Here is a 230686-nt window from a genome sequence, read left to right as displayed (position 1 = left end):
AATTACCGGAATATACTTGTAAAGAACTAGCACAGCCAATGTTACAGCTACAAGATAAAAGGCTATAATTATTGCTTTGAGCAATCTTGAATTAATGATTTTAGTCCGTTTGAATACATAACTTTGTGCAGTATACCCCAGATATGCAAATATGAAGGTCAGCAGAAACATGTTGGCCATACCCCTCAAAAGGTATATCAGAAGTGCAAATGCAGCAAGTATGAGTACCCTCTTAGTTATTTTTTTTGACAAAATGGATTTAAAATCTGTCATAGTCTTGTTTCCTTATCATTTATATTTGGAAATACATAAAATCCTCTGCTAATTTAAATTCTTCGCAAAAGTGATGTACTAACTTATATAAATTATATATAAAGATTATCAAGTAATAAAGTACTATAGTGTTAATTTTAAAATAAAAGGATGCACGTCATAAAAGACGAGCATCCTTTTATTATTTATTACTTAGCATAAAATTTATTCTTACTGATTTTGGTGTTGATCCCTGTATACCTGGAATACTCTCTTAGTGATATTTCCACCGACTTTACCAGCTTCTCTTGAAGTTAAATCACCATTATAACCTTCTTTGAGGTTTACACCAACCTGAGAAGCTATCTCATATTTCAAGTTTTCAAATCCTGAAGGTCTGTTATTACTATTGTTATTAGCCATAATTAAATTCCTCCTTTGTGATTTTCACCTGTGATTTACCGGTGTACTAATATAATTTGCATTATTGCTTAAAATATAACGGAAATTTATGTCTACTTGCTGTCACTTCTTTCTAAAATCAATGGCGTTATCTTCCATTAAGATTATTTATTGCTGACGTACAGCTTGATCACTTTCTCTGAAAAGAAGACTGATGCTGTACAGTCCTGCTATACCGACGATAACAAAAATTGCTCTTGTAATTAATGAAGCGGAACCAAACATTGCACTTACAAGATCATAGCGGAATAACCCTACAGAAAGCCAGTTAAGAGCTCCGATTATAATGAGTACTAATGCAACTCTATCCAATGGTGTTCTCATATTACCAACTCCCTTCTTTTTTAAAATTTAATTAGATTCTGTTACAGTTCTATATTATTATTAAATAAACAGATTTTATTAGTGGGAAAAGACACCACAAATAAAATAACCGCATCTCCATTTTTGGAAATGCGGTGTATTTGAATAACTGTCCCGCTTTCGCAGAGCAGTTAGTACTGGAATAAGAAGATTTTTGATTTTCAAGATTCTTTCTTTAGTATAATATGAAATATTAAAAATATGTGTGATACTAAAATTTAACTTGAGACAAAAGACCATAAGAGGGAAAAATATGAAAACAGTTAAAATACCTAATTTGCCGGATGGAAATGTTTCCTCTGTTATATTAGATATGAGGGCTCCCAAAAAGCTAATTGATGAGTTGAAAAATAGAAAAATAGATATAATTCCCGTATTAGAGCATCCTGATGTGTATCCTGCCGTATCATGCCATCCTGATATTATGTTTCACCATATTTCGGGAAATATTATTGTATATGCACCTAACACATCGTTGCAAATAATTGAATTACTTTGCAAAAAGGGCTTTGAAATGATAAAGGGAGAAACTTTCCTTCATAATAAATATCCGGGAACTATTGCTTACAATGTTGCAAGTGTGGGCAAGTATGCATTTCATAATACTAAATACACAGACCCCGTTATCAAAAAAATGTTGGATGAAAATGGAGTACAACTTATACATGTAAATCAGGGGTACTCTAAGTGTCTTACATGTGTTGTTGACAGTAATAGCATTATCACATCAGACCAGGATATTTATAGAAAAGCAACATCAGTGGGACTAGATGTGCTTTTAATTGAGCCTGATACTGCTATAAAGCTGAAACCCTTTGATATGGGGTTTATTGGGGGAGCAACGGGATTGATAGCAAAAGATAAATTGCTTTTTACCGGAGATATAACACTTCATAAAAATTATAAAGAAATAAATGATTTTTTAAGTTTAAAAGCTGTGGACATGGTTATTATTAAAGATGAACATTTGATTGATTTGGGGACAATCATCCCAGTTACTCAGGAATAGTTACCATACAAATAATCTTAATGTGTGTAGTACCTATAAAATATAGGATGCATATAATGTAACATAACTTAGAATAAACTGTTAAATGCCTTTTGAATACAACATTATACGAAAACATATACTACACACGAAGGGAAGTGAAGTTGATGCAGTATCAATACCTCTCAATCGGAGTTAATGATAGCGCAGAAAACGTTATACAGCATATAGATAATGAACTTCAGCAATTAAGAGAAAAAAGAATTAATTACTCAATAAAAGTAGTTGATATTGAAGGTGCAACTTCCATCCTATGCAATTTGGAGGAGGAGGGATTATTTTCAAAGAAAACCAGTCAGTATGAGCTGTTAAAATACCATATATCAAATGCACTTGCGGATTATATAATTCAGCAATACGAAGAACGTCTTTTAAACAGAATAATAAACAGCAACTATGGTTATTTTAATTCTGCTGACAAACGGGAAATATTGGAAATATGTAAAAAGATTATTAGAAATGATGACAAGGTTTTTTTTAATACACTTTTTCAAATACGTAGAAGGAATCTTATTGTAAATAAGTTATTAGAATACTTTGAAGGTTCTAATAATATTATACTTGACGGATTTGTAAATTTTAGATTAAAAGATTATAACAAAGAGTTGGAAGAAATTATTGATAATGCAGTGGATGATTTTTTAATTGAACGTGAATACAAGGAGTTTATAAGGCTTTTGAAATATTTTGTTGAAATACAGGATCCAAAATTCAACGTTGTTCATGTTGTTATGGAGTATGATGATAACTACATGCTTTTAGATGAAAAAAAGCATGAAATAACCAATGAATGTATTCAGGAATTTGTAACTGAGCTGTCTGAAGCAGATATAAGCCATGATGATCTTTTGGTTAGTTCCCTGATAACACTGGCTCCCAGAAACATTATAGTTCACAACTGGGAGAGGTTTAAAAATAAGAAACTTCTTGATACCATAAAAAATGTTTTTTCAGGAAAAGTTGTTTTATGCAATGGCTGCGACATATGCTCTATTGTAATGGTAAAATCAGACAGCAAAGAATAATATTTACAAATGCCGGGAAAAATAGTAATATAGTACTAGACCTTTTGAGGTTGATATATATTGACAAAGAGTCGGTATATAAATACAATATATTGTGTAATTGCAGTATATTGATAATAAATAATATGTATTGGCAATACGCTAATATAACTAATTTACAAATGACAAAATATAACTTAATTACTAAAGACAAAACATTAAAAGTAACAAAAGAAGAATGTCCGGGGAGAAGAAAAGAGAGTCTTGAGACTCTCTTTTCCCTTTTTACGAAATTTGTGCTATATTAATATTATAAGGATGCAATAATTAAGTACAAAATAATAAAATAAACGTGAAATTCTTAGGAGGAGTACTTTTTGAAAGTAATAGGATTTGTGGGCCCGAGTGGGACAGGCAAAAGCCACAGAGCTTCATGGGTTGCCAGAGAACGCGGAACTGATTTTATTATAGATGACGGGCTTCTTATAAAGGGCAATCAGATTATTGCAGGCGTTTCAGCGAAAAAGGAAAGCACTAAGATTGCCTCAATTAAAAGAGCATTATTCACGGACAAAAAACATACGGAAGATGTAGCAAATGCACTTACCCGCTACAATGCACAAGCACTTCTCATTCTGGGAACCTCTGACGGGATGGTAGAAACCATAGCTGAAAGGCTTGGAATAGGCCCTGTAGATGAGAAAGTATATATTACCGATGTTGCCAGCGAATATGAAATCAAGCAGGCTTTGGCAACAAGAAGAGAACAGGGAAAACATGTTATTCCTGTTCCAACCTTCGAAATTAAGAAAGATTTCTCGGGTTATTTTCTTGACCCACTTCAGATATTTAGACGAAAAGGAAAAGGCAGCTATCAGTTGGTAGGAGAAAAATCCGTTGTTCGGCCCACCTTTAGTTACATGGGGAATTACACCATATCAGATTACACAATTTACCAGATAGTTGAGTATGTAACGTCAAATATCCCTGGTGTATCAAAAATATCCAGGTTTAGAGCTGAAAACAGGCCGGACGGAATATACATTGAGATGGATTTGGTTCTGATTTATGGTTATATGATTAAACCTCTTTTAAGAGAGGTTCAGGAAAAAGTAAGTGAGCAAATAAAGCATTTGACTGCACTAAATATCCAGAGAATGAATGTTGTGGCCAAAAGCCTTGTTGTTGAGAATAAGAAATAGAGGACTCCGTAAAATCCCTATCATCTGCCCAAATACTCCTCATACTGAGAAGTAAAATACTCTATTTTATGAGTAACTTTTATCAGATGGTTTTGCATCTCCTCAATTTGACTTTCAACTATCTTTTTATGCGCTATGAGCATATCACAACGCTGCTTCAGGGTTTCTTTACCCTGAGCGCTTAGTGCCACAAATTCTCTGATTTGCTTAATGGACATTCCGGTGTTTTTCAGACAGCAGATAAGACCCAACCATTCAAGGTCTTCTTCTGAATACCGGCGTATCCCGCTTTCGCTTCTGGATACATTAGGAAGGAGGCCTTCTCTTTCATAATAGCGTAAAACATGGGCTTTCAAATTAGTTTTATCCGATACTTCCTTTATAGAATAGGTCATTAAAGATTCTCCTGTATTTTTAAAATTACTATTGACTTAAAGTTTACGTTAAGGTTTACAATTTTATTATACTTTAAGTAATATGCTCCATCAACGTTCTAATTGAAGATGGGTCAAATAATTAAGGTGAAAAATTAGTATAATAACATTTGAGAAAAATAATAGTAAGTGAGAAAGGAAAATGACTATGCTAAACTTCGATATGCATCTACCTACACGTATTATATTTGGTAGGGACACACAAAAGGAAATAGGCAGTTTAATTAAACCATATACAAAAAAAGCGCTTTTACATTATGGAGGAAACAGCATCAAGAAAAGTGGACTATATCATCAGGTGGTTGATTCCCTGAAAGAAAATAACATAGAATTTGTTGAACTGGGTGGTGTAGTTCCTAATCCTAGGTTGTCATTAGCCGAGGAGGGGGCCGAACTTTGTAAAAAAGAAGGGGTGGACCTGATACTTGCAGTAGGCGGCGGAAGTGTAATAGACTCTGCAAAGGCCATAGCACTAGGTGCACGCAATGACAATATATGGAATTTCTATGAAAATGGCGGTGAAATTAAAGGTGCTCTGCCTGTTGCCACTGTTCTTACAATACCAGCAGCAGGAAGTGAATCCAGTCCTCATACGGTAATTACAAATGAAGAAAAACAAATTAAAAAGGGATATGGCAGCAATTATCTAAAACCTGTACTTAGCATGGTAAATCCGGAATTGTTTTTTACACTTCCTAAAAATCAAATCGCTAATGGGGTAGCGGATATGATGAGCCATATTTTTGAGAGATATTTCACAAATACTACACATACAGACCTTACAGATGGCTTGTGTGAGACAACCCTTAAAACCATTATGAAAAATGCTTTGATAGTTTCACAAAACCCTGAAAATTATGACGCATGGTGCCAGGTTGGTTTTGGAGGTACTATTGCACATAATGACATACTTGGACTTGGAAGGGCACAGGATTGGGCTTGTCATGATATGGAGCATGAGTTGAGTGCCATATATGATATTGCACATGGTGCTGGTCTGGCAATATTAACTCCCGCATGGATGCAGTATGTTTATAAGACGAACATTAATATGTTTGTACAGTTTGCTGTTAATGTAATGGGAGTAGAAGGCAGCTATCGTGACCCAGATGCAATTGTGATGGAAGGAATTACAAAACTTCGTGAATTTTATAAAAAGATGGGTCTTCCGGCGACTTTAACAGAAATCGGTATAGAGGAAAGCAAGTTCGAGCTTATGGCTAAAAAAGCCACTGGTGAGGCGTATGGAAAAGAACATCCAATCGGAGGACTAAAGAAGCTTTACTGGCAGGATGTACTTGAAATTTATAAACTTGCAAAATAAAAATACGTATAATCAAATAACATTTTACCTAACAAACCCTAAAAGGCGGTAATTAAAGCTTTTTAGGGTTTTGATTTGTTTTGAAAAAATTTATAAATTTTGTTTATTTTATGACTAAATTGCAAATAACTATAATCAATATATAGAATTGATTGCGGTGATGACGTTATGTATAAAAAAGGCTCAAAAAAGTATAAAGCAAACTATCCTGAAAATGCTTGGCAGTTTCAAAATCCTTCACAATTAAAAAAAATGACGGTAAATTTGGAGGATAATATATCGCTGTTTAGAGCCATATTCAAGGATGATCAGACACTTGTAACAAGGGAATTCCAGAATAAGAGCTTTAAGCAGGCCAAGTGTTGCATTATTTATATAGAAGGTATGGTTAACACAGAGGTTGTGAATGAAAATATTATTCAGCCTGTTCTACAAGATAATCTTGCTCAGAATATTGATATTAATAATCTGTTGGAAGACATCAAGGAAAAGGTCATAGTATCAAACAATGTAAAAATTGAGACAGATATTAATAAGATGGTTAGTTCAATAATTTCAGGTGATACCCTTTTTATTTTAGAGGGATATGATAAAGGTCTGGTCATTGAAACCAAGGGTTGGGAAAAGAGGTCAATTTCAGAGCCGGAATCTTCAAAGGTTGTGCGTGGTCCCAGAGAAGGTTTTACGGAATCACTGATGGTGAACCTTTCGTTGTTACGAAGAAAAATTCAAAATCCTGATTTGAAGTTCAAGTTCAGGGAATTGGGAGAAAGAACTCATACGTCTATCTGTATATGCTATTTGGAAGGTTTGGCCATAGAAGAAGTCTTAACTGAACTTGACAAACGTTTAGATAAAATAAAGATTGACGGAATTTTGGATTCAGGTTATATTCAGGAGCTTATTAAAGATGCTCCCTATTCGCCTTTTGAGACTGTAGGAGCATTTGAGAGGCCGGATGTTGTAGCGTCTAAACTTCTTGAAGGGCGAGTTGCTTTATTTGTAGATGGAAGCCCATTCGTATTAACAGTGCCATTTCTTGCCGTAGAGTATTTTCAGGCTAGCGAGGATTATTATAACAACTACATCTTTGCAAACACAAATCGTATAATTAGGGGCTTTACAGCAGTGGCTTCTTCTATCATACCTGCATTATTTTTGGCTCTTGTCACATATGATCAGGAGATGATTCCGACTCCGCTGCTGATAAGCATTTCTTCTTCCAGGGCGGGTGTTCCTTTTCCAACCTCTCTCTCTTTGTTTCTTATGCTTTTTATATTTGATATTTTAAGAGAAGTGGGTACAAGAATGCCCGGGCCGGTAGGACAAGCAGTAAATATTGTGGGCACTTTGGTTTTAGGTCAGGCTGCAGTTGAGGCAAAACTGGTTAGTGCCCCGGTAATCATAGTTACTGCACTTACGGGAATTACCACATTGATTAATATGTATGCCATAGGTGTCACTATTGTATTCCGTACGATTTTTTTGATGGGAGCGTCATTCCTTGGCATATACGGATTATTGATGTGTATTATTGCACTATATCTCCACATGATGAGTATTCGTTCTTTTGGAGTTCCATATATGATGAATAATACTCGGGCTACAAACCATGATGGCCAAGATGCTTGGATTCGTGCACCCTGGTGGAAGATGACTCTAAGACCCAAAATCTTCTCGAAGGATTTGACAAGACAAGTTTCAAATAAAAACAATAGGAATAAGAATAAATGAAAAAATTAAAAAGTGTTGTTATGACCATAATTATTTTTTTGAATTTATTTTTTACAGCCGGATGCTGGAACTACAGAGAAGTGGACGAGCTTGCCATTGTTGCGGGAGCAGCTATAGATAAAGACTCTGAACAATATAACATAACAGCTGAAGTAGTTGAGAGCGTTGGTGATAATGATACAAAATCAAAATCAAAACTTATCTCTGTAAAGGGAAAAACCATACTGGATGCTATAAGAAACGGAATATCGGTTACAGGAAAGAAACTTTATTGGAGCCATTGCAAGATTGTAATTTTAAGCAAGGAGGTAGCAGAAGAAGGAATTACAAAGGCTCTTGATGTTTATATCCGGGATGCTGAAATAAGGAATGATGTGAATATACTGTACTCACAGCAGGATACAGCCAAAGAAATACTTGAGGGACATGAAACAACGGAAAGTATAAAATCATTTGCTCTTGATAAAATATTGCAAAATGAGTCCAGGCTAAGTAAAGCACCTAAAATGGATTTGTTGGATTACAGTATTGAATTACAAACTAAAGGGACTTCTACGGTAATTCCTGCGGTACATCTTGAAAATATAGAGGGGAATTTAATTCCTCGTGTAGCAGGTGCAGCCATTATAAGAAACGATAAATTGGCAGGTGAACTAGATGGTGAAGAAACAAAAGACCTGCTTTTTATAAGGGACGAAGTGAAAGGCGGAGTTCTGGTTAGCCATGAGGACGCGGGTTTATCGGCTCCCATATCTTTAGAAATATTACGAAGTAGAACAAAGGTTAAACCTATTGTAGAAACAGGAAAGCTTAAATTTAAGGTAGATATACAAGCAACTGTGGGTATCGATGAAGTTGGAGGGTATGAAAACTTTTCTAATGAACGGGCTGTAATAAGGCTGGAAGACAGTGCTTCAAAAGCAACTCAAAAAAAAATAGAAACATTCATTAAGAAAATTCAGTCAGAGTATGGTACTGATATATTTAAGTTTGGCGAGAAGTTTATGGAAAGGGATGTAAAAAAATGGAAAAGAGTGGCGGATAAGTGGGAGGAGGTTTTCAGGAACTCGGAGGTTGAAGTTGATGCTAAAGTGCATATAAAAAACAGTGCTTTATTGTACAAAACAGTAAAAAAAGGTGGGTAAAGAATTTGATTGTTTTTATAATTGCAGGTTATACGTTTTTGATTATTTTTAATTGTTTTCCGTTGTATAAAAAGAAATTATGGCCTGACTATTTAATAAACGGCATATTGGGAGCATTGTCATTAACTTTAGCAGTTTTATTATCGCTTAATGTTAAAATCCCCACTCCTCTTAGGCCTATAGAGCATTTGATTACATTAATACTTGGAAGGTAGGTTTAAAATGCTAAAGGAACAGATATCAGATAAAGAAGGAATAATTTTATTATTAATGTTTATTATTGGGACAACCATGATTATAGGTGCAGGTGGAAATGCTAAGAATGATGCATGGATTTCAGCGATACTTGCCACAGTTTTCTTTATCCCAATGCTCCTGATATATTCAAGATTACTGTCGATTTTTCCAGGAAAAGATTTATTTGATATATTTGGTATTGTATTTGGGAAAGTAACGGGTAAAATTTTGTCTGCTATATATATTTGGTATGGCTTTCACCTGGGAGGAATTGTACTTAGAAATTTTGGGGAATTTGTAACTGTAGTGGCTTTACCTGAGACCCCTATGTTTGTATCTTTGTTTTGTTTGGGGCTGGTGTGTATAGCTGCAGTTTATCTTGGCGTTGAGGTTATTAGCAGGACCGCGTCTGTTTTTGCACCGTTAATTATTTTTTTTACAGCTCTTGTATTTATATTGGGAATGACACAGCTTCGACTAAATTATCTTCAACCGATACTTGGAAATGGTTTAACCCCGGTACTGAAAGGGGGATTTATAACATTTTCCTTCCCTATGGCTGAGACTGTCCTTTTTCTTTGTATTTTTTCATCTCTTCAAACAAAAAAATCACCTAAAAAGGTGTACATATGGGGAACCCTTATTGCAAGCAGTATGATTATCATAACTACAATAAGGAATATTGCTGTACTAGGAAACTTAACGGAAAACTTTTATTTTTCGTCTTACGCAGCTACCAGTAGAATTAGAATTGGTACTTTTATACAGGGAGTAGAAGTAACAGTTTCCTTTATATTTATATTCTCCGTTTTTGTAAAATGTGCGGTATGTCTTCTGGCCACATGTAAAGGAATAGCTAAAGTCTTTAATTTAAAGGATTATAGGTCTATTGTAATTCAAACGGGATTACTGATGATTTACTTTTCCTATATTGTTTATCATACTATAATAGAAATGACTTACTGGACTATGGAAATATATCCGTACTATACTTTCCCAATGCAGGTGATAATACCGACTATTACTTGGTTTGTTGCAGAGATAAAAAAATCCAGAAACCTCTTGGAAATGGGTAAATAGTTAATGAAAAAACATGATTTTAAGATATAATATACCTTGAATCAAAAATTAAATCTATTGAGAGGTGCACTAGTGAAAAAAATAACAATCCCTTTATTATGTGTTCAATTATGTCTAATTGCCATGATACTGTCATCATCAGGACTTGCTATGCCCAGACTGGCTGAAGAGCTGGGTTTTACGTCAGTACAGCAGGGCAGTATGGTAAGCATTCAGTTTTTGGGATTTACACTGGGAGTTTTAATTGGAGGAACTCTTGTAGACAGCTATGGAGGACAAAAGATATTAAGAGCTGCGTTTGCCGGATTAGGAGCAGCAACATTGATATTCGGGTTTTCAAGGTATTACATTATGACTATGGCAGGGATATTTTTCATAGGATTTTTCGGCAGTATATGTCAGAATGCAATTGTGTCTCTCACAACAGCATATGATACACAAAAGGCAGACTCTAACATAGCATTTATCAATGTTTTTTTTACCGTAGGAGCTATAATAACTCCTCTTCTGCTTCTGATGTTCACGGTCTTTCTTGGAATGTGGAGAATTACATATTATATTATCGGTATATTATTTTTAGGTATGGCATTATATACTGTAAAATACAAAGGTCATTCAGAGGTAAATACAGTTTCTCTGAAGAATACATTAAAGCAGTACAAAATAGTATTTACAAGACCTATAAATATGGTAGCACCTCTGACACTATTTTTATATGTTGCGGCAGAAACCGGACTTTGGGGGTTTGCGCCAATGTTTTTTGAAAGCCGTGGCTATGGAAAGATTTCAGGAATTGCGGCAAGTATCTTCATATGGGCTGCTATGTTTGCAGGGCGAACCCTTTCGGTTAGGCTAATTAAAAGCATTGATATGGTCAGGATATTGCTGGTACACGGAATTTTGGCGATAATCTCATTTGTTATGGTTATTTACTCAAACCAGGGTATGGCAATAGCCTGGTTTGCACTGGCCGGCTTTGCGTGTTCACCTTTTTATCCTTTGCTTACTATTTGGATTACAAGGCTTACCGGGGAAAAAAGCAGTACTATGCTGGCTTTTAACATGGGAGCCGGAGCGTTGGGGCCTGTGGTAATGGGTCTTTTTACCGGAATGATAGTAAGCAGCTATGGAAGCAGTTATACCACTGCCGTACCGGCTTTTGCAATGTTGCTGGCAGTTATAATACTGTTTTTGTTCAGAAATCGGAAATCAGAACATTATATTGATTAAGGAGAAACAGACATGGATAAGGGTGTTCGAATTACAAACCCACGATACCAGCAGATTGCTGCGGATGTTGCATCCAAAATTGCAAGCAAATACTACCCGGTAGGCGAAAAAATATATGCTCGGTCTTCTATAGCGAGCCAATACGGGGTATCACCTGAAACCGCAAGGCGTGCTATATGTGTTCTGACTGATTTGGGAATAGTGGAGACAGAAATTGGAAATGGTGTAATAATTAAGTCCTATGAAAAAGCTGTGGATTTCGTGCGCCATTACCATGAAATACAAACTGTAAATAATTTAAAAAAGGATATTCAGGACAGCATGGAGCGGCAATCCAGGGAATTGCAATTTTTTAATGATTGCCTGTCAAAGCTTATAGAGAAGACGGACCGTTTTCGCTCAATAAATCCTTTTACCCCATTTGAAATAGAGATTACACAGGATACTCCGTACTTGAACCGGACTGCATCCGAAACAAACTTCTGGCACACCACAACTGCAACAATAGTTGCGATAAAAAGAGAAACTAAGCTATTGCTGTCCCCGGGTCCGTATGCAATATTTTTGAAGGGTGATATCGTGTATTTTATAGGAGATGAAAATTGTTTTGAAAGAGTAAGAAAATTCTTATACCCATAAAATTTGAAAGAGTAGAATAATGACATTGAATAAAAACCTCCATTGTAGCAATTAATACAATAGGAGGTTTTTTTGGGTAATTTGACAAAGGTGACAACTTGACTATATAATGAAGTTGTTGCTCAAATTTGATTGGGAAAAGAAGGTAAAGTAAATGATTCGATTTGAAAACATATCAAAAAAATACAAAGATAAAACTGTACTAAAAAGCATTTCTCTGGAAATTGAAAAAGGCCAATTGGTTTCATTTATCGGAGAAAGCGGCTGCGGCAAAACAACCACTTTAAAAATGATTAACCGCCTAATCAAACCCTCATCCGGAAAGATATTTATCAATGGAGAGGATATAGAAAAAAAAGATATTATAAAGCTAAGAAGGAATATGGGATATGTTATCCAGCAGACAGGTTTGTTTCCCCATATGACAATAAAAGAGAATATTGAGCTGATCCCTAAGGTTCAAAAAAAGGATGCTACGGAAATAAGAAGACGCACTTACGAACTATTGGAAATGATAGGATTGGAACCAGATGAGTTCCTTAACAGGTATCCATCAGAAATAAGTGGTGGACAGCAGCAGAGGGTTGGAGTAGCAAGAGCGTTTGCCACAGACCCTGAGATTATTCTTATGGATGAGCCATTTTCTGCACTTGACCCTATTACGAGAATCAGCCTGCAGGATGAGCTTATAAATATACAGGCATCCATTAAAAAGACAATAGTCTTTGTTACACATGATATGGATGAGGCGATAAAGATATCGGACAAGATATGTATCATGAAAGACGGAGAGATACTACAATATGATACACCTGAAAATATATTGAAAAATCCAAGTAATGATTTTGTGTCAGAATTTGTAGGAAAAAATAGAATATGGACTTCTCCTGAATTTATAAAGGCAAAGGATATCATGATTGATACTCCGGTAACCTGTCATAGTAATATGACACTTCTCAGATGTATTGAGAGAATGCGTAATGAGAAGGTGGATAGCCTGTTGGTAATTGAAGAGAAAACAAAAAGGCTGATAGGTATAGTGAATGCAAGGCAGATACAAAGCCAGAGTGACCGTAAAATAAGTGTTGGAAATATTATGTCTACCGAATTTTTGAGTGTCCATGAAGATGAGTCAATTATAGATATTTTGAAAATAGTTGACGAAAGGCATGTATCCACAATCCCGGTTCTAAGTGAAGACGGAAAGCTTCTGGGATTGATAACAAAGAGCAGTCTTGTTACTACTTTGAGTCAGCAGTATCTGGATATGGAGAATTTGGAATAATTTACTTAGAAAAGGGGGGTTTATATGAATTTTATTGATTACTTAGTACTAAATAAATCCCAAATACTGAATCTTCTGGTTGAGCATGTTAAGCTTACAGTTATTGCTGTAGGATTAGCCATAATTTTGGGTGTACCACTTGGAATATTAATTAGTTATGTGAAAAAATTAAACAGACCAGTATTGGGTTTTGCTAATGTAGTTCAGGCAATTCCAAGCATGGCTCTGCTTGGATTTTCCATACCCTTTTTAGGGATAGGTACACTTCCGGCTGTGGTCATGGTAATACTGTATTCACTTTTGCCTATTATTAAAAATACGTTTACAGGGATACAAAATATAAATCCGCTGACACTGGAAGCTGCCCGGGGAATAGGTCTTACGAAATTTCAGATATTAGCAAAAATACAAATTCCACTGGCATTGCCTGTAATAATGGCAGGAGTCCGAATTTCAGCTGTAACGGCCGTTGGACTGATGACCATAGCCGCGTTTATCGGCGCTGGAGGATTGGGTTTTCTGGTTTTCTCAGGTATAAGAACAGTAAATAACAACCAGATTTTGGCAGGTGCTATTCCGGCATGTCTACTTGCGCTGTTGGTAGATTATCTGGTAGGCTTGATTGAAAAAATGGTTACGCCAATAAGTCTGCAAAAAATAAAAAAATCAAAGGAAAAGCAGATGAGGGAAAGAAGATATAATAAGATAGTGTTGTCAGTGGCCGGACTTCTGACAGTTATTATTATATTTTCAACCATAATTTCCAGCTTAGGAACTGGCGGAAAAGTAATACGTATTGCAGGAAAAGATTTTACTGAGCAGCATATACTTGTAAATATGTTTGCTGACCTTATTGAAGAAAAAACTGATTTAAATGTGGAAAGGAAAGTAAATCTGGGGGGTACACAGGTGTGCTTCTCGGCTCTGAAGTCAGGGGATATTGATTTATATTTTGACTATAGCGGGACGGCATATGGAGATACACTGAATTATCCACCCATATCAGATATGAATAAGGTGTATAATACTGTAAAAAAAGATTTCAAAGAAAAGTTCAATATCAGTGTACTAAAGCAGATGGGCTTCAATAATACCTATGTTCTTGCAGTTACAAAAGAAACGGCGCAAAAATATAATTTAAAAAGTATTAGTGACATGGCAAAGGTAGCCCCTAATTTAATTGCAGGAACAACATTGGAATTTCTTAACCGGGAAGATGGACTTTTAGGAATTACAAAAAAGTATAATTTTGAATTTAAAGATACCAAGGGGTTAGACGGTTCTCCAAGGTATACAGCTTTAATAAATAAGGAAACAAGTGTTGTGGATGCGTTTTCTACAGATGGGTTACTTAAGAAATTTGATCTTGTTTCTTTGGAGGATGACAAGAACTTTTTTCCTCCATATTATGCAATTCCTTTGGTACGAGAGGAAATACTACAGAAGTATCCTGAAATAGAGCCGGTGATTGAAGAATTGGGAGATATTCTTACAAATGAAGTTATGATAGAGCTGAATTATAAAGTTGATGAGCTTCAAAAGGAACCTGCAGCAGTAGCAAAAGAGTTTTTGATTGAAAAAGGATTATTGAAAAAGGATTAATATAAAATCGATGTAAATAAATATAGAAATCAAATAGAAGGCCATTGCAAAAGAAGTTGATGTGTTTGCAATGGTTTTTTATTTTAATTATAGCAAAATATATAATTCATAAAATAATCAAGTATGTAAAATAAAATTTTACAGTTAAAAATAAATACATAACAAAATTATATATAAAAGGTATTGACTAAAATTAAATTTGGTTTTATTATATATATTATAATAAAACCTATAAACTTACTAGCATATAAAGGGGGATACCATATATGAGCAGAAAACTTAGTTTTGATACATTGCAAGTCCACGCAGGGCAGGAAATAGATCCTGTTACAAGGTCAAGAGCAGTGCCTATATACCAGACAACATCATATGTATTCAAAGATTCAGATAACGCAGCAGATTTATTTGGTCTTAAAGATTCGGGAAATATTTATACAAGAATTATGAACCCTACAACAGATGTATTTGAAAAAAGAATTGCAGCACTGGAAGGCGGTTCGGCAGCCCTTGCAGTTTCATCTGGTTCAGCAGCAATAACATATTCAGTACTGAATCTTGCTGGAGCTGGAGACGAGATTGTGGCTGCAAACACCTTGTATGGAGGAACTTACAACCTTTTTGCGGTAACCTTGCCCAAATACGGAATAAACACTACTTTTGTAGATCCTGATAACATGCAAAACTTTGAAGCCGCTATTACAGAAAAAACAAAAGCTCTGTACATAGAATCAATAGGTAATCCAAATGCAAATCTAATCGATATTCAAGCCGTTGCAGACATTGCACATAAGCATGGTATCCCCCTTATAGTTGATAATACATTCGGCACACCATACCTAATAAAACCTATTGATTTCGGAGCAGACGTAGTAGTACATTCTGCAACCAAATTTATAGGCGGACATGGAACTTCTATCGGTGGAGTGATTATTGATGGAGGTAAATTTGACTATTCTGCAAGCAATAAATTCCCTGGCTTTACAACACCTGATGAAAGCTACCATGGGGTTGTATTCAGTCAGTTGGGAGAAGTGGCATTTGTAACGAAAGCTAGAGTTCAGCTCTTAAGAGATACAGGAGCATCCCTTAGTCCTTTTAACTCATTCTTATTCTTACAGGGACTTGAGACATTATCTTTAAGGGTGGAAAGACATGTAAGCAATTCAAAAAAGGTTGCAGAATACCTTGAAAAACATCCGTTGGTGGAGAAAGTAAATTACCCAAGCCTGAAGGGAAATAAATATTTTGAACTTGCTCAAAAATATTTCCCAAAAGGAGCAGGCTCAATATTTACATTTGAAATAAAAGGAGGCTTCGAAGCTGCAAAGAAATTTATAGACAGCTTAGAAATATTCTCATTATTGGCAAATGTTGCTGATGCTAAATCTTTGGTAATACATCCTGCAAGCACTACACATTCCCAGCTTTCGGAGAATGAACTTTTAGAATCAGGAATAACACCTGGAACAGTAAGACTTTCCATAGGAATTGAAGATCCTGATGATTTAATATATGACATAGAACAGGCTCTTGAAAAGAGCAAATAATAAACCTATATTGGCTGACAGTTGACTTTTCGTTATTGCATAATATAATTTATATTATGCACTTTTTTTACAATTTATTTATTTAGTTGATGGAGGTCAATATGCCAATCAGAATCCCTGACAATCTACCTGCGGTGGAAACCTTGAATAGTGAGAACATATTTGTCATGTCTGAGGACAGGGCATACCATCAGGATATAAGACCGCTAAAAATTGCAATATTAAATATAATGCCTACTAAAATAACTACGGAAACGCAGCTACTGAGACTTCTTGGAAACACACCCCTTCAGGTGGAGATTGTTCTGCTGCACCCCGCATCCCATATGTCAAAAAATACTCCTGAGGAACACCTTAAAACTTTTTATAAAACCTTTGACGAGGTACAAGGTGAGCATTTTGACGGATTGATTATCACAGGAGCACCAGTTGAGCAAATGCCATTTGAGGACGTATATTACTGGGAAGAACTTAAACGTATAATGGCCTGGAGTAAGAAAAACGTATACTCTACACTACATATATGCTGGGGGGCACAGGCAGGGCTGTATTATCATTACGGCGTACCAAAACGCGATTTGCCTAAGAAGATGTTTGGTGTATTTGAACACAAAAAAATAAAGGAGCATGTTAAACTTCTCAGAGGCTTTGATGATGTGTTTTTTGTGCCCCATTCCAGACATACTGAAGTTGCCCATGAGGATATAGCAATGGTTGAACAACTAGAAATATTGGCTGAGTCTAAAGAAGCAGGGGTATATCTAGTTGCATCAAAAGATGGGCGTCACATTTTTGCGACGGGTCATTCCGAATATGATCCTTACACGCTTAAATATGAGTACGAGAGAGATGTAGAAAAGGGGATGGACATAGAGGTTCCCAAAAACTACTTTCCCGGAGATGATCCAACAAAGGAACCTATTGTAAGGTGGCGGGGACATGGAAACCTTTTATTTTTAAATTGGCTCAACTACTATGTATATCAGGAAACACCTTACGATTTAAATAACTTAGGAAAGTAATGAATTATTAAATGCCTTGAGCACCTGAAAGGATGAACCTTTTGACGGGCATAGCATGTTATGACTCGATAACTGTGCCAGGGGGAGGGCCGGTACAGGACTGGTGGTAGTCATGTGGTGCTCAAGGCTAAATAGACATTTGCCTATCTACTTTACATAATATTATTTTTTACATAAAATGTTACTGTTTTAAATTACAATTTCCTCTTATTTTTTGAATACTTCTTAAAACAGCATCCTTTGAGTTTCCCCAAGGTGCGTCGCTATACCTATAATCGAACTTTTTTGTAAACCAATCAACTTCCTTTTCTACTCTATCAAGGTTGGTAATTTGCATTTCCATGAGCTTTTTAGTGAATATTGCTGTTTCACTTGTATTAAGATACTTTTTTGTTGAAATAAGCAATTGTTTAAGATGTTTCAGGCAAAATCCTTTTTTGGAATCAAAAACTTTTCTGAAATCAGGTTCCCTGAAATACAAATAAAAAATAACATCAATATATCTATCCATTGTGTGTTCAAGCTTACTGCATATGGAACAGCTGTTTTCTATTTTATCAAGCTCCCCTACAAGTTCCTGTACCAGCTTGTCAGTTTCAGTCTGCTTCGATGAAATTTTATTCGAAATATTCTTCATAAGTCCGGCATTAGCATCCTTTTCCAATGAGCTGGCACGTGTCTCAAATATGCTTTGAAGCTTTTTATTTTTTTCCTGCAAAAATGTATTAATCATGAGGGCAAGGCCAAGACGATTAGCCTGACTATTAAACATAGCCTCAAAGTGGTCTTTGCAAAATCCCTTTTCATTTGTCTCCTGTCTCATATCTGGCTCCATCAGGGATGGTCCTAGAGCGTACTCTATACACTCATTTTCCAGCTTTTTTTCCAGAACGCAAAGAGGACATTCGCAATCCTCTGCAAAAGCATCTGACACAGGTATTGTATATATTTTCTCCTTCATTGTGACCTCCGTTATAATAAAAAGTGAATTACACTATTTTTCAAATTATATCATATTTCTCCCACACATAACCATTGATATTCCCAGTGCTAATTAATATCCTTAATATATTGTTTTATAGGGCATATGATGGGGTACTATTTAATGGGGAGGAATAAAAATGGAATATAAAGGCTACACTTTAGAAACTACAAATGGAAACCTTTACGTAAAAAATGTCAAAGACTTCAATTTAACACACATATTTGACTGTGGACAGTGTTTCAGATGGATAAGACAGGATGATGGAAGCTATAGAGGAATAGCTGGAGGCCGACTGGTAAATGTAAGTTATAATAATGAGATTCTTTGTATAACCAATTCTACAGAGCGGGATTTTATAGACATTTGGTATGAGTATTTTGACTTGGGCACTGATTATTCAAAAATTAAGTCTATTCTTGAGCAAGATGAAATAATGAAAGAAGCAATAAAAACTGGCTGGGGAATAAGACTTCTGAAACAGGATTTCTGGGAGATGCTAATCTCATTTATAATATCTGCAAATAACATGATACCGAGAATAATGAAAACAGTAGATACTCTTTCTGCATTAAGAGGAAAGTGTATTGATTCCAGTCTTAATGCATTCAGTTTTCCAGATGCTGAAGCACTTGCAAGTATGTCATTAGAGGAAATACAGCAGTGTAAGGCAGGGTTCAGGTGCAAGTACATTCATAAAACATCTGCCTTAATGGCACAGGGGTTTTTAACAGAAGAACATTTAAGAAGCATGGATACAGCTGCGGCTCGTAAGGCGCTAATGAAGCTTCCCGGTGTTGGACCAAAGGTGGCTGACTGTATACTGCTTTTCAGCGGATTGAAATATGACGTATTTCCAATTGATGTTTGGGTAAAACGTGTGATGGAGGAGTTGTATTTAAAAAAAGAGTCAGGTCTTAAGGAAATACAGCAATTTGCCTCAAAGCAGTTTGGAGACCTTACAGGGTATGCGCAACAGTATTTATTTTATCATGCACGGTTAAATAAAATAGGTATGTCGAAATAAAAACATTTACGGAACTTTTTAAAAGCCATTTCAATATTATGTTAATGTAAAGCAACTAACTGTGGGTATAGTATATTATGGAATTGGAGTGGATTTTATGAAGTGTATTGCAATATTAGAATCTGGTAATTATGTTTATAAACTGAATTCTGAACTTGAAAAAAAAGGATATGATTTTGAAGTTATATCTACTCCTTGCAGCATTGCTAAGGGAGGATGTGGACTTTGCCTTAAATTCCCAGAAGAATATTTAGGAGTGATAAAGGCGGAAGCCGCTCGTATCAACACTCCTATAAAGGAAGTATACAGAGTTATTTCGGGGTTCTCAAAGAATAAGTATGAAAGATTATATTAGACAAATTATAAGGGAGAAAACAGTCGCTATTAACTGATATATTATTCAGATTCTGTTTTACATGAGTAAGAACCGATGTTATAATAAACCCATCGAAAGCAGTCATATATAGGACTGGTAAACTTTCAAAAATTGAATAACAGTTATCCTGAAATGAGCGAATCAAACCTTTATTTTGAACCTACATCTTTCATAAGGGAGTCTGCTGTCTGGTATACGATGTCAGGCCTTAGGTAATTCCGACACACGGCATGAACGTTGTGCAACGGCGAAGGAAGGCTGAAGATACCACCGGGACACCCACCTGGCTTTGGCTAGGTGTCAAAATACTGGGGACGCCATTTTGGGACTAACTCAAAGTGATGAGGGGCATTGCGATGCCCCTTTACATATTCTTCTTTCTTTTCAATTTCCATACTCCTTTGAAATTTTTATGTAACTTTGCTTTTTTCTTTACTCTATCTGCAAAAAGTTGCTTTAGTTCTTCTCTTGATTTCGGAAGATTGGTAAATGCTTGAGTATGGGGATTATTACGCTGTTTTAGGTTACTTGGAAATACTTCTGCAAAAGTGTTTCTTTTGGGCTGGATAGGTTCAATACCTGATTTTCCAGGCCTTAGCCCTATTAGTACTTTAGATATTTCTTTCATAAGAGAGAGTTCCATGGTCTTTTGATTTGACTCAAGTGCTTTAATATTGTTGATAATGCTATTTTGAGTTTCTTTTAAATCTGCTATCTGTCTTTTCAGCAATTTAATTTCTGTTGTTATAATATCCTTCATTTCGTCAGTACTAAGACTACCTTCCGAATCTATGGAATCATGTGTAAACATTAACTTAAAGCCGTTTACAAATGTGGCGGGTATTTCGTTGGCCTGTATATGCTCATATGGGCAATTTGACTTATATCTGACGCAAATGTGCTGCCTTGAAAGAGAGGTGCCTTTAGAAGCTTTTGTAAAACTGGCTCCGAAGTCATTTGATATAAATGAAAAAAGGGAATCATCCTTAATATAATAAACTACCAGACTGCTCTTTACCGATAGTAATGAATAATTGGAAAAAAGAGTTCCCGAAGCTGCCAGAATGCTTTCGGATGTCCACATGTTTCTGTCAGGTATCTTTTGCTGATATACCAACTGAAATTGCTTATCCTGTCTTCTTACATAACATATATGGAAAATACCGTTTCTGTCAACCACAACTCTGGGATTCTGACTGTTGGAGGAAAACATAGTAATTTGTGAATACTCGCTCCAGGTTTTATTAACAGTAGAATACTTCTTGTATCCTATTTGGTTGTTCTTTCCGTCGGATATATGATAAAAAACATATATGTCATCATTTAAATCATAGACAACAGTGTATGGATTTGGAAGTAAGGTTATATTATCAACTTTTTTTGGTGCAACAGGAACACCATCTGTTATTGTCTGATATGACAGCATATATATTCCGTTATGCTCAATTATAAAGAAAATATGTACACAACTATTTGCAACAATCAACGATAAATGTTTGTTAAATACAGAGTGTGATTTGCTGGTAAGAACTGGCAACGCTTTAACGGTTTCATTTTGCTGCATAAAGCAATAAATAATATTGCCTTTCTTATCCTGATATATAATATGGAAGCAATCCTTTTCATCAATTTCCACATAGAATTGCTCATAGGCTTCTGACTGCACCACTCGTGGCTCCGACCAAGCGAATCTTTTGGAAAATACGCTGTAACATATTCCTTGGTTGTTATCATAGTAAAAATTCCAAAGTTTACCCTCGGAATCTTTAAAAACAAATTGTTTATTGTTGGGATTGTACATATTTATCGGCCTCCAATCATTAATATATATGCTTAAAATTAGCTGTTTAGTAACAAAACAAAGTAATCACACATTTATCAAAATAACATAATATGTAATTAAGGGAAATCATCAAACAACTGCAATTAAGGGGGATTTTTATGGGTCAAGATAATGACAGAGTGGTATCGGGGCTTATTTGCGAGAGAGATCTCAGTAAAATAAGAGAAGCCGTCGGTGTACATGCTGAAAAAATATACGATTCATGTAAAGACAGGGATTGTATAGAAAATGCAAGAGTATATTTTGAACGTCTTACGGATGCTGAAGTTCGTGCTATTAATGATTCCTTTAACGTTAAAATTAGGACGGCAGAGGTAACTGATGTTATAACGGATATAGAAGCAGTTCCTTTTAAGAGAGGCTTTTATGCTGTAGATGTCAAATTTATTATTGCTGTAACACTTGATTTCTTTACCAGAATAACTGTGGGAGGCAGGGAAAGAATTCAGATAACTACAGTAGAAGGCAACATATCCTATGACAAGAAAATAATATTATTCGGTTCAGAAGGCGGAGTTAAGATTTTCAAATCACTTTACCAGCCAAGAGCACTGGACATTCAATCAAATGCCGAGCTGCAGCAAAGTAACCTGCCTTTCTGTAAGATAGAAGTTGCAGAGCCGATTCCGTTATCTGCAAGAACAAAGGGCTTTTTAGACAAACTGGATGATGACAGGGAAATGGAAAGAGGACCCGGTCCACAGCCTGGGCCTGTACTTACAAAAAGAGTGTACGTTACAGTAGGATTATTCTCAATAGTTAGTCTTGCAAGGGTTGTACCACTCTTAATACCTGCTTTCGATTTTTCATATCCGCATAAGCACTGTCCTGCAGGAACAGATGACAATGCATGTGAATTGTTTGATACCTTTGATTTTCCATATGATGAGTTCTATCCACCTCAAAAATTTGATTTCCCCGGTGCGACAGATCAAGAAAGGCTTTTGCTCGAAGACGTTAATCAATGCGAGGACTAGTGTAGCAACTGTAAGGCGAAAGAGGAAGGATTTAAATCCTTCCTTTTTTATTATATAGTATACTCAATGTTATACTTATTTACATAGAAAATTAAAACTGTTAAAATTACTATAGTTATAAAGGGTTGTTTTTTGAATAGGAATATAATGATTTAGAATTTAATTTATATATAAAGGATACAGTATGAAAAAAGGTCTGATGTATGATGCAAGATCAATAGCTAGTCGTGACCCTGCTGCAAAGAGTACGCTGGAGGTCATTTTGTTGTATCCAGGTTTTCACGCTCTGGTATATCACAGGATAGCTCATTGGTTTTATAAAAAGAAGAGGTTTTTTATAGCAAGGTTTATATCACAATTTGCTAGACATTTTACAGGGATAGAGATACATCCGGGTGCAAAAATAGGCAGCGGATTGTTTATAGATCACGGAATGGGTGTCGTTATAGGAGAGTCAGCCGAAATAGGAGACAACTGTACTATATACCACGGTGTTACCCTTGGAGGAACAGGGAAGGACAAGGGGAGAAAACGTCATCCTACAGTTGGGAATAATGTTCTTATTGGAGCAGGAGCCAAGGTTTTAGGACCCTTCAAAATCGGAGATAATTCAACTATAGGAGCAAATACTTTTGTTTCCTTTGAAGTTGAGCCATTTTCTACAGTGGTAGGAGTAAAAGGGAGAACCGTTAAAAAGGCAGGTAAGAGAGTTGATAATCCGTCGGAGTCTCTAGATCAGATACATATGCCGGATCCCTTGTCACAGGAGATTTGTAAACTTGCAAATCGTCTGCAACATCTTGAAAATATGATATGTGACATTGGAAGGGCGTCGAGTGAGAATTCTCAGCCCTTGAATAAAAAGAATGAAAATAATACAATTAATAAATAGAAGTACATGAGAGGAGAAAAGAATGAAGGTATACAATACACTTTCAAGGCAGAAAGAAGATTTCAAGCCTATTGACGATAAAGAGGTACGTATATATTCCTGCGGGCCTACAGTTTATAATTATGCTCATATTGGGAACCTTCGCACATATGTATTTATGGATATACTAAGGAGGGTTCTGGAATATAACGGATACAGCCTTAAACATGTTATGAATATTACAGACGTAGGACATCTTGTTTCAGATGAAGACGAGGGCGAGGATAAAATGGTAAAAGGTGCTCGTGAACAGAAAAAGACACCTTGGGAAATCGCCGAATATTATACTAACGTTTTTATGAAAGATATAAAAGCACTCAATATACAGGTTCCTGAAATTGTGCCAAAGGCAACTGAGCATATTCCGGAAATGCTGGAATTTGTTCATGGACTTGTTGATAAGGGCTATGGATATGAAACTAGCGACGGTATATATTTTGACATACAGAAGTTTGAGGGATACGGAAAGCTCTCAAGGGCAAACCTTGAAGACCAGATTGCAGGAGCAAGAGTCGAGGTAAATGAGGAAAAGCGTCATCCTGCGGACTTTGCCATATGGAAGAAAGCACCAAAGGAACACATTATGCAATGGCCAAGTCAATGGGGAATGGGATACCCTGGATGGCATATTGAGTGTTCTGCAATGGGACGAAAATATCTTGGAGATACCTTTGATATTCATACAGGTGGAGTTGACCACATACCCGTTCATCATGAAAATGAAATTGCTCAGTCTGAAGCGCTTTTGGGGAAACCAGCTGTAAACTACTGGATGCACGGCGAATTCATGATGGTTAACAATGGTAAAATGTCGAAGAGTCTTGGTAATACCTATACTATTGAAGATTTAAAGGAAAAGGGCTATGATCCTTTGGCTTTTAGGTATATGTGTCTGAATGCCCACTACAGAAATAAGCTGAACTTTACATGGGATGTTATGCAGTCGGCGCAGGTTTCTTATGACAGGTTTGTGGAAGGTGTGCTTTCTCACAAAGATGGAAATGAAAAAATCGACAGTGCTGTTGTAAAAGAGTTCCTCAGTGATTTTGAAGATGCAATAAATGATGACTTGAATATTCCAAAAGCTTTGGGAGTAGCTTGGAATGCAATCAGATACGGCAAAAAGTCACAGGAAATATATGACCTTCTTACTAAAATGAACAAAATATTCGGATTTAATCTGGAGAAAAAGAAGGGCGGGACAGGTGAGATAGAAGTAAGTCCAGAGGTCCAGAAACTCCTGGAAGAAAGACAGGAGGCCAGAGCTCAAAAGAACTGGAAACGTTCAGATGAGATAAGAGACGAATTAAAGGCTATGGGGTACGCAGTAGAAGATACTGCAAATGGGCCTAAATTAAAGCTTTTGTAATTTGATAACAAGTAAATTTAATATATTTCTCAAATCCTTTCACACCTTGGTCAAAACCAAGGTGTGATTTTTGTGTTTTCCTTCATATTATGTTAATAGGTATTTATTAACATAATATGAAGGAGTGATTGAATGAACAAGCTGCAGGAATTTATAGGGATTATCAGGTCAAAGATTGGCAGCGGATATGTTTATGGAGGACAGAATGATACGCCTTTAACCAAGGAAGCCTTGGCTGCATTGGTTAAACAGTTTGGAAGATCCCATTATTATTTTGACGGTTACTCCGCTGAAAGATGGTTGGGTAAAGAATATTATGATTGTTCGGGATTAATTGTGTATGCACTAAGAAAAATGAAACTTATTGCAAGTACTGCTGATTATACCTCCCAGCAGATATTTTCTAAGCTATGCAAAGCTATAGGTGTAAATGATTTACAAGCAGGAGATTTATGCTTTAATAAATCAGCTTCAGGTATTGTTCATGTAGGAGTATTCGTAGGCAATGGTAGAGTTATTCATGCAAGAGGAACTTTTTATGGAGTAGTTGAAACACAGCTGTTTTCATCCTTTAATACTTTTGGCAGACTGAATTTCTTTGCCAACGAAAAACCTGAAGCGGTTATTAAGCCTGAAAATTCTTTTAAAAAAGCAAAAGTTAAAACTTCGGTAAATGAACAGCCATTTGATAATACTGCAAGCATAGGAACCATAAATGCAGACAGTCTTGTACAAGTGACAGGAAAAACCGACAACGGATGGTATCAGATAAAATTAAACGGAAAAACTGGTTTTGTAAAAGTGAATACGCTGGATGATTATAATGAATTGGTAAAGGCTATTGCCTTTTTAAGCCAAAATGCGGGTATTGACAATGTTTACTGGTATAATCACAGTGGGGATACTAAATGGTTGGATGTCTGCTTTATTAAAATTGCAAAGGCATTCGGAGCAAATCTTAACTAGAAGAATTTTTTTTAGGTTTATGATATACTTGATTTAATTTATTTTAAAACGGGAGAAAATACTTATGACAAAGCTTGTTTCATGGAATGTGAATGGACTTAGAGCATGTATTGGCAAAGGCTTTTGGGATTTTTTCAAAAAGGTGGATGCCGATATATTTTGTGTTCAGGAAACAAAGCTTCAGGAAGGGCAGATTGAACTGGAGCTTGAAGGGTATGAACATTATTGGAATTATGCTGCTAAAAAAGGATACTCAGGTACAGCTATTTTTACAAAAATAAAGCCTTTATCATCTTCCTGCGGAATCGGTATCGAAGAACACGATAATGAAGGAAGAGTTATAACTCTGGAGTTTGAAGATTACTTTTTAGTAAACGTATATACGCCAAACTCCAAGAGAGAGCTTGAAAGACTGGAATATCGCATGAAGTGGGAAGATGACTTCAGGGTGTACCTGAAGCAGCTGGAGAAGACCAAACCTGTTATAGTTTGCGGAGACATGAATGTGGCTCACCAGGAAATAGATATAAAGAATCCTAAGTCAAATAAGAGAAGTGCAGGCTTTACCATGGAGGAAAGAGAAAAATTCTCGGAACTTTTGGCCCAGGGGTTTGTGGATACTTTCAGAACTCTGTATCCTGATAAAACAGAAGCCTACACATGGTGGTCATATATGTTTAAAGCAAGAGAAAAGAATGCAGGATGGAGAATAGATTATTTTTGTGTATCAGAAGCACTAAAGGATAGAATTGTAGATGCTGAAATATATTCTGACGTTATGGGTTCTGACCATTGTCCTGTAGGATTGACAATTAAGTGTGAATAATTAAGTTGCTTATCCCAGAATTATTCACATGGTGGATAAGCCTATTTTAAATATATACACAGATTTATGCACATTATCCACAGAAAACCTGTCCACAATATGAAAACAATGTGGATAATGTGTTAAATATCATTCAGTTTACCTTTTAGTTGTGGATAAGTAAAGGAAAAGTAATGATGGATAAAAATTGTTTTAACATATGCTACTTTCGTGTATAATAAATATGCATAAAAAGGCATATTAGAGTTGGAGAAAATGAATGTTTGAAGAAACCATACAAAACATGCGCAAAGATTTTGATATTAAACCGATGGACGTGATGAATCTTCAGCCATTGGTTTTAGCTTATATAGGGGATGCGGTTTATGAAGTCTATATACGTACTATGCTTGTAATAAACAACAAGTCAAATGTAAATATGCTTCATAAAATGTCTGTCAAGTATGTTAAGGCAAAGTCTCAGGCAGATATAGTTCACCGTGTTAATGACAAACTGACTGCGGAAGAGCAGGATATTGTCAGAAGAGGCCGTAATGCTAAATCAGCTACGGTGCCTAAACATGCAGATGTTACGGACTACAGGTATTCTACTGGCTTTGAGGCTTTGATAGGATATTTATACCTTACAAATAACTATGAACGTCTTATGGAAATTCTAAGACTGGCAGTTGAGGAATAACAATTAACGATGAAAGTGTGGATTTAAGAATATGGCGGAAGCAAGAAACAGAAAATCAGGTAATTCCCGTTTTGATAGAAAGAATTTTTCTGGAGACAGTAAAAAACGCGGGATAAAAGGGGATGAGCGCAAGGGGTTCAAGAGCGAGTCTGCAAAGAGAGGATTCTATGGGGCACCAGTAAAAAATACCGAGTTTGAAAACCTTGAAATGGTGAATGCTGTTCCCGAGGAAAGCGACAAGTTGGAGGGAAGAAACTCTGTAATGGAGGCTCTGAAAGCCAACAGGACCATCAACAAGCTATTTATAGCCAAGGGCGAAAAAGAAGGTTCTATTAGACAAATTATAGCTATTGCAAGGCAAAAAGGGATTATCACAACTGAGGTTGACAAAAATATACTGGATGGAATGTCTACAACCAGATCCCACCAAGGGGTTATAGCTTATGTGGCAGTCAAGGAATATGTGGAGGTGGACGATATACTTGCAGCTGCTCAGGAGAAGGGAGAACCTCCGTTTATTATCATACTGGATGAGATTTCTGATCCACATAATTTCGGGGCAATCTTAAGAACAGCTAATGCTGTTGGAGCTCATGGAGTAATTATTCCAAAGAGAAGGGCCATAGGACTGACTTCCACGGTTTCAAAGGCATCAGCGGGAGCAGTGGAGTACGTGCCTGTATCAAGAGTAACCAATATTTCACAGACTATAGAATATCTAAAGAAAAACAATGTCTGGGTTGTTGGAACTGACTCTACAGGTGAAAAAGCTTTTTATGAAAGCGATTTAAAGGGCCCCATAGCTCTCGTTGTGGGAAGTGAAGGCGAAGGAATGGGTAAACTTGTAAGAGAGAAATGTGATTTTGTTGTTAATATCCCTATGCATGGGGAAATCAGCTCATTAAATGCGTCTGTTGCAGCAGCTATAGTTATGTATGAAATACTAAAGCAAAGAGGTAAATAAAAATACTTTTTATTTATAATCAAACCTTATTTTTTCCATACCTGCAACATTTATGGAATATCAAAGTAAACTTGACATACAGAACATAGACACTTATAATTTTAAATGAGTGTCTATATCTTTATTTTAAAATAATTCTTACCATACTTATGTAAGCCAAAATGGGGGCAGATGTATTGAAAACAAACTTAAAGGCTGAGGTCTATCAAACATATTCTGGTATGGTTGATGAAGATGTAATACTAGAGGCTAGAGCAGGTGACCAACAAGCTCTGGAATATATTATTAACAAGTATAAAAGTTTTGTTAGGGCTAAAGCCAGAACATACTTTCTTATAGGTGCGGACAGAGAAGACATAATTCAGGAAGGAATGATTGGACTTTTTAAAGCTATACGAGACTTTAAAGGGGACAAGCTTTCATCCTTCAGGGCATTTGCAGAACTCTGTATTACCAGACAAATAATTACCGCTATTAAAACTGCTACCAGACAAAAACATATTCCGCTTAATTCATATGTATCTTTGAATAAGCCTATTTTTGACGAAGAATCTGACCGAACTTTGATGGATATAATCAGTGAGGAAAGCATAAGTGATCCGGAAGAGTTGATTATAAACAGGGAAGAGTTTAAAGGAATAGAAAGTAAGATGGGTGAGATTCTGAGTTCTCTTGAATGGGAGGTTTTGACCTCATACCTAGACGGAAAATCATACCAAGAGATTGCGGAAGATTTGGACAGGCATGTAAAATCTATTGATAATGCGCTACAGCGTGTAAAACGTAAATTGGAGAAATATCTAGAAGAACAAAAAGCCTAATTTGCTTAAATTGGAGTTTTCAGTACTGGACTATATAGCTTCCAACATGCTATAATACGTTCGTTCTAATGTCCCGTACTTGTGCGGGTGTAGTTCAATGGTAGAACATCAGCTTCCCAAGCTGACAGCGTGGGTTCGATTCCCATCACCCGCTCCAATATATGCTCCCATAGCTCAGTAGGCAGAGCGCATCCATGGTAAGGATGAGGTCATCGGTTCGATTCCGATTGGGAGCTCCACTAAAATAAAGGCTTCCGAGATTGTAAAATCTCGGAAGTTTTTATTTTGACAGAAATTTGACAGAAATAGGTCGGATTTTCGTTATCATTCTTAGGCATATCTCTCATATCACTTATGTATTTTATTTCCATTTAATTTATTCATATAAAGCTGAGAAAAATGCACGTAAAAAGCAGCAAAGATTGCTTACTTGCATATTAATTACGCCTACAACCCTGTTTGCTATTACGGCTAATTATATTTTAAGAGCATTACGGATTGAGAGTATATGGAGATATAATGCGATAACAATATCGGGTGCTTTCATAATATTCGTATATGCAAGCTTTAGGTATGGAGTTATGGGGGTTAGAGTTAAATTTGAAAAATATCGTTTGGACAGTACTATTAAGGCTATAACCTCAGGAACATCAATTATGAATCATAGTATAAAGAATGAGATTATAAAAATAGGAATGTGTACAAATACGATTAAATCCAAGCTTAAAAATCAAAATATCAATATCCCGGATATTGACGAAAATATTGGATTTATTCTTGATTCTAGTGATTACCTTACAAAGATGGTTAAGCATATTCAGAAGCATATTCAAGAGATTACCTTGAACGAGCAGGTTAATAATGTTAAGGATATATTTACAAACTCTATAAACATGGTAATTCCATTTATCAAAAATAAAGAAATCATACTGGAAAACAATTTTGACAATGACCTTTTTATTAAATGTGATAGCCTTCATATTCAGGAAGTGTTTCATAATATATTAAAAAATGCCATAGAAGCGATGGAAAAGGCAGGTAAACTCAAGATAGATACTGTTTCAAATAAATCAACATTTATTATTGCTATAAGTGACATTGGATGTGGAATATCAAAAGAAAATCTTCCTTATGTATTTGATCCGTTTTTTTCTACAAAACGAACCAGTAATAATTTTGGACTGGGGCTATCATACTGTGTTAACGTTATGAACTTACATGGTGGTAAATTGGAAGTAATCAGCGAAAAAAATGTGGGAACAACGATACAAATTATTTTTCATAAAAGTAGAGTATCCGGTTTGCTTGATAAGCTAATCAAAAGGAGTTTGGTCAATGGATAAAATACAGGTAATGATAGTTGAGGATGATCCTGCATGGATTAAAATATGTTAATGTCAATCAAAATTTAGGCCACTTACCGGAGTAAAATCAGGCCACCATTTCATAAAAAATCAGTCATTATTTGCCTGCTTGGAAAGAGCCTGCTTAAACCTGTAGCTTTCACCATTGATGTTCAGTATGTGTGCATTATGGGTCAGGCGGTCAAGCAGGGCAGCTGTCATTTGTTCATCGCCTAACACCTCCGTCCATTTTGGAAATTCTAAGTTTGTAGTTATGATCAGGCTGCCTCTCTCATATCGGGAGGAGCAGAACTGGAACAATAATTCAGCTCCGACTTTATTGAAGGGCACATAGCCCAATTCGTCAAGGATCACTAATTGCGGCGCCAGCCATTGCTTTTCGAACTTGTTAAGACGATATTCCTGCTGTGCTGCAAGCAATTCATTTATCAAACCAGCTGCCGTATAGAATTTGACCTTCATACCCTGCCGACAAGCCTCGTAACCGAGCGCAGTTGCAATATGGGTTTTCCCTACTCCGGAGTTGCCTATCAAAATGACATTTTCTCTTCTTCGGATATATTCTCCCTGCATGAGTTTCAATACCCGTGGTTTGTTCAAAGAAGGTATGGCAAGGAAGTCAAAGCTTTCAATCGTTTTGATTACGGGGAAGCCCGCTTGTCGTATCCCTCTCTGAATCCGGTTGTTCTCCCGCTGGTGTACTTCCTGCTCCAGCACACACAGCAGATATTCTTCATAATCCAGATTGTTGTCTGCGGCTTCTCTTGCCAGGGATTCATAGGTTTTTGCCACCTGAGGCATTTTTAGCTTCTTCAAGTAAGTTTCAATAAGCATTTTATTGACCGGCATTATTGCCCACCTCCTGACATGAGAGCGCTGTATTTGCTGAGATCAGGAGGTATTACAACAACCTCGGGGATGCCCTGAAGCTTGTCTTTGCTGACAGGAGCCGTCTTAGGATTGCCTGAGACCAGCAGCTGTCCTAATATGTTAAATAAACCGTCATAACTGTATACATTGTATGCCATAGCTATTTCAATAGCTTCTGTCACCAGTGCCGTAGGGTAATCCCTGTGCAGCATAAGTATCTTTACGAATTCCCTGTTGCCTCTCGGACTTCTTGCATTTAAGCTTCGACGATACTGCTCATAAACGGGTGCCAGCATCTGAGGTTTATATACTTTTGTGTTGCCCAGGGCGCGTGATTTTTGCAGCAGCAGTTCCAGATAGTGATCAAGCTTTATCTGCTCCTGGTATCGTCCGTATATCCTTGGATGGCTTGCTATCATTGTCCCTTTGTATAGTATTTTTACTTCATCTGCTGTAGCTTTAACAGTGACTTTCTCTCCCACATATATCGTGGGAACAGAGTATCGGTTAGTTTCAAACTGTACCATAGAATAGCGGTTGACCTTTGCTTCTTTATACCTCGCGCCATCAAACCTTACTGTCGGTAATGGCCTCAAAGCAGCCCTTTCCGCCTCCCATTTCGGATTACTTTCCAAAATCTTTATGCATTCGTTGTGCAGATATTCATTCAACTCCTCAAAGGAATCAACCTCAGGGTAGGGTACGAAGAACCTTCGCACAGCCTCTTTGCCTGCATTCTCCACACCGCCTTTATCGCTTCCCTTTGCTGGCCGGCAGAATGAAGATTCATAAAGGTAATGGGTACGTAAGGCGATAAATTGCTCCTGTTCTTCTCTGTTGCTGCCTTCGAGTATCTTCTTCACTGCCGTTTTTAGATTGTCATATGCTATCTTGTATGGTACACCGTTCATAAACTCAAAGCATTTGATATGCCCATCAAAAAATGCTTCCTGTTTCTCAAAAGGGTATGCTCTTACGTAGAATCCGCCTGATCCTCTCAACTTCATTACAAACAAATGTGCCTTGGTTTCTTTGCCTTTCAGATAAAAGTATGCTTCTGTCCAGTCCACTTCTGCATAGGCCCCCAGTTCGAACTCCAATGGCAGGAAAGCTTCCTTTTGCTTTCTGTATTCCTTCCTCAGGTAATCCATTACAGTATTGTATCCGCCCAAGAAGCCTTCTTTTTTAAGTGTCTCAAATATTTTAGTCCCTGTGTGACGCTGCTTACGATGCCTTGTTTTATCGTCTTCTATTATTTGCTTGATCATTGGTATGTATGGGCCTAATACCGGATGGCTACGTTCTTTTGTCAACTTATATTTCGGCGGTTTTGGTTCATCCATGGAAATATATTTTGAGATCGTATCCCTGTGCATTCCAGTTCTGCGGCTTATTTCCCTGATACTTAGGTCTTCCATGAAGTACATTTTTCTGATATCCTCTAATTGTGCCATCTTAATCATATCCTTTCCTCCTGTACGATGATGCTGTCAACATAATCATACAGGAAATTTGATTAAGGTGGCCTAATTTTTTACCGGTATGTGGTACAATTTTAGAGTAGCACTAACATAAAATATTAAATTCTTTTCTTTCGCAGGAGGATGATATATTTGTTAAAGCTTCAGCAAACAGTAAAGTCGAGGCTGTACGGCTGGCAGCAGATATCAAAATAGATGTAATAATTATGGACATTAACTTGTCGGAAAACCTTAAGGATGGGGTGGCTGCAGCACTTGAAATAAAGGAATTTTCCAATGCTAAAATAATCATGCTTACTTCGTATAACGATGACGAATTAATCAAAGATTCCTTTGAAGTTGGGGCTGTAGATTACCTTCTAAAAGAAGATTATTTGGACTTGCCAAACACAATAAGAAAAACTTTCAACAATCGCTCGTCAATACAGGTAATTCTTGATGATTATGCAAGACTTAAAAAAGATGAAAGGTTAAGGGAATTGACAACAGCAGAAAAAGAAGTATTTGAACTTATGGAACAAGGGCTTTCCCATTCACAAATTGCTGCAAAATTATCAAAGACAAACAACACGTTGCGTACACAGGTCAAGAATATACTAAAAAAACTTGGAGCTAAAAATAGTAAAGAAGCTATTAAAAAAATAAAATTTAAAGGTCTTTTCGAAAAATATAACTACAAAAATTAAAATTTCAAGAGTAGTTAGGGGCTATAATATATCACCCCTGACGCTGACATGGGAGTATAAAAGATAACTATAGTAAGCTAAAAGATAATGGTATATAATATGTGTCAACATCTACTTACAAAATTATACTTGACTAGGGGAATATGTAAAATAGTATGATAGAATCAGGAAAAGAACTTAAATTAGAAAATGTCTTGTCACTCAGAAAAAGAATGACACAAGAAGAAATAAACAATGAAATGTCCCAAATGGTAAATTTCTTCAGGATAATGGAATAAAAAAAGCCGGACCGATTGTTACCGTAACTTTTGCAATTGAAGAACATTGTGGACAAACTATTATGGATATGGAAATTCTTATTCCAATAGATAAGAATTTTGAATTTTCAGGTGAATACATATTTAAACCATTATTTCACATATTTGATGCTGTATATGCAAGGCATGAAGGTAATCCGGCAACATTACAAAATACATATAATGAGATACTTGCATTCATACAACAGAATAAATTACAACAGATAACGGCAGGTTATAATGTTCAGGTTAAAGATCTTTTGCCAGGAATGACTGCTGATGAAATGGCAATTGATGTTTATATAGGTGTAAGTCGCAATGTCCTGTAATTATCTGCTGTAAACCCCATGGGACAGTAGTTAATATAAACTATGAATGTAAAAACTTTATTATTGAAGTTTATGCGCAGAATGGATAGAAGTGGATACATTTGTAAAAAAATCAGTAAAAGTGAGGTAGAAATTATGACATATGCTATGAACTTAAACAATATTGGTTTTGCTGAGTTAACACAGGATGAAATGATGTGTGTTGATGGAGGGAACCTTTTTGGTGATGTTTGCAAAGTTGTTACTTGTGCTACTGTAAGTGCGGTAATTGGCGCTATAGTTTCTCCATATGCTACACCAGCAGGAGGATATATAGCAGGAGTAGTATCATATGAGATAATATCCCAAGCGTGGGATAAAGCTTTCAAATAGGATAGGAGGTGCAAGTTATGGGAGACTTCATTGAATTAAATTATGAAGAAATTCAAGCTATAGAAGCTGGCGGATTATTGTCTGCGGTTTGTGGAGCAGCAGCAGGTGCCATTGTTGGATTGTATGTTGGTGGTACCGCAGTAGCAATAAGTGGAGATTCAAAAAAATATTGCCCAGTCTGTAATCGCGGGTGCATCAACAGGATTATGGGTGGGGTTGGGCTGCCCTATTCCGTAATTAAATAATTTAAGAACCAGATATGCGGATTAAAATTATTCTGCATATTTGGTTCTGGATTTTTACTGGTACATTATTAATTACAGGCACTGAACGCATTAGTGAGAATTAATATATATAATAAATAAAATGTCTAGGGAGAATTTTATTATGAGTGTTAAGGATAAGTTATTATTAAAAAAGATATTTAAAAAATTCATACCAATGTGTATTGCTATATTAGGATTATATCTTTTAGATATATATTATTTTAGACGGGATGAATTCAGGATCAGTTATGTAATAATTATAGTAATAACTTGTTTTGCTGTTGTGACCATATCAAGTATTGTAAATACAAAAAAAGATAATAATGGAGTTAGCTAATGCAAACCCCATTCAAACATTTCTACTGTGTCAAGCAGCATGACATCACAGATTGCGGTGCCGCATGTCTGGCTACTATAAGCAAGCAGTACGGCTTTAAAACTTCAATAACAAAAATAAGGGAGATTGCAGGAACCGACAAGCAAGGTACAAATGAATATGGAGTGATAAAGGCTGCTGAGAGTCTTGGCTTCACAGTAAAGGGAGTAAAGGGAAATCAGGAGGCCTTTTTTTCTGAGTTTCCTCTGTCATGCATAGCACATGTTGTTGTCGAAGGTACAAAAGTTATTAGATACGATCTCAAATGCTAAAACCCAAGAATATAATTCTTTGGTATTTTCGTCTTATTCCAGCATAAAGCAAGCAAAAGAATCAGAACCTCAACGAATGTATGATGCACTGCTGGCAGCAAAAGAAAGCACTACCCGCTTGATTGATGAATTATAAAGTCTTTATCACAACATTCGAACCTATCATCGTCAAATTAGCGAAGTTAATGGAATCAATGAGTTGCTTAGAGATCACTTTGAAGAATATAAGTCTCTCATAGATCGGATTTATCACCCGCTCAAAACGCAAAAGCAGTTACAGGGAGATCAAATAGCTGAAAAATTGAGTTTAAAAGAATATATTGATTCGTTCACGGAGGAGCAGGTAAAAGGAAGCAAATAAATAGAGCCACCCTATAGGGTGGCCACTGGAAAAGTTTTGCAATTGGCAGTATATTCAGAGCGCGAGTAGCGCATACCAGTAACATGCCCTTATAAGGCTTAATCAAGCCACTAGCTAAGTGGTAATTGACTTTGTGTGCTCTGACTTATTTAAAGTACTGACCTCAATTCATAACAAGCTTCTTGAAGAATGCCGTGAACAGTTTATTGAAGACAATGATCATCATGAACAGGTATATCAAGTAATGAACAGGATGGATTTAATCAGCAAATTCTAGAAAGAGACTATAATGAATGGAAAACTTCTAGTAAATATTGACAATAAAACGTTAATTGAAAAGTTAAATTCCACTGTAAATTTTAATTCCACAATGAAGAGTAAATTCCACTAAATCAAGTCTTTGAACTATATTCTTTGTGCCTGAAATATAGTATAATAAGCATACAGAAAATTGCTCTGAAGAAAAAATTGCATGGCAAACAGCCGACTGGAGGATTTTTTGTAAAACTAAATTCCACTCGGAATAGAGTTGATATTGAGGTTTCTATCCGCAGTTTTAACTCTTGGTTTGTGTTTCTATTTCAGCAGTTTTGGTTTTAGGATGATATCGTCGCAGGATATCTCTCTTAGTCCGAATGCATTTAATGCATGTTTTTCCAGTAGCAATTGAGCCAGTTTTAATGGGGTTCTTCCATTTAGACTGGCTCTTGCTGTACTGTTAATATGATTTGCAAGTCTTGTTACATCCCATTGCGTTAGTTTATCAAAGGATGAGCCTTTGGGAAGAACAGAACGTATATATTCGTGGTTCTTTTCTATACCTGGTTTTTGCCACGAAGCCATAGGAACACAAAAAAATATGGATGTGCGTATGGTATTATCAATCCCACATTCCAGTCCTTCTGGGTTTGAAAATTCCGTACCTCTGTCTGTTAAAATAACTGGAAATGTGTTGTAGAAGCCGATAGGAGACATTTTTTCTTCCAGATGGTCAAATGTTTTTTTAACAGAAGTTGCTGTCTTATCTGGCAATAGATAAATTAACATCAATTTGCAGCTGCGAAAGAATAATGTAAGTAGTACTTTTCGGCTACCCTCACAACCGACTACTGTATCCATTTCAACAACATTCGTCTCTGGATGGGATTCCATATATTTCATGAAATTATTATAAGTTCGTCCTTCAAAAATCCCTGTATCTTTGGCTTTTGGTCTGTATTGTTTGCGAGGCTTATACTTTACTTTTCTGGGGAGATCAATGTTTTTCACAGATAACACACCAGATGCAATATAATTATAAATTGTTTTTTCAGAGCATTTTATTTCGGGATGATTTTTAAGTATTTGGTACGGAGTCTGCCCTGCAAAATTAAAGGTGTGACAATTGCATCCATCTGATTAAGTGAATCTTCAGATATATTGATTCCATTTCTAGATTCAACAAGGATAGTCTTATATTGACGATTAGCCTGAGTTGCTTTGTAGAAATATTTATCAAGCCTGCATCCAGCTTTTTTAGAACAACCGTTACAAACAAAAGGAGCCTTTAATACTTTACTGCATATTTCATTTTTAAACTGGTCACAATGGGTATTACAAGCATTACATGTTCTGCATTGCTTCTTACAAGCAACAGTACGTTTGCAGACATTTGTAAGGCCACATTTACCACGATGAACACAATGATTATGGGATACAAAATTGTTTCTAGAAGTAAGAGAACGGTGTTTCTTGACTTCCTTTGAAACAGTAGTAGGGTCTTTGCACAAATATTTCGCAATCACTTTAAAAGGTAAATTGTTGTCTAGTGATTTTTCAATAAAAATCCTATTATCTAGGGTAAGATGTTTTTGGTTTCCTGGTATTAAATTAGACATAATTAACTCCTTTCACTGCGGATTGGGAAACCAAAATTAATTATACATGAAGTAGTGGAATTTACGTAAGACTAAATTCTACTCTAATTTTTTAAAAGTGGAATTTACTTTTTCATTCAACAATTGATAACAAAAATACATGAAAATGTTGCCTTATAATAGATTTTCTGGTATAATAGGATAAGAAATTAAAATATGTATTTAATTGTTATTATAGGAAAATATTATAACATATTCTTAAGATTCTAAAAAGCACTTATCGCACAATAATCGTAGCCAGTGCTCGTTATCTGAAGATAAGGAAAATACAGTAAAATCTTTATAGTTTATTTTATATCTAATAAACGAAAGGGGAAGCTATGCTTTTTTAGAATAATTAAAGGCCGGTTTTACTTTAGTTTAAGAAAAGTCAGTAGTATTCTTCAATAAGTTAAAATGGATAGTGAGTGGATATTTGATAGCATTGCATAGAAATATGCAGTGTTTTTTAAATATGTATTCTATTCACTCTCAAATATAACTCCAAGTAAATTTTGAAAGTATTTATGATGGGACCCTGTAGTGACGAATTATTGTAGAGAATAAAGTGTTTACTGTGTTTGCTGTTTCAGGTCTAAGAGCAAAAAAAATAATATAAACTTACATAAAGGGAAGGATATTTTGTTTAAATTTAAAAATTATAAAAAAGATGCCGAGTATACATATACCTTTGGAGCTTATCCTACTATTGAGCTTCTAAAGTTAATGCCGGGTGTTATATTAAAAGTATTTATTTCAACAAGCTTTTATAAGAGCGAATTCTTTAATAATCTAAATGAGATATGTATAAGGGAAAGAGTAGAAGTAGTTACAGATGACAAATTTATTCAAAGAATATCTCCAAAGGAAAATTGTTTGGTTGTTGGTGTTTTAAAAAAGTACAATTCAAAAATTAATGCATCAAATAATCATGTTGTCTTAGTTAACCCAAGTAATATGGGAAATTTGGGGACAATTATTCGAACATTAGTTGGATTTGGAATTAGCGATTTGGCGCTTGTCCGTCCGGCGGTTGATATATTTGACCCAAAAGTTATAAGGGCTTCAATGGGGGCATTATTTAGTATTAATTTTGAGTACTATAATGAATTTGACGAGTATCTGAGTTTTGCAGGTAATCATAATTTATATATGTTCATGCTGGATGGTAAAGAAAAGCTTCACGAGATTAACCAGAAAGATAATATCAAATATCCTTTTTCATTAGTTTTTGGAAATGAGTCAAGAGGACTACCAAAGGAATTCAGTAATTATGGTGTTAGTTTAGCTATATCACAGAATGACTGTATTGACTCATTAAGTCTTCAAATAGCTGTGAGCATTGCAGCTTATGAATTTACGAAGGAACTTGTATAATGAAAAAAATAAAAATATATGGTATTGGTGGCCAGGGAGTTGTAACAGCATCTAAACTAATATGTAGTTTGGCATGTATTTATGAAAATAAATATGCTAAAATCATACCGGCTTATGGACATGAAAGAAGAGGTGCGCCTGTTTCTTCAGATGTTTATATTGACGAAAAGCCAATACTTCTTAATACATTTATATATGAGCCAGATATTGTTATGTTGTTCGATCCATTTATAAAAAATAACGGAATTGATATATCTAAAGGAATACACCAAGACACAATACTCATTGTTAATTCGTCAGAAAGTACTATTTTCACGAAATATTCATTTAAAAATATATATTATGTTGATGCATCTCAATTATCTATGGACAGATTACAACAGGATAGGGCAAATATTCCAATGCTTGGAGCGCTAGCACAAGCAGGAGCTGTGGGTTTGGAGAGCCTTGTAGAATGTATTAAGGATATATTTGATCGAAATATTGGTAAAGTCTATGAAGGACTTATAAGAGAGGCCTATGAAAAAACAAAAATTACTTAATTGCTTGCTAGGACCGGTTGCAACCAAGTTTGACAATGCTCCTGTAGGTAATTGGAAGACCGTCAAGCCTGTTATCAATAATGGTAAGTGTATTATGTGTAGACAATGTGAGGAGTATTGTCCAACTGGGATAATAAGTATTGATAACGAAAATAAGATTTCTATAGACTATAATTTTTGTAAAGGTTGCGGCATCTGTGCAAATATTTGTAGAAAAAATTATATTTTAATGGTGAAGAATGAATAAGTATACAAAATCAAATAAAGAAATGTTGGACGGTAATGGCGCGGCTGCCCAGGCTATGAAACTCGCAAGAGTATCTGTTATTGCTGCTTATCCTATTACACCGCAAAGTCCTATTGTAGAAAAACTTTCTACAATGGTGGACAAAAAAGAGATAAGCTGCAAATACACATGTGTGGAGTCAGAACATTCTGCGTTATCCTATATTATTGGAGCTCAGTTAGCCGGTGTTAGAACTGGTACTGCGACATCATCTGTTGGCCTGGCCTTAATGCATGAAGTACTTGGTGTTGCTTCAGGCTGCAGGCTTCCTATTGTTATGCCTGTGGTTAATAGGGCACTGGTATCCCCTTGGAGTCTATGGTGTGATCATCAGGATACAATGGCTGAACGAGACTCAGGCTGGATGCAATTTTATGCTGAGAATACACAAGAAGTATTAGACTTAATGCTTATGGGGTATAAAATTGCTGAACATTGTAAAGTGATGCTGCCTCTTATGGTGTGTATGGATGGTTTTTTTGTATCCCACTCCCTTCAACAGGTATGGCTTCCGTCTCAAGAGTCTGTGGACGCTTTTTTGCCTCCATATACGCCTAAAAACTTATTTCTTGATATGAATAACCCTATGCTGATAAACAATTTGATTCCACCTGAGGAATTTACGGAAATGCGTTATCAGCAAGAAATAGCTTTTAATAATGCAATTGATATTATTTCATCAGTTCAGAATGAATTCAATGATATATTCCACCGAGACTATGACATGGTGAGTACATATAGGTGTGATGGTGCTCAGGCGGTCATTGTGAGTATGGGCTCTTCCTGTGGTACAGTCAAACATGTTGTCAACAAACTTAGGAATAACGGAATTAGGGTAGGGGCGATAAAGGTTACGTGCTTCAGACCATTTCCATATAAAAAACTAAAGGCTATATTGAAGGAAATAAAATGTATAGGGGTCTTAGATAGGAGTGCGGGATTGGGAGCAGAATTTGGGCCACTTTGCATGGAGATAAAAAATTTAATAGGAGACGACAAGTGTAAAGTTAAGAACTTTATAACAGGCTTGGGTGGAAGAGACATAACGGAAAAAATCATTGAGCATATCTTCTACGGTTTATTAGACGATCAATTTAGTGATAAAAATTGGATAGATGTACAGCAAGATGCAATGAAAATAAGAAAGCTAAATAAAAAAGGTGGAAGTGTTTAAATATGAAAAAACTGAGAGAAATACTGAACTTTATATATGATGTAAAAAATGATGACCATGACGTTATGCTCACAAGGTATATTGCATATGAGTAATAATCTAGTAGCTAATGGTGTTAGTACTTGTGCAGGATGTGGGTTAGAAATTGCAATTAGATGTGTATTGGGTGTGTTGGGCGAAAAAACCATCATAGTAATTCCCCCCGGTTGCGCAGCGCTTTTTTCCGGTTATGGCAATTCCACAGCTCTAAAAATACCGGGATTTCAAGGTAATCTTGAGAACACTGCTGCATATGCGGCAGGAATCCGTGCTGGTCTTGATATTCGAGGCAAAGAAGACATAACAGTATTGGGATTCGCTGGAGATGGGGCAACAGTAGACATAGGGTTACAGTCGTTGTCCGGTATGCTTGAAAGAAGAGAAAGAGTGTTGTACATATGCTATGACAATGAAGCATATATGAATACTGGGATGCAAGGTAGTGGCTCAAGTCCTTACAGTGCGTGGACAACAACTACACCAGGGGGTAAGCTTACTCCCAAAAAAGATATGCTTAAAATTGTTGAGGCACATAATATACCATACGTAGCATCAGCTTCAATAGGTTATTTAAACGATTTGAAAAAAAAGGTTAAAACTGCTAAAGATGTGAATGGGCCTGCATATATTCATATACATACTCCTTGCCCTACGGGGTGGGGGTTTGATGCCAGTATGACAGTTGAGGTGGCAAGAAAAGCAGTGGAAACAGGGCTGTGGACACTTTACGAGATTATTGAAGGACAAAAAAAGATTAATATTCAAATATCAGAGAATATAAATACACTTAAATATCTAAAACTTCAAAAACGATTTAAAAAAGTAATTAAAGAGGATAGTACCCCTTAAAAATACATAAATAGGCTCTAGGGTATTTTCTTCAAAATGTATACTACAAAAGTATTTAGGCCATTGTACCAGTAAGCCTAATAATTGTATATCGGGTATCTATTCACTCAAGAACGAGAAGCACAATACTAAGTTTGTCCTTTCTGGCCATTTAACTTATACGGAAATTTCTAGGAGAGTACAGGACTATCATGGTAGCTGTGATTCAATAATATATAATGCAGGTAGGTTTGAAATATGAATACTAATAAAGAATCATCTATTTACTGGAACCCGTACATGGAAACCCTTGATGTAACCAAGATAAAAGAATTACAGTTTAAAAGGTTTAAAGATATTTTTACATTTGCATATCTAAACTCACCGGCATATAGGAATTTATATGATGCACATGGTGTAAATCCGGACATGATTAAGTGTTTCGATGATATAAATAAGGTTCCTATAGTTAACAAGGAATTTCTAGATAAAAATAAATCTAGTTCAATTTACGGTAATTTACTTGCCGTTCCAGAAGATGAGGTTGTTTTCTATCATCAAACAAGTGGTACAACGCATAATCCCATAAGACAACCTGACACCCTAGAGGATTGGTATTGGTGGGCTGAATGTTGGGCTACGGTTCTTTGGGCTCAGGGGATAAGGGAGAATGATAGAGTATTAATTGCCTTTAATTATAACTTGTTTATTGGTTTTTGGGGAGCTCACTACGGGTGTGAAAAAATCGGTGCTGAGATAGTATCGGCTGGAGGGCTTACATCTCAGCAAAGGATTGAAAAAATTCTGGAACTGGATATCACGACAATAATATCTACTCCAACATATATTTTTAGATTAATAGATGTAGCAAAAGAAAAAGGTATTGATTTAAGAAAAACTTCAGTAAAAAAGATTATATGTGCTGGTGAACCGGGTGCGTTGATCAATTCAACCAAAAAAGAAATAGAGTCACAATGGGATTGTGATGTTTACGATCATATCGGAGCAACTGAGATTGGAGCCTGGGGATTCGAATGTTCTGAAAAGTCAGGGGGACTCCACATAAATGAAAGTATGTTTTTAGTAGAAATACTAGATCTTGATACTCATGAAATAATTACAGAACCTAACAAATACGGCTATTTGGTAATAACTGCTTTACACAGGAAGGGTAGGCCGTGTATTCGATTTAATTCAAATGATTTGGCTTGCTGGCAGGATTTACCCTGTACGTGTAATCGGACATATAGGATGTTAAAAGGTGGCGTAAAGGGAAGAATAGATCATTTGATTAAAGTGCGTGGAACATTTGTTACCCCTGCGGTTATAGAAGACATCGTACAGAGCGAGGAAAAACTAGGAAGAGAATATATAATACAAGTCAGTGAAAAGATCAGAAAGTTAGAGCTTGTGGTAGAGACGGCTTGTGGAGTTGCAGATTCAGAATATGACGAAATAAGGGAAAGGCTGAGAGAAAGAATATATAGCAAAACTTTTCTTAACTTTGTTATTACATTAAAGAAAAATGGAGAATTACAAACAAATGAACTGAAATCCAAGCGCTACATAAATATAAAGGAGGAAACATAAATATGCTTGTAGCTGAGAATAGTAAAACTCATGAAGATATTGCCGATATACAAAGGCTAATTCAGAAGTTAGAGGAATCAGTCCAAGATTTAGTTCAAAGTGGTAATTCAATTCCATGCATTAAAAAAAATGCTAAACAGTTAAAGGTTCTGGTTGAAATATTAAAAATAGAGTGTATGGATATTTAAATGTGAGGTAAACCGAGTGAATAATAACTTATTTGATACATATCTTGAATCAATGAATTTTCTCAATGAAATAAGCGTTAAACATCCGTCAGCAATCTCATTCGGTTCCGGGAGACCAAATGAGGAATTCTTTAATGTAGAGGAAGTAGTCTTGGGAATAAAGGACTTTGTGAAAAAAAATAAACCCCGGAATATGGACGAAAATGCTTACTTTAATTATTTGGGACAATATAATTTCACAAAAGGCATAATAAATGAATATATAGCAAAACTTGTATACAATGACGAAGGTATAACTATAGATTCGGAAGATATTATCATAACTGATGGAGCACAGGAAGCAATGGCTATAGTTATAAATTCGCTTTTTTCATCTAAGAAGGATGTTCTTATGGTTAGCGAGCCTTCTTATATAGGTTTTATAGGGTATGCAAAAATAGCCGGAGTAAATGTATGTACAATTAAAAGAAAAAATCAAAGTATAGATATGGATGACTTAGAAGATACAGTTATTAATCTAATAAAACAGGGTAAAAAACCAAAAGTATTATACGAAGTCCCTGATTTTCATAATCCGACAGGTAGCTACATGCCTTTAAGTGAACGAAAAAAAATCATTGAATTAGCTGAAAAATATGACTTTTATATCGTAGAAGATAATCCTTATGGATATTATATTTATGATACAGAGAAAATACCCACTCTGAAAGCAATTGATAAATATAAAAGAGTAATTCATATAGGCAGTTTTTCAAAAACTATTTTTCCTTCTATGAGACTTGGGTATTTACTTGCAGATGGAAAGATAAAGCATAATAATGTATCGTATAGTCTTTCCGAGATGTTAAAAAAGGTGAAAAGCTTTATCACTGTTAATTCATCAGTAATTCTTCAGGCAATGCTAGGTGCAGTTTTAGAAAAGGAAAATTATTCTCTGAAAGCATTGTGTAAACCAAAAGTTGAAAGTTGTATGAAAAATAGAAATATATTAATAGATACTATTGGACGGTGCATTGGACATGGCCTGAATTGGCAAAAACCGTTAGGAGGATTTTTTATGAGTTTGGACATTCCGTTCTCATTAACGGATAGCTTAATTCTTGAATGTGTTGAAAAATACTCCGTTATAGTTTGCCCTATGTATATGTTTTGTATAAATAAGAGCCAAGGAACAAATCAAATAAGGATAGCATTCAGCAATCTTACGGAAAAGCAAATCGAAGATGGTTTAGAAAGACTGGCTAAGTTTATCAGGAGTAAGTCATGAAAATTGATGCAAATAATGTAGAGGATATTATTGGTTTATCATTTATGCAGGAAGCAATGCTTTTTGATTATATTGCTAATGAGGGCAAAGACCAATATTTTGAACAGATTCATATTAAACTTGTGGGGAATGTGGTATTTCCCTTATGCATAAAAGCGTGGCAGCACGTAGTAGACAGTAATGGAGCTTTGAGGACAATCTTTCGGTGGGAAGGGTTAAGGTCACCTGTACAGATTATTCTTAAGAAAAATGATGTTGAAATTACTTACTACGATCTAAGTGAGATACAAGATTCTAAAAGTATAAGTGAAAGAATAGAGCAAATCAAATTTGATGAAATAAGTAAAGGATTTGATCTGGCAACAGTTCCATTTCGCATAACTTTCTGTTGCGAGGAAAGTAATTTGCTTCACATGATAATTAATATCCATCATATTATATATGATGGATGGAGTAATGGAATTCTATTAAAAGAATTTGTACAAGCATATATTAGTTTAAGCCAGAACAAAAGTCTTCCAAGAGTGTATAAGACAAGTTATAAGGAGTTTGTCAAATTATCAAAGAAGCAAAAAAATGCAGAAAGCTTCTGGAAAAAATACTTGAACAAGATTGATACTATACAGACTACAAAAAGAGAGCCAGATAATGATACTAAATCCTATGATATTGGAGCTTACGACTCAATAATAAGCAAACAAATACTTGACAAGTTAAATTGTATTGCAATGGAAAATCAGATAACTGTATCATCTATATTATTTACAGTTTGGGGTTTGTGTCTTCAAAAAAAAAGCTATACTGATGATATTATTTTTGGAACTGTAGTGTCAGGCAGAAATTCTTTAATAAAAGATGTAGATAAAATTATTGGTCTGTTTATCAATACTATACCTTTAAGAGTCAAAGTAAAGCCAAAAGACACTATAATAGATCTTCTAACTAGAGTTAATAAGGAGATTGAAGCCAGAAGTGATTTTGAACAAGTTCCTATTTCAGAGATAAAGAAATATGTTTCGTGTAATAAAAATGAGGAACTGTTTGATTCAATTATGGTTATTGAAAATTATCCTGTAGATATGGAATTTTTGTTTAATAACAATATTCTGAGGGTTATTGATTATCAAAACAATAGATTGAAAACCAGTTTTCCTATAACTTTTGAAATACGATTGTTTCAAGAGTGTGAGGTAAGTATTAAATATAGAAAAGATATTTATGAAAATCAAGAAGTGGAAAAAATGATGAAGAGCTTTATGCAAATTATTGTAGACTTGATAGACAATCCTAAATGCTTAGTGGAAAATCTTGTTTATACTGGCAATGTATTAGAGGAGTTTATTCCCAATATTGAGTTCGATTTTAAATAAAAATGGGGTTACTTATGAGAACATTTATTAATAACGATTCGTTGGAAAAAGCAAAAGAGTATTGGATAAATCAATTATCTGGTAGCATTTATAATGCAGGAATTATGTATGATTACCCAAATAATAGCAGAGTAGAAGTAAAGTCTTGTTGTTTTAATCTTGACAGGGATGAATGCCAGAAATTATATAGAATATGTAGAAATGACGATATTTCAATTTTCGTATTTCAACTTGCGGTATTTACGATATTGATGCACAAATATACCGGCGGTAATAACATTGGCATATCTGTTCCCATGTTGATAAACCAGGTATTAGATTTCGAAAATTGCATAGTAATTAATACTGACATAAATAGTGACGATACATTCATGGCAATACTTACAAAAGTAAAAGAGAAGGTATCTGGAGGGTATAAAAACTATTTCTATCCCATAAAAAAAGTAATCAAAAAATTAGATCAATATAAAAACAGTGAAATTTTTAGATATTTTTTTATGTTTGATAAGATACATGAAAAAAATAAGACTGAAAGCTTCTACGGGGAATTTGGCAGTGAAATGGTTTTACTTCTCAGGAGAAGTAATGTTGATTTAGAGTTAGTTATTTCATATAATGCCTGTTTGTTTAAAGATAGTACAATAAATGCCCTGGGTCAGCGGTTTTCATTTTTATTCTCACAAATAATTGAGAATCCCTACGGTAAAATAAAAGATTATAAAATCATAACAAAGTACGAAGAAGAAAAAATTCTCAATGAATATAACAATACACAGGTACCATATCCACAGGGTTCGACTATACATAAATTATTTAAAGAAACAGCAGAAAAATTCTCCGAAAATGATGCTGTAATTTATAATAATGAATCTTTAACGTATAGGCAAATAGATTATTTGTCGGATATACTAGCCTGTAAACTCATTGATAACGGTATCGAACCTGGTTCAATTATTGGGATAATGACACATTCATCACCGGAAACCATAGTGGGTTTGCTGGCGATATTAAAAATTGGCTGCGCATACTTGCCTCTTGATCCAAATTATCCTTTGAACAGGATAAAATACATGCTAGATGATTCGCAAGTGAAAATTATATTGTCATTTGAGGAGTATTTTGACAAAATAATCGACCTTGGTTTTAAAGGAGACATTATTAGTTTAAATACGGTTACAGACACAAATGCTAATGAAGATTTTTCGTGTATTCAAGAGTATACAGATGCGGCTCAACTTGCTTATGTCATTTATACGTCAGGTTCCACAGGTAATCCTAAGGGCGTAATGATAGAGCATAAGGGAGTCATAAGTCTTGTTAAGGGAATGAATTTCATTGAAGTAGAGCCATCAGATCATCTGCTTATGACAGGATCTTTTGTATTTGACATTACTACATTTGAAGTGTGGGCATCATTGCTAAACGGCTTGACACTACATATTATAAATAATAAGGTTTTGTTGGATCCTTTTCAACTTGGGGATTATATAAACAATAATAATATAACAATATTGCACTTAATACCTCAATTGTTTAATCAGATAGCATTTTATAATGATAGTGTCTTCAAAAATCTAAAGTACTTTCTAATCGGTGGGGATCTTGTGAGGCCAAAGTACTTAAATAATATTAGAACAAAATATAAAAACCTTAAAATACTACACATGTATGGACCTACTGAAAATACAACCTTTTCATCATGGATACCTGTAGATAAGACTTACGAGCAAACTATTCCTATTGGAAGACCAATAAATAATTCAAGTATATACATTATGAACAGCGATGGTGAACTGCAGCCATCAGGTGTTCCGGGAGAAATATATGTAGGTGGGTCAGGTATAGCGCGGGGATATTTAAATAAACCAGAACTAACTGAGGAAAGATTTGTCGCAAATCCTTTCCGTACCGGTGAAAAAATATATAAAACAGGTGATCAGGGAAGATGGCTACCTGATGGGACTGTAGAGTTTCTGGGACGTAATGATCAGCAGGTGAAAATAAGGGGTTCACGACTTGAAATAAGCGAAATAGAAATTATGATATCCAAATATGAGGGTATCAAGGAAGCAATAATAACAGTTCGTGATACTACCGAGGATGAAAAAGAATTAATTGCTTATATAGTTCCTGAAACAAAAGTTGATACGGTTCGTTTACGAAACTATCTTAGCACTAAATTGCCTGAGTTTATGATTCCGTCACAGCTTATAGAGATTCAGGAAATACCAGTGACTCCAAATGGTAAAGTGGACTACAAAAAGTTAGCTGAATTTGAAACTGGCATGGATGAAGAATATGTTGCTCCGAGAGATGATATTGAAGAAAAAATAAGTGATATTTGGGCGGAAATTTTATCTATAGAAAAGAACCGGATTGGCATTGATACGGATTTTTTCAGATTAGGCGGACATTCACTTAAAATAACAGTTTTAGTATCAAGACTATATAAAGAGTTCTGTATAAAGATACCTGTCGATGAGGTGTTTAAGAAATCTACTATAAGGCAAATTGCGGAGTATATTAGAAACGGTGTAGAGGAGAATTATTCTGGTATCCCGAAAGCACAGGAAAAAGAGTTTTACGCTCTAGCATCAGCTCAAAAACGTCTGTATATATTAAATCAAATGAACCCTAAAAGCACTAATTATAATATGACAGAGGCTTATCTTATAGAAGATACTGTTGATATAGAGAAACTTAAAAATGCTTTTAAATGCCTTATACAACGTCATGAAAGCTTAAGGACGGCTTTTTTACTTAAAGATGAGGAAGTCGTACAAAAAATTTACGAAAAAGTAGATTTTTGTATTGAAGAGTTGGAATCTACAGAGTCCAGCATACAAGATAAAATAAACCAATTTGTGCGTTCATTTGATTTGAGTAAGCCATGTCTGTTTAGAGTAGGTTTAATTAGCCTGAAAAATAGCTTACATGTTCTTGTAATTGACATGCACCATATAATCTCAGATGGCTTTTCAAGCAGTATTCTAATTAATGATATTTATAGGTTATATTCCGGAGTTGAATTGCCTGCACTTACAAAAAGCTATAAGGATTATGCCCAATGGCAATTAGAGCAAAAATTAAATAAAAAGCTTGAAAGGCAGAAGCAATATTGGTTAGAAGAGTTTAAAGGTGATATTCCCGTTTTAAATCTTATAACGGACTACATAAGACCCGACATCCAGAATTATGATGGTGATAGAATAAGATTTACAATTGAAAGAGAAGTGGTGCATAAGCTTGAAGAGATTGCAAGAAAGGAAAATTGTTCAAACTTCATGCTGTTAATGGCAGTCTCTTTTATTCTGTTTAATAAGCTAACAAACCAGGATGATATAGTAATAGGAACTGTTACATCTGGAAGAACTCATCCCGATACACATGATATAGTGGGGATGTTTGCTAATACTATTCCTATTAAAGGGAATATTGACAAACAGTTACCATTTACTACTCTGCTTTCTCAGATTAGAGATAAAGTATTAAATGCTTTTGAAAATCAGGATTATCAATTTGAAGATATAATAGAGGATTTGGATGTACAACGGAACACAAATCGAAATCCGCTTTTTGATGTATCCTTTGTTATGCAGAATTCAGATAACTCTGATTTCAGAATTCCCGGTATGAGCCTGGTAAAGTATAGGTATGAGAGAAAGACATCTAAATTTGATTTAACTTTCTTTGCAACAGAGAATAATGGAACTATAGACTTTGAACTTGAGTATTGTTCCAGATTATTTAAGAAAACTACAATTGAGCGATACATAGCTTTTTATAAAAGAATAATAAATGCTGTTATACATAATCCTGATATTTCTATTAAAGATATTAAAATAATATCTCCAGAGAATGAGAAAAAATTCATCTTAGAATACAATGATACTGCAAAGAAGTTTTCTTCACAGAAGACAATTCAGCAATTATTTGATAAGCGTGTTCAGGAAACACCTGATAAGATTGCAATTATACATAACAGCATTAAGATAACTTATCTAGAATTGAAACAGATTTCTAACAGCTTGGCACATAAGCTGAAAAATGAAGGTGTGGCTAAGGGAGAGATTGTTGGATTAATGATGAACAATTCACCTTGGCTAATTATAGCTATTTTAGGTATTATAAAATCAGGTGCTACATACTTACCAATTGATCCTGATTTTCCTCATGAAAGAAAAATGTTTATGCTGCAAGATTGCAACTGTAATGTTTTATTAACGGAAAACTCTATAGAAACTCAAGAAATCCAGAGGCTATATAAAGTGATAAATATTGACAAGGTTGATTTATCTTCTGGTAAAGGGGAATACGTTGAGAATAGTTATAGCCCTGAGGATTTGATATATATTATTTACACATCCGGTTCAACAGGAAAGCCCAAAGGTTGTATGATAAAACAAAAAGGCGTAGTTAATTATGTTGAATGGGCGATAAAACAATATTTTGAAAATGAACAGATTTATTTTCCGCTATATTCTTCAGTTGCATACGACCTAACTGTTACCTCTATATACACACCTTTAATAAGTGGTAATACTATAGTAATTTACCCCAAGGAAATAACTGTGTTAAATAATATTGTCAAAGATGGAGTATCAAATATTATAAAAGCTACGCCTACTCATTTAAGGTTACTTCTCGAAATGGACTGTTCGAAATCAATGATTAAAAAAATTATTGTTGGAGGTGAACAGCTTACTACGGAATTGGCACTTAAAGTATATGAGAAATTTGACGGCAGGGTTAGTATATATAATGAGTACGGTCCTACTGAGACGGTAGTAGGATGTATGATTCATAAATTTAATCCGTTTACTGACAGAAGAAGTGTTGTCCCAATCGGGATACCTGCTCAAAATATGCAAATATATATACTTGATGAAGAAATGAATCTTTGTCCTATTGGAGTTCCTGGAGAGATATATATTGGAGGTATTGGAGTTTCTCCGGGGTACATAAAGCAGGAGGAATTGACAAATAGCCGGTTTGTTGCCAACAGATTTAGCAAAAATCCTGCTGAAAAGCTTTATAAATCAGGTGATTTAGGGGTTTTCTTGGAAGAAGGGATTATAGAGTATATCGGTAGAATGGATTCTCAAATAAAAATCAGAGGATTCCGTGTAGAACTAGAAGAGATAGAAAGAAACATATTGAGTTACCCGGGTATAAAAAATGTTGCAATTGCTCCAAAAGAAGGACATAATAATGAAAAAATTTTATGTGCATATTATGTCTCAGAAAATGACATAGGAACGAGTGATATTAGGAATTATCTATCCCACAATCTGCCAGACTATATGATACCGAACTATTACGTAAGGCTTGATTCAATCCCGTGTACACCAAGCGGTAAAGCAGATATTAGAGCTTTACCAGAGCCGGAGGTATCTTTTAATTCTGAGAATATCCTTCCTTCTAATGAGATTGAAGCTTATTTATATGAGGTTTGGTCTCAAAACTTAAACATTGATAAGTTTGGGGTTACAGATAATTATTTTGACATAGGAGGTAATTCATTTTTACTTGTTAAAATGCACTCTCAAATAAGTGTTAAATTTCCAGAAATAAAAGTAACCGATTTTTTCAAATATCCAACAATCCAAGCTCTGGCAGAATATCTTTTGGAATTGAAAACTGCATTTGAAAGTAAAGAATTAGATTTAGAAGTAGCGTTAAATGAAGATTTTTTTAGTAATACCATAAATACAGAAAAAGAAATTAAGTATGAATTCAGATTGTCTAAAAAGACTACTATGGGTTTAAAATCATTAGCGCAAAAAGAAAATGTAACTTATTGGGATATAGTGGTATCTCTTTTTGCTTTACTGATTTCTGACTCAAGTAAAAATCAATTAATTAAGATTCAGACTTCTTCAGGAAATGAGGATAATAAGGCTTTATCCATCGAGTTAGACTTTAGTGAAATTTATGGGATTGAAGATATATTCTATGCTGTAAATTCTGCAATTATCCGTGAAAAGGAAAGCAAATTATATAAAATAGATAGTCTTAAGCTAACAAAGTTTAAAAAGAACTCCAACTCTATAATACCGTTTATATATAGGTCAGGTCTTGTTTACAACGGTAATTTGGGAGATGTTTATGACATTCTTATTGAGGTGAGAGAAGAAGTAGGAAATGAAATTTTATTCAATTGTAGTTATAGCTATTGTAATTTACGAGAGGATAAGATGGAGGAATTTTTCAAGATGTTTGCTGGGTTACTTGATAATATTACTGTTTGATTATTAGAGTACTAAATTTTAAAAATAGATAATGGTGGTTTTAATGAACAATGGAAGTTTTGAGTTATTAAATAAATTGAAATCTGGAGAGTTAACTAACAAGGTAAAATTAGAGAAAATTAACAATAGCGATGATATCGCTATTATAGGTATATCAATAAAGCTATCTAATGCAGAAAATTTAAGTGAGTTATTTAATGTACTGTATAACGGTACGAATTGTATTTCATCCTTAAGTAAGGAAAGAATGGATGATGTAAATGATTATCTTGGCTTTAAAGGAGTTAGTAAGGAAAGCTATCAATTCATAAATGCAGCGTTTTTACCGGAAATAGATAAATTTGATTTCCCGTTTTTCAAGATATCTGCAAAGGAAGCAAGTTTAATGGACCCGTTACAAAGGCTTTTTCTTGAAACTTCATGGCATGCTTTTGAAGATGCGGGTTATACGAGACAAAAGTTAAAAGGTACAAAAACAGGTGTGTTTTTGGGACATCCTTATCCAACTGAGTACTATAAACGTGTGAAGGAAATCGAACCTGAAATGGCTATTATGGCAGGGCCCGGAAATATTGATTCTATAATAGGGAGTCGAATAGCTTATATCTTTGACCTTACAGGTGTTTCTTTATCAGTTGATACAGCATGTTCTTCAGCTCTGGTAGCAGTTCATTTGGCCTGCCAATCCATAAAAAATAATGAATGTGAAATGGCTCTTGTAGGGGGGATTAACCTGCTACTTGAACCAATAAGATATAAAGGTGAGCAAGTACCTGATATAGCGTCACCAACAGATAAAGTTAAGACATTTAGTGATGATGCTGATGGGACTGTACAAGGAGAAGGATGTATTGCCATTGTACTTAAATCTCTTAATAAAGCTATTAGGGACAAAGATAACATTTATGCCGTAATAAAAGGTAGTGCCTGCAATAACGATGGAGCTTCTATAGGGATTACCGCACCTAGTGTATCAGCACAAGAAAAAGTAATAACTCAGGCTTTTGAAAATAGTAATGTTAACCCGGAGACTATAAGTTATGTGGAAGCTCATGGTACAGGTACAAAGCTCGGGGATCCTATAGAAATTGAGGCAATTACAAATGCATTTAAAAAATATACTTCTAGAGCTCACTTTTGTGGAATAGGATCAATAAAAACAAACTACGGGCACTTAGATTCCGCAGCGGGATTACTGGGATTGGTTAAATGTGTAATAGGGTTAAAAACACACACATTATTTCCAACTATCAATTTTTCCGAACCAAACAAAAATATTAACTTTATAAATTCAGCTGTATATGTTGTTGACAAGGTTCAGCCATGGGAGAATTTTGGTAAAAATCCAAGAAGATGTGGAATTAGTTCTTTTGGTTTGAGCGGTACAAATTGTCATATTATTCTGGAAGAGTACGTTAATAATGAGAGTAAACGCATGGTTAGCGATACAAGATGTTATCTATTGCCAATTTCGGCAAAGACAGAAGTAGCATTAATGGAATACGTAAAAAGATATCGGGACTTTCTTGAAATAAATAAAGATTTTGATATTAGAGACATATGTTATACAGCTCAGGAAGGAAAGGAGCATTATACATATCGTTTAGCTCTTTTGGGTGATAGTAGAGAGGATTTTATTTCAAAGCTTGAGTATATAACGAGAAATAAATTTATTACCAATAAAAAATTAGGAATTTACTTTGGTTCTTTAAAAGGTGAACCCGTAACAGCTATTTCTCAATTAAAGGGTGAGAAGACTTTAGATATAAACACGGAATACATGATTGAGTTAGCACAAAAATTTGTTACCGGGACAGAATTAGATTGGAAACTGATACACGATGGAGAATACTTAATAAAAGTTAGTACGCCTCTCTACCCATTTGAGAAAAAAAGGTGCTGGCTGAAAATAACTGAGAATAGAAATCTTCAATGTAAAGTCGAAAGTAAAGAAAGGTTATTTATGGAACAAACACATTTAATTAATAATGTTGATGAAGAGAATGAGATATTGACTGAACTCAAAAGGTTTGTAGCTAGTTTATTTGAAATGGAAATAGCAGAAGTTGATGAAAACGTTAATTTTTTTGAGTTAGGAATAGATTCAATTTCCATAATACAGCTTAAGCAAGAAATAAAGAATAATTTCGATATGGATATATCTGCGGAAAAGCTGTTTGGTGAGATAAATACTTTAAAAAACCTTTCAAAATACATTTGTGCAAACAAGCCTAAAGAACAAAATCCTTCTTATACCATAAAGGAACCTTTTCAAGTTGATACTAAAGATGAAACTTCGTTAGATACTTGTACAGAAGAGAACCCCGGAACTGTTGTAGAGAACCTCAAAGTTGAGGGAAGGAACGGATTTGAAGAGATAATAAAAACCCAACTTGAAATTATGTCGCAACAGCTTCAGCTACTGAAAGGCGCTAACCCTACATCAAATTCGATTAATAAAAGTGTACCTAATATACATAACAAAACTACTATAAGAGCACCAAAAAATGATGATAATCGCTTACTTCAAAAATTTATTGTAAAATCAGCCTTTGAATTAACAGAAAATCAAAAAGCTTATATTGACAAGTTTATTAAAAACTACGTGAAGAAGACACAAAGATCTAAGGATTTAGCACAAGAATACAGAAAAAAATGGGCAAATGGTAGGATGACACAGGGATTTAGCAAACCATGGAAGGAATTAGTATACCCTATTTTTGCTAAGGCAGCAAAAGGCTCGAAAATGTGGGATGTTGATGGAAACGAGTATGTTGATTTTGCAATGGGATTTGGTGTTAACTTATTTGGCTACAATAATCCTGAAATAGCAAAGGCAATACAAAACCAACTAGATAACGGAATTATATTGGGTTCATTAGTTACATCACCCGGAGAAGTAGCCGAAATGATATCAGAAATAACTGGGGTAGAAAGAGTAGCTTTTTGCAATTCGGGTACAGAGGCAATTATGAATGCAGTAAGAATAGCGAGAGCAACCACTGGTAAAGATAAGATAGTATTGTTCTCAGGTTCATTCCACGGAACGTTTGATGGTGTATATGCCTTAAAAGATATTACAAGCCTAAATGAAAAAGCTATTCCATTAAGTTTGGGTACTCCTTACAATATGGTTGATGATGTTATCATTTTAGACTATGGAGATGAGCAGTCTCTTGAAAGAATTAAACAACATGCAGATGAGTTAGCGGCGGTCTTAGTAGAGCCTGTACAGAGCAGGACCCCTGACTTACAGCCGCGAGAATTCTTACTTAATCTAAGAAAAATAACATCTGATGCTGGGATTGCTCTTATATTTGATGAAATAATAACAGGTTTTCGAATAAACATTGGTGGAGCACAGGCATTTTTTAATATTGAAGCAGATATAGTAGCTTACGGTAAAATATTAGGCGGAGGACTGCCTATTGGTGTTTTTGCCGGTAAGTCCAAATTCATGGACCGCGTCGATGGTGGAACATGGAATTATCATGATGATTCGGCTCCAAGCGGTTTTCTTGCACACACTGGAGGAACATTCTGCCATCATCCTCTTGCCATGGTTGCAGCTAAAGCAACTTTGGAATTAATTAAGAAGGGCGGAAATGCAATACAGGAAGACTTGAACGAAAAGACTTCATTACTGGCCAATTACCTTAATTCCTACTTTGAAAGATGTGAAATACCGCTTAAAATTGCACATTTCGGCTCTTTATTTATTTTTAAAATTGATAAAGAAACTACATTATTGAGATTTTTATTCTACAAGTTGATAGAGAAAGGTTTCTATTTGTGGGAAGGCGCTACATGTTTCATATCTACTGCCCATACAGTAGATGAAATTGCTTCTTTTGCTAAGGCAGTACAGGAATGTTGTTATGAATTAGTTCAGGAAGGTTGCTTTCATTTTAAAAATGTATTTAAGCCGGCAGATGTAACTAGCATTAAGCATGACATTTTTATGGGCCTTAAAAATAACAGGTTTATAAGTGAAAGTCTATCGTTAATTTATCATGAATCAGATAGATTAAAAGCTAAAGAGCTATTTGAAAAAGCCCCAAATATTGAGGCCATTTATCCATTGTCACCCATGCAGGAAAGAATTCTTTCTCAAAATATAAATTACAAAGGTACTGGTAACGATATCTCAATATTGTCATATAAAATAGACGGTAATATTAATGTTGCTGATTTTAAAAGAGCATGGGATATTATAGTAAATAGGCATCCTATATTAAGAACTACAATTCTATGGAGGAGGCTAAAAAACCCACTCCAAGTGATTAATGGTCAAGTAGGCACATTCTTTGAAGAAGTAGATTTCACAGATGTTAATAAAGACGAGTTGCTTGAGCGCTCCAAAGAGTATTTGGAAAGAGAAAAAATGCAAAGCTTTGACACAACTGTTTATCCATTGATGAAAGTAATTTTGATAAAAGTAAGCCAGTCAGAACACAAACTCATTATAAAATATCTGAATTCTTTATTCGACGGATGGAGTTCAGGATTAATGTTTGGTGAATTATTAGATACATACAAGTCGCTGGTAACTCAACAGAAAATTAATTATATAAATTTGAGTTCTTATATGGATTATATTTCTTGGCTGAAAACACAAAAAGATGAGGATGCTAGGGCGTTTTGGGGGAGGGTATTTCAGAACTTTAAATTTGATACTAACAACTATTCTGCAAAGTATCAAGTTAAAGGTTCAATTGAACCAAGTGAATATTCAATAAATATAAATGAAAGTGAATTAAATAATATTAAAAAATTTACGAGCCAAAATAACTTAACAGTTTATACCTTATTCTTAGGAGCATGGGCAATACTGCATAGTAATAAAGAAGAAAGAGATGACGTTATAATATCCACAATATGTTCAGGGCGTCCAACTAGTATTCCAGGTATTGATAAAGTTGTAGGACTGTTTTCAAATGTATTACCATTACGTATAGCAGTATCCAAGACAAATTTGGTGGAATGGTTGAAAAAAATTCAAGAAAACAATTTAAAGCTGCGGAATTTTGAACATGTAACAGTAAGCCAAATTTCACACTGGTGTAATATACCTATCGAATTATTACAAGAATCAGTATACACCAAAACATTAGTATATTTAAATTTTCCAAAAAGTGTAGGAATCAAAGAACTGGATATAAGTATTGAACTTGAAGAAGAAAAAAGCTATGTAAATGTTCCTTTGAGAGTTTATATTGAACCCTATGCTAATTATAGAGTCGTTGCGCAGTATGACAAATCCCTATTATCGGAAGATTATGTTGCTGAATTACTTAGAAGTTATAAAAATATAATTTTAGATATAATTGAAAATAGAGAAGAATTGCAGTAGTTTTTCAAAGTACGACAGCATTGGGGGAATCAAACTTGGATATGTTAAAGTATATCAAGGAAAGAAATGATAGAAATAGCAAATTGACCTCACTTATAAATTTTACATCTGGTACATTAAGAAATAATCTATCATCAGGGATAAACCAGCTATTGCCTCCGTCATTATATACGGATAATTTTATACGAGAGATAGAAAGTAATAGGTTTGTAAAAAATTATTCGGGCATCGACGGAAATCTTGTGCTTAAAGAAGTAATTTTGTTATATGAAATGTATTTGGCAAATGAAGAGTTTTCAATACATAATGCTTGGTCACAAGAGGTCTGCGTTACTGTGGGTGCTACTGCAGCAATAACATCATTTATGGAATATTATTCTTACAGCTATCCAAATTCAACAGTTATGCTTTTAGGGTTGAATTATTATCTTTTTTATGAATGTTGTAACCGTTTTCAGATCAATAATATTACAGTAAAATCTAAAGAAAAAAACAGGGTGGCACCTAATCTACATGAATTTGAGAAAGAAATGGAGCATCATAAACCGAAGTTGGTAATACTAACCTTGCCATTAAATCCGTCAGGTGAGGTGTACTCAGAAACTGAACTGTCTCAAATGATAGCAATCTGCAAAAAATGGAATACAATGCTCCTGATAGATAAGATACAGATGGACGAGTTTGCTGATATATATTCTTTTATTTCAATAAACAAAATCGTAAATAAAGCTGATTATTGGGAGAATACAGTTATTATTAACAGTATCTCAAAAACAAGAAGCTTACCGGGTGCCAGGATTGGATATATATTGGCTAATAAAGAAATCACCAGCTATTTAAAGTATATATACGAGGTTAGCTATTTCTGTCCACCGAGTGTGTATGTGGTACCGATAATAACTGATTTGCTATACAGGATTCTATACATAAATAGTTCAAAAAAAGAAAATATTCAAGATACTAATACCATATTAAAATTATTCAGGTTCAGTATTCTTGAAACTTCCGGTAATGAAATTTATACGGAATTTATAAAGCCTATTATTAAAAATTGTGATATTAATAATGAAATTACTAAATTTCAATTAGAAATCAGTCAAAATTATAAAACTATTTACCAAAATTATGAATGGTTTAAGGACAAATTATACCGTCATATAGAAGAAATTACGGAATTGAAAGGAGGCTATAACTTTTGCGTAAAATTTAAGAACACAAGTTATAATTTACAAGATATCTTTTGTATAGATTTGTTTCGCGAAAAAAAAATTACACTTTTACCGGAGATTATGTTTAATAATCATAAATCAGAAAAGGAGTCAACTCCTTTTTGGATAAGGATAACAGCTGCTTTTTTTAATGAAAGTTTTTATTCATTAACAAACAAAGTCAATGAATATTTAGAACAAAAATACTGAACTAGGGGGAATTATTTATGAACAATGTAGAGATGAAAGTAGTAAGTATTTTAAAGGAGTACTCTGATAAAAAAGATTTAAGTGGTGCACAAATACTTAATAATGATTTCCGTGGGTTAGGAGTAAATTCATTAAACTTTATCAAAATTGTTGTGGCAATTGAGGAAGAGTTTGATATTGTATTTGATGATTCGCAGATTAATTATGAGCTATTTGGTAATGTACAGGATATAGTTTCACTTGTTGAAAAAGAATTAAATAATAAGGAGGAGTAATGTCAATTATGGATTACGAAGTAATTAAAGAAAAAGTAAGAAATGTACTACAGAACGGTAATTATTTCGAAAATTGTGGTGAAATCAGCTTTGACACAAAAGTTGGTGATTTATTTAACTCTATTACATTCATTAAGTTTTTAGTTTCACTTGAACAAGAATTTGACATTGAATTTGATGATGATGACTTGACTATTGATAATATTGATGACTTAAACTTCGTTGTTGAAAGAATATATGAAATGTTTCAAACAGCTAAATAATGCTATCAATAATTAAGATTCTTCTTAGGGGGATTGTATGGAAGTCGCAAACAACAAAAACAAACCATATATGCCAGAAGTAGAAAGAAATGATGGAGAGATACCGAAAGATTATAAAAATTCGTATTATATGGCTGAAGAAAAATTTATAAATAGCACTTTGTCTAGAAATATAAAGATTGAGGATATGGAATCTACGTCTATTTATAGACAAATGAGACGAATTTCATTTGAGCTATCTAATATGTGCGTCTACTCTTATATTCATAAAAGATGTCCTACAGCATGGGAAAAGCAGAAAGTTATACTTTCTGCTAAGGTGGTATATAAGGTTATTGACGAGCTTTCAAGAATTGATTATAGAGGAGTTATCGCATTCCATATTGATAATGAGCCTATGATTGATCCAAGATTATTTAAATTTCTTGATTATGCTGCAGAAAAATGCACGAATGCAAAGACACATATACTGACAAATGGCTTCTATTTGAACCAGATAATGATAGATGAACTTTACGAAGCAAAGTTATGGCTACTAATGGCGTCTGCATATAGTATGGAAGAATATAAAAGGTTATGCAGCCTGAATGCCGAATTTCCATACCGTGTGTTTTTCTCAATTTTAGATTCCAGAAAACACATGTATAATAGAGAACCAGTCAATAGTACTAAAAGCTGTTTTGCATTGTTGAACGATATATCAGTTTCGTGCACAGGAGACTTGACACTTTGCTGCTTAGATTGGAAACATATGCACTCATTTGGAAATCTATACGAAGAATCACTTGAACAAATTATGAATAAAGAAACATTTACCAAAGCATATATAGACCTTGCGAAAGGAAAAAGAAAGCTACACCTTTGTCAGAGATGTGATTGGCAGAGGTGATTTTCAATAATTCTAGATTCCATTAAAATTTTTCAGAAAGGTTTGCACGATGGGTTATTAAATATGAAAAAAGGCAAAATAATTAATCTTTTTTATGTAATTAAAGAGACAAAACGATACAATATACTTACAATTGCGGTTGTTACAGTTATTTTGGCAGCGATTGTACGTCAAGTTGTTACTTACTATCTTGGAAGTTTAGTAAATATTGCACTTAATAAGAGTATAGAAAAGGCTATACACGTGTTTGCATATTTACTCATTGGCATAGTAGTACTATTGGTAATGGATTTTATAAATAGTTATTTATTTGGTAAGTATACCAACGAGAGCCTTTACCGTATTAGAGCAAAAACAATAAAAGCAGTACAATCATTCCCACTTACTACAATATCAAGATATTCCACAGGGGATTTATTGAGTCGTATGAACAATGATTTAGGATTGATTGACTATTTTTTTAGAGTTGTAGCTCAGGATTCAATATATAAAATTCTTATTGGGCTGTTTGCAGGAATATATGGAATTTTCATAAACTACAAAGTAACAATTCTTCTCATTGCTGTGTGCTCTGCCATCAATGTACTTAATTATAAAATGTCAAAACCCATAGGCAAAAAACAGGATGAAGTACAGAGCATCGCTGGAGAAGTCAGCAGTATTTTTCAAGACTCTATAAATGGACATATAGAAATCAAGACCTTTGGGTTATATGATGCCTTTAAGTATAAATTTAGAAATTTATTAAGTTTATCTTTAAAAAAGGTTATAGAAATGTCTCGTATAGAATGTTTATGGGGAGCAATTGAGATAACGGCTTCTATAGGCGTACAAATAGGAACAGTATTTCTTTGTTTGTTCTTTGTCATAAGAAATGAAATGACAATAGGTGACTTAATTGTATTTCAACAGATTCAGGAAATGCTTAGGAATATATTTAATGTAAATTACATAAACATTCGTAAAGCAGTTGCAGCATCTGAACGGATTGTGGAACTTTGGGATGAAGAGCCTGAAAAAATGGAAGGAAAACAAAAGGAAGATGACAAAAATGCACCAATCATATCCTTAAAAGATGTATCTTTTTCTTACAAAGTGTATGATAGTAGCAACACAGAACAAGAAGGAAAGAAAGTTCTTGATAGTATTTCATTTGATATTGAAAGAAATGAGTCTGTTGCATTAGTGGGACCAAGTGGTTGCGGAAAAACAACTTTAATGAAGATAATATGTGGGTTTTTAAAGCCTGATTCAGGACAATATCTCTATAAAGGGTTTTTATATGATGATTGGGACAAAAAGTTGTTACGTAGGGGCATTTCTATAGTTGATCAGGACGCACATATATTTCCGGGGAGCATATTTGACAACATTGCTAGTGGAATATATGGTCAGGTGGAAAATGAGTCTGAACTTGACAAACAAGAATTAAAAAAAATGGTATATCAAGCAGCAGAACAATCATCTCTTACCGACTATATAAATTCATTGGATACTGGATATCAAACGAGTGTGGGAGAACTTGGTAGCAAGTTATCAGGAGGACAAAGGCAAAGGGTTGCTATTGCAAGAGCTTTTGTTAAAAACTCAGATCTTTTAATTTTGGATGAACCAACTAGCGCTCTCGATGCACAAACAGAACAGGAAATTCAAAAATCACTTGATAATTTAATGAAGAATAGAGCAACGCTCATTATTGCTCATAGGCTTAGTACTATAAAGAATGTTGATAGAATCCTTGTTTTGAATAATGGAAAAATAGTCGAAGAAGGAAACCATGAGAGTTTGCTTAACAAAAAGGGACTCTATTATAAATTATATCAGCAGCAATGTGGGAAGGTTGAGGAGTTAAAAAATGGAGCATAAAAATACATTTGAGATACTAAAAGAAAACTATAAAGTAGTATTAAGACTATTTAGATATTCACGCGGTTTCCGTAAAAGTTATATTGCAGCTTTAATTATAAATGCTTTTACAATGATAAGATTTAGTTTTGTTATAGGTTTTTCTGTTCAATGGGTAACTGACAGTGCAATAAATAGGAATTGGGAAGAGTTTGAGAAAGCTGCATGGTTTGCCGTAATTGCATTTGTTATTAACTCAATCTTATACTTTTTTGAAGGCTATTTGATGCAAACAAGGGTTGAGATGATAGTGACAAAAGTTAAAAGCGAATTGTTGGATAAAGTTATGCATATTTCTTCTGAGTATCATGACTCGAAACACTCAGGTGAACTCCAAAGTAGACTTACAAACGATCTTGCTGCGGTTAGCAATGCTATTTCTTTTACACTTGTAGATCCGATAAATTTTATGGTTCTTGGTATAGTTAATTTAATTCTTATTGCACTTATTAGCTTGAAAATGGCCTTTATTTGTATTATCTTGGTTATTTCTATAATTATACTTAATTTTGTATTTTTAAAGAGAATTCAACAATCTAGTTCAAAAATACAATCGACTATATCAGCTGCTACAGAAAGATTTTCAGATATAATTAACGGAATATCTATAATTAAAATATTTAATTTACAGAATTGGATATATAACCGTTATGACAATGAAAGTAAGAAAATACTTTTTTGGCAGTCTAAGTTAATAAATGCTTCTTCTATTCAAAAATCTATGAATGGAATGGTTGAAAATATGTGTAATGTGGGGGTAATTGGTATCGGAGCACTTTTGTTGGCTCAGGGAGACTTTACACCCGGTGCACTACTTGCTATTTTTAGGTATGTGAGCAAACTGGTATTTGCTTTTACCGGGTTTGGTTGGGTACTTTCTGAGATTTCAAAAAGTATGGTTGGTGCCAGCCGAGTTATGGAAATATTGGATTTACCCGAGGAAGACTTGAATGGTTCTGATATAAAACCTGACTATTCTAAAAATGATGTCCTTGAGTTTAAAGATGTAACTTTTACTTATGGGAATGAAGCGAAAGTAATTGTGAGTTTTTCCGCCCAAATTAAAAAAGGTGAAAAGGTTGCGATTGTAGGGCCTAGTGGGGCAGGGAAGACAACTATTTTCAAATTAACCATGGGTTTTTATCCCCTACTAAATAAAAATGGGAATATTTATTTGTATGGTAATGATATAAGAGAGTATTCTTTGAACACAAGAAGAGAAATAATGAGTTACGTGAGCCAATCAAATTACTTATTTTCAGGTACGATAAAAGAGAATATCGCGTATGGCAAGAAGGAAGCCTCGGAAGAAGAGATCATCCAAGCCGCTAAAGCGGCTTATGCTCATGATTTTATAACTAGACTTCCTCAGGGATACGACACTCAAGTAGGTGAACAGGGTGCGTTTTTATCAGGAGGGGAAAGGCAAAGAATAGCGATTGCTCGTGCACTGTTAAAGGATGCATTAATTTTATTGCTTGATGAACCAACAGCATCTTTAGATTCAGAATCTGAATATGAAGTTCAAAAGGCTTTAGAAGCCTTGATGAAAGGGAGAACTGTAATTGTAGTTGCCCACAGATTATTAACGGCAAAGAATGCAGACAGAATCATATTCTTAGATAACGGGCGTGTTATCGAAACCGGTTGTCATAATGAATTGCTAAAATTAAATGGCCGATACTCTCTTTACTATAAAATGTTATATGAGTAAGTGGAGGTAATTATGCTCAAAGATGATTTAATATTTCCGCCTGCACTAGCAATAGGCTACATTAATGAACAAGAAGTACGAATAATTAATCTCGATAAAGAGAAGATTCAGTTTGAGAGTGCGGACAAGCTAGAGGATCCTTTTCAGTGTAGAATCAAGATTCTGAACTTTAAGATTCATGCATATGAAGATTTTATACTAGATGAATGCAAGATTATTGGAGTTACAAATAATACTTTTTCGTATATATATAAAGTAAAAATCGGCAGTATACATACACAGGAAATTGATAGATATTATGAAATCATTGATAAAACTATGGAATTCTTTGAAATTAAAGAAAAGGTTGGAGTTTTCCGTAAAATAGCTGCAAGTAAATTTTTAGGTGAGAACTATGAAACTTATCCATATGAAAAGGATACCGTTTTTTCTGAAAATATAGAAAAGCAACGAAATGATTGGTATAGTTTCAATGAATACAGTCTAAACTATTCAGAATTTGCAGATCTTATGCAAAATTTAGATTTAGCATTTAACATTAATAGTCTGAAATTATTTAAACAATTTGAAGATCAAGATTTTGACACAGCAATAGAGGCTAACCTAGACAATGATGGTCTTAAAACTCACGGGATTTTTTCAAAGAGTTTTTCAAGAGTATATATTGGAAATGAGTTCTGCTCTAATATTTTTCCGAATATCAAGCAGTTGCTCAAATTAATGAATAAGGCATATGAGAGTAATTTTGACATAACTCTTGCATTTCCATTTATTAATGAAAATTACAATGGACAATTAACCGAAATACTTAACGAAACTGATAATTGGTGTAAGAGTAAAGATAAAAGCGTTGAAATATTAGTTAATGATTGGGGTATGTTGGAATTATTAAAGAAATACTCAAACCTGAAGCCTGTTATAGGAAGGTTGCTAAATAGAAGGAAAAAGGATCCCCGTCTTAATTGGTGGTGGGGATATAATAAAAATAGTGATAATTTAAAAGAAAATAGCTTAAATACCGATCACTTTATTAAGTTTATAAAAGAAATGGGTATTAGTAGATTAGAGTATGAATCCAGCCCTGGTGAAGTTTATATATCAAAAGGCAAACATAGTATGCATTTCCCATTTTATCAGATTAATACATCTCCATTTTGCCTTCTTTATGCACATTGCAACCTTAAAATGCCGGATTTAATAGTTTCTGGTTGTCCTAATTACTGTAGTGAATTTTATTTACAATATCCGGAACATTTGAATATGATTGGCAAAGGCAATTCGATTTTTGGTTTTCATAAATTGCTTTTTATAGAAGCCGAAATGTTAAAAAAATATATTGAGGCGGGCATCGATAGGCTTGTTTATTCAGTTTCATAAAAAGAATTAATTTGGAAGGATGATAATAATGAAAATTGTTGCCCCATTATCTAATACAGATTCCTATGAGAAACTTGTAGAAGCGGGAGCGGATGAGTTTTTTTGCGGGTATGTACCAATACAATGGCTAGAGAAACATACAAATATTGTACCGTTTAATAGGCGGGAATCTTTATTGGGATATCATAATATTACTGAAAAAGGTTCCATGAAGATCCTAGGCAGAATGGTAGAGAAGTATAAAGTTCCTATAAAAATAACATTTAACTCTCACTATTATGTAAGAAGTCTCTATCCCATACTAATGGATGTAGTAAAAGATTTAATGGATATGGGTTTTGACACATTTATTATAGCTGACATTGCATTTATTATTTACCTAAGAGAAAAAGGAATAGATTGTAATATACATATTAGCGGGGAAATGGAGGTATATAACAGTAATGCCGTAAAGTTTCTCAATCAGTTTGATATATCTAGAGTGGTTTTCCCACGGAAAGTTACTTTGAAAAATATTAAGGATTTGATTAGTAATAGTAAATTAAATACTATGGAATATGAAGCGTTTATATTAAATGCAATGTGTCTCTACTCAGGTGCTTTTTGTAATGGTATTCACAGTGATGAGCTACCTTTTATATGTGAAATTCCTTTTCAAGTGAAAAGGTTTAAAGGGGGTAGTAATAAGTTTAGAACCGCTGAAAAAGCATTAAACAAAATGGTAAATCTACAAAATTATTCACAACAGAACAAGCAAAATCCCCAAATTGGGCAAGGAAACTTTTCCTATACTCTGGCATCTTCAGGATGTGGGTTGTGTAGAATAAAGGAGCTGATGGACATAGGAGTTACACATTTGAAAGTGGTAGGAAGAGGTTGCATACTGGAAACTCTTATCAAAGATATACAATATACTAATAAAGCTATTAATATTGCTAATGAGCCGTTAACCTCTGAAGAGTATATAAGTAAAATAAGATCTGAATTTTTTAACAATATGTGTACATATCTTTGTTACTATCCGACAGGGTTATCTAAATCTTAAGAATTGCAAAAGTTTTAGGGGGAATTGTAATGAGCGAAAGTGTTGCTTATAAATGCTATAAAGTTCTTGAATTAAAGTCGGCAAGCTTGGAAGTTACTCAAAAATGTAATTCCAAATGCATTAGTTGTAAAATATGGGAGTTACCAGATTGTCTTTTAACAAAAAAAGAAACAAACTTAAATGAGATTAATTTTGAGGACCATATTAGAATTGTTAAAGAATTAAAAGAACTTGGTTGTCAGGAGATTGAACTCCACGGGGGTGAACCAACGTTATATGCAAATTTGCCGGAGCTAATTAAATATTGTTCATCTCTGAATATTTTTACATATTTTTTTACAAATGGATTATCAATGACACCTGATTTGGCGAAGTCTATCATAGATGCTGGAATTAGCAGAATCAATTTTTCTCTAGATGGCCCTAAAGAATGCCATAATTTTATGCGGGGAAGAGAAGATGCTTTTGACAAGCAAATTTATGCTATCGAGTGTGTGACAAAGGCAGACCATTCTAACAGGGTTTTGAAAAATATAGGTACTATGGTGTCAGATTATAATCTCCATAGAATCGATGAGGTGCTAGATATAGCAGCTTACTATAAAATCGATGGTGTAACTTTTACATTTCATTCTGTCATTGACGAAGAAAATGTAGAAGAAACCAATAGTATATTTGGCGAAAAAGTTGCTTCTTATCGTACAGTTCTTTCAAAAGATTTACTCCCCAAAAATATTGCAATGCTAGAAGAGAAAAGACAACAAATAAAAGAAAAGGCAAGGAAACTTGGTGTAAAAGTTGTTCGTACTAGGTTTACTACAGTTTCTCCAGAAACTATTTCAAAGGGTGTGAAACGTGATAAGGGAGTATGTGGAGCATTTTACCACAACTGTAGTATTGACGCTTTTGGTAATGTAATTCCATGTGAAATGTTAAGGTTCACACTGGGTAATGTTAGAGATATGACATTAAAAGAAATATATAAATCTGGTAGGTTTGAAGAATTTACTAAAAAGTATTGTGAGAATTATGATAACATGAAAATTTGTGATTATTGTGGGGATTCTCTATGATGATCAAAAAAGTATCTTAAATCAAGTCAAGGGGGAATTAATATGAATATTCAAAACGATGAAAATTATTGGCCTGTTCCAGCAGAGGAATTGAGAAATATACCAGAAGGTGAACCCTTTATATGTATGTTCAGTGGGGGAAAAGACTGCGGACTAGCCTTGTCTGTTGCCCTTGATAAAGGTAAGTTATTCGAAATTGTTCACTGCTTACATAAGGAAACCGAAAAGTCTATTTGGCACAGTCAATCGAGACAAATAGTTGAAAAACAGGCAGTTGAAATAAAGAAGAACGTAAATTTTTCGTATTCAAGTGTATGGTACCATCGGACAAAATATATTCATATGTTAATGGACTATGCTAAAAAAGGTGTTAAAAGTGTTGTTTTCGGAGATTTATTTGAGGAAAAGCAAGCTAAACTGGAAGTTGCACTTTGTAAATGTGCCGGCCTAATACCGAGAATGCCATTATGGCAAATACCAGAAGAAACCCTCATACAAGAGGTTCAAAAAAGAAAGATTAAAAGTATAATAACGCTTATTAGATCGCCTAAAATACCTCTTGAATGGCTTGGTAAACAATTTGATGAAGAGGCATACAAATATTTTATCAAATTAGGAATTGATCCGTTTGGAGAGAACGGGGAATTTCATACATCACTTGTAGGTGCTGATTATTTTGAAAAAGATTTATCATATAGTTTGGGAGAAGTAGTAAGAGATCCAGAGGGTATGAAGATAGAATTACTATTTTAAATTTCATGAGTATTTTATATTTTTATAAATTAATAATAGGAGTTATAAGTAATGAATATTTTATTTATTGTTTCTGAAACATTAAAAAAACGTCTTGGGGGAACAAATCCCTTGAAGCCTTTAAGAAACCAGGAAGAAATTCATTATGGAGTTTCATACATATCTGCCATGTTAAAAAAGCATGGTTATAATACAGATGTGTTTGTAGTTACAAGATATACAAAAAATGCAGAAATTGATAAAGCTATAAATCAATTTAAACCGCAGTTAATTGGTTTCTCAGCAGTTTTTAGAGAATTTGAAAGTATAGCTAAAATAGCTAAATATATAAATGAAACACATCCTTCAATATTACTGCTTGCCGGTGGAGCTCACCCAACTTTAGAACCCCAAGAAGCAATAAATGCGAGCTTCGACATAGTATGCATAGGAGAAGGAGAATATCCTATATTGGAGTTGGTTCAACAGCTTGAAAGTGGACAAACTCCCACAAAAATCCATAATTTATGGATAAAAAAAACAGATGGGACTATTGAAAAAAACCCAACGAGACAGTTCGTACAAAACCTGGATGAACTTCCATATCCAGATAGAGACATTTGGCAAAAGTGGATAAAGAATAAAAAGAGTATTCATAATGTCATAATAGGAAGGGGTTGCCCATTTAACTGTACATATTGTTGTAACCATGTATTAAGGCAAGTTGCTGAAGGTAAATATGTAAGGTTTCGCTCCCCTCAAAATGTAATAGGTGAGATTAAAGAGATTATTGAAAAATTTCCGGATACCGATACCATCTTTTTAGAAGCTGAAGCTCTTAATTTAAACCAAGAATATTTGTATGACTTTTGCGACCAGCTTGCTCAATTTAATAAAACTCTTAAAAAACCAATATCATATGGAGCTAATATACGATTGATTGCTAACTTTGACGCAGAGAAAACAATGCGGTATTTTACAAAGGCAAATATAGTAATCGTAAATATCGGCTTGGAATCAGGCAGTGAAAGGGTACGAAGAGATATATTAAAAAGAGGAGAATACACTAATGATGATGTTAGGCGTGCCGTACGTGCAGCAAAAAAATATCACAGGCATACTATGTTATTTGTACTGTTAGGCATTCCTAGTGAAACATATCAAGAATTCGAAGAAACACTTGAAATTACAAAAGAGTGTCGTCCAAGTTTTATTCACTTAGGTATTTTTACACCTTATCCCGGAACAGTATTATACGACTATTGTGTTGAAAACAATTATATATCTAAGGACACTTATCACGAAAAGGGACGAAGTGTTGCTTCCCTTGATATGGAAGGATTTTCTAAGAAGCAGGTTCAAAAGGAGTATTACAACTTCTTTGCTAATGTATATGCAAAAAGTAAGTTTCAGCACATTAGGATAAAGTTATCTTCATATTTGATTTTGAAGTGGAATTTATCTTTTGTTTTCGAGCGTACCTTGAAGTATATTCGTTCAATTTAACATTTCTTTTAATATAATTAAGGAGATGACATCGATGGAAGCAGAAATCCGCGACAAGATATGCAAAAAAATAATACCTAAAATTGAACCATTTGGTGAATTCTATTACTTTAATTGCTTTTACAGTTCCTTGATTCCGGTTATTCTACTCTATAATAAAAGCATTATGCCAATATTAATAAATGGTATATTTACGTATAGAATTAACCATGAAATAGATGATTTGTGTTTATGTGCCGGATATGAACACATAACTAATTTAAAGGATATTTTAAATGAACAGGGTATAGTTCTTAATGCAAAAGAAAAGTCAAATTGCATTATAGATGACATTATCAATTCAATATCTTCAGAAAGACCTGTTATCACTTGGGTAGACTGCTTCTATGAATCAATAAGAGATGACTTATATATGAAGGAACATTGGCGTCATTCTATATTATATTATGGTTTTGATCTTTCCGAAAGGCTTTTCTATATTATTGAGCATGATAAAAGGGATGATATTGAATATCGAAAAAAAACCATATCATTCGAAGATGTCATAAACTCATACCAAGGGTATCTTAAGCATTTTCATCAAAATAATACTATGTCTTATATTGATTTTAGCTGTCTGAATCTTATATCAGATAAAGTGGATATGGAGCAATATAAAAACAAATATCTTGAGAATTTTAGATTATCCAAAAAGAAAATAGATAAAGGACTGGTAACTCTAAAAGATACAATCGATAAATTATTAGAGTTGATAGACGATGAAGATTTGTTAAGTCAAAAATGCGAAAAAATCTTATTAGGTTTTAATGACATTATAGAAGCTAAAAGAACAGAAAAATATTTAGTAACCAGATTGTTTGGTGAAAGCAATACGAAAATCGCTATGCTTGACGAGGTTGCAACCCATTGGAAAGCAGTAAGGGCAGTATTTGCGAGGTATATTTATTCCAATATATATAGACAAAAATCCTTTTTTAATGCGAAAAATAGCCTCAAAGATATCTGTAATATAGAGCTAGAATACTATGGTAGTATGCTTAAATTATAAAATTTGGAGTGTCATATGTGTAGTTTTATATTAACAACTAAAGATATTATAAATAATAAAAAAGTAAATCGCTTTTCAGCTAAAAGAGGACCAGATCATACTGAAGAGGTAAAATTTGATAGGTATACCATTATTCATAATCTTCTGAGTATAACTGGAACATTTGTTAAACAGCCTTTCATAGAGGGCGATATTGCAGCTTTTTACAATGGGGAAATATATAATTATAAGGATTATGGTAAATTTTCCAGCGATGGAGAATGTCTTATAGAACTATATAAAGAGTATGGAAAAGATTTTTTTCGTAAACTGGATGGAGAGTTCGCAATTTGCATAGTAGATCTTGTAAATCAACGTATTGTGTTTAGTACAGATATTTTTAAAACAAAACCGCTCTGGTTTAGTTTGGATGGTAATGATATAGGAGTAAGCTCATATAAAAGTGATCTAGAGTATTTGGGACATTCAGATATCGTTAAAGCAAAGCCTAATACAATATATAATTATGATTTAAAAACCTTCAAACTAAAAGAGGAAGTTCTATATGAATTTGAACTCACGCAATATAAGGATTCCTTTGACGATTGGATTCGGGCTTTTGAAGCCTCAATAAGAAAGCGTACAGCGAATACCGATGAAAAGTTTTTTATAGGACTCAGTAGCGGGTATGATAGTGGAGCCATCTTCAACGAATTGCTAAAAAATCGGGTGGATTTTGCTGCTTATTCAATAGTTGGAGAAGAGAATGAGGCATTACTGTTAGAACGCCACAAAATGCATAATAATACTGTTGTTTTAGATAATAGCAAAGATAATCTCAACGTAATTATAAGGTACATTGCAAGGAACTGCGAAAAGTACAAACATCCGTATTATGATATGTTGCAAGATGAATCCAGCTGGGGGTTGGGACTACTATGCATGCAAGCTATTAAAGATGGAAGAAAGGTATTTTTATCAGGTTCAGGGGCAGATGAGATAATTTCTGATTATGGTTTTAGAGGGGTTAAATTGAATAATAACAGTCAATTCGGTGGACTTTTTCCCCAGGATTTATCTGCAATTTTTCCCTGGGATAATTTTTACTACGGAAGTCAGGAATGTTATCTTGCCAGAGAAGAGTATATTTGCGGCGCTTATGGCCTTGAGGCACGATATCCGTTTCTTGATAAAGCTGTTGTACAAGAATTTATATGGCTGAAGCCTGCTCTTAAAAACAAAGATTACAAAGCACCAATAAAAGAATACTTTGATAGAGTTAATTTTCCATATGTTGAGGAAAAAATAGGCTTCTTCTTTTTAAAACATGACTTTGATGTAAATAGTATTGACCCGTTAAATTTGAAAAAATAGTAGAGTCAAGTTGATTTTTTATAAAAGTTCCTGTGTATAACTAGAGGGGGGATATATACTATGCTAAACATAAATGATAATGAAGAACCTATATTAAGAAGGGGACTAATTAAAAAATATTTTAGATTAAAACATAGAGTGATTTTATTAACTTTTCCTATAGATAAGTACAATGATGTTATTAATATTTTGAGAAAATATAGTGAACTATTTATTTTCCTTGAAATAGGTGATATTAGTACATTAATGGCTCAAAAAGATATAAATATAATTACTCTATCTGAAAATTCAACAAAAAACGATATATTAAACATTGTTGACAACCTATTCAATTGTGATGATTTTGATGGCGATTCTTATAATATCGCAACTCAAAATAATGAACCTGTGTATGCTGTCATGTTCGAAGTAAGCAATACATACGAGAATATTCTTAAGGAAATCGGTTTTGAATACATGCTGCAAAGCCTTCCGAAAACTTTTTATGTTAAGGGTATTAAATGGATTGACAACTGCTTATGTCAATTTGAATTTACAAATATAAAAAGTTATAAGAATCTACAAACTAATAAAAAACCTGTGGCAATAATTATGAATGAAAGTCCCGGAAGCGGAGATTTTTATTTAATATATCCATATATTGATGAGTTTATAAAAAGACAAAAGGAATTAGGAAATGATGTACATATATTGACTGTCAAGGACTCTGGGTTATATATTTCACTAAATATGTATGATAAGGGCTATAAAGTTTTTGGCTGTCAGATTGCTTATATAAACGCAAGATTTTATGAAATAGTAATGAAGTCAGGGTATTATGCGGATTGTTACTGTATTTCAATGAACCCATTCAAGTTTCCCGGTAAGTTTATGCATATAACTGATATATGGGCTATAGAACTTGGGATTAAAGAAGACTTTGATTACTTTGGAGCTGTGGAGAGAGACTCGTTGCTTGTTAAATGTTTATCAAATATAGAAAATAAAGAACTTATAGATAAAATTACCGAGGACAAGAGGCCTATAGTGGGAGTTCAATTACATACCATGTCGGAGGGAATGGACGAAGGGAAAAATTGGACATATAAAAGTATAATAGAATTTGCTGATATGGCGAGAAATAATGGTATTACTCTAATAAATCTTAGCCCAAATCCATATGGAGAAATTACAGGAATGATAGACGCAAGTTTTCTAAAGAAGAATGAGGTATTTTATTTAATATCAAAGCTTGACGCGGTAGTAGGTGTAGATAGTTTTTGCGGACATATGGCTGCTCTGTTGGGTATACCCAATATTACTATCTGGGTAAAGCAGTATCCCGATATTTTAAACCCCTATGACCAATATTATATTCTAAGAAGTTTCAGGCCACTTAGGATGAACTATAGCATTTGCACAAGAACCTTAAAACCTGAAAATATAAAGCCGGAACTTGTTTTTAGACGATTACAGGAAGTATTATCCGGGGATATAACTCTTAGTAAAAATAGAATATCTGCTGAAGAAACTTCAGCAGGCGTGTTTGTAGAAATGCTAGACTTAGAATAATGTATATTGGGTAGGAGGAACAAATTAATGTGCCATATATTTTATATATTAAATCACTCGGGTGTTGACTCTGAAAAAGTTGTTCAATTTAAAGAAGGATTGAAAAAGGAATTTCTTATTTGGGGCTATAGTGTATCTGAAAAACTTGAAGAACTAAAGACGAACAATGTGTTATTTATTGATACTTTAGATTTTAATAACATATCAAAAGAAAATGTATCAGTTATCGTTATATCAACCGACATTCCGGATATAAATACTTCTATCATAACAGCTGAAGATTTTTATGGTATGTCCTATAAAGTTGATGCTGTTTTGTTTACAGAAGGCAATATTCAGGAAAGGTATAGAGGATATCAGCACATTCAGTTTTCACCGGCATTAATGATGTTTGATTTTAATAATATAAACTTTACTGATATTGTAGCATTCTTAATTAATAAAAATAGTATTGCCTAATAATAACCTATTTTGAGTAAATTACAATTTTAAGAATATTATTATAATTATTCAAAAGGAGATAGTAATGAGAAGTCTGTTGCCACTAACACACCCGCAAAAAAGAATATGGTATATGGAGAAAATTTATCCCGGAACATCACTATATAATATCGGAGGACCTGTACATATAAAGGGAAATGTTGATTTTGAATTACTTGAAAAATCCATAAATATATTCATAAAAAGAAACGATGGTTTGAGACTCAGAATTACTTCTAACGAAGGCGAACCCATGCAATACTTGACAGATTATGAAGAAACCAAAATAAATTTCTTTGATTTTACAAGCTATGATAAACCGGAAAAAGAATTTCAAAAATGGGTGGACACTGAAGCAAGGACACCTTTCATATTAGAAGACAACTGTCTTTTTTATTTTGCGTTGTTTAGAATTACTGAAAAGGATACAGGCTATTTTGTGAGATTTCATCATATTATATCCGATGGCTGGTCTATGAATATAATGACACAGCAAATATGTGATATATATGTTAAGCTGGTAAATGGTGAAGAGGTAGCTGAAGCCAATGAATTTTCTTATTTACAATATATAGACAATGAGAGAAAATACATTGAGTCCGATCGGTTTATAAAGAACAAGTTATTTTGGAGTGAGCAGTTAAAAGATTTGCCTGATGCATTTTTAAATAAGAGTTCTGATTGTATAGAAGGTGAAAGAAAGACATATGAACTTAGCGAGAAAATATCAAATAAAATAAAAGAATATTGTTCAGTAAAAAAGTTTTCTTTGAACACTTTTTTTGTTTCCTTATTCCTAATCTATTTACATAAAACTTATCAACAAGATGATATTATTATAGGAACTCCGGTACTAAACCGGTCTGGAAGCAAGGAAAAGAAAATGATCGGTATGTTCACTACTACTATGATGTTTAGATTTCAGGTAGATAGCAACGAAGAAATATCCGAAATGTTTAAAAAAGTAACATCTCATCTTATGAACTGTTATTTTAACCAGAAGTATCCCTATGACATACTGTTTAAGGACTTTGAATTAAAGAAAAAAGGGTATGACAATTTATTTAATACCTGTGTGAATTATTATAACACAAGGTTAAATAATGAAATTAACGGGTTGCCCATTGAAAACACAGAATTTTATAATGGAAATCAAATATACTCTCTACAATTGGTAATTAAAGACTGGTCAGATACGGGAAGACTGAAACTTGATTTTGATTATAAAGTAAAAGATTATACACCAAAGCAAATTGAACGTATTTATACGCAATTAATGTACTTATCAGACCAGATTTTGAATGGCTCTTGTACCACCATCAATCAGCTAAGAGTGATAAGCAAAGCCGATATGAATCGAATACTATTTGAATACAACTCCTCAAAAAGTTATTATCCTAAGAACACAACAATTTATCGACTTTTTGAAGAGCAGGCCCAAAAAACCCCTGACAATATAGCTATTTGCTATGGTGATGAGAAGCTGACATATAGAGTGCTAAATGAAAAAGCAAATCAGTTAGCCAGGTACCTTATTAAAAAAGGTGTAAATAGGGAAGCAATAATAGGACTGATAACCACTCACTCCATTGAGTCTGTCATAGGTATACTCGGAATATTAAAAGCAGGTGCGGCGTATCTGCCTATTGATCCTGAGTACCCGGAGGATAGAATCAAATATATGTTGGATGATTGCAAGATATCAATTATCCTTACAAATGGCGATATGGCAAAAGAACTTGATTATAAAGGTCAAGTTATTAATTTGGAATTAGCGGAAATATATACAGGAGAGACATGCAATCTTGATTTCTTAAATGAACCTGACGATTTAGTATATGTAATTTATACTTCAGGATCTACCGGAAAACCAAAAGGTACAATGGTAGAGCATCGTGGATTGGTCAATTATATCTGGTGGGCTAAACAGATGTATACAAGAGGTGAAAAGGAAGTATTCCCGTTCTATTCATCTTTAGCCTTTGATCTTACTGTTACATCTATTTTTACACCTATAATTTGCGGAGGTAGGATTGAAGTTTATAGCAATGATGATGATGAGTATGTTTTATACCGAATAATGAGGGAAAACAAATCGACAGTTATTAAGTTAACACCATCTCACTTATGTCTTTTGAAGGATATTGATAATTCAGGGAGTTCTGTGAAAAGATTTATTGTTGGTGGAGAGGACTTAAAAGTTAAAGTTGCAAAAGAGGTATATGACAGTTTTAACGGGGATATAGAAATATATAACGAATATGGTCCTACTGAGACGGTTGTCGGTTGTATGATTCATAAGTATGATCCCAATGCCGACCAAGGGACTTCGGTACCTATCGGTAAACCTGCACATAATGTTCAGATATATTTACTTGATAGCAAACTTGAGCCTGTACCCCCTGGAGCAACAGGCGAAATTTTTATTTCAGGTGATGGGGTTTCCAGAGGGTATATAAATATGCCTGAGCTTACCTCAGAAAGATTTATAGCTAATCCGTTTATAGATGGTAAGAGTCTGTACAAGACAGGGGATCTAGGGAGATTTAATGATGACAATATAATAGAATATGTAGGACGAGCAGATCGGCAGGTAAAGCTACGGGGGTATCGAATAGAACTTGGAGAAATAGAAAAAGCTATATTACTTCACAAATATGTTAAAGATGCCATTGTGACAATACAAGAGGATAAACAGAAAAATAAAGTTTTATGCGCATATATTGTTGAAGATAAAAGGATATCTGAAGAGGATATAAGGGAATTTCTTATGGTTAGCCTACCAAGCTATATGATACCCCAATACATTGTTTGGATAGACAAAATACAGTTGACATCAAATGGCAAAATAGATTTTGAAATGCTACCTAAACCTTATTTTAATAGTTTTAACCAAGAAGTGAAAAATATCCAAGTTAGCGGTTTAGAAGAGATTATATATAAAGTTGTAAGTGAGGTTCTAGAATTAAATTCAGTTGGAGAGGAAGATAATTTCTATTACCTTGGTGGTGACTCTATAAAGGCAATTCAAATTGCTGCAAAACTAAACAATATAGGATTGAAAGTAAGAGTAAAGGATATTTTGGCAAATCCAATTTTAAAACAAGTAGCTTCATTGGTGAAAGACCATAGAAACTTGAATAAGTCTGATAACGAATTATGCTGTGGAAATTTAAAATTAACTCCAATAGTTTCGTGGTTTTTTTCCAGAGAATTTATAAATCAAAACTATTATAATCAGTCAGTTATGCTTGAACTTAAGAAACAAGTAGGAGTGAAAGAACTTGAAAGTGCCATAGATCAAATTATTAAATATCATGATTCTTTAAGACTTAATTATAACCCTTTAACAAATGAACTCTTCTATAATAATCGACATATGGAATCATCTAGTAGGATAAAAGTATTTGATTTATCAAACCTTTCCCATGAGGAACAATGTGAAAAAATCGTAAGTATTGAAGAGCAAATCAAATCGGGTTTTAACATAGAAAAGGATTTGTTGATTAACAGTTGTGTATTTGATTTAGGGCCTGCCGGAAAAAAATTATTGCTTACAGCGCATCATCTTGTGGTTGATGGGGTGTCGTGGAGAATTATTCTAGAAGATCTAGAGAATCTATTAAGAGCTAAAGAAGGTAATATTAACTTTGAGTTCCCGCAAAAGACATGCTCTTATAAGAAATGGTCCGAGGCTCTAATCCAATTTAGTGAAAGTGAAGCAGTTCAGGAAACAGAATACTGGAATAGTATTTTAGAGAAGAATTTTTCATTTCCCACGGATAATATTACTGCTGTGGCTTATCAAGGAGAATGCATTGCTTTATCTGATGTAATATCCGAGAAGGATACAAAGCTGTTACTTTCAAAAGCCAACCGAGCTTATAATACCGAAACAAAAGACTTATTAATAACGGCCCTTTCATTAGCTATAAATAAATATACAGGGAAGAACAGTATTGTTATTGAGGTTGAAGGACATGGCCGTGAAGAAATATTTGATGAAGTAGACATTACCCGAACTGTGGGATGGTTTACTAGTATTTATCCTATTGCTTTTGAAATCAATGGAGAAGAACTTCCACAAACCATTAAAAACGTTAAGGAACAGCTAAGAAAGGTACCCAACAAAGGTATAGGGTTTGGAGTATTAAAATATATGTCTCCACAGATACAAAGTAATGGTAAAAGGTTTATAAGATTTAATTATTTAGGTGATATGACGGGAATATCGGAAACAGAATACTTTAGTATATCAAATGGACATATAAGTATTGATACAGCCACTGAAAATCAATTTACATGTTTAGTGGAAATAAACGCTATGGTAATTGACAACTGCTTAAAAGTAACATTTATATATAACAAAGAAGAATTTAAAAAGGATAGTATAAAGAGATTCGCAGAACTTTATATGGATAGCATAACTAAAATAATTGAGCATTGTTCAAGTAAAGAAAGTGTAAGTTTTACGCCATCAGATTTTGAGACTATAGACTTGTTACAAGATGAGCTGGATTTATTATTTTTATAAAGGTGATTAATAAATGAAAAGAATAATGTATAATGCAACAAAATTAATAGTGTTTTTTGCAATGATACTTGTAAATGTTATACTACCCAATATTGCATTGGCAGATAAAATGGAGAACTTTTTTACTGATAATAAAATTCAGAAGATTGAAGAGCATATCAGTAAAACAATGAAGAAGGGAAAAATACCGGGAATATCAGTTATTATTGTAGATGGAGAAAAAACAGTTTATAAAAAAAGCTTTGGATATAAAAATTTAGATAAAAAAGAATTTGTAACAGATAAAACACTATTTGAAATTGGTTCTACTTCCAAAGCTTTTACAGGCTTGGGCATATTATATATGGAAAGAGAAGGATTGATTAATCTGGATGATCCAGTACGTAAATATATACCTTGGTTCAGTACGAAGTATAAAGGAAAATCTATGGATATTACGCTTCGTCAATGCTTATATCATACATCTGGAATACCTTTTAAATCTATTGGGGAAATTTCCGTGGATACGGGTGATAAAGCTCTTGAAAACTGTGTAAGAACATTGGAAGACCAGGAATTAGAACACTATCCGGGAGAAAGCTTTCTATACGCAACTATTAACTATGATATATTAGGATTTATAATTGAAAAGGTAACCGGAGATTCTTATGAAAACTTTATTCAGAAGAACATATTGAACCCATTGGGACTTAATGGAACTCTATTAGACAGACATGAGGCATATTCAAAAGCAAACATGGCAACAGGGTATAAACCGGGATTTTTAAGAGCACAAGAGTACTATGCACCTACTTTTAGAGGAAATACTCCTGCTGGATACTTTATAATGGACTCTGGTGAAATGGAAAAGTGGCTGAAAATTCAGATGCTTTCATATAATCTTCCGGAAAAATATATAGATTTAATTAAGAAGTCTCATATTCCAGATAGGACGGTAAGTCCAACTGATGGAGGTTCTTCATATGCCGCAGGTTGGGAAATTTACCAAAAGGGTTCAGGGGAAATAAGTCATGCAGGTTCAAATCCAAACTTTGCATCATATATCACATTTAGACCAGAAGATAAAGTAGGTGTAGCTGTTCTTGCAAATTTGAATTCTGATTTTACCGGGGCTATTGCTCGGGGAATTATGGATATTATAATGGACCGAAAGCTTTATAATAAGACTGTTGATATGATGTTGTCTATAGATAATATTGCATTCACAATATTTTGTGTTTCTATTTTATTATTCGTACTTACTGTAGTTTTTTTAGTTATTTTTGTACTAGAACTGATTCGTAAAAAAAGAAAGGTTATTTCTACAAAGCAAGCAAATTATATAGGTTTATTTATTACACTTATTTCTATTGTTGGTCTGGGTTATTGCCTATACATCATTCCAAGAGTTCTTTATAATGGCTTAAACTGGAATTTTGTTTCTGTATGGGCGCCGTCTAGTTTTATACCTTGTACTATTTCATTATTTGCTACATCAATTGTTTTTCTGGCTTATTTTCAACTTGATAACCTTTTTCCAAAGAAAAAAGATAAACCATTTTTTCCATTGATTGTATTAAGCTTCATAAGTGGTTTTGGGAATGCATTTATTATTTTTGTAATTAATGAAGCATTAAATAGAAAGAATGCAATCCAAAGTGGACTGTTATTTTATTTTTTCCTTGGGATAATGTTATATGTATTCGGACAAAAGCTTATCAGAAAAGAAATGATAAGGTTAATGAATAACATAATTTACGATAAGAGGATTGAGCTTATTGAAAAGACTCTGAGAATGCCCTATTATGAATTTGAAAAGATTGAGAGCGGTAAAATTCATACAGGATTAAATAACGATACAGAGACTATAAGCAGGCTTCCCGGTGTGACTATAGGAGCGTTGACAGGAATTGCTACACTGCTATGTTGCTTTGTTTACTTGGGGACAATTAATATTTTTGGCTTACTATTGTCAGTGTTGATAATTATCATAGCAGCAGGATTATATTATATTATTGGAAAATCTGCAAATAAGCTTTGGGAGAAAACCAGGGATATTCAAAATGTTTTCATACAATTCATAAATGATTTTATACAGGGGTTTAAGGAATTAACTCTTAAAGTAGCAAAACGCAAAGATTTTAGAGATGACATGGAAAGTTGTTGTGCTGAATATAAGGAAAAGAATATTGCTGCATCAGATAAATTTGTAAACGTCTTTGTTATTGGAGAACTTTTATTCACTTTCGTAATAGGTGCCGTTGCCTTTGTCTTTCCTCTAATATTTGATAACATTCAGACAGACTCATTAAGGGCATACATTTTTGTGTTCTTATATATGACCAATCCTATCCACTCAGTGTTAGACAATATACCTGAAATATTCAGAATCAGGGTGAGTTGGAAAAGGATAAACGAGTTAATTGAAAAGTTACCTCAGGATAATACTATAAAACTAATTGAAGAAGTGAATAAAAATATAAAAGATATAATAAGCAGTGAAGGGGTAAATATCAGATTAGATAATGTAAAGTATACATATTGTAATGATGATAATAAATTTATTGTGGGGCCTATAAACTTAGCTTTTCAGGCAGGAGAAATAACGTTTATTACCGGAGGAAACGGTAGCGGAAAAACAACTCTGGCAAAGCTTATAACAGGCCTTTATAAGCCAGACAGCGGAAGCATAATAATCGAAAATAAAAAAATGGGGTATAGAGAGCTTGGTGAATATTATTCAACAGTTTTTAGTGATTATTATTTGTTTAACAAGCTATACGGAATAGACTACGAAAAAAAGGTGGAAGAAACAGATAAACTCTTAATAATGCTACAAATTGATAAAAAATTAGGTGTAAAAGATGGTGAATTTAGTACCATTCAATTATCAACTGGACAAAGAAAAAGAGTTGCACTTCTCGTAAGCTATTTGGAAGATAGAGGTGTATTTCTATTTGATGAATGGGCTGCAGATCAAGATCCGTTATTTAAAAAGTATTTTTATGAATCTCTCTTGCCTCAACTGAAAAAGGCTAATAAATGTGTTATTGCTATTACACACGATGACCATTATTTCCATACTGCAGACAAAATAATAAAACTGAATATGGGAAAAGTGGATGAAGTAAATATCAAAAATAAGGAAAAAACAGGAGGTATATATGCAACAGAAATTATGTAACAATTTAGGAATTATGGGGAATGCATTTAGAGTTATGCCTGTCCTCGATTCCGTTTTCGGATATGATATTGCTGTTGATGATGTATTCAAAGCTTTGATAAGCCATAGTTCCTTAGAAGAGATTACATGTATATGTGATTCTTTACAGTTTCAAAAAAGTGCTATTGAGAGAAAGTATAATAATTTGAGTCGTCGGGGAAAAGCAAAAACTAAATTAAGTATTTTTTCTGAACTTGATGTCCTACAGTATCAAAAGAAAGCTAATATAGATTTGTTACATAATGTAAGCATGGAATTTATACCGTTGGTATTTTTGAGGGAGTTTTTTACTGATTTTAAAATTCCTATAACATATACTATTCATGGAGCAAGTTATCCAAATTATATTGAAAGTTTTTATTTAATGAAGCTACTTATGCCGTTTAGAAAATATGATTCTCTGATATGTACATCAAGGGCGGTAAAACACGTAGTGAAAGAAATGCTTGATAATATAAGCAATTCACTAAATGAAGTATATAACAGTGATATCAAATATGAAGGTAGATTAGATATTATCCCACTTGGGGTTGATACTGAGAAGTTTACTCCGAGGGACAAAGTAGCAGTTCGCAGGGAATGTGGAATACCTGAAGATGCATTTGTATTACTATGGGTAGGAAGGATATCTGCGTATGATAAAGCTGACTTATTGCCCGCTCTTTTGGTGTATAAGCGTCTTCTTGAAAAAAACCCGGATAAGAAGTTATTATTTGTTCTTGCAGGACATGATAGAAAAAATATGCCCATGATACCACAAATAGAAAAATATATAGCTGAATTAGGTATAAGTGACAAGGTAAAAATTATCTCTCAAAATGATGTTTCAAAACGCCATTTATTGTTTTCGACAGCAGATGTTTTTGTTTCACCAATTGATAATGTTCAGGAGACATTTGGTATAACTCCTATTGAAGCTATGGCTTGTGGAGTACCCCAGGTTGTTTCTGACTGGGATGGCTATAGAGACACTGTAGAAGATGGAGTTACAGGCTTCTTAATTCCGACTTACTGGGCAAATTGTGATGAAGATATTAAGGAAGCAGCATTGTTTCCATCGGAACCAATGCATAGAGTAGGACTTCATCATCTTTTATTAAGTCAGTCTGTTGTTGTTGACTTAAATCGCTACGAAAACGCGATACAGACATTGTTAGATAACCCACAGCTTTGCAAACAAATGTCTGAGAATTCGTTTAGAAGAGCAAGGGAAAAGTTTAGTTGGCAGAGCGTAATCAAAGAATATGAGAAACTTTGGGAAGAATTATGTTTTTTAAGAACTATAACACCTGAACAGGATATGAGTAACAAATTGAGGTTTATACAACCTATATACTGTAAGGCCTTTTCTCGATATCCAACGTATTTTATTAATGATAGTACTTTTATTCATATAACTAGGGACGGGGAAAGTGTACTTGAAGGGAATAGCCCTTTGCCGTTTCACTATTCTATTGAAAATCATTTGCTTGAGTTCCAGTTAGCACCGGAGATTCTGAAAACGGTTAAAGATGTAGGAACAAAGGGAATATCATTAGCTGAAATATTAACGATATATAGTGAGAAATACCACAAGAGTTTAATCCGAAGAAGTGTTATGTGGTTAGTAAAGCAAGGGCTAACGGACTTAAAATTATCGTAATATCTTGTTAGCAAATGTAAGAACTTAAAATTAGGAGATAATATTTATGTGTATAAAGAATCTGAAGATTGTTAAGCCTCCGATATATTGCTATTTACATCATGCCTATTCTCTCACGGCATCAATTGATCATAAAGATTTTCAAAAATGGTTCTTAAGTAACTATATACAGCTAGAGTATGTTTTGGAAGATAATACGTTAAATTTTTTTAAATTTGTAATTGCCGGTATCTGTATTTACAATCCGTTATTAGATTATAGAATCTTGGATTTAGATTTTATACATAGAAGTAACACCAATATCATTGATTTTATTGTGAGCAGTATTGATATGGGGTATTACGTAACCACGTATCTGGATGAGTTTTATATTCCAGATAGAGAGGCATATCAAAAGAGACATTTTAGGCATGATAACATGATATTTGGATATGATTTAAGTAGAAAGATACTAAAAATTATAGGATATACTGATAAATATGCATATAATGAATCATGTATCAGTTTTTCGGAATTTGAAAGTTCATACAATCATTCTGTTGAAAGAAGAAATGATGTGATACTATTAAGGCCAAAGGATGAAAATTCTTACTTACCATCCTTCGATTTCGATATAGTAAATGTTAAAAATTTATTGGAGGACTTTTTGCTTTCTAGAAATACGTCGGAAAGGCTTAGAATAATAAATAATCCTACAAAAAATGTGATTTTCGGTATGTCTGTTTACAGGGAGATAATAAACAACTTTAAATCAGTCCTTGAAGAGGATAAAAAAGAATGTAATATGATAGCCTTGCATGTACTTTGGGAGCATAAGAAAACTATGGTTTCCCGTATTGAATATCTTATTGATAACAACTATATAAATAGGGATAGCAATCTGCTTGAAAGTTATAGCCAGTTGCGAAACAAGGCTCTTAGTTTCAGAAATATGATAATAAAGTTTAATATTAATAAAAATAGAAGGCTTGTTGAAATGGTAATCGCCGGTTTAGAGAAAATGGTTGAGACGGAAAAAAAATTAGTAACTGATTTGCTTGATAAATTGGCGCATTTTTAACACCATAATTTGCCCGTTTCTTAACAGTATTTTTGCATAGGTGCGCATGGTTTACTGATTAGCAAAAGGCTATGGACAAAACTGCCCATAGCCTTAAATATAATCTTCTATAGTTTGAAACTTTTAATAAGTTCCGATAGTTCTTCAGACATTTCTGCCATTGCTTTTGAAGCAGTGACTATTTCTTCTGTCAAAGCAATTTGTTCTTCACTGGCTGCTGATACCCCTTCTGCGTTAGCGGCAAACTCATGACTTGTCTCATTTATTTGCTGCATTGTATCCTCAAAGTCACGGCTGCTTTCGGTCATTATTTTTACACTTTCGGTTACATTAGCTACGATACCCTTTAGTTGTTCAGCTTGTTGGTAAATTACAGAGAAAGTTTCTCCATTTTCCTGAATAGCTTTTACACTTGAATTTACAGATTTTATACTGCTATCCATTTTATTAACAGCTGTGTCAACTCCGCTTCGTACTTCAACAATTAACTTTGCTATCCTGCCGCTGGCGTCAGCAGATTCTTCAGCTAGTTTTCTTATTTCATCGGCGACTACACTAAAGCCTCTGCCGGCTTCTCCTGCTCTTGCCGCCTCAATAGCTGCATTTAAGGCGAGTAAGTTGGTCTGTTCAGCTATACCGGTGATTAATTCAATAATCTCTCCTATTTGATTGGAAGTGTTCCCTAAATTGAAAATAACCTTTGAAACACCTTCAGTATCAGCTTTAAGGTTATTGATACTATCAATGGACTCACTAGCAGTCTTGCTTCCTCTTGTAATATCATCTATCATACGTACAGTAGTTTTTTGCATATTATGTGTACTTGTATTTACTTCGTTGATTTGGTTTATTAAATTTCTCAAATTCAACAATGCCGAATTAATATTTGTCGATTGCTCCTCAGCACCGGTGGAAATACCAAGAATTGTTCTACCTACATCCTCGGCTGCTGTACCAACCTGCTCGCCGGATGCATACAATTCCTGACTGGAGGCAGCCACTTTGTCAGCTGTTTCATTTATCTGAGTTATTATTGTCTTAAAATTCTGAATCATGCCTGAGAAAGAATTTGCCAGCATACCTAGCTCATCTTTCCTTTTTAGAGAAGCTTCGGGGATATAAACCGTTAAATCTCCATTTGCCAATCGTTCTGCTTGATTAGCGGCTGCAAGTATAGGTTTTGTTATTTTTCGGGATAACAGATAAATAACAATTGCTGAGATAATAATACTTACTAAAATAACCATAAATAATATTAATTTCAGATTATTTATTATTTTCATATATGCAGAAACTGGCTTGTAGGATAATATATACATACCGTACTTGTCACTGTTGCTGTAAGCTGCCATATATTTATTTCCATCAAGGGTAAAAGTACCAACACCTGATTTGTTTGATTTTATTGTATTGTAGAAATCCTGCAATCCTAAGGCCTTGTCCTGGAAATTCAAGGATAAAACTAATTTTTCTTCTGTTGATGATAAAACAAGTCCTTCAGAATCTAAAATAAGTGTTTTAAAATCACTTTTAGAAGAATTACTATTAATGATATTTTTGGACACATTATTCAATTCTATTGCCATTGCTACTGTACCAAGGTGTTTGTCATTGTTCTTTACAGGAGTTACTATTGTAATAACAGGGCGACCGGTAGTAGGTGATACTCTTGGTTTACGTACCAGTAATTTATCTGCGCTTCCCATTGTTTCATCTTCCCAACCTACAGATTTACCCCCGATACCATCAGCTATATCTTTGTTTTTGTACATTAAGAATACATTCTCGAAGAGACCGTTTGCCAGATTAAAATTATCCTCTAAATTCTTTGAAATCTTCTGAACAACTGCCGTATCCGGGTTAGTGGAGTTAATAGTTGCATCAGTAAGAGGATCAACTATACTAGGCTGCATTGCAATTGACTGAGCCTGCTTCTCTAAATCAGTCAAGGCTAATTCAATCTGGTTTGCTTTTTCAACGGCAATATTTAGCAATGAATTACTGGCTGAGTCGCCCAAATACTTTTCTGAAAAATAACTTGCTATAAACAAACTTATCATCATAGGTATTAGCATACACAACACAGACACCGTAAACACTTTCCAACTCAACCCTCTGAATTTGATTGCATTTTTAATACGCATCTGTTACCTCCTGTTATTTGAAGAATATTGTATAATTTACACCAATAAGCAAATTATTAATTTGTCTATCGGTAGTATATTATCCTGATGCAGATTTACCGAACTATTACATAGTAGAAGCAATTAAATTTATAACATGAGTTTATCTGTATTGCCGTTTACTTTATTTAGTCTAATTTGAATTTTGAGGAACAAGTTGTTAATATATAAGAATAGATTAAAACACATCATTCACAGTTATTATTCGACAATTTTCCCTAAATTCCTTTATTTTTTACAAGAATTTTTAACTTTATAGCTGCCAATTTTAAACACTAGTAAGTACCTTGGAACGTTTCTTCTGTATTTTTCATATTCCTTTCCAAATACAGTTGAGAGGTGCTTTTCTTCTTGTAGAATAAGTAAATGAAAGGCAATTATATTAATAAACCATATACCCAAGGTAATAATATTGGAATAACTAAGGAAAACACCTAAAAACATAAGATTAAAGCCAACAAAAGCAGGATTTCTGCTATATTTATAGATTCCGTTGGTAAGAAGGGTTGTCTGTGAACTTTTGTCTATACCCACTCTCCATGAAGTTTTCATAAAAACAATTGCCAAAATAAAAATGCCTGAACCTAAAGCTGTTATAAGGATACCTGTATATGTAATAAACATACTTTTAAATATATTACCTGTAATATGAGATATCTTGTTATGAAATACAATCTCGGATATCCAGGATACTAACCACAACGTACTGGAAGTCCTGACAAACAGTTCCGTGAAGTAAATGGAAAATTCCTTATTGCCTTTAGCAAGAACATTGGCTTTAATTCTGTTATTTTTCTTTAATATTACAAGCTTTAGAATATAGCTTAATCCAAAGATGATAAGCAACATCAAAGAAATGAAATCAGTTGTCTGCATAAGAAAACCTCCTATAAATGAACATATGAACAATCATTCATAAATAATATTATATTATTTCGTGGGAAAAAGCAATAAATACTAATAATGTGTTATAATATTGCAAAAATGGATATACAAGGAGGAAGGTATGAAAAAAAGATTATTACATTTATTATCTATTATTGTATTGGTTACGAGCTTAAATTTGGGGTTCATTACAATAAATGCAGCAGAAACTACCCAAAGAGTTACTATCACTAACAAGGGGTCACACTATGAAGTAATATTAAATTTTAAAGGTGAAAAATCTCACGAAAAAATCGGAAAGGAATACGGCTCTGAAATTTTAAAATCCGTTCCTGAATATGAAGCCATTATAGACTCATATTTGGCGGAAATTACGTCAAGTGATGAAGTTTATAATTTAATGCTGCAAAGGATAAATGACATTGTTTCTCAAATAGATAAAGACTATGTTGATGAAATAAAGGGAATTGCTTCAAATTTCACAGGTAAGGATAAGAATGTACGAGGCGATGGCAAACTCTCAACAGGTGAGATGTTTTTAATGAATTTATGCCCAGATGTAGTCAGGCCTTCACAATGCAGTGGGGCAGGAGTATATGGAAGCAAAACTGAAAAGAATGATAATATAAGCATGAGAATATTGGATTGGTATGCTGGGTCTGAAAATCAATTGGCACGAATCCAGTCAGTGGTTACATTTAAAAATTCTAAAAAATCAATCTGTACTATAGGGTATTTAGGATATATGGGATGTATATCTGCCTTCAATGATAATAAGGTATTTGGTGCAATTTTGGATTCAAGTACGGGAGAAGAATACAGTTCTAAGAGCAAACGTTCATATCCCTTTGACTTAAGATATGCACTTGAAAATTACACAACAATTAATGGAGTTGCGTCTTATCTGAAATCTCCAATAAGAAATTATACATATGGACATTTAATACTTTTAAGTGACGACAAAGTAACTAAGGTATTGGAGAACAATATAAGCGGAAAAGAAAACAGTATTAGAGATGTAAGAACTGAGAAGTCAGAATTAAATGAAGGTATTACCTGGGACATTGTTGATTCAGTTGGCACTGTGAATTCCTTTATGTTAAAGGGTAATTTGGATAACTACTCCAATAACCCTTTTAATACCAATAGATTTTATAGTATGAAAAAAGTATTAAAGGAGCAAGGGGAAAAGTTTACATTTGATAACATGAAAGCTGTAGCATCATATTATCAAGGTGAGGAACCTGGACTTCAGAACGATGGAGACTTATATAATACCAGAACCCAACAAATAATTGTTTTTGAGCCTGCAATAAACAGATATGAAGTATTTTTCAGACCTGTTACAGGTGAATTGCCTAAAATACCTGTCTTTGAAAAGATACCTGTTCTATTTTAAGTAAGAATAGCTCTATTTCTATTGAAGTAAAGGCTATTGTTAACCAATATTAAAATAATGGTTGACAATAGCCTTTATTAATTATATACTCTTATTACCAGGTAATAAATATTATATATAAAGCGTTAGGAGGAGAGCTATGGAAAGTAATATGAAAATACGTCAAATGGCAATTATAGGGGTTATAACGGCTGTAATCTGCATCTTGGGGCCATTATCCATACCCATAGGCGTAGTGCCCATTACCTTTACAAATCTTGCAATATATTTTGCACTTTATACCCTTGGTATGAGAAAAGGAACTCTCAGCTACATAGTCTATATGTTGATAGGATTAGCAGGACTTCCTGTATTTTCGGGATTTTCGGGTGGTTTGCCAAAACTTGTTGGTCCAACAGGAGGCTATATAATAGGATTCATTTTTATGGCACTGATTGGAGGCTGCTTTATAGATAAGTTTTGGGATAAATGGTATTTGTCATTAGTTGGAATGGTTATAGGTACAGCAATTTGCTATTTGTTTGGTACAGTCTGGTTGGCATATCAAGCACATATGTCTTTGGGTGCAGCTTTTTCAGTAGGTGTAATTCCATTTATTATGGGGGATATGATAAAAATTCTGATAGCAGCTTTGGTAGGACCACAGATTCGCAAGGGTTTGATGAAAGCTAATTTATTCAGAGTATCTTTTTAACACTCTACTCCCGTATAAAACTATATCAATGTTTGCTTCTAAGATATTTGAAAAGCTTCTATCGGCTCATTTTAGGATATTTTACCGTCGCTCACATTCACCGTCCATGATTCATCGTGTCGCTAAAACCTACATCGTGATAGGTTTTACGGTAAAATATCCATGTTCGCCGAGAAACATATTCAAATATCTTTAACCAAGCTTCCATTGATAAATAATACTCTAAGTACAGGTTAAAATAGATAAAACAATTATGCGACAGCCCACTATAGCACAACTTACAGTTGAACAATCTTTGTGGCAATATTATTGCAAAATTCGATATCATGTTCTACAAAGAGAATAGTTGGTTGATGCTCCAATAGCAGTTCTTCAATCTGCATTCGTGAAATTACATCAATAAAATTCAACGGTTCGTCCCAGATATGCAGGTGAGCCCTATCACAAAGACTTTTAGCAATCAATACCTTTTTCTTTTGTCCTCCGCTGAAATCAGAAATATCTTTCTCAAACTGTACTCTGGAAAAGTCAAACTTCCTTAAAATAGCCTTGAAAAGGCTCTCGTCAATTTCGTTGGCTCTGGCAAAGTCTCTTAGATTTCCATTGAGGTTGGTAGTATTCTGGGATACGTAGGAAATCTTTAGCTGATTTGGCTTCCTGATGATTCCGGTATAATTAAGTTCTTCACCGCAAATAAGCTTTATAATACTTGATTTGCCTGAACCGTTTTTACCCATGAGAGCAATTCTGTCACCTTGTTCTATGGTGAAGGTTACGTTATGGCAAGCTGTTTTATCACCATAGAATATAGACACATTTTCCATCTCGATAAACCTGTTTGTATGAAAATTGAGTTGTGTAATTTTAAGCTTTTCAGAGCTTTCAATGTTCTTTAGAAGCTTGGATTTTTCCTCAATTGCAGACTGCTGTCTTTCTTGAATGACTTTTGAACGACTCATCATTTTCTTTGCTTTTGCACCTTGGTAAGGCCTGCGTCCTATACTTTTTTCAGTACGGGTAGGGTCAAAACCAATCTTTTTTGCTTCGGCTTTATTAGACCATTCAGATGTCCGCCTTGCTGATTCTGAGAGCCTTTTGATATCTTTTTTGAGCTTGTCGTTTTCCCCACGTTCATAGTTATCCTGCATCTCTTTATTTTCCCACCATGAAGAAAAATTTCCCTTCTGGATTTCAATATTAGTTTTATTAATAGAAAGGATATGGTCAATGCAATTATCTAAGAAAGCTCTGTCATGGGATACCAAAATGAAACCATGCTTTGTGCGAAGATAATCGCTGACAACCTGTCTAGCATTTATATCCAGATGGTTTGTAGGCTCATCAATAAGCAAAAAACTGTTCTCTTTTAGAAAAAGAGTTGCAAGTAAGACCTTTGTTTGCTCGCCGTTGGACAGAGTATCAAAAGGTCTGTATAAAACATCGTCATCAACCTCTAATAAAGATAGCTCACGTATAACCTCCCATAGAACATAATTGGGTAAGATTTCCTCGATAACATCTATAGTATTATTTTTTTCGTTTTTCACCTCATAAGGGAAATATTCAAAGTTAACTTTTGATGAAATACTACCGCTGTATTCATATTTACCTAGCAGGAGATTGAGAAATGTAGTTTTTCCTCTGCCATTCCTCCCTGTAAAGCCCAGTTTCCAATCAGTATCCAGCTGAAAGCTTACATTTTCAAATATATTATCATAACTACCATCATAGGCAAAAGTTAGGTTAGTAACATTAATTAAAGACATTAAATATCCTCCTGTATAAATAATATGAGCTGCAAGAAAGTTATTTTTTCCGCAGCTCATAAAAATACAGCAAGACCCCTGTCTAAGGGCGACAGGGAACAAAAGATATACCGAATGAGCCAAAAAAATAAGTAACTTTCTTGCGTTGCACAACAAAACAAGGGATTACTCCCATAAATGTCATTGTTTGGTTGTGTATTAAAATCAGCAAGAATAATTACTTCATCTTTTCAACTCCAATCATTTATTTGTAAATAGAATAACATGCATAATCCAATAAATCAACAACTTTAAATTGCAGATAGATATTGTTAGAGGATTTATTTATTCAAAAGTAGAATATGCAAATAAATACATTTAATGTATATTAGATAAATAATTAACAAAATTATAAGAAGGACGTGAATATTATGAAAAAAGCAAGGCAAAAGGTACTTGCCTTTATAACAATACTTGCCCTTATCTGCTCTATCACAAGTAATGTATCCATTTCCAAAGCAGCTGTATCAACGGATATTTATGGGGATTTGAACAGTGATGGCAGTGTTGACGGACTTGATTTCGCAGCATTTAAAATTTATTTATTAGATAATGACAGAGGCTTCCCGGGAGATGATCGCTTTAAGTATGCAGATTTAAACGGGGATGGAGTTGTTGATGTTCTGGACTATGCTTTGTTGAAAAGCTATATACTTGGAAATATTAGCAAATTCCCTGTGGAATCAATAAATAATGTAAAAATCCCTTGGGACTGGGCAGGAATTGTAGGTACTGGACAAAGCCTTTCGGTTGGTGCGGAAGGGAATCCTCCAGCTACAACCCAGCAGCCCTTTAACAATCTGAAACTTTCACTGGAAAAGGTTATGGTTCCGCCATTTGACCCAGATAATAGCCTGTTTAAGATGATTCCTCTAGTTGAGCCCGTAAGGGAATACGGCTATTACTATGGTGGTGCTTATCCGGGAAACATTTTCGGTGAAACACCACATTCAGCAATGGCAAATCAAATTACATCTCTGGTTAGAAATGCTTCGGGAAAAGACTATATTTCAGTACACACTGCGATAGGTGAAACAGGACAAAGTATTAATGCCCTAATCAAGGGAGCACCTGAAACAACTTATTCAGGACGTGCATATGCAGCTACATTATTTGAAGTTCAGGCAATAAAACGACTAGCACAGCAAGAAGGTAAAACATATGGAGTAGGAGCTATTATAATTACTCATGGTGAAAGTGATTCAGGTAACACAAACTATGAAAATCAGCTACATACATTATGGCAAGACTATAATCAGGATATTAAGGCAATTACGGGACAGACCCAGAACATACCTATGTTCATTGTCCAGCAGAATTCATGCGGAAGTATAGGAACTTCTACATCTACACTGGTGCAATGGAAAGCAGGTTTAGATTACCCTGGAGATATGGTTTGCGTTGGACCAAATTATCAAAGGCAATATGCCGCTGATGGGGTGCATTTGACAGCAAGCGGATATCAGCAGCTAGGAGAGCAGTTTGCCAAGGTTTATTACGAAAGGGTAGTCCTGGGACATGACTGGCAGCCATTGCAGCCTATAGGTACCGAAAGGAGCGGGAATGTTATAACGGTGAAATTCCATGTACCTGTTGGCCCACTGGTTTGGGACACTTCAATGCCTGAACCAAATCAAAGCACTCTTACAGAATGGAAAAACGGAAAAGGTTTTGAAGTATATACACAAAGCAAGCGAATAGCCATACAGTCAGTTGAAATAATAGGTGATTCAGTAAAAATAACATGTGACGAAGATGTACCATCAACTGGAGTTAAGGTAGGATATGCTTTCACAGCGGGTACAAGCAGAACAGGGGGAACATGCAGATGGGGACTTCTGCGGGATTCGGACACATTTGTGGGATATAACAGTGGAAAACCCCTTCCGAACTTCTGCGTTGCATTTGAAATGGAAGTTACTTAAAAGTGTATTACATACTTAATTTACTTATTAATATATTTTTCAGTAAAATCTTTAACCTTTGCAATATAGCCATCGGGGTCTGTATCTAATGCGGCTCCGTGACCGGCACCGGGAACGATGAAAAGTTCTTTTTCACTGCGGCATGCCTCGAACAACTCATTTACCATACTGGTAGGAACGAATTCATCATTCCCTCCATGAATAAAAAGTGTGGGAGTCTTGCTATTTTTAACCTGTTGGAGAGCTGATGCTTCCTCAAAGGTAAACCCAGCCTTTATTTTGGTAATAATGCTTGTGACATTAAGCAGAGGAAAAGATGGAAGGTGATACATTCTCTTCATTTGATATGAAAGTTCATCTTTTACCGACGTATAAGCACAGTCAGAAACAATAGCCTTTACATTGGAGGGGAGGTTTTCACCGCTAGTCATGAGAACCGCAGCTCCTCCCATGGAAACTCCATGAAGAACTATCTTAGTATCAGGGCCTGATTTTTTAATAACAAAATTAATCCATTCTAAATAATCCTTCCTATCCACCCAGCCAAATCCTATGTAATTTCCTTCGCTGTTGCCATGCCCCCTATCGTCAGGCATAAGAACGTTATAGCCCAACATATTATACAGTTTGGCATATAAGCCCATCCATAGACCTTTTGAAGAATAACCGTGAGACAATATAACTGTATTCATAGAAGGAGATTCAGCACTAAGATAATATCCCTTTAGTTTTAATCCGTCGTAAGATACAATATCAACTGTCTCATAGGATTGCTTGCTAAGCCAGTCTATGTCATCGGTGAATTCAGATGGCGCTTTTTTTATTTCAATTTCATTGTTTACCATAACGGACTTTTTAGTGGCTATGTATTCGGCTAAAAATGCTTTTTTTGTACGGGCAACGGATAGATCATAAAAATAGAAACCGGCAGCCAAAACTACAGCAAAAGCTATTAATATAACTATAATGCTTGTTTTTACAAAATATTTCATAGATATCTCCCACTATATCTTCACTAATTAATCAGATAAATTTATTACAAAGTGATTTAAATTATGACTTGCAAAATACTTCTGAAAGCATAGAAAAAATATAAATCTTAGTATACATAATTATATCTGAAAATGCCCAAACAGTGCAATAAACATACCTTTCCAGTTATCACAAAGTAATGCAGTACTATTGACAATATATTCCTAAAGAATTATACTGAGTATATAGTCAATGAGTTAATACTCAATTAAAATGGAAGTGGTTAAGTGAAAGAAAATAAAAGACAGCTACAAAAGAATTCAACAAGAAAAAGGATAATTGAAGCAGCGGTTAATGAGTTTGCTGTAAATGGTCTGACAACAACACGTACTGCAGACATTGCCAGAAAAGCAGGTGTATCCCATGGAACAATATTTGCACATTTTCATACACAGGAAGAACTCTTGACAGCGGTTATAGAAGACGTAGGAGAGAGAATTAACACACGTCTCCATGAGATTGCCGGGGGTCAAAAGGGTTTTAGTTTGGCGCTTAAAGCTCACATAGAAGTACTGATGGAATTTGAGCCCTTTTATACAAGACTGGTAATAGAAAACAGATTGCTGCCGAAAGAGGCCAGAGATACTTTATTAATGCTTCAGTCAACTGTATCCTTTCATCTTAGTCAGGCAATTCAAAAGGAAGTTGAGGAAGGAAGTATTAAAAAACTTCCGGAGGATATGGTTTTTAACGGGTGGATTGGACTTGTCCACTACTATATGGCCAACAGTGACCTATTCTCACCGGAGGGTACTGTTTTAAAAAAATGTGGTGAAAAAATGATTAAATTTTACCTTGATATGGTAACTTGCAAAAATAAAAGAGAGGATGATTAAAAATGAAAAAATGTATAGCATGTGGAATGCCTATGCAAGAAATTTCGGATTACGCATTAGGTGATGAGTCAAAAGATTATTGCAAATTTTGTGCAAGGCCTGATGGTACTATGCAGTCATATGAAGAGAAATTAGATTCTTTGACAAATTTTATAATCAAAACACAGGGATTGGATAAAATGGCTGCCAATTCTGCAGCAGAAGCTATGATGAAGAAACTTCCTGCGTGGAAGAACATATAGTTTATTCAAATATTCATATTTTTTTCATACATATTTAATTTTGATACGATATAATATAAGTAGATTTATTTTTGTCCGACAACTTAAGGACGGTATAGGTAACTAACCTATCGAATACAAAGGAGAGTTCAATTAAGTATGATAATGAAAAAAACCGCAACTATCAGTTCTTTAAACGGTCTGGAGCAATTATTTAAGGGAGAAGATGTCAATAGTCTTAAAAAGAGTTATTTTGAGATGCAGCATTTGTACCAATCAGCTATACGTGAGATAAGTACAAAATTAGAAATTCTGGATGATGAGTTCCAGGTTATACATAAAAGAAATCCCATACATCATATGCAAAGCCGTATAAAGTCCATAAAAAGTATTTTTGGAAAGCTAAGCAGAAAAGGACACGAAATAAGTCTAGAGTCGGCTAAAGCAAACCTTAATGATATTGCGGGAATCAGAGTTGTGTGTTATTACATTGATGATATATACATGATAGCAAAATTGCTTACACAGCAGGATGATATTGTTTTGCTTCGTGTAACAGATTATATACAGAATCCAAAGGAGAATGGTTACCGAAGCTTGCATTTGGTTGTATCTATACCGGTGTTTTTCTCTGACAGAAAAGAATTAGTACCTGTAGAGATACAAATAAGAACAATGGCAATGGATTTCTGGGCTAGTTTGGAGCATCAGTTAAGATATAAAACCAATGACACTGTACCCCTATCTGTTGCACAGGAACTTCAGGAATGTGCAGATACCATTGCCAAAACTGATCTTAAAATGCAAAGTATTTATAAATCAATAGAAGAATTAAATAAGGATGATTTATAAAAAAGATACTATCTTAGATTAAAGCAGCTCACATAGGCTGCTTTATTATTTTTAGAAAGAGCAGTATTCAGGGCTGGAGTATACTTTGGGTAATTGGAAAATAATTCTGCTTGTTTACCTATTATGTTACCATAAATTATATAAAATAAATGATTTAGTGTTTTTTTGACAAAAAATAAACTTACCTAAACTTTGGTTTGCTCATATATGACTAAAGTACTTGATAAAATGCCTTGGGTGAAGTATGATAGAATTATACAAATTAATGAGTATTCTGATATTTTTAGCTTTTTTTGAATACTCTAATAATTTCCACGGATTATATTATGTAATTTTGGTGCCTGATTCAAAGTAAAGACAAAAGACTTAAAATTATTGTAATACAAGTTTAAATTGTGGGGGTAAGCATATGAAAATAAACGCTATCGGTAAGAAAGTCACATCATTTCTTTCTTCAGTTATATCGACAATGATATCAAGCGTAAAAAAATTGCTAAAGAAAAGGCCGGGAGGGAAAGCTGGTAAAGCCGGCAAAGCTGAAAAAGTAGGTAGAGTTGGAAAACCCAGTAGAGCTATAGGTAGCATGTTTTCCGGGAAATCTATATTCCTGCGAAGGTTCAAGATAAAAAATAGATTAATAATGTCTTTCAATTTACTTTTAGTGGTTATGCTGTTGGTTACAGGTATATTTTCTTATACGAGTTCAACCAATACAATTGACAGCAATGTTAAAACGTATTCTTTAGAGACAATTAAGCAAACGGGTGTGGTACTAAATAATCAAATAAAAAGTATGGAAGGCCACATAAATGATATTGGTATGAGTACAGTAGTACAAAATTTACTTAACAACTATTATACGTCAGGTGATGACTATGACAGGATAGTAAAAGACAGAGAATTGGGTACAATTTTAGGAAACAAGTTTACCCTTTTCCCAGATGTGTTGAACTGTACTTTTATATATGGTGATGACTTTTCGAAATCACAGATATATACAACTAACAGTCTAGAAGTAATTAAAGAAAAAGCAATAAAACAGGTGGAGACCAAGCAGAAGTGGGCTGATATCGAAGTTTCTGACACTTTAAATACCAGCATATACATGGGATTTGTAGGTAGTGTAAAATCAACTACCTTTGGTAAAGAGATTGCAAAGGTAATTCTGATACCTAAACCAAATTTCCTTGTATCCAGCTATAAAGATATGGATACAGGAAAAGATGACAAAGGTAAGAACTTTCCAATTTTAATTGTAGATTCAAACGGTAAAATCATATCTTCCAGAGCAGAAGATAAGTATCCTGTAAATAATGCAAATGATGACTCCAAAAAACTAGCTGCTGGCATCACCAAGGCTGCAAATGGAGATGTAAAAGCAGGACATATTGATTTAAAGATTGGCGGAAGTAAAAGTTTAATTACGTATACAAAGCTAGGAAGTAAAGATTGGTATCTTGCATCAGTTGTACCTTATTCATATTTAAACAAAGAAGCGAACAGTCTTAGAAACAAGACAGTAATAATTGGAATTATTTGCTTCTTGATAGCTATACTTCTGTGTATTGTAATAGCAAGAAGTGTTTCAACACCGTTGGAAAAGGTCACAGCTGCTATGAAAAAAGCAAAAGAAGGCGATTTGACAGGCACTATAAATGACAATGAAAACGATGAAATATCAGATGTATGTCATAACTTTAATGAAATGATAACCAATATAAACAAGCTTGTAGCAAGCGTAAGAACTTCCTCTCAAGGCGTACTTAACTCCGCACAGAAGATAGCGACTGCCTCTGAAGCGGCTTATAGTTCTTCAGAACAAGTAGCTCTAACAATAGAGCAAATTGCAAAGGGTTCTACAGATCAGGCAGAAGAGATAAATGAAAGTGTAAGTTACATGGACAAGCTGGCTCAAGGAATTGAATATGTTGGAGAGGATGTGGCTAAGGTTACATCAATTGCACGTGAAATCAGCGGGCTGAACGAAACTGCAACTGCTACTATCAAGGAACTTAACACTAAGTCAAGCCAGGTAAGTAATACTACAGCTAAAGTTTCAGAAAATATTAATGATTTAAGTTCCAGCATGAAGGAAATACAAAAAATACTAAAAATGATGGTCAATATATCTGAGCAAACAAACCTTCTGTCACTTAATGCCGCTATTGAAGCTGCACGTGCAGGTGAGGCAGGTAAAGGTTTTGCGGTTGTAGCAAACGAAGTTAAAAAACTTGCTGACCAGTCAAAAGAGTTTACCGGAAGTATCAACAGTATTATTGCGGATATTGAGAAAAAAACAAACGATACTGTGCAGGAGGTATTTAAATCAAATGAAGTTGTCAGTGAACAGATACTTGCAGTAAATAATACTCAGGAATTGTTTAAAACTGTTTTCAGTGCTATGGATGAAGTTATAGAAAATATTGAAAGAACTGAAAAATCCGTTGAGAATATAATGGTTTCAAAGGAAAAAGTAATGGAAGCTATGGAAAATATTTCTGCAGTGGCTGAAGAATCGGCAGCTACTACTGAAGAAATCTCAGCCAGCACCCAGGAGCAGATGGCATCAGCAGAGGATTTGGCAAATCATGCTAGGACTCTTAATGATCTGTCAGTTGATTTAAGAAGCCAGATTTCTAAATTCAAGACAGAGTAAATTTAAAGTTTATAACTTAAAAGGGTCAATCACATAAGTGGTTGACCCTTTGTTAATGAGAGGATAAAATTCTTAATTGTCTTACTTGCTGAGATGAAAGTAAGAGTATTATTTGATTTTATATAATAAAATAAGGTAAAAATACAGAAACTACTATTATATAAAAAAATAACAAGGAGTTTTATATGAAGAAAAATATTAAAATATACGTAATAGCCCTTGCAGTTTCTGTACTTTTCGGATATGGAGTTACTAATTATATTCACATAAATCAGAATTCTACACAGCAAAAAAATAAAGAGATTCAGACTGTTAACAGTACTCCGCTAAAAGGTTTTTCTATTTGCATTGACCCAGGACATGGCAAAGTTTCAAAACCAAATAAGAAAACTGAGCCCATAGCTCCCGGAGTTGAAATTCAAAAAGCTGCAATTGCAAGTGGTACAATGGGAGTTGCTACAGGAGTATCGGAAGCAAGTCTTAACCTTACGGTAGCTAAAAAGCTTAGAAAATCCTTGGAGCAAAATGGAGCAAAAGTAGTCATGGTTAGGGAAACTGAGGAATGTGACCTCACAAATGTAGAACGTGCAGAATTCTGGAATTCCGCGAAAGTGGACCTTACTATACGTATACATGGGAATGGTACAAATGACAGCAGTGTGTCTGGAGTACTAATGATGATACCCGGGAATAAGTATATAAAGGATACAGAGCTTCTGGAAAACAGTAGAAAAGCAGGGGAACTTGTTCTGGCAGGAGTAATAGATTACACAAAAGCCAAATCAAGAGGTATCCAAGAGACATCAGAATTGACAGGGTTTAATTGGTCAAAGGTACCTGTAATTCTTCTAGAAATGGGATTTATGACTAACCCAGAGGAAGATAAGCTTCTTAATACTGAAGAATATCAGAACAAAATGGTAACTGGTATAACAGAGGGACTTATTAAATATGTAAAGGAGAAATAAAGACATATTTTTTTGTTTTACAAATATTATATATTTTTGTACAATTATACTTATGGGTATGGGGAATTTTTTATCCCAGATGTAAAAGGAGTGAAGATATGTTTTGTACCGATGGGTCAAATGCAAAAGACTTTATTGAAAATGATATAGAACTTCTTAAAAATGAATACGAGGAATATTATGATACCCTGTTGCAAGCTGAACTCAGCCCTGTTAACATAATAATATGTTCCTCGCTTACAAACGATAAACATAGTGTATTTGAGAAAATTTTATTATTATATGAAAATAAAATAGTTGTTTTAAAAAAAGTAAACGGGAGAATTTCAAAATACTCCATTGAATATAACGATATCAATTACATAGTTATAGAAGGCCTTCCCAAGCCTGTTTGTCTGAATATTTACTATAAGGAGGAAGGCAGGGAAAGGATATTCTTTGATTCTTTTGCAGAAGAAATTATTAACCGAATTGTAAAGGAAGTTCGGGAGTTTATAACAAAGGGGAGAACCTCTGAAGAAGTAGCTAAATTGAGTGAATACGCTAGCTATGAACCTGAATATATAGGCAAAGTTTTAACAACTGAAGCATTATTTAAGCACCAAATATCTGTATTAGAACTCTATCAAAGGAGAGTCTATGACAGATACTGGTCAATATTCAGGAAAATCATTACTCAAACTCACTATTCGATTGTAAGTAATAATGAGATAGTAGTTTTTAAGGAAAAGTATGAACCAATGGACGATAAGGATATCTGCGGAGATTTAATATTTATACCTTTAAATTCAGTAAAAAGTGTGTCTCTTGAATCCACAGATAAAGGAATGTTAATGAAATATATGTTTTCCACAAAGAAAACCTTTGAGTTATTTTATCAAAATGAGAAGACAGATGAACTTCTTAAGGCAATGTCATATATAAATGGAGTAATTTAAGCTTGACTGGATTTAAGAGTTAAAATACAATCAGTTTAATAATTAAAATTTTCATTTGAGAGGTGTGTAATGGGGTTCAAATCTGAAATAATACAAGATGTTATTAATGATTTTGAGGTTGACAGAGAAAATATGCTGCGTATAGCAACACTGTTTAAGGAAACTATGGAAAAAAGCCTGAAAGGCGAAAAAACCTGCCTTAAAATGCTTCCTTCATATATTGGAAAACCTACCGGAAAAGAACAAGGCACTTTTATGACCATAGACATGGGTGGTACTAACTTTAGATGTACAAAGTATAAGATAAGCAACGGAAATTTTGAAAAAGTGTCTGAAATAAAAGAGAAGCTCATAAATAAAGAAAAAAATTATGACCTTACAAAGTCAGATTCCGATGAAAAGCAGCTCTTCGGATTTATGGCGGAATGTATAGGCAAGTTGATTGAACCTGATGAAACTTTGTATCTTGGGAATACATTTTCATTCCCATGCAGGCAGGAAGGAATAAATGATGCTTATCTTATTCAGTGGACCAAAGAAATAACAACCTCTGGAGTTGAGGGTCAGAATATAAATAAGCTGCTGGAACAGGCATTGAAGGCAAAAAACATAAATGTTAAGCCGGTTGCAATACTGAATGATACTGTAGGTACCTTGCTGGTTGCCATGTATAGTTATCAGACAGCAGATATTGGCTCCATTATGGGGACAGGTCATAATACATGTTATCTGGAAAATAACCACCCTCTTAATGGTCAAAAGATGATTGTAAATATTGAATCTGGTAACTACAATGTGGGACTTCCTGTAACAAAGTATGATGAGATAATAGATAAAAACAGTCAGATACCAGGAGCACAGTTGCTTGAAAAAATGGTTTCAGGTTACTATATGGGAAGTCTCTTAAAAGAGGTTTGTCAGGATTTATATAAAAACAAAGCAATCTTTACTTCGGAAGGTGTCGATACAGATGCATTCTTTAATCAGAGTTTTAATGCACTGATGGTTGAGAACTTTATTCTGTATCCAGCTAATACAAAGGAACAATATAAATGTACATTGGAAGATGCAGAGGTAATAAAGAAGATATCTGAGGCTATACTAAAAAGAACAGTTAGGCTTGTGGCGGTGTCCCATATGGGAATATTGTTCCATCAGGAAAACAGTGGCACTTCTGTAAAAAATAAGCATGTAATTGCAATAGATGGAACTATTTATGAAAAAATGCCTAATGCTCCTAAGCTAATGGAGGAAGCATTTAAAGAAGCCCTTGGTGAAGATGCTTCTAATATTGAAATAAAGCTGGTAAAGGACGGTTCAGGGTTAGGTGCTGCAATAGCTGCTGCCTTTGCAGTAACACAATAATTCATATCAATTTGAGAATTTTAAAGTAGCTGCTCAAAGCCAATAAGAAAACAGGTTTGGACGGCTATTTTTTTGTACACAATAGCAGTATTGACTTAAAGTTTACTTTAAGGTGTAGAATTCAGTTATTGCTTTAATAAATCAGGAGGATGATTTAATGAGAAGAATTAGCATTGGAAACGGAGCACTTACTGCTTCTGAAATATCTTTAGGTTGCATGAGAATAAGCGAGATGTCTAAAAAAGATGCGGCCAACCTTATTAATACGGCTTTGGAAGAGGGAATAGATTTTTTTGACCATGCTGATATCTATGGCGGCGGAAAATCAGAAGAAATGTTTGCACAGGCAGTTGATATGCGACCAGGCATAAGGGAGAAGTTTATAATTCAGACTAAATGTGGCATAAGGCAAGGGTATTTTGATTTTTCCAAGGAGCATATTCTAGAAGCTGTTGACGGAAGCCTAAAACGTTTGCAGACTGACTATATAGATGTTCTGCTACTACACCGTCCAGATGCACTTGTTGAACCAGAAGAGGTTGCTGAGGCCTTTTCAATTCTTCAAAGTAGTGGAAAAGTAAGAAACTTTGGAGTAAGCAATCAGAACCCCATGCAGATTGAGCTGCTGAAGAAATATCTTAATCAGAAAATTATTATCAATCAGTTACAGCTTAGTATTACAAATACTGGAATGATAGATTCGGGAATTAATGTAAATATGAAAGTGGAAGGCTCTATTGACAGAGATGGGAGTATACTGGACTATTGCAGGCTCAATGACATTACAATCCAACCATGGTCACCTTTCCAGTTCGGTTTTTTTGAGGGAGTATTTCTGAATAATGAGAAATTTCCTGAACTTAATAAAAAAATTGATGAATTGGCAGAGAAAAAAGGCGTTGCAAATACAGCGATAGCTATTGCATGGCTTTTGAGGCATCCGGCCAAAATGCAGCCCATTGTAGGTACAACCAATGTATCCCGACTCAAGGACATTTGCAAGGCATCTACAATTGAGCTTACAAGGCAGGAGTGGTATGAGATATACTTAGCGGCAGGGAATAAGCTCCCATAAAACTAAACAATAATAAATATAAGTGAAACAGCTGTTGCAGTATCGGCAACAGCTGTTTTAGCTTATGGCTTTATTCTGCCTTCATCTATCATTTTTGCAAAAAGTTCTTTGTTGTACAAAACGCTGGAGTCTGACGGCCTGTACTTTGCAGCAGCTTCATTATGTTCATAGGCCTTTTGCATATCCCCTATATTGTAGTAACATACGCATAGCTGTAAATGTGGATACCAGGTGTAATATGCCATATATATAAAGCTCCACCTGTCAGGATCAGGAACTTGTTGTGCTGCAAGCTCATACCAGAAAATAGCCGTTTTGTACTGTCGTCTCTTATGGAAATTATATCCAATACGGCAGCAAGCTTCTGCCCGCGGTGGTGCAAAATTAAATGATTGAAATAAAGCCGTTAGCTCATTATCTTTATCATTTAAATATCTATAGCAGTCACCTTTGAATATACAGGCAAAAATCTTGTCTTCTACCCAGCCCTCTTTCAATGCAAGATTTTGGTTATAACTATCTATAGCTTCTTGGTACCGGCCGTTTTCCCTTAGCTCGTTTCCGTAATAGAAGTAGTCTCTGGCACTAAAGACATCCCCACGCTGTTTTTTTGTTTCAAATATGGATACGGTACGCCCTACTGAATGACGTATCTTTTTATGTGTTATTGCTATTTCTGAATTAATAATTTTTCCGCTGACTTGTATATAGTTATGGCAATCTCCATACCATCGAAAATTTTTCTCTCGCTTAACAAGACGATTACGTCTATATCTTAAAGTGACGTTACCAAATTCGTCCGTTCCGGCATCATAGTACATTGATACTGAGTCTACGGAGGGGTCAAGAGTTTCCTTCAGCTCTTTAAATTTCACCTGATCAGCCTCTAAGATTACATCATCTGCATCCAGGTATAGGATATAGTCCTTTGTTGCATACTTATATGACTCATTCCGTGCATCCGCAAAGCTGTTGGTCCAGGGAAAATCAAAAATGCGGTCGGTATATCTGGAGGCTATTTCCTTTGTCTTGTCGGTTGAACCTGTGTCAACGATGTTAATTTCATCTACTATATCTTTTACTGTGTCCAGACATCGTGCAAGGGTTTCTTCCTCATTTTTTACAATCATACACAGACTAATACTTATCATTTTTCAATCCTTTCCAATATGTTTACAATATTATATTCAGTTAAACCAATATATTGTCTATTTGTTTTATGGTGTAATAAGTAAAAGATTAGGATACCCCAAAGGGTATCCTAACGCAAAAATACAACACTATGGGAATACAATAGCATTAATATCACTATTGTCTGCTGTAGCTGCAGAAATCAACGTAGCTGTTGTTACAAAAACTCTTACAGAATAAGTGATGTTACCTGCAGCCGGTGCAGTATCCACCTGTGTGCTTGCCAATTGCATAGATTGAGTTCCAACTTGTAATACAGAATTGCTGAATGTTCTGGTATCAATAAGTGTAGAATCTCTGTACAATCTGATTTCAAAATCAAAAACTCCTATAGCTGATGCAGTTGCATTTATAGTTGTGGTATAGTCAACTTTAATTTCTTCTCCACCTGTTGTAGCTGGAACTATTACCGATACCAAGGTTATTTCGTTACCTGACGGTAAAAGGGATACCGGACCAGATGATTCATTAAAGAACAAAGCTGGTGTAGGTCCGGTTGGTCCAGTAGGTCCAGTAACACCGGTAGCACCAGTAGGTCCAGTAGCGCCTGTTGCACCGGTCGGTCCAGTAACACCCGTAGCGCCTGTTGCACCAGTAGGTCCGGTAGCGCCAGTCGCGCCGGTAGCACCTGTTGCACCAGTAGGTCCCGTAGCGCCTGTTGCACCAGTAGGTCCGGTAGCGCCTGTTGCACCGGTAGGTCCAGTAGCGCCAGTAGGTCCTGTTGCGCCGGTTGGTCCGGTAGCACCCGTGGCACCAGTAGCACCCGTGGCACCAGTAGCACCCGTCGCGCCGGTAGCACCCGTAGCACCGGTTGGTCCTGTTGCACCTGTAGCGCCAGTAGCACCCGTAGCACCGGTCGGTCCAGTAGCACCAGTAGGTCCTGTTGCACCAGTAGGTCCTGTTACGCCAGTAGCGCCGGTTGGTCCGGTAGCACCCGTAGCACCGGTAGGTCCAGTAGCGCCAGTAGGTCCTGTTGCGCCGGTTGGTCCGGTAGCACCCGTGGCACCAGTAGCACCCGTGGCACCGGTAGCACCTGTGGCACCAGTAGCACCGGTCGGTCCAGTAGCACCCGTAGCGCCTGTTGCACCAGTAGGTCCGGTAGCACCAGTGGCACCGGTCGGCCCAGTAGGTCCAGTCGGCCCAGTAGGTCCGGTCGGCCCAGTAGGTCCGGTAGCGCCAGTCGGTCCGGTAGCGCCAGTCGCGCCGGTAGCACCTGTTGCACCAGTAGGTCCGGTAGCGCCTGTTGCACCGGTCGGTCCAGTAGCACCCGTAGCGCCTGTTGCACCAGTAGGTCCGGTAGCACCAGTAGGTCCGGTAGCACCTGTAGCACCAGTAGGTCCGGTAGCGCCAGTCGCGCCGGTAGCACCAGTAGCGCCTGTTGCACCAGTAGGTCCGGTAGCACCCGTAGCACCGGTAGGTCCAGTAGCGCCAGTAGGTCCTGTTGCGCCGGTTGGTCCGGTAGCACCCGTGGCACCAGTAGCACCCGTGGCACCAGTAGCACCCGTCGCGCCGGTAGCACCCGTCGGCCCTGTGGCACCGGTAGCACCTGTGGCACCAGTAGCACCGGTCGGTCCAGTAGCACCCGTAGCGCCTGTTGCACCAGTAGGTCCGGTAGCACCAGTGGCACCGGTCGGCCCAGTAGGTCCAGTCGGCCCAGTAGGTCCGGTCGGCCCAGTAGGTCCAGTCGGCCCAGTAGGTCCTGTTACGCCAGTAGCACCCGTTGGTCCGGTAGCACCCGTAGCACCGGTTGGTCCTGTAGCGCCTGTAGCGCCGGTTGGTCCTGTAGCGCCTGTAGCGCCGGTAGGTCCGGTAGCACCAGTAGCGCCGGTCGGTCCAGTAGCACCAGTAGCACCCGTAGCACCAGTGGCACCGGTCGGCCCAGTAGGTCCAGTCGGCCCAGTAGGTCCGGTCGGCCCAGTAGGTTCTGTAGAAGACATCAAAGATACGTCATCTACAGCTACATTAGTGGTATTTGGTTCGCCCTGTTTACTTATAGATACAATCGCAAGCACTGTTCCGGCTGGTGCAGGGGTTGTTGTACCAGTGAATTCTTGCCAGTTATTAAGCGTAGCATCAGGAAGGGTACCTTGCGGGATACTAATGACGAGACCAAGTCCCAAATAATTAAAGTTAGCATCAAAATAAGCTATTGTAATAGTAGTAAGTGGATTTGGCAATGCTCCTACTTTCGCTAGAAAAGCGGAGAATTCGTAAGGCTGAGTAAAATCGCCTTCAATTATCTGATAAATAGTAGAGGTTACACCTCCATCAAGCAGCTCAGCAGAAAAAGTACCTGAATGACTGAAGTCGGAAGTTACTACTGCACTGAACAAATTCCAGGGAGGAAAAGTTCCTGTTTCGAAACCGCCATTTATAATAACATTAGTAGCCATTTTTAATTTTGTCACCTCCTTAAAAGTCTTGATGATAGACATACTTTAAATATTTAGTATGCTACGTTACAGTATATGGGTATATAGCAGAATTTGTTCCTTATGTTAACAAAAAACATTAAAAAGTGACGTTATGTGTAATATGTATTTAGCATATAAATAGTAATAGATATATTTATAATACTTGAGGTATTTATGGAAGATAAAAATGCAAAACTGGTTATATTTTCAAAGGGTGATGATAAATTCATTGAGGATATAGCTAATAAACTTTCAGCGTATTACGAGATTAAGAGAATAACTATCAATATGCTGCACATGGAAAAGTTGGAAGAATGGATGAAATGGGCTGATATTTGCTGGTTTGAATGGTGTGACGAACTATTAGTATATGCCAGCAGACTTGATATTGCAAAGGAAAAGAAAATAATTTGCAGACTTCACAGTTATGAGGCATTTACAAATTATCCGGCAAGGGTTAATTGGGCTTGTGTAGATAGCCTCATATTCGTATCAGAAACAATACGTAGATACGCTATTAATACTTTCGGAATAGATGAAAAAATTACAACGGTTATACCAAATGGAGTAGATTTAGCACATTTCAACTTTGAAAATAGAAACCAAGGATTTAATATCGCTTATGCGGGATATATTAATTACAAAAAAGGACCAATGTTGCTTCTACAGGTCTTTAAAGCACTATATGATAGTGATAATCGGTATAAGTTTTACATTGCCGGTCAGTTTCAAGACCCTAGGTATTCATTGTACTTCAAACAAATGGTAGCTGAGTTTGGATTAGAAAAGAACTATTATTTTGAAGGCTGGCAAAAGAATCTGGATAAATGGTTGGAAGATAAAAATTACATATTATGCACTAGCGTACTAGAATCACAGAATATGAGCGTAATGCAAGCAATGGCTAAAGGTATAAAGCCGGTTATACATAACTTTGTAGGTGCATCAGAGATTTATCCTAATAAATATTTGTGGAACACGATTAGTGAGGCTGTTTTTACAATTAGAGATAATGAATATAATTCTGGTGAATACAGGGATTTTGTTGTTGATAATTATTCACTAGATATGCAGCTTAAATCAACAGTATCATTACTAGAAAATATTTCAATAAAAATTAAAAAGCAAGTAAATCAAAATCAAAAATTAAGGCGTGAATTTTCAGAGAAGGAGGATAATTCCACCTTTGAGTATATACATGACAAGATGAATGAGTTTATCTCCTATGAAACTAATGATTTCGACTCTTTTGATTTTACTACTGCTAAAGCAATCATAGGTAAAAGAGAAAGATTTAACAGATATGAATTAATTGAGTTTATTTTAAATAATAGTCAGAATAAAAAATTGATTATAAATAGTATCTGGTATGACTTGTACAATAAAGAGTATATACTCCCTGAGCAGATTAGAAACAGCAAAAATTCTGATGAAATTCTATTAATAGCAAGTGATATTATAAAAAAAGATGTTGTGTATAAGAACAATATTGCAGGTTTTATATCTGACCCGGAAATTAAAGCAGATGTGGAGCAGAATTATCTTGCATATATGTGGGAAAGAGGAATACCGGCTTCACAATTTCTCCCCATAAATGTGTATCTTAGAATTGCCGAGAGGTATACTTTTGCCGCAGGTTACATGAATAAAGAAAGCAGAGTGCTTGAGGCTCCATGTGGTTTTGGCTACGGAGCCGCATACTTTTCAAGGATATGCAGAAGCGTGGAGGCAATAGATATAGCAGAGGATAATATAAGATTTGCAAATCAGGCATACAGACAGTCAAACATACATTGGAATAGAGGGGATGTCACTTGTTTGCCTTATGATACCGGGGAATTTGATATATATGTATCATTTGAAGTATTTGAACATTTACCTGCTGAAATGACAATTAAGTATGTAGAAGAAGCCTATAGGGTTTTGAAAAAATCGGGAAAATTTATTATATCTACACCAAACAAGGCAATGAGAAGAAATGTTCATAATCCTTTTCATATAAAAGAATATGAATTTGAAGAATTCAGCACAATATTGAACAAGGTATTTGATTCGGTAGAATTCTATTCAGTAGAGAAATTTAAGGTAGAAAAAGGAATGAAGAAAACTGCAAACAACATGATTGCAGTTTGTGAAAAATAGGGAGGAGGTTGTTGCAAATTAGTTTTTTACTAACCTGTGTGCGAGTATAAATTGTATCAATAGAAGCTTGGTTATAGATATTTGCAGATGTTTACCGGCGAAGCAAGGATATTTTACCGGAAAAATTACACGATGTAATTTTTAGCGATACTATGAATCAAGGACGATGAATGTGAGCGACGGTAAAATATCCAAGGATGAGCCGATATAAACTCTTGCAAATATCTTGGAAGCAATCATTGATACAATTTATACTCTAAGTACTGGTTAAGAAAGAAAAGAAATAATTTAGCAATAACCTAGTATATCATGAAAACCCTGTTTTATTTAATTGACTTTTTTAGTTCACTGACATAATCATATAGAGGTTTTGCAGCATCATTGCCGTATTCTTCGATGATTTTTACAATTGCACTTCCAACAATAATTCCATCAGCATATTTAGAAATATCTGATGCCTGCTGTGGTGTGGAAATACCAAAGCCTACAGCTACAGGTACTTTTGTTACAGACCTTATAGAGGATACAATTGACTTAAGGTCTGTTTTTATTTCATTTCGTACACCTGTAACTCCCTTTGAGGATACACAGTACACAAAGCCCTTTGCGCAGGAAGCTAACTTGTTAATACGTTCTTCGGAGGTAGGAGCTATTAATGATATTATGTCGATATTATATTTATCACTAAAAGGCATTAGCTCTCCTTTTTCCTCAAATGGAATATCAGGAATTATAACACCGTCAATACCATACTCACTGCATTGTCTGAAAAAATGATCATAACCGTAGGTGAATACGGAATTCAAATAGGTTAGAAAAACAAGGGGAACCTGAGTCTTTTGTCTTATTCTTTTAACTGTTTCAAAAACCTTATCCATTGTTGTTCCGTTAGAGAGAGCCCTTACGTTTGCTCTTTGAATAACTTCACCTTCTGCAATAGGGTCTGAAAAGGGAATGCCTATTTCTATAAGGTCAGCACCTGCCTTTACCATTTCCATAACAAATTCCTCAGTCTTTTCTAATGACGGATCACCTGCCGTAAGAAAGCCTATAAATGACTTGCCATTTTTAAATGCATTACTGATTTTACTCATTTATATTCACCCCCATATATTTTGCAATAGCGGCAACATCCTTGTCTCCTCTTCCTGACAGACATATGACTATTATTTTGTCTTTTTCCATTTTAGGTGCAATTTTCATTGCATGGGCAACTGCGTGGGAACTTTCAATTGCCGGAATGATTCCTTCGGTTCGAGACAGATATTCAAAGGCTGCAACTGCCTCAGCATCGGTTACTGGAACATACTTGGCGCGGTTTGTGTCATGAAGTGATGCATGTTCAGGGCCTATGCCGGGGTAATCCAGTCCTGCCGAGATAGAGTATACAGGAGCAATTTGACCGTACTCATCCTGACAGAAATATGATTTCATACCGTGGAAAATTCCAAGCTGCCCTTTGGCTATGGTGGCTGCGTGGAATTCGGTATCCACACCTTTGCCGGCAGCTTCACACCCTATTAGTTCAACTGATTTGTCTCCTATAAAGTCATAAAAAAGTCCCATAGCATTACTACCGCCGCCAACACAAGCCATTGCAACATCAGGGAGCCGGCCTTCTTTTTCTAGAATTTGCTCTCTTACTTCCTTACCGATAACACTCTGGAAATCTCTTACAATCATAGGAAATGGATGAGGTCCCATAACGGAGCCCAGAATATAGGCGGTGTCCTCCATTCTTGAAGCCCATTCACGAAATGTCTCATTAACTGCATCTTTAAGAGTTTGTGTCCCGCTTGTAACCGGATGAACTTTCGCACCCAAAAGCTCCATTCTGAAAACATTTAAAGCTTGACGCTTAGTATCCTCCAAACCCATAAAGATTTCACATTCCAGACCCATAAGAGCAGCAACAGTTGCGGTAGCAACACCGTGCTGTCCGGCACCTGTCTCGGCTATTACACGCTTTTTACCCATTTTCTTTGCCAGAAGCACTTGCCCCAGAACATTGTTTATTTTGTGGGAGCCTGTATGATTTAAATCTTCACGTTTTAGATATATTTTTGCACCGCCCAAATCCTCTGTCATTTTTTTTGCAAAATAGAGGAGGGAGGGTCTTCCTGCATACTCTTTTAATAAGGTGTCAAGTTCTCTATTAAAATCAAAATCATTCTTATAGTAGTTATAACTTTCCTCAAGCTCATTAATAGTGTTCATTAGAATTTCAGGGACATATTGTCCCCCATGCTTTCCATACCTACCTTTTAGCATTTATTTCACACTCCTTACCAAATTTACTATATTCAAAATTTTGTTTCTATCCTTAAATGAATCTGTTTCCACGCTGCTACTGACATCCAGGCAGAAGGGCTTTATTTTTTTTATTGCCATCTCTGCATTTTCGGCTGATATTCCTCCCGCCAGAAAGAAAGGTTTTACCATATCAGAAATCAGCCCCCAGTCAAATGTTTGACCAGTTCCTCCGTAAGCATTACTTGAGTATGTGTCCAGAAGCAAATAGTCACAGGGAAGTGAGCAAGCGGTTTTTACTGATTCACTATCTTTTACTCTTACAGCCTTTATAATTGGGTTATTTATTTTCTGGCGTAATGATTCTATATAATCGAAACTTTCGTCTCCGTGAAGCTGAACAATATCAATAATACCGTTTTTGCATAATGAGGTTATTTTATCTAAATCCTCATTTACAAAAACCCCAACAGGAGTGATACTTGAATCCAGAAGTTTTCTAAGCTGTTCTGCAGTTTTAGCAGTTAGCTGTCTTTTGCTTTTTGCAAAAACAAAACCTATAAAATCCGGAAGAGCCTCATTTACATATTCGATATCCTGCAGCCTTGTTAAGCCGCAAATTTTTATTTTCGCAGACATAAAAACTCCTCCTATATGAAATAACTTAGTTTTTTACAGAACCCCGCAGCTTTGCTAGTTCAGCTGCTGTATCACCACTTCTCATAAGGGTTTCACCAATCAGAACAGCATTTGCTCCTATTTGTCGGAGTACTGAAATATCCTGAGCAGTGCGAATTCCGCTTTCTGATACAAAGCTTATACTAGCAGGTACAAGTTTTCTAAGGCGTACACTGTTTGATATATCAACTTCGAAGGTTTTTAGATTCCTGTTATTTACCCCAATTATCCTGCTACCTGCTTCAATAGCACTTTTAACTTCTGTTTCATCATGGGCTTCCACAAGACAGGACAGTCCAAGGCTATCAGCAATCTTTATATACTCTTTCAAAGTATCAGTATCCAGTAATGCACAAATGAGTAGTATACAGTCTGCACCGATTAAAGCCGCTTCATAAATCTGATACGAATCAATGGTGAAATCTTTTCTAAGAACCGGAATACTTACTGTTTTTTTAACATTTTTCAAGTATTCGTCACTGCCAAGGAAAAATTCAGGTTCTGTCAAAACCGAGATTGCTCCTGCCCCGGCTGCTTCATAATCTTTGGCAATATCAATATAAGGAAAATTCTCAGAAATAAGCCCTTTTGAAGGAGAGGCTTTTTTTATCTCGCAAATAAAGGTAAGTTCACTATTTTTCACTGCCTTTTCAAAAGAAAAAGGATTCTTGTTTACTAATTTGAGAGCTTCAGATTTTACATAATCAAATGGCACTTGCTTTTTGAGATTTTCAACACGTATTTTTGTACTATTAGCAATTCTATCCAGAATCATAATTTCACTCCTTAGTTAAAAGCGTTTGACAGCTCTATAAATTTATCCAGCTGAGCTTTTGCAGCACCGCTGTCAATAAGCTGTTCAGCCATTTTAACACAATCCCTTAGTGTAATCTGATTGTATGACATATAAAGGCATAGTGCTGAATTTAATACAACAATATCCCTTTTAGGCCCCTTACTGCCATTAAGAATATCTAGAGCAATTAAAGCATTTTCCTTTGGGTCACCTCCAACCAATTCCTTTAAGGAGCATCTAGTAAAGCCTAATTGTTCAGGGGAGAGGAAGAAGCTGTTAATATTACCGTTGCTTACTTCACAGATTGTGGTGGTATTGCAGAGAGTTACTTCATCCAGACCATCATGACCATGGACAACCATTGCCCTCTTAACTCCTAGATTTAGTAGAACTCTAGCAAGGGGTTCCACAAGATTTTCATCATATACTCCTAAAAGCTGCATATTTGCTCCTGCCGGATTTGCCAAAGGTCCAAGTATATTGAAAATAGTTCTCACTGAAAGTTCCTTACGGACGGGAGCCGCATACTTCATAGAAGCATGGTATGTTGGAGCAAACATAAAACACATTCCGATTTTTTGCAATATTTCTGCACTTTGCTCGGCGGTCAATGCAATATTGATGCCTAGTGCCTCCAGAAGGTCGGCACTGCCGCATTTGCTGGAAACAGAACGTCCTCCGTGTTTTGCAACAGGTACACCGCCGGCTGAAACTACAAAAGAGGAAACTGTTGAGATATTGAAAGTATTGGCTTCATCTCCGCCTGTGCCCACTATATCTAGAACATCCTTATCAGGGTGAATTCGTTTGCACTTTTGTCTCATAACAGTTGCACATGCAGTTATTTCCTCAATGGTTTCACCCTTCATTCGCATAGCTGTGAGGAATGAGCCTATCTGTGCTGTTGTAGCACGGCCCTCCATGATTTCCTCCATAACCTGTGTTGCTTTATCAAGATCTAAATCCTGCTTATTTATTACCTGATATATAGCTTCCTGAATCATTTTGCCTCACCGCCTATTCTTAAAAAATTATCCAATATCTTAATACCGTCGGGTGTTAAAACCGACTCTGGATGAAATTGCAGTCCATAAACATTGTAATCTCTGTGCTTGATACCCATTACTTCACCGCTGTCGTCCTCTCCAATAACCAATAGTTCATCAGGAAGAGTATTGCGTACTGCTGAAAGAGAATGATATCTCGCACCTTCAATAATGGGAGGCAGACCTCTAAAAATTGCACTGCCGTTTGCAATGTGTATGAGACTTTTTTTACCGTGCATTAACACCTTGGCATATGAAACAGTGGCTCCAAAGGTCTCACAAATTGCCTGGTGCCCAAGGCATACACCTAAAATGGGCTTTGTTTTATGAAAGTGTTTTATTACTGCTTCGCATATACCTGCATCTGAAGGACGACCGGGTCCGGGGGAAAGAATAATATGGGAAGGGTTTAAAGCCTCTATTTCCTCGATGGTAATCTCATCATTTCTTACAACCTTTATATCACTGTTTATGGTACCTATAAACTGATATAGGTTATAAGAAAAGCTGTCATAATTATCAATTAGTAAAATCATTAGTCAATCCCCCTTTCGGACATCTCTATAGCATTAATTACGGCTCTTGCCTTATTAACAGTCTCCATGTATTCTGTTTCGGGAACGCTGTCTGCAACAATTCCTCCTCCTGATTGAACATATACTTTTTTATCCTTGAGAATTGCTGTTCTTATTGCAATACAGGTGTCCATATTCCCGGTAAAATCAATGTATCCAATTGTACCACCATAAATTCCACGCTTATATCCCTCAACTTCATTGATTATCTGACAGGCACGGATTTTGGGTGCTCCTGAAAGAGTTCCAGCAGGGAGGATAGCGGTTATGGCATCAAGCTGATCCATATCCTTGCGCAGCTTGCCTGTGACTTTGGACTCTATATGAATTACGTGAGAGAACTTCTTTATACTGAGATAGTCCTTTACCTCAACTGTTCCGAATTCACTGATTCTTCCAAGATCGTTCCTCCCAAGATCTACAAGCATGTTATGCTCTGAAAGTTCTTTTTCATCACTTAAAAGGCCTTCAATCAACTCTTTGTCCTTTTCCTCGGTTTCTCCACGGGGTCTTGTTCCAGCGATAGGGAAGGTGGAAAGATTACCGTTTTCAAGCTTTATAAGAGTTTCTGGTGAGGTTCCGGTTATCTCTAAATCCTCAAACTTTACAAAGAACATATATGGAGAAGGATTGGTGGTTCTTAAAGTCCTGTATGTATCCAAAAGACTTCCTTCAAAGTCTGCTGTCTGTCTGTTGGATGGAACAGCCTGAAATATATCTCCTTCAAAAATGTAGTGCTTAACCTTCTCCACAATTTTGGAATACTCCTCAATGCTGAATTTGGGAGTAAAGGGTGACAATAATTTTGAAACAGATTTTTCAACAGGGACTTCCCTCTTAATTAGATTTATTGTACGGTCTATTTCTTTAATTGCCTTTTCATAATTTGCTTCCAGATTATCAGTTTTTATATTTACAATTACAATGATTTTTTGCCTAAAATGATCAAAGGCTATTACCTTGTCGAAAAGCATTAAATCCACATCGTTAAAGTTTGCTTCATCTATTCCGTCGAGCTTTAAGGTTTTTTCAGAATATTTGATATAGTCATACGCAAAGTATCCTACGAAGCCTCCTGTAAAAGGAGGAAGAAAATTAAGTCTTGGACTTCTATATTGATTCAGAATTTCTCTGATATGGCTGTTGGGATCATTTGTAAAAACTTTTTTTGAACATTCACCTTTGATTTCAAGATTTCCGTCCTTGCAGGAAAGCTCAATTACGGGATCAAAGCCTAAGAATGAGTACCGACCCCACTTTTCTCCATTTTCAACACTTTCCAGAAGATAATAACGGTTGCTTACAGCTCTAAGACTTTGGAGTACTGCAATAGGTGTTTTAACATCTGAGAAGATTTCGCAACTGACAGGTATGATTGTATATCCTGCCGACAATTGTTTTGCTTCCTCCAAACTTGGTTTGTACATAATACCACTCCTTTTACGTTCAAGATTTATTTCTCGAGAAACTAAAAACACCCGCCCTTAGACTGAAATAGTCAAGGACGAGTGCATTAATATTCACCCGCGGTGCCACCTTGTTTTGTAAGCAAATAAATCTTACACACTTACGAAATACAAACATATTTCCCACAAATAACGCATGTGCTACGTCGTAGAATACTCTGGAAAGAAAATTTCCATTTGACTACGCCCTCAGTGGTCCATTTGATGTACTGCGTTCTGCAAGGCTCTCAGCTTCCCTTGCTCTCTGTAAGTGCACGTATCACCGTTATCTCCACGTCAACGGTTTAAAGGGCAGGTATTAAATTTAATATAAGATTACATCCATAATTTCAAATTGTCAATACGTTTTTTTATAAAAAAGCATAAAAATACTAAAAAAGTATGGGATTTACAAAAAATATTACATTTTAGAGACACGCACTATTCCGTATAAATGAAAATATACTATCCTGAGGTGAAAAGACCGTGGGGGTTATTCTATCAATTTTTTTACTGTGCCTGGCACCGAATTTAGACAATATGGCTATCGGTCTGGCATATGGAGCAAGAAAAATAAATGTACCTTTAAAATCAAATATTTCAATCGCTTTATTTTCGGGTATAGCAACCTTATTGTCAAGTCTTCTTGGAAACATACTGACAAACTACATTTCCGATTCTCTTGGAAAAACCATTGGAGGTACTATTGTAATTTTAATGGGTATATTTACAATTATAGGATATTTGAATAACAGAAGAAAATCTAAAAGGGTTTATGGTAACGGTATTCAGTACATAGATGATATAAAAGCCGTAATGGATGACCCGGGTATAGCCGATAGAGACTATTCCGGGGATATATCACTTAAAGAATCCATACTTCTGGGCATAGCACTGGCATCCAACTGTATTGGTACGGGATTTGGCGCAGGTGTTTTTGGAATTAATGCATTTGTCTTGTCAGCAGCAGTAATAGTTTTCAGCCTTATTACCATATCTGTGGGGGCAATAATAGGAAGAAGATATGCGTCAAAATTTCTAGGAGAAAAAGCAACCATCATATCGGGTATACTGTTGATAATTATAGGTTTGTATCAAATAGTTACATAGTTACTTGCTTTTACCCTTATCATTTTTATTTGATGCTTCATTTTCATTGAGCAAGGACATTATTTTTTCAGCGGCTATCCTATGAGCATTTGCTTCGCTTGAAAGCTGTAAAGCAAAAAGACGTAAGGAGTTTTCATAATCCTCTTCGCTTATATTTTCAATAAGGGTTAAAAGCTTTTGAGAAACGCTATTAAATGCCTGGTCTTGAAGACTTGTCAGTTCGCTGTAAAAATTACGATACTCATCTTCATTGCTAAAGTTACCCAGTGAACGAGCAATAAGCGGAATTGGCAGTATGGGCTTTAGCATTGACATAATGTAAAGCGATATAAGATGCACCCGGTCATATTTTTTATTTACGGGACGTTTCAGATATCCTTCTTTTACGTAATTATTTACCATACTTGATGTAATAGTCTTGCCCGAATCGGAAGTATCCCCAAAAATGTTTAGCAGTCTTTCAAGATAGGTTATTACCTGGTCCATATATAAATCTATTGCTGGGAACTGATTCCAACTTTCTGTTTTATATGAGCCAAGTGCGGCTGACAAATCTTTAAGTTCTTTTTTTATATTATCTACATTTATGTTATTGTTATCCAAAATGAATATCACTCCTGATAAATGGTTATCTTAATTATAACATAATGAATCATTATTACAACATAGTTATTAAATAAGCTTGACAAGAAATACAATAACGGGTAATATAGTATTGAAAACTAGATAATAAATTATTAATATTATAATACATAATTTTAATCATATAATAACAGGTAATAGGAGATTGCTATGTCACATTCAGCTGATAAGAATATAATTGTTTGGGGAGATTCCATTTTAAAAGGTGTTGTTTTTGATGAAAATGACGGTAAATATAAAGTGATAAAGGATAACAGTATAAGCAGTTTTGCCCAGATAACAGGGTTTAATGTGAAGAATAATGCATACTTTGGTATGACATCCACAAAAGCCCTAAACAGAATATCAAAGTCCATAGATAAGATGATTACAGATAAAGAAAATATTGTAATAATAGAATTTGGCGGAAATGACTGCGATTTTAACTGGAGAGAGATAGCTGAAAACCCAGATTTACCACATCAACCCAAAACTTCTATTGAAAGCTTCAAAAGCACCCTGCAAAATATGATTGATATGTTCAGGAAAAAAGGAGTTACTCCTGTGCTTATGAATTTACCGCCTCTGGAGCCTGAAAGATATTTCAATTGGGTATCCAAAGGCTTAAACAGGGATAATATCCTTCATTGGCTTGGTGATGTTGCAAGAATATACCGTTGGCAGGAAGCGTATAACAATGCCGTAGAATGGGTTTCACGTCAGATGTCCTGCAAAATGATAGATATCAGGGAAGGCTTTTTGCTGAGCAAAAACTACAGCTCACAGATTTGTACAGATGGTATGCATCCTAATGAGAAAGGTCATAAAAAGATTCTTGAATCCATGTTGGAATTTAACTTTTAAAATATTTAAAAAAGTTTGCAACGGTTAAACTTTGTGTTGCTTTACCGTTGCAAACTCTTTCACAATCGCCACAGCATTTTACTCTGTTTCAACCTGTTTAAGCTTATCCTGAATCTGCTCCACTGTAACACCTGAAAGGAAATTTGGCTTGTAATTCAATGCATTTTTAAGGTTTTCAATACAACCTGATTTATTTCCCAACTTTTCAAGTACCAGTGCGTAGTCATAATATGCTTCAGGAAACTTTGGAGACAATGTCATCAATTTTTTAAATATTTCCTCTGCTTTTTCATATTCACCCATCAGATAGTAGGTTTGACCAAGATTATCCAATATAACTGTACCTGTATCATTGTATTCCATGGCTTCTTGATTGAATTTCAGAGCCTTTTCAAGGTCGCCTTTAAGTATATACAAATAACCCAGACTGCCATAAATAATTGTATTTTTATATTTGGGGAATATATCTTCATATATTGCAATAGCTCTGTCGAGTTCGCCGTTTTTCCACAATGCAAGGGCATAATTGGATTTTAGACTGTACAAATCATTATCTTTAATATTTGAAGAGGAGTTAATCTGCTCCTTAAATATCCTTAATGATTCATCAAGATGACCTTCCTTTAAAAGGAGGTAGCCTAAGGTTGTAACTACACTGGGTTTTGCACTTCCGGTTTTATATGCTTTTTCTAACCAATTTATGGCCTCTTGGGCACTACTTTTTTGGTAGGCACTATTTGCTTTTATAACGTAAATAAAGGATTTTAATTTTCCAAACATGTAGATTCCTCCTGTTCACTAAAATAGATTATATCAAATATGTATTATTTTTTGTATTAAAAGTTTGATATAATATAGGGCGGGTTTTGACTTCGAATGAAAAAGGAGATAACACTTGATATTATGGAATACAGTATTCATATAAACAGAGCTGTCCTGCATATTTTAGACAACAGCGTAAACTTTCCTGTACTTTCTGATAAGGAACTTGAACTAAGCGGAGAATTGGCGGACTTTTTAGAAAAGCATATTTCCAAAACCTTTGATGATGCAAACTTGAAAAAAGCTCAGTTTACGGGTGAAGTAAATACGGTACGAGATATGTGCTATGCACTCAAAGAGGATTTGGGCTGTTTTATGGAAGTAACCCGTGCCATTGCAACTATGACCTTTGATTTTATGCTTAAAAATATTGATATAGCTCCAGGAGATCTTATATGCTGTCATTTTCTTGCAGACAATGAACCATATCTGGGGTTATTGAAACTGAATTATAAAACAGGATATACTCACTACGTAAGCCAGATGGAGGAAGGGGCGGTAAATACAATTATTAGACATAAAACACTTTTACCGTCGGATGGACAAAAAGTTGATGAGGCTGTTCTTATAAGTCTGGAAACTGGTGAAATAAAGCTAATTGAAAAAGCTTACGAAATAAACGGTACAAAAGAATTTTATATGTCCAATTATTTGATTAACTGTTCAACTGATTTGTCTGACAACCAAAAGCTGAAAATTATTGATAAAGTTACACAGAAAATAAGCAAAAAATACTATGACGAGGACTTTGACAAGGTAGCAAAGCTTAAGAAGGTTGTATCCGAAGGGTTGGAAGAAAAGAATGAAATACGGGTGGATGAAATAGCTCAGGAGGTCTTCGAAACGAATCTTGCAGTCAGGGAAGAGTATATACAGGAAATTCAAAAAGCCGGTCTTACTGATGAAGCCATTACAGTACCAGATAAATTGGCAGAGAAAAAATTTAAAACCCATAAAATCAAGACAGATACAGGCATTGAGATAAATTTCCCGTTGAGTTATTATGACAACAGGGATATGATAGAATTTGCAAACAACCCTGACGGCTCTATATCAATCATAATCAAAAACGTTGGTAAAATAATAAACAAGAGGTAGGTAACACCCGCCTCTTGTAATTTTATATGCTTATTTATGTCTTTCGATAAGGTTTGAAGAAATAAAGGATGGTAGATATTTACGCCACAAAGGTTCTTCTTCCACATACTTATGGTTTGCTATTGTAGTATACAACCAGCTTCGGTCAAAGGACCCGCCTTTAAAAGGTATATTTGCCGGAGGAGTTTCAGTATCCAACAGGCTTCTTCCATCAGTTTTAACGTTATATGACAGATTTGATGTTGCCAATATGGTTGGGGAAATGTCAAGGAAGGACGCTACAAAAGAATCTTCCTTGTATTTCTTGTGGTCAGGAGTAAGCAAAAACATTGGAACAAACTCAAAGTATTTGTCACCATCTATAAACGAAGCCTGAGCAAAATCCTGTGAGTTTATATTAGGAGTATGGTCACCATAAATTATTATATAAGTGTTACTGTATTTTGCTTGAATATTTTCCACAAAATTCTTTATTGATTCATCAACATAACTAAAGGAATTATAATAGTTCTTCACAATTTCATTTTCTATATCGTCGTAAGCCTTGTTATTATAATAATGTCTGGCACTTTCAAAGGGGCCGTGACTTGTCATTGTAATAATATGTGTGTAAAAAGGCTTTGTACTTTTCTCAATCTTTTCAAAAGCAAATGAGAAGACCTTGTCGTCTGGTGCACCCCAGCCTTCGTCATCGTAATTCATTGAGCTTATATCATAGAACTTTTTAAAGCCCATTTTTGAGAAAGCTATATTTCTGTTATAAAATGTTCCCACGTTGCCGTGAAAAGCCATTGTGTTATATGAAGCCTTTGCAAGTTTGGATACAACCGAATTAGGATAGCTGTATGATGACAGCTTGATTGCCGGGAAGGCATCTAGAGTCTCAACACTGTTTATAACTGAAAATTCAGCATCTGACGTACCACCACCCTTGTGATAGCTGAGGGTGTACGGATAATAAACACTGTTATCCATCAATGAGTTAAGGTAAGGCATGACATAAGAGCCTTTATATTTTTGCTTAACTATATTTGAATCCATCGATTCAACTTGTATTAATACATAATTGGGTGACTGTGAGGTACTCTTTGAAGTAGTTACAGAACTTGGGGAAGAAGTATTTTTACCGTAATTCAATTGATTAATCAGCTTTTCTTCCGTGTTATTTTGAACTATATTAACTACACCGTTTACAACAGTACCGTATCTTTCCACTATACGTGTTTCTCCTGAATACCTGTCCTTCATAAACTGTACAACAGACTGTCCATTTGCAAAGTTAAATATTTCAATTACTATAAGAATAGCTGCGGATAAGCCAATAACGGCATTTCGTAAAAAAGGCAGCCTTGTACTTTTGACTTCAGGTTTGAAACACTTGAAGAAAATATATATAGCTACCGGAACATCAATAAAAACTACCAACAGCTGAACACTTATAGGATTGGCAAAGTGGGAAGCGGAAATCATTGCTTCCTTAAACAAGGAAATCCACTGAAGAAAATGCAGATAGCTGTGGTAATAAAGGAAGTATGATATATTAGTAAAACAATATATTCCTTGTATTATATACACGACTAAAAAAAAATATCTTGACTTCAGGGTAAGAACAAAAGAAAAAACAATAACACTAACAAGTAAAGATATCCCCAATTTATAATCAAATGTGTTTACGCCGGTTTTCGGAAGAATTAAGTAATTGAAAAGGGTTATCTTAAATGCATTTAGAATTATTAATATTGCTGAAACAATTACTGATTTTCGATAGGACGTATTCTTGAATGCATTTAAAACTCTATCATAATAATTATTAAGCATTATGTTTTGAAGTACCTTTCTAAATTATAACAATATATACCACAATATATTCTATAAGAATTTATTTAATTTGTAAATTTCTATAACAATTTTTATTTGCCATTGAATTTTGCCATTATACTCATGGTATTATTATATGACTGTTTTACATAGGATTTATTTCTACTGTTTATATAAGAGGCATTTACATCAGGCGAAGGAACTGGAAGTATTTTATAAACAGTTTTATTCTTTGAAGAATACATATCAACCCATGTTGGTATATAAGTCACATCTTTAATGTTTATACCGCCTTTGTAGTCTTTTTCAAGCTTGAGGGTAACGATAACACCATCTTCAGTATAAACTTTATTTAACCGTTTTGCTTTGTCCGTACGCCTGTAGCCGGATATAAAATTTCCCATGGAATAAATAACAAACTTATTTTTTCCGTTTACTTTTACTATTTCAGATTTTTGAACAACGTGGGGGTGAGAACCAAGTATTATATCAGCTCCCCATGACAAAACCTTTTTTGACAAATTTGTCTGATAGGTACTTGGTGTACGAATATATTCATTTCCCCAGTGGAGGACAGCTATAACCGTATCAGCTCCCTTTGCCTTTACTTCTTTTATATCATTTTGAATCTTGGATTCGGTTAATGTACTAAGGTATTTGGCTTTATCAGTACTGCTTAACTTTGCTTCATGGCCGTTGAAAAACTGAGAATAGCTTAGAATACCTAGTTTAATTCCATTTACGTCTTTAATAACATATTTGTCTTTACCATTGACAGAGCTTCCTATGTTCACCATTTTATACTCACTGATTTTTTGAATAGTCCTTGTAAGACCATTTACGCCCCAATCAAGGCAATGATTGTTGGCTGTAGAGAGTATATCAACTCCTGTTCCAGACAAAGCCTGAAGTATACTGTCAGGGGAGTTAAAAAGAGGAAAACTTCTATACTTGATATCTGCACCGGCTGTAACGGTTTCAAAATTAGCTATTGTCAGGTCAGATGAACTCAAATAGGGTTTCACATATTCAAAGAAACCGCTGAAGTCATATTTCTTGCTTTTTGAATCATATGCACTATTTAGATTTCCCTGATGCAGCATAATATCTCCTACAGCAGATATTGTTATAGACTGAGGCACCGGAGTAGAGTTTGAGGGTTTGGGTGTGTCAGGAGTACTATCAGTGCTCTTTGATGAATCAGCAACAATACTGCTTTGAACAGGGGTCTTTGGTGCTGCAGAGCTTATTTGGTTTGAACTAAGGCCGCTTATTGCAAGTATTATTGTTGTGCTGACTAAAAGCAGAAAACACATAATACACAACACGTAAAAAGTACGTTTAAAGATAATCATCTTTTTCTTCATTATGTAAACCATTCCTCTTATAGAATTTTGGCTGATGTCTCGTACAGGAAGTATCCTGTTTGTATGAACTATAATAAACTATACCACAATATTAATTGAAATTGGTATACTTTTGAATTATGTGGAAATAATATTAGATTAAATTTTTATTATGTTTGAAAAACCAAATTTTTGGTATCATATAAGTAGTAATATATAAGTATTAAAAAATAATTGGGAGAGCAGATATGACAAATATAGATAGAGTGATTATGATTGTACTTGACAGTGTGGGAATAGGTGAACTTCCGGATGCAGGAGAGTACGGAGATAAAGGAAGCAATACCTTGGGAAATATAGTGAAGGTTTGCAATGGAATAAGCCTTCCTAACCTTAGTCGTATTGGATTGGGAAAGATAGATGGAGTGGACTATCTTCCCGTACCGGAACATGTTACAGGAAGTTATGGGCGAATGGCGGAGGTTTCAAAAGGAAAGGATACTATAACAGGGCATTGGGAAATCGCAGGACTTCAGCTTAAGTACCCATTTCCCACATATCCTGATGGTTTTCCAAAAGAAGTCCTTGATGAGTTTATAAAACTTACAGGAAAAGGTGTTCTTGGAAACTGCGCTGCATCGGGAACTGAAATAATCAAGGAATACGGCGAAGAACACATGAAAACAGGAAAGCTTATAGTCTATACGTCGGCGGACAGTGTATTTCAGATAGCAGCCCATGAGGAAGTTGTCCCTTTGGAAGAATTGTACCGTATTTGTAGTATAGCAAGGGAAATGCTGCAAGGGGAACATATGGTTGGTCGTGTTATTGCCAGGCCGTTTATAGGTGAACCGGGTAATTTTACAAGAACACCAAACAGAAGGGATTTTTCTGCAGAGCCCACATCGGATACGGTTTTGGATATTCTAAGTAAAAAGGGTCTGGATGTTATTGCAGTAGGAAAAATTGAGGATATATTTTCGAAAAAGGGAGTCACTGTTGCTGAACATACAAAAAACAACATGGATGGTGTTGACGTTACATTAAAATTTATGGCTCAAAAGAATAAAGGCTTAATTTTTACAAATCTTGTAGATTTTGACATGGTATTCGGACACAGAAATAATCCGCAAGGCTATAAACAGGCTTTAGAGGAATTTGATAATAGGTTGCCTGAAATTTTATCAGCAATGAAAGACAACGATATGCTGATAATTACAGCGGACCATGGCTGTGACCCTACTACTCCAAGTACTGACCATTCAAGGGAACATGTACCAGTAATTATCTATGGCAAAGGTATACGAGAGGATATAAATCTTGGAACAAGAAAAACTTTTGCTGATATAGCCTGCACCATTGCAGATGTTTTTAATGCAGAGAACAAATTCCCGGGACAAAGTTTTTTAAAAGAGATTATCAAATATTAATATAGTTTGACATATATGGTATTGAATTGACAGATTCGCTAAAGTAAGAAATTTGGACGAAAATGTCTCCTAATTGTATTTGCTATTAACTTTATTTTATATTAGTATATACAGTATAACTTAATAAAAGCTACAGATAAGGGAAGCAGGTTTGAGCCCTGCACGGTCCCGCCGCTGTGTTGGAGGAGTTCTCCATATAATCCACTGGTATATTAACTGGGAAGGAATGGAGAGTGTTGATGCCTTAGTCAGAATACCTGTCTGTATGCTTACACTGTTAACTCTACGAGTGATAGGGGGTGTGTTTATTTGAAATCCGGATGGAATTATGCCCTTTAAACACAAAACGTTTAAAGGGCTTTTGTATTTAAAGAGTAAAAATATGTAATGTTAGGAGATACTAGAAAATGAAAAGAAATTTGAAAATCTTATCTTTGATATTAGCAGTGATTTTTATAACCGGAATCTTGGGGGCATGTAATAACAATGCAAATCAGCAGGCACAGGAAACCACTCCGGTAATTAATACAAGCACTAAAACCGAAAAATTTCCTCTGACATTGGAGGATTCAAAGGGCACAAAGGTAACTATTAAGGCAAAGCCGGAGAAAATAGTAAGTTTGCCCCTTGGTACTTGTGAAATGCTTATGTCTATGATAGATAAAAGCAGAATTGCCGCTTTGACTTATTATGTAGACGATGCCAATGTTTCCAATATTGCGGCTGAAGCTAAGGGAGTAGGGAAGAGAACTGAGACCAATGCGGAAAAAATAATTGCATTGCAGCCGGATCTTGTTCTTATGGATAGTATGTCAGATGCAAATGTCATTAAGCAGCTAAGAGATGCAAATATAACAGTGTTTATGCTAAATATACCATCAAATATTGATGAGGTGAAAGAAAACCTTGAAATTTTGGGAAAAATTGTAGGTGAGGAAGCCAAAGCACAAGAAATAATTGAATGGATAAATCAAAAGCTAAAGGTTATATCCGATAAAATTGAGCAAATTAACGATGACCAGAAACAAACTGTACTTGATTACAGTGAAATGAGTAGCACAAGTGGTAAGGGGACTAATTTTGATGACATTGTTACAAGAGCCGGGCTTATAAACCCAGTATCAAGGGATGGACTTGAAGGATGGCCTGAGTTGTCTAAGGAAATGATAATAAAGTATAACCCCCAGATTATTATTCTGCCGTCCTGGTATTATGATACTAAGATTAACTTTGATTCTTTGAGTGAAAAAATAAAGGCTGATAAGGCACTTGCTGATATAAACGCAGTAAAGAATAATAAAATTATTTCAATACCCTATAATCATATTTCATCAACATCTCAATACGCTGTACTGGCAGTGGAGGATATAGCAAAGGTTGCCTATCCGGAACTGTTTAAGTAATCCGGAGGAAACATGAAAAATACTAAAATCAAAAAAAACCTGACAAATATAGGAATTATACCGGGAATGCTGATTCTTCTGCTGATTGTAATGGTTGCGGGAACAGCAATAGGAGCTGTGAATGTACCTTTCTTCGATACCTTTAAAATCATTTTGAAAAATATCGGTATTTTAAAAAATGCAACATTTGCTGAAGGACAAGAACCTATAATTTTTCTTGTTAGGTTTCCAAGAGTGTTGGTAGCTGCACTTGCAGGGACAGCCCTTGCTTCATCCGGTGCAGTTATGCAGGGAATGTTCAGAAATCCCATGGCAGACCCGGGATTATTGGGAATATCCAGTGGTTCCGGTTTAGGAGCTGTTCTAGCTATAAAGTTAGGGTTAACTGCTGTAAGCATGTATTTTATGCCGATGTTTGCATTTACGGGAGCATTTGTTGCGATATTTGTAATTTACATACTGTCCTACAAAAAAGGTAAGGTACCTGTACTTACACTTATGCTTTCTGGAATTGCGGTGAGTACTTTTATAGGAGCAATAACAAATATTATATTAACTCTATCCTACGATTATCAGGTTAAAGAGTTTCTTTTCTGGTCTACAGGAGGCCTTGATGGCAGACGTTGGGAACACGTACAGTTGGTAGTGGTTCCAATTATTCTAAGTGTTACACTTATGTTTGTTTTTTCAAGGGACTTAAATGTTCTCATGTTGGGAGAAGAGGAAGCAAAGTCTGTAGGCTTGAGTTCAGGGAAAATACGAACCGTACTGCTGGTATTGGTCTCCATTGCCACAGCAAGTGCAGTTTGCGTAAGCGGAGCCATAAGTTTTGTGGGGCTGATTGTTCCTCACATAATGAGACTTCTGGTTGGTCCCAATTATAAAAAGCTGTTGCCTGCCAGCAGTATCGGAGGGGCTATTTTTCTTGTGGCTTGTGATCTTGTAGCACGTGTGGTAGTTGTTCCGTATGAGATTGGAGTAGGAATAATTACAGCATTAGTGGGAGCTCCTTATTTCCTTTACCTTTTGCTAAGAAGCAAAAAGGAAGGGGGGACGGTAATCTAATATGGATAACATTATTGAAATACAAAACCTCAGTTATGAGATTAATAATAAAAGAATCCTTGATAACATTTCCCTGAAAGTAAAACAAGGAGAGTTTGTTGGTCTAATAGGTCCCAACGGTGCAGGTAAAACCACACTGCTCAAAAGTTTGAACGGCATTTATAAAGCAGAAGGTACTGTAAAGGTCCAAGGAATATGGATAAATCATATAAGTAACAAAAGCCTTGCCGAAAAGGTTGCTTTGATGCATCAGAATACCCAAATAGATTTTCCATTCTCTGCAAGGGAAGTAGTACTTATGGGAAGGTATCCTTATCTTAAGAGACTGCAAAGAGAGAGTAAAGAGGATTATAAGATTGCAAGAAAAAACATGGAGTATACAGACACTGAAAAGCTAGAAGATTTTGCAATAAATGAGATGTCAGGAGGGGAAAGGCAGAGAGTACTTTTTGCCAAAACCTTGACACAGGAAACAGATGTCATACTTCTGGATGAACCTACTGCAAGTCTGGATATAACATATCAGGAACAGATATTCAAATATTCAAGGGACTTGTCTGATCAAGGAAAAACCGTATTAGCGGCAATCCATGACCTTAAAATTGCAGCGAAATACTGTACAAGACTTATTCTTATGAATGGCGGACAGGTTGTTGCAGATGGAAGTCCTGAGGATGTACTTACCTCCCTGAATTTGTCAAGAGTATATGGTGTAAATGCACTAGTTTACAAAAATAGAATAACAGGTTTGTTGGATATTTACATTCATAAGATTAATGAAAAAAACAAATCAGTAAGGTTTCACGTAATAGGCGGAGGTGGAACAGCCGGAAGTGTAATAAGACAGCTCTACGAACAAGGGTATTATATATCGGCAGGGGTTTTTTCTCAGGGCGACAGTGATATAGCATCAGCAGAAGTGTTTGGTATAGACTATCTTATGGAAAAGCCTTTCACCTGCATTTCCGATGAACTTTTCAATGAGAATATTGCATATATAAAGAATTCTCATACAACAATACTCTGCAATATGCCTTTGGGATTGCAAAATATGAGAAATCTGGAGGCTGCGGAGCAGGCGGAAAAGCTTGTTATAATTGAGGACGATCCGCCTGAGACCAGAGATTTTACAGACGGTAAAGCTACAGAAATATACAACCGCCTTAAAAAAAGGGCGGTTGCAGTAATAAATTCTTCCAGACTGCATGAGGTGCTTTAGAGAGAGAACGTATTCGATTTATATTTCCTCAAAGGTCATACAGTCTACGTAGTAATCATTAAAATCCTTACTGTTGGAAAGCTCTGTGTAATTAATGGATTTACTTATTTCCTGTGCCGCAGACAATAGGGACTTGTTGTTAAGAACATCTATAGCTCCCTGGGCTGCGGCGTTTCCCACAGATACTATGCGGCCTTCCAGTTCTTTTGGGATAAGGCCGATTTTTAATGCACTGTCAATATTAATATAGCTTCCGAAGCCACCTGCTAAATACACCTTCATAATATCATCAAAACTAATTCCGGCATTTTTGACAAGTACTCTTATTCCGGCAGCTATAGCAGATTTAGCATTCTGAATTTCACGAATGTCACGCTGGGTAAGAAGTATTTCACTGCCGGAAAGGGTTTCACTTGCTTTGCATAGTACAAAAGCAGTAACTCCGTCCACGGAAACAATTCTGTCACAAAGAGGTTCCTGCTCGGGAGAATCCGGCCTCCATGTCAAATCTATTCTTCCTGTATCGTCAACTATCCCAACTTCAAGAAGCTCTGCCAGAAGGTCAACAACACCTGTACCGCATAGTCCCATTGGTTTTGTATGCCCAATAGTGGTATATGATATTCCATGTTTTAAAGACACGCTGTTAATGGCACCAGTGACACTTCCCATGCCATTTTTTATATTTGCTCCCTCAAAAGCAGGACCTGCCGCTGCCGAACAGGCGTACATGCCGTTTTTGCCTCCAAGAACAATTTCTCCGTTGGTTCCTATATCAATTAACAGAGAAGCAGAAGTCTGCTGATGCATACCCACAGCCAGTACTGCTCCCACTGTATCTGCACCCACATATGCCGATACCCCGGGCAGAATATAAGCAGTGCCATTAGGATTAATATCTATGGATAATTCTCTGGCCCTTACCTTTACAGTGGAGGTGAAAACCGGAACAAAGGGTGCATAGGCAATATTTGACGGATTTACTTTAAGCAGCAGATGCAGCATAGTTGTGTTTCCCGCAAATGTTATTGCATAAATATCAATTGCAGAAATTCCTGTTTGTTTACATAAAATTGAAATAGATACATTTAATGACTGAATAAGCAAACTATTAAGATGTTCCAATCCATGTTGGTTTTCCATAATATAACTAATACGTGATATTACATCTGCACCAAATGCCTTTTGGGGATTTAGCAAGGAAGTAACTGAGACCTTGTTACCGGTAGTTAAGTCTACCAAGTAAGCAGCAATGGTGGTTGTTCCAATGTCTACAGCCACTCCGTACAAAGTATTTGCAGTATTTCCTGACTCCACTGCCACTATATTCAATGAGTCTTTTAAAAGGGTTACTTCAAAATTATTTTTTCTAATAGCATGGGGAATATTTCTTAAAAGCCCCAAATCGTTTATCTCAAGGGGATTATTGTTACATTCTCCATGCATTAATCTAATAAAATCTGAGGCAGAATTGTCAAGTGACGGTTTTTCAAGAACTTTACAAACCTTTGTAACCAGCGGATTTAGTTCATTATTTATCTGAATGCTTTCTGTAGCTATATTTGCAGAAAGATCATTACTGTCTATAGAAATTTCAATATCTGAGTGAATATTGTATCGGCAAGCCAATCTGTAGCCGTTTTCAAGAGCTTTTGTGCCAAGGAGTTTTATTTCTTCTTCTGTAGCTTGATTGCTGGTACCTTGGATAAGTTTTACTTTGCATTTACCACAAGTTCCATTCCCATTGCAGGGAGAATCAATATAATACTCATTTTCCCGGAGAAGTTCAAGTAAATTTTTGCCCTTGTCTGCCATATATACTTTTGTATTGTCTTTATTTCTGACCGTTACACTAAACATCCCGATTATCTCCTTCGACTGTTATTATGTCATTGTCATTAGACGGGGAAATTTTTGCGCCCGGCGGAACTATGAGAACTTCATTCTCATTAAATCTGCCATTTAACATATTTTCCAAAAGACTGGGATTACCGGGGACTTCAAAGAAATCCCAATTTAAAAAATCAGCAGCAGAGCGTGCCGCTGACCTGTAAAATTCATTGTTGTTTAAGCAATTCCATGAAATAAAACCGGCATTATTGTATTCTTTCATCCAGCTTTTATCCATTTCCATAAGATATTCGGCATTTTCTTCACCGTATTTCTGAATGTATTCCCTTTGGAGAGTCGTGTATTTAAGTTCCCCAGGCTGCCAGCCCCGTTCAATCCATCCAGCTGAGAACCAGTAAGTTCCGGGTTTCTGTCTGAATAAATCCATATACTTTTCCTTGGAGCCTAAAAGCAGGGTGATGCAGTCATGAGCTCTGGGGACTACCATGGGCAGCCGTTGGCTGCTTATTCCCGTAATTCCGTTACTGCAAAGTCCATAGCACACAATTATATAATCATAATCAGGACAGGTATCAAAGTAGTTATATGGAAAACCTTCATTTGCCTTGTCAATTTCATACTGAAGGCGTTTATTCAACTCATCAGGGGTATCGTGCAACCCTTGATGAACAAAGGTTACATCGGTATAATGCTCTGATTGACTGGCAAGATAGGATATTTCTCTGTTTAGTACATCACAAGCTATAACTTTTAGTCGAAGCAATTAATTTCACCCTTTACATTCAAACATACGCTAGGTTTGTACTGTTTACAATCATATAGGAAATGTTAAGCTTTCGCAGATTTGCATGCTTTAACAGCTTCCTCAGCAGCTGAAGCAGCATCCGGTGTATATATATCTGCTGCAATCTTATCGCAATAGCTTTGATTAACAGGGGCCCCGCCAATCATAATAGTCACTTTTTCTCTGATGCCGGCAGCTTTGGCAGCATTAACAACCATTTCCATTTCAGGCATAGTTGTTGTAAGTAAAGTAGAACAACATATTATTTGAGCATTTTCCTGAATTGCCATATCAATAAATTTCTGTGCAGGTACATTTACCCCTAAATCAACAACTTCCAAACCTCTTCCTTCCAGCATCATCTTAACCAAATTTTTACCGATGTCATGAAGATCACCAAATACTGTTCCTATAACAACCTTTCCTACAGCCTTTGCACCGCTGGAAACAAGAAGTGGTTTGAGAATATCGGTACCGGCATTCATAGCTCTTGCAGCTATCAGTACATCAGGAACGTAAATTTCATCATTTTTAAACTTTTCACCAATAACAGACATTCCATCCAACAAGCCGCTATTTAAAATTTCAGTAGCTGATAAACCTTCGTCAATAGCTTTTTGAACTAATTCTTTGACAACTTTGGCTTTGCCTGACTGCAATGCTTGAGAAATTTCATTTAATATACTCAATTGAATAACCTCACTTTACTATTCATTAGCCATTGCTAAAATTATCAATAACTATGTCATATATTATACAAAAAAAGTATAAATATTCAAATCATTATTATTCGATAATATTCTGACATTATATAAATGATTTTTGTAACAAATTACCTTAATTCATTAACTTTAAAGATTGTTAAAAAAAAATCAAAAAAACATTGACAATTAATTAACAAAGAGTTACAACTTAATTGTTAAATAATTAACATTGTAAATAAGAGCTTAAGGATGAAATGTTAAAAAAGCAACAAATTATAAACATTTAGTTGGTGGTTTAGAATTAAATCAATTTTTGAATTCAAGAAAATGGAGGGTGACTTATTATGGCTAAGAAAAATTTGGTAGTAAATAGTGTAGACACTCTGCTGGAAAAGCTAGCAGAGGTAAAGAAGGCCCAGCAAGAATATTCAACATTCACACAGGAACAGGTTGACAAAATATTTCTAGCTGCTTCACTTGCTGCTAATAAAAAGAGAATTCCTCTTGCTAAAATGGCTTATGCTGAAACAGGAATGGGTATTGTAGAAGATAAAGTAATAAAAAACCATTATGCAGCAGAATACATTTACAATGCATATAAGGACACACAAACCTGCGGTGTTATTGAACGTGATGAAGCTTTCGGAATAACAAAGATAGCTGAACCTTTAGGTGTTGTGGCAGCTATAGTACCATCCACAAACCCAACTTCTACCGCTATTTTTAAGGCACTTATCGCATTGAAAACAAGAAATGGAATTATATTCTCACCACATCCAAAAGCAAAGAAATGTACTATTGAGGCAGCAAATATTATATTGGAAGCAGCTGTTGCAGCAGGTGCACCAAAGGGAATCATCGGTTGGATTGATGAGCCTACAATAGAGCTTTCCGAAAGAGTTATGAAGGAAGCGGATATAATACTTGCTACAGGCGGACCAGGTATGGTTAAGGCTGCATACTCATCAGGAAAGCCGGCGATAGGTGTTGGACCAGGTAACGTACCTGCAATAATTGATGAAAGTGCAGATATTAAGACTGCAGTAAGCTCGGTTATTGTTTCTAAAACATTTGACAATGGTATGATTTGTGCTTCTGAGCAGTCAGTAATTGTTTTAGATAATATATATAATGAAGTTAAAAAAGAGTTTGTTCTCAGAGGCGCATACATGCTTAATAAGGAAGAAACTCAAAAGGTAAGAGAAATTATATTAATTAACGGTGCATTAAATGCTAAAATCGCTGGTCAGTCAGCTCATACTATTGCAAAAATGGCAGGTATAGATGTCCCGGCAGAAACAAAGATATTGGTAGGAGAAGTTGAGTCACTAGAATTATCAGAAGCTTTCGCACATGAAAAACTTTCACCGGTACTTGCTATGTACAAGGCCAAAAGCTTTGATGATGCTTTATTAAAGGCTGAAAAACTTATAGCAGATGGAGGTTTTGGTCACACTGCTTCATTATATATTGATACTGTAAACTGCAAGGATAAACTTGATAAATTCACTGCAAGAATGAAGACTTGCAGAATTGTTATAAATACACCATCTGCACAGGGAGGAATCGGGGACCTCTACAACTTTAAACTTGCTCCGTCACTTACCCTTGGCTGCGGTTCATGGGGCGGTAACTCCGTATCAGAAAATGTCGGAGTAAAGCATCTGCTTAATATTAAGACTGTTGCCGAGAGGAGAGAGAATATGCTGTGGTTCAGAGCACCTGAAAAAGTTTATTTTAAGAAAGGATGCCTTGGTGTTGCATTAAGAGAACTCAAGACAGAGCTGAATAAGCAAAGAGCATTCATAGTTACAGACTCATTCCTTTACAACAACGGATATACTAAAGCTGTAACAAATCTTTTGGACGATATGAATATCAAGCATCATACTTTCTTTGACGTAGCTCCAGACCCAACTCTCGCTTGTGCAAAGCTTGGTGCCGCAGCAATGAGAGATTTTAAACCTGATGTCATCATAGCAATAGGTGGAGGTTCTGCAATGGATGCAGGTAAAATCATGTGGACAATGTATGAACATCCTGAAGTTGATTTCCAAGACCTTGCAATGAGATTTATGGATATTAGAAAAAGAGTATACACATTCCCTAAGATGGGTGAGAAGGCATACTTTGTTGCTATCCCAACATCAGCAGGAACAGGTTCAGAGGTAACACCATTTGCAGTTATTACCGATGAACAGTCAGGTGTTAAGTATCCTCTTGCTGATTACCAACTCATGCCTAAGATGGCTATTGTTGATGCAGATCTTATGATGAACATGCCAAAGGGTTTAACAGCAGCTTCTGGTATAGATGCCTTGACACATGCTCTTGAAGCATATGCTTCAATGCTTTCAACAGATTATACAAAGGGGCTTGCATTGCAAGCAACAAAGAGTATTTTTGAATACTTGCCTTCAGCATATGAAAATGGTGCAAAAGATCCTATAGCAAGAGAAAAGATGGCTGATGCATCGACAATGGCTGGTATGGCATTTGCAAACTCATTCCTTGGTGTTTGCCACTCAATGGCTCACAAGCTGGGAGCATTCCACCACCTGCCTCACGGTGTGGCAAATGCACTGCTTATTACAGAAGTAATGAAATTTAACATAGCTGAAGCTCCTGCAAAGATGGGTGCATTCTCACAGTACAAGTATCCTGAAATACTCAAGAGATATGCAGAAATAGCATCTTTTATAGGGATTACAGGTTCCAGTGATGAAGATAAATTCAAAAAGCTTATAACCAAAATAGATGAATTAAAAGCAAAAATAGGATTGCCTAGGACTATCAAGGAGGCAGGTGTGAATGAGGAAAAATTCCTTGCAAACTTGGATGAAATGGTTGAACAGGCATTCGATGATCAGTGCACAGGTGCCAACCCAAGATATCCGCTCTTAAGCGAAATCAAGGATATGTACCTTAAAGCTTACTACGGCAAGTAAAAAACATCCTTATAAATTACTTGGTGAGCCGCATAATAAATGCCATATGAAGTTGGCATGGTTATGCGGCTTATTTTTGACAGTTTTTTTAATAATAATGATGTAAAATCACTATAGATATAGGTACATATTTTGTATTTGAAGTATGAATTAAAGGGTATAAATATATATTGAATATTCATACATGAAGTATTTCATAAAGGAGGATTTTACCAGATGAGTTTTAATTATTTTATTCCGTCTAGAATACTTTTTGGTAAGGGACAGCTCTCAAATCTTCACAGTCAGCGCTTACCAGGTAAAAAGGCTTTGATTGTCACATCAGCCGGAACGTCTATGAAAAAACACGGTTATCTTAAAAGGGTGGAAGAGGAGCTAAAAAAGGCAAATGTAGAATTCATTATATTTGATAAAATCTTGCCCAATCCCATAAAACCACATGTTATGGAAGGAGCAAAGCTTGCAAGAGAAAATGGCTGCGACTTTGTTATTGGTCTTGGAGGCGGCAGCAGTATTGATTCTGCAAAATCTATTGCTGTAATGGCTTCAAACGAAGGTGATTATTGGGATTATGTAGGTGGTGGCTCTGGTAAAGGTAAGCCGGTTCCTGTTGATCCGCTGCCTGTGGTGGCTATTACAACTACTGCCGGTACAGGTACGGAAGCTGATCCTTGGACAGTTATAACCAATGACGAGACCAATGAAAAAATCGGTTTTGGCTATGATAAGACTTTTCCTGTTCTATCTATAGTTGACCCTGACCTGATGATGACAGTTCCTGCACATCTTACAGCCTATCAGGGCTTTGATGCACTTTTCCATAGCACAGAGGGATATATAAATGTAGTTGCAAATGAAATGAGTGACATCTATGCCCTAAAGAGTATAGAGCTCATAGGTAAATATCTTTCAAAGGCAGTAAAGGACGGTTCCAGCGAAGAGGCACGTGAAAAGGTTGCTTTGGCAAATACACTTGCGGGAATGGTTGAATCCACCTCAGGCTGTACTTCAGAACATTCATTGGAACATGCCATGAGCGCATTGCATCCTGATTTACCCCATGGAGCAGGACTTATTATGGTAAGCAGGGAGTACTATACGTTTTTTGCTAAATCAGGCGCTTGCAATCAGCGAATGATTGACATGGCTGTAGCTCTGGGCAAAAAAGATGCAAAGGATCCTATGGACTTTGTGACAGCATTAGTAGAGCTTCAAAAAGCTTGCGGAGTAGATGATTTAAAAATGTCTGAATACGGTATTAAGCTTAGTGAAATGGAAGATTTAGCAAAGAATGCAAGACATACAATGGGAGGTTTGTTTGCTTGTGACCCTGTGAAGCTTACCGATAAAGATGTTGTTGAAATCTATACCAAATCATATAAGTAATTTGCAGATATTATATAACAACAAGCCGTATAATCAATGTCAACATTAAGTGGCATGGTTATGCGGCTTGTTTTTTGACTTTGTTAAAAATTAAACTTGACCCTGAAATTCCAGTGTTATAAAGTATTCAATATGATATTTAGTTATATACGGTTAATTTATTAGTGGGGTGATTTTATTTTTATCAATAAAAAGATTAATTGGGAAAAGACTACTTTTTGGTTTGTTTTTGCAACATTGGTATTATCAACGATTTTTTCACTTATAAATGTTATTACTGCACCTTCAAAGCCCGTTGCGGGACAAGCCTTTGTAAAGCTGAGAAGCGACTATGTCCTTATGCTGATTCAGTGTATTATGGGAATGATTATTATGTTCCTTCCTTCAATTATTGAGAGAAAATGGAAAATTAATATTCCCGGTTTTATGCATATAGTTTTTGTATTTTTTCTGTATGCAGCTATATACCTTGGTGAGGTTAGAAGTTTCTATTACAAGATACCCCACTGGGATACTGTTCTTCACACTTTCAGCGGTGCAATGATAGGCGCGCTTGGATTTTCAATTGTAAAGCTTTTGAATGATTCCGATAAAGTACAGATAAATCTGAGCCCATTATTTGTAGCGGTTTTTGCCTTTTCATTTGCATTGGCAATAGGTGCATTATGGGAGATATATGAGTTTGCCTTTGATAAGCTACTGGGCCTTAATATGCAGAAATTTGCTCATGAAGACGGAAGTTTGATGATGGGAAGGGATGCCCTGGCAGATACTATGAAGGATTTAATAGTTGATTCATTAGGGGCCCTTGCTACAAGTATTGTCGGATATATTTCACTCAAATTTAAAAAAGGCTGGCTGGAAAAGTTCGAAGTAACCAGAAGCCATAAAGTAAATATGTAGGTACAAGTGGTAAGTAGTAAAATAAATTTATCTTTTTAACCAGTACTTAAAATATAAATTGTATCAATGGAAGCTTGGTTAAAGATATTTGCAGTTTTTTGTCGGCGAAGCAAGGAGATTTTACCGGAACACCTACACGATGTAGGTGTTAGCGATACCATGAATCATGGATGATGAATGTGAGCGACGGTAAAATATCCTAAGATGAGCCGCTAGAAACTCTTGCAAATATCTAGGAAGCAATCATTGATATAATTTTATACGGGAGTACCTTCGTTAAAACAGAGAAATTATTATATATTAAAGAAAATACCCCGGATACTTCTCCTTCAGTATATCTGCATGTTCCAGTCCGTTGTAATGATGCTTTTTGAGTAATGTATTACAGCCTTTTTTATCGCCTTCTTCTATTTTGCTCATAATGTCAAAATGCTCTTGAAATACTCTGTTCAGCATTTCAGGTTCATACATTGTCAAAAGCCTAAATCTGTTGTAGTGAATTCTGGTTGTACTTATAATGTCCCAGATTACTTCATGGTTTACAGACTTAAAAATTACCTTGTGAAAATCATTGTCAAGTTCTAAAAATTCTTCTATATTGCCGCTATTTTCAACCAAGTCTTTCTGTAAAAGTATGTTCTTTTTTATTTCTGCGGGTAAATTCTTCATTCCACTGTCAATTATTTCACCTGCAATCTGACATTCCAAAAGGTTTCTCATATAAACGCTTTCCTTTACATAGGAAAGGTCTACTAGTGATACAAAGGTTCCCCTCTGAGGATATATATTAATGAGCTTTTCGTAGGACAGCCGTATAAATACTTCTCTTACAGGGGTTCTGCTGACATTCAGCAGTTCTGATATTTCTGTCTCACTAATCATTTGACCGGGTTTATAATCTAGATTTAGTATTTTATTTTTAACTTCCATATAAATTACTTCTTTAAGTGGAAGTACATTTCTTTGAAATCTATTCATGATACGCTCCTATACATGCAAAAACTTTTAATAAATTCTTGTTCAATTTTAGCACAGTAAGTACAACATTTACAATTTACAGTAGTATGCTTTTATCTGAACTTAGTGGTAATGGGCTACTTTATTTAGTGGATTGACACTTAACTTGTATACTAGTATATTAATATATAAGATGAAGTTATTCAATAATTCTTGTGAGGTAATATTATGGATAAGAATGAAGTGTTGAAAAAGATTTGCGATTGTGGTGTTGTGGCAGTTGTCAGGGCTGATAGCTCTGAACAGGCTATGAAAATAGCCGACTCCTGTGTAGAGGCAGGAATCAGTGCCATTGAAATAACCTTTACGGTAAATGGTGCACTGGACGTAATTAAAAAGCTGGCAGAGTCCAACAAGGACAATAAGATTTTAATCGGAGCAGGTACTATTCTTGATCCTGAGACAGCCAGAGCAGCTATTCTTGCAGGTGCTCAGTTTATTGTAAGTCCTTGCCTGAACAAAGAGGTTGTTAAGGTTTGCAACAGATATCAGATAGCCTGTATGCCTGGAGCAATGACTGTTAAAGAGGCTGTTGAGTGCATGGAAGCAGGTGCTGACATTGTAAAGGTATTTCCGGGAGAACTTTTTGGGCCAGCTATTATTAAGGCATTTAAAGGCCCATTACCTCAGATAAAACTCATGCCTACTGGAGGAGTAAACCTTGAAAATGCAGCAGAATGGATAAAAGCAGGAAGTGTTGCAGTAGGAGTTGGGGGAAATTTAACTGCTGGAGCTAAAAAGGGCGACTACGAGTCAATTGTTACAATAGGAAAGCAATTTATTGAAAAGGTAAAGCAGGCTAGGGCCTGAGAGTTATTCTAAAGAGCAAATAAGGAGGCTGTTATGTCTATTCTGAATTTAAAACCTGAAGGAAGTTATACATATGATTGTATTTCTCTGGGAGAAGTAATGTTGAGACTTGATCCGGGGGATGGAAGGATAAGAAACAGCAGAGAATTCAAAGCTTGGGAAGGCGGAGGAGAATACAATGTATCCCGTGGGCTTCGCAAGTGCTTTGGAATGAAATGTGCCGTTGTTACTGCTTTTGCCGATAATGATATTGGAAAACTCATTGAAGATTTGATTTTACAGGGTGGAGTTGATACCTCTCTGATTAAATGGATACCTTTTGACGGTATAGGTAGGGCTGTAAGAAACGGTTTGAATTTTACTGAAAAAGGTTTTGGAATAAGAGCAGCTCTTGGAGTTTCAGACAGGGCGAATACTGCGGCATCACAATTGAAGGTGGGGGACATAGATTGGGAATATATATTCGGTAAACTGGGGACAAGATGGTTTCACACAGGTGGAATTTTTGCTGCATTGTCTGAAACTACGCCAGAGGTGGTCATTGAGGCTGTAAAGACTGCAAAGAAGTGTAATACCATCGTTTCCTATGATTTAAATTACAGACCATCTCTCTGGAATTACATTGGAGGAAGTAAAAAGGCCCAGGAAGTAAACAAGGAAATTGCAAAGTATATAGATGTTATGATTGGAAACGAAGAGGACTTTACTCAATGTTTGGGCTTTGAAGTTGAAGGTAATGATAAAAACCTCAAAGAACTTGATATAGAAGGCTACAAGAAAATGATAGACAGGGTTGTCCGAGAATACCCGAATTTGAAAGCGGTTGCAACTACGTTGAGAGGAGTAAAAACTGCTACTGTTAATGACTGGCGTGCGATATGCTGGGCTGATGGTACCATTTACAAGTCCATTGAATTCCCGGGACTTGAGATTTATGACAGGGTAGGGGGAGGAGACAGTTTTGCTTCAGGATTGGTTTATGGCTTGATGACAACAGGAGATGCACAAAAAGCTGTAAACTATGGCGTTGCCCATGGGGCACTTGCAATGACTACCCCCGGGGATACTTCCATGGCAAGCCTTAAAGAAGTTGAAAGTGTTATGAAAGGGCAAAGTGCCAGAGTGGTAAGATAATTGAATTATGTTTTACGGTACAGGTCATATAAAAATAAATCTGCAAAAATATGTTGATATAAGAAAGTTTGACAAGCTTATAGCAAATGCTTTGCTTAAGTAGCTTATAAATGGGTTGGCACAAAACAGAAGTTTCTCTATTTTAACACCTGTACTCCCGTATAAAATTGTATCAATGATTGCTTCCAAGATATTTGCAGTAGTTTCTAGCGGCTCATCATATGATACTTTACCGTCGCTCACATTCATTGTCCATGATTCATTGTGTCGCTAAAACCTACATCGTGTAGGTTTTCCGGTAAAATATCCTTGATTCGCCGATAAACATTTGCAAATATCTTTAACCAAGCTTCCATTGATACAATTTATACTCTTTAAGTACAGGTTAAAAAAAGATGAAAATTATTGTGACAACCCATTTGCTTTGCTATTCTTTATAATCTCCTCTGTCAACAACAAGCTGGTAGCCGATTTTCTGCATTCGGTTTTGAAGGCAGAACCTACATTCTGCTGCTTCCTCTCCTGTGCATATCTTGTTGTCATACAGAGCATATTTTTTCCTGACAGAAACAGGTGAAAGGTTAGGCATTACAACATTTGCCCCTGCCAGAATACCCATTTCCCGGCCCTTAGAATCAATGGTTCCCAAGGCAGTAGTTGCAGGTATAAGAGCTTTGGGGTTCATAAGCCTTAATATTCCTATAAGTAAAAGTGTGAGTTCCAGACTGCCTTGCTTTTCATTTAAAAACCTTGTGTCTTTATGTGGTATGAAAGGCCCTATTCCAATCATGTGGGGCTTAAATTCCTTTATAAATAATAAGTCCTCCGCTATATTATCCATAGTTTGGAAAGGTGAGCCTACCATAAAGCCTGTTCCTACCTGAAACCCGATTTCTTTTAGATTATACAGACATTGCTTTCTATAAGCCAAGGAGAGTTCTTTGGGATGAAGCTTGTTGTAATGCTCGTCCGTTGCCGTTTCATGACGAAGCAGATAGCGGTCAGCTCCGGCTTCAAAAAAATTCTTGTAGTCCTCATAGCTGTGTTCACCGATAGAAAGAGTTATAGCACAGTCTGAGTATGCTGATTTAATGCTTTTTATTATTTCAACAACCTTGTCCGCTGTATAATATCCATCCTCACCGCCTTGTAAAACGAAGGTTCTGAAACCAAGTTCATAGCCTGTTTCACAGCATGAGAGGATTTCTTCCGTACTTAATCTGTATCTGTCTGCATTTTTATTACTTCTGCTGATGCCGCAGTAATAGCAATCATTTTTACAAAAATTGGTAAATTCTATTAAGCCTCTTGTATAAATGGAGTTACCAAAATGGCTTCTGGAAACAAATCGTGCTTTTTCAAAGAGATATTTGCTTATGTCTGCATTGAAATTGTTTAGTATTAAAAGCAGCTCACTTCTTTCAAGTCCTTGAGTTTCATAAAGTTTATCAATTAATTCTTTCATTAAAAGGCCTCCTGAAAATTTTAACAACGATATAATATATATACCACCATTTGAGCTATTTAAAATATGCTTCCACAGTATTTATTATAGTCTCAACATCGGCTAAAGCACCTTTTCCAAGGTCTCCGCAGGCCAGAATAGCTTCTTTGGGCTCAATAAATCTGTAGCCGAGTTCTGAAAGAATACTGATATTTCGCTGAACAATGGGGTTATTATACATGTTGGTGTTCATGGCAGGACAAATGTATACAGGCACTTTGTTCATTGCCATTACTACTGTTGTCAGCATGTCATCAGCGATACCTGATGCAATTTTACCTATGATGTTAGCACTGGCCGGTGCAATCAGACACAAGTCAGCTTTCTTTGCAAGTGATATGTGCTTTATTTCTTTTGGTGTAATCTCCTCAAACATATTCCAGTAAACCTTGTTTTTGGTCAGGGATTGAAAGGTTAGGGGAGTGATAAATTCCATTGCACTTTTTGTCATAATAACGTCAACGTTGTAACCTCGTTTGGTCAGTATGTTTGCTATGTCGGCTGCTTTGTAGGCTGCGATACTTCCGGTTACTCCGAGTATAATATTTTTCATGTTAACCCCTCCCTTTGGCTAAAGTAATTTTAATAGAATGAGAAACTATTGCATCTGCTATCTGTGACTTTGTTTGACATGTAAGGTACGACTTATCCTTGAAAATCAGGTGTCCCCTATGACTGTCATTAGTAATCTGGCTCATATCATTTGCCAGTACCATTTCACAATTATTTTTCTCGAGCAGGCTGTAACCGATGTCTATTAACTCTTCTTCTGCCGCATTGCTCAAAAGCTTGAAGCCTACGAGGGTTGTTTCAGGCTGAAGTTTTTTTATCATTCCGATGATTTTAGGAGTCTTTTTCAGAGTTATTATAAGGTTGTTTATATTGGAACTTAGCTTATTTTCGTTATTAATTGCTGAATTACAGAATACATAGTCGGTTATGTTTTCAGCAAGGTCTTTAGGATGCAGTGCTGCCATGTTTTCCGGATTCTCCAGAAAATAGTTTTCAATGGATTTACAAATGCTGTCCTTTGTTGTAACAAAATCAACACCATAGTCGCTTACTGCCATGGAATGAACTACTATATCAACCTTGTGACTTGAAAGGATTTCCTCCAATGTTGATGCAAGCTGTGCTACACTTTCTATCCTTATTATACTTACTTTATTTGATGAAGGTATAACTGCATTTTGTCCGCAGACATAGAAAATCTTTTCTATAGACCCTGTGCTCAAAAAAGCATCTGCTATTGCAGTTCCTAATCTTCCGGTGGAATTGTTTGAAATAGCTCTTACGTCATCAATTTTTTCAATTGTTCCACCTGCCGTAATCAACACAACCAATATGCTCACATCCCAACTATTTACTGTCTTTTTCTGTACTTATTGAATATACTTTAACATTTATAATGCGTTATTTCAATGGTGGCAGTATAATCAAAACCAGACAAAAGGCAGATAAAAGCTTTTTACAGCTTTCATCTGCCTTTTGCCTAGTGATTTTAATTTATTAGGCTTATTATTAGGAGAATAAAGGTGTTGACAGATATCTTTCGCCAGTATCGGGAAGTAGAACTACTATTGTCTTCCCTGCATTTTCAGGACGTTTTGCAAGCTCAGTTGCAGCCCAAAGTGCTGCACCTGATGAAATACCTACTAAAAGGCCTTCTGCCTTTGATAGCTCTCTACCTGCTGCAAAAGCATTATCGTTTTCAACTGCAATTATTTCATCATAAATCTTTGTGTTCAAAGTATCAGGAACAAAACCTGCACCAATGCCCTGAATCTTGTGGGCACCAGCAGTTCCTTTTGAAAGTACAGGAGAGCTTGCAGGCTCAACTGCAACTACTTTTACATTTGGGTTCTGTGATTTCAAGTACTCACCTGTTCCGGTTATTGTTCCGCCTGTGCCTATTCCGGCAACAAATATATCAACTTTTCCGTCTGTGTCTTCCCAGATTTCAGGGCCGGTAGTAGCCTTGTGGATAGCAGGGTTTGCTGGATTCACAAACTGACCCGGAATAAAGCTATTTGGAGTAGTTGCTGCCAGTTCTTCAGCTTTTGCAATTGCACCTTTCATACCCTTTGCACCTTCGGTTAATACAAGCTCTGCACCATATGCTTTTAATAGATTTCTACGCTCAATACTCATTGTTTCAGGCATGGTAAGAATAATTCTATATCCTCTTGCCGCAGCAACTGATGCAAGGCCAATTCCTGTGTTTCCGCTGGTAGGCTCAATTATTACGGAGCCCTCTTTTAAAATACCCTTTGCTTCGGCATCATCAATCATAGCTTTTGCTATTCTATCTTTAACGCTTCCTGCTGGATTGAAATATTCCAGTTTTGCAATAATAGTTGCATTTAAGTTGTGTGCTTTTTCGTAGTTTGATAATTCCAAAAGTGGAGTTTTTCCAATGAGATCAGTAAGACTTTTGTATATTTTTGCCATGTTTAATACGCTCCTTTTATATTAGATGTAAATATCGGTGAGTAATTCATATGTGAGTCAGGTAAATTATTACATACATTTCTTATATAATTAGTATGTATTAATTATATTCCCCATATTTTCAAATGTCAATAGATTTAGAATTAATAATATTATTTATCATATATGTTTACTAGGATATTGACTTTGATTTCCAATCATTGTAAGATTAAAGGAATTAAATTAAGTGTAAAGGAGGTTATTTATGAACTATAATTTTGACGAAGTAATTGACAGAAAAAATACAAATTCAGTAAAGCACGACTTCCACGGGATAAACGGGATACCTGATGATGCCATACCCTTATGGGTTGCAGATATGGATTTCAGAACACCAGCTCCAGTCATAGAGGCTCTCGTAAAGTCAGGCGAACACGGCATTTTTGGATACTCCGAAACAAGGGAAGACTACTTTCAGGTTCTACAGCAGTGGTTTGTGGACAACTATGATTGGGATATACACCCTTCTTGGCTTGTTAAAACACCCGGAGTTGTTTTTGCAATTGCTATGGCAGTTAGGGCACTTACTGAAAAAGAGGATGCGGTTATGATTCAGAGACCTGTGTATTATCCTTTTTCAAATGTAATAATTGATAACGGACGAACTCTTGTAAATAATCCTCTTATATATAATAGTGGAACTTATTCTATAGATTTTGAAGATTTTGAGGCTAAAATAATAGAGAACGGTGTAAAATTGTTTATTCTGTGCAATCCTCACAACCCGGTTGGAAGGGTATGGACAAGAGAGGAGCTTGTAAGGCTGGGTGATATATGTCTTAGGCATGGTGTTACAGTTATATCTGATGAAATTCATGCGGATTTCATATATAGCGGATATAGACATGAAGTTTTTGCAAATATAAAACCTGAATTTGCTGATATTACTATTACATGTACCGCTCCCAGTAAAACCTTTAACCTTGCAGGACTGCAGGTGTCCAATATAATAATAAGTAACAGAGAACTTAAAAAAGCAATAAAAAATGAAATTAACAAGACCGGACATGGCCAGATTAATACTATGGGAATTGTCGCCTGCAAGGCAGCTTACCAGTATGGCCATGAATGGCTGCAGCAGTTAAAGGCTTATCTTGCTGGAAACTTGTCTTTTGTAAGAAATTTTCTTGCAGAAAGACTGCATAAAATAAAGCTTGTGGAGCCACAGGGAACTTATCTGGTATGGCTGGATTTCAGGGAGCTTGAGTTAACTGAAGCAGAGCTTGAAAAACTTATAGTAAGAGATGCAAAGCTGTGGCTTGACGGTGGGACAATGTTTGGGGAAGAGGGAAAAGGCTTTCAAAGGATAAACATTGCCTGCCCTAGAGTAATACTGGAAAAGGCTTTTCTACAGCTTGAAGCGGCTGTAAATAGACTATAATATATTTATATTTTACATTAAGAACATTAAGAGGTGGAGTAGATATGAGTACAATAACAAGGGAAAAAGCGTGGGAGCTTCTTACAGAGTATAACAAGGATGCTTTTCATTTGAAGCACGCACAGATTGTAGAAGGTGTTATGCGATATTTTGCAAGGCAGTTGGGTTATTCGGAGGAAGAGGATTTCTGGGGAATTGTGGGTTTACTCCATGATTTGGATTTTGAGCAATATCCTGAGGAGCACTGTATAAAGCAGCAGGAAATCATGAAGGAAAGAGGAATAGATCCCAGGATTATTCGCGCTACTGCAAGTCATGGATATGCACTCACAGTGGACATCAAGCCAGAACATCAAATGGAAAAGGTTCTTTATGCAGTAGATGAGCTAACAGGACTTATTGGCGCTGTGGCACTTATGAGGCCTTCAAAAAGTGTTTCGGATCTTGAAGTTAAATCAGTTAAGAAAAAATATAAGACATCCAATTTTGCAGCTGGATGTTCTAGAGAGGTTATAGAGCGTGGTGCAGAATTACTGGGATGGGAATTGGATTACCTTATACAGCAGACAATTCTTGCAATGCGTGAATGTGAAGTGGTTGATTAAAACAGCATGAATACTTGAAAACTGGAATAAATATATATATAATAGAAAATAATATATCAAAATATCAAAAAACAGCGATAATAAAAGCTATGATTTATTTTTTTCTGAAGAGAGCCGATGGGTGGTGAAAATCGGTGAGAAAATGAGTCTATCCACTTTTGGAGCTGTCGGTGACGAATCGAGAGGTTGGTACCCTTTATAGTACTTTTGTCGAGAGGTCGATAATTTTTATCGGCAATTTGGGTGGCAACGCGGATACCTTCCGTCCCATTGTTATATGGGATTGGAAGGTTTTTTTGATTTTATTTATTTTGTAAAAACTATAATATTTAATACAGGAGGAACAAGGATGTTAGATTTAAAATTTGTCAGAGAAAATCCCGAAATTGTAAAGCAGAATATAAGGAATAAATTTCAGGATAAAAAGCTTGGGTTAGTTGACGAGGTTATCGCTTTGGATTCTGAGCTGAGAAGCACAAAGCAAGAAGCAGAAACTTTAAGAGCCAACAGAAATAAGATTTCAAAGCAGATTGGCGGACTTATGGCTCAGGGTAAAAAGGCTGAGGCAGAGGAAATGAAGCAGCAGGTTACAGCTCAATCTGAACGTTTGGCAGCTTTAGAAGTAAAAGAAAATGAGCTTGAAGAGAAAGTAAAGAAAATCCTTATGACCATTCCTAATATAATTGACCCTAGTGTTCCTATAGGAAAGGATGACAGTGAAAACGTAGAAGTTCAGCGTTATGGCGAGCCGGTGGTACCTGACTTTGAGATTCCTTATCATACTGAAATAATGGAAAAGTTAAAAGGAATTGATTTAGATAGTGCCAGAAAGGTTGCAGGAAACGGTTTCTACTATTTGATGGGGGATATTGCAAGACTACATTCTGCTGTAATTTCATATGCTAGGGATTTTATGATAGACCGTGGTTTTACTTACTGTATACCTCCTTTTATGATACGTAGCGAGGTTGTAACTGGGGTTATGAGCTTTGCTGAAATGGAAGCCATGATGTACAAAATAGAGGGTGAAGATTTGTTCTTGATTGGAACAAGTGAGCATTCAATGATAGGAAAGTTTATAGACACCATAATTCCTGAAGCATCACTGCCTCACACTCTGACAAGCTATTCACCATGCTTCAGAAAGGAAAAAGGAGCTCATGGTATAGAAGAAAGAGGAGTTTACAGAATACATCAGTTTGAAAAACAGGAAATGGTAGTAGTCTGTAAGCCTGAGGATAGCATGATGTGGTATGACAGAATGTGGCAGAACACAGTGGATTTATTCCGCTCCCTGGATATTCCTGTTAGAACTTTGGAATGTTGTTCAGGAGACCTTGCTGATTTGAAGGTTAAATCAGTGGATATAGAAGCGTGGTCACCAAGACAAAAGAAATACTTCGAGGTTGGAAGCTGTTCAAATCTTGGAGATGCTCAGGCTCGCCGTTTGAAAATCCGTGTTGACGGAGAAAATGGAAAATATTTTCCTCATACGCTTAATAATACAGTTGTTGCTCCACCGAGAATGCTTATTGCATTTCTGGAAAATAACCTTAATGCAGACGGCTCAGTAAATATACCGGCGGCATTACAGCCTTATATGGGTGGTAAAGCGGTAATTAAATAAGAGTTTATCTTTATAGGTAAAGGAACATAAAATGGGCTGTTGCTTAACTAGTACTTATGAGTATAAATTGTATCAATGTAAGCTTAGAAGCAATCATTGATACAATTTATACTGGAGTACAGGTATTTGACAGCCCATTTAACTTAATTTAATGGATTAGCCTTGCTTATAAACAATTGACACTTTATCACTTCTTAAAAAATCATATGGGAAAACGGCTTTGCCGCCATTTCCATCCAAGTCAACTCCGCTTTTGAAATAACAATCCCATACAAACTGTGAGCAATAGTATTTATCTATCTTTGTTTTATTGAAAATATTGCTGAAATAGCTGAATGGAGTACCGATTTTTGTATGTCCGTATGCAATAGCGTCTGTTATAATTTTTGGTTCAACCTTTGGACGTACAACAAGGATTTTTTTGTATCGTGTTCTCCAGTCATTTACACGGTTTCCTATACCATCTTGAAAAAGTTCCAGAACTTTTGTAGGATCAGAATCTACAAAAGCAGCATGTGTGGTAAGGGAACCCATAGTTATTGCATTGATATCACTGTTAGTTTTATCAAACACTGTAATGAGAATGTCTCCCGGTTTTCCAACCCATTTGTCAGTAGAATTATATAAATCCATATCTTTTTCTACAGATAAATTGCTCCAGTTTTTTTCTATGTATAACTGAAAGTTTAGTGTATCAATTATTTCTTTATAAATTGCCTCCGCTTCTTTTGTATTTACCTTTGATTTATCAATAAAAGATTGTATTCCCGGGTCCAAATTAATTTCAAAAGCGTATACATTTGAACCTAAAATATTAGCAAATATAAGTACTATACAAAGAAGTGACGAAATTAATTTTTTCTTCATAATATAAACCTCCTAGAATAATTATTTTTTAAATGTAAATAAGATTATCTGCTGCTCTTTTACTGCCTTTTAAAATAAAAATTTCATCAACTCCTTTCTTATACCCTCCTGATTCTCGCAGTGATTTACCTATTTTTTCACTGTTTACTTTGTAAGACTTGTCAGAAAGAATCTTGGTAGCGGAATCTTTTAAAAGAGCAGGAGATACTTTGTTTTTTTCGATTACTATACCAGCACCAAGTTCGGCAACTCTGTATGCTACAACTGGTTGATCAAAAAAATGAGGGACAACTATCAGGGGTACGGAATAATATAATCCTTCATTGGTACTATTCATCCCACCATGAGTTATAAAGAGATCCGTATGTTTTAGAATTTCTAGCTGAGGCATATAATTCCTGATAATAAAGTTGTCAGGAATGTCTTTAAAGCTGTTCATATCTATATTGGTGCCAACAGACATAATAATTTTTGCATCCATATCTCTGAAAGCTTTAAAACAGCTTTCATAAAATTCTATAGACTTGTTAAATATAGTGCCTAGAGAAATATAGATGATTTTGCTTTTTTCTCTACTTACCAGTTCAGGTTCTAGTATTTCTTTTCTGTCAGATATTGAAGGGCCAATAAACTTATAACTGTCATCAAAACTTTCTCCATGGATTTGAAAATATCTTGAAGTATAGACGATATTCATATTACTTTTCACTTTATGTATGCTTAATAAATCAGGTACGATTATTCCGTACTTTTCCTTTAAAAAATTAATAATTGCTGAGAATTCAGGTTTATTGATAAGCCCTTTTATAACTGGACCAAACCTTGTAAAAAACTCTGACAGATAATTCGTTTTACCATTTACTGCGAAAGTAGAATTAGAGCTGATAGCAGGGATTTTTAATATTCTGGCGACTTCCGCTCCTATGAAAAATAATGAGTCATATATTATATAGTCAAAACTGTCCTTAATGTTGAAAATCGTTTCAATAATTTCCACATAAACACGAGCTATTTCCATTAACTGAGGCTGAATTTCTGTAGGGCTAATGTCACCGTTATTGAATCCAAGTTCGTCAAAATTCTTATATCCAATAAATCTGGCACCTGTATCTTCTATTTTGTCCCTAAATTCTTCTCCTGCTATGTATGTAACTTTCTCTCCTCTGCTTATCAATTCACTAACTATACTAATGGTGGGGTTTATATGTCCGTGCCCAAATACATTAATAAATAATACATGAGATATAACTATCACTCCTTTTTGGAAATATTTTACTATTGAGAATTATATTACCAATCAGTATACTATTTAAATAGACAAAATTAAGAGTTTGTCCAAAAAAATAATAAGGGAGTGATATTAGTGAAATATCAGCATAAAAAAACCAGAACAAGAACAGCTATAATTGAAGCATTCCAATATTTAATGACAAAAATGCCATTTGACAAAATCAGGGTAAAAAATATCACTGATATAGCGGGAGTAAACCGACATTCCTTTTATTATCACTTTAGAGATAAGTATGATTTACTGTACCAGATAGTAACGCAAATGCTTGTAATTGATTATGACGCTGTTGCGGGAGAATCATTGATAGAGCAATCAATAAATCAGGTACCCAGAATTCTTCGTTACTTTGAAGAGAACCGAAAATTCTTTAAAAATGCATTTAAGGATGATAAGCAGCAATCATTTAATAATTTTTTTCAAAAGCTGATTTTTGACTGGTTTACTACTATATTAAATAATACGATCGGTGCAGATAAAGCCAGTGGAGATTCATTTTACATAACCGAGACAAGATTCTATGTTGCAGGCTATAGCCAGCTGCTAATGTATTGGCTATACAATGAGCCTGACAAATCAGCAGATGTTCTTGCAGAAGAAATTATAAAAATATTTAAAGGTGCATTTAATGGCACCTATAAATAAAATCAGTTTCGCAACGCTTCTTACTAAATTTTACAGCTATCATTCATAAGCCCCTCTCAAGAGGCATATATATACACTGTAGACGATGACATACAGCTTTTTGTGAGTTTAAACTTGCTTAAAGGATAATATATCTACGATGCAGTGAATAATGCCTTATCAAAAGGGGGGTATATGGTTGAAGGAGTACATAGAAGAGCGGGTCTTGGAACTTGCAAATTATATCATCGACAAAAGGACAACAGTAAGATACGCCGCTAAAAAGTTTGGAATAAGCAAGAGCACTGTCCACAAGGACGTAACCGAACGGTTGGAAAAAATAAATCCTGCACTTATGAACCAAGTAAGGGTAATACTCGAGGAAAATAAGGCAGAAAGGCATATACGCGGCGGCGAAGCAACAAAGGCAAAATATCAGGCAAAATAAATTTACATAGAGAAGTAAAGTAAAGAAAAGCCGGGAGCTAAAGGGCCCCGGCTTTTGCATTGTTAATGTGTATTCATCTTTTTCTATAAATTCACTGAATTTTAATAATGACAACATTTAAATATTTTACAAGTTCAGGTTGGCTTGTTTATGGACAAATTATCTAAATATTCAGGATATGATGTCAGAGCAAAATTTAAGGAAGGAGTAGTAATATTTAAATTTTTCCAAAGCAATTTGTTTACATAAATACATGCTTATATAAATAGCCAAATTAGTGTTTCACTAATTTCATAAAATGTCAAAAATGATTTGTTGAAATAATCAATGATTTATTGCGATAATCACAGATAAATAATTTTAACTTTAAAATTTGAAATAAAGTATTGAAATTTATGCTTAAATAGGCTAAAATGAGAATACGATGAATACCATCTAATTCTTATCTATTAAAAAAATGGTTGATTAACATTTATATAGCCATTTGATTATCAATATTTTACAAAAGTTTTATCTAAAGTATTGAAACAAGATTACAACTAAATATGCGGATATAACGGTTCTATGAATATTAAAAGGACTGTTGCCCTAACAATGAAGTGAGGGAGAAAAATATCCTTTTGATTTAGACGTTTATCATGGTGCAAATTCACTCCTGATTCCACATTAATCGTCATGGAAGAGAAAGGGTTTTGATATTTTAAAAAATTTTTATTAAAGATAGGGGGTTATAAATGCACAACTTAATTTTTGAAATTGGTTTAGCAGTTGCATTAATAGCAGCAATGGGGTTGATATCTAAGAGGTTACGCTTTTCAGTTATTCCATTTTACATATTAATTGGGATGGCTGTAGGTCCACATGCCCCGCATTATGGGATATTTGATCTTAGATTTATTGAAAGTTCCCAATTTATTGAGTTTATGGGACGTCTGGGTATTCTTTTCCTTCTTTTTAGTCTGGGAATGGAATTCTCTGTATCAAGGTTTGTCAAAGCGGGGAAATCAATATTAACTGGTGGTCTATTCTATATCTTAATTAATTTTTCAACTGGTTTGCTAATGGGGTGGATTGGCGGTCTCCCCATAAAAGAAACTCTGGTTATATGCGGTATTATGACCAGTTCTTCAACAGCAATTGTTGCTAAAGTGCTTATGGACCTTAAGCGAACAGCTAATAAGGAAACGGAAATAATAATGGGAATGATAATGTTTGATGATTTATTTATTGCCATACATATTTCCATATTATCAGGATTACTATTGAGCGGGTCGAAATCTGTATGGGGGATTATTCTCACTGCGGCCACATCTATAATTTTTATACTGTTTATGCTTTTTGTTGGAAAGAGATTAATAAAATACTTGGATAAACTTATGGATATTCCGTCTACAGAAATATTCTTGCTAATAGTAATGGCATTTCTGTTCCTGGTTGCAGGATTTTCAGAATCTCTGCATGTCGCTGAGGCTATAGGTGCACTGCTGGTGGGACTTATATTTGCAGAGTCTGTACACGCAAAAAGGATAGAGCACAATATGCTTCCTTTCAAAGAGTTTTTTGGAGCCGTTTTCTTCTTTAGCTTTGGATTGACAATTGACCCGTTGTCTTTGGGTGGTGCAGTTTGGATGGCAATCATTGCTGCGCTGCTTACAATTATCGGGAATATGGTTTCAGGTATAATAGCGGGGCGAGTGGCAGGGATTGAAGGGAAGGCCAGAGCAAATATAGGGCTTACATTGGTATCAAGAGGTGAATTTTCCATTATCATGGCGAACATGGGAAAAGCCGGAGGACTTATGCCAGTTATCCAATCCTTTGCAGTGTTATACGTGCTTATTTTAGCGATTGCTGGCCCGCTGATGGCTAAACATTCAGCTCCGATTTATGATGGATTACAAAAGATTTTCGGACGAAGGAAAAGAGAAAATTAGATATGAAGCTGTCGTAAGGAGGTCTTCTGTTATGAATGGAAAAAAATATTTGATTACTAGAAAAGTTATAAACTTTATATTCATATTTCTAGGTGCATTATTGATTGCAGTAGGTGTGGAAATATTTTTTAGTTCACATAATCTCATTGCGGGAGGTATTATAGGAACAGCTGTTATGATAAGTTATATCATGGAAATTCCTCTTAGTGCCATAATTGTATTGCTGAATTTTCCTTTTATGATATTCGGATACCGTCATAGAGGAAAGAAATTCGTATTACCTACTATGGCAGCAGTAGCTTCTATGATTTTCTGGTTGTCGGTATTCAGGCCTATTCAAATAGAGCAGGAGTACATTCTGCAATCTACTATTTTTGGGGGTATATCTCTGGGAATAGGTCTGGGATTGATATTGCGATTTGGTGCTCTTGTGGATGGGTTTCAGTGCAGAAGAAAATATTATGAAATGAATGGAATTAATTCTTCCGGTACAATATATGTCGCAGTTAATATATTTATAGTTTCCTTGTCCGGATTGGTTTTCGGTTGGGAGCAGGCTATGTACTCACTTATAGCTTACTTTATAGTCTTTAAATCTATTGACGCAACCTTTGACTTGTTAAAACGGGACAGTATTATCACCGGAAGTGAGGAAGCGTGAGATGAAAGCTAATATTTAATAAACTACAACAAATTTATCTTTCCGCAAAAAGCAGTTTTACTTTTTTATGAAAAATCAAGTAAGTAAAAAGCCGGGAGCTAAAGGGCCCCGGCTTTTTATCAGTTGACATTTACCTGGCAACGGGGGATACTTGACATATAAATAGAATAATTTAATTAAATTAATAAATCAGGAGGGGGTTAAAAGATGATACTTGAAAACGGATTAGAAAAGTGCAACTGCAAAAAGAAATCATGTGTCCGCCACGGTAAATGTGATGAGTGCTTAAAATACCACAGTGAAAACTCAAAATACCTACCATACTGCAAGCGTGCAAAAAAGAAAACTGAAAAACCCACACTAGGTGGGTCTTAGCAAGTTTTCTATATAATTAGGATTTACGTATAAACTCTGTCCTGCACTTTGGACAGGTTATCTGTATTTTTCCCTTACCCTTGGGAACGCGTACCTCTTGTTTGCATTGAGGACATTTGTAATACCTGTGAGTTTTAGAATCCATTAAGCGTTTTTTTCTTTTAAAAAACCAACTGGCAATTGGATTCCAGAAAACCAAGAATTTATTATTTTCTGCTCTTCTGCGATAAATATTTTTAGAAAACATTCTGTAAAAGCATAGTACTAGTGGAATATAAGACAGATAACCAAACCAGCTAACTGGTACAAACATACCTATTAATGAAATTAGCAATGATAAAAAAAGAAGTCCGGCGGACAAATGATCAGGCCCGTACCTTCCAATCATAAATTTTCTGAACCAATTCATAAAACTTCCTCCGTAATTTTTGGGTTACATATATTTTAGTAGTGTAGGAAAGGTTTTGCAATATTTATCTAAAAAGGTGGGTAATTATTAACTTGAAGGTGCTGTATGAATATGTTAAAATATTATCAAAGTATCTGAGCTCAAAGTTTTAATGCTGAGAGTAAAGAGATTTATTTCAAATATCGTTCTGAATGCACGAGGGTTAGTCCCAAGTGGTAAGGCGGTGCTATAAGGTGGATTAGGAGAACCCCTGTGCCTGTAAAGCATCAGGGGTTTTATTTTATTTGTGAGGGAGGCAGCCAAATGGAGACAAGGATTGCTCTAATAGGAATAATAGTTGATGATTTATCGTCAGCAGAAAAGATAAACCTGATACTACATGAATTCGGAAAATATATAGTTGGAAGAATGGGGATTCCATATCGTGAAAAGGGTGTCTCCATTATAAGCGTGGTTGTTGATGCCCCAAATGATATCATTAGCTCACTTTCAGGGAAATTGGGAATGTTAAAGGGAGTCAATACAAAGACTGTTTATTCAAAAATATAAATCCACTTATAACATCCTCGAAATGTCAGATTAAAAATCTGTTTTGTGGAGGAAGTAAATATGTATAACAGCAAATCAAAAAAAGCCGAGGACTTTATTAATGATGCGGAAATTTTAGAAACACTGGAGTATGCCCGCAAGAACAAGGAGAATATGCCACTTATAGAAGATATTCTTCAGAAGGCAGCTGAGTATAAAGGACTAAGCTACAGGGAAGCAGCAGTATTATTGGAATGTGAGCTAGATGAAGTTAAAGAAAGGGTGTCTAAGCTTGCAGAGCATATTAAAAATAAATTTTATGGAAATAGGATAGTAATGTTTGCACCCCTATATCTTTCAAACTACTGTGTGAATGAATGCAGATATTGTCCATACCACGGTTCAAACAAGCATATCGCAAGAAAACAGTTGTCTCAAGAAGACATTGTCAGAGAAGTTAAGGCCTTGCAGGATATGGGTCACAAACGACTTGCCCTTGAAACGGGAGAGGATCCTGAAAATTGTCCTATAGAATATGTATTGGAAAGTATAAAAACAATTTATGGAATAAAGCACAAAAACGGTGCAATACGCCGTGTAAATGTGAACATTGCCGCTACAACAGTTGAAAATTACAAAAAGCTCAAGGATGCGGGAATAGGAACCTATATATTATTTCAGGAAACTTACCATAAACCAACATACGAATATCTGCACCCCAAGGGGCCAAAACATAACTATGCTTATCATACTGAGGCCATGGACAGAGCAATGGAGGGTGGAATAGATGATGTAGGGCTTGGTGTTCTCTTTGGACTGAATCTTTACAAATATGATTTTGTGGGCTTGCTTATGCACGCAAAGCATTTGGAGGATGCAATGGGAGTTGGGCCTCACACAATCAGCGTGCCACGTATAAGACCGGCTGATGATGTGGATTTGAAGGAATATTCCAATGCAGTACCTGACTCCATATTTGAAAAAATTGTAGCAATACTTCGTATAGCAGTACCATACACCGGTATAATCATGTCCACAAGAGAATCGGAAAAGACCCGTAGGGAATGTCTTAAATTGGGTGTTTCCCAAATCAGTGGAGGGTCATCCACAAGTGTGGGTGGTTATGTAGAAAAAGAAGCTGAGAATTCTGCTCAATTTGAAGTTAATGATACAAGAACTATGGACGAAATAGTTAACTGGCTTTTGACTCTGGGATACATTCCAAGCTTCTGTACAGCGTGCTACCGGGAAGGCAGAACAGGGGACAGGTTTATGAGACTTGTTAAGAGCGGTGCAATTGCCCATGTTTGTCATCCCAATGCAATTATGACACTAAAGGAATATTTGGAAGACTATGCATCAGAAGATACAAGGCAAAAAGGCGAGAAAATGATAGAAAAAGAAGTAGAGTTACTGCAAAACGAAGATGTCAAAAGAATCGTAAAAGAACATTTAAGAGATCTCCATAATGGTAAGAGGGATTTCAGGTTCTAGATTAGGAGGAATAAAAATGAGTCTTACAAATACACCGGGTGCAAACAGGTTGCACATTGCGCTGTTCGGCAGAAGAAACAGCGGGAAATCTTCACTAATTAATGCAATAACGGGACAGGATATTGCATTGGTATCTGAAATCGCTGGAACCACCACCGACCCCGTATACAAGGCCATGGAGCTGCATCCCTTAGGTCCAGTTATGTTTATTGATACAGCGGGGTTTGACGATGTTGGAACTTTAGGAGAATTGAGAATTGAAAAAACTCGCAAGGCCATTGAAAAAACAGATGTAGCCATTGTTTTTTTCTCAGGAACAGAGCTTTCGCTGGAAAAGGAATGGACTGAGGAGCTAAAAAAACGTAAAATACCTGTTATACCTGTTATTAATAAAGCAGATATACTTGAAAATACCAGTGATATAAAAAAACAGGTAGAGGAAACTCTTGGGCTGATGCCAATCGTTATCAGTGCAAAGGAAAAAACAGGACTTGATAAAGTAAGAGAAGAACTTATAAGAGCCGTGCCGGAAGATTTTGAGGTAAGCAGTATAACAGCCCATCTTGTCAATGAAGGAGACTTGGTACTGCTGGTTATGCCTCAGGATATTCAGGCTCCAAAGGGGCGTCTGATTTTGCCACAGGTACAGGTAATCAGAGATTTGCTTGATTTAAAATGTATGGTTATGAGCGTTACTACTGACAAGCTTGACAATGCACTAAAGGCAATGTCAAAGCCCCCAAAGTTAATAATTACTGATTCCCAGGTGTTTGACAAGGTGTATGCGCAAAAGCCTGAAGAAAGCCTATTAACATCATTTTCTGTACTGTTCGCAGAATACAAGGGTGATATTTCTGCATACATTAAGGGTGCAGAAGCAATAGACGCACTTACTGAGGAATCAGCTGTTTTGATTGCAGAGGCCTGTACCCATGTGCCATTAAATGAAGATATTGGACGTGTGCAGCTTCCAAGACTTCTCAGACAAAAGGTGGGCGAAGGTCTGACTGTTGACATTGTTAGTGGAACAGATTTTCCAAAGGATTTGTCAAAATACTCTCTAGTTATTCAATGTGGCTGTTGTATGTTCAACAGAAAATATGTATTATCACGTATAGAGTCAGCCCTAGCTCAGAATATAAGTATATGCAATTACGGAATAGCAATTGCAAAGCTTAGAGGGATTTTAGATAAAGTGGCCTTATAACGCAAGAATAATTACCATTTTGTAACTTTTAAAAGATACAAAAATATTGCATTATTAAATTAATATGATAATATAAATAATAGATAATTTTGACTTAATATGTACAAATATATATCATACTTTATAAATGGTTATAATTTCTGTTAGATTATCAAATTAAGGAAATCAAGGAGTTGTTTCGTTTGGGATTTGGACAGGACATCGGTATTGATTTGGGGACAGCCACAGTACTTGTATACATTAAAGGTAAGGGAATTGTATTAAGGGAACCATCCGTTGTAGCTATAGATAAGAATACAAATAAATTACTTGCGGTAGGCGAAGAGGCAAGAAGAATGCTGGGAAGAACACCTGGAAATATAGTGGCTATCAGGCCTCTGCGCGAAGGTGTAATTTCTGATTATGACATAACAGAGAGAATGCTTAAATATTTCATAAATAAAGTAACCGGGAACAGAAAGTTTTTCAAACCAAGGATAATGGTCTGTGTTCCCAGTGGAGTTACAGAAGTTGAAAAGCGTGCGGTAATAGACGCATCCATGCAAGCCGGAGCTAGAAAGACATATTTGATAGAAGAACCTATTGCGGCTGCTATTGGAGCAGGCATTGATATTTCAAAGGCGTGCGGTAGCATGGTTGTTGACATGGGCGGCGGTACTACGGATATTGCGGTAATATCGTTAGGTGGTACAGTAGTAAGCACTTCCATAAAGATTGCCGGAGACAAGTTTGACGAAGCTATTGTTCGTTATATGCGTAAAAAGCATAACATTATGATAGGTGAAAGAACTGCGGAAGAATTGAAAATCAACATAGGTACGGTTTATCCACGAGTTCAGGAGGTTACAATGGATATCAGAGGAAGGAACCTGATTTCAGGACTTCCAAAGACAATTACTATTTCTTCAACTGAAATGATGGAAGCATTGGAAGAACCTATTTCAAGTGTTGTTGAAGCAGTACATTCAGTTCTTGAACGTACACCACCGGAGCTTGCTGCTGATATCAGCGACAGGGGTATAGTTATGACAGGTGGAGGAAGCCTTATTTACGGTTTGGATAAACTGCTTCAGGAGAAAACAGGTATAAATGTAATAATTGCAGATGATTCCATATCTTGTGTAGCCCTTGGAACAGGTAAAGCGCTGGACAATATAGAGGCTATCGAGGCTAGTGCGCTTACAGAAAACAGGGCAAGTTATAAACGATAAAAATAGCAATACAGGGGTAAAATATTTACCCCTTTTTTTAATATTAGGATATATTAGTAATTATTTTCGTATAGAAAAAATCTAAAGTAATTCATTATAGCTGCCGATATATAGAGTAATGAATTTACATAAGGAGATATCTTATGATTAGAGGGTTATATACTTCTGCGTGGAGTATGCTGGCAAATCAAAAAAAACTAGACGTTATCACAAATAATATGGCAAATGTCAATACTACGGCATACAAGAAGGATACAGTAGTTTATCAGAGTTTTCCTGAAATTTTAACAAGGAGAATTAACGACACACAGAGTCCCACCAATCCATCAGCTGTTGTTGGTACAATGGAACTCAGTAGTGATGTCGGAGAAGTATATACGTATTACACTCAAGGTCAGATGGTGCAGACCGGAGACAGATACGACCTGGCAATACAAGATAATAATACGGGTGAGACAGCAAGTCCTGCATTTTTCACTGTAGGAGTAATTAATCCACAGGATAACACAATGCAGGAGTTCTATACAAAAAATGGCTCTTTTTCTCTTAATGCCAACAATCAGCTGGTAACAGGGGATGGATATGCTGTATTAGGTAAAAAAGGACCTATAACCCTTAAACCAGGTGATTTCACAGTTGACAGCAAAGGTAACATAATGCAGAATGGAGCTATTGTTGATACTCTTCGTATTGCACAGTTTTCAGATTCAACTCAATTAAGAAAGTTTGGAAATAATTTGGTTCAGAATAACGGAAGCGAGATAGTAGAGTTTACAGGTTCAGTTATTCAGGGGTACGATGAACAGTCAAATGTTAATGTTATAGATGAGATGGTTGACATGATAACTGTTATGAGAGCTTATGAGGCAAACCAGAAAGTGCTGCAAGCTCAGGATGGAACGTTAGAAAAAGCAGTAAATGAAGTAGGTTTGGTTAGATAATTAGATTCCGATAGACATATATTTTAAATTTCTTTGGAGGGTTAAAGGCTATGATGAGAGCATTATATACAGCCGGTTCAGGAATGAAGGCTCAACAGTTCAATGTAGATGTTATTTCAAATAATCTTGCAAATGTTAATACCACTGGATATAAAAAGGAAAAAGCAGAATTCAAGGACCTCCTGTACCAGACAATGGATAGGGCATATGTTCTAAATGATGCCGGAAAGCCTGTGAATCTTCAGGTAGGACATGGAACGGTGGTAAGCTCCACAGTGAGAAACTTTGATAATGGTACTCCTGAGCAGACAGGTTCCAATCTTGATTTTGCTATAGATGGTGAAGGCTTCTTCACTATAATGGGGCCACAAGGAATTGTTCAGTATACAAGGGATGGTTCCTTTAAGCTAAGTATTACAGAGGATGGTATGAAGAGACTCACTACATCCGATGGATACGCTGTTTTAGACAGTTCAGGAGAAGAGATACTATTCGACCCTGAAGTAAATATTTCAGAACTTTCAGTATCTCCCCTTGGAGAGATGAGCTATAAAGATGCAGAAGGCGTTAGCATTCCTATGGATCAGACTATAGGCATGGTAATTTTCCCTAACAAGTACGCATTAGAAGCGGTAGGAAACAACCTTTACTCAAGCAATTCAGCAACTGGAGAACCTGTACAGGTTACTGAAGTTGAAAATGCTAAGAGTATCATGAAGCAGGGTTTTCTTGAATCTTCTAATGTTCAGGTTGTTGACGAAATGGTAAAGCTTATTGTTGCGCAGAGAGCATACGAAGTTAGCTCAAAAGCAATACAATCTTCTGACGATATGCTTCAGATAGCAAATAATTTGAGAAGATAGAAAATAGGTGAATATAATGGAAGTAGGAAGCATTAATTCAAAAAATGTATTTGATACTGCCAAAAGTACCAGCTCCAAAGTCTCTGAGGACAGTTTTGAAAAACGGCTTAGAGAGGCTGCTGATAAAGGCGATGACAGTGAATTAAAAGAAGTGTGTCATGAGTTTGAAAGCCTGTTTATAAGCATGCTTTATAAACAGATGAAAGCTACGGTACCAAAATCGGATTATCTTGGAAGTGACACTGCTTCTGATATATACAATTCAATGCTTGATGACCAGCTTTGTGAAGTTGCATCAAAAAGGGGAATTGGCTTAGGTGATATGATGTACAAGCAGTTGTCAAGAAAGTATAAACAAGAAGATTCTGCCTCAGTTACCGGAGGAGTATTTGATGAAAAGAAATAATCAGAAACTGATTATAAATATTGGATTGTTTTTCGCATTGTCCTTCATGTTAATTTATGTAGGACAATTTTTATTTTTCCAAGATAATAATATTTCAGAGAATGCTTATAATACTTTGAGTTCATCGGTTGCATCATCAAATTCAGTGGTGCCTTCACCTGTTCAATATAAACATGTAACAGAAACCATAAACGAGTGTAAGCAGGAAATTTATATGCTGGAGTTTGATCCAAGAGATGAGAGAGTTGAATTCAAGCCGGCATTGTCATTTGATAATATATTTGGCTTTGAAAAATTATCTGACATTTGCAAAAGAAATGGAGCATATGCAGCAGTTAACGGAGGGTTTTTTTATCAATATGGTGATCCTGCAGGCATGGTAGCAATAGATGGACATATGCTGACTGCTTCAACGGGAATGAGCCCTGTGCTAATTGTTGATAAAAAAGGAGCCAGATTCGATACTTTTTATTCAAATATTTATCTAGAGCATAATGGTAATAAAGTCAAGATAAATGATATGAACAGGATAGGTAAAGATAACGATATTATTCTATATAATTACAAATTTGGAAGCACAAACAGAGCTGAAATAAAAAATACATCAATAATTGTTGAGGATAACACAATAACAGCGGTAATAGAGTATGCAAAAGAAGTTAAAATGAAGAAAGATGCCAATGTTATTAGCTTTTATGGTGATAAAGCTAACCTGCCTGAAAAAATGGGTTTACAAGCAGGGGATACAGTCGATATTAGGATAGAGCCATATTTGGGATACCACTACCAAGCATATGAATGTGGAAGTATGCTTGTCAAAGATGGAAAATTAGTAGTTCCTGAACGTGATAAATGGGCAGGTACTCTAAGCAATCGAGATCCTAGAACCATTATCGGTATTAAGACAGACGGCAAAATAATTATGCTGGTATCTGATGGACGTCAGCCGGGATACAGTGAAGGAATGACAGGCAAAGAAATGGGTGAATATCTGATTAAAATAGGAGTAAAGGATGCGGCAATGCTGGACGGAGGAGCTTCTTCACAGATGATTATAAACGGCAGCCTCCGAAACAGACCTTCCTATGAAGGCATTGAGAGACCGGTAGCAGGGTGCTTTATAGTAAAGATTAAATAAATGACTTTGGTGTAAAAATTTATAAGATAAAAGGATTTTTGGATTATATAGTCGAATATATTACCTAGTCATAATTATGTGTATTAAAAGATAATTGGAGGACATATGCTTACAAATAAAGAAATCAGGGAATTATTACCCCACAGGTATCCGTTTTTACTGGTTGATAAAGTTATAGAACTTGAACCGGGGAAAAAAGTAGTTGCAGTAAAGAATGTTTCTAGTAATGAGCCGTTTTTTCAAGGACATTTTCCAGAATATCCAATAATGCCAGGTGTGTTGATAGTAGAGGCTTTGGCACAGGCAGCAGGGATAGCTGTTGCTGTTTTGGAAGAAAACAAAGGTAAATTAGGTGTATTTGCTGGAATTGAAGAAATGAAATTTAAAAATCAAGTAATGCCTGGGGATGTTCTTACCTTGGAAGCTGAGATTCTAACGAGTAAGCTTGGAGTTACCAAGGCAAAGGTTAAGGCAAGTGTAGACGGTAAGATTGCAGCACAAGGGGAAATCAAGTTTGCAATGACTAAGGCATAAATTTAAAATAAAAAACAACCTCTTGGATTAAGCTCCAAGAGGTTGTTTTACTGACGTTACTTATTTGCTCTTAGGTTCAAGAACATCTCACCACATCTTACTATATCTCCCGCCCCCATTGTGAGAATGAGATCTCCAGGTTGAGCATTTTTATCAAGATACTCAGCTATGTCCTGAAAATCACTTATATAAACTGCATTGCTGCCTTTCTCTCGAATTCTTTCTGCAAGCATTTTAGCATGGATATCTCCGGTGTCTTTTTCCCGGGCAGCGTATATATCAGTTATTATTATGTTATCAGCTTCTCCAAAAGATTCTGAAAATTGATTCAAAAAGGCTCTTGTTCGTGTATAGGTGTGGGGCTGAAAAACACACCATATTTTATTATGCTCGCTGCTTTTGGCTGCTTTTAGAGTAGCCTGAACTTCAGAAGGATGGTGAGCATAATCATCAATAACCTTAATGTTATCAACTAAGCCTTTTAACTCAAATCGCTTGTGACTTCCGCCGAATTTAGAAAGTCCATATGCTATGTCTTCCATACTGCATCCGCAAGTGTGTGCTGCGGCAATAGCAGCAAGAGAATTGCTTACATTGTGAGGGCCCGGAACTGATAGAGAGATATTTCCCATTTTTATACCCTCTTTATATACGTCAAAAGAAGCACAGCCCATGCTATTGTATGTTATATTTTTTGCAGTCCAAATAGCATCCTTGTTCTTTAATCCATAAGTTACAATATTACAATCTCTTTTGCTGACAACGGAAAGAGTATTTTCATCATCAGCGCAGGCTATAATATAACCGTTATTAGGAACTAGAGAAACAAATTCACCAAAGGTTGACTTAATATGATCTAAATCACGGAAGTAATCCACATGATCTATTTCAATATTTAAAACTACTGCCATAAAAGGGTGGAATTTTAAAAAGCTTCCATAATATTCACATGCTTCGGTTATAAAATATTCAGAGCTTCCGATGCGGGTATTACCTCCTATGCAGTCCAGTTCACCTCCGATATGCGCTGTAGGATCTGTATTTGCCTCCAGCATTATTGTTGTTATCATTGAGGTTGTGGTAGTTTTGCCATGAGTGCCTGCAACGGCAATTCCAAAGGAATGCTTTTTCATGAGGAGTCCTAAAAGCTCGGCACGGTCTATGACAGGGATACCCAGCTCTTTTGAACGGATCATTTCAGGGTTATCCTCTTTAACGGCAACAGTATAAACAATAAGGTCTGGTTCTGTAATATTTTCGGCACGATGCCCTATAAATATTTCAGCACCTTTGCTCTCAAGTTTTTGAGTTGCACTGGAAGACTTAATATCAGAGCCTGATACATGGTAGCCTTTTGCCAAAAGAATTTCGGCAAGACCGCTCATGCTGGATCCGCCGATTCCTATAAAATGGATACGCCTGATTTTTTCAGAATCTAAAATGTTTGAATTATTATTCAAAGAAAACACTCCCTTGTTGTATTGCTAAATAAAAATTTGTTAGAGAATTCTACATAAAGTAAGTTCTACTAAAAAAGATAATACAATATTTTCATATAAATGTAAAAGGAATATATATATTTAATCAATTTTACAGCTATAACATCTTCTACATATTGTATGATGTATATGGGATAAATATTAGATAAAATGATTTAATCCGAATTATGATTGTAATTTAAGTTTTATTATTCATTATATTATTGTATAATAGCTATGATGTAAACTAAAGATGTGGGGAGATTTTATGGATAAAATCCAAAGAAATGAAAGGATTTCAGTTATAATCAAAACTTTGTGCGACAATCCGAACAAGATATTTACACTTGGATATTTTTCGGAAATGTTCGGTTCTGCAAAATCTACAATAAGTGAGGACCTGGAATTACTGCAAAAAACATTTAGTAAGAACTCAATGGGAAATATTTGTACTATATCTGGAGCTTCAGGTGGAGTTAAATATGTTCCATTTATGGGCGAAAAGGCTATACATGAAACTTTGGAAGAACTTGCAAAAGAATTATCTCACCCGGATAGAATACTCTCTGGGGGGTTTTTATATATGCTGGATATTATTTATAACCCCGAATGGGTTAACAAAATGGCAATGATGTTTGCTACCAGATTTTCAGGTTTGGAGCTAGATTGTGTTATTACGGTGGAAACAAAGGGGATACCAATTGCTTTTGCAACTGCACAGTACCTTAACGTTCCGTTGGTAATAGTAAGACACTATAACGAAGCCACTGATGGAGCATCTGTAAACATTAACTATGCATCCGGTTCAGCAAAGAAGATACAGACAATGGTACTTCCTATGAAATCATTAAAGCGAAATTCAAAGATACTATTTATAGATGACTTTATGAAGGCCGGAGGAACTTCAAAAGGCATTATTGAATTGGCAAACCAGTTTGACAGTGAGGTAGTTGGAATTGGAGTTGTGATAGAAACAAGTGTGCCGGATAAAAAACTTGTAGAAAATTACTATTCTTTGATGAAACTTAATACATCTAAGATGCAGGAGAATAATTCCATCGACATAAAGCCTAATATTTAGCCGGAAAACATAAAGTGATGTAAAATAAACCAAAAATATGTAAAAATAATGTACAAAAAGAAGGATTTTTAGCATTTATGGCGAATATTGTATTTAAAACATAATACTTCTTGGAGGGTTCGCCAATATGGAAATCACAGATATCAGAATCAGAAAAATTGAAACTGAAGGAAAAATGAAAGCAGTAGTTTCTGTAACATTCAACAATGAGTTTGTTGTACACGACATCAAAGTAATCGAAAGTCAGAGCGGCCTATTTATTGCAATGCCCAGCAGGAAAACACCGGACGGTGAATTCAGAGATATCGCACATCCTATAAATGCTGCGGCTAGAGAAAAACTTCAAACTGCTATTCTTGAAAGCTATAAGAATTCATAGAAAGCATTGATTCCAAGAACAAAAAAGATACTGTAAAAGGTATCTTTTTTTATGTCACCCGATTACATATAGTACTATAAATGTAATATAATGAGAATTATTTATGGCTAAATTTTAGTTATATTAACGGGTTGAAATTATATGATAAAAATGAGAGAATATATCCTGTAAAATACAGTGGGGGCTAAATAATGAATAAAATTATTGGATTAGTCATTACAGACAGTAATAGTAGTACGTTTAAATCAAAAAAACCTGTAGAAAACCATAGTGTACTTGGCCAAAGTGTATTACAGTGGTCCGGGTCTGCATTAGCTGAAATTACAGGTGAAGCTCAATCAATAAATTCTGATGATATATGCAGAGCAAAGGATTTAATCGGAAATTCGGAGAATTTTATAATAAACTGGGGAGACCAGCCACTGATACTGGCCGATACTTTCAGGCATTTACTGGAAAAACATACATCAGAGGGGAACGACGCGACAGCTATTATTTCCTGTAATGGGAAAGCTTCGGTCTATGTGTTTAAAAGCAAAAACTTTCTAGGCCGTATAAATGAATTAGGTATTCAATCATTTTCAAAGTTTAACATTGCCCAAATATTCCAATCATTTCAAAACAAAAACAAGATATCTTCTGAAGATAAAACTCAATTTATTGTGGTCGATGACAGGGAAGCTCTTTCAATTGCTATAGGGGAAATCAAATCCGTTATATTGAAAAAGGTTATGCTGTCAGGTGTTACTGTAATGGATCCCTCATCTACTTTTATAGATGCAGGTGCGGTTATCGGCGAGGATACTATAATTATGCCAAATACCATAATAGAGGGAAATACAGTTGTGGGTGAGGGCTCCATAATTGGTCCTAACTCAAGAATTGTCAACTGTAAGATTGGAAATAATGTTGAAGTAGCAAATTCAGTTGCATATGACAGCTCCATCGGAGATGAGACTCATGTGGGACCATTTGCATATCTGAGACCGGGAAGTAATGTGGGCAAGAACGTTAAAATCGGAGATTTTGTTGAAATTAAAAAATCAGTTATCGGAGACAGAACTAAAATCTCACATCTGACATATGTTGGTGATGCCGAGGTAGGTTCAAATGTTAATATAGGATGTGGCGTTGTTTTTGTAAATTATGACGGAAAGAACAAAAACAAGACAATTGTTGGAGATAATTCATTTATAGGATGTAATGTAAATCTTGTATCGCCTGTTGTTGTAAAAAATGATGCGTATATTGCTGCAGGTTCAACCATAACAGAGGAAGTGCCTGAAAATTCTCTGGCAATAGCACGTCAAAGACAGACGATAAAGCAGGATTGGGTTACAAAGAAGGATTTAAAGCGAAAATAAACACACAATAATATAAATGTAATATAAAGGAGAATTGAAATGAATCTGCACGGAAAGGATATTAAGATATTTACAGGTAATTCTAATAAGCCTTTAGCTGATGAAATAGCTGAAAAAATTGGAATACCCGTAGGTATTGCGAACGTTGGAAGGTTTAGTGACGGAGAAACAGCTGTTAATATCGGTGAAGTAGTAAGAGGTTCAGATGTGTTTATCATTCAATCCACTTGTCAGCCGATAAATGATAATCTTATGGAGCTTTTGGTTATGATTGATGCTGTAAAAAGAGCTTCAGCAGGTAGAATTACAGCAGTTATTCCGTACTTTGGGTATGCCAGACAGGACAGAAAGGCAAGGGCAAGAGATCCTATTTCTGCCAAACTTGTTGCAAATCTTTTAACAATAGCCGGAGCAGACAGAATACTTACTATGGATTTGCACGCTCCACAGATACAAGGATTTTTTGATATACCTGTGGATCATCTTTTGGGTCTACCTATTATTGCCGAATATTTCAAGGAGAAATTTGCCAGCCTGGAGGATGTTGTAGTCGTTTCTCCTGACGTAGGCAGTGTTACAAGGTCTAGAAAGGTTGCTGAAAGACTGGATTGCCCGTTGGCTATAATCGATAAGAGACGTCCTAAGGCAAATGTTTCAGAAGTAATGAATATAATAGGTGACATAAGAAATAAAAAGGTAATCCTTGTTGATGATATGATTGATACAGGAGGGACTATTGTCAACGGAGCTAATGCTCTTATAGAGGCTGGTGCAAAGGAAGTATACGCAAGCTGTACACATGGTGTGCTTTCGGGGCCTGCGATTCAGAGAATTAGTGAATCTGCAATAAAAGAGTTGGTTACATTAAATACTATAACATTAAGCGAAGAAAAGAAAATTGACAAGATTAAGTCCTTGTCTGTAGCAGGAGTTTTTGCTGAAGCTATAGAAAGAATATATGGTGATATATCTATTAGTACATTGTTTACACAGATATAAGCTATATATTTGAATTTGATTTTCTGGGGCGGTTCTTTTTAGGAACCGCCCTTTTAGGCATGAATATTTTATATGCAAATGATAGGAGGCGGCAAAGATGGGAGATGTATATCTTCTTGTGGGGCTTGGCAACCCAGGCACTAAATTCGTAAATACAAGACATAACGTTGGATTTGATGCTATAGATTATATATCAGCCAAGTATAATATAAAACTATCCAAAATCGGTTTTAAGGCGGTATACGGAGAAGGTGATATAGAGGGAGTCAGAACCATTCTTGTAAAGCCTCAAACTTTTATGAACCTGAGTGGGGAAAGTGTTAGGGAAATAGTTGACTGGTACAAGCTTCCTATTGAAAGATTAATAGTAATATATGATGATATTGATCTTGAACCGGGCAGAATAAGAGTAAGACCTAAAGGCAGTTCCGGCACTCACAATGGCATGAAATCCATAATATACCAATTACAGGATGACCGATTTCCAAGAGTGAGAATCGGTATCGGAAGAGCACCGGAAAAATGGGATTTGGCTGATTATGTTCTTAGTAAATTCTCTAAAGAGGATAGACAGATAATTGACCAAAGTATTGAAAAAGCGGCACAAGCAGCAGTAATGATAACGCAAAGCGGCCCGGAAAAGGCAATGAACAACTTTAATAAATAATCAAAAGCCGGAGGTGCAGAATGAATTTTTTTACAGACCCTCTCTTGAAAATAGATGAATATAATACCCTTTTAACGAACGTGCGTGAGGGGAAAGGGCCTGTATCGGTTACCGGGCCATCAGATTCTCAAAAAGTGCATCTGATATATTCCCTATGTACTCATTTACAGAGAAGAGGACTGTATATAACGTACAATGAAATGCAGGCCAGACGAGCTTATGAAGATTTTGCCTTTTTTCTGGGGGACGATGTTTTGTATTACCCTCCAAAAGAGACTATGCTTTATAATATAGAGGCCAGAAGCAACGATATAATATATCAGAGATCAAAAACCCTGCTGAGGTGCTTAGAGGGAAATTACAAGCTGATTGTAATGTCCGCTGAAGCACTTATACAGATGATTTCACCTGTCGAACTCTTTAGAGGAGGAGTTATAGATTTCTCCTTAGGCTCACAAATAGACCTTGATGAACTGGTCGCTAAGCTTGTTCTGTATGGCTATGAAAGAGTTGAAACTGTCGAGGGAAAAGCCCAGTTTGCTGTCCGCGGAGGAATTATAGATGTTTTTGGTATAAATAGCGAACATCCGGTACGTATTGAATTATTTGATACTGAAGTTGATTCTATCAGGTACTTTGATGAAACCACACAGAGGTCTACCGACTCAATTGACCATTGCAGAATTCCTCCTGCGAGAGATGTAGTTTACAGGGAAAAATCAAAGGAAATAATAATTTTAAAGATAAAAAAAGATTTGGCGGACTACGTTAAAAAGCTAAAGCAGAAGGACAACAGTGAAGTTGTTATAAATATATCAAAGCGTGTTGAAGAAGATATAGATAACCTGATTGAGCACCATTATTTTCCGGGTATTGACAGATACCTTCCGTATATATTAGAAACTCCTGCTTCTATAATAGACTACATTGAGAGTGAATCAATAATAATTCTGGATGAAACCCTTAGGATAACCCAAAGAATTGAGAATGTTCAGCTGGAACATGAAGAACTTGCAAAGAGCCTGATGGAAAAAGGCGGTATTCTGCCTAAAGGCGCAGAATGGGCATTTTCCATAGACACAATAGTAGATCGGATTTTGAATTTGAGGACTGTAACATTGTCCGCCCTTTCAGCTAACAACTCCCTTATCAGGCCATATAACCAGATATCGATACCATGTAAATCAGGGAACTCATACCAAAATCATATAGATTTACTTGTGGATGACATAGGACAGTTTAGAAAAAAGGAATATAAAATTATAGTTCTTTCAGGCCCTAGCGGCAGAGGACACAGGTTGGTTGAAACCCTTGCAACAAATGAGATTTCCTCCAGTTACAAAGATAATTCCGAGTATAGGATACAGAACGGAGAGGTTGTTGTAACTCATGGTAGTTTGCAAAAAGGCTTTGAATACCCAACGGCTGCTTTTGTAGTAATAAGTGATATTGAGGTTTTTGGTCAAGATAAAAGAATAAAGAAAGCAAAGGCAAAGAGAGCGGGCAACAAAATAAAGGCATTTTCTGATTTAAATGTTGGCGACTTTGTTGTACATCAGGCCCACGGCATAGGTCAGTATATAGGTATTGAAAAGCTTAGTGTAGGTGACGTTAAACGGGATTATCTTAAAATTCGGTATCAAGAGGGAGATTTTCTTTACATTCCCACTAACCAGCTGGATTTGCTTCAAAAATATATTGGTTCAGAAGGAAAGACTCCTAAAGTCAATAAGCTTGGTGGAACTGAGTGGGCAAAAACAAAAAGTCGTGTAAAGGAATCTTTGCAGCAGCTTGCGGCGGAACTGATAAAGCTATATGCCCAAAGACAGTCTGCAAAAGGCCATGCCTTTTGTAAAGATACTGTTTGGCAAAGGCAATTTGAAGAGTTATTCCCGTATCAGGAAACCGATGACCAGCTTAAATGTATTGATGAAATAAAAAAGGATATGGAATCGGATAGACTTATGGACAGACTTCTTTGTGGAGATGTTGGCTATGGAAAAACAGAAGTCGCTATAAGAGCTGTATTCAAGGCAGTCATGGATGGGAAACAGGTAGCATATCTTGCGCCAACTACTATTTTAGCTCAACAGCTGTACGAAAACTTTAAAAAGAGGATGAGCGACTTTCCGGTAACCGTGGATGTAATGAGCAGATTCAGGACTCCAGCGGAACAGAAGAAAATTGTAAAATCCGTAAAGGCAGGAAACACAGATATACTTATAGGTACACATAGACTTCTGCAAAAGGATATTGAATTTAAGGATCTTGGACTACTAGTAGTAGATGAGGAACAACGCTTCGGCGTAACCCACAAAGAAAAGCTTAAAGCCCTAAAACCGAATGTTGATGTACTAACTTTGACGGCTACACCTATTCCCAGAACACTTCACATGTCGTTGGTTGGAATAAGGGATATCAGCGTTTTGGAGGACCCTCCGGAAGAAAGATACCCTGTTCAGACATACGTTATGGAATATAATATGGAACTTATCCGTGATGGTATAATTCGTGAAATGGCCAGAAACGGTCAGGTTTTCTATATGTATAACCGGGTAAGAGGCATTGACTTAAAAGCACAGGAAATCAGGGCGATGATTCCTGAAGCCAGAGTTGCAATTGCCCATGGACAAATGAACGAAAAAGAACTGGAAGATGTAATGTACGGTTTTATAAACGGAGAGTATGACGTGCTTGTATGTACTACTATTATTGAGTCGGGGCTTGATATGCCAAATGTTAATACCATTATTGTAGAGGATGCCGACAAAATGGGTTTATCTCAGCTTTATCAAATTAGAGGTAGGGTTGGAAGATCCAACAGGCTTGCATATGCCTACATCACATATAAGAAGGACAAGGTTCTGTCTGAGGTAGCAGAAAAAAGACTTCAGGCTATTAAAGAGTTTACTGAATTCGGTTCAGGTTTTAGAATAGCCATGCGTGATCTTGAAATAAGAGGTGCGGGAAACTTACTGGGTCCGGAGCAACATGGCCATTTGGAAACAGTTGGTTATGAAATGTACTGTAAACTGCTGGATGAAGCGGTTCAGGAACTAAGTGGAAAAGAAGTACGCACGACGGACGAGGAAATGACAGTTGACATAAATGTTAATGCATATATTGATGATGAATATATAAGCTCAGAAGAGCAGAAAATTGACATGTATAAGAAAATTGCTGCAATACAGAATGAAAATGATGTAATTGATTTACGAGATGAACTAATTGACAGGTATGGAGACATTCCCGAAGAAGTGGAAAATCTAATGGACATTGCATATATCAAAGCACTTGCTGTGGAGTGCGGATTTATTGGCATTTCACAGAAGGATGATACAATTTTGTTTGCTCTTAGTAAATCTGCTTCAGCAGTATCGAAATATCTGGGAGTGCTTATGGATAAGTACCCTAGAAGGATTATGCTTAATGCTAGCAGCAACCCTTATTTGTCATTTAAGTTAATAAATTCATCGGGAAGAGAAAATTTGGCAAATATTAAGATTTTGTTACAATACATTATTGAATTGCAGTCTAATGGATAATTGAATATAATTATAATCGAAAGTAATTTGTAAAATTCAGGTTACAAATTAGGTTTTGAATAAAAAAATGGGGAGAGATTACCTTTGGAAAACGAAAACGCTAAAGTGAAAAAGACATCAAAAGGGCTGATTATAGGAATTATTGCGGCTATACTGGTAGTTGCAGTAATAGCTGTAGTCGTTATTTTTAGTATGTCTTCAGGAGATGTTGGAAAAGTAGGAGATTTGAGCATTTCAAAAGAGGAATACATGGTATTGTCAAAGTTCAATATGAGTTCATTCCTTCAGAACGCACAAACTCAAGATTCTACAAATTTTGATTGGAATCAGAAGTATCAAGGAAGTACAGCAAAAGAACAAATCAAGAAAGCTACACTCGATAGTATTCAGGAAATCAAAATTCAGCTAATCAAGGCAAAAGAAGCTGGTATCAAGCTTGAAAAAGCAGATTTGGATAATATTGAAGCAGCAATCAATCAAAGAATTCAAAATGCCGGCGGAAGCAGGGCAGAAGCCGAAAAGCAGTTAAAAAATGATTATGGTGTATCTCTGAATGATTACAAAGAAGTTTACAAAGAGCTTGTTTTGTCACAGAAATACATTGAAAGCGAAAGAAACAAAATCAAAGTAACTGACGATGAGATTAAGAAGCAATATGATGAGCATAAAGCTGACTATGATAAAGTAACCGTAACACATATACTTGTTGCAACACAGGATTTGCAAACAGGTGCAGCTTTTACTGAGGGTAAGAAGAAAGAAGCTAAGGAAAAGGCAGAAAACCTTTTGAAGCAAATCCAAGAAGGTGCTGACATGCAGGAACTTGCTGAGAAGAACTCCGATGATAAGGCTCAAGACGGTACTGTAAATAACAAAGGTGTTTATACCTTTGGTAAGGGTGAAATGGTGTCACAATTTGAAGAATGGGCATTTGCAAACCACAAGGCAGGAGATACCGGTATTGTTGAAACTTCATACGGATATCATGTTATGAGATTTGAAAAAAGAGAAGAAACCAAGTTTGATGATGTTAAAGACACTATAAAGTCAACAATCCTGAATAACAAATTTAACGAAGAATTCCTAACAAAGAAATTAGACAGCTGGAAGAAAGAGTTCCCGCTTAAGAAAGATGAAGATGCTTTAGCAAAAATTGATAAAACCCTATACAAATAATTATACTAATATATACTACTACTTTTGTAAAAAATAAAAGGGACTGGATGCATAACCAATAGTTGTGCAGTCAGTCCCTTTTTACGACTTAAAATATATCTAGAAAATGGTTGTATCTAATTGCACTACCAATTATGTATAAAAAATCATCAACAAAACAATAATAAGACTAAAATAACCTATTAAGGAGGTAATATACTTTGAAAGCAACTGGGATAGTTAGACGTATAGACGATTTAGGAAGAGTTGTAATACCAAAAGAAATAAGAAGAACCTTGAGAATTAGAGAGGGAGATCCTCTAGAAATATTTACAGATAAGGAAGGGGAGGTTATTTTAAAGAAATATTCTCCGATTGGAGAACTTAGTGATTTTGCAACACAGTATGCAGAGTCACTGCATAAAACTAGTGGGCACATTACATGTATTACTGACAGAGATACGGTAATTGCAGTATCCGGTGCATCAAAAAAAGAATTTCTTGAAAAACAACTTAGCTCTGATGTTGAGAAAACTATAGAGGAGAAAACAACATTACTTATAAAATCTCCTGAAGAAAAGTCGATTTCAATTTTGGCAGAAGAAAATGGTGAAAGAAAATATACCTCCCAGGTTGTTTCGCCAATTATTTCAGAAGGTGATCCGATAGGAGCTGTAATAATGCTTTCTACGGATGCAAATGTAAGAATGGGAGAAGTTGAAGCAAAGCTTGCTCAATCAGCAGCAGGGTTTTTAGGAAAACAAATGGAACAATAGTGCATAGGTCAATAGGTTATTTTTATTTAAATATAATTTATTTTGTTTAGGGGGGATTATTATCAATCCTCCCATTTATATTTAACAGTTGACAGGTAGTAATGTTAAATATATAATTTCTTTTGTAAGTAAAATTTTCTAAAAACTTTCTTTTTTATCAAAAGTTTCTCAAAAATAAAATCAAATTAAAGGCACCAATTCTTAGATTTTTGTTTCTTAAATTTCTATTAATAGCTTGAACATGTCAACCTTATTTTCACAAGTCCGGCATTTGCACACCTGCAGCAGCGTGAAAATGGTTGCTGTAATAAAATATGTTCCTTATAAATGGAGCAAAGGAGGATTTTTTTATGAATAATGTCAGTCTTGTAGGAAGGTTAACAAAAGATGTTGATCTTAGGTACACAACCAAGAAAATGAGGGCAGTGGGTTCTTTTACTTTGGCTGTAGATAGGGATCCTAGAAAGGTGACAAATGATAAAACTGCGGATTTTATTCCTATTGTTACGTGGGGAAAAACCGCAGAGTTTGCAAGTAAGTATTTTTCAAAAGGCCATCGTATAGCCCTTCAGGGAAGCATACATACCAGGGTTTGGGAGGATGAAGAAAAAAATAGGCACTATGTTACGGAAGTTGTTGCAGACAGGGTGTTTTTTGCTGATGCAAAGCAAAAGGATTTCGATGAACAGGAAATAGAAGATATAGAAGAGGAGGCTCTTTAACGATAATTGAATATATTAGTCTTCATTTGCATATGTCATGGTTATAATGCTGAAAATGTAGTATAATAACAAGAAAAGGAAAATACGTATACAGGCAATTGGAGAATTAATATGAGTGAAGTTAAATTGGATAGATTAATAGATATTATGAAGACTCTGCGAAGTGAGAACGGTTGCCCTTGGGACCGTGAGCAGACATATGAAAGTTTAAAGAGGTATTTCATAGAGGAAACTTATGAGTACCTTGAAGCAGTAGATTTAAAGGATAAGAAGAAGATGGTTGAAGAACTTGGAGATGTACTTTTACAGGTGGTCTTTCATGGGGTTATAGCAGAGGAGAACGGAGATTTTACCATGGATGACGTGATTAATGGCATCTGTGATAAGCTTATTCACCGTCACCCTCATGTTTTTGGAAATGTAAAGGCCGATACCTCTGACCAAGTTCTTGTGAACTGGGAAGAAATAAAGAAAAAGGAAAAAGGACTTGTAAGCCAAGCCTCAGTACTTGAGGATGTTCCTAAAAACCTGCCTGCACTTATGAGAAGCTACAAGGTTCAGCAAAAGGCGGCCCAAGTGGGATTTGACTGGGATAAGACATCCGATGTTTTTGCAAAAATAAGAGAGGAAATAGACGAACTGGAGAAAGAAGTAGTAAACTCCAATAAAGCTGGAATTGAAGAAGAAATGGGTGATTTATTTTTTTCAGTAGTAAATTTGTCCCGCTTTTGCAAAGTTCATCCCGAATTATCGCTAACCCAATCTACAAATAAATTTATTAAAAGATTCGAGTATATAGAGAAAAAAGCAGCAGAACTTGGAAAAGATTTAAATGATATGACCCTTTCAGAAATGGATGAGTTGTGGAATGAGGCTAAAATGAATAAATGTGAGTAAAATGGATAAAATCATAATGTAGTAACCAAATGGGAGGAATTACTAATGAATAAGTCGGAATTGGTAGACAAAATGGCAGAGAAGTCGGGACTTTCAAAAAAAGACTCAGATAGAGCTTTAAATGCAATGCTGGAAAGCATAGAAGAAGCGTTGACCAGTGGGGACAAGGTTCAGCTTATTGGCTTTGGATCATTTGAAGTAAAACAGAGAGCAGCCAGAAAAGGCAGAAACCCACAAACAATGGAGGAAATTAGTATTCCGGAGAGTAAAGCTCCTGTATTTAAGGCCGGAAAAGACTTAAAGGAAATGATTAACAAATAGTACCTGGCAAGTTTCAGCAAGGGGAGCAAAAAGTTACGCTTCCCTGGTTGAACTTGTAATCCTTTTAATTAATTACGGGACAATTGGTTTTGGTGTATCAGCTAATATGATACATATCAGAATGTGGAGGTTAAAATGAGAATAGACAAGTACTTAAAAGTTAGCAGACTAATCAAACGACGGACAGTAGCCAATGAGGTTTGTGAGCAAGGAAGAGTTAAAATAAATGATAGAGTAGCCAAACCCGGCTCAGAAGTAAAAGTTGGAGACATAGTTGAAATTCAATTTGGAAACAACACAACTAAAATTGAAATAACACGTATAACAGAGCATGTTGCAAAAGATGATGCAAAAGAAATGTACATGCTAATATAAGCATTAATAAATAAAGGGTTTAATCAACCGTAAGAGGTAGATTAAATCCTTTTTTAATGTTCTTTTTCATATTGTACAGGCATATATAATTAATGGGATTTATGATGGATACAATAGGGAGGCTGGATTTATGGAAGATAAAAAGACTGTAAAACCTATGAATCAAACCATTACCCTTGATAACAGGGAGAAGTTACGTGTAACAGGGGTAATTGACGTAGAGAGTTTTAATGAAGAAAGTATTATAGCAGTAACTGAATTAGGTGTTCTTATTATTAGGGGAGCAGAACTGCACATTAGCAAACTGAACCTTGATTCTAATGAGCTTGTTGTGGATGGAGATATTTTCTCACTTGAATACAGTGATGGAGAAACCGGCAAGTCTAAGTCTTTTTTCGGTAAAATGTTTAAATAAAATATAAGGGCTTGTGGTAGCTAATGAATTTAATTGTTGAACAGGTATACATATTTTTTTATGCTGTTTTGGCGGGTGGAGTTTTAGCTTTTTTATATGATATTTTAAGAATAAAAAGAAGAGCAATTAAGACAAATGTAATAATTCTCAGCGTGGAAGATATAATTTTCTGGCTGCTGTCTGCAATTATTGTGTTTTTAACTGTATATAACAGTAATGATGGACAGATGAGAGGTTTTATTTTTATAGGAAATATCCTTGGAGTTATTTTATATTTATCTCTTTTTAGCAAATTTGTAATTGCTTCTTCAATGATGGTTATTAATTTTATCAAAAGAATAGTATTATTTATTTGGAGGGTGGTAACTTATCCTTTCAAATTAATTTATAAAATTATATCAGTACCCTTAAGGTTTATGGGGAGATGTTTTGGGAAATTGGGCAGATTGTTATTCCGGGTATTTGGAAAAGCGGTGCATAAGGCAAAAGGGGCAGCGCAGACCAGAATTAAAAAGGCAAAGCTTTGGGATAGATTTATAAGAAAAGTTCGAAAAAAGACTTAATGTAGAAGGAGTTTTAGCCGACATATAGAATATAAGAAATAACATATCAAAGATAATATCTTACGAGGAAAAACAATGAAAAAACGAAAGAAATTCACTGTATGGACGTTTATTTTAATTGCTGCATTTTGCTACTTTGTATATACCGTTTACCATCAACAGTCGTTGCTGGAGGCAGGTAATTCAAAGTTATCTGCTTTGAAAGCAAATATTCATTCTGAGGAAGTAAAAAAACAGCAGTTGGAGAAACAAAAGTCTCTGATAAATACAGAGGAATTTGCTGAAAAGATTGCAAGAGATAAGCTTGGATATGTTAAAGATGGTGAGAAAATTTATATAGACACCAATAAGTAACAATTGCTTGACGGATTATATTATATGATATATAATCGAATTGCTTTTAAGCAATGTACAATATTTTGTACATTATGATTGCTTATCTATGGCTGTTGTTGAGGAGGATTTCTTATTTTATGCCACTTGAAGTAGGTAAGATTGTTGAGGGTAAAGTGACTGGTATTACAGCATTTGGGGCATTCGTCCAACTACCCGAAGGAAAAACAGGACTTGTTCACATTTCTGAAGTAGCTCAAGAATACGTTAAAGATGTTAGTGCTCATCTAAAAGAAAATCAGATAGTAAAAGTTAAGGTTTTATCTATTGATACGAATGGTAAGGTAAGTCTATCAATTAAAAAAGCTATTGAAGAAAACCCCACCATAGTTAAATCCAGACCGCCGGTAGAGCTTGATTGGAATGCAGGGAAAAATAATTCCTCTAATGCTTCCTTTGAAGACCGTTTGGCAAAATTTCTGAAGGATAGCGATGAAAAATTGCATGACCTGAAAAAAAGTGTCGAATCCAAACGTGGCAGTAGTGGATATAGAAAGTCTGCACAATACTAAATTGTATGACTTATAAAAAAATTGGACAAATAGGTGTTGACATCTGGCATGATATAGTATTATAATAAGCTAGTCGCCGGTTGATTTTGATATGCCGAAGTGGCGGAACTGGCAGACGCACAGGACTTAAAATCCTGCGGGGCTAACACCCCGTACCGGTTCGATTCCGGTCTTCGGCACCAAATAAAGGATTGAGATATAATCTCAGTCCTTTATTTATTTTATGAGACTTATATAATACATTTGGTTTTGATTTAAATTATTTTAAAATGTCGTCCTTTTACACTTTACTTTTTAAATAATTTGCGTAGTTAAATAACTCTTTTTTTGCTTCCTCATTTAGGGAGAAATACACTTCTGTAAGTTCTTTTGCACTTAATTCCGGCTGCTTTGTATCAGTTAAGCCTCCAAGCCAATCAAGGCTTACGTTGAATTTTTTAGAAATTAATATAGCCAGACTCATAGGGACATCTCTAGTCTCTTTTTCGTTTTCTCCTTCATATCTATAAACAGAACTTCTATGAATGCCAAGTATTTTTGCAAATTCATCAACTGAAAAACCTCTAGAGGTTCTCAGCTCTTTTATTCTTTCATTAATAGATGCCATTTTAAACCCTCCTGCGTAAGTCGTAACAATTATATTATACATCTTTTGTTCCCAAATGCAAATTTTATTTTCCAAACGGAGAATTTTTCATTGACATTGAATAGTCAGGATGTTATTATTTTATTGTTCCCAATATGAGACATTATTACATTTGAAAGTTGATTTATCCCCTTGTGGATACTATGTATAAATTAATCAGAAAAGTTCTATAAACCCTATGTTCCCAAATGGGAATAAAACAGACACAGGTTATAAAAAGGAGACAAATATGATAAAAGAAGAATTAAGTCAGATAATTAAGTTAAAAAAAGAAATCAAGCAGTTGACTCAGAAGCTTCAGGAATTATGCTATGGAGACCAGGAAACCATTGTTACAGACAAAGTAAGAGGAAGTATGGCACAGTTCCCCTATCTGCCAAGATCCTTTACCATCATAGGTCGTGAGGAAATGTCTGAGGAGTGTATTAAGGAGAGGAATGAAATTGGAATACGAATAAGATTAAAAACACAAAGTCTAATGGAAAAGGTCAACAAGGCCTATGAATTTATAGAAAGTATTGAAGACAGTACCATAAGACAGATAATGGTTTATCGCTACATAGACGGATTGACTTGGGAGCAGACTGGGGAATGTATGAGTTTCTCATGGGAGACCGTAAGAAAAAAACATGATAAATTTCTAAAAACAATACCAAAAAATACCAGCATATATGATGTAAAATAGTATTTGTAAAAAGAGACAACAAAATATTGCAAAAGGAACTTGAAATGGGGAGCGGATAAATATTCCGGTTCCTTTTTTGTTGTCTAAAAGTCAGTGAGGAGGTTAGTTACATGCTAATTACATTTCAAACAACAGGGAGGGGTTTGTATTTTAATTGAAGTTATTGATGCAATTGCAGCTAAGCTTAACCAGAATTTTGGTAGCTCAGTTGCGGTATATAAGGAAGAGACGGAGCAGGGGATTGTTACACCTTGCTTTTTTATTGCCCTTAACAATTTCAGTCAAAAGCAAATAACAAGTAGGAGGTATTACAGAGAACAGCGATTCACAATCAAATATGTTCCTGGAACAACAAACAAAAATACAGAGATTTGTCAGGCGGCAGATAGGCTCTATGACACATTGGAATCCATTTTAATAGAATCTGATTTGTACAGAGGCTCCAAAATGAGCTGCGAGGTTGTTGAGGGTGTGTTGCATTTTTACGTTAATTACAATTTCTATGTTTATAAAGAAACACCGCCAGAAGAGACTATGGAAAGTATTGCTATGGAATGCGGTCTAAAAAGGAGTGATTATCTCGTATGAATTTAAAGAAAAGTAAATCGAATAATAACGCAAAAGCTTCAGAAGTACCAATCTTTTCAAAGGAACAGATTATTTCCTGCAAACGGTACGCAGGCCGAAAGGACTTGTTAAATGTGCTGCTTGAGAGTAATAAAATGTACAGCTTTGATGAGGTTGATAATTCAATAAACAATTTTTTGAAAGGAAAGGTGAATTAATATGGCACTTGGAGGAGGAACTTTTTTTAAGCAAAACAAGGTTTTACCTGGAAGCTACATTAATTTTGTAAGCACATCCAGAGCAACGGCAGCATTAAGTGAAAGGGGATATGTGGCAATGCCGCTGATTCTTGATTGGGGTGTTGACGGAGAGATTTTTAAAGTAGATGCAGACAGCTTTCGTAAGGATTCCCTAAAACTTTTCGGTTACGACTTAAAGGATGAGAAATTAAAAGGGCTCAGAGACTTATTCAGGCATATAAGAGCCGGATATTTTTACAAGCTCAATAAAGGGCAGAAGGCCGCATGTAAATATGCTACTGCAAAATATTCAGGAACAAAAGGAAATGATCTCAAAATTGTTATTGCACAGAATGTTAATAATACGAGCAAATTTGATGTTCAGACATTCTTGGGATTAACTAGAGTAGATTCTCAAACGGTTTCAAGTATGGAGGAACTTGTTCCTAATAATTTTGTTGATTTTATTGTTAGTGAAATTGAATTAACAAGCGGAATACAGCTGGTTGGGGGGACTAACGGCGAAGATATTGCTGGTGAGGATTATCAGAATTTCTTGGACAAGATAGAGTCCTATTCCTTTAATACTCTTGGATGTCTGGAAACATCCCCAGAGATAACAGACTTGTTTGTTGAGTTTACAAAGAGAATGAGGGATGAAGCGGGAGTTAAGTTCCAGACGGTTCTTTACAAAACACCGGCAGATTATGAAGGTATTATTAATGTTCAAAACGATGTTGCAGATGAAACTACTCCGTCAGCATTGGTTTACTGGGTAACAGGCATGTCAGCAGGATGTCCGGTAAATAAGAGCAACACAAACAAAGTATATGACGGTGAGTTTACTGTTAATGCAGATTTTAGACAAAGCGAGCTCGAATCTGCTGTTTCAGAAGGGAAATTTATTCTTCACAGGGTTGGGGATGATATTCGTGTATTAGAGGATATCAACAGCTATGTATCTTACACCGATGACAAGAACAGCGATTTCGGAAGAAATCAGACAATCAGGGTTCTTGATCAGATTGCAAACGATATTGCTGTTCTGTTTAACACTAAATACAACGGCAATGTTCCAAATGATGCAGCGGGGAGAATCTCCTTCTGGAATGATGTTGTAAAACATCATCAGGAGCTTCAAAGCATAAGGGCTATTGAAAATTTTAAGCCTGAAGATGTCGTTGTTGCAAAGGGAGACAGCAAAAGGGCTATAGTAATTCAGGATGCTGTTACCATTATGAATTCTATGGAACAGCTTTATATGACAACGGTTGTACAATAATAAAAAAAGGAGCGGATGAATATGCAGACAATGAATGGAAAGGATGCTGTAAGTGCATCTTTAGCAGAATGTTACGTTACTATAGAGGATAAAAGATATAATTTTATGCAGGCTATAAATCTTGAAGCAAAGGTTGAAAAAACCAACCACAGGACTAGCTACTTTGAATATTTCATCTGATGGAACAGCAAGGCGTTTAAAAAAACCTAATGGTGAAGATTTTAAGCCAAAAGCAGGCATTTATTCATTTATAAGCGATGGAGAAAATTTTCAGTTATTGGGTGAAGGGGGGGAATATGGTAATGCAACTGCGGATAAGGTAATTGCACCTTATACTATTGGGACTGAAAATGGATTAGTTACAGGAACAGCACGTGAAGTTTTTTTTGTCCATCCGAATCTCTAACAGATACGGGCATAGCAACAAACATATTTTATAACACTAGTATTTCTAGCGGTGTAACTCAATTTATGCCATCATGGACTTTTTCCATAAGTGAGTCAAATAGAGTTTGGACAAGTCCTACATTTAGATGTAATGCGACTATATTTTTTACAACCCTATCATTTAGAGCAAGTCGGACGGGTTCCCAAATATATCAACGCAACTTTAAAGCTGAACTTATAGACCCTGTTACAGAAGCACCTTTGTATATATGGAAAGATTTATGTTTTGCATCAGATGAAGCAAATAAACTTATAAATTGCGGAAGTTATGTAAACAATGTCTTATTACAGAAACGAAATTACAAACTTAGGATGACACATTCAGGCGATAGTAATTTAGGGACAATTACTAGTTTTGGAATAGGTTCATCAGATAATACCTATTTTAGAATAGTTACTGATACACCATTATTTACTAATGTATAAGGAAGGAATATATAATTGAATTACGTTTAAATAGTACCAAAGCCAAAAAGGATTACCAACAAAACGGGTAATCCTTTTTTTGGCTTTTGCCATGTAAAAAGGGGGTTTGTCAATGACGGGAGAGTGTGGATATCGTTGTATAAATGAAGAAAGAATCAGAACTCTGGAGCAAAACCACACCGAGGCAAAAGTGTACGTAAAGGAAATAAAAGAGGATTTAACAGAAATAAAAACAGATATCAAAAAGAGGAACGAAGGAGAAAACAAAACATGGTCTCCGATTGTACTGGAGCTTATTAAAGCACTCACTACAGCAATAACAGTAATCGGGGCTATAGTAGGGACTTTGAAATTTTCAGGAAAGTGAGATGAGATAATATGCCTTCTGTAAAGTTTAAATATAAGGATGAAGCCTGTGTATACCCAAAACTAATAAACGCTGTAAATGTGCTATGTATAGCAAAAGGTAAGGACTGCTTCTGTACCTCGGGCTATAGAAGTATTGATAAACAAAAGACAATAGCAAAAGAAGTTTTAGCAAGTAATCCTGGCAGCTGGCAGAGAGAAGATGGCTTTGTGTACAGCAAAAAAGGGGAATGCCTTGCTGCTGCATACGGAAAAAGCAATCATTGCTATTGTATTGCCATGGATATCAGCGACAGTTGGTTTAAAGAACTTATGAATGAGGAACTGATAAAAGACGGACTTATTAAACCAATTAGTTATGAACCCTGGCATGTTCAGCTTCTAGAGCACAACGGATTAAGCCTTTCTCAAAAGGAAGCAATAAGGGACAGTGTTTTAAAAGGAGAGAAAAAAGACATGACTATAAAAGAGTTTCAAGCAGTGACAGGACTTACTGTAGATGGGATTGTAGGCCCCAAAACAAAAGAAAAAGCACGGGAAATGGTTCAAATATGTCAGAAGATACTTGGCAATTACTTTGAATCAGCAGAGGAAACTGTTCGAGTTACCCAGAAGAATCCTGAAATATGGTTGAAAAAGCTTAAAACAGAAGAATATTTCCCCGATTTTGTGATGAATATAGTTGAGAGAATGAAAGGAGAAAGGCCATGAAAGAAAAAATAGCAAAGCTAATTGATGTAAAAACAATAGTTACATTTGTTTTGACAGGGGCATTAATCGGGTTTATTGTTACAGAAAGGCTGGAGGCCAAGGAAATAGTACCTTTGACTACAATGGCAGTTTCATTTTTCTTTGCGGTAAAGCTTAACAAGTCATAGCAGAGTTTACCATAATTGTATTTAAAAATAAACAATGGAAAAGGGGTTGAATCAAATTAAGAACAGTATTATACTATATAAAAGAACATATGTTCTTTTTGTGACAAGGAATAAGTGCGAGTACTAATTAAATTGGAGGTAAAAGGCTGATGGGAGACCAAAGCAGAGGTAAATTAATTGATAATATAATAGAAGGCAAAATCGCTTCCGTATGCAATAGAGAATGTCTGAATATAAGTTATATGGAACTTCAGAATCAATTAATTGAAACCAGAAAGCGGATAGCCAATGACTTACGTGACGACAAGCTAAAACTTCTGGAAGTATACGATAAATTGAACAACGATTTATCCGAATTAGTATTCAAGGCTTTATACATAGAAGGGTACAAAGATGGAAATAGCTAACATTAAGCCCTTTATACCATTGTAATAGCGAATATATGTATATTGGGAAGGTAGGGAAGGGAAAGACTTTTTACCCTACCTGGTTTGCTCAATTTATAGGTTTTTGAAAATATTTTTACTTTGGAATTACGAACCTGTATTTTGCCGTCAAGAAGTTCACAGGCTCTACCTTCCCATGCGACAGATTCACCAAACAGTGGCTCAAAAATTAATTCTGTAAAATCTATAATAACTTCTTCTGTACTACCGTCCATAAACCTGAGAATTATTGATTCCTTAAAGCTCCCGAAGTCTGCCGTTCCGAGCAACATAATACTGCTGCAATCAATGGGAGAAAACTCCAGGTCTTGACCAGAACATGAAATATTGTCAAATTGGCTTTCAAGTACATTTGGAAATCTAAACTTCATGCTATCAACTTCCCATATTTCACTAGAAGGGATATCATCAGAAACAAAGAACATTCCTGTACCATTTAGGTTTGATTTTGCATTCTTGTCCAATAAGGCTCCAAAACCCTTATTGTTGAAATAATTTGACAAATCCAAATATGTATAGCTGCTATAATTAATTTTTTCAGGTATATAAGAAACGCTTTCTGTGTTGTTAAAGACATTGGAATTAAGCAGTGAATTATCTGATGCGGTTTTAATCAAATGATTGAGGATTTTCTTTTCAATCTCAGATATTTCTCTGATACTAGGTGGAATTTTAGACTTAATAATTTCTTCATTTTTACTCAGAATAGCCTTTGTTAAAATTCCCCTCAATACATCCCATTTATAGCTTACCTGTTTAAGCTTTTCAGAAATAGAGAGTAGTTCTGGGATATGGTATCTTGCTGCTGTATGCTCAAGAAATTTTGCGTACTGTCGCCTTCCACGATTCACGGATTGTAGGTTAACGTAGTAAGGCATGTCAATGACCCTCTTGGTTGATTCGGTTTCTTTTTCTATACAAAAACCTTTTTCAACACTAGCTGCAAAATCTTCCATACTGCTGAAAATATTCTTTACACCGTTTTCACCTTTGAGCTTTTTTGAAATGGCGAATATAAGATCTTTCCAATTGTAGTCCGATACTTCATTATTTGTTATTTCAAAAGTAAACAATACTCCAAGATACCCACTTATAAAATCATTAAAACTAAGTAGGGCATCTTTTTGCAAAAAGTAGGGATCGGTGCAGTAAAAAACTTCTTTTTCCGTATCAACGCCTGATATTAGGAACCAGTGCTTTCCATGTTGGTTTTTATTGGGGTCCCAGGAATAATAAAATGTATCCATAAGGATTCCGGCAGGATTACCATTAACAATATGGTTGATTATAATCTTGATTACATTTTCAGGATTATTGATATCATGAAAGGAGATTTTAATGCCGTGATAGAGATGATAAAGATCATATACTCTACCTCTGTCATCTTTTATAGAATTTCCTGTACCATTTATTTTATAATTATCAATATCAAACCCAAATCCCCATGCATGAGAATACATCAAAATATAATTTCGTTGATAGAAATTTGATACAGAAATCATACATTCTTCGAAGCAATTTGAAAAGTCGCTGTGAAATGGTTCGATATCAAGCCGTTTGAAAATATTCATGTTAACCCCACTTACAATCTACTGCTATTACCAGATTTAGAAACTAAAACATTTAATGTTATTTTATAGAAATAAATCCATAAATACAAGATTAATTGTTAAAGAAATAAAAAAGCATATTAAGCCGAAAAAATATTATATGTTCCCCGGCTAATATGCTTTTATAATTATTTTTCAAGGACTGTTACTGTTTTAATAATTACTTTTTCCGTGGGGTGTGAAACTTCACCTGAATTTGGATTTAATTCTACAGGAGTATTTGCTATTTTGTCCAAGGTTTCTTCACCGCTTGTCAGCTTACCGAATGCAGCATAGTTACCGTCAAGGTTTGCTGCTGTTCCATCCATTATAAAGAATTGACTTGATGCAGAATCAGGATCAGCGCTTCTTGCCATAGATATTATTCCTTTTGTATGCTTCAGGGTGTTCTGTGCAAAGCCATTTGAGCTGAATTCTCCTTTTATGTTCTTGTCTGAACCTCCTGTACCGTCACCTTTGGGATCTCCGCCCTGAACCATAAATCCCTTTATTATTCTGTGAAAGGTAAGGCCGTCATAAAAACCGGATTCGGCTAATGATACAAAGTTACTTACTGTTTCGGGGGCATATTCCGGATATAGCTCAAAAGTCATCTTATCTCCATTTTCCATTTCAAACTGAATTTTCGGATGACCGGAAGGCTGGTCTGAGCTTCCCTGCGAACCAGGTTTACCACAACCGGATAATATAACGCTGAATATTAGACCGGTAATTATGAGAAAAGCTGTTTTCTTATAGAGTTTTTAATCATTTTAATTCCTCCTATATTTGATAACTTAAAAAAGCATAATCATATATAATTTAATAATAATTTTGTGAAAAATATGTATACTTTTTGTAAATTTATTTAAAATACTGTCTTAATTTACAAGCATAAAATTCTATTAAAAAACACTTGCAATTTTTAAAATTATGTGTTAAATTATAATAGTTGTCAGCGGTAATGAATAAAATCATTAACTACTGAACATACTTTAAATATAGTCATCGCGGGGTGGAGCAGTTGGTAGCTCGTCGGGCTCATAACCCGAAGGTCGTAGGTTCAAGTCCTGCTCCCGCAACCAAGAAGAGCCGTTAGTTTTTTAGACTAGCGGTTTTTTTATATTTTTATTAGTATAATGATAAATTTACAGACTGACTACTATGTGACTACTGTTATTGAAAAAGGTATAAGTAAAGTATTCTATGTTAAGTTTTAATTTCAAAACTCCGTATCTATAATACGCCAATTTATCTAAAAATAATAATCCTGCAAAAATTCTACAAAATCCTAAGCTTGACAAACTAATATTAAAGTATATTATTAATAAGTATGTTGTTAAAACATATTATTAATAAAATGAGAAGCCAAAATAGGTGTTTATCATTTTTTTGTCATAGGTTGTAAAACGTATTGTTAAATAATTAACAATACAAAATAAAGCGCATGAATTGATAGTTCATCAGAACATTTTGCCAGGTAAAAGGTGGAATAGTTCTAAAAAAACGCGGGCAAGAAAGATTATGAGGTAAATAATGCGGATAAGAATGTTAAATTTTTATCAATAACGTGTAAATTTTTTTCATTGAGTAATCAATGGAGATAAACCCAAATACACATGGGTAGCAAATTTCACTAATATTTTGTAGCCGGTATACGGCTCATGGAGGCTAAAATGATTTATAGTTATTATCCAGGATGTACATTAAAGAATAAAGCCAAAGTTCTTGACAAGTATGCCAGAATTTCAGCCCAAGCGTTGGGGTTTGAGTTGGAAGAAATAGAGGAATGGCAATGCTGTGGTGCTGTGTATCCACAAGCAACAGACGAGATTGCTACAAAACTTGCCTCTGTTCGTGTATTAAATAGTGCTAAAGGAAAAGGACAGGATTTAGTAACTGTATGTTCAGCCTGTCACCACGTTATAAAGCGTGTAAATGATGATATGAGGCAAAATGAGGATATTAGAACAAGGGCTAACAATTATCTTCAATTAGAAGAACCATATACTGGGGAAACACAAGTATTTCATTATCTTGAATTACTACGGGATAAAGTTGGATTTGACACTCTAAAAGAAAAAGTAAAGAATCCACTAACTGGAAGAAAGATTGGCGCATATTATGGCTGTATGCTTCTTAGGCCAAGCAGTGTAATTCAATTTGATGATGCTGAAAATCCAACAATTATCGAAGACTTCATTCGTGCTCTTGGTGCAGAAGCAATTATTTATCCATATAGAAATGAATGCTGCGGTGGATATATTTCCTTAAAAGAAAAAGAATTAGCAGGAACAATGGTAGATAAAATTATGGATTCCGCTACATATAAAGGTGCAGAAGAGATTATAACAGCCTGTCCTCTATGTTTATATAATTTGAAAAAAAGTGGCGAAGCGAATAAGCTCAAAGTACATTATTTTACTGAAATACTGGCAGAGGCATTAGGTTTAAAGGATGAATAAGGGGGTGTGTAAAGTGCAGAAAGCAAATACGGAACAAGCACAACTGGTAAAAGAGATTAGCAATGTAGATACAAGAAAATGTATGAAGTGTGGAAAATGCTCTGCCTCATGTCCCTCTTACGAAGAAATGGATATAAGGCCACATCAGTTTGTATCATATGTACAAAACAACAAAGTAAATGAATTAATGGAATCCACAAGCCTTTGGAAATGTCTTTCCTGTTTTGCTTGTGTAGAACGTTGCCCAAGAGATGTAAAGCCAGCAAGGCTGATAGAAGCAGTTCGATTAATGGTTATTCGTCAAAAAGGACAGAATTATCTATTACCGGATGAGGTACCAGAACTCTTGGATGAAGAGGTTCCACAGCAGTTATTGGCAAGTGCATTTCGTAAGTATAGTAAGTAAAAAAGGTTTGGAGGTGAATTAATTGCAAAGAATAGGAGTATTTGTTTGCCATTGTGGCACAAATATAGCAGCAACTGTAGATGTTGAAAAAGTTGTTGAGATGGTTAAAAAAGAACAAGGTGTGGTTCACGCCGAAGAATATCAATACATGTGTTCAGAAGCAGGTCAGAGTAAGATACGTGAAGCAATTAAAGAAAAGCAGTTGACGGGAGTAGTAGTTTGTTCCTGTTCTCCTCGTATGCATGAGAATACATTTAGAAAGGCAGCTGAAAAAGCTGGCTTAAATCCTTTTTTGGTTGAAATAGCCAATATTCGTGAGCATTGTTCATGGATTCATAAAGATAGAGAAGAAGCAACAGAAAAAGCAGTTATTCTTGCCAGAGCAGCAATTGCAAAAGTAAATTTAAACACGCCTCTTCAGGCAGGCGAAAGTAAAGTAGTAAAAAGAGCGCTGGTTATCGGTGGTGGAATTGCTGGTATTCAGACGGCAATTGATATCGCAGATGCGGGATATGAAGTAGATATAGTTGAGAAAACTCCAAGTATCGGTGGTAGAATGTCTCAGTTGGATAAAACCTTCCCAACTCTAGACTGTTCTGCCTGTATACTGACACCAAAAATGGTGGAAGCAGCTTCCTATACATACAGTGAAGTAGAAAAGGTAAGCGGCTTTGTAGGAGATTTCTTTGTAGATATACGTAAAAAAGCACGTAGTGTTGACATGAGTAAATGTACAGGATGTGGAGTTTGTACAGAGAAATGTCCTTCCAAAAAAGGAAAGAGCGAATTTAATAGAGGTTTAAGCAACCGAAGTGCTATATACACACCCTTTGCACAAGCAGTTCCTAATGTGCCTGTTATCGATAGGGAACAGTGTACAAAATTCAAAACTGGCAAATGCGGAGTATGTGCAAAGGTTTGTGCGGCAGGAGCTATTGATTATGAGCAAAAAGATGAGATTATTACAGGAAACTATGGAGCTATAGTAGTTGCAACAGGCTTTGATACCATCAGCTTAGATAAGTTTGATGAATATTCATATAACCAAAGTCCGGACGTTATTACATCTTTAGAATTTGAACGTCTGACAAATGCAGCGGGCCCTACAAAGGGTAAATTAGTTCGTCTCTCAAATCATGAAAAGCCAAAGTCTGTAGCTTTTATTCAGTGTGTTGGTTCACGTGATGTAACCTGCAGAGGAAAGAGCTATTGCTCAAAGATTTGCTGTATGTATACTGCAAAGCATGCAATGCTTATAAAAGACAAATATCCTGATATTGATGTACATGTATTTTATATTGATGTACGTACTCCAGGTAAGAATTTTGATGAATTCTACAGAAGAGCAGTAGAGGAATACGGAGTGAATTATATCAAGGGCCAGGTTGGTAAGGTGGCAGAAGTAGATGGTCACTTGCTGGTACAGGCTGTTGATATGCTAGATAATAAGAGAATTATGCTCAATGTTGATATGGTAGTTCTTGCAACTGCCATTGAACCTGACCCTTCAGTTAGAGAAATAGCTACAATGCTTACTGCTAGTATAGATACCAATAATTTCTTGACAGAGGCTCATCCAAAGTTAAGACCAGTTGAGTCACCAACAGCAGGGGTATTTTTGTCAGGAGTATGTCAAGGACCAAAGGATATCCCAGAAACTGTAGCACAGGCTGGAGCGGCGGCTGTTAAAGCAATAGGATTATTAGCTAAAGATAAGTTAGTAACAAATCCATGCGTTGCAAAAGCTAACGAGCTTTTCTGCAATGGTTGTTCAAATTGTGAGCACGTATGTCCATATGGGGCTATATCCTATCAGGATAAAGAAGTTAATGATCATGGTGTACGAGAAACAAGGAGAGTAGCATTTGTAAATAGTGCTATTTGTCAAGGGTGCGGAGCATGTACCGTTGTATGCCCATCTGGAGCAATGGATCTTCAAGGCTTCTCAAACCGACAAATTCTTGCGGAGGTAGATGCAATATGCAGATAGATAATAAAGAATTCAAGCCCAATATAGTTGCATTTTGCTGCAACTGGTGTAGCTATGCAGGTGCAGACCTTGCAGGAACAAGCCGACTTTCTTACCCTGCTGATGTAAAGATTATAAAAGTACCTTGCTCTTGCCGTGTGAATCCTATGTTCATTCTGAGAGCCTTTGAAAAAGGAGCAGATGGGGTTATTCTATGCGGATGTCACCCAGGGGACTGTCACTACAGTACTGGTAACTATTACACAAGAAGAAGAATGACACTGCTATTCTCAATGCTTAATTATTTGGGAATAGAAAATGGACGTACTCGAGTTGAGTGGGTATCAGCAGCAGAAGGTGTTAAATTCTCCACAGTTATGAACGAATTTGTAGAAAAGATTCATTCATTAGGTGAAAATGTGAGATTGGGGGATTTACGATGCAAAAGATAATTGAGCGGGCGAAAGAACTTCTTTCAAAGGGTGAAGTGGCTCGGGTTCTAGGATGGAAGAAGGGCGATTTGGCGTACAATCCTGAACCAGCATTTTTTAATTGCACAGACGAATTGACTTCCTTTACATACAACGGTTTTTGCGGGGCAAACCTGAGTAAATATATGATAGAAGCCAGTAAGCTAGATGGAAAGACATTGGTATTCTTAAAACCATGTGACACATATAGCTTTAATCAATTAATAAAAGAGCACAGAGTTGATAGAGAAAAAGCATACATTATTGGTGTTAGTTGCTCTGGAAACTATAGTGTTGAAAAGATAAATAAAGCCGGTATAAAAGGTATAGAAAGCATTGAAATAGATGGTGAAAACCTAAAGGTGCAGACAATCTATGGTCAAAAGACTATGGCAGCTAAGGATGCACTTATGGAAAGGTGTACAGTTTGTAAAGGCAAAGAGCACAAGATATTTGATGAATTAATAGAAATAAATACTGCATATCAAAACGAAGATGTTACCAGCCGTTTTGATATGGTAGAGAAGCTTGAGGCTATGACATCAGAAGAGCGTTTTATATTCTGGCAGAACGAGTTGTCAAAGTGCATTAGATGTAATGCTTGTAGAAATGCATGTCCGGCTTGTAGCTGTAGAAAATGTGTCTTTGATAGTAATAACTTTGATTCTGCACAGAAGGCTAATGTTGATAGCTTTGAAGAAAAGATGTTTCACATAATACGTGCATTTCACGTAGCTGGTCGCTGCACAGATTGCGGTGAATGTAGCAGAGTATGTCCACAAGGCATACCACTGCACTTACTGAACAGAAAGTTTATCAAGGATATTAATGAGTTTTATGGAGAATTTCAGGCGGGTGAAGATGCACAAAGCAAAGGGCCATTGACCAGCTTTACACTTGAGGATGTAGAACCAAGTATTGTTGGAGAAAGGAAATAGGGTATGTATAAGATAGCGAAAAATCAATTGCAAACGTTATTTACTGCTATTGCAAATACTAAAAACTTGTATTTGCCAGTAAAAAAGTCTGACCAAGTAAATTATGGACTTTGGACAAAGGATGCAGAAGTGGATTTGGATACCTTAAAGACCGTTAAATCTCCAAAAGACTTCTTTTTCCCACAAAGCGAAACCCTATATAACTGCCATAAGGAAAACGGGAAAATAGTAATAACTCCAACTGAGTTAATAAATCAACCTTTTGTGATTTTTGGAGTGAAAGCATGTGATATTAAAGCAATAGAAATACTTGACAAAGTATTTCTAAGTGAACCCATTGATACATATTATGCAGCTCGTAGAGAGCATGGAATAATAGTGGCTATGGCATGTCATGAACCAGAAGAAACCTGCTTCTGTAATGTGTTTGGTATAGATGCAAGTACTCCTGCAGGAGATGTTGTTATATGGCAGGTTGAAGATTCAATATACTGGAAGGCGCTTACTGAGAAGGGTGAGTCACTTACAAAAGAAGTTGACAGTCTTTTAGAAATAGTATCAGATACATCAGCAGTAGAAAAAGAACAAGCTGCTATTAAGGGAATTATTGAGAAACTGCCTTATAGCCATTTGGATATGAGCAAATTTACTCCAGATGCTTTGGACGAAATGTTTAATTCTCCAAAGTGGGAACAGCTATTTAAGGCTTGTCTTGGATGTGGTACATGCACTTTTGTATGTCCTACCTGCCAATGCTATGACATTAAAGACTATAATACCGGAAACGGTGTACAAAGATTCCGTTGCTGGGATTCGTGCATGTATTCTGATTTTACAATGATGGCTCATGGAAATCCCCGTACCAGCCAGTTGCAGAGGTTCCGCCAACGCTTTATGCACAAGTTGATATACTTTCCAGCAAACAACGATGGCGTGTACTCATGTGTAGGCTGTGGACGTTGTGTAAGCAAATGTCCAGCATCACAAAACATTGTTAAGGTTATAAAAAGTTTTGGAGGTGAAAGTTAATGTGTAATTGTGGAGGAAATCACAAAACTGATTCGCTGGTTCCACTAATTGGTGTAATTACCGATATTCGAACTGAAACTCCAGATGTTAAGACTTTTCGAGTTGTGAATAGAGAAGGTAAAAAGTTATTTGAGCATTTACCTGGTCAATGTGCAATGGTTTCTGTTCCGGGCGTGGGAGAAGCGATGTTTTCCATTACTTCATCACCAACAAATAAAGAGTATCAGGAATTTAGCATTAAACGCTGCGGAGCATTAACAGATTATCTTCACAATATGGAGGTTGGAGAGGAAGTTACAGTTCGCGGACCTTATGGAAATGCATTTCCTGTTGAAACTGCATTAAAAGGAGAAAATCTTCTTTTTATCGCCGGTGGAATAGGCCTTGCACCACTTAGATCAGTTATTAATTATGTATTAGACAATAGAGAGAACTATGGAAGTGTTGACATTTTATATGGATCACGTTCAGCAGATGACTTGGTTCAATTAAAAGAAATACAAGAGGTTTGGTGTAAAACGGAAGGTGTAAATGTTTATTTAACTATAGATAGAGAGCAAGAGGGATGGAATGGCCATGTGGGATTTGTCCCTAGCTATCTAAAAGAGTTGGAATTAGCAACAGATAAGACAGTTTTGGTTTGCGGACCGCCAATTATGATTAAATTTGTTTTAGCTGCACTGGAAGAAATGGGCTTCAATAAAACACAGGTATATACAACCTTGGAACTTAGAATGAAATGTGGTATAGGCAAATGTGGGCGCTGTAATATCGGATCAAAATATGTATGTAAAGATGGACCGGTATTTAGATGCGACGAAATTGACGAGCTGCCACCGGAGTATTAAATTAGTGGAATGTGTTATGGAGCAATTTGAAAAGCCCCAATAAATATATATTAGGAGGATAAAGAAGATGCAGGAAATGGTCAATGTATTTTTATATGGAAAAAAATACACAGTACCAGCAGACCTCACCATAATGACAGCTATGGAATATGCAGGTTATAAACTTGTAAGAGGATGTGGATGTCGTCATGGGTTTTGCGGTGCATGTGCAACAATTTATAGAATAAAAGGAAATAATGAATTAAAGACTTGTTTGGCTTGTCAGACACAGGTAGTGGATGGTATGTATGTGGCTAGTCTCCCATTCTTTCCAACAGATAAGAGAAGCTATGATATAGAAGAAATAAGACCGGAACAAAAGATTATGATGGAGTTATATCCTGAGATATATAGTTGTATAGGATGTAATGCTTGTACAAAGGGATGCTCTCAGAGCTTAAATGTAATGCAATATATTGCTTACGCTCAAAGAGGTGAGTTTGAAAAATGTGCAGAAGAGTCTTTTGACTGCGTAAACTGTGGCATTTGTACTTCTAGATGTCCAGCCGGCATTTCACATCCAATGGTGGGTTTACTAGCGCGTAGACTGACTGGAAAATACATTGCGCCAAAGAGTGAGCATCTCAAGAAACGTGTGGAAGAGATTAATAAAGGTGCCTTTGATGACCTGATTGCAAAGATTATGGAAAAGCCAATCGAAGAAATGAAAGAACTATATAACAAAAGAGATATTGAGGAGTAGGAGGGGAAAAGTATGTTTACAGCAGAAATGTTAGAGTCTATAAAGAAAGTAGAAGCAACTAGAGCCGAAAGAATAGGTTATGAACCAAGAAGAATGACCGCTGAGGAAAAAGATACTCTTCTTCGCCAATATCATCCGGACTTTAGAGAGGATGGATTTTCAATTATCCAAATTGGTCCCAACAAGGGGGAAAAAGCACCAGTAGAGCTTTGTACCTTACTCCACTCCAATAGTAGAATAAAGGATGAAAATATTGATCTATCTAAAATAGATTATGATGTGGATGTATTAGTTATTGGTGGCGGTGGTGCTGGCTCATCAGCAGCTATTGAAGCTAATGAGAACGGAGCAAATGTTATGATAGTTACAAAGCTTCGTATTGGTGATGCCAATACTATGATGGCCGAAGGTGGAATTCAGGCTGCAGACAAAGAAAATGACTCTCCACAACAGCATTATTTGGACGCTTTTGGAGGCGGACACTTTGCTGCTAGACCAGAGCTTCTAAGGAGATTGGTAATGGAAGCTCCAGATGCCATTGCATGGCTTAATAACTTAGGGGTAATGTTTGATAAAAATGAAGATGGAACAATGATAACTACCCATGGAGGCGGTACCTCCAGAAAAAGAATGCACGCATGTAAGGATTATTCTGGGGCAGAAATAATGCGAGTACTTCGTGATGAAGTAATTAACCGTGAAATTCCTGTTATAGATTTTACAGCAGCAGTTGAACTAATTTTGGATAAGAATGGACAAGCTGCCGGTGCTGTACTTCAGAATATGGAGACAGGAGAGTATCTAGTAGCAAGAGCTAAGACGGTTATAATTGCTACTGGTGGTGCAGGAAGACTTCATTATCAGAACTTTCCTACCTCAAACCATTATGGAGCTACAGCTGACGGTCTAATTATGGGGTACCGTGCAGGAGCACCGCTTCTTTATCAGGACACTATTCAGTACCATCCAACAGGAGTTGCTTACCCTATACAGATTTTTGGAGCACTAGTAACAGAAAAAGTACGTTCATTAGGTGCTATGCTTGTAAATATAGATGGAGAAGCATTTATGCATCCTTTGGAAACACGTGATGTATGTGCGGCTTCTATAATTCGTGAATGTAGTGATAGAGGGAAAGGTATTCCTACCCCAACAGGAGGTATGGGAGTATGGCTTGATACACCTATGATTGAGATGATTCACGGAGAAGGTACAATTGAAAGACGTATACCTGCTATGCTTCGTATGTATCTAAACTACAACATAGATATGAGAAAACAACCTATTCTAATATATCCTACTCTACATTATCAAAATGGTGGGCTTGAAATAAACGGAGAAGGTTTCACAAAGGCCATTGATAATCTTCTTGTTGCAGGTGAAGCAGTTGGAGGAATCCATGGAAGAAACCGTCTAATGGGAAATTCATTATTAGACATCATTGTATTCGGAAGAAATGCAGGAAAGGCAGCAGCTAAAAAGAGCAAAACTGTTTCTTTAAGTGAGTTATCTCTAGAACATATAAATAGCTATGCAAAGAAATTGGAAGCTGCGGGGATTGAAACAGATACTGTATCTCCAATGCTACTTCCAAAGTATACTAGATAGATTTTTAGGATGGAGCTATTTATACTTCTACAATCAATTAATATATGAATCCTACTAAAACCTATAATTAAGGAAGGAAACTAAGAATGCGCGAAATATCTACAGACCAGATTATTGACGTTGTTAGGCGTTTGTGTATTGAGGCTAATCAAAACCTACCTAGTGATATAAAAGCATGTATTAAAAAATGCAGAGAAAGTGAAGATGGTGAGATTGCTCAGGATATCCTAGACAAAATTATTACTAACTATGAAATTGCAGAGTCAGAAAATGTGCCTATTTGCCAAGATACTGGAATGGCATGTGTTTTCATGGAAATAGGTCAGGATGTACATATTACAGGCCAAAGTCTTGCAGATGCTGTGAATGAAGGGGTGCGCCAAGGCTATGCTGAGGGCTATCTGCGAAAATCAGTAGTAAAAGATCCTGTAAGACGCGGCAACACTGGAGACAATACACCTGCTATGTTATATACAGAGATAGTTGATGGTGATAAGATTAAGATTACTGTTGGGCCTAAGGGCTTTGGTAGTGAAAATATGAGTGCTATTCGTATGTTTAAGCCATCAGCAGGAATTCAAGGAATTAAAGATTTCATTCTTGAAACTGTAGAAAATGCAGGCCCGAATCCATGTCCCCCTATGGTAGTGGGTGTTGGAATAGGTGGAACCTTTGATAAAGCAGCCTTATTAGCTAAGAAGGCATTGATGAGAAATGTAGATATTCCAAATAAAGACCCATATTATGCAGAGTTGGAATCTGAAATGCTAGAAAAAATCAATAATCTGGGGATTGGGCCACAGGGCTTTGGTGGAAAAACCACAGCTTTAGCAGTAATGATAGAAACAATGCCAACCCATATTGCCGGTATGCCATGCGCAATTAATATTAATTGTCATGTCACACGACATAAAACGGAGGTAATCTGACATGGAACGTAAAATTCAACTCCCATTAACAGAAGAACTCGCAAAAACCTTACATGCGGGTGATACAGTCTATTTGACTGGTGAAATATATACTTCCAGGGATGCTGGCCATAAGAGAATGTGTGAAGCCCTTGCAAATGGGCAGGATTTGCCATTTGATCCGAAAGATGCTACATTATATTATGTAGGTCCAACTCCAGCAAAACCTGGTCAGATAATAGGTTCTGCTGGGCCAACAACTAGTGGGCGTATGGATGCATATGCACCTACTATGATGTCAGTGGGAGCTAGAGGAATGATTGGAAAAGGTGACAGACTGCCAGAAGTAGTGGATGCTATGAAAAAGTACAGCGGAGTTTATTTTGGAGCTATTGGTGGGGCAGGAGCGTTACTTGCTAAATGTATCAAAAGCTCAGAACTGATTGCATATGAAGACTTAGGCCCAGAAGCGTTGAGAAAGCTCTATGTGGAAGAAATGCCTTTGGTTGTAATTATTGACAGTGAAGGCAAAAACCTATATGAAGAAGGGCGAAAGGCCTACCTTGCTGCAAAAGCTTCCCAAAAATGAGAAGGTATTTGCCAGTAGTAAACTTTATAAATAAAAAGGGGAATACAAAATGGAATTGTTAGCTGAAGTATTAGAAACTATGATGATTATTGGGTTTGGTGTGTCATGGCCGCTGTCGATTGTGCGCTCATATAAATCACGCTCAACAAAAGGCAAGAGCATTTTATTCTTATTCTTTATAGCATTTGGATATGTTTGCGGTATAGCATCAAAGCTAATATCAAACAATTTGAATCTGGCATTCTGGTTCTACATCCCAAATGTCATTATGGTTAGTACAGATATTGGCTTATATTTTAGAAATAAAAGGATTGAAGCTGGAGCAAATAAATAAGTAATTATATAAAATTTTGCTATAAATAGAAATCTTCCAAGGTTTAACTTTGGAAGATTTTTTAACATCCATATTAGTTCACAAAGATAAAATTATTAAGTTTACAAAATGTTCATCGTTTATAAATTATTTATTAATATTGTGCTGTTAATATAAATACGTAAACTTTTTTTCATTTTGTTTTTTCCTCTTAATTATATTATTTTTTGTAAAGCCCCGTTTTGATAAACGGGGCTTTATTTATGGAAAAGATTGACATTAAATCACATATATGTTAATATGGTACTTGATTAGTAATAAATGGAAATAATTAATATAACACTATGGAATGTAAAATTTATTACTAACCAAAATTAAGTCTTATTTAATATATCCATAATGGAATAAATGAATATACAAAGGAGGTGAATTTATGAGATTTCATTTTACATGCGAATTGGAGAATAATAGACTCAATATTGATTACAGACGAAAGATTGTTAGTTATTTAAAGTCCTGTATTGAGAAAAGCAATAAAGATTTTTTTGAAGAGCTGTACGGCAAAGGAAAGAATTCAAATAAGGAATTTACCATGTCGGTATACTTTGTACCTGAAACAATCATTGATAGAGATAACATTTGGGTTAATAGTAAGAAAATAATAATTAATTTATCAACTCCAGATGTATACACAGGAATTCAATTATATAATGCACTATCTTCCCAGAAGTTTAAGTGGTACAAGCTGTCAAAGGATAATTCTTTGAGAGTAGTTAAAATCACAAATGAAAAAGAAAAAATTATTACTCAAGGCAAAGCTGTTTTCAATACATTATCTCCTATTGTTATACGTGATCATGATAAGGAGACGGGGAAGGACTGGTTTTGCACCTTTGAGGATGAAAATGCTGGCGAAATACTCAAAAGGAATCTACAAACCGAGTTGGAAGGCAAATTTTCAAGAGACATAAGTCATGATATCAAAATGCTTAAAATTGATTTTATTAAAATGAAAAAGGTAATCGTAAAGTCATATGAGTTGAAAATTCAAGCCTCACTTGGCGTACTGTCTATGGAAGGTGAACAATATCTTCTTCAATATCTTTATCAGCGGGGATTAGGTTCAAAGAGGGGACTTTGCTTCGGAATGCTTGAGTTAATATGATATTCGGAAATGGAGGTGAAAAGTATTGGAAGATATCTATGATAATGAAGTCATAAGACTGACACTAGGAGATTGGATGTGGAATGCGTCAATTACCGGGTTTATAAATATTGTAGGAAAAGAAAATGTCAAGTTTTACGGGTGTACTGCGGAAATTCCTGTACATTGTCTTGAGAATTTTGAAGAAAAGTATTTTAAATACTTCATAGATACATATGAAAAAACTTTGCCATGGTATAGAATAATTTCCTTTAAAGAAACAATAGAGCATTACAGAGAAAATGATTTCAAAAATCTCAATCTTCAGGGTCTTAAAGGTATTAATGCATATATAGGAGATATAGCAAAAAGGTATTTGACCAGTAAAAGTATAACGTCAGCTTTTGAGTTGATGGGAACTGCTCAGCGTATTGAGGAATTGGAAAAACGACTACAAAAGATAAAAGAACCCAAAGATGAAAATGCTTTTGAAAAAGAAAAACCTAATATTATTGAAAGCATAAAAAAGCAATTTGATATTCTTGAAGAAATTATAGGGTATTGCGGAAGTAATGAAGGAAGACGTATTATCGGAGCAAAGAATGTAATTTATACAATCATAAGAAATGGTTGGAATGGAGTGAGTTTTTTAAATAAGCAGACAAAGATAAAGGATGTTTATGAGGACTACAGAACATATTTTGTCAACTGTGCTATTGATTATTTGAAATCAGACAAAAACAAATTCAAATATCAGTGCTTTACCTGCGGCTCCCCAATTAAGGATTTCAACAATGATATGGGTTTTATAAACCAGTCCGGGTTTGATGTGGCAAGGAAACCATCTCATGTATGGAACTTTGTTAATGACATAGCATTATGTCCTGTATGTAAACTGATATATTCATGTCTGCCGGCAGGATTTTCATATGTTGGAGATACAGGTTTGTATATAAATGCAAATATGAATATGGAAAATAATCTAAAGGTTAATAGTAATGTTCGGGCTAATGTAACCGGAATTGGCAAAGAGCAGAACTCACGCAAAATCTATTGGGCACTTTTAGAGGCTATGAAAAAGCAACACCTCTCAAGACAGAAATATGAGTTGGCGGATGTTCAGGTAGTACGATGGGAAAACGAAAGTTATAAGTTCAATTTGCTGCCTGAAGCAACAATAGAACTTATAAAAGAGTTTGAAAAGGAAATTGGAAAACTTATAAACACACGGTACAAGGAAGGAAAAGACAGCTACAGCATATACGAACAGGTGCTGGAGAATATTTTCAACAATAGAAACCAGTTTCTTTTAATATTCAAACTTCTTCACTATAAAACAGCATCTCCCAAAGACGGTTTTTATCATATGGGAAACATAATTGATATTCTAAAAATAAATTTCAGATTAATTCAAAATTTAGGAGGGATGGAGAAAATGGGAAAGGGCTTTTATTATATAAATAGTGCAAAAGAAGCGGGAGAAAAGCTAAGAAATGCTTATCTTGAAAAAGACCCTAAAACAGGTAAAATCCCGGGTATAAGCTATAGGCTCCTTAATGCTCTTAAAACTGGTAACTGTAACATGTTCATGGACGTTGTAATTAACTGCTATTTGTATGTTGGCAAGGAGGTACCAAACATAATTACAGAAGCACTTAGGGAGGAAGACGGTGTTTTTGAAACAATCGGATATGCATTTGTTTCTGGATTAAACGGTACAAGACAGGATATAGATAATAAAACAGACAACAAGGAGGAGAATGAAAATGACTGATTTAAAAATAAAAGGATTAACAATGACAATTATTTTTCAAGCTGAAAGTGCTAACTATGGAGAAAGTGTAGGAAATGTTGCTTCATTGAAAAAAATATCTAGAAATAAAGGAGAGCAATATACATACATATCACGTCAAGCCATTAGATACAATATTGCAGAACAGCTTGGGGAAGCCTTTGCACCTGTAGCACAAGAAGGAAGCGGAGATAAAAAGGTTATTCAATTTCTGGAGGAAGCAACCATTGATAAATACCCTGAAATTGACTTTTTCGGTTATCTCAAGACTGAAAAGGGAAGCAACGGCAAGAAGAGAGCTGCAAAGGTAAGATTGTCCAATGCCATTTCTCTTGAAACTTTTAAAGGTGACTTAGATTTTTTAACAAATAAGGGACAAGCTGACAAGATAAAAAAAGATATGAATATAGCACAGGCTGAAATCCACAAATCCTATTACAGATACACAATTGCTGCTGACCTTGATCAGATAGGAATTGATGATGAATATGGTATAGTACTGGAAAACAGCGAAAGAGCAAGACGTGTAAAGAAGCTTCTGGACACAGTTGCAATGCTGTACAGAGACATAAGGGGACGTAGAGAGGATTTAAAGCCGCTATTTGTAATAGGTGGGCTATATGATATAAAAAATCCTGTATTTCAAAATGTAGTATCTGTCAGGAATAATTGCATACAGGTAAACGAGATTACAGGTGTAATGTATGAAGGCATTAAGGAGCATACCCATACAGGAATAGTTGACTGTCGCTTTGATAACACCAATGAGGTGAAGGAGGTATTGAAGGCTACAACAGTACCCGAGTTTTTTGAGGCACTGAAAAAAGAGGTGGATATGTATTATGAAGGGAATTAGGTTAGAGATTAGTCAGGACATGGTTAATTACAAAAAACCTGCCAGCTTTCAATTAAAAGAAACATATCCTCTGCCTCCGTACTCCACGGTTATAGGTATGATTCATAACCTTTGTGGATATGAGGAATATCATCCCATGCAGGTAAGTATTCAGGGAAAGTATTTTTCAAAGGTAAATGACCTTTTTACAAGATACGAATTCAAAAACGGCATGTCATATGATGCAGGCAGGCACCAACTAAAAGTAGGGGGATTTGGTGTTTCAAGAGGGGTTGCAACTTCCGAACTTTTGGTTGATGTAGAACTTCTTATACATATAGTCCCGGAAGAGGATGAGGTTTTGGAGAAAATATATAATAGCTTTATAAAGCCAGTTGAATATCCCTCTTTGGGGAGGCGGGAAGACCTAGTCGTTATAAATGATGTAAGTATTGTAGAAATCAATAAGGAAACTATAAAAGAAAGTGATAGATTGAAAAGCGGATATGCGGCATATATACCTTTATCCTATCTTAATGAGGAATATGTTAAACCGAATTCTAAAGAAGGAGTGGAGTATTCCGGAACACGGTATAAACTTAACAAAAACTACACCCTGGATAATTACGGTACTAATAAATCCCCCAAAATCTTTAGGAAATGGAATACGGTAGAGGTTCTTTACGGACATGATGTAATCATGAGACGAAGAAAGCCATTTTACATGGATGATCGTCAGGATTTTGTTTTTTTGGCCTAGACTATATTTTGCATAAAGGAGACTAATATGGACAGCAGGACATTAGACGAAAAATTTATCGCAAAGACAAGACCTAGACGTAAAGATATTCAATGGCATACAGATGATTTGTTAGTTAACCTTGATATTCTTAAAAAGATGTATCCCAATCTGAAAACAGATTGGGAACTTCTTCGTCTGGCATGTATATACCATGATATGGGGAAAATGAATTTTCGATTTCAGAATAGAGTCCACGGGAAAGGGAGCACTACAGGATTACCACACGGGGTTCTCAGTCTTGGTTTTATTGATGTAGATTATTTGGAAGATAAGGGATATTCGGATAAAGATATTGGCTTGCTATTTCATGCAGTTGCATATCACCATGAAAGAGATATGGATTTTGAAATGGATGAGATTTACAATGAAATCGAAACTCTTAAAAGTGTTTTCCCCAAATACAACTATTTGGCACTTCCAACAAGATACTTTAAACCTAGATTTGATATTGATTTTTTCGACAAAGGACAGAGATTTTACGAATCAAAAGACGGTGATTACTTCTTTAAATATATAATGTTGAAGGGACTTCTGAATAGACTGGATTATGCCGCTAGTGCGGAAATAATAGTAGAAAATCCTAACGATTTTTTGATAGAATCAATGAATGATCTCTTAAAAAAATGGCAAACAAAAAATTTAGAAACTCAATGGAATGATTTACAGAAGTATATGATAAAACAACAAGATAAAAATGTTATAGTTATTGCACAGACAGGAATGGGAAAAACAGAAGCAGGTTTGTTATGGTTGGGTAACAGCAAAGGATTTTTTACATTACCTCTAAAAAGTGCTATTAATGCTATTTACAAACGTATTATAGAAAATATTGTACCTGAAAAATTTGACGAGAGGGTTGCCTTGCTTCATTCAGACACATTGAAGATTTATTCCGAACAGGCTGAAGGTGAAAAAGAAATTGATTTTGAAACATATTACACCAGAACAAGGCAATTATCACTTCCCCTGACTGTGTGTACGTTAGATCAGATTTTTGACTTTGTTTTCAGATATAAAGGTTTTGAACCAAAGCTTGCTACTTTGTCATATTCCAAAGTAATCATTGATGAAATACAGATGTATTCTCATGAACTTGTTGCATATCTTGTTTTGGGACTAAAATATATTACTAAAATGGGTGGGAAGTTTGCAATTATGACTGCCACTCTTCCCCAACTGATACTTAATCTTCTTGAAGAAGAGGGTATAGAGTTTGAAATACCCCGGGTATTTACCAATAGTTTAATACGCCACAGCCTGAAAAGAATAGAAGCCTCTATAAACGACAATGAAAGTATTGAGCAAATATCAAAGGCATATAACAAAAACAAAGTGCTTGTAATATGCAACACAATAAAAATGGCAAAAGAGGTTTATGCAAAGCTTAAAGGAATTTTACCGGAAGATTGCAAGAATGATATACACTTACTCCATAGCGGATTTATACGCTGTCATCGAACAGAAAAAGAAAATTGCATATTGAAGACCGGAAGTAAAGGAAGCAATGAATCAGGAATATGGGTTACCACACAGTTGGTAGAAGCCTCACTGGATATAGATTTTGATTTGCTTTTCACAGAATTATCAGATTTGAACGGACTATTCCAGAGAATGGGGAGGTGCTATCGTCACAGACTTCTTGATGTGGACTATAACTGTTTTGTATTTACAGGAGGAAGTAGAAAATGCAGCGGGGTAGGAATAAATTCGGTTATAGACCCACAGGTTCATAATTTGTCTAAAGAGGCTCTTACCAAGGATGGAGTTCTTTCAGAAGACGATAAAATAAAAATGATTGAAAATACATACACTTCTGAAAAACTGGAAAATTATTATTCTGAAATAAAAAGAACTATAGAGTACATTAAATCAATTTCTGAATATGAGCTTAACAAGCAGGATGTAAATGAAATGTTCAGAGATATAGACCAGGTTTTAGTTATTCCTTTGAGGATTTACAAGGAAAATGAAGAAAGTATACAAACAGAAATAGAAATTCTTAATGATAAATCACAGATTATTAATACAAAGATAAAGGCACGAGATAGATTGCGTGATTTAATGGTGCCTGTAAACAGCAGACTTGCTGAACAAACCAAAAGCTTTAAACTGAAAATTAGCAGAGCAGAGGAAATTGTGATTGTGGATGCAGATTATACTGATGAATTGGGAATCAGCTTTGAAAATACACAGAAACAGGAATTCCGGGATGCTGAAAGCAGAATGTTCTGATATAGGGAGGTGATATGTTTGAGAATTACAGGAACTATGTTTTATTACTATTTTGTTTGCCAAAGAAAGCTGTGGTACTTTGTCAATAACATTACTCTGGAGCAGGAAAATGAAAATGTGCTTCTGGGAAAGCTCATTGATGAAAGTAGCTATGGAAGGGAGGACAAGCAGGTTCTAATAGATGAAACGGTTAATGTTGACTTTATAAAGGACTGGAAGGTTCTGCATGAGGTCAAAAAAAGTAAAAGCATAGAAGAGGCTTCCATGTGGCAGGTAAAGTATTATATATACTTTCTTAGACAAAGGGGAATAAAAATTGAAAAAGGCGTCCTCGATTATCCAAAAATAAAGCAAAGAAAAGAAGTTTTGCTCACAAAACAGGATGAGAAGGAAATAGAGGAAATCCTCCATAGTATTGAGAAAATTGTTATTCAAGAAAAAAGCCCTGAAGTTATTGATTCGAAGATATGCAGAGCTTGTGCATACTATGAATTTTGCTACATTTAAGGAGGGGAAAGATGTCAGAAAGTTTTTATTTATTTTCCGACGGGGAATTAAAGCGGAAGGATAATGTTCTAAGAATGACTGCACCTGACGGCAACTTCAAGGATATAAAAGTAAATATGACTAGGGATATCTATCTTTTTGGGGAAGTCTCTTTGAATACCAAAGCTTTGAATTATGCCGGGCAGTTGTCTATTCCTATACATATTTTTAATTTCTATGGCTTTTATACGGGTAGCTTTTTCCCGAAGGAGACAAGTGTTTCAGGGAAACTCTTAGTGGAACAGGTAATGCATTATTCAGAAGACAGCAAACGTCTTAAAATTGCGAAAGCATTTATTGAGGCTGCCAGCTATAATATTTTAAGAAATATTAGATATTATAATGAAAGGAATCGTGATTTAGAAAACACTATAAATGAAATTAAGAATTTAAGAAATGGAATAGAAAGTGCCGGGGATATTAAGTCTTTAATGGGTGTGGAAGGCAGTATACGAAAAGTGTATTATGAATGTTGGACAAGTATTATTAAGCAGGAAGTTGATTTTGAAAAAAGGGTTAAAAGACCGCCTGACAATATGGTTAATACGCTTATTTCATTTGTAAATTCGTTGATATATACAAGTTGTTTATCTGAAATATATGTGACCCAGTTAAATCCTACAGTTAGCTATTTACACAGTCCTGGTGAGCGAAGATTTTCTCTCTGCCTTGATATTTCTGAAATTTTTAAGCCATTAATAGGAGACAGGCTGATATTTTCCTTACTGAATAGAAATATGATAACGGAAAAGGATTTTGAGAAGGATTCCAATTACTTTTATCTTAAAGATACTGGAAGAAAGAAAATATTGATGGAATACGATGAAAGTATGAACAGAACCATAAAACATAAGGAGTTAGGAAGAAATGTCTCATACAGACACTTAATTCGTTTGGAATGTTATAAGCTTATAAAACATCTAATGGGTGATAAGGAATATGAAGGGTTTAAAATTTGGTGGTGATTATGTATATAGTTCTGATATATGACGTAGAAGTGGATGAAAACGGAGCAAAAGCATCACGGAATATTTTCAAAATATGCAAAAAATACCTGACACATGTGCAGAAATCTGTGTTTGAAGGAGATATCACTCCAGCTTTGTTACAACAGCTAAAGCTGGAACTTAAAAAGCATATAAGAAAAGAAAGAGATTCTGTAATTATTTTCAAAAGTAGAGAGGAAAGATGGATGCAGAAAGAATTTTGGGGAAAGGAAGATGACAAAACATCAAACTTCTTTTAAATATTTTTTCTGTCGACCTCTGATACTGTAAAATTCCATGGGGATTGACAGAACCTCTGATGCGTGTAAAATTAAGATGTAAATAATTTCTAAAAGAAAATCTGTCGTATATTTAATAATTAATTTATAACATCGACAGAAACAGTAAATGTGATCCTTGAAAATTGAATGTTTTCGGCGTCAGCGTTTTAATATAAACAGAGTGGAATGTAAATAAAGAACAAAGAGATGAGTTAATTAAATATTTTGAGTTTTAATATAAACAGAGTGGAATGTAAATTGTATAGTAATACAGGGGTACAGATATCTTAGGGTATGTTTTAATATAAACAGAGTGGAATGTAAATAGTTTCGGTGGTCAGGCAAAAATGACAGTTGTATCTGTTTTAATATAAACAGAGTGGAATGTAAATCTAGCTTTTGAGAACTCTTTTGCTAGTTCTTTTCTAGGTTTTAATATAAACAGAGTGGAATGTAAATCGGTTACTGCTTTAGTGGCGGAGCAGGAATCTCCAAGAGTTTTAATATAAACAGAGTGGAATGTAAATATTAGTTGCAAAAGGCAGGGGACCCGCCTGCAAGTCGTTTTAATATAAACAGAGTGGAATGTAAATTTGTATTACCGCAACAAACAAGCCTACGCGAAACAGTTTTAATATAAACAGAGTGGAATGTAAATCCCTTACACTTAATCTATTGCACGAATCCATCTCAGTTTTAATATAAACAGAGTGGAATGTAAATTCCAATTTTGTAATTATTTACTTTACGATGTATGACGTTTTAATATAAACAGAGTGGAATGTAAATTGGTATAGAAAAAGGAAACTTCCTTGTAAGACCTAAGTTTTAATATAAACAGAGTGGAATGTAAATACACTATAAATCTCATCAACAAATTCTTGCGCTTCAGTTTTAATATAAACAGAGTGGAATGTAAATCCGATTGCACCTGCTCCCAAGGCTGCACCATCCACAAGTTTTAATATAAACAGAGTGGAATGTAAATTATCCTGTTTACCTTTAGTCTCAACTCCTAAAATTTGTTTTAATATAAACAGAGTGGAATGTAAATATCTTTTTGAGATACATCATCAGACTTTTGTCCCTGTTTTAATATAAACAGAGTGGAATGTAAATCGAGATTTTAAAAGGTCAGATAGGGATTCGTGGGGTTTTAATATAAACAGAGTGGAATGTAAATCCTTATAAATTAATTACGTCCGTACCATTTTTTACGGTTTTAATATAAACAGAGTGGAATGTAAATAGAGCAACACCGTCAACAGTTACAGTCTTGAGTATTTCGTTTTAATATAAACAGAGTGGAATGTAAATCTCTTACGAGTGGCTTTGATTTTAATAATTATGAAGTTTTAATATAAACAGAGTGGAATGTAAATTTTTGACATATGCTCATAATGTTCTGAGTTAATACAGTTGTTTTAATATAAACAGAGTGGAATGTAAATACTTCAAAGACAACACTAGCTTATGAGAATCTTTTGGGTTTTAATATAAACAGAGTGGAATGTAAATATACCAAAAGACCTTGCATAACTCAAAATATTAAGTTTTAATATAAACAGAGTGGAATGTAAATTATTTCTTTGCATAATATGCAAAACGCTTCATTTCATCGTTTTAATATAAACAGAGTGGAATGTAAATTTTCTCCTTGCAAATTCTTCATAATCATCACGAGAAAAAGTTTTAATATAAACAGAGTGGAATGTAAATGTTACAAAACCCCATTTTATGCCATATAGCATAGGTTTTAATATAAACAGAGTGGAATGTAAATACTAAATACTATACAATGAAAATGCGGATGATATGGTTTTAATATAAACAGAGTGGAATGTAAATAATAAAAGCAGTTATGTACGTCTTAAAGTACATAAGTTTTAATATAAACAGAGTGGAATGTAAATATACGTCAGGTATAGCGATTACTCTGTCACCGGCGGTTTTAATATAAACAGAGTGGAATGTAAATACCCATAAATGTCTGAACATCTGCATTGTTTACCTGCGTTTTAATATAAACAGAGTGGAATGTAAATGCAATTTTGCATTATAATAATTTGGACCGTAATCAGTTTTAATATAAACAGAGTGGAATGTAAATTTCTACATGCATCATTCTCACTTGCGACATAAACACCAGTTTTAATATAAACAGAGTGGAATGTAAATCCCCATGCCTGACAACTATAAATGTATGAACATATTAAGTTTTAATATAAACAGAGTGGAATGTAAATTATCATCTTCTTGACATTCGCAAATATCACCAGAATCGTTTTAATATAAACAGAGTGGAATGTAAATAACTCTGAACAAAATTCTTCAAATGAATAATTAGCAGAGTTTTAATATAAACAGAGTGGAATGTAAATAAATTTAAAATTTGAAAGGCTGTTTTCGCTGTAAATGTTTTAATATAAACAGAGTGGAATGTAAATCAATATAAATAAATCATAATTTTACACCTTCCTCTACGTTTTAATATAAACAGAGTGGAATGTAAATTAAAACAATAAATGCAATGAGCAGTACAATTGACAAATGTTTTAATATAAACAGAGTGGAATGTAAATCCAGAAGGGACTTGATAATTATGGATGAAAAAGAAGATGTTTTAATATAAACAGAGTGGAATGTAAATAGACCATGACGGGATAATAGACATATCAAACATTGCTGTTTTAATATAAACAGAGTGGAATGTAAATATGAAAGAATTTTCAAGTATTAAGGTTGGTGTAATTAGTTTTAATATAAACAGAGTGGAATGTAAATTAAATAACCTAAAAGGCTTTTTACGTATCAATTCTTCGTTTTAATATAAACAGAGTGGAATGTAAATTGCTTTCATTCGTCTGCGTGCCTCACATTGATATTCTGTTTTAATATAAACAGAGTGGAATGTAAATCGTCTCAAATTTATCAAAATCTATTGTTATTTTACGTTTTAATATAAACAGAGTGGAATGTAAATTCATATAATATTTGGTAACAAGTGGGACAAGGGGGTTCGTTTTAATATAAACAGAGTGGAATGTAAATATTTAAAGTACCCATGAAACTTTGTACATCAGTATTGTTTTAATATAAACAGAGTGGAATGTAAATATTTAAGCAAATATTATAATTATTATTTAAGGAGGAAGTTTTAATATAAACAGAGTGGAATGTAAATACTTTGCGGTGGTCTACTCAATCCAAACTCCAACAGCGTTTTAATATAAACAGAGTGGAATGTAAATATATTAAAGGCTATTGCAGACATTGAAAGAGGGTGTGTTTTAATATAAACAGAGTGGAATGTAAATAGAACAAAAGGAAGCAATCAGGGACAGTGTACTTAAGTTTTAATATAAACAGAGTGGAATGTAAATAAGAAAACGAACGTTGGAAAATGGTCGGTAAGAAAGGGTTTTAATATAAACAGAGTGGAATGTAAATTTTTTAACAACAAAACATTTATCTAAAGTTAAATCGTTTTAATATAAACAGAGTGGAATGTAAATTATTTTATTGATAATTGCCTTTGACCTGTGCCGTAGGTTTTAATATAAACAGAGTGGAATGTAAATACATATTTGTTGAGGTTAACCCGGGAACGGATAGTGTTTTAATATAAACAGAGTGGAATGTAAATCGGGTTACACCGACTTTTTTTGCTAAATTTGATTGAGTTTTAATATAAACAGAGTGGAATGTAAATAATAATACAGCCCTACAATAACTTGAAATCTGCTCATGTTTTAATATAAACAGAGTGGAATGTAAATGAAATTGAATCCTGACATAAAAAATATATGTCCACCGTTTTAATATAAACAGAGTGGAATGTAAATGCAGTATGTGAAATTGAATATGACTTAGAACCTAGTGTTTTAATATAAACAGAGTGGAATGTAAATGCAGTATGTGAAATTGAATATGACTTAGAACCTAGTTTTAATATAAACAGAGTGGAATGTAAATAAGCTAATAAAAATCTATAATTACAGTGATGAATGTAAGTTTTAATATAAACTGACCTTACCCCGAAAAATTAGACACAAAGAATGGCGGGATTTCTCCGATTTTCTTTGTATCACATAAAATTTAATTAAGCTGTCTTACTTAACTTTTCAAAGTCAACAGGCGATCTATAGCCAAGCTTTGAATGCAGACGTATACGATTATAGAAGGCTTCAATATATTCAAAGATAGCTAACTGAGCCTCGGCCCTAGTCTTGAACCTTGTTAAGTAAATAAGCTCCGTTTTAAGTGTACCAAAAAATGATTCCATACATGCATTATCATAGCAATTACCTCTTCGGCTCATACTTTGTGTAATGCCATTGTTTTTGAGTACATTCTTGTATTCATTACTTGCATACTGGACACCACGATCAGAATGATGAATCAGGCCTCTAGCTGGTTTACTGCGGCCTATGGCCTGCTTTAAGGCATCTATGCAAAGTTGCTTTGTCATAGTGCTGTCCATGGCCCAGCCGACAACCTTTCGCTGAAATAGATCAACAATAGCAGCCAGGTAGAGCCAGCCTTCGTCTGTAGGTATGTAAGTGATGTCAGCAACCCATATCTGGTTAGGTTTTGTTGCCGTAAAGTCCTGATTTAGTATATTTGGAGCTACAGGATAGCTGTGCTTGGAGTTTGTAGTAGCCTTGAATTTCCTTTTGGTTTTAGCTGCAATATTGTTTTCTCTCATTAGCTTAGCTACACGGTTTTTGCCGCATTTTATTCGTAAGCGGTAAACCATGAGTACCTCGATAGACTCTCTTTAATATGAGATAATTCTTCCATGTTTTCACAAGCTACTTTAAAAAATTGTACAACTTTTTAAAGTTAGCTTGAAAAACTTTAATAAAGTTTTTCAAGGAGGTTTTATCAATGGAGACTAAAAAAGTACAACAACAGTACCTTCTTTCAAAATGGGCTGCTACTATTCAGGAATGCCGTGCTACCGGAATGTCTGTGAAGGATTGGTGCTTGGAAAACAATGTGAATATGGCTCAATTTTTTTATTGGCAGCGTAAAATACGTAAGCAACTCTGTTCATCGGTAGATAATTCAGCAAAGGATTCGTCAATCACTTTCGCACCCGTTCAACTCACGAGTTCCCGTAATAAGTCCTTGCAAGAAGTATCTTTTAGCACAGAGATGATTGTTAACGTTGGAGGCTGCCAATTACAAATTAATAATGATACTAGCCCTAAGCTGCTAGAGACAGTACTGAAGGTACTCCAAAATGTTTAATAATGCTACTGGTTTTGACCAGATTTACATTGCATGTGGTTATACCGATTTGCGCCAAGGAATTGATGGCCTTGCTGGGATGGTTCAAAATCAATTTCATTTAAATCCTTTTCAAAATATCCTGTTTCTTTTCTGCGGAAGAAAAACAACAAGGATAAAAGGTCTTCTTTGGGAAGGTGATGGTTTTGTATTACTATACAAGCGTTTAGAAGGCGGAAGATTTCAATGGCCTCGCAGTGAAGCAGAAATGAAAGAAATCACACCTAAACAATTCCGATGGCTAACAGAAGGTCTTGCCATTGAGCAAGCAAAAGCTGTTAAGAAAGTGTCTCCCAGCCGTATTATCTAGTGGATAACTCTTTTGAAATTGTGCAAAACCTCACATATTTTCCGTAATTATCCACGACTTTTAAAACTTGAGACTTTTCTATTCCATTGTGTCTTTTTTCATGATATTGTAGATTCATGGATAAAACATTTACAGAACTGGAATTAACTAAATATAGTAAAAAAGATATTGTTCAGCTTTTTCTGAAGCAGCAGGCCATACTTGAAAAACAAAGCACTCAATTAGAAGAAATGAATAAAAACATCACTCTTCTGATTGAAGCAAATAAAATTGGAAAGCAGAAAAGATTTGGACGTTCATCTGAAAAGATGGTATATGATGAGCAGATGGAACTGTGCTTTAACGAAGCAGAAGTAACTGCTGCCGGAAAGCTTATTGAAGAACCTGAATTTGATGAAGTATGTCCTAAGCCATATAAGCGAAAAAAAGCAAAAGGAAAACGTAATGAGGACTTAAAGGATTTGCCTGTCAGTATCATTGAACATACTCTTAATGACGATGAGCTAAGATCTATTTTCGGAGACACATGGAAACGACTGCCTGATGAAGTGTACAAGCGCCTTCAATTTCACCCTGCTACATTTGAGGTGGAAGAGCATCATGTTGCAGTATATGCAGGAAAGGACAATCAAACCATTGTAAAGGCAAACCGCCCTGTTGATCTATTGCGCAACAGTATTGTAACGCCAACTCTGGCAGCTGGTATACTAAATGGAAAATATATAAATGCTCTTCCTCTATACAGGTTGGAACAGGAGTTTAAGAGAAATGACATACATATATCCAGACAGGTAATGGCAAACTGGACAATACAATGTGCCGAGAGGTACCTGTCACTATTGTATGATAGAATGCATCAGGAACTCTATCAGTGCAGCGTATCACAGGCTGATGAGACACCGGTGATTGTTTCAAAAGATGGACGATCTGCCGGTTCTAAAAGCTACATGTGGGTATATCGAACAGGAAAAATGTACGAGGCTCCGCCCATTATCCTGTATGATTATCAGAAAACACGTAAGGCTGATCATCCAAGAGAATTTCTCAAGGGGTATAAAGGGACTATTGTAACCGATGGATATGAAGTTTACCACAAGCTTGAGAAAGAACAAGCGGATATCACAATAGCAGGTTGCTGGAGTCATGCCCGTCGTAGGTTTGCAGCTGTTGTCAAGACAATGGACAAAGAAGCCGCTAAAGATACATTGGCATATGCAGCATTAAAACAAATAGCTTTGATATATAAAATAGATAATGATCTTTTGGGGTTATCTCCACAAGAGAGAGTCGCTAAACGCAAGCTTCTTGTAAGGCCTGAAGTAGAAGCTTTCTTTGCATGGGTAAAAGAGCATAGAAGTGATGTTCCATCACAATCAGAAACAGGCAAAGGCTTTACCTATTGCCTAAATCAAGAAAAATATCTGAGAACATTTCTTGAAAATGGTTACGTACCTCTGGATAATAATGCTACAGAGGGAGCTATAAGGGGCTTCTGCATAGGAAAAAACAACTGGCATTTGATAGACACAGTTCAAGGAGCCCAGGCAAGCGCAATAATTTACAGTATTGCAGAAACAGCTAAGGCTAATAACTTAAAACCATACCATTACTTCAAGTATTTACTGCAACAGATACCCCAACATATGAATGATAAGGATACATCCTTTATAGACAAGCTGCTTCCTTGGTCAGAAGATTTGCCTGAAGAATGCAGAAAAGCAACTCAAAGTTAGCAAAATTATAGCCGCCGAAAGGCGGCATTTTTGTATAGGTACTCATGGTTTACCGCTTACTTTTATTCCACCATTGTTTAAGGCTTTTGTTACTCTGGGACTTCCGTAAGTTTCACGAGATACCTTATGGATTTCCTTAATTCTTTCAAGTAGCTCACAGTTTAATTGCTTACGATGGCTTTTCGGTCTTGTAGTCCAGGCATAATAACCGCTTCTTGATACATCAAGTATTTGGCACATCTTCTCAACAGGAAATATGAAGCGGTATTTATGAATGATAGAATATTTTACTTCCGGTCTTTCGCGAAGATGGCCGTTACTTTTTTTAGGATTTCATTCTCCATTTCAAGGTCTGCAACGCGTTTTCTAAGACTCCTGAGTTCTTCATCTTCAGGCCTAAGATTACCGCTGCCAGGGAATGCATTCTCTTTATGCTTTTTGTACTCATTTAACCACTTATACATAGTATTATCATGGATGCCGATATCCCTAGCTACACTTGGTACACTACGGCCTTGCTCCAGCACAAGACGGACTGCTTGTTCTTTAAAATTTTTATCATAGCGTTTCATGATGGACACCTCCAACTGGTTTTATTATACCAGCCATTCTGTGTGTCCATCAAATCGGGGGAACTTCAATGCGTAAAGTTTTAATATAAACAGAGTGGAATGTAAATACACCTTTTTGTGTCCGTCGCTCTCGTTGTCTATGTGTTTTAATATAAACAGAGTGGAATGTAAATAAAATACAAATAAATAATAAAAATTCTTATATATTAGTTTTAATATAAACAGAGTGGAATGTAAATTGAACTAAATTATAGTTGCTGTTACGTGGAGTTTTATGTTTTAATATAAACAGAGTGGAATGTAAATAATGCTGAATCCTATAATCAATATGAATATAAGTACGTTTTAATATAAACAGAGTGGAATGTAAATACTTAATGAATAAGAGGGGCTTTCACACGGGAAATAAGTTTTAATATAAACAGAGTGGAATGTAAATCCTAAAATTTATCTCATTTAAAATAATATTCCATCGTTTTAATATAAACAGAGTGGAATGTAAATTCTTTACCGAGCTTATGATTCTGTCTTGCATAATGTTTTAATATAAACAGAGTGGAATGTAAATTACACCAGCTGAAGCTGGTAAATCTATATGTCCCTCGTTTTAATATAAACAGAGTGGAATGTAAATGCGAATTGGTTCGTATCTGGTGAATTAGGGGACAAGTTTTAATATAAACAGAGTGGAATGTAAATTGGAATAGTTATGTACTCTCATAAGATATCACACTTCGTTTTAATATAAACAGAGTGGAATGTAAATTTATTTTGTTCATAAACTAAGCGTAAAGCCTCAAGTTTTAATATAAACAGAGTGGAATGTAAATGAATTACAAACAGATATAAATCATGAAGCATTTACGTTTTAATATAAACAGAGTGGAATGTAAATCTAAATTATTTTATTAATTACTATGCTTATATATTGTTTTAATATAAACAGAGTGGAATGTAAATTTTTAGCTGATTCGATATATAATTCATGTTTCTTGAGTTTTAATATAAACAGAGTGGAATGTAAATGCTCACAGACAGAAAATATTGTATAAAATCATTGTGTTTTAATATAAACAGAGTGGAATGTAAATTGGGTGCGGGTGCTCTTGGTGGTGCTGTTGCATTATGTTTTAATATAAACAGAGTGGAATGTAAATTGTTAAGTAATTCTTCGATGAGATAATTAAGACGGAGTTTTAATATAAACAGAGTGGAATGTAAATACAAAAAAAGGATAGCAATAAGCCACCCTTAATTTGAGTTTTAATATAAACAGAGTGGAATGTAAATTTGCCGACTAGGGCGACTAAGAAAAAGTTTTCGGTTGGTTTTAATATAAACAGAGTGGAATGTAAATATCGAAGTCACTAACTTTGGAATGGAGGATGGTAAGTTTTAATATAAACAGAGTGGAATGTAAATGTAATAAGTGAATGGGTAAATAATGGGAATAACGCTGTTTTAATATAAACAGAGTGGAATGTAAATCCACAAGACAAGTAACTACAAGTTATGGTGGTGTAAGTTTTAATATAAACAGAGTGGAATGTAAATGAAGGTTGAAAAGACTATTATTGATACTATGAAACGTTTTAATATAAACAGAGTGGAATGTAAATCATACAAAAATACAGGACTAACGCCTGTAATATTGAGTTTTAATATAAACAGAGTGGAATGTAAATCAGGTTTAACAATAAATTCAGTAAGATAGTCAGCGGTTTTAATATAAACAGAGTGGAATGTAAATTTTTTACAATTTAAGATGAATGGGTCCGCATTTAGGTTTTAATATAAACAGAGTGGAATGTAAATACTATAACAACAAGAATATATTATCTGTCTATCATTGTTTTAATATAAACAGAGTGGAATGTAAATTTCTGTATGTATCTTAGTCCCGTTTTTAAATACGTTGGTTTTAATATAAACAGAGTGGAATGTAAATGAAATAGCAATATTAGAATTGTCAAAAAGACTGGAGTTTTAATATAAACAGAGTGGAATGTAAATAAAGTACAAACCGCTGCTACTGCTGCAAAAAATGCACGTTTTAATATAAACAGAGTGGAATGTAAATACTGAATTATCTATAGAAGATATTGATGAAACTATGTTTTAATATAAACAGAGTGGAATGTAAATACGAACGAAATAACTAAGAATATTGAACATATTAAGTTTTAATATAAACAGAGTGGAATGTAAATGCTGAAAGCGTAAAACGACTGGGGCCAAAACGGCCTCGTTTTAATATAAACAGAGTGGAATGTAAATAATATAACTTTTATTTGATTATTGGAGAGCCTGAGTTTTAATATAAACAGAGTGGAATGTAAATAATTTAGGTGGTATAGACATTTTGGGATAATCAAGTTTTAATATAAACAGAGTGGAATGTAAATCTATACAAATAAATCATAACAACCTCCGTCAGCTTAAGTTTTAATATAAACAGAGTGGAATGTAAATACATCATAATAAACATATTGCCCGTCTGTACGAGCGTTTTAATATAAACAGAGTGGAATGTAAATGCCGCAAGAGCCGCCAAAGCGTCTGTTTTTACTGTACGTTTTAATATAAACAGAGTGGAATGTAAATACAAGGTTCTCTTTTTTTGTAGGTATAGGCTTATTTGTTTTAATATAAACAGAGTGGAATGTAAATTTTAATGTGACCTTCAGCGACCTTGTGGGTATTACGTTTTAATATAAACAGAGTGGAATGTAAATTCAGGTTGTCGAGCTCGACATAACAAAATGCACGGTGTTTTAATATAAACAGAGTGGAATGTAAATATCCGCAAACAATAGCAGTTAAAGGTATGGTTGATAGTTTTAATATAAACAGAGTGGAATGTAAATTAATATAAGCTTTGATGTAAGCAGTATATACGGCACAAGTTTTAATATAAACAGAGTGGAATGTAAATAAACTATTGACGTTACTGTTGAGTGTGAAGTCGCAGTTTTAATATAAACAGAGTGGAATGTAAATCAAAGCGAATCTGATGATAGCGGGTTTTATACAATGCGTTTTAATATAAACAGAGTGGAACGGTTTTATTTACTCGCCATTGACCAAGTTCTATATTAGCCGTAATCAAGATACTTCCCAAACTTGATTTAATTGCATTTCGCAATTAAGTATACCTGATTATGCTTTCAAAAATGGCACAGAAATGTGGTTTTTGAAAAAATTTTAATATTAAGGTTACTATTAGACAAAATGAATATATAATTGTGTAATAAAATATATTAGTCAAGTATACAACTTTGGGAGGTTAATATGAAAATAGCAAGTGAACGTCTCAGTTTCAGATTCTTTACCCATGAAGATTTTCCGTTATTCTATTCTATATTTTCAAATGAAATTGTAATGAGATATGCATGGATAGATAAAATAGACAACGAAGAAGATGCTCGTGCTTTTTTTGAGGGATATATAAATACAGATGAGAATATTAATAGCGATGATTCCTATGCCTTTGCAGTTTTTTCAAAAAACGGAAATGAATTTATAGGCTTTGCAGACGTACTGGTTCATAGCAGAAATAGTTCAGGAGGCTGCGGAGAGATAGGATATTTTTTGTTGCCGGAATATTGGGGCAAAGGCTTTGCAACAGAGATTGCAAATACATTGATAGAATTTTGCTTTACTAGGCTTGGACTTCACAAGGTATCTGCCAGATGCAATTCAAACAACCTTAAATCAGAAGGAATTATGAAAAAGGTTGGTATGACATTTGAAGGAGAGCTGCGCAAGGTAAGGTTCAAATATGGAAAGTGGGACGATGAAAAAAACTACGGAATCCTTTTAGAAGAATGGAAAGCAGCTAACCATTAAGAAATCATGTTAATTATGCTTAGCACATTTAGGGCATATGCCTGAAAATTCTAGACTATGTCCAGTTATTGTGAATCCGGTTTGCTTAATGAGACTTTTTTCAACATTTGATAAGGGGCAATCATCAATTGGTACAGTTTCATTACACAAGGTGCATACTAGCTGATGCTTGTGCTGATGACTATTTATCTGGTAATATGTTTTGCCGTCCTGACTAAGGTTTTTTAAAAGAATACCTTTATCAGAAAGAGTCCCCAAGGTTCTGTAAGCAGTTGACAGGCTCATAGGAACATTTTTTATAACTATGGAATATATTTCTTCTGCAGTCAATGGTATAGCTGAATTTTCCAGTACAGCAAGTATAGCCATACGGCGCTTAGTGGTTTTCAAATCTGAGGATTTTAGAACATTTTTATCCATAATAGCTGCTCCTGTTAATGCTTTTTCAAATATAATATAGCTCACAGTAAGAATATATGTCAATGACCGGCCGGATAATCATTAATTAGAAGTGACTGAATATAATTAAGTAAAGGGGGACATAGTACATGGCGGTTAAAATAGACATTGTTTCAGGCTTTCTTGGAGCAGGAAAGACAACGTTAATAAAAAAGCTTCTGAAAGAAAAATTAGGCTCAGAAAAAGTAGTAATTATAGAAAATGAGTTTGGTGAGATAGGAATTGATGGCGGAATTTTAAGGGACTCAGGGATAGAGATAAAAGAAATTAATTCAGGCTGTATTTGCTGTTCATTGGTTGGAGATTTTTCTACGGCTCTTAAAGAGGTCCTAAGGAAGTATACGCCTGATAGGGTTATTATTGAACCCTCCGGTGTAGGAAAGCTTTCAGGGGTTCTAGAGGCTTGCGGCAAAATTCAAAAGTATGCAGATGCAGCAGTAAATATGTGTATAGCAGTTGTGGATTCAATGAAGTACATAATTTATGTAAACAATTTTGGGGAGTTTTTTCAAGACCAGATAAACAATGCAAAGACTGTGATTTTAAGTCGGACACAAATGATGGAGCAAAATAAGCTTTCTAAAGTTGTAAATGATATTCAGAAACGCAACCCGAAAGCCAATATTGTAACCACCGATTGGTGGGCATTAAAAGGGGCGGATATCATCTCTCTTGCAGAACGGGGCGGAGATTTAAATATAGAAAATCCTCCAGAGAAGAGGCTGCATAGTCACACAGAGGTTGATAAAATGTTTCAAAACTGGGGTATTGAAACTCCTAAACTTTATACCAATGAAAGCATACGCAGTATACTAAAATCACTTTCAAATAAGTCCTTGTATGGCAATATACTAAGGTCAAAAGGAATAATTCCATTAGAGAAAAGCAACTGGGTACAGTTTGATTTTGTACCGGGAGAAATTAATATCAAGCCGTGTTTGCCGGACTATACGGGACGGATTTGTGTTATCGGTGAAAAGCTCAATACTGTAGAATTGAAAAAACTTTTTACGGGAGTATAAATGTGAGTATACAACTTAGTATAATTGGGGGATTTCTTGAAGCTGGCAAGACCACATTCATACAAAACCTATTAAAAGGCGGCAATGACAGATATAGCAGTAAAAAGACTGTATTGATATGCTGTGAACAGGGATTTGAAGAATACCGGGAAAGCACATTAAAAAGATATAATACTGTATTGATTAATATAAATGATATACGTGTGCTTGACAGAAGCTTTATATGTTCCGTTATTGAAGAACATGACCCGGACCGGATTTTGATAGAATATAACGGAACCTGGCCCATAGGGGAATTTTTAAAGATAAGATTACCTTCAGGATGCTGCATAAGCAATATATATTTTATTGCAGATGCTTCTAATTTTGCATTGTATATGAGCAATATGAAGTCAATAATGACAGAGCAGATTTCAAACAGCGACATTGTTATTTTAAACCGGGACAAATCCTTGGATTCGGTGGAGAAAGCAAATATCAAAAGAGCCATAAAGGCTGTTAACAGGCAGACTAAAGTTATTTACCATATAAAAGATTATCAAATGCTTCAAGGTAATAATAAAGATATCAGTGGTTTTATATTTGCGGCGTTATTACTTATGCTATACCTGTTTTTTACGTCAGTTAAAAATACAGGCTCTGCCTTTATAAGTATTTTTCTTGGCATTCTCATACAAGCCCTTCCATTTATATTATTAGGCATATTTATTTCATCCTTTCTGCAGGTATTTGCTTCCGACGAAAAAATTGCTAAAGTGTTTAGCCGTTTTAAATGGGTTGGTTTTCCGGCAGCTGTGATTATGGGAATTTTCTTTCCTGTATGCGATTGTGCAATGGCTCCAATATGTTCAAGACTTGCCGGAAAGGGAGTTCCAGTGTACTATGTGCTGACATTTTTGTTAAGCGCCCCAGTTGTAAATCCTGTTGTAATTATGTCTACATACTATGCCTTTCACGATAAACCAGAAGTTGTTTTTATGAGGGTAGGATTAGGTATTGTAATAGCACTGATGGTAGGACTTATATTGAAATTTGCAGGAGTTACAAAAGAATATGCCATAAATGAGAGGGTTTTGGAAACGCCATGCTCAGGCGGGTATATTGAAAATTTATCCCAAGAAGGATTTATAGGGAAACTGTGGATGCTTATAAGACATGCAGGAATGGAATTTTTCAATGTGGGCAGTTACATAGTAGTAGGAGCATTTATAACCTCTCTTTTACAAACATTTTTGTCAAGAGAATTGTTTTCTGCAGCGGGCATTGGTGGACACTTAGAATTGCTGATAATGTTAGGGGCTGCTGTATTTATGTCGGTATGTTCAACATCTAATGCATTTATCGCAAGGGGCTTTTCTTACAGCTTTCCAACCCATGGGATAGTATGTTATATGGTAATGGGGCCCATGCTTGATTTGAAAAATATATTAATGCTTTCGGCAAGTTTCAAAAAGAAATTTTTAATAGAACTGTTTGTAATGCTCATAGTTATTGCGGTATTTATTTTCTCAATAGCAGCAACTTTTTTTAGCTGACGGGAAGTGGGATTGATAGTATTATGAAAAAAGTAAACAAAGAGATTTTGGCACAGATAACAATTTTATTATTAATTGCTTCTTTACTTACCCAGGCTATTATAACAGGGAAAATCAAACATTATGTTAACATACATATAGTAAAATATCTATGGTTTTCTATAGCAGGAGTTATGGCTATTGCATTATCCCTGCTGCCGAGCTTGTTTAGGCCTAAGCGCAGAAATAACATACTTCCTTGTGCTATTTTGGCTATCCCCGTACTTGCAGGAGCTATAAATGTCACAGCACCTGTTGATGGCGCGGATATAAAGTCTAATACAGGACAAATACAACATGAACAAGACAGTAATTTGTCTGGTATAGTTAATATAAGCGATGATGAATATTTAAATTGGTACACTGATGCTTATAAAAACCCGAATAAATATGATAATAAAACTGTGAGAATCAAAGGTACTGTTTTCAGAATGGACGGGTTTAGCAGCAATGAGTTTATTCCTGCTCGTATGTCAATGGTTTGCTGCGCCGCAGATCTTGTTCCATATGGATTCCTATGCAGATATAAGGATGCAGAAAAATTTAGAAATGGTGAGTGGGTTTACGTTACAGCTAAAATAAAAGTAGAGTACGAGCCTCATATGAAAAAGGAAATGCCGATACTTTACGGAATATCAGTTACTCCTGCACAGAAACCGGAAAACGAGCTGATTTATCCCTACTAATTCATTAATATCAAATCATTTGCAATAAACACCAAAATATTACATATTTATACAAAAAATACTTTTAAATTGACAAAACAAATCAAACATTATATTATGGAAATAAGTATCAAATATATCTTTTATTGTAAGGCTGCCTAGACATAAATGTTTCCGAATATGAGGTGGAATTATGAAAAAATGTGATTTAAAAGATCTTAATTTCTTTCTGCTTAGTGACGGAGAAGAGGATACTGTTTCACTGCAGCTCAACTGCTTGGAATCTTCAATTTATAACATACTTAAAAACAGTATCAACATTGACAAAAACGTAATTGCATCTCTTTTCATCAGAGATATAAACCCTTCTTTGTGGCTTCACAACACAGATAATACTTTAAGGATAAATAATGAGAGCAAAAATTTAACTCCCCTTTGGAGCAAATATATAAAGCTTAATGAGTATGTAAAAATTCAAGAAAAGGATTCCATAGACCTTCTTAAGTGGCTTTTGGATGAAGGCCATATGGTTATAGTTCAAACTGTATTTGAAAAAATGAAATTCTATCACAAATATGATCCCAACTTTGATTTAAATACATATTATCAGGGACCACAGAACCATGTTAATATTTTACTCCACTACGAGGATGACAAAATATATTTTGCAGAGAAGGCTCCATATTCAGTAAATAAGGATAATTATGTTACATATGATTTGAATAGCCAGATTGGAGTGGCACCAATAAGTGAACTTGCTGAGGCTTGTAGCCACTTTTTGAGATGTTATACGCTGAAAATCAATGAAACTGAACTGCATAAGTACAATACAATGAAACATGAATTAAAAGACTTTATAAATGCTATGGCGGAAAATTATTTTAAAGGAAGCTATGAGGATTTGTACGGTTATACAATTTATTATGGAATAGATGCTTTAAATAAATTTATTCAATTATCTCATGAGGGGTACAATCTGAAAAACTATTTTAAGACAGTGGGCTGGGAGCAAAGAGACAGGCTTACCTTCGATTTCTGGATGATTCACGGTGCAAGAATACTCCTTCTAGAATGCCTAAAGCAGGAAAAGGATGATAATTCAGGCGAATATAAAGAACTTCTGGCTACACTCCAAGAGTCCATTACTAGATGGACCATTTTGGGAAAGCACATGAATAAAATACTTCAGTCCAAAGTAAATAATCTTAATAGCAAAACTGCTGCACTTATTAAGGATTTAATTGAATTGGAGTCCAATATGCATATTATGTTAACAAAGTACTTTAGTACTGCTGCAACCTGAACTGGAAAAACTCAGTAAATTATAGTAAAATAGTAATCAACCCGCAAAAGCTAACTAGTACTGACAGTTTTTATGAGAGGTAAGATTATGAAAAGCAGCATATCCATGAAAAATATCGCCAAAGAATTAAATGTCAGCATTGTCACAGTTTCTAAAGCACTGAATGATAAAGACGGCGTCAGTAAAGAATTAAAGCTAAAGATAAAAGATTTAGCTGATAAAATGGGGTACAGGTACAATATGATGTCAAAATCCATGCGAGATGGTTTGTCGTATAATATTGGAGTAATTATCCCTGAACATTTTCTGGGGGACGACAAGTCATATTATTTCAGTGTTTTTAAACACCTGTCTCAAATAATGGAAAAGTATCAGTATTGCGCAATCCTTCAGGTATTAAACTCAGAGGATGAGAGCAAAGTTATACTACCTAAGTTTTATTATGACAAAAAGGTAGATGGACTTATTGTTCTGGGACAGGTAAGTAAAGCCTATATAAAGATTTTGCAGAATATAGAAATACCCGTGGTTTTTCTGGATTTTTATGATGACAGTACAAATGTTGATTCAATAACGGTGGACAATTATTGGGGAGCTTATGAATTAACAAATTATCTAATAAAGAACGGACATGTTAACATAGCATTTATTGGGGATATATATGCAACCAGCAGTATTCAGGATAGATATTTGGGTATGTGCAAATCTCTTTTGGAACATGGTATAAAATTGAGAGAAGATTATGTGATATGCGATAGGGACAAGCATGGAAAGTATATTGAGCTCAAATTTCCCAAAGATATGCCTACTGCTTTTGTGTGCAACTGTGATGGTATAGCATATAACCTCATTTTAAAGCTTAAAGAAATGGGCTATTGTGTACCGGAGGATTTTTCTGTAGTAAGTTTTGATAACGATATATATGCTACAATATCTGAACCGCAAATTACTACAGTAGAGGTTGATGTAGAAGAAATGGCGGCAACAGCAGTTAAGTCCATCCTTGATAAGATAAAGAATGAGAACAAAAGTCATGGCAGGTCTAGTATAAAGGGAAGAATTGTTTACAGAAACTCAGTTAAAAAAATATAATTTACAAAAATAAAAATTGCATGGACATTCCATGTGATTTTTTATTTATTCTAAGCCGCAGAAATTAACGTTAACATCGGTACATTTTCACTAATATGTCTGCAAAACCTACGGATAGTTGATTTAATTAAATTATTTGGTATAGAATAATAAATAAAATAAAAGCTGGAAGGAATTTATATGCAAATACTTGTTGATGCTGATGCATGCCCGGTAAAAAATATAATCATAAGAATTGCAAAGGAATATAGTATTCCAGTCACAATGATTATTGATACCAGTCACCAATTAAATGATGGATATAGCACAGTAATTACTGTAGACAAAGCCAATGACAGTGTTGACATAAAGCTTATAAATATGCTCAAAAAGAACGATATTGTGGTTACTCAGGACTATGGTGTAGCTGCTATGGGACTGACTAAAGGTGCAAAGGTTTTAAATCAGAATGGATTAATATACTCTGATAACAATATTGACAGATTGCTATTTGAAAGGCATTTGGGACAAAAAATCAGGAGGTCGGGAGGAAGAACTGGCACTATAAGAAAAAGGTCAAAGGAGAACGATGGAGCCTTTGAAAAAGCACTCCTGATGCTTATAAAATCAGAATTTGAAAACATATAGGATTTGATTATATAGAAAATGGAGGGGATTAAAATGGATAACAATGTAAAGGCGATTTTAGACAAAAGAATTAAAAAAACTATGGAAAATCTCAGAGCCAATAATATGCAGCCTTATTATGTTGAAACTGTAAAGGATGTTGCAGGGAAAGTAGCTGAATTACTAAAAGAAGGAGATACCGTTGCTGTAGGTGGTTCTATGAGCTTGTTTGAGGCAGGAATTATAGATTTGCTGCGCTCGGGTAAATATACTTTCCTGGACCGATATGAAGAGGGGTTATCAAAGGAACAGATTCATCAAATTTTCCGGAAATCCTTTTTGGCAGATGTGTATATCAGCAGTTCGAATGCTATTACGGAAAATGGGGAACTATACAATGTAGACGGCTATTCCAATAGGGTTGCTGCTATATGTTACGGCCCGGAATCAGTAATAATTGTGGTGGGTATAAATAAAATAGTAGGAAATCTGGATGAGGCAATTAAAAGGGTAAAAACCATGGCAGCTCCCGCAAATGCTACTCGACTTAATTGTACTTCTTATTGTACCGAAAAAGGAGAGTGCATGGGACTTACATCAGGGAATTCTTCAATGACAAATGGCTGTCGTGGTCAAAACAGAATATGCTGTAATTATGTTGTCAGTGCATATCAGAACCAAAAAGACAGAATTAAGGTAATAATAGTTGGAGAGGAACTGGGATATTAATAGGTTTCAACTGTAGAGGGAGACTTTATGATTGTATCAACTTTGAGAATAAAGCTTTATGCGCCCATGTGCCATTCGCTCAAGGATAAACGTATGATAGTTAAAAGTATCGTGCAAAGGGCCAGAAACAAATTTAATATATCCATAGCTGAGATAGAGGAGCAGGATTTATATCAGACTATTGTAATAGGTGCAGCCTGTGTGTCTACGAGCAGAGCACAGGCAAATGCTGTTCTGAATGAAGTCATGAAATTTATAGAGGAAAACACAGAAGCAGAAATAACTGATATTTTATTTGAGGACAGATAAATATAAAAAAGGAGTGACGACAATGACTGAAGCAAATAATAGTATTTCGGAGATTTGGCTTGCAGGAGGATGTTTCTGGGGAGTGCAGGCTTTTTTGTCTAGACTTCCGGGAGTAATCCATACTGAGGTTGGATATGCAAACGGAAACACTGAAAACCCTACGTATGAGGATGTTTGCAGAAGGTCAACAGGTCACGCGGAAACTGTTTATGTAAAGTATGATAGGACTAAGATTTCTATGGAAAAGCTTCTGGACTACTTTTTCAGAATTATAGACCCTACATCACTGAACAGACAAGGAAACGATATAGGTACACAGTACCGTACAGGTATTTACTATAAGAATTTCGAAGACGAAGAAATTATAAAAAGCTATATTAACAACAAACAGGAGTTATACAAAAGGAAAATATTAACGGAGGTTCTTCCTCTTGATAATTTTTATAAAGCTGAGGATTACCATCAGGAGTATCTGGAGAAAAATCCTAATGGCTACTGTCACATTGATTTATCTATATTGAATGAAATTGGGAAGGAATAAACCATGGCATACGATGTAAGGCCTGTTAATCTCCATGAGGTCAGAGATTTATACATAAACATAGTAAATGACTTTGCACAGGGGGAATATCCGCCCTATGAAGATTTATACAAACAGCTTGAAAAAGGTATTCAAAAGGGATTTGTGCTTGTAAATGACCAAAAAGATGTTGCATACTCAATTTGTACCGTGGACAGCACAGACTCTTTTGTTCTTATAAGCTTATTGGCAGTTTATACGAAATATAGGGGAAAAGGCTTTGGAACAAAGTTTATAGAAATATTAAAAAACAGATATTGCGACAAGCGAAGTATTATTGTAGAGGTTGAAAAGCCTGAGGATGCTTTAGAGCAGAAAGAACGCGATATTAGGGAAAAAAGGATTAAATTCTATGAAAAAGCAGGCTTCATACTGTTGCCTGATATTGATTACGCTATATGGGATATTCCCATGTATTTGATGATTTTACCCAATGAAACTTTACAGATTGACGCAAATTCTATTAGCAGTTTAAATGAAACAGTTGGGAAGGCTATGGGTGATATTTATCTTAAACTTCTGGGTAAAAAATTCTTTCATAAGATGGAATTAAAAATAAAAAACAAGTCAGGGCTTTAAGGGGGCATATAAAGCCCTGACTTGTCGCTTATAATTGATTACTACTGATTAGCTTCCATAAATGTAAGCTTTAGAGTTATTTGCTGACCGTTTCTGGAAACTACTACGTTAACAGTATCACCGGCTTTGTGCAGTTTCTTGATTGCATCAATGTCTGAATTTGTTTTTACTTTTTTACCGTCTAACATAATAATTATGTCTTTTGCTTTTATACCTGCATTTGCTGCGGCTCCTCCAGGAGTTACTTCAACAACGTATAATCCTACCGGTATTCCATACATTTTAGAATATTGTTCAGGAACCTCCTGAGTTGAAATTCCCATTAAAGGCTTTCCTTTAACATATCCATAGGTTTTTAGCTGTTCAATTATAGGTTTAGCTGTGTCCATTGGTATTGCAAAACCAAGGCCTTCAACACCGCTTTCGGATATCTTTGCTGAATTAATGCCTATTACTTGTCCTTTGGAATTTACAAGGGCACCACCGCTATTACCGGGATTTATTGCAGCATCTGTCTGGAAAAGATCCATAGGTCCATTACCAGTATCAACCTGTCTATTTAGTGCACTTATTACACCGACAGTTACAGAGCCTGCAAACTCCATTCCAAGTGGGTTTCCAATTGCTACGGCAGTATCACCGACTTCTACTTGGGAAGAGTTGCCAAGTTCTGCAACAGGAAGGTTAGTGAGATTTATCTTTATAACAGCAAGATCGTTATCCTCATCACCACCTATAAATGTAGCTTTTGCTTGTCTTTTATCAGGTAAATACACTGTAAGTGTAGTATTTTTTGCTCCCTTCTTAGGGTCTGCATATGATACAACATGGTAATTTGTCATTATATATCCGTCAGCAGTAAATATTATACCTGACCCTTCAGAGCTGGAACTAGATGGTGTTCCAAAACCGTAGAATCCCGAAGAACGACTGTTTTGAACGTTCATTGTTACACCAACAATTGAGGGTCCCACTTTCTTTGCTATTTCAGGTATAGTCAAGTCTCCGGCAGAGGTCTTTAAAAGAGTAGCTGCTTTCAATGATTCGGCTGCTGATGAAGTAAGTGTGCCTACAACGGAGTCTGTGTTGCTTTTTGCTGAAAGAGCAACTGACTTCTGTAAATCTCCTATTTGTCTGTCAAGCTCCTTTGAAAACTTGTAGTACATTCCGCCGCCTACTGCTGCTCCGGTAATTATTGAAGTTATAAGCACAAGTGATAAATAGGTAGTAAACTTATGCTTTTTTCTTTTAGGGGTTATTGTTATAATTTGGTTGTTATCAAAATTTGAATTATTATAGTATCCATTGTTCCAATCATTATTATTATACATAATCTAGTCCTCCTATCTTTAGAAAATTCATTAAGTTATCTTATGATTATATAATAGCTGTAAATTATGTATTTTTTACGAAGAAAAAGTTAATAAACTGTTATAATTTTTAAAACAAAATGTTAACATTTCATATAAACACTAGAGCAATTCATGTTTGCCGGGTTAATCGTTAGCCGGGTATTTTCCGGCAAACGATTTTACTCCGGTAAACGTGGGATAACTGATATTGATGTTTATTCGATGTTCTTTGGATTATATTTTTCGTTGACGAATGTAAAGTCACAAGGGATAGCTTCTGCGAAGATTTCAAATAATGATTTACTGGCTTCATCATCAATATCCACTAGTACGTTTTCGTCCAGTAGGGCGATAACCTTACCGTAGCCGATTAGCTTGTCATCTCTGGTTATTGCCAACTGGTCACCCTGCTGAATAAATTCTTTTCTTTCACATTGAATTATCATATGGTCACCTGACCTTATTCAAAATTTACTCACTTCCATATAATAATATTAGATGTAATTGATTTAAAGAACATATATATTGTATTTTGTTAATTTCAAGTAAGTACGAAAGTGGCATTAATATTTATACCCTTGGCGAGAATTGTTTATTCAATTTTTGGATAATGGGAAATATATAAATTCACCAATACAGAAGCTTTTCATATTATATAGTAGCAGTTCAAAACATTGAAAAAGAGGTAGGATAAATGCTGTATTCATACAATTCAGGTTCATTTCCTAACGATATGGGAAACATAGTTGCCAGTGCCTACGGTGATGTAAACGGAGACGGGATTGCAGATTATGTATATCTCACAGCTGTCAAAGCACCTGACGGTTATTATTTGAGGGATATTACCCTAGTTATAAAGGATGGAAGAACGGGCATTAAGCAGAGCGCAAAACTTCCTTCAAATGCAGGCTATTCTCCAGGGTTATTTTTGGGTGATTTCACCGGAGATAGAATTAACGATATATTGATTGGGATTAATTCTGGCGGTAGCGGTGCCATAATGTTTTATTACGTATTTTCAGATGTGAATA

210 protein-coding genes, 4 tRNA genes, 1 other RNA gene, 5 pseudogenes, 2 CRISPR repeat arrays, 1 riboswitch and 1 other annotated feature (2 of these 224 cut by a window edge) are annotated in these 230686 nt (G+C 35.3%); of the genes and pseudogenes, 172 read left to right on the top strand and 48 right to left on the bottom strand.

What is annotated here, in order from left to right; translation table 11 throughout:
• From K412_RS0107550 to K412_RS0107540, 3 genes are all read right to left on the bottom strand, one after another.
• Nucleotides 1-273 carry the beginning of an AI-2E family transporter gene (locus K412_RS0107550; RefSeq protein WP_024832536.1) on the bottom strand. The gene continues 771 nt to the left of window position 1, outside the view, so the window shows 273 of its 1044 coding nt (coding positions 1-273); its start codon is at nt 271-273; its stop codon lies beyond the left edge, outside the window.
• Between the two features lie 210 nt (nt 274-483).
• A complete protein-coding gene (locus K412_RS0107545; RefSeq protein WP_024832535.1) occupies nt 484-675 on the bottom strand; it encodes an alpha/beta-type small acid-soluble spore protein in 192 nt (63 codons plus the stop codon).
• Between the two features lie 147 nt (nt 676-822).
• Nucleotides 823-1038 carry a DUF378 domain-containing protein gene (locus tag K412_RS0107540; RefSeq protein ID WP_024832534.1) on the bottom strand — a complete coding sequence of 72 codons (216 nt, stop codon included), beginning with the start codon at nt 1036-1038 and terminating at the stop codon, nt 823-825.
• Nucleotides 1039-1330: 292 nt separating this feature from the next.
• Here K412_RS0107540 and K412_RS0107535 point away from each other — a divergent pair, with 292 nt between their 5' ends.
• The 3 genes from K412_RS0107535 to K412_RS0107525 all read left to right on the top strand — a co-directional run bounded on the left by K412_RS0107535 (nt 1331) and on the right by K412_RS0107525 (nt 4331).
• The gene (locus K412_RS0107535) at nt 1331-2086 is read left to right on the top strand and encodes a DUF6873 family GME fold protein (RefSeq protein ID WP_024832533.1); all 756 of its coding nucleotides are present in this window, start codon (nt 1331-1333) and stop codon (nt 2084-2086) included.
• A 146-nt stretch (nt 2087-2232) separates the two neighbouring features.
• On the top strand, nt 2233-3150 hold the full coding sequence (gene ytxC, locus K412_RS0107530) for a putative sporulation protein YtxC (RefSeq protein WP_024832532.1): 918 nt from the start codon (nt 2233-2235) through the stop codon (nt 3148-3150).
• Between the two features lie 356 nt (nt 3151-3506).
• Entirely contained in the window at nt 3507-4331 is an 825-nt protein-coding gene (locus tag K412_RS0107525) for an Asp23/Gls24 family envelope stress response protein (protein WP_024832531.1), read from the top strand.
• Nucleotides 4332-4351: 20 nt separating this feature from the next.
• Here the strand turns inward: K412_RS0107525 and K412_RS0107520 are convergent, their stop codons facing one another.
• Nucleotides 4352-4726 (bottom strand): MerR family transcriptional regulator, encoded by a 375-nt coding sequence (locus tag K412_RS0107520; protein WP_024832530.1) that lies wholly within the window; start codon nt 4724-4726, stop codon nt 4352-4354.
• Between the two features lie 187 nt (nt 4727-4913).
• On the opposite strand from K412_RS0107520, the gene K412_RS0107515 reads away from it, so the two are divergent.
• The 11 genes from K412_RS0107515 (at nt 4914) to metA (ending at nt 17610) form a co-directional block, all read left to right on the top strand.
• Entirely contained in the window at nt 4914-6089 is a 1176-nt protein-coding gene (locus K412_RS0107515; protein WP_024832529.1) for an iron-containing alcohol dehydrogenase, read from the top strand.
• Nucleotides 6090-6257: 168 nt separating this feature from the next.
• Nucleotides 6258-7823: a spore germination protein gene (locus K412_RS0107510; protein ID WP_024832528.1), complete on the top strand. Its 1566-nt coding sequence runs from the start codon at nt 6258-6260 to the stop codon at nt 7821-7823.
• Entirely contained in the window at nt 7820-8968 is a 1149-nt protein-coding gene (locus K412_RS0107505; protein WP_024832527.1) for a Ger(x)C family spore germination protein, read from the top strand. The genes K412_RS0107510 and K412_RS0107505 overlap by 4 nt, the downstream gene beginning before the upstream one ends.
• A 5-nt stretch (nt 8969-8973) precedes the next feature.
• Nucleotides 8974-9183, top strand: a complete 210-nt coding sequence (locus tag K412_RS0107500; protein ID WP_024832526.1) for a hypothetical protein — start codon at nt 8974-8976, stop codon at nt 9181-9183.
• 7 nt (nt 9184-9190) lie between these two features.
• Nucleotides 9191-10285 (top strand): GerAB/ArcD/ProY family transporter, encoded by a 1095-nt coding sequence (locus K412_RS0107495; protein ID WP_024832525.1) that lies wholly within the window; start codon nt 9191-9193, stop codon nt 10283-10285.
• 72 nt (nt 10286-10357) lie between these two features.
• On the top strand, nt 10358-11515 hold the full coding sequence (locus tag K412_RS0107490; RefSeq protein ID WP_024832524.1) for an MFS transporter: 1158 nt from the start codon (nt 10358-10360) through the stop codon (nt 11513-11515).
• A 12-nt stretch (nt 11516-11527) separates the two neighbouring features.
• Entirely contained in the window at nt 11528-12154 is a 627-nt protein-coding gene (locus tag K412_RS0107485) for a GntR family transcriptional regulator (RefSeq protein WP_024832523.1), read from the top strand.
• A 154-nt stretch (nt 12155-12308) separates the two neighbouring features.
• Nucleotides 12309-13439 carry an ABC transporter ATP-binding protein gene (locus K412_RS0107480; RefSeq protein ID WP_024832522.1) on the top strand — a complete coding sequence of 377 codons (1131 nt, stop codon included), beginning with the start codon at nt 12309-12311 and terminating at the stop codon, nt 13437-13439.
• A 24-nt stretch (nt 13440-13463) separates the two neighbouring features.
• Nucleotides 13464-15041, top strand: coding sequence for an ABC transporter permease/substrate-binding protein (locus K412_RS0107475; RefSeq protein WP_024832521.1), 1578 nt, complete (start codon nt 13464-13466; stop codon nt 15039-15041).
• Nucleotides 15042-15307: 266 nt separating this feature from the next.
• Nucleotides 15308-16588 (top strand): O-acetylhomoserine aminocarboxypropyltransferase/cysteine synthase family protein, encoded by a 1281-nt coding sequence (locus tag K412_RS0107470; protein WP_024832520.1) that lies wholly within the window; start codon nt 15308-15310, stop codon nt 16586-16588.
• Nucleotides 16589-16689: 101 nt separating this feature from the next.
• Nucleotides 16690-17610 (top strand): homoserine O-acetyltransferase MetA, encoded by a 921-nt coding sequence (metA, locus tag K412_RS0107465; RefSeq protein ID WP_024832519.1) that lies wholly within the window; start codon nt 16690-16692, stop codon nt 17608-17610.
• A gap of 181 nt (nt 17611-17791) precedes the next feature.
• Here the strand turns inward: metA and K412_RS0107460 are convergent, their stop codons facing one another.
• A complete protein-coding gene (locus K412_RS0107460) occupies nt 17792-18571 on the bottom strand; it encodes a DUF6062 family protein (protein ID WP_024832518.1) in 780 nt (259 codons plus the stop codon).
• 160 nt (nt 18572-18731) lie between these two features.
• Between K412_RS0107460 and K412_RS0107455 the strand changes: the two genes are divergently transcribed.
• From K412_RS0107455 to ssrS, 3 genes are all read left to right on the top strand, one after another.
• On the top strand, nt 18732-19619 hold the full coding sequence (locus tag K412_RS0107455; protein ID WP_024832517.1) for a DNA-3-methyladenine glycosylase family protein: 888 nt from the start codon (nt 18732-18734) through the stop codon (nt 19617-19619).
• 97 nt (nt 19620-19716) lie between these two features.
• Nucleotides 19717-19974, top strand: coding sequence for a putative Se/S carrier protein (locus tag K412_RS0107450; RefSeq protein ID WP_024832516.1), 258 nt, complete (start codon nt 19717-19719; stop codon nt 19972-19974).
• A gap of 142 nt (nt 19975-20116) precedes the next feature.
• Nucleotides 20117-20328: non-coding RNA, 6S RNA (gene ssrS, locus K412_RS21765), on the top strand.
• Between the two features lie 31 nt (nt 20329-20359).
• Here ssrS and K412_RS0107445 read toward each other — a convergent pair.
• Complete coding sequence (locus tag K412_RS0107445; protein ID WP_024832515.1) at nt 20360-21796, bottom strand: hypothetical protein; 1437 nt, start codon at nt 21794-21796, stop codon at nt 20360-20362.
• 140 nt (nt 21797-21936) lie between these two features.
• Between K412_RS0107445 and K412_RS0107440 the strand changes: the two genes are divergently transcribed.
• The 11 genes from K412_RS0107440 to K412_RS0107390 all read left to right on the top strand — a co-directional run bounded on the left by K412_RS0107440 (nt 21937) and on the right by K412_RS0107390 (nt 30714).
• Nucleotides 21937-22815 (top strand): hypothetical protein, encoded by an 879-nt coding sequence (locus tag K412_RS0107440; protein ID WP_024832514.1) that lies wholly within the window; start codon nt 21937-21939, stop codon nt 22813-22815.
• A 184-nt stretch (nt 22816-22999) separates the two neighbouring features.
• On the top strand, nt 23000-23707 hold the full coding sequence (gene epsC / locus K412_RS0107435; protein WP_024832513.1) for a serine O-acetyltransferase EpsC: 708 nt from the start codon (nt 23000-23002) through the stop codon (nt 23705-23707).
• 22 nt (nt 23708-23729) lie between these two features.
• Nucleotides 23730-25115 carry a cysteine--tRNA ligase gene (gene cysS / locus K412_RS0107430; protein WP_024832512.1) on the top strand — a complete coding sequence of 462 codons (1386 nt, stop codon included), beginning with the start codon at nt 23730-23732 and terminating at the stop codon, nt 25113-25115.
• 132 nt (nt 25116-25247) lie between these two features.
• Complete coding sequence (locus tag K412_RS0107425; protein WP_024832511.1) at nt 25248-26081, top strand: NlpC/P60 family protein; 834 nt, start codon at nt 25248-25250, stop codon at nt 26079-26081.
• 64 nt (nt 26082-26145) lie between these two features.
• On the top strand, nt 26146-26907 hold the full coding sequence (locus K412_RS0107420) for an exodeoxyribonuclease III (RefSeq protein ID WP_024832510.1): 762 nt from the start codon (nt 26146-26148) through the stop codon (nt 26905-26907).
• A 259-nt stretch (nt 26908-27166) separates the two neighbouring features.
• A complete protein-coding gene (locus K412_RS0107415; RefSeq protein WP_024832509.1) occupies nt 27167-27586 on the top strand; it encodes a Mini-ribonuclease 3 in 420 nt (139 codons plus the stop codon).
• Nucleotides 27587-27617: 31 nt separating this feature from the next.
• Entirely contained in the window at nt 27618-28550 is a 933-nt protein-coding gene (rlmB, locus tag K412_RS0107410) for a 23S rRNA (guanosine(2251)-2'-O)-methyltransferase RlmB (RefSeq protein WP_024832508.1), read from the top strand.
• A 176-nt stretch (nt 28551-28726) separates the two neighbouring features.
• Nucleotides 28727-29371, top strand: coding sequence for an RNA polymerase sporulation sigma factor SigH (gene sigH, locus K412_RS0107405; protein WP_024832507.1), 645 nt, complete (start codon nt 28727-28729; stop codon nt 29369-29371).
• 83 nt (nt 29372-29454) lie between these two features.
• Nucleotides 29455-29528 (top strand) — tRNA-Gly (locus K412_RS0107400).
• A gap of 6 nt (nt 29529-29534) precedes the next feature.
• Nucleotides 29535-29610, top strand: a tRNA-Thr gene (locus K412_RS0107395).
• Nucleotides 29611-29952: 342 nt separating this feature from the next.
• The gene (locus tag K412_RS0107390; protein ID WP_051461023.1) at nt 29953-30714 is read left to right on the top strand and encodes a sensor histidine kinase; all 762 of its coding nucleotides are present in this window, start codon (nt 29953-29955) and stop codon (nt 30712-30714) included.
• A 111-nt stretch (nt 30715-30825) separates the two neighbouring features.
• Here the strand turns inward: K412_RS0107390 and istB are convergent, their stop codons facing one another.
• Together istB and istA are read right to left on the bottom strand one after the other, a co-directional pair.
• Nucleotides 30826-31584: an IS21-like element ISCth9 family helper ATPase IstB gene (gene istB, locus K412_RS0107385; protein ID WP_024832078.1), complete on the bottom strand. Its 759-nt coding sequence runs from the start codon at nt 31582-31584 to the stop codon at nt 30826-30828.
• The gene (istA, locus tag K412_RS0107380) at nt 31584-33068 is read right to left on the bottom strand and encodes an IS21 family transposase (RefSeq protein ID WP_024831343.1); all 1485 of its coding nucleotides are present in this window, start codon (nt 33066-33068) and stop codon (nt 31584-31586) included. The genes istB and istA overlap by 1 nt, the downstream gene beginning before the upstream one ends.
• Before the next feature lie 113 nt (nt 33069-33181).
• On the opposite strand from istA, the gene K412_RS0107375 reads away from it, so the two are divergent.
• The 9 genes and pseudogenes from K412_RS0107375 (at nt 33182) to K412_RS22300 (ending at nt 36321) form a co-directional block, all read left to right on the top strand.
• A complete protein-coding gene (locus K412_RS0107375) occupies nt 33182-33772 on the top strand; it encodes a response regulator (RefSeq protein ID WP_051461022.1) in 591 nt (196 codons plus the stop codon).
• A gap of 155 nt (nt 33773-33927) precedes the next feature.
• A complete protein-coding gene (locus K412_RS22895; RefSeq protein ID WP_278244536.1) occupies nt 33928-34050 on the top strand; it encodes a hypothetical protein in 123 nt (40 codons plus the stop codon).
• A gap of 62 nt (nt 34051-34112) precedes the next feature.
• Nucleotides 34113-34397: a GyrI-like domain-containing protein gene (locus K412_RS22725; RefSeq protein ID WP_242835573.1), complete on the top strand. Its 285-nt coding sequence runs from the start codon at nt 34113-34115 to the stop codon at nt 34395-34397.
• Nucleotides 34398-34532: 135 nt separating this feature from the next.
• On the top strand, nt 34533-34769 hold the full coding sequence (locus K412_RS0107365) for a Blp family class II bacteriocin (RefSeq protein ID WP_054750424.1): 237 nt from the start codon (nt 34533-34535) through the stop codon (nt 34767-34769).
• Nucleotides 34770-34786: 17 nt separating this feature from the next.
• Nucleotides 34787-35014, top strand: a complete 228-nt coding sequence (locus K412_RS0107360; RefSeq protein WP_024832503.1) for a hypothetical protein — start codon at nt 34787-34789, stop codon at nt 35012-35014.
• A 142-nt stretch (nt 35015-35156) separates the two neighbouring features.
• Entirely contained in the window at nt 35157-35372 is a 216-nt protein-coding gene (locus K412_RS0107355) for a hypothetical protein (protein ID WP_024832502.1), read from the top strand.
• Nucleotides 35372-35653: pseudogene (locus tag K412_RS0107350) on the top strand (cysteine peptidase family C39 domain-containing protein); the annotation flags it as partial. The gene K412_RS0107355 and the pseudogene K412_RS0107350, both read left to right, overlap by 1 nt.
• Nucleotides 35634-36044, top strand: a pseudogene (locus K412_RS23040) (Wadjet anti-phage system protein JetA family protein). The pseudogenes K412_RS0107350 and K412_RS23040, both read left to right, overlap by 20 nt.
• A gap of 133 nt (nt 36045-36177) precedes the next feature.
• Nucleotides 36178-36321, top strand: coding sequence for a hypothetical protein (locus tag K412_RS22300; RefSeq protein ID WP_157833818.1), 144 nt, complete (start codon nt 36178-36180; stop codon nt 36319-36321).
• 299 nt (nt 36322-36620) lie between these two features.
• Here the strand turns inward: K412_RS22300 and K412_RS22720 are convergent, their stop codons facing one another.
• Nucleotides 36621-37334 (bottom strand): IS30 family transposase, encoded by a 714-nt coding sequence (locus K412_RS22720; protein ID WP_242835682.1) that lies wholly within the window; start codon nt 37332-37334, stop codon nt 36621-36623.
• Between the two features lie 29 nt (nt 37335-37363).
• Nucleotides 37364-37921, bottom strand: a complete 558-nt coding sequence (locus K412_RS22715; RefSeq protein ID WP_242835571.1) for a helix-turn-helix domain-containing protein — start codon at nt 37919-37921, stop codon at nt 37364-37366.
• Between the two features lie 660 nt (nt 37922-38581).
• Here K412_RS22715 and K412_RS0107335 point away from each other — a divergent pair.
• The 30 genes from K412_RS0107335 to K412_RS0107185 all read left to right on the top strand — a co-directional run bounded on the left by K412_RS0107335 (nt 38582) and on the right by K412_RS0107185 (nt 85271).
• Complete coding sequence (locus K412_RS0107335) at nt 38582-39316, top strand: TrmH family RNA methyltransferase (protein ID WP_024832500.1); 735 nt, start codon at nt 38582-38584, stop codon at nt 39314-39316.
• Nucleotides 39316-39858, top strand: a complete 543-nt coding sequence (locus K412_RS0107330) for a 2-oxoacid:acceptor oxidoreductase family protein (protein WP_024832499.1) — start codon at nt 39316-39318, stop codon at nt 39856-39858. The genes K412_RS0107335 and K412_RS0107330 overlap by 1 nt, the downstream gene beginning before the upstream one ends.
• Complete coding sequence (locus K412_RS0107325; protein WP_024832498.1) at nt 39836-40105, top strand: 4Fe-4S binding protein; 270 nt, start codon at nt 39836-39838, stop codon at nt 40103-40105. Before K412_RS0107330 ends, K412_RS0107325 begins: the two co-directional genes overlap by 23 nt.
• Complete coding sequence (gene porA / locus K412_RS0107320; RefSeq protein ID WP_024832497.1) at nt 40098-41318, top strand: pyruvate ferredoxin oxidoreductase; 1221 nt, start codon at nt 40098-40100, stop codon at nt 41316-41318. Before K412_RS0107325 ends, porA begins: the two co-directional genes overlap by 8 nt.
• An 87-nt stretch (nt 41319-41405) precedes the next feature.
• Complete coding sequence (locus K412_RS20585) at nt 41406-42206, top strand: thiamine pyrophosphate-dependent enzyme (RefSeq protein ID WP_034847838.1); 801 nt, start codon at nt 41406-41408, stop codon at nt 42204-42206.
• A 237-nt stretch (nt 42207-42443) separates the two neighbouring features.
• Nucleotides 42444-43775, top strand: coding sequence for a phenylacetate--CoA ligase family protein (locus K412_RS0107305; RefSeq protein ID WP_024832496.1), 1332 nt, complete (start codon nt 42444-42446; stop codon nt 43773-43775).
• A gap of 2 nt (nt 43776-43777) precedes the next feature.
• Nucleotides 43778-43963: a hypothetical protein gene (locus tag K412_RS0107300; RefSeq protein WP_024832495.1), complete on the top strand. Its 186-nt coding sequence runs from the start codon at nt 43778-43780 to the stop codon at nt 43961-43963.
• A 16-nt stretch (nt 43964-43979) separates the two neighbouring features.
• Nucleotides 43980-45230 (top strand): aminotransferase-like domain-containing protein, encoded by a 1251-nt coding sequence (locus K412_RS0107295; RefSeq protein ID WP_024832494.1) that lies wholly within the window; start codon nt 43980-43982, stop codon nt 45228-45230.
• Nucleotides 45227-46600, top strand: coding sequence for a condensation domain-containing protein (locus K412_RS0107290; protein WP_024832493.1), 1374 nt, complete (start codon nt 45227-45229; stop codon nt 46598-46600). Before K412_RS0107295 ends, K412_RS0107290 begins: the two co-directional genes overlap by 4 nt.
• Before the next feature lie 14 nt (nt 46601-46614).
• Entirely contained in the window at nt 46615-52851 is a 6237-nt protein-coding gene (locus tag K412_RS0107285; protein ID WP_024832492.1) for a non-ribosomal peptide synthetase, read from the top strand.
• Nucleotides 52852-52894: 43 nt separating this feature from the next.
• The gene (locus K412_RS0107280) at nt 52895-58204 is read left to right on the top strand and encodes an aminotransferase class III-fold pyridoxal phosphate-dependent enzyme (RefSeq protein WP_024832491.1); all 5310 of its coding nucleotides are present in this window, start codon (nt 52895-52897) and stop codon (nt 58202-58204) included.
• A 41-nt stretch (nt 58205-58245) separates the two neighbouring features.
• Nucleotides 58246-59622 (top strand): aminotransferase class I/II-fold pyridoxal phosphate-dependent enzyme, encoded by a 1377-nt coding sequence (locus tag K412_RS0107275; RefSeq protein WP_242835679.1) that lies wholly within the window; start codon nt 58246-58248, stop codon nt 59620-59622.
• A gap of 17 nt (nt 59623-59639) precedes the next feature.
• The gene (locus K412_RS0107270) at nt 59640-59897 is read left to right on the top strand and encodes an acyl carrier protein (RefSeq protein WP_024832489.1); all 258 of its coding nucleotides are present in this window, start codon (nt 59640-59642) and stop codon (nt 59895-59897) included.
• 8 nt (nt 59898-59905) lie between these two features.
• Entirely contained in the window at nt 59906-60160 is a 255-nt protein-coding gene (locus K412_RS0107265) for a phosphopantetheine-binding protein (protein ID WP_242835569.1), read from the top strand.
• 37 nt (nt 60161-60197) lie between these two features.
• Nucleotides 60198-61049 carry an SPASM domain-containing protein gene (locus K412_RS0107260; protein WP_024832487.1) on the top strand — a complete coding sequence of 284 codons (852 nt, stop codon included), beginning with the start codon at nt 60198-60200 and terminating at the stop codon, nt 61047-61049.
• Nucleotides 61050-61112: 63 nt separating this feature from the next.
• Nucleotides 61113-62915, top strand: a complete 1803-nt coding sequence (locus K412_RS0107255) for an ABC transporter ATP-binding protein (RefSeq protein WP_024832486.1) — start codon at nt 61113-61115, stop codon at nt 62913-62915.
• Entirely contained in the window at nt 62905-64668 is a 1764-nt protein-coding gene (locus K412_RS0107250; RefSeq protein ID WP_024832485.1) for an ABC transporter ATP-binding protein, read from the top strand. The genes K412_RS0107255 and K412_RS0107250 overlap by 11 nt, the downstream gene beginning before the upstream one ends.
• Before the next feature lie 12 nt (nt 64669-64680).
• The gene (locus K412_RS0107245; RefSeq protein WP_024832484.1) at nt 64681-66045 is read left to right on the top strand and encodes a hypothetical protein; all 1365 of its coding nucleotides are present in this window, start codon (nt 64681-64683) and stop codon (nt 66043-66045) included.
• A 28-nt stretch (nt 66046-66073) separates the two neighbouring features.
• On the top strand, nt 66074-67090 hold the full coding sequence (locus tag K412_RS0107240) for a U32 family peptidase (RefSeq protein ID WP_024832483.1): 1017 nt from the start codon (nt 66074-66076) through the stop codon (nt 67088-67090).
• Between the two features lie 29 nt (nt 67091-67119).
• Nucleotides 67120-68163, top strand: a complete 1044-nt coding sequence (locus K412_RS0107235; RefSeq protein ID WP_024832482.1) for a radical SAM protein — start codon at nt 67120-67122, stop codon at nt 68161-68163.
• Nucleotides 68164-68205: 42 nt separating this feature from the next.
• Nucleotides 68206-68916, top strand: a complete 711-nt coding sequence (locus tag K412_RS0107230; RefSeq protein WP_024832481.1) for a Dph6-related ATP pyrophosphatase — start codon at nt 68206-68208, stop codon at nt 68914-68916.
• A 51-nt stretch (nt 68917-68967) separates the two neighbouring features.
• Nucleotides 68968-70401: a B12-binding domain-containing radical SAM protein gene (locus K412_RS0107225; protein WP_024832480.1), complete on the top strand. Its 1434-nt coding sequence runs from the start codon at nt 68968-68970 to the stop codon at nt 70399-70401.
• A 34-nt stretch (nt 70402-70435) separates the two neighbouring features.
• A complete protein-coding gene (locus K412_RS0107220; RefSeq protein WP_024832479.1) occupies nt 70436-71449 on the top strand; it encodes a cysteine peptidase family C39 domain-containing protein in 1014 nt (337 codons plus the stop codon).
• Between the two features lie 15 nt (nt 71450-71464).
• Complete coding sequence (locus tag K412_RS0107215; protein ID WP_024832478.1) at nt 71465-72802, top strand: asparagine synthase-related protein; 1338 nt, start codon at nt 71465-71467, stop codon at nt 72800-72802.
• Between the two features lie 60 nt (nt 72803-72862).
• The gene (locus K412_RS0107210) at nt 72863-74353 is read left to right on the top strand and encodes a glycosyltransferase family 9 protein (RefSeq protein ID WP_024832477.1); all 1491 of its coding nucleotides are present in this window, start codon (nt 72863-72865) and stop codon (nt 74351-74353) included.
• 27 nt (nt 74354-74380) lie between these two features.
• The gene (locus K412_RS0107205; RefSeq protein WP_024832476.1) at nt 74381-74812 is read left to right on the top strand and encodes a hypothetical protein; all 432 of its coding nucleotides are present in this window, start codon (nt 74381-74383) and stop codon (nt 74810-74812) included.
• A 67-nt stretch (nt 74813-74879) separates the two neighbouring features.
• Nucleotides 74880-79367, top strand: coding sequence for a non-ribosomal peptide synthetase (locus tag K412_RS0107200; RefSeq protein WP_034847293.1), 4488 nt, complete (start codon nt 74880-74882; stop codon nt 79365-79367).
• Nucleotides 79368-79380: 13 nt separating this feature from the next.
• On the top strand, nt 79381-82530 hold the full coding sequence (locus K412_RS0107195) for a cyclic peptide export ABC transporter (RefSeq protein ID WP_024832474.1): 3150 nt from the start codon (nt 79381-79383) through the stop codon (nt 82528-82530).
• Nucleotides 82511-84211, top strand: coding sequence for a glycosyltransferase family 4 protein (locus K412_RS0107190; protein WP_024832473.1), 1701 nt, complete (start codon nt 82511-82513; stop codon nt 84209-84211). The genes K412_RS0107195 and K412_RS0107190 overlap by 20 nt, the downstream gene beginning before the upstream one ends.
• Before the next feature lie 46 nt (nt 84212-84257).
• Nucleotides 84258-85271 (top strand): hypothetical protein, encoded by a 1014-nt coding sequence (locus K412_RS0107185; protein ID WP_034847290.1) that lies wholly within the window; start codon nt 84258-84260, stop codon nt 85269-85271.
• Between the two features lie 107 nt (nt 85272-85378).
• On the opposite strand, the gene K412_RS0107180 is transcribed toward K412_RS0107185, so the two are convergent.
• Together K412_RS0107180 and K412_RS0107175 are read right to left on the bottom strand one after the other, a co-directional pair.
• Nucleotides 85379-87415, bottom strand: coding sequence for a methyl-accepting chemotaxis protein (locus K412_RS0107180; RefSeq protein WP_024832471.1), 2037 nt, complete (start codon nt 87413-87415; stop codon nt 85379-85381).
• A 267-nt stretch (nt 87416-87682) separates the two neighbouring features.
• Nucleotides 87683-88330 carry a methyltransferase family protein gene (locus K412_RS0107175; RefSeq protein ID WP_024832470.1) on the bottom strand — a complete coding sequence of 216 codons (648 nt, stop codon included), beginning with the start codon at nt 88328-88330 and terminating at the stop codon, nt 87683-87685.
• A 130-nt stretch (nt 88331-88460) separates the two neighbouring features.
• On the opposite strand from K412_RS0107175, the gene K412_RS0107170 reads away from it, so the two are divergent.
• Nucleotides 88461-89738: a C45 family autoproteolytic acyltransferase/hydrolase gene (locus K412_RS0107170; protein WP_024832469.1), complete on the top strand. Its 1278-nt coding sequence runs from the start codon at nt 88461-88463 to the stop codon at nt 89736-89738.
• Nucleotides 89739-89877: 139 nt separating this feature from the next.
• Nucleotides 89878-90432 carry a biotin transporter BioY gene (locus K412_RS0107165; RefSeq protein ID WP_024832468.1) on the top strand — a complete coding sequence of 185 codons (555 nt, stop codon included), beginning with the start codon at nt 89878-89880 and terminating at the stop codon, nt 90430-90432.
• Nucleotides 90433-90710: 278 nt separating this feature from the next.
• On the opposite strand, the gene abc-f is transcribed toward K412_RS0107165, so the two are convergent.
• Nucleotides 90711-92198, bottom strand: coding sequence for a ribosomal protection-like ABC-F family protein (gene abc-f, locus K412_RS0107160; RefSeq protein WP_024832467.1), 1488 nt, complete (start codon nt 92196-92198; stop codon nt 90711-90713).
• Between the two features lie 410 nt (nt 92199-92608).
• Here abc-f and K412_RS0107155 point away from each other — a divergent pair, with 410 nt between their 5' ends.
• A complete protein-coding gene (locus K412_RS0107155) occupies nt 92609-94162 on the top strand; it encodes a dockerin type I repeat-containing protein (protein WP_024832466.1) in 1554 nt (517 codons plus the stop codon).
• A 20-nt stretch (nt 94163-94182) separates the two neighbouring features.
• On the opposite strand, the gene K412_RS0107150 is transcribed toward K412_RS0107155, so the two are convergent.
• Complete coding sequence (locus K412_RS0107150) at nt 94183-95154, bottom strand: alpha/beta hydrolase (protein WP_024832465.1); 972 nt, start codon at nt 95152-95154, stop codon at nt 94183-94185.
• A gap of 267 nt (nt 95155-95421) precedes the next feature.
• Here K412_RS0107150 and K412_RS0107145 point away from each other — a divergent pair, with 267 nt between their 5' ends.
• The 8 genes from K412_RS0107145 to K412_RS0107110 all read left to right on the top strand — a co-directional run bounded on the left by K412_RS0107145 (nt 95422) and on the right by K412_RS0107110 (nt 104105).
• A complete protein-coding gene (locus K412_RS0107145) occupies nt 95422-96030 on the top strand; it encodes a TetR/AcrR family transcriptional regulator (protein ID WP_024832464.1) in 609 nt (202 codons plus the stop codon).
• Nucleotides 96031-96032: 2 nt separating this feature from the next.
• Complete coding sequence (locus K412_RS0107140) at nt 96033-96272, top strand: zinc ribbon domain-containing protein (RefSeq protein WP_024832463.1); 240 nt, start codon at nt 96033-96035, stop codon at nt 96270-96272.
• Nucleotides 96273-96410: 138 nt separating this feature from the next.
• A complete protein-coding gene (locus K412_RS0107135) occupies nt 96411-97103 on the top strand; it encodes a GTP pyrophosphokinase (RefSeq protein WP_024832462.1) in 693 nt (230 codons plus the stop codon).
• Between the two features lie 409 nt (nt 97104-97512).
• A complete protein-coding gene (locus K412_RS0107130; RefSeq protein ID WP_024832461.1) occupies nt 97513-99759 on the top strand; it encodes a methyl-accepting chemotaxis protein in 2247 nt (748 codons plus the stop codon).
• A gap of 185 nt (nt 99760-99944) precedes the next feature.
• Nucleotides 99945-100727, top strand: a complete 783-nt coding sequence (locus K412_RS0107125) for an N-acetylmuramoyl-L-alanine amidase family protein (protein WP_024832460.1) — start codon at nt 99945-99947, stop codon at nt 100725-100727.
• Nucleotides 100728-100825: 98 nt separating this feature from the next.
• On the top strand, nt 100826-101665 hold the full coding sequence (locus tag K412_RS20580; protein ID WP_034847285.1) for a hypothetical protein: 840 nt from the start codon (nt 100826-100828) through the stop codon (nt 101663-101665).
• 69 nt (nt 101666-101734) lie between these two features.
• Complete coding sequence (locus K412_RS0107115; protein WP_024832459.1) at nt 101735-103030, top strand: hexokinase family protein; 1296 nt, start codon at nt 101735-101737, stop codon at nt 103028-103030.
• 157 nt (nt 103031-103187) lie between these two features.
• A complete protein-coding gene (locus K412_RS0107110; protein ID WP_024832458.1) occupies nt 103188-104105 on the top strand; it encodes an aldo/keto reductase in 918 nt (305 codons plus the stop codon).
• A gap of 62 nt (nt 104106-104167) precedes the next feature.
• Here K412_RS0107110 and K412_RS0107105 read toward each other — a convergent pair whose 3' ends face one another.
• Nucleotides 104168-105256 (bottom strand): glycosyltransferase, encoded by a 1089-nt coding sequence (locus K412_RS0107105; RefSeq protein ID WP_024832457.1) that lies wholly within the window; start codon nt 105254-105256, stop codon nt 104168-104170.
• Nucleotides 105257-105385: 129 nt separating this feature from the next.
• On the bottom strand, nt 105386-107689 hold the full coding sequence (locus K412_RS0107100; RefSeq protein WP_024832456.1) for an NTTRR-F1 domain: 2304 nt from the start codon (nt 107687-107689) through the stop codon (nt 105386-105388).
• 195 nt (nt 107690-107884) lie between these two features.
• On the opposite strand from K412_RS0107100, the gene K412_RS0107095 reads away from it, so the two are divergent.
• Nucleotides 107885-109852, top strand: a complete 1968-nt coding sequence (locus K412_RS0107095) for a methyltransferase domain-containing protein (RefSeq protein ID WP_024832455.1) — start codon at nt 107885-107887, stop codon at nt 109850-109852.
• A 323-nt stretch (nt 109853-110175) separates the two neighbouring features.
• On the opposite strand, the gene trpA is transcribed toward K412_RS0107095, so the two are convergent.
• From trpA to trpE, 7 genes are read right to left on the bottom strand one after another with little or no spacing between them, the layout of a single operon-like run.
• Entirely contained in the window at nt 110176-110946 is a 771-nt protein-coding gene (gene trpA, locus K412_RS0107090; RefSeq protein WP_024832454.1) for a tryptophan synthase subunit alpha, read from the bottom strand.
• Nucleotides 110939-112123 (bottom strand): tryptophan synthase subunit beta, encoded by a 1185-nt coding sequence (gene trpB / locus K412_RS0107085; protein WP_024832453.1) that lies wholly within the window; start codon nt 112121-112123, stop codon nt 110939-110941. Before trpB ends, trpA begins: the two co-directional genes overlap by 8 nt.
• Nucleotides 112124-112741, bottom strand: coding sequence for a phosphoribosylanthranilate isomerase (locus K412_RS0107080; protein ID WP_024832452.1), 618 nt, complete (start codon nt 112739-112741; stop codon nt 112124-112126).
• Between the two features lie 25 nt (nt 112742-112766).
• The gene (trpC, locus tag K412_RS0107075; protein ID WP_024832451.1) at nt 112767-113555 is read right to left on the bottom strand and encodes an indole-3-glycerol phosphate synthase TrpC; all 789 of its coding nucleotides are present in this window, start codon (nt 113553-113555) and stop codon (nt 112767-112769) included.
• Between the two features lie 11 nt (nt 113556-113566).
• Nucleotides 113567-114580, bottom strand: coding sequence for an anthranilate phosphoribosyltransferase (trpD, locus tag K412_RS0107070; RefSeq protein WP_024832450.1), 1014 nt, complete (start codon nt 114578-114580; stop codon nt 113567-113569).
• Complete coding sequence (locus tag K412_RS0107065) at nt 114577-115158, bottom strand: anthranilate synthase component II (RefSeq protein ID WP_024832449.1); 582 nt, start codon at nt 115156-115158, stop codon at nt 114577-114579. Before K412_RS0107065 ends, trpD begins: the two co-directional genes overlap by 4 nt.
• Nucleotides 115158-116624 (bottom strand): anthranilate synthase component I, encoded by a 1467-nt coding sequence (gene trpE, locus K412_RS0107060; RefSeq protein ID WP_024832448.1) that lies wholly within the window; start codon nt 116622-116624, stop codon nt 115158-115160. The genes K412_RS0107065 and trpE overlap by 1 nt, the downstream gene beginning before the upstream one ends.
• A gap of 504 nt (nt 116625-117128) precedes the next feature.
• Between trpE and ytaF the strand changes: the two genes are divergently transcribed.
• Nucleotides 117129-117752 (top strand): sporulation membrane protein YtaF, encoded by a 624-nt coding sequence (gene ytaF / locus K412_RS0107055; protein ID WP_024832447.1) that lies wholly within the window; start codon nt 117129-117131, stop codon nt 117750-117752.
• On the opposite strand, the gene K412_RS0107050 is transcribed toward ytaF, so the two are convergent.
• Entirely contained in the window at nt 117753-118355 is a 603-nt protein-coding gene (locus K412_RS0107050) for a DUF1836 domain-containing protein (RefSeq protein ID WP_024832446.1), read from the bottom strand.
• 189 nt (nt 118356-118544) lie between these two features.
• Between K412_RS0107050 and K412_RS0107045 the strand changes: the two genes are divergently transcribed.
• Nucleotides 118545-119237 carry an SGNH/GDSL hydrolase family protein gene (locus K412_RS0107045; protein ID WP_024832445.1) on the top strand — a complete coding sequence of 231 codons (693 nt, stop codon included), beginning with the start codon at nt 118545-118547 and terminating at the stop codon, nt 119235-119237.
• A 78-nt stretch (nt 119238-119315) separates the two neighbouring features.
• Here K412_RS0107045 and K412_RS0107040 read toward each other — a convergent pair whose 3' ends face one another.
• Nucleotides 119316-120017, bottom strand: a complete 702-nt coding sequence (locus tag K412_RS0107040) for a tetratricopeptide repeat protein (RefSeq protein WP_024832444.1) — start codon at nt 120015-120017, stop codon at nt 119316-119318.
• Between the two features lie 96 nt (nt 120018-120113).
• On the opposite strand from K412_RS0107040, the gene K412_RS0107035 reads away from it, so the two are divergent.
• The gene (locus tag K412_RS0107035; protein ID WP_242835567.1) at nt 120114-121157 is read left to right on the top strand and encodes a nucleoid-associated protein; all 1044 of its coding nucleotides are present in this window, start codon (nt 120114-120116) and stop codon (nt 121155-121157) included.
• A gap of 30 nt (nt 121158-121187) precedes the next feature.
• Here K412_RS0107035 and K412_RS0107030 read toward each other — a convergent pair whose 3' ends face one another.
• Together K412_RS0107030 and K412_RS0107025 are read right to left on the bottom strand one after the other, a co-directional pair.
• Nucleotides 121188-122642 carry an LTA synthase family protein gene (locus tag K412_RS0107030; protein ID WP_242835565.1) on the bottom strand — a complete coding sequence of 485 codons (1455 nt, stop codon included), beginning with the start codon at nt 122640-122642 and terminating at the stop codon, nt 121188-121190.
• Between the two features lie 425 nt (nt 122643-123067).
• A complete protein-coding gene (locus K412_RS0107025; RefSeq protein ID WP_024832441.1) occupies nt 123068-124342 on the bottom strand; it encodes a CapA family protein in 1275 nt (424 codons plus the stop codon).
• 227 nt (nt 124343-124569) lie between these two features.
• Between K412_RS0107025 and K412_RS0107020 the strand changes: the two genes are divergently transcribed.
• From K412_RS0107020 to K412_RS0107005, 4 genes are all read left to right on the top strand, one after another.
• Nucleotides 124570-125751 carry a phosphopentomutase gene (locus K412_RS0107020; RefSeq protein WP_024832440.1) on the top strand — a complete coding sequence of 394 codons (1182 nt, stop codon included), beginning with the start codon at nt 124570-124572 and terminating at the stop codon, nt 125749-125751.
• Nucleotides 125752-125846: 95 nt separating this feature from the next.
• Nucleotides 125847-126030: riboswitch (cobalamin riboswitch) on the top strand.
• 128 nt (nt 126031-126158) lie between these two features.
• Nucleotides 126159-127154: an ABC transporter substrate-binding protein gene (locus tag K412_RS0107015; RefSeq protein ID WP_024832439.1), complete on the top strand. Its 996-nt coding sequence runs from the start codon at nt 126159-126161 to the stop codon at nt 127152-127154.
• A gap of 12 nt (nt 127155-127166) precedes the next feature.
• Nucleotides 127167-128219, top strand: coding sequence for a FecCD family ABC transporter permease (locus tag K412_RS0107010; RefSeq protein WP_024832438.1), 1053 nt, complete (start codon nt 127167-127169; stop codon nt 128217-128219).
• 1 nt (nt 128220) lies between these two features.
• Nucleotides 128221-129438 (top strand): ABC transporter ATP-binding protein, encoded by a 1218-nt coding sequence (locus K412_RS0107005; RefSeq protein WP_024832437.1) that lies wholly within the window; start codon nt 128221-128223, stop codon nt 129436-129438.
• 18 nt (nt 129439-129456) lie between these two features.
• Here K412_RS0107005 and K412_RS0107000 read toward each other — a convergent pair whose 3' ends face one another.
• The 3 genes from K412_RS0107000 to K412_RS0106990 all read right to left on the bottom strand — a co-directional run bounded on the left by K412_RS0107000 (nt 129457) and on the right by K412_RS0106990 (nt 132762).
• Nucleotides 129457-131298 carry an ASKHA domain-containing protein gene (locus K412_RS0107000; protein ID WP_024832436.1) on the bottom strand — a complete coding sequence of 614 codons (1842 nt, stop codon included), beginning with the start codon at nt 131296-131298 and terminating at the stop codon, nt 129457-129459.
• On the bottom strand, nt 131291-132052 hold the full coding sequence (locus K412_RS0106995; RefSeq protein ID WP_024832435.1) for a DUF1638 domain-containing protein: 762 nt from the start codon (nt 132050-132052) through the stop codon (nt 131291-131293). Before K412_RS0106995 ends, K412_RS0107000 begins: the two co-directional genes overlap by 8 nt.
• A 65-nt stretch (nt 132053-132117) precedes the next feature.
• Complete coding sequence (locus K412_RS0106990; RefSeq protein ID WP_024832434.1) at nt 132118-132762, bottom strand: cobalamin B12-binding domain-containing protein; 645 nt, start codon at nt 132760-132762, stop codon at nt 132118-132120.
• 359 nt (nt 132763-133121) lie between these two features.
• On the opposite strand from K412_RS0106990, the gene adhE reads away from it, so the two are divergent.
• The 3 genes from adhE (at nt 133122) to K412_RS0106975 (ending at nt 138014) form a co-directional block, all read left to right on the top strand.
• Nucleotides 133122-135725, top strand: a complete 2604-nt coding sequence (gene adhE, locus K412_RS0106985; RefSeq protein ID WP_024832433.1) for a bifunctional acetaldehyde-CoA/alcohol dehydrogenase — start codon at nt 133122-133124, stop codon at nt 135723-135725.
• 216 nt (nt 135726-135941) lie between these two features.
• Nucleotides 135942-137111 (top strand): iron-containing alcohol dehydrogenase, encoded by a 1170-nt coding sequence (locus K412_RS0106980; protein ID WP_024832432.1) that lies wholly within the window; start codon nt 135942-135944, stop codon nt 137109-137111.
• Nucleotides 137112-137348: 237 nt separating this feature from the next.
• Nucleotides 137349-138014 carry a DUF2238 domain-containing protein gene (locus K412_RS0106975; protein ID WP_479691912.1) on the top strand — a complete coding sequence of 222 codons (666 nt, stop codon included), beginning with the start codon at nt 137349-137351 and terminating at the stop codon, nt 138012-138014.
• Nucleotides 138015-138314: 300 nt separating this feature from the next.
• Here the strand turns inward: K412_RS0106975 and K412_RS0106970 are convergent, their stop codons facing one another.
• Nucleotides 138315-138992, bottom strand: coding sequence for a GntR family transcriptional regulator (locus K412_RS0106970; RefSeq protein ID WP_024832430.1), 678 nt, complete (start codon nt 138990-138992; stop codon nt 138315-138317).
• Between the two features lie 207 nt (nt 138993-139199).
• Here K412_RS0106970 and K412_RS0106965 point away from each other — a divergent pair, with 207 nt between their 5' ends.
• Nucleotides 139200-139841: a bifunctional 2-keto-4-hydroxyglutarate aldolase/2-keto-3-deoxy-6-phosphogluconate aldolase gene (locus tag K412_RS0106965; protein WP_024832429.1), complete on the top strand. Its 642-nt coding sequence runs from the start codon at nt 139200-139202 to the stop codon at nt 139839-139841.
• A gap of 33 nt (nt 139842-139874) precedes the next feature.
• Entirely contained in the window at nt 139875-140975 is a 1101-nt protein-coding gene (locus K412_RS0106960) for a sugar kinase (RefSeq protein ID WP_024832428.1), read from the top strand.
• Nucleotides 140976-140999: 24 nt separating this feature from the next.
• On the opposite strand, the gene K412_RS22485 is transcribed toward K412_RS0106960, so the two are convergent.
• The 5 genes from K412_RS22485 to cysK form a co-directional block, all read right to left on the bottom strand.
• Nucleotides 141000-141218, bottom strand: a complete 219-nt coding sequence (locus tag K412_RS22485) for a hypothetical protein (protein WP_173585594.1) — start codon at nt 141216-141218, stop codon at nt 141000-141002.
• Between the two features lie 184 nt (nt 141219-141402).
• Nucleotides 141403-142440 (bottom strand): [FeFe] hydrogenase H-cluster radical SAM maturase HydE, encoded by a 1038-nt coding sequence (gene hydE, locus K412_RS0106950; protein ID WP_024832426.1) that lies wholly within the window; start codon nt 142438-142440, stop codon nt 141403-141405.
• 55 nt (nt 142441-142495) lie between these two features.
• Nucleotides 142496-143032 (bottom strand): bifunctional phosphopantothenoylcysteine decarboxylase/phosphopantothenate--cysteine ligase CoaBC, encoded by a 537-nt coding sequence (gene coaBC / locus K412_RS0106945; protein ID WP_024832425.1) that lies wholly within the window; start codon nt 143030-143032, stop codon nt 142496-142498.
• Between the two features lies 1 nt (nt 143033).
• A complete protein-coding gene (locus K412_RS0106940; RefSeq protein WP_242835677.1) occupies nt 143034-143816 on the bottom strand; it encodes a phosphopantothenate--cysteine ligase in 783 nt (260 codons plus the stop codon).
• Nucleotides 143817-144000: 184 nt separating this feature from the next.
• Nucleotides 144001-144930 carry a cysteine synthase A gene (cysK, locus tag K412_RS0106935; RefSeq protein WP_024832423.1) on the bottom strand — a complete coding sequence of 310 codons (930 nt, stop codon included), beginning with the start codon at nt 144928-144930 and terminating at the stop codon, nt 144001-144003.
• Between the two features lie 244 nt (nt 144931-145174).
• Here cysK and K412_RS0106930 point away from each other — a divergent pair, with 244 nt between their 5' ends.
• The 3 genes from K412_RS0106930 to serS all read left to right on the top strand — a co-directional run bounded on the left by K412_RS0106930 (nt 145175) and on the right by serS (nt 148582).
• Nucleotides 145175-146350: a MalY/PatB family protein gene (locus K412_RS0106930; RefSeq protein ID WP_024832422.1), complete on the top strand. Its 1176-nt coding sequence runs from the start codon at nt 145175-145177 to the stop codon at nt 146348-146350.
• Between the two features lie 44 nt (nt 146351-146394).
• Entirely contained in the window at nt 146395-146955 is a 561-nt protein-coding gene (locus tag K412_RS0106925) for a hydrolase (RefSeq protein WP_024832421.1), read from the top strand.
• A 68-nt stretch (nt 146956-147023) separates the two neighbouring features.
• Nucleotides 147024-147228 (top strand) — a binding site (T-box leader).
• A gap of 76 nt (nt 147229-147304) precedes the next feature.
• Nucleotides 147305-148582 (top strand): serine--tRNA ligase, encoded by a 1278-nt coding sequence (gene serS, locus K412_RS0106920; RefSeq protein WP_024832420.1) that lies wholly within the window; start codon nt 147305-147307, stop codon nt 148580-148582.
• 156 nt (nt 148583-148738) lie between these two features.
• Here serS and K412_RS0106915 read toward each other — a convergent pair whose 3' ends face one another.
• Both K412_RS0106915 and K412_RS0106910 read right to left on the bottom strand, forming a co-directional pair.
• Nucleotides 148739-149449 carry a YiiX/YebB-like N1pC/P60 family cysteine hydrolase gene (locus K412_RS0106915; protein WP_024832419.1) on the bottom strand — a complete coding sequence of 237 codons (711 nt, stop codon included), beginning with the start codon at nt 149447-149449 and terminating at the stop codon, nt 148739-148741.
• A 28-nt stretch (nt 149450-149477) separates the two neighbouring features.
• Entirely contained in the window at nt 149478-150695 is a 1218-nt protein-coding gene (locus K412_RS0106910) for a macrolide family glycosyltransferase (protein ID WP_024832418.1), read from the bottom strand.
• Between the two features lie 117 nt (nt 150696-150812).
• On the opposite strand from K412_RS0106910, the gene K412_RS0106905 reads away from it, so the two are divergent.
• The 5 genes from K412_RS0106905 to K412_RS22480 all read left to right on the top strand — a co-directional run bounded on the left by K412_RS0106905 (nt 150813) and on the right by K412_RS22480 (nt 154779).
• A complete protein-coding gene (locus K412_RS0106905) occupies nt 150813-151382 on the top strand; it encodes a TetR/AcrR family transcriptional regulator C-terminal domain-containing protein (RefSeq protein ID WP_024832417.1) in 570 nt (189 codons plus the stop codon).
• 178 nt (nt 151383-151560) lie between these two features.
• The gene (gene spoIIID / locus K412_RS0106900) at nt 151561-151809 is read left to right on the top strand and encodes a sporulation transcriptional regulator SpoIIID (RefSeq protein ID WP_024832416.1); all 249 of its coding nucleotides are present in this window, start codon (nt 151561-151563) and stop codon (nt 151807-151809) included.
• A gap of 734 nt (nt 151810-152543) precedes the next feature.
• Nucleotides 152544-153743, top strand: a complete 1200-nt coding sequence (locus K412_RS0106890) for a cation:proton antiporter (RefSeq protein ID WP_024832415.1) — start codon at nt 152544-152546, stop codon at nt 153741-153743.
• Between the two features lie 31 nt (nt 153744-153774).
• Nucleotides 153775-154404: a YitT family protein gene (locus tag K412_RS0106885; protein WP_024832414.1), complete on the top strand. Its 630-nt coding sequence runs from the start codon at nt 153775-153777 to the stop codon at nt 154402-154404.
• Between the two features lie 207 nt (nt 154405-154611).
• Nucleotides 154612-154779, top strand: a complete 168-nt coding sequence (locus K412_RS22480; protein ID WP_173585597.1) for a hypothetical protein — start codon at nt 154612-154614, stop codon at nt 154777-154779.
• A 16-nt stretch (nt 154780-154795) separates the two neighbouring features.
• On the opposite strand, the gene K412_RS0106875 is transcribed toward K412_RS22480, so the two are convergent.
• Nucleotides 154796-155188, bottom strand: a complete 393-nt coding sequence (locus K412_RS0106875; RefSeq protein ID WP_024832413.1) for a hypothetical protein — start codon at nt 155186-155188, stop codon at nt 154796-154798.
• A 303-nt stretch (nt 155189-155491) separates the two neighbouring features.
• Here K412_RS0106875 and K412_RS0106870 point away from each other — a divergent pair, with 303 nt between their 5' ends.
• The 9 genes from K412_RS0106870 (at nt 155492) to fabZ (ending at nt 163510) form a co-directional block, all read left to right on the top strand.
• The gene (locus K412_RS0106870; RefSeq protein ID WP_024832412.1) at nt 155492-155737 is read left to right on the top strand and encodes a TM1266 family iron-only hydrogenase system putative regulator; all 246 of its coding nucleotides are present in this window, start codon (nt 155492-155494) and stop codon (nt 155735-155737) included.
• Between the two features lie 60 nt (nt 155738-155797).
• A complete protein-coding gene (gene hydG, locus K412_RS0106865) occupies nt 155798-157210 on the top strand; it encodes a [FeFe] hydrogenase H-cluster radical SAM maturase HydG (RefSeq protein ID WP_024832411.1) in 1413 nt (470 codons plus the stop codon).
• A gap of 16 nt (nt 157211-157226) precedes the next feature.
• Nucleotides 157227-158417, top strand: coding sequence for a [FeFe] hydrogenase H-cluster maturation GTPase HydF (gene hydF, locus K412_RS0106860; protein WP_024832410.1), 1191 nt, complete (start codon nt 157227-157229; stop codon nt 158415-158417).
• Between the two features lie 182 nt (nt 158418-158599).
• Nucleotides 158600-159628, top strand: a complete 1029-nt coding sequence (gene mreB / locus K412_RS0106855; protein ID WP_024832409.1) for a rod shape-determining protein — start codon at nt 158600-158602, stop codon at nt 159626-159628.
• A 143-nt stretch (nt 159629-159771) separates the two neighbouring features.
• A complete protein-coding gene (locus K412_RS0106850) occupies nt 159772-160569 on the top strand; it encodes a flagellar hook-basal body protein (protein WP_024832408.1) in 798 nt (265 codons plus the stop codon).
• A gap of 50 nt (nt 160570-160619) precedes the next feature.
• Nucleotides 160620-161432: a flagellar hook-basal body protein gene (locus K412_RS0106845; protein ID WP_024832407.1), complete on the top strand. Its 813-nt coding sequence runs from the start codon at nt 160620-160622 to the stop codon at nt 161430-161432.
• Between the two features lie 16 nt (nt 161433-161448).
• Complete coding sequence (locus K412_RS0106840) at nt 161449-161838, top strand: rod-binding protein (protein ID WP_024832406.1); 390 nt, start codon at nt 161449-161451, stop codon at nt 161836-161838.
• Nucleotides 161825-162976 (top strand): phosphodiester glycosidase family protein, encoded by a 1152-nt coding sequence (locus K412_RS0106835; protein WP_024832405.1) that lies wholly within the window; start codon nt 161825-161827, stop codon nt 162974-162976. The genes K412_RS0106840 and K412_RS0106835 overlap by 14 nt, the downstream gene beginning before the upstream one ends.
• Nucleotides 162977-163081: 105 nt before the next feature.
• Nucleotides 163082-163510 (top strand): 3-hydroxyacyl-ACP dehydratase FabZ, encoded by a 429-nt coding sequence (gene fabZ / locus K412_RS0106830; protein ID WP_024832404.1) that lies wholly within the window; start codon nt 163082-163084, stop codon nt 163508-163510.
• A 56-nt stretch (nt 163511-163566) separates the two neighbouring features.
• Here the strand turns inward: fabZ and murC are convergent, their stop codons facing one another.
• A complete protein-coding gene (murC, locus tag K412_RS0106825) occupies nt 163567-164970 on the bottom strand; it encodes a UDP-N-acetylmuramate--L-alanine ligase (RefSeq protein ID WP_024832403.1) in 1404 nt (467 codons plus the stop codon).
• 286 nt (nt 164971-165256) lie between these two features.
• On the opposite strand from murC, the gene purR reads away from it, so the two are divergent.
• The 17 genes from purR (at nt 165257) to K412_RS0106740 (ending at nt 179334) form a co-directional block, all read left to right on the top strand.
• The gene (gene purR, locus K412_RS0106820; RefSeq protein WP_024832402.1) at nt 165257-166069 is read left to right on the top strand and encodes a pur operon repressor; all 813 of its coding nucleotides are present in this window, start codon (nt 165257-165259) and stop codon (nt 166067-166069) included.
• Between the two features lie 127 nt (nt 166070-166196).
• Nucleotides 166197-166448 (top strand): septation regulator SpoVG, encoded by a 252-nt coding sequence (gene spoVG / locus K412_RS0106815; RefSeq protein ID WP_024832401.1) that lies wholly within the window; start codon nt 166197-166199, stop codon nt 166446-166448.
• Between the two features lie 191 nt (nt 166449-166639).
• Complete coding sequence (locus K412_RS0106810) at nt 166640-167812, top strand: UDP-N-acetylglucosamine pyrophosphorylase (RefSeq protein WP_024832400.1); 1173 nt, start codon at nt 166640-166642, stop codon at nt 167810-167812.
• Nucleotides 167813-167851: 39 nt separating this feature from the next.
• Nucleotides 167852-168811: a ribose-phosphate diphosphokinase gene (locus tag K412_RS0106805; RefSeq protein WP_024832399.1), complete on the top strand. Its 960-nt coding sequence runs from the start codon at nt 167852-167854 to the stop codon at nt 168809-168811.
• 97 nt (nt 168812-168908) lie between these two features.
• Nucleotides 168909-169478 (top strand): aminoacyl-tRNA hydrolase, encoded by a 570-nt coding sequence (gene pth, locus K412_RS0106800; protein ID WP_024832398.1) that lies wholly within the window; start codon nt 168909-168911, stop codon nt 169476-169478.
• 20 nt (nt 169479-169498) lie between these two features.
• Nucleotides 169499-173023 (top strand): transcription-repair coupling factor, encoded by a 3525-nt coding sequence (gene mfd, locus K412_RS0106795; protein ID WP_024832397.1) that lies wholly within the window; start codon nt 169499-169501, stop codon nt 173021-173023.
• Between the two features lie 84 nt (nt 173024-173107).
• On the top strand, nt 173108-174199 hold the full coding sequence (locus K412_RS0106790) for a peptidylprolyl isomerase (protein ID WP_024832396.1): 1092 nt from the start codon (nt 173108-173110) through the stop codon (nt 174197-174199).
• A gap of 200 nt (nt 174200-174399) precedes the next feature.
• Complete coding sequence (gene spoVT, locus K412_RS0106785) at nt 174400-174954, top strand: stage V sporulation protein T (RefSeq protein ID WP_014315278.1); 555 nt, start codon at nt 174400-174402, stop codon at nt 174952-174954.
• A gap of 350 nt (nt 174955-175304) precedes the next feature.
• Nucleotides 175305-175676 (top strand): single-stranded DNA-binding protein, encoded by a 372-nt coding sequence (locus K412_RS0106780; RefSeq protein WP_024832395.1) that lies wholly within the window; start codon nt 175305-175307, stop codon nt 175674-175676.
• A 111-nt stretch (nt 175677-175787) separates the two neighbouring features.
• The gene (gene mazG / locus K412_RS20575) at nt 175788-176573 is read left to right on the top strand and encodes a nucleoside triphosphate pyrophosphohydrolase (RefSeq protein ID WP_034847273.1); all 786 of its coding nucleotides are present in this window, start codon (nt 175788-175790) and stop codon (nt 176571-176573) included.
• A 45-nt stretch (nt 176574-176618) separates the two neighbouring features.
• Nucleotides 176619-176894 (top strand): HU family DNA-binding protein, encoded by a 276-nt coding sequence (locus K412_RS0106770; protein WP_024832394.1) that lies wholly within the window; start codon nt 176619-176621, stop codon nt 176892-176894.
• A 135-nt stretch (nt 176895-177029) separates the two neighbouring features.
• Entirely contained in the window at nt 177030-177269 is a 240-nt protein-coding gene (locus tag K412_RS0106765; protein WP_024832393.1) for an RNA-binding S4 domain-containing protein, read from the top strand.
• 130 nt (nt 177270-177399) lie between these two features.
• Nucleotides 177400-177684, top strand: a complete 285-nt coding sequence (yabP, locus tag K412_RS0106760; RefSeq protein ID WP_024832392.1) for a sporulation protein YabP — start codon at nt 177400-177402, stop codon at nt 177682-177684.
• A 23-nt stretch (nt 177685-177707) separates the two neighbouring features.
• Nucleotides 177708-178247, top strand: coding sequence for a spore cortex biosynthesis protein YabQ (yabQ, locus tag K412_RS0106755; RefSeq protein WP_024832391.1), 540 nt, complete (start codon nt 177708-177710; stop codon nt 178245-178247).
• A gap of 75 nt (nt 178248-178322) precedes the next feature.
• Nucleotides 178323-178601, top strand: a complete 279-nt coding sequence (locus K412_RS0106750; RefSeq protein ID WP_024832390.1) for an FtsB family cell division protein — start codon at nt 178323-178325, stop codon at nt 178599-178601.
• A gap of 119 nt (nt 178602-178720) precedes the next feature.
• The gene (locus K412_RS0106745; RefSeq protein WP_024832389.1) at nt 178721-179152 is read left to right on the top strand and encodes a S1 domain-containing RNA-binding protein; all 432 of its coding nucleotides are present in this window, start codon (nt 178721-178723) and stop codon (nt 179150-179152) included.
• A gap of 93 nt (nt 179153-179245) precedes the next feature.
• Nucleotides 179246-179334: transfer RNA gene (locus K412_RS0106740), tRNA-Leu, on the top strand.
• A gap of 98 nt (nt 179335-179432) precedes the next feature.
• On the opposite strand, the gene K412_RS0106735 is transcribed toward K412_RS0106740, so the two are convergent.
• On the bottom strand, nt 179433-179759 hold the full coding sequence (locus K412_RS0106735) for a helix-turn-helix domain-containing protein (protein ID WP_024832388.1): 327 nt from the start codon (nt 179757-179759) through the stop codon (nt 179433-179435).
• A gap of 268 nt (nt 179760-180027) precedes the next feature.
• Between K412_RS0106735 and K412_RS0106730 the strand changes: the two genes are divergently transcribed.
• The 11 genes and pseudogenes from K412_RS0106730 (at nt 180028) to K412_RS0106680 (ending at nt 185095) form a co-directional block, all read left to right on the top strand.
• Nucleotides 180028-180483, top strand: coding sequence for a hypothetical protein (locus tag K412_RS0106730; protein WP_024832387.1), 456 nt, complete (start codon nt 180028-180030; stop codon nt 180481-180483).
• A gap of 147 nt (nt 180484-180630) precedes the next feature.
• On the top strand, nt 180631-181071 hold the full coding sequence (locus tag K412_RS22985) for a phage tail terminator family protein (protein ID WP_034847270.1): 441 nt from the start codon (nt 180631-180633) through the stop codon (nt 181069-181071).
• Nucleotides 181068-181268 (top strand): hypothetical protein, encoded by a 201-nt coding sequence (locus K412_RS0106720; protein ID WP_024832386.1) that lies wholly within the window; start codon nt 181068-181070, stop codon nt 181266-181268. Before K412_RS22985 ends, K412_RS0106720 begins: the two co-directional genes overlap by 4 nt.
• Nucleotide 181269: 1 nt before the next feature.
• Nucleotides 181270-182571 (top strand): phage tail sheath family protein, encoded by a 1302-nt coding sequence (locus tag K412_RS0106715; RefSeq protein WP_024832385.1) that lies wholly within the window; start codon nt 181270-181272, stop codon nt 182569-182571.
• Between the two features lie 21 nt (nt 182572-182592).
• Nucleotides 182593-182712 (top strand): annotated as a pseudogene (locus K412_RS22155) (phage tail tube protein); the annotation flags it as partial.
• A 22-nt stretch (nt 182713-182734) separates the two neighbouring features.
• Complete coding sequence (locus K412_RS0106705) at nt 182735-182977, top strand: hypothetical protein (protein WP_024832384.1); 243 nt, start codon at nt 182735-182737, stop codon at nt 182975-182977.
• 65 nt (nt 182978-183042) lie between these two features.
• The gene (locus K412_RS0106700; RefSeq protein ID WP_024832383.1) at nt 183043-183444 is read left to right on the top strand and encodes a hypothetical protein; all 402 of its coding nucleotides are present in this window, start codon (nt 183043-183045) and stop codon (nt 183442-183444) included.
• A 112-nt stretch (nt 183445-183556) separates the two neighbouring features.
• Nucleotides 183557-183811: a hypothetical protein gene (locus K412_RS0106695; RefSeq protein ID WP_024832382.1), complete on the top strand. Its 255-nt coding sequence runs from the start codon at nt 183557-183559 to the stop codon at nt 183809-183811.
• A gap of 11 nt (nt 183812-183822) precedes the next feature.
• On the top strand, nt 183823-184521 hold the full coding sequence (locus tag K412_RS0106690; RefSeq protein ID WP_024832381.1) for a peptidoglycan-binding protein: 699 nt from the start codon (nt 183823-183825) through the stop codon (nt 184519-184521).
• On the top strand, nt 184518-184688 hold the full coding sequence (locus K412_RS22475; protein ID WP_198527697.1) for a hypothetical protein: 171 nt from the start codon (nt 184518-184520) through the stop codon (nt 184686-184688). The genes K412_RS0106690 and K412_RS22475 overlap by 4 nt, the downstream gene beginning before the upstream one ends.
• Before the next feature lie 149 nt (nt 184689-184837).
• A complete protein-coding gene (locus tag K412_RS0106680; protein WP_024832380.1) occupies nt 184838-185095 on the top strand; it encodes a hypothetical protein in 258 nt (85 codons plus the stop codon).
• A gap of 11 nt (nt 185096-185106) precedes the next feature.
• Here the strand turns inward: K412_RS0106680 and K412_RS0106675 are convergent, their stop codons facing one another.
• Together K412_RS0106675 and K412_RS20565 are read right to left on the bottom strand one after the other, a co-directional pair.
• On the bottom strand, nt 185107-186705 hold the full coding sequence (locus K412_RS0106675; RefSeq protein WP_024832379.1) for a cysteine peptidase family C39 domain-containing protein: 1599 nt from the start codon (nt 186703-186705) through the stop codon (nt 185107-185109).
• Nucleotides 186706-186872: 167 nt separating this feature from the next.
• Nucleotides 186873-187355, bottom strand: coding sequence for a peptidylprolyl isomerase (locus K412_RS20565; protein ID WP_173585595.1), 483 nt, complete (start codon nt 187353-187355; stop codon nt 186873-186875).
• A 377-nt stretch (nt 187356-187732) separates the two neighbouring features.
• Between K412_RS20565 and K412_RS0106665 the strand changes: the two genes are divergently transcribed.
• From K412_RS0106665 to cas2, 21 genes are all read left to right on the top strand, one after another.
• Nucleotides 187733-187808 (top strand) — tRNA-Met (locus K412_RS0106665).
• Nucleotides 187809-188399: 591 nt separating this feature from the next.
• The gene (locus K412_RS0106660; protein ID WP_024832377.1) at nt 188400-189188 is read left to right on the top strand and encodes a CoB--CoM heterodisulfide reductase iron-sulfur subunit B family protein; all 789 of its coding nucleotides are present in this window, start codon (nt 188400-188402) and stop codon (nt 189186-189188) included.
• Between the two features lie 13 nt (nt 189189-189201).
• Nucleotides 189202-189594 (top strand): 4Fe-4S dicluster domain-containing protein, encoded by a 393-nt coding sequence (locus tag K412_RS0106655; RefSeq protein ID WP_024832376.1) that lies wholly within the window; start codon nt 189202-189204, stop codon nt 189592-189594.
• 22 nt (nt 189595-189616) lie between these two features.
• A complete protein-coding gene (locus tag K412_RS0106650; protein ID WP_024832375.1) occupies nt 189617-191584 on the top strand; it encodes a CoB--CoM heterodisulfide reductase iron-sulfur subunit A family protein in 1968 nt (655 codons plus the stop codon).
• Nucleotides 191575-192015 carry a hydrogenase iron-sulfur subunit gene (locus tag K412_RS0106645; protein WP_024832374.1) on the top strand — a complete coding sequence of 147 codons (441 nt, stop codon included), beginning with the start codon at nt 191575-191577 and terminating at the stop codon, nt 192013-192015. The genes K412_RS0106650 and K412_RS0106645 overlap by 10 nt, the downstream gene beginning before the upstream one ends.
• The gene (locus tag K412_RS0106640) at nt 192003-192971 is read left to right on the top strand and encodes a 4Fe-4S dicluster domain-containing protein (RefSeq protein WP_024832373.1); all 969 of its coding nucleotides are present in this window, start codon (nt 192003-192005) and stop codon (nt 192969-192971) included. Before K412_RS0106645 ends, K412_RS0106640 begins: the two co-directional genes overlap by 13 nt.
• Before the next feature lie 3 nt (nt 192972-192974).
• On the top strand, nt 192975-194000 hold the full coding sequence (locus tag K412_RS0106635) for a 4Fe-4S dicluster domain-containing protein (protein WP_024832372.1): 1026 nt from the start codon (nt 192975-192977) through the stop codon (nt 193998-194000).
• On the top strand, nt 194000-194848 hold the full coding sequence (locus K412_RS0106630; RefSeq protein WP_024832371.1) for an FAD/NAD(P)-binding protein: 849 nt from the start codon (nt 194000-194002) through the stop codon (nt 194846-194848). Before K412_RS0106635 ends, K412_RS0106630 begins: the two co-directional genes overlap by 1 nt.
• A 67-nt stretch (nt 194849-194915) precedes the next feature.
• Nucleotides 194916-195590, top strand: a complete 675-nt coding sequence (locus K412_RS0106625) for a 4Fe-4S dicluster domain-containing protein (RefSeq protein WP_024832370.1) — start codon at nt 194916-194918, stop codon at nt 195588-195590.
• A 12-nt stretch (nt 195591-195602) separates the two neighbouring features.
• Complete coding sequence (locus tag K412_RS0106620; RefSeq protein WP_024832369.1) at nt 195603-197198, top strand: FAD-dependent oxidoreductase; 1596 nt, start codon at nt 195603-195605, stop codon at nt 197196-197198.
• An 86-nt stretch (nt 197199-197284) separates the two neighbouring features.
• Nucleotides 197285-198127, top strand: a complete 843-nt coding sequence (locus K412_RS0106615) for a fumarate hydratase (protein ID WP_024832368.1) — start codon at nt 197285-197287, stop codon at nt 198125-198127.
• A gap of 1 nt (nt 198128) precedes the next feature.
• Nucleotides 198129-198695, top strand: coding sequence for a Fe-S-containing hydro-lyase (locus tag K412_RS0106610; RefSeq protein WP_024832367.1), 567 nt, complete (start codon nt 198129-198131; stop codon nt 198693-198695).
• A gap of 49 nt (nt 198696-198744) precedes the next feature.
• Nucleotides 198745-199029, top strand: a complete 285-nt coding sequence (locus K412_RS0106605; protein WP_051461019.1) for a hypothetical protein — start codon at nt 198745-198747, stop codon at nt 199027-199029.
• A gap of 412 nt (nt 199030-199441) precedes the next feature.
• Nucleotides 199442-200173 carry a CRISPR-associated endoribonuclease Cas6 gene (gene cas6, locus K412_RS0106600; RefSeq protein ID WP_024832365.1) on the top strand — a complete coding sequence of 244 codons (732 nt, stop codon included), beginning with the start codon at nt 199442-199444 and terminating at the stop codon, nt 200171-200173.
• Nucleotides 200174-200198: 25 nt separating this feature from the next.
• The gene (cas8a1, locus tag K412_RS0106595; protein ID WP_024832364.1) at nt 200199-201926 is read left to right on the top strand and encodes a type I-B CRISPR-associated protein Cas8b1/Cst1; all 1728 of its coding nucleotides are present in this window, start codon (nt 200199-200201) and stop codon (nt 201924-201926) included.
• Nucleotides 201919-202800 (top strand): type I-B CRISPR-associated protein Cas7/Cst2/DevR, encoded by an 882-nt coding sequence (cas7i, locus tag K412_RS0106590; RefSeq protein WP_024832363.1) that lies wholly within the window; start codon nt 201919-201921, stop codon nt 202798-202800. Before cas8a1 ends, cas7i begins: the two co-directional genes overlap by 8 nt.
• Nucleotides 202787-203539, top strand: coding sequence for a type I-B CRISPR-associated protein Cas5b (gene cas5b, locus K412_RS0106585; RefSeq protein ID WP_024832362.1), 753 nt, complete (start codon nt 202787-202789; stop codon nt 203537-203539). The genes cas7i and cas5b overlap by 14 nt, the downstream gene beginning before the upstream one ends.
• Nucleotides 203540-203566: 27 nt before the next feature.
• Entirely contained in the window at nt 203567-205813 is a 2247-nt protein-coding gene (locus K412_RS0106580) for a CRISPR-associated helicase/endonuclease Cas3 (protein ID WP_024832361.1), read from the top strand.
• Between the two features lie 9 nt (nt 205814-205822).
• Nucleotides 205823-206320: a CRISPR-associated protein Cas4 gene (cas4, locus tag K412_RS0106575; RefSeq protein ID WP_340139723.1), complete on the top strand. Its 498-nt coding sequence runs from the start codon at nt 205823-205825 to the stop codon at nt 206318-206320.
• A gap of 11 nt (nt 206321-206331) precedes the next feature.
• Complete coding sequence (gene cas1b / locus K412_RS0106570) at nt 206332-207324, top strand: type I-B CRISPR-associated endonuclease Cas1b (RefSeq protein WP_024832359.1); 993 nt, start codon at nt 206332-206334, stop codon at nt 207322-207324.
• A 2-nt stretch (nt 207325-207326) separates the two neighbouring features.
• Complete coding sequence (cas2, locus tag K412_RS0106565; RefSeq protein ID WP_024832358.1) at nt 207327-207605, top strand: CRISPR-associated endonuclease Cas2; 279 nt, start codon at nt 207327-207329, stop codon at nt 207603-207605.
• A 185-nt stretch (nt 207606-207790) separates the two neighbouring features.
• Nucleotides 207791-211601: direct repeats of the CRISPR family, unit length 30 nt; unit sequence GTTTTAATATAAACAGAGTGGAATGTAAAT.
• 127 nt (nt 211602-211728) lie between these two features.
• Here the strand turns inward: cas2 and K412_RS0106560 are convergent.
• Nucleotides 211729-212367 (bottom strand): annotated as a pseudogene (locus K412_RS0106560) (IS3 family transposase); the annotation flags it as partial.
• A 149-nt stretch (nt 212368-212516) separates the two neighbouring features.
• Here K412_RS0106560 and tnpA point away from each other — a divergent pair.
• From tnpA to tnpC, 3 genes are all read left to right on the top strand, one after another.
• The gene (gene tnpA / locus K412_RS0106555) at nt 212517-212882 is read left to right on the top strand and encodes an IS66 family insertion sequence element accessory protein TnpA (RefSeq protein WP_024832356.1); all 366 of its coding nucleotides are present in this window, start codon (nt 212517-212519) and stop codon (nt 212880-212882) included.
• The gene (gene tnpB, locus K412_RS0106550) at nt 212875-213231 is read left to right on the top strand and encodes an IS66 family insertion sequence element accessory protein TnpB (protein ID WP_024832085.1); all 357 of its coding nucleotides are present in this window, start codon (nt 212875-212877) and stop codon (nt 213229-213231) included. The genes tnpA and tnpB overlap by 8 nt, the downstream gene beginning before the upstream one ends.
• Nucleotides 213232-213347: 116 nt before the next feature.
• A complete protein-coding gene (tnpC, locus tag K412_RS0106545; RefSeq protein WP_024832355.1) occupies nt 213348-214964 on the top strand; it encodes an IS66 family transposase in 1617 nt (538 codons plus the stop codon).
• Nucleotides 214965-215024: 60 nt separating this feature from the next.
• Here tnpC and K412_RS21760 read toward each other — a convergent pair.
• Nucleotides 215025-215536, bottom strand: a pseudogene (locus K412_RS21760) (transposase); the annotation flags it as partial.
• A gap of 77 nt (nt 215537-215613) precedes the next feature.
• Nucleotides 215614-218603: direct repeats of the CRISPR family, unit length 30 nt; unit sequence GTTTTAATATAAACAGAGTGGAATGTAAAT.
• A gap of 224 nt (nt 218604-218827) precedes the next feature.
• Between K412_RS21760 and K412_RS0106530 the strand changes: the two are divergent.
• Nucleotides 218828-219385 carry a GNAT family N-acetyltransferase gene (locus K412_RS0106530; protein ID WP_024832352.1) on the top strand — a complete coding sequence of 186 codons (558 nt, stop codon included), beginning with the start codon at nt 218828-218830 and terminating at the stop codon, nt 219383-219385.
• A gap of 9 nt (nt 219386-219394) precedes the next feature.
• Here K412_RS0106530 and K412_RS0106525 read toward each other — a convergent pair whose 3' ends face one another.
• Nucleotides 219395-219805: a Fur family transcriptional regulator gene (locus K412_RS0106525; RefSeq protein WP_024832351.1), complete on the bottom strand. Its 411-nt coding sequence runs from the start codon at nt 219803-219805 to the stop codon at nt 219395-219397.
• Nucleotides 219806-219933: 128 nt separating this feature from the next.
• Here K412_RS0106525 and K412_RS0106520 point away from each other — a divergent pair, with 128 nt between their 5' ends.
• From K412_RS0106520 to K412_RS0106475, 10 genes are all read left to right on the top strand, one after another.
• Nucleotides 219934-220866, top strand: a complete 933-nt coding sequence (locus K412_RS0106520) for a CobW family GTP-binding protein (RefSeq protein ID WP_024832350.1) — start codon at nt 219934-219936, stop codon at nt 220864-220866.
• Between the two features lie 2 nt (nt 220867-220868).
• Nucleotides 220869-222401: a permease gene (locus tag K412_RS0106515; RefSeq protein WP_024832349.1), complete on the top strand. Its 1533-nt coding sequence runs from the start codon at nt 220869-220871 to the stop codon at nt 222399-222401.
• Nucleotides 222402-222424: 23 nt separating this feature from the next.
• On the top strand, nt 222425-223126 hold the full coding sequence (locus K412_RS0106510) for a TIGR03943 family putative permease subunit (protein ID WP_024832348.1): 702 nt from the start codon (nt 222425-222427) through the stop codon (nt 223124-223126).
• A 172-nt stretch (nt 223127-223298) separates the two neighbouring features.
• Nucleotides 223299-224408 (top strand): hypothetical protein, encoded by a 1110-nt coding sequence (locus tag K412_RS0106505; protein ID WP_024832347.1) that lies wholly within the window; start codon nt 223299-223301, stop codon nt 224406-224408.
• An 87-nt stretch (nt 224409-224495) separates the two neighbouring features.
• Nucleotides 224496-225500: a LacI family DNA-binding transcriptional regulator gene (locus tag K412_RS0106500; protein WP_024832346.1), complete on the top strand. Its 1005-nt coding sequence runs from the start codon at nt 224496-224498 to the stop codon at nt 225498-225500.
• Nucleotides 225501-225680: 180 nt separating this feature from the next.
• Nucleotides 225681-226127 carry a YaiI/YqxD family protein gene (locus K412_RS0106495; RefSeq protein ID WP_024832345.1) on the top strand — a complete coding sequence of 149 codons (447 nt, stop codon included), beginning with the start codon at nt 225681-225683 and terminating at the stop codon, nt 226125-226127.
• Nucleotides 226128-226160: 33 nt separating this feature from the next.
• Complete coding sequence (locus tag K412_RS0106490) at nt 226161-226835, top strand: lactate utilization protein (protein ID WP_024832344.1); 675 nt, start codon at nt 226161-226163, stop codon at nt 226833-226835.
• Nucleotides 226836-226862: 27 nt separating this feature from the next.
• Complete coding sequence (locus K412_RS0106485) at nt 226863-227144, top strand: DUF503 domain-containing protein (protein WP_024832343.1); 282 nt, start codon at nt 226863-226865, stop codon at nt 227142-227144.
• A 43-nt stretch (nt 227145-227187) separates the two neighbouring features.
• The gene (msrA, locus tag K412_RS0106480; RefSeq protein ID WP_340139734.1) at nt 227188-227685 is read left to right on the top strand and encodes a peptide-methionine (S)-S-oxide reductase MsrA; all 498 of its coding nucleotides are present in this window, start codon (nt 227188-227190) and stop codon (nt 227683-227685) included.
• Nucleotides 227686-227688: 3 nt separating this feature from the next.
• A complete protein-coding gene (locus K412_RS0106475; RefSeq protein WP_024832341.1) occupies nt 227689-228303 on the top strand; it encodes a GNAT family N-acetyltransferase in 615 nt (204 codons plus the stop codon).
• A gap of 41 nt (nt 228304-228344) precedes the next feature.
• On the opposite strand, the gene K412_RS0106470 is transcribed toward K412_RS0106475, so the two are convergent.
• Nucleotides 228345-229634, bottom strand: coding sequence for a S1C family serine protease (locus K412_RS0106470; RefSeq protein ID WP_024832340.1), 1290 nt, complete (start codon nt 229632-229634; stop codon nt 228345-228347).
• A gap of 236 nt (nt 229635-229870) precedes the next feature.
• The gene (locus K412_RS0106465) at nt 229871-230101 is read right to left on the bottom strand and encodes a hypothetical protein (RefSeq protein ID WP_024832339.1); all 231 of its coding nucleotides are present in this window, start codon (nt 230099-230101) and stop codon (nt 229871-229873) included.
• Between the two features lie 248 nt (nt 230102-230349).
• On the opposite strand from K412_RS0106465, the gene K412_RS0106460 reads away from it, so the two are divergent.
• Nucleotides 230350-230686: the beginning of a hypothetical protein gene (locus tag K412_RS0106460; RefSeq protein ID WP_024832338.1), read on the top strand. Its footprint extends 395 nt past the window's final position; only the first 337 of its 732 coding nucleotides appear in the window; its start codon is at nt 230350-230352; its stop codon lies beyond the right edge, outside the window.

Source organism: Ruminiclostridium josui JCM 17888 (assembly GCF_000526495.1).
Lineage (GTDB): Bacteria > Bacillota > Clostridia > Acetivibrionales > DSM-1351 > Ruminiclostridium > Ruminiclostridium josui.
The sequence above is the reverse complement of the archived record's forward strand: the minus strand, read 5'-3'. Positions and strand labels throughout refer to the sequence as shown.

Bases quoted from the DNA above. Each gene is read 5' to 3' on its own strand.
- K412_RS0106470 (WP_024832340.1), bottom strand. From the start codon at position 229,634: ATGTATAATAATAATGATTGGAACAATGGATACTATAATAATTCAAAT.
- K412_RS0107130 (WP_024832461.1), top strand. From the start codon at position 97,513: ATGAAAATAAACGCTATCGGTAAGAAAGTCACATCATTTCTTTCTTCA.
- K412_RS0107545 (WP_024832535.1), bottom strand. From the start codon at position 675: ATGGCTAATAACAATAGTAATAACAGACCTTCAGGATTTGAAAACTTG.
- K412_RS0107495 (WP_024832525.1), top strand. From the start codon at position 9,191: ATGCTAAAGGAACAGATATCAGATAAAGAAGGAATAATTTTATTATTA.
- K412_RS0106925 (WP_024832421.1), top strand. From the start codon at position 146,395: ATGAGTACAATAACAAGGGAAAAAGCGTGGGAGCTTCTTACAGAGTAT.
- K412_RS0106875 (WP_024832413.1), bottom strand. From the start codon at position 155,188: ATGAATTGGTTCAGAAAATTTATGATTGGAAGGTACGGGCCTGATCAT.
- K412_RS0107080 (WP_024832452.1), bottom strand. From the start codon at position 112,741: ATGTCTGCGAAAATAAAAATTTGCGGCTTAACAAGGCTGCAGGATATC.
- K412_RS0107140 (WP_024832463.1), top strand. From the start codon at position 96,033: ATGAAAAAATGTATAGCATGTGGAATGCCTATGCAAGAAATTTCGGAT.
- K412_RS0106520 (WP_024832350.1), top strand. From the start codon at position 219,934: ATGGCGGTTAAAATAGACATTGTTTCAGGCTTTCTTGGAGCAGGAAAG.
- rlmB (WP_024832508.1), top strand. From the start codon at position 27,618: ATGGCGGAAGCAAGAAACAGAAAATCAGGTAATTCCCGTTTTGATAGA.
- K412_RS0107040 (WP_024832444.1), bottom strand. From the start codon at position 120,017: ATGTTTGGAAAATTAAAATCCTTTATTTACGTTATAAAAGCAAATAGT.
- K412_RS0106605 (WP_051461019.1), top strand. From the start codon at position 198,745: ATGGAATTGTTAGCTGAAGTATTAGAAACTATGATGATTATTGGGTTT.
- purR (WP_024832402.1), top strand. From the start codon at position 165,257: ATGGATAAAATCCAAAGAAATGAAAGGATTTCAGTTATAATCAAAACT.
- K412_RS0107125 (WP_024832460.1), top strand. From the start codon at position 99,945: ATGAAGAAAAATATTAAAATATACGTAATAGCCCTTGCAGTTTCTGTA.
- K412_RS0107015 (WP_024832439.1), top strand. From the start codon at position 126,159: ATGAAAAGAAATTTGAAAATCTTATCTTTGATATTAGCAGTGATTTTT.
- tnpC (WP_024832355.1), top strand. From the start codon at position 213,348: ATGGATAAAACATTTACAGAACTGGAATTAACTAAATATAGTAAAAAA.
- hydE (WP_024832426.1), bottom strand. From the start codon at position 142,440: ATGAAAGAATTAATTGATAAACTTTATGAAACTCAAGGACTTGAAAGA.
- K412_RS20565 (WP_173585595.1), bottom strand. From the start codon at position 187,355: ATGGAAAATGGAGATAAGATGACTTTTGAGCTATATCCGGAATATGCC.
- K412_RS0107235 (WP_024832482.1), top strand. From the start codon at position 67,120: ATGAGCGAAAGTGTTGCTTATAAATGCTATAAAGTTCTTGAATTAAAG.
- K412_RS0107065 (WP_024832449.1), bottom strand. From the start codon at position 115,158: ATGATTTTACTAATTGATAATTATGACAGCTTTTCTTATAACCTATAT.
- K412_RS0107175 (WP_024832470.1), bottom strand. From the start codon at position 88,330: ATGCAGACAACTGATTTCATTTCTTTGATGTTGCTTATCATCTTTGGA.
- abc-f (WP_024832467.1), bottom strand. From the start codon at position 92,198: ATGTCTTTAATTAATGTTACTAACCTAACTTTTGCCTATGATGGTAGT.
- K412_RS0107045 (WP_024832445.1), top strand. From the start codon at position 118,545: ATGTCACATTCAGCTGATAAGAATATAATTGTTTGGGGAGATTCCATT.
- K412_RS0106770 (WP_024832394.1), top strand. From the start codon at position 176,619: ATGAATAAGTCGGAATTGGTAGACAAAATGGCAGAGAAGTCGGGACTT.
- cas2 (WP_024832358.1), top strand. From the start codon at position 207,327: ATGTATATAGTTCTGATATATGACGTAGAAGTGGATGAAAACGGAGCA.
- K412_RS0107220 (WP_024832479.1), top strand. From the start codon at position 70,436: ATGGAAGCAGAAATCCGCGACAAGATATGCAAAAAAATAATACCTAAA.
- K412_RS0107205 (WP_024832476.1), top strand. From the start codon at position 74,381: ATGTGCCATATATTTTATATATTAAATCACTCGGGTGTTGACTCTGAA.
- K412_RS0107210 (WP_024832477.1), top strand. From the start codon at position 72,863: ATGCTAAACATAAATGATAATGAAGAACCTATATTAAGAAGGGGACTA.
- K412_RS0107305 (WP_024832496.1), top strand. From the start codon at position 42,444: ATGAATACTAATAAAGAATCATCTATTTACTGGAACCCGTACATGGAA.
- K412_RS0106765 (WP_024832393.1), top strand. From the start codon at position 177,030: ATGAGAATAGACAAGTACTTAAAAGTTAGCAGACTAATCAAACGACGG.
- K412_RS0106645 (WP_024832374.1), top strand. From the start codon at position 191,575: ATGCAGATAGATAATAAAGAATTCAAGCCCAATATAGTTGCATTTTGC.
- K412_RS0107165 (WP_024832468.1), top strand. From the start codon at position 89,878: ATGGAAAGTAATATGAAAATACGTCAAATGGCAATTATAGGGGTTATA.
- K412_RS0107285 (WP_024832492.1), top strand. From the start codon at position 46,615: ATGAGAACATTTATTAATAACGATTCGTTGGAAAAAGCAAAAGAGTAT.
- K412_RS0107425 (WP_024832511.1), top strand. From the start codon at position 25,248: ATGAACAAGCTGCAGGAATTTATAGGGATTATCAGGTCAAAGATTGGC.
- K412_RS0106615 (WP_024832368.1), top strand. From the start codon at position 197,285: ATGCGCGAAATATCTACAGACCAGATTATTGACGTTGTTAGGCGTTTG.
- K412_RS0106505 (WP_024832347.1), top strand. From the start codon at position 223,299: ATGAAAAAATGTGATTTAAAAGATCTTAATTTCTTTCTGCTTAGTGAC.
- K412_RS0107390 (WP_051461023.1), top strand. From the start codon at position 29,953: ATGGGGGTTAGAGTTAAATTTGAAAAATATCGTTTGGACAGTACTATT.
- K412_RS0107510 (WP_024832528.1), top strand. From the start codon at position 6,258: ATGTATAAAAAAGGCTCAAAAAAGTATAAAGCAAACTATCCTGAAAAT.
- K412_RS0107215 (WP_024832478.1), top strand. From the start codon at position 71,465: ATGTGTAGTTTTATATTAACAACTAAAGATATTATAAATAATAAAAAA.
- K412_RS0106980 (WP_024832432.1), top strand. From the start codon at position 135,942: ATGAGTTTTAATTATTTTATTCCGTCTAGAATACTTTTTGGTAAGGGA.
- K412_RS0107100 (WP_024832456.1), bottom strand. From the start codon at position 107,689: ATGGCTACTAATGTTATTATAAATGGCGGTTTCGAAACAGGAACTTTT.
- K412_RS22480 (WP_173585597.1), top strand. From the start codon at position 154,612: ATGATACTTGAAAACGGATTAGAAAAGTGCAACTGCAAAAAGAAATCA.
- fabZ (WP_024832404.1), top strand. From the start codon at position 163,082: ATGCTTACAAATAAAGAAATCAGGGAATTATTACCCCACAGGTATCCG.
- trpB (WP_024832453.1), bottom strand. From the start codon at position 112,123: ATGCTAAAAGGTAGGTATGGAAAGCATGGGGGACAATATGTCCCTGAA.
- porA (WP_024832497.1), top strand. From the start codon at position 40,098: ATGAATAAGTATACAAAATCAAATAAAGAAATGTTGGACGGTAATGGC.
- trpD (WP_024832450.1), bottom strand. From the start codon at position 114,580: ATGATTCAGGAAGCTATATATCAGGTAATAAATAAGCAGGATTTAGAT.
- mazG (WP_034847273.1), top strand. From the start codon at position 175,788: ATGAGTGAAGTTAAATTGGATAGATTAATAGATATTATGAAGACTCTG.
- serS (WP_024832420.1), top strand. From the start codon at position 147,305: ATGTTAGATTTAAAATTTGTCAGAGAAAATCCCGAAATTGTAAAGCAG.
- K412_RS0106915 (WP_024832419.1), bottom strand. From the start codon at position 149,449: ATGAAGAAAAAATTAATTTCGTCACTTCTTTGTATAGTACTTATATTT.
- K412_RS0107355 (WP_024832502.1), top strand. From the start codon at position 35,157: ATGAGTGTTAAGGATAAGTTATTATTAAAAAAGATATTTAAAAAATTC.
- cas6 (WP_024832365.1), top strand. From the start codon at position 199,442: ATGAGATTTCATTTTACATGCGAATTGGAGAATAATAGACTCAATATT.
- cysS (WP_024832512.1), top strand. From the start codon at position 23,730: ATGAAGGTATACAATACACTTTCAAGGCAGAAAGAAGATTTCAAGCCT.
- K412_RS0106730 (WP_024832387.1), top strand. From the start codon at position 180,028: ATGATAAAAGAAGAATTAAGTCAGATAATTAAGTTAAAAAAAGAAATC.
- cysK (WP_024832423.1), bottom strand. From the start codon at position 144,930: ATGGCAAAAATATACAAAAGTCTTACTGATCTCATTGGAAAAACTCCA.
- K412_RS0106970 (WP_024832430.1), bottom strand. From the start codon at position 138,992: ATGAATAGATTTCAAAGAAATGTACTTCCACTTAAAGAAGTAATTTAT.
- cas7i (WP_024832363.1), top strand. From the start codon at position 201,919: ATGACTGATTTAAAAATAAAAGGATTAACAATGACAATTATTTTTCAA.
- K412_RS0107450 (WP_024832516.1), top strand. From the start codon at position 19,717: ATGAAGTGTATTGCAATATTAGAATCTGGTAATTATGTTTATAAACTG.
- K412_RS0107540 (WP_024832534.1), bottom strand. From the start codon at position 1,038: ATGAGAACACCATTGGATAGAGTTGCATTAGTACTCATTATAATCGGA.
- K412_RS0107110 (WP_024832458.1), top strand. From the start codon at position 103,188: ATGAGAAGAATTAGCATTGGAAACGGAGCACTTACTGCTTCTGAAATA.
- adhE (WP_024832433.1), top strand. From the start codon at position 133,122: ATGGCTAAGAAAAATTTGGTAGTAAATAGTGTAGACACTCTGCTGGAA.
- K412_RS0106735 (WP_024832388.1), bottom strand. From the start codon at position 179,759: ATGGCATCTATTAATGAAAGAATAAAAGAGCTGAGAACCTCTAGAGGT.
- K412_RS0106640 (WP_024832373.1), top strand. From the start codon at position 192,003: ATGCAAAAGATAATTGAGCGGGCGAAAGAACTTCTTTCAAAGGGTGAA.
- K412_RS0107300 (WP_024832495.1), top strand. From the start codon at position 43,778: ATGCTTGTAGCTGAGAATAGTAAAACTCATGAAGATATTGCCGATATA.
- K412_RS0107185 (WP_034847290.1), top strand. From the start codon at position 84,258: ATGTGTATAAAGAATCTGAAGATTGTTAAGCCTCCGATATATTGCTAT.
- K412_RS0106490 (WP_024832344.1), top strand. From the start codon at position 226,161: ATGGATAACAATGTAAAGGCGATTTTAGACAAAAGAATTAAAAAAACT.
- K412_RS0106960 (WP_024832428.1), top strand. From the start codon at position 139,875: ATGTCTATTCTGAATTTAAAACCTGAAGGAAGTTATACATATGATTGT.
- K412_RS0107225 (WP_024832480.1), top strand. From the start codon at position 68,968: ATGAATATTTTATTTATTGTTTCTGAAACATTAAAAAAACGTCTTGGG.
- K412_RS0107505 (WP_024832527.1), top strand. From the start codon at position 7,820: ATGAAAAAATTAAAAAGTGTTGTTATGACCATAATTATTTTTTTGAAT.
- istB (WP_024832078.1), bottom strand. From the start codon at position 31,584: ATGCCGGTCAATAAAATGCTTATTGAAACTTACTTGAAGAAGCTAAAA.
- K412_RS0106675 (WP_024832379.1), bottom strand. From the start codon at position 186,705: ATGAATATTTTCAAACGGCTTGATATCGAACCATTTCACAGCGACTTT.
- K412_RS0106610 (WP_024832367.1), top strand. From the start codon at position 198,129: ATGGAACGTAAAATTCAACTCCCATTAACAGAAGAACTCGCAAAAACC.
- mfd (WP_024832397.1), top strand. From the start codon at position 169,499: ATGAATTTTTTTACAGACCCTCTCTTGAAAATAGATGAATATAATACC.
- pth (WP_024832398.1), top strand. From the start codon at position 168,909: ATGGGAGATGTATATCTTCTTGTGGGGCTTGGCAACCCAGGCACTAAA.
- K412_RS0107000 (WP_024832436.1), bottom strand. From the start codon at position 131,298: ATGTTTAGTGTAACGGTCAGAAATAAAGACAATACAAAAGTATATATG.
- K412_RS0107445 (WP_024832515.1), bottom strand. From the start codon at position 21,796: ATGTACAATCCCAACAATAAACAATTTGTTTTTAAAGATTCCGAGGGT.
- cas1b (WP_024832359.1), top strand. From the start codon at position 206,332: ATGTCAGAAAGTTTTTATTTATTTTCCGACGGGGAATTAAAGCGGAAG.
- K412_RS0106930 (WP_024832422.1), top strand. From the start codon at position 145,175: ATGAACTATAATTTTGACGAAGTAATTGACAGAAAAAATACAAATTCA.
- K412_RS0106680 (WP_024832380.1), top strand. From the start codon at position 184,838: ATGGGAGACCAAAGCAGAGGTAAATTAATTGATAATATAATAGAAGGC.
- epsC (WP_024832513.1), top strand. From the start codon at position 23,000: ATGAAAAAAGGTCTGATGTATGATGCAAGATCAATAGCTAGTCGTGAC.
- K412_RS22475 (WP_198527697.1), top strand. From the start codon at position 184,518: ATGAAAGAAAAAATAGCAAAGCTAATTGATGTAAAAACAATAGTTACA.
- hydF (WP_024832410.1), top strand. From the start codon at position 157,227: ATGAGTCTTACAAATACACCGGGTGCAAACAGGTTGCACATTGCGCTG.
- K412_RS0106465 (WP_024832339.1), bottom strand. From the start codon at position 230,101: ATGATAATTCAATGTGAAAGAAAAGAATTTATTCAGCAGGGTGACCAG.
- K412_RS0107240 (WP_024832483.1), top strand. From the start codon at position 66,074: ATGAAAATTGTTGCCCCATTATCTAATACAGATTCCTATGAGAAACTT.
- K412_RS0106690 (WP_024832381.1), top strand. From the start codon at position 183,823: ATGCCTTCTGTAAAGTTTAAATATAAGGATGAAGCCTGTGTATACCCA.
- K412_RS0106870 (WP_024832412.1), top strand. From the start codon at position 155,492: ATGGAGACAAGGATTGCTCTAATAGGAATAATAGTTGATGATTTATCG.
- K412_RS0107270 (WP_024832489.1), top strand. From the start codon at position 59,640: ATGAACAATGTAGAGATGAAAGTAGTAAGTATTTTAAAGGAGTACTCT.
- K412_RS22715 (WP_242835571.1), bottom strand. From the start codon at position 37,921: ATGTCTAATTTAATACCAGGAAACCAAAAACATCTTACCCTAGATAAT.
- K412_RS0106580 (WP_024832361.1), top strand. From the start codon at position 203,567: ATGGACAGCAGGACATTAGACGAAAAATTTATCGCAAAGACAAGACCT.
- K412_RS0106485 (WP_024832343.1), top strand. From the start codon at position 226,863: ATGATTGTATCAACTTTGAGAATAAAGCTTTATGCGCCCATGTGCCAT.
- K412_RS0107325 (WP_024832498.1), top strand. From the start codon at position 39,836: ATGAAAAAACAAAAATTACTTAATTGCTTGCTAGGACCGGTTGCAACC.
- K412_RS0107330 (WP_024832499.1), top strand. From the start codon at position 39,316: ATGAAAAAAATAAAAATATATGGTATTGGTGGCCAGGGAGTTGTAACA.
- tnpA (WP_024832356.1), top strand. From the start codon at position 212,517: ATGGAGACTAAAAAAGTACAACAACAGTACCTTCTTTCAAAATGGGCT.
- K412_RS0107480 (WP_024832522.1), top strand. From the start codon at position 12,309: ATGATTCGATTTGAAAACATATCAAAAAAATACAAAGATAAAACTGTA.
- K412_RS0106850 (WP_024832408.1), top strand. From the start codon at position 159,772: ATGATTAGAGGGTTATATACTTCTGCGTGGAGTATGCTGGCAAATCAA.
- K412_RS0107105 (WP_024832457.1), bottom strand. From the start codon at position 105,256: ATGATAAGTATTAGTCTGTGTATGATTGTAAAAAATGAGGAAGAAACC.
- hydG (WP_024832411.1), top strand. From the start codon at position 155,798: ATGTATAACAGCAAATCAAAAAAAGCCGAGGACTTTATTAATGATGCG.
- K412_RS20580 (WP_034847285.1), top strand. From the start codon at position 100,826: ATGTTTTGTACCGATGGGTCAAATGCAAAAGACTTTATTGAAAATGAT.
- K412_RS0107485 (WP_024832523.1), top strand. From the start codon at position 11,528: ATGGATAAGGGTGTTCGAATTACAAACCCACGATACCAGCAGATTGCT.
- K412_RS0107415 (WP_024832509.1), top strand. From the start codon at position 27,167: ATGTTTGAAGAAACCATACAAAACATGCGCAAAGATTTTGATATTAAA.
- K412_RS0107170 (WP_024832469.1), top strand. From the start codon at position 88,461: ATGAAAAAAAGATTATTACATTTATTATCTATTATTGTATTGGTTACG.
- K412_RS0107115 (WP_024832459.1), top strand. From the start codon at position 101,735: ATGGGGTTCAAATCTGAAATAATACAAGATGTTATTAATGATTTTGAG.
- yabQ (WP_024832391.1), top strand. From the start codon at position 177,708: ATGAATTTAATTGTTGAACAGGTATACATATTTTTTTATGCTGTTTTG.
- K412_RS0106525 (WP_024832351.1), bottom strand. From the start codon at position 219,805: ATGGATAAAAATGTTCTAAAATCCTCAGATTTGAAAACCACTAAGCGC.
- K412_RS0106620 (WP_024832369.1), top strand. From the start codon at position 195,603: ATGTTTACAGCAGAAATGTTAGAGTCTATAAAGAAAGTAGAAGCAACT.
- K412_RS0107095 (WP_024832455.1), top strand. From the start codon at position 107,885: ATGGAAGATAAAAATGCAAAACTGGTTATATTTTCAAAGGGTGATGAT.
- K412_RS0107470 (WP_024832520.1), top strand. From the start codon at position 15,308: ATGAGCAGAAAACTTAGTTTTGATACATTGCAAGTCCACGCAGGGCAG.
- K412_RS0106780 (WP_024832395.1), top strand. From the start codon at position 175,305: ATGAATAATGTCAGTCTTGTAGGAAGGTTAACAAAAGATGTTGATCTT.
- K412_RS0106510 (WP_024832348.1), top strand. From the start codon at position 222,425: ATGAAAAAAGTAAACAAAGAGATTTTGGCACAGATAACAATTTTATTA.
- K412_RS0107200 (WP_034847293.1), top strand. From the start codon at position 74,880: ATGAGAAGTCTGTTGCCACTAACACACCCGCAAAAAAGAATATGGTAT.
- K412_RS0107265 (WP_242835569.1), top strand. From the start codon at position 59,906: ATGGATTACGAAGTAATTAAAGAAAAAGTAAGAAATGTACTACAGAAC.
- coaBC (WP_024832425.1), bottom strand. From the start codon at position 143,032: ATGAAAAATATTATACTCGGAGTAACCGGAAGTATCGCAGCCTACAAA.
- K412_RS0106840 (WP_024832406.1), top strand. From the start codon at position 161,449: ATGGAAGTAGGAAGCATTAATTCAAAAAATGTATTTGATACTGCCAAA.
- K412_RS0106885 (WP_024832414.1), top strand. From the start codon at position 153,775: ATGAATGGAAAAAAATATTTGATTACTAGAAAAGTTATAAACTTTATA.
- K412_RS22895 (WP_278244536.1), top strand. From the start codon at position 33,928: ATGATAGAATCAGGAAAAGAACTTAAATTAGAAAATGTCTTGTCACTC.
- K412_RS0107250 (WP_024832485.1), top strand. From the start codon at position 62,905: ATGGAGCATAAAAATACATTTGAGATACTAAAAGAAAACTATAAAGTA.
- K412_RS0107520 (WP_024832530.1), bottom strand. From the start codon at position 4,726: ATGACCTATTCTATAAAGGAAGTATCGGATAAAACTAATTTGAAAGCC.
- K412_RS0106495 (WP_024832345.1), top strand. From the start codon at position 225,681: ATGCAAATACTTGTTGATGCTGATGCATGCCCGGTAAAAAATATAATC.
- K412_RS0106635 (WP_024832372.1), top strand. From the start codon at position 192,975: ATGTATAAGATAGCGAAAAATCAATTGCAAACGTTATTTACTGCTATT.
- yabP (WP_024832392.1), top strand. From the start codon at position 177,400: ATGGAAGATAAAAAGACTGTAAAACCTATGAATCAAACCATTACCCTT.
- K412_RS0107245 (WP_024832484.1), top strand. From the start codon at position 64,681: ATGCTCAAAGATGATTTAATATTTCCGCCTGCACTAGCAATAGGCTAC.
- K412_RS0106700 (WP_024832383.1), top strand. From the start codon at position 183,043: ATGCCATCATGGACTTTTTCCATAAGTGAGTCAAATAGAGTTTGGACA.
- trpA (WP_024832454.1), bottom strand. From the start codon at position 110,946: ATGAGTAAAATCAGTAATGCATTTAAAAATGGCAAGTCATTTATAGGC.
- K412_RS0106715 (WP_024832385.1), top strand. From the start codon at position 181,270: ATGGCACTTGGAGGAGGAACTTTTTTTAAGCAAAACAAGGTTTTACCT.
- istA (WP_024831343.1), bottom strand. From the start codon at position 33,068: ATGATTAAGATGGCACAATTAGAGGATATCAGAAAAATGTACTTCATG.
- K412_RS0107460 (WP_024832518.1), bottom strand. From the start codon at position 18,571: ATGAAGGAGAAAATATATACAATACCTGTGTCAGATGCTTTTGCAGAG.
- K412_RS0107005 (WP_024832437.1), top strand. From the start codon at position 128,221: ATGGATAACATTATTGAAATACAAAACCTCAGTTATGAGATTAATAAT.
- K412_RS0107290 (WP_024832493.1), top strand. From the start codon at position 45,227: ATGAAAATTGATGCAAATAATGTAGAGGATATTATTGGTTTATCATTT.
- K412_RS0106745 (WP_024832389.1), top strand. From the start codon at position 178,721: ATGCCACTTGAAGTAGGTAAGATTGTTGAGGGTAAAGTGACTGGTATT.
- tnpB (WP_024832085.1), top strand. From the start codon at position 212,875: ATGTTTAATAATGCTACTGGTTTTGACCAGATTTACATTGCATGTGGT.
- spoVG (WP_024832401.1), top strand. From the start codon at position 166,197: ATGGAAATCACAGATATCAGAATCAGAAAAATTGAAACTGAAGGAAAA.
- K412_RS0106500 (WP_024832346.1), top strand. From the start codon at position 224,496: ATGAAAAGCAGCATATCCATGAAAAATATCGCCAAAGAATTAAATGTC.
- K412_RS0106475 (WP_024832341.1), top strand. From the start codon at position 227,689: ATGGCATACGATGTAAGGCCTGTTAATCTCCATGAGGTCAGAGATTTA.
- trpC (WP_024832451.1), bottom strand. From the start codon at position 113,555: ATGATTCTGGATAGAATTGCTAATAGTACAAAAATACGTGTTGAAAAT.
- K412_RS0106625 (WP_024832370.1), top strand. From the start codon at position 194,916: ATGCAGGAAATGGTCAATGTATTTTTATATGGAAAAAAATACACAGTA.
- trpE (WP_024832448.1), bottom strand. From the start codon at position 116,624: ATGTACAAACCAAGTTTGGAGGAAGCAAAACAATTGTCGGCAGGATAT.
- K412_RS0107515 (WP_024832529.1), top strand. From the start codon at position 4,914: ATGCTAAACTTCGATATGCATCTACCTACACGTATTATATTTGGTAGG.
- K412_RS0107190 (WP_024832473.1), top strand. From the start codon at position 82,511: ATGCAACAGAAATTATGTAACAATTTAGGAATTATGGGGAATGCATTT.
- K412_RS0107155 (WP_024832466.1), top strand. From the start codon at position 92,609: ATGAAAAAAGCAAGGCAAAAGGTACTTGCCTTTATAACAATACTTGCC.
- K412_RS0107255 (WP_024832486.1), top strand. From the start codon at position 61,113: ATGAAAAAAGGCAAAATAATTAATCTTTTTTATGTAATTAAAGAGACA.
- K412_RS0106660 (WP_024832377.1), top strand. From the start codon at position 188,400: ATGATTTATAGTTATTATCCAGGATGTACATTAAAGAATAAAGCCAAA.
- K412_RS0107535 (WP_024832533.1), top strand. From the start codon at position 1,331: ATGAAAACAGTTAAAATACCTAATTTGCCGGATGGAAATGTTTCCTCT.
- K412_RS0107365 (WP_054750424.1), top strand. From the start codon at position 34,533: ATGACATATGCTATGAACTTAAACAATATTGGTTTTGCTGAGTTAACA.
- K412_RS0106695 (WP_024832382.1), top strand. From the start codon at position 183,557: ATGACGGGAGAGTGTGGATATCGTTGTATAAATGAAGAAAGAATCAGA.
- K412_RS0107275 (WP_242835679.1), top strand. From the start codon at position 58,246: ATGTTAAAGTATATCAAGGAAAGAAATGATAGAAATAGCAAATTGACC.
- K412_RS0106530 (WP_024832352.1), top strand. From the start codon at position 218,828: ATGAAAATAGCAAGTGAACGTCTCAGTTTCAGATTCTTTACCCATGAA.
- K412_RS0106750 (WP_024832390.1), top strand. From the start codon at position 178,323: ATGAAAAAACGAAAGAAATTCACTGTATGGACGTTTATTTTAATTGCT.
- K412_RS0107020 (WP_024832440.1), top strand. From the start codon at position 124,570: ATGACAAATATAGATAGAGTGATTATGATTGTACTTGACAGTGTGGGA.
- K412_RS0107025 (WP_024832441.1), bottom strand. From the start codon at position 124,342: ATGAAGAAAAAGATGATTATCTTTAAACGTACTTTTTACGTGTTGTGT.
- K412_RS0106965 (WP_024832429.1), top strand. From the start codon at position 139,200: ATGGATAAGAATGAAGTGTTGAAAAAGATTTGCGATTGTGGTGTTGTG.
- cas5b (WP_024832362.1), top strand. From the start codon at position 202,787: ATGAAGGGAATTAGGTTAGAGATTAGTCAGGACATGGTTAATTACAAA.
- K412_RS0106810 (WP_024832400.1), top strand. From the start codon at position 166,640: ATGAATAAAATTATTGGATTAGTCATTACAGACAGTAATAGTAGTACG.
- K412_RS22725 (WP_242835573.1), top strand. From the start codon at position 34,113: ATGGATATGGAAATTCTTATTCCAATAGATAAGAATTTTGAATTTTCA.
- K412_RS0106890 (WP_024832415.1), top strand. From the start codon at position 152,544: ATGCACAACTTAATTTTTGAAATTGGTTTAGCAGTTGCATTAATAGCA.
- K412_RS0107455 (WP_024832517.1), top strand. From the start codon at position 18,732: ATGGAATATAAAGGCTACACTTTAGAAACTACAAATGGAAACCTTTAC.
- K412_RS0107035 (WP_242835567.1), top strand. From the start codon at position 120,114: ATGAAAAAGGAGATAACACTTGATATTATGGAATACAGTATTCATATA.
- K412_RS0107280 (WP_024832491.1), top strand. From the start codon at position 52,895: ATGAACAATGGAAGTTTTGAGTTATTAAATAAATTGAAATCTGGAGAG.
- K412_RS0107360 (WP_024832503.1), top strand. From the start codon at position 34,787: ATGGGAGACTTCATTGAATTAAATTATGAAGAAATTCAAGCTATAGAA.
- K412_RS0107195 (WP_024832474.1), top strand. From the start codon at position 79,381: ATGAAAAGAATAATGTATAATGCAACAAAATTAATAGTGTTTTTTGCA.
- K412_RS0107150 (WP_024832465.1), bottom strand. From the start codon at position 95,154: ATGAAATATTTTGTAAAAACAAGCATTATAGTTATATTAATAGCTTTT.
- K412_RS0107135 (WP_024832462.1), top strand. From the start codon at position 96,411: ATGATAATGAAAAAAACCGCAACTATCAGTTCTTTAAACGGTCTGGAG.
- K412_RS0107230 (WP_024832481.1), top strand. From the start codon at position 68,206: ATGAATATTCAAAACGATGAAAATTATTGGCCTGTTCCAGCAGAGGAA.
- K412_RS0106630 (WP_024832371.1), top strand. From the start codon at position 194,000: ATGTGTAATTGTGGAGGAAATCACAAAACTGATTCGCTGGTTCCACTA.
- K412_RS0106805 (WP_024832399.1), top strand. From the start codon at position 167,852: ATGAATCTGCACGGAAAGGATATTAAGATATTTACAGGTAATTCTAAT.
- K412_RS0106845 (WP_024832407.1), top strand. From the start codon at position 160,620: ATGATGAGAGCATTATATACAGCCGGTTCAGGAATGAAGGCTCAACAG.
- K412_RS0107010 (WP_024832438.1), top strand. From the start codon at position 127,167: ATGAAAAATACTAAAATCAAAAAAAACCTGACAAATATAGGAATTATA.
- K412_RS0107260 (WP_024832487.1), top strand. From the start codon at position 60,198: ATGGAAGTCGCAAACAACAAAAACAAACCATATATGCCAGAAGTAGAA.
- K412_RS0107440 (WP_024832514.1), top strand. From the start codon at position 21,937: ATGGGTCAAGATAATGACAGAGTGGTATCGGGGCTTATTTGCGAGAGA.
- K412_RS0106720 (WP_024832386.1), top strand. From the start codon at position 181,068: ATGAATTTAAAGAAAAGTAAATCGAATAATAACGCAAAAGCTTCAGAA.
- K412_RS20585 (WP_034847838.1), top strand. From the start codon at position 41,406: ATGAGTAATAATCTAGTAGCTAATGGTGTTAGTACTTGTGCAGGATGT.
- K412_RS0107180 (WP_024832471.1), bottom strand. From the start codon at position 87,415: ATGCGTATTAAAAATGCAATCAAATTCAGAGGGTTGAGTTGGAAAGTG.
- K412_RS0107420 (WP_024832510.1), top strand. From the start codon at position 26,146: ATGACAAAGCTTGTTTCATGGAATGTGAATGGACTTAGAGCATGTATT.
- ytxC (WP_024832532.1), top strand. From the start codon at position 2,233: ATGCAGTATCAATACCTCTCAATCGGAGTTAATGATAGCGCAGAAAAC.
- metA (WP_024832519.1), top strand. From the start codon at position 16,690: ATGCCAATCAGAATCCCTGACAATCTACCTGCGGTGGAAACCTTGAAT.
- K412_RS0107475 (WP_024832521.1), top strand. From the start codon at position 13,464: ATGAATTTTATTGATTACTTAGTACTAAATAAATCCCAAATACTGAAT.
- K412_RS0106835 (WP_024832405.1), top strand. From the start codon at position 161,825: ATGAAAAGAAATAATCAGAAACTGATTATAAATATTGGATTGTTTTTC.